242 protein-coding genes, 1 tRNA gene, 4 pseudogenes, 10 riboswitches and 2 other annotated features (2 of these 259 cut by a window edge) are annotated in these 230,686 nt (G+C 41.5%); of the genes and pseudogenes, 63 read left to right on the top strand and 184 right to left on the bottom strand.

Translation table 11 applies throughout. The annotated features are described in order from the left end of the window. The 5 genes from MHH26_RS04415 to MHH26_RS04395 form a co-directional block, all read right to left on the bottom strand. Positions 1-397, bottom strand: partial view of a heavy metal translocating P-type ATPase gene (locus tag MHH26_RS04415; protein ID WP_340972547.1) — the 5' portion only. 1,523 nt of this gene lie to the left of the window's left edge; only the first 397 of its 1,920 coding nucleotides appear in the window; the start codon lies at positions 395-397; its stop codon lies off the left edge, out of view. Between the two features lie 294 nt (positions 398-691). Further along, positions 692-1,180: an endospore biogenesis thiol-disulfide oxidoreductase StoA gene (gene stoA, locus MHH26_RS04410; RefSeq protein WP_340972544.1), complete on the bottom strand. Its 489-nt coding sequence runs from the start codon at positions 1,178-1,180 to the stop codon at positions 692-694. 54 nt (positions 1,181-1,234) lie between these two features. Next, positions 1,235-2,551 (bottom strand): polysaccharide biosynthesis protein, encoded by a 1,317-nt coding sequence (locus tag MHH26_RS04405; protein ID WP_034662848.1) that lies wholly within the window; start codon positions 2,549-2,551, stop codon positions 1,235-1,237. Between the two features lie 113 nt (positions 2,552-2,664). Beyond that, positions 2,665-3,315 (bottom strand): cell wall hydrolase, encoded by a 651-nt coding sequence (locus tag MHH26_RS04400; RefSeq protein WP_340972541.1) that lies wholly within the window; start codon positions 3,313-3,315, stop codon positions 2,665-2,667. A gap of 307 nt (positions 3,316-3,622) precedes the next feature. Further along, entirely contained in the window at positions 3,623-3,817 is a 195-nt protein-coding gene (locus MHH26_RS04395; RefSeq protein WP_024424688.1) for a hypothetical protein, read from the bottom strand. Between the two features lie 167 nt (positions 3,818-3,984). Here MHH26_RS04395 and MHH26_RS04390 point away from each other — a divergent pair, with 167 nt between their 5' ends. Together MHH26_RS04390 and MHH26_RS04385 are read left to right on the top strand one after the other, a co-directional pair. Further along, complete coding sequence (locus MHH26_RS04390; RefSeq protein ID WP_003211747.1) at positions 3,985-4,173, top strand: YkvS family protein; 189 nt, start codon at positions 3,985-3,987, stop codon at positions 4,171-4,173. Between the two features lie 207 nt (positions 4,174-4,380). Further along, the gene (locus tag MHH26_RS04385; RefSeq protein ID WP_340875873.1) at positions 4,381-4,851 is read left to right on the top strand and encodes a GNAT family N-acetyltransferase; all 471 of its coding nucleotides are present in this window, start codon (positions 4,381-4,383) and stop codon (positions 4,849-4,851) included. Positions 4,852-4,952: 101 nt separating this feature from the next. On the opposite strand, the gene MHH26_RS04380 is transcribed toward MHH26_RS04385, so the two are convergent. Further along, a complete protein-coding gene (locus MHH26_RS04380) occupies positions 4,953-5,171 on the bottom strand; it encodes a hypothetical protein (protein ID WP_340972538.1) in 219 nt (72 codons plus the stop codon). Positions 5,172-5,563: 392 nt separating this feature from the next. Continuing rightward, positions 5,564-6,310 carry an SDR family NAD(P)-dependent oxidoreductase gene (locus MHH26_RS04375; protein WP_144484026.1) on the bottom strand — a complete coding sequence of 249 codons (747 nt, stop codon included), beginning with the start codon at positions 6,308-6,310 and terminating at the stop codon, positions 5,564-5,566. 168 nt (positions 6,311-6,478) lie between these two features. Here MHH26_RS04375 and MHH26_RS04370 point away from each other — a divergent pair, with 168 nt between their 5' ends. After that, positions 6,479-6,847, top strand: coding sequence for a winged helix-turn-helix transcriptional regulator (locus MHH26_RS04370; RefSeq protein WP_144524762.1), 369 nt, complete (start codon positions 6,479-6,481; stop codon positions 6,845-6,847). 447 nt (positions 6,848-7,294) lie between these two features. Here the strand turns inward: MHH26_RS04370 and queF are convergent, their stop codons facing one another. The 5 genes from queF to MHH26_RS04345 form a co-directional block, all read right to left on the bottom strand. Further along, positions 7,295-7,792, bottom strand: a complete 498-nt coding sequence (gene queF, locus MHH26_RS04365; RefSeq protein WP_024426839.1) for a preQ(1) synthase — start codon at positions 7,790-7,792, stop codon at positions 7,295-7,297. Between the two features lie 15 nt (positions 7,793-7,807). Next, the gene (gene queE / locus MHH26_RS04360) at positions 7,808-8,539 is read right to left on the bottom strand and encodes a 7-carboxy-7-deazaguanine synthase QueE (protein WP_047202223.1); all 732 of its coding nucleotides are present in this window, start codon (positions 8,537-8,539) and stop codon (positions 7,808-7,810) included. Further along, positions 8,532-8,972 (bottom strand): 6-carboxytetrahydropterin synthase QueD, encoded by a 441-nt coding sequence (queD, locus tag MHH26_RS04355; protein ID WP_340972535.1) that lies wholly within the window; start codon positions 8,970-8,972, stop codon positions 8,532-8,534. Before queD ends, queE begins: the two co-directional genes overlap by 8 nt. Next, positions 8,973-9,629: a 7-cyano-7-deazaguanine synthase QueC gene (queC, locus tag MHH26_RS04350; protein ID WP_340972532.1), complete on the bottom strand. Its 657-nt coding sequence runs from the start codon at positions 9,627-9,629 to the stop codon at positions 8,973-8,975. Positions 9,630-9,787: 158 nt separating this feature from the next. Beyond that, a riboswitch (PreQ1 riboswitch) is annotated at positions 9,788-9,832 on the bottom strand. 76 nt (positions 9,833-9,908) lie between these two features. Continuing rightward, a complete protein-coding gene (locus MHH26_RS04345; RefSeq protein ID WP_340972528.1) occupies positions 9,909-10,949 on the bottom strand; it encodes a YkvI family membrane protein in 1,041 nt (346 codons plus the stop codon). A gap of 243 nt (positions 10,950-11,192) precedes the next feature. Between MHH26_RS04345 and MHH26_RS04340 the strand changes: the two genes are divergently transcribed. The 3 genes from MHH26_RS04340 (at position 11,193) to motB (ending at position 15,222) form a co-directional block, all read left to right on the top strand. Further along, on the top strand, positions 11,193-13,295 hold the full coding sequence (locus tag MHH26_RS04340) for an ATP-dependent Clp protease ATP-binding subunit (protein WP_340972525.1): 2,103 nt from the start codon (positions 11,193-11,195) through the stop codon (positions 13,293-13,295). A gap of 375 nt (positions 13,296-13,670) precedes the next feature. Further along, the gene (motA, locus tag MHH26_RS04335; RefSeq protein WP_034662877.1) at positions 13,671-14,465 is read left to right on the top strand and encodes a flagellar motor stator protein MotA; all 795 of its coding nucleotides are present in this window, start codon (positions 13,671-13,673) and stop codon (positions 14,463-14,465) included. Then, positions 14,458-15,222, top strand: a complete 765-nt coding sequence (motB, locus tag MHH26_RS04330; RefSeq protein ID WP_060596120.1) for a flagellar motor protein MotB — start codon at positions 14,458-14,460, stop codon at positions 15,220-15,222. Before motA ends, motB begins: the two co-directional genes overlap by 8 nt. Positions 15,223-15,251: 29 nt before the next feature. On the opposite strand, the gene MHH26_RS04325 is transcribed toward motB, so the two are convergent. Further along, a complete protein-coding gene (locus MHH26_RS04325; protein ID WP_034662884.1) occupies positions 15,252-15,707 on the bottom strand; it encodes a MarR family winged helix-turn-helix transcriptional regulator in 456 nt (151 codons plus the stop codon). 205 nt (positions 15,708-15,912) lie between these two features. On the opposite strand from MHH26_RS04325, the gene MHH26_RS04320 reads away from it, so the two are divergent. After that, on the top strand, positions 15,913-17,418 hold the full coding sequence (locus MHH26_RS04320; RefSeq protein WP_034662888.1) for an ATP-binding protein: 1,506 nt from the start codon (positions 15,913-15,915) through the stop codon (positions 17,416-17,418). A gap of 46 nt (positions 17,419-17,464) precedes the next feature. On the opposite strand, the gene MHH26_RS04315 is transcribed toward MHH26_RS04320, so the two are convergent. The 6 genes from MHH26_RS04315 to MHH26_RS04290 all read right to left on the bottom strand — a co-directional run bounded on the left by MHH26_RS04315 (position 17,465) and on the right by MHH26_RS04290 (position 22,511). Then, a complete protein-coding gene (locus tag MHH26_RS04315; RefSeq protein WP_034662891.1) occupies positions 17,465-17,707 on the bottom strand; it encodes an aspartyl-phosphate phosphatase Spo0E family protein in 243 nt (80 codons plus the stop codon). Positions 17,708-18,008: 301 nt separating this feature from the next. Continuing rightward, positions 18,009-18,539: a 1,2-dihydroxy-3-keto-5-methylthiopentene dioxygenase gene (locus tag MHH26_RS04310; protein WP_307499530.1), complete on the bottom strand. Its 531-nt coding sequence runs from the start codon at positions 18,537-18,539 to the stop codon at positions 18,009-18,011. Positions 18,540-18,554: 15 nt separating this feature from the next. Then, on the bottom strand, positions 18,555-19,193 hold the full coding sequence (locus MHH26_RS04305; protein ID WP_340972519.1) for a methylthioribulose 1-phosphate dehydratase: 639 nt from the start codon (positions 19,191-19,193) through the stop codon (positions 18,555-18,557). Then, positions 19,157-19,852: a 2-hydroxy-3-keto-5-methylthiopentenyl-1-phosphate phosphatase gene (locus tag MHH26_RS04300; protein WP_340972516.1), complete on the bottom strand. Its 696-nt coding sequence runs from the start codon at positions 19,850-19,852 to the stop codon at positions 19,157-19,159. The genes MHH26_RS04305 and MHH26_RS04300 overlap by 37 nt, the downstream gene beginning before the upstream one ends. Further along, a complete protein-coding gene (gene mtnW, locus MHH26_RS04295) occupies positions 19,853-21,073 on the bottom strand; it encodes a 2,3-diketo-5-methylthiopentyl-1-phosphate enolase (protein ID WP_340972513.1) in 1,221 nt (406 codons plus the stop codon). 101 nt (positions 21,074-21,174) lie between these two features. Continuing rightward, positions 21,175-21,276, bottom strand: a riboswitch (SAM riboswitch). Positions 21,277-21,320: 44 nt separating this feature from the next. Continuing rightward, a complete protein-coding gene (locus MHH26_RS04290) occupies positions 21,321-22,511 on the bottom strand; it encodes a pyridoxal phosphate-dependent aminotransferase (RefSeq protein WP_340972510.1) in 1,191 nt (396 codons plus the stop codon). A 163-nt stretch (positions 22,512-22,674) separates the two neighbouring features. Then, positions 22,675-22,833, top strand: a riboswitch (SAM riboswitch). Positions 22,834-22,912: 79 nt separating this feature from the next. On the opposite strand from MHH26_RS04290, the gene mtnK reads away from it, so the two are divergent. Continuing rightward, positions 22,913-24,106: an S-methyl-5-thioribose kinase gene (gene mtnK / locus MHH26_RS04285; RefSeq protein ID WP_340972507.1), complete on the top strand. Its 1,194-nt coding sequence runs from the start codon at positions 22,913-22,915 to the stop codon at positions 24,104-24,106. A 6-nt stretch (positions 24,107-24,112) separates the two neighbouring features. Then, positions 24,113-25,174 carry an S-methyl-5-thioribose-1-phosphate isomerase gene (gene mtnA, locus MHH26_RS04280; RefSeq protein WP_340972503.1) on the top strand — a complete coding sequence of 354 codons (1,062 nt, stop codon included), beginning with the start codon at positions 24,113-24,115 and terminating at the stop codon, positions 25,172-25,174. Between the two features lie 25 nt (positions 25,175-25,199). Here the strand turns inward: mtnA and MHH26_RS04275 are convergent, their stop codons facing one another. From MHH26_RS04275 to MHH26_RS04265, 3 genes are all read right to left on the bottom strand, one after another. Beyond that, on the bottom strand, positions 25,200-25,334 hold the full coding sequence (locus MHH26_RS04275; RefSeq protein ID WP_262417168.1) for a hypothetical protein: 135 nt from the start codon (positions 25,332-25,334) through the stop codon (positions 25,200-25,202). A gap of 91 nt (positions 25,335-25,425) precedes the next feature. After that, positions 25,426-25,917, bottom strand: coding sequence for a methylated-DNA--[protein]-cysteine S-methyltransferase (locus MHH26_RS04270; RefSeq protein WP_066030983.1), 492 nt, complete (start codon positions 25,915-25,917; stop codon positions 25,426-25,428). Between the two features lies 1 nt (position 25,918). Then, positions 25,919-28,114 carry a PAS domain-containing sensor histidine kinase gene (locus tag MHH26_RS04265; RefSeq protein ID WP_034662920.1) on the bottom strand — a complete coding sequence of 732 codons (2,196 nt, stop codon included), beginning with the start codon at positions 28,112-28,114 and terminating at the stop codon, positions 25,919-25,921. A 291-nt stretch (positions 28,115-28,405) separates the two neighbouring features. On the opposite strand from MHH26_RS04265, the gene MHH26_RS04260 reads away from it, so the two are divergent. Then, entirely contained in the window at positions 28,406-29,425 is a 1,020-nt protein-coding gene (locus MHH26_RS04260) for an acyltransferase family protein (RefSeq protein ID WP_307499522.1), read from the top strand. Between the two features lie 27 nt (positions 29,426-29,452). Here MHH26_RS04260 and MHH26_RS04255 read toward each other — a convergent pair whose 3' ends face one another. From MHH26_RS04255 to htpX, 5 genes are all read right to left on the bottom strand, one after another. Then, on the bottom strand, positions 29,453-29,635 hold the full coding sequence (locus MHH26_RS04255; RefSeq protein WP_034662925.1) for a hypothetical protein: 183 nt from the start codon (positions 29,633-29,635) through the stop codon (positions 29,453-29,455). Next, positions 29,628-29,792, bottom strand: a complete 165-nt coding sequence (locus MHH26_RS04250) for a hypothetical protein (protein ID WP_088004399.1) — start codon at positions 29,790-29,792, stop codon at positions 29,628-29,630. Before MHH26_RS04250 ends, MHH26_RS04255 begins: the two co-directional genes overlap by 8 nt. Before the next feature lie 6 nt (positions 29,793-29,798). Next, positions 29,799-30,317 (bottom strand): DUF421 domain-containing protein, encoded by a 519-nt coding sequence (locus MHH26_RS04245; protein ID WP_034662926.1) that lies wholly within the window; start codon positions 30,315-30,317, stop codon positions 29,799-29,801. Between the two features lie 97 nt (positions 30,318-30,414). Then, positions 30,415-31,764 carry a TrkH family potassium uptake protein gene (locus MHH26_RS04240; protein ID WP_080869518.1) on the bottom strand — a complete coding sequence of 450 codons (1,350 nt, stop codon included), beginning with the start codon at positions 31,762-31,764 and terminating at the stop codon, positions 30,415-30,417. A gap of 143 nt (positions 31,765-31,907) precedes the next feature. Further along, on the bottom strand, positions 31,908-32,807 hold the full coding sequence (htpX, locus tag MHH26_RS04235) for a protease HtpX (protein WP_034662931.1): 900 nt from the start codon (positions 32,805-32,807) through the stop codon (positions 31,908-31,910). A gap of 280 nt (positions 32,808-33,087) precedes the next feature. Between htpX and MHH26_RS04230 the strand changes: the two genes are divergently transcribed. Together MHH26_RS04230 and MHH26_RS04225 are read left to right on the top strand one after the other, a co-directional pair. Then, entirely contained in the window at positions 33,088-33,816 is a 729-nt protein-coding gene (locus MHH26_RS04230) for a DUF1836 domain-containing protein (protein ID WP_307499521.1), read from the top strand. A 105-nt stretch (positions 33,817-33,921) separates the two neighbouring features. After that, positions 33,922-34,116: an alpha/beta-type small acid-soluble spore protein gene (locus MHH26_RS04225; RefSeq protein WP_003211343.1), complete on the top strand. Its 195-nt coding sequence runs from the start codon at positions 33,922-33,924 to the stop codon at positions 34,114-34,116. Positions 34,117-34,155: 39 nt separating this feature from the next. Here the strand turns inward: MHH26_RS04225 and MHH26_RS04220 are convergent, their stop codons facing one another. The 4 genes from MHH26_RS04220 to MHH26_RS04205 all read right to left on the bottom strand — a co-directional run bounded on the left by MHH26_RS04220 (position 34,156) and on the right by MHH26_RS04205 (position 37,982). Continuing rightward, complete coding sequence (locus MHH26_RS04220; protein ID WP_334748774.1) at positions 34,156-35,337, bottom strand: anti-sigma-I factor RsgI family protein; 1,182 nt, start codon at positions 35,335-35,337, stop codon at positions 34,156-34,158. After that, positions 35,334-36,089 (bottom strand): RNA polymerase sigma factor SigI, encoded by a 756-nt coding sequence (gene sigI, locus MHH26_RS04215; protein ID WP_034662939.1) that lies wholly within the window; start codon positions 36,087-36,089, stop codon positions 35,334-35,336. Before sigI ends, MHH26_RS04220 begins: the two co-directional genes overlap by 4 nt. Before the next feature lie 215 nt (positions 36,090-36,304). Further along, entirely contained in the window at positions 36,305-37,096 is a 792-nt protein-coding gene (locus MHH26_RS04210) for a TerC family protein (RefSeq protein ID WP_106038809.1), read from the bottom strand. 31 nt (positions 37,097-37,127) lie between these two features. Then, positions 37,128-37,299: riboswitch (yybP-ykoY riboswitch) on the bottom strand. 68 nt (positions 37,300-37,367) lie between these two features. Beyond that, complete coding sequence (locus MHH26_RS04205; RefSeq protein ID WP_340972489.1) at positions 37,368-37,982, bottom strand: DedA family protein; 615 nt, start codon at positions 37,980-37,982, stop codon at positions 37,368-37,370. A gap of 246 nt (positions 37,983-38,228) precedes the next feature. Between MHH26_RS04205 and MHH26_RS04200 the strand changes: the two genes are divergently transcribed. After that, the gene (locus MHH26_RS04200) at positions 38,229-40,652 is read left to right on the top strand and encodes a bifunctional diguanylate cyclase/phosphodiesterase (protein ID WP_340972485.1); all 2,424 of its coding nucleotides are present in this window, start codon (positions 38,229-38,231) and stop codon (positions 40,650-40,652) included. Positions 40,653-40,682: 30 nt separating this feature from the next. Here MHH26_RS04200 and MHH26_RS04195 read toward each other — a convergent pair whose 3' ends face one another. The 3 genes from MHH26_RS04195 to MHH26_RS04185 all read right to left on the bottom strand — a co-directional run bounded on the left by MHH26_RS04195 (position 40,683) and on the right by MHH26_RS04185 (position 41,865). Further along, positions 40,683-41,147, bottom strand: coding sequence for a MarR family winged helix-turn-helix transcriptional regulator (locus MHH26_RS04195; RefSeq protein ID WP_088004396.1), 465 nt, complete (start codon positions 41,145-41,147; stop codon positions 40,683-40,685). Between the two features lie 359 nt (positions 41,148-41,506). After that, positions 41,507-41,671, bottom strand: a complete 165-nt coding sequence (locus MHH26_RS04190; RefSeq protein WP_034662950.1) for a hypothetical protein — start codon at positions 41,669-41,671, stop codon at positions 41,507-41,509. Positions 41,672-41,709: 38 nt separating this feature from the next. Then, entirely contained in the window at positions 41,710-41,865 is a 156-nt protein-coding gene (locus MHH26_RS04185) for a hypothetical protein (RefSeq protein WP_164847173.1), read from the bottom strand. A 191-nt stretch (positions 41,866-42,056) separates the two neighbouring features. Between MHH26_RS04185 and MHH26_RS04180 the strand changes: the two genes are divergently transcribed. Further along, positions 42,057-42,386 carry a MerR family transcriptional regulator gene (locus MHH26_RS04180; RefSeq protein ID WP_012009715.1) on the top strand — a complete coding sequence of 110 codons (330 nt, stop codon included), beginning with the start codon at positions 42,057-42,059 and terminating at the stop codon, positions 42,384-42,386. Positions 42,387-42,581: 195 nt separating this feature from the next. Here MHH26_RS04180 and MHH26_RS04175 read toward each other — a convergent pair whose 3' ends face one another. From MHH26_RS04175 to MHH26_RS04165, 3 genes are all read right to left on the bottom strand, one after another. After that, positions 42,582-42,980, bottom strand: a complete 399-nt coding sequence (locus tag MHH26_RS04175; protein WP_307499516.1) for a hypothetical protein — start codon at positions 42,978-42,980, stop codon at positions 42,582-42,584. A 101-nt stretch (positions 42,981-43,081) separates the two neighbouring features. Beyond that, complete coding sequence (mgtE, locus tag MHH26_RS04170; RefSeq protein ID WP_034662959.1) at positions 43,082-44,440, bottom strand: magnesium transporter; 1,359 nt, start codon at positions 44,438-44,440, stop codon at positions 43,082-43,084. A 208-nt stretch (positions 44,441-44,648) separates the two neighbouring features. Then, positions 44,649-44,812, bottom strand: a riboswitch (M-box (ykoK) riboswitch). Between the two features lie 132 nt (positions 44,813-44,944). After that, a complete protein-coding gene (locus MHH26_RS04165; protein WP_003212346.1) occupies positions 44,945-45,085 on the bottom strand; it encodes a hypothetical protein in 141 nt (46 codons plus the stop codon). Between the two features lie 261 nt (positions 45,086-45,346). Here MHH26_RS04165 and MHH26_RS04160 point away from each other — a divergent pair, with 261 nt between their 5' ends. Continuing rightward, positions 45,347-46,639 carry an aminotransferase class V-fold PLP-dependent enzyme gene (locus tag MHH26_RS04160; RefSeq protein WP_340972481.1) on the top strand — a complete coding sequence of 431 codons (1,293 nt, stop codon included), beginning with the start codon at positions 45,347-45,349 and terminating at the stop codon, positions 46,637-46,639. A 166-nt stretch (positions 46,640-46,805) separates the two neighbouring features. Here the strand turns inward: MHH26_RS04160 and MHH26_RS04155 are convergent, their stop codons facing one another. From MHH26_RS04155 to MHH26_RS04140, 4 genes are all read right to left on the bottom strand, one after another. Further along, positions 46,806-47,324 carry a PepSY domain-containing protein gene (locus tag MHH26_RS04155; RefSeq protein ID WP_034662966.1) on the bottom strand — a complete coding sequence of 173 codons (519 nt, stop codon included), beginning with the start codon at positions 47,322-47,324 and terminating at the stop codon, positions 46,806-46,808. 93 nt (positions 47,325-47,417) lie between these two features. Beyond that, positions 47,418-48,107 (bottom strand): PepSY domain-containing protein, encoded by a 690-nt coding sequence (locus MHH26_RS04150; RefSeq protein ID WP_307499514.1) that lies wholly within the window; start codon positions 48,105-48,107, stop codon positions 47,418-47,420. Positions 48,108-48,174: 67 nt separating this feature from the next. Beyond that, positions 48,175-49,524: a HAMP domain-containing sensor histidine kinase gene (locus tag MHH26_RS04145; RefSeq protein WP_340972479.1), complete on the bottom strand. Its 1,350-nt coding sequence runs from the start codon at positions 49,522-49,524 to the stop codon at positions 48,175-48,177. A gap of 3 nt (positions 49,525-49,527) precedes the next feature. Beyond that, positions 49,528-50,214, bottom strand: coding sequence for a response regulator transcription factor (locus MHH26_RS04140; protein WP_034662974.1), 687 nt, complete (start codon positions 50,212-50,214; stop codon positions 49,528-49,530). A gap of 434 nt (positions 50,215-50,648) precedes the next feature. Here MHH26_RS04140 and MHH26_RS04135 point away from each other — a divergent pair, with 434 nt between their 5' ends. From MHH26_RS04135 to MHH26_RS04125, 3 genes are all read left to right on the top strand, one after another. Then, complete coding sequence (locus tag MHH26_RS04135) at positions 50,649-51,608, top strand: S8 family peptidase (protein ID WP_003210884.1); 960 nt, start codon at positions 50,649-50,651, stop codon at positions 51,606-51,608. Positions 51,609-51,720: 112 nt separating this feature from the next. Then, a riboswitch (cobalamin riboswitch) is annotated at positions 51,721-51,912 on the top strand. Positions 51,913-52,065: 153 nt separating this feature from the next. Next, the gene (gene metE, locus MHH26_RS04130) at positions 52,066-54,354 is read left to right on the top strand and encodes a 5-methyltetrahydropteroyltriglutamate--homocysteine S-methyltransferase (protein WP_340972476.1); all 2,289 of its coding nucleotides are present in this window, start codon (positions 52,066-52,068) and stop codon (positions 54,352-54,354) included. A gap of 138 nt (positions 54,355-54,492) precedes the next feature. Beyond that, complete coding sequence (locus MHH26_RS04125) at positions 54,493-54,963, top strand: nucleoside deaminase (protein WP_106049104.1); 471 nt, start codon at positions 54,493-54,495, stop codon at positions 54,961-54,963. Between the two features lie 57 nt (positions 54,964-55,020). Here the strand turns inward: MHH26_RS04125 and MHH26_RS04120 are convergent, their stop codons facing one another. Continuing rightward, positions 55,021-55,437 (bottom strand): organic hydroperoxide resistance protein, encoded by a 417-nt coding sequence (locus tag MHH26_RS04120; protein ID WP_034662985.1) that lies wholly within the window; start codon positions 55,435-55,437, stop codon positions 55,021-55,023. 161 nt (positions 55,438-55,598) lie between these two features. On the opposite strand from MHH26_RS04120, the gene MHH26_RS04115 reads away from it, so the two are divergent. Beyond that, complete coding sequence (locus MHH26_RS04115; protein ID WP_034662988.1) at positions 55,599-56,045, top strand: MarR family winged helix-turn-helix transcriptional regulator; 447 nt, start codon at positions 55,599-55,601, stop codon at positions 56,043-56,045. A 32-nt stretch (positions 56,046-56,077) separates the two neighbouring features. On the opposite strand, the gene MHH26_RS04110 is transcribed toward MHH26_RS04115, so the two are convergent. The 6 genes from MHH26_RS04110 to purU form a co-directional block, all read right to left on the bottom strand. Continuing rightward, complete coding sequence (locus MHH26_RS04110) at positions 56,078-56,506, bottom strand: organic hydroperoxide resistance protein (RefSeq protein WP_034662992.1); 429 nt, start codon at positions 56,504-56,506, stop codon at positions 56,078-56,080. A gap of 197 nt (positions 56,507-56,703) precedes the next feature. Beyond that, the gene (locus MHH26_RS04105; protein ID WP_282068432.1) at positions 56,704-56,838 is read right to left on the bottom strand and encodes a phosphatase; all 135 of its coding nucleotides are present in this window, start codon (positions 56,836-56,838) and stop codon (positions 56,704-56,706) included. After that, positions 56,828-57,964 (bottom strand): Rap family tetratricopeptide repeat protein, encoded by a 1,137-nt coding sequence (locus tag MHH26_RS04100; protein WP_095285060.1) that lies wholly within the window; start codon positions 57,962-57,964, stop codon positions 56,828-56,830. Before MHH26_RS04100 ends, MHH26_RS04105 begins: the two co-directional genes overlap by 11 nt. Positions 57,965-58,093: 129 nt before the next feature. Next, positions 58,094-59,341 carry a glutamate-5-semialdehyde dehydrogenase gene (locus MHH26_RS04095; protein ID WP_334748737.1) on the bottom strand — a complete coding sequence of 416 codons (1,248 nt, stop codon included), beginning with the start codon at positions 59,339-59,341 and terminating at the stop codon, positions 58,094-58,096. 12 nt (positions 59,342-59,353) lie between these two features. Continuing rightward, positions 59,354-60,451 (bottom strand): glutamate 5-kinase, encoded by a 1,098-nt coding sequence (gene proB / locus MHH26_RS04090; RefSeq protein ID WP_034663006.1) that lies wholly within the window; start codon positions 60,449-60,451, stop codon positions 59,354-59,356. Between the two features lie 55 nt (positions 60,452-60,506). Beyond that, positions 60,507-60,725, bottom strand: a binding site (T-box leader). 43 nt (positions 60,726-60,768) lie between these two features. Next, on the bottom strand, positions 60,769-61,671 hold the full coding sequence (gene purU / locus MHH26_RS04085) for a formyltetrahydrofolate deformylase (protein ID WP_340972468.1): 903 nt from the start codon (positions 61,669-61,671) through the stop codon (positions 60,769-60,771). A 162-nt stretch (positions 61,672-61,833) separates the two neighbouring features. Here purU and MHH26_RS04080 point away from each other — a divergent pair, with 162 nt between their 5' ends. Further along, positions 61,834-62,019, top strand: coding sequence for a hypothetical protein (locus tag MHH26_RS04080; RefSeq protein WP_034663011.1), 186 nt, complete (start codon positions 61,834-61,836; stop codon positions 62,017-62,019). 32 nt (positions 62,020-62,051) lie between these two features. On the opposite strand, the gene MHH26_RS04075 is transcribed toward MHH26_RS04080, so the two are convergent. Beyond that, a complete protein-coding gene (locus MHH26_RS04075; RefSeq protein ID WP_034663013.1) occupies positions 62,052-62,366 on the bottom strand; it encodes a DMT family transporter in 315 nt (104 codons plus the stop codon). Then, positions 62,363-62,692, bottom strand: coding sequence for a DMT family transporter (locus tag MHH26_RS04070; RefSeq protein ID WP_034663015.1), 330 nt, complete (start codon positions 62,690-62,692; stop codon positions 62,363-62,365). Before MHH26_RS04070 ends, MHH26_RS04075 begins: the two co-directional genes overlap by 4 nt. A gap of 66 nt (positions 62,693-62,758) precedes the next feature. After that, a riboswitch (guanidine-I (ykkC/yxkD leader) is annotated at positions 62,759-62,866 on the bottom strand. Positions 62,867-63,145: 279 nt separating this feature from the next. Here MHH26_RS04070 and MHH26_RS04065 point away from each other — a divergent pair. Continuing rightward, positions 63,146-64,189: a bifunctional transcriptional activator/DNA repair enzyme AdaA gene (locus tag MHH26_RS04065; RefSeq protein WP_106037821.1), complete on the top strand. Its 1,044-nt coding sequence runs from the start codon at positions 63,146-63,148 to the stop codon at positions 64,187-64,189. An 18-nt stretch (positions 64,190-64,207) separates the two neighbouring features. Here MHH26_RS04065 and MHH26_RS04060 read toward each other — a convergent pair whose 3' ends face one another. From MHH26_RS04060 to MHH26_RS04040, 5 genes are all read right to left on the bottom strand, one after another. Next, complete coding sequence (locus tag MHH26_RS04060) at positions 64,208-64,753, bottom strand: GNAT family N-acetyltransferase (RefSeq protein WP_307499502.1); 546 nt, start codon at positions 64,751-64,753, stop codon at positions 64,208-64,210. Positions 64,754-64,771: 18 nt separating this feature from the next. Continuing rightward, a complete protein-coding gene (locus MHH26_RS04055) occupies positions 64,772-65,260 on the bottom strand; it encodes a small multi-drug export protein (RefSeq protein ID WP_334748731.1) in 489 nt (162 codons plus the stop codon). Between the two features lie 120 nt (positions 65,261-65,380). Beyond that, complete coding sequence (locus MHH26_RS04050; protein ID WP_307499500.1) at positions 65,381-66,133, bottom strand: HAAS domain-containing protein; 753 nt, start codon at positions 66,131-66,133, stop codon at positions 65,381-65,383. A 4-nt stretch (positions 66,134-66,137) separates the two neighbouring features. Then, positions 66,138-66,464 (bottom strand): PadR family transcriptional regulator, encoded by a 327-nt coding sequence (locus MHH26_RS04045; RefSeq protein WP_340972464.1) that lies wholly within the window; start codon positions 66,462-66,464, stop codon positions 66,138-66,140. Between the two features lie 114 nt (positions 66,465-66,578). Continuing rightward, a complete protein-coding gene (locus MHH26_RS04040) occupies positions 66,579-67,100 on the bottom strand; it encodes an acyl-CoA thioesterase (RefSeq protein WP_060596084.1) in 522 nt (173 codons plus the stop codon). Positions 67,101-67,279: 179 nt separating this feature from the next. Between MHH26_RS04040 and MHH26_RS04035 the strand changes: the two genes are divergently transcribed. After that, on the top strand, positions 67,280-68,161 hold the full coding sequence (locus MHH26_RS04035; RefSeq protein WP_340972462.1) for a dimethylarginine dimethylaminohydrolase family protein: 882 nt from the start codon (positions 67,280-67,282) through the stop codon (positions 68,159-68,161). A gap of 40 nt (positions 68,162-68,201) precedes the next feature. On the opposite strand, the gene MHH26_RS04030 is transcribed toward MHH26_RS04035, so the two are convergent. From MHH26_RS04030 to proG, 10 genes are all read right to left on the bottom strand, one after another. Then, on the bottom strand, positions 68,202-69,170 hold the full coding sequence (locus MHH26_RS04030) for an ABC transporter ATP-binding protein (RefSeq protein ID WP_340972460.1): 969 nt from the start codon (positions 69,168-69,170) through the stop codon (positions 68,202-68,204). Then, positions 69,160-70,077 (bottom strand): C40 family peptidase, encoded by a 918-nt coding sequence (locus tag MHH26_RS04025; RefSeq protein ID WP_340972458.1) that lies wholly within the window; start codon positions 70,075-70,077, stop codon positions 69,160-69,162. Before MHH26_RS04025 ends, MHH26_RS04030 begins: the two co-directional genes overlap by 11 nt. Continuing rightward, positions 70,077-71,156, bottom strand: coding sequence for a mandelate racemase/muconate lactonizing enzyme family protein (locus tag MHH26_RS04020; protein ID WP_340972455.1), 1,080 nt, complete (start codon positions 71,154-71,156; stop codon positions 70,077-70,079). Before MHH26_RS04020 ends, MHH26_RS04025 begins: the two co-directional genes overlap by 1 nt. Continuing rightward, positions 71,153-72,094, bottom strand: coding sequence for a S66 peptidase family protein (locus tag MHH26_RS04015; RefSeq protein ID WP_340972452.1), 942 nt, complete (start codon positions 72,092-72,094; stop codon positions 71,153-71,155). Before MHH26_RS04015 ends, MHH26_RS04020 begins: the two co-directional genes overlap by 4 nt. A 111-nt stretch (positions 72,095-72,205) precedes the next feature. Continuing rightward, positions 72,206-73,828 (bottom strand): peptide ABC transporter substrate-binding protein, encoded by a 1,623-nt coding sequence (locus MHH26_RS04010; protein ID WP_340972449.1) that lies wholly within the window; start codon positions 73,826-73,828, stop codon positions 72,206-72,208. Then, a complete protein-coding gene (locus MHH26_RS04005; protein WP_307499493.1) occupies positions 73,828-74,838 on the bottom strand; it encodes an ABC transporter ATP-binding protein in 1,011 nt (336 codons plus the stop codon). The genes MHH26_RS04010 and MHH26_RS04005 overlap by 1 nt, the downstream gene beginning before the upstream one ends. Before the next feature lie 7 nt (positions 74,839-74,845). After that, complete coding sequence (locus tag MHH26_RS04000; RefSeq protein ID WP_044138912.1) at positions 74,846-75,808, bottom strand: ABC transporter permease; 963 nt, start codon at positions 75,806-75,808, stop codon at positions 74,846-74,848. Further along, the gene (locus MHH26_RS03995) at positions 75,805-76,740 is read right to left on the bottom strand and encodes an ABC transporter permease (RefSeq protein ID WP_307499492.1); all 936 of its coding nucleotides are present in this window, start codon (positions 76,738-76,740) and stop codon (positions 75,805-75,807) included. Before MHH26_RS03995 ends, MHH26_RS04000 begins: the two co-directional genes overlap by 4 nt. A gap of 18 nt (positions 76,741-76,758) precedes the next feature. Continuing rightward, a complete protein-coding gene (locus MHH26_RS03990; protein ID WP_066030997.1) occupies positions 76,759-77,583 on the bottom strand; it encodes a M55 family metallopeptidase in 825 nt (274 codons plus the stop codon). 189 nt (positions 77,584-77,772) lie between these two features. After that, a complete protein-coding gene (gene proG, locus MHH26_RS03985) occupies positions 77,773-78,597 on the bottom strand; it encodes a pyrroline-5-carboxylate reductase ProG (protein ID WP_106038819.1) in 825 nt (274 codons plus the stop codon). 167 nt (positions 78,598-78,764) lie between these two features. Here proG and MHH26_RS03980 point away from each other — a divergent pair, with 167 nt between their 5' ends. Beyond that, positions 78,765-80,081 carry a S1C family serine protease gene (locus tag MHH26_RS03980; RefSeq protein WP_340972446.1) on the top strand — a complete coding sequence of 439 codons (1,317 nt, stop codon included), beginning with the start codon at positions 78,765-78,767 and terminating at the stop codon, positions 80,079-80,081. Between the two features lie 229 nt (positions 80,082-80,310). On the opposite strand, the gene MHH26_RS03975 is transcribed toward MHH26_RS03980, so the two are convergent. Beyond that, positions 80,311-81,267 carry a ring-cleaving dioxygenase gene (locus MHH26_RS03975; protein ID WP_307499490.1) on the bottom strand — a complete coding sequence of 319 codons (957 nt, stop codon included), beginning with the start codon at positions 81,265-81,267 and terminating at the stop codon, positions 80,311-80,313. 318 nt (positions 81,268-81,585) lie between these two features. Here MHH26_RS03975 and MHH26_RS03970 point away from each other — a divergent pair, with 318 nt between their 5' ends. After that, entirely contained in the window at positions 81,586-82,899 is a 1,314-nt protein-coding gene (locus MHH26_RS03970; RefSeq protein ID WP_340972444.1) for an APC family permease, read from the top strand. An 11-nt stretch (positions 82,900-82,910) separates the two neighbouring features. Here MHH26_RS03970 and MHH26_RS03965 read toward each other — a convergent pair whose 3' ends face one another. From MHH26_RS03965 to ggt, 14 genes are all read right to left on the bottom strand, one after another. Then, complete coding sequence (locus MHH26_RS03965; protein ID WP_008358910.1) at positions 82,911-83,240, bottom strand: hypothetical protein; 330 nt, start codon at positions 83,238-83,240, stop codon at positions 82,911-82,913. A gap of 63 nt (positions 83,241-83,303) precedes the next feature. Then, positions 83,304-84,260 carry a sugar-binding transcriptional regulator gene (locus tag MHH26_RS03960; RefSeq protein ID WP_034663059.1) on the bottom strand — a complete coding sequence of 319 codons (957 nt, stop codon included), beginning with the start codon at positions 84,258-84,260 and terminating at the stop codon, positions 83,304-83,306. A 93-nt stretch (positions 84,261-84,353) separates the two neighbouring features. Further along, a complete protein-coding gene (locus MHH26_RS03955) occupies positions 84,354-85,139 on the bottom strand; it encodes an SDR family NAD(P)-dependent oxidoreductase (protein WP_340973787.1) in 786 nt (261 codons plus the stop codon). After that, on the bottom strand, positions 85,117-85,818 hold the full coding sequence (locus MHH26_RS03950) for an SDR family NAD(P)-dependent oxidoreductase (protein ID WP_252067764.1): 702 nt from the start codon (positions 85,816-85,818) through the stop codon (positions 85,117-85,119). The genes MHH26_RS03955 and MHH26_RS03950 overlap by 23 nt, the downstream gene beginning before the upstream one ends. Positions 85,819-85,843: 25 nt before the next feature. Beyond that, positions 85,844-87,226, bottom strand: a complete 1,383-nt coding sequence (gene lpdA, locus MHH26_RS03945; protein WP_340972438.1) for a dihydrolipoyl dehydrogenase — start codon at positions 87,224-87,226, stop codon at positions 85,844-85,846. A gap of 12 nt (positions 87,227-87,238) precedes the next feature. Beyond that, positions 87,239-88,561: a dihydrolipoamide acetyltransferase family protein gene (locus MHH26_RS03940; RefSeq protein WP_095285045.1), complete on the bottom strand. Its 1,323-nt coding sequence runs from the start codon at positions 88,559-88,561 to the stop codon at positions 87,239-87,241. 17 nt (positions 88,562-88,578) lie between these two features. Then, the gene (locus MHH26_RS03935) at positions 88,579-89,559 is read right to left on the bottom strand and encodes an alpha-ketoacid dehydrogenase subunit beta (protein ID WP_034620051.1); all 981 of its coding nucleotides are present in this window, start codon (positions 89,557-89,559) and stop codon (positions 88,579-88,581) included. A gap of 31 nt (positions 89,560-89,590) precedes the next feature. Further along, the gene (pdhA, locus tag MHH26_RS03930; protein ID WP_106041643.1) at positions 89,591-90,574 is read right to left on the bottom strand and encodes a pyruvate dehydrogenase (acetyl-transferring) E1 component subunit alpha; all 984 of its coding nucleotides are present in this window, start codon (positions 90,572-90,574) and stop codon (positions 89,591-89,593) included. Between the two features lie 180 nt (positions 90,575-90,754). Continuing rightward, on the bottom strand, positions 90,755-91,786 hold the full coding sequence (locus MHH26_RS03925; protein ID WP_340972436.1) for an alcohol dehydrogenase catalytic domain-containing protein: 1,032 nt from the start codon (positions 91,784-91,786) through the stop codon (positions 90,755-90,757). Continuing rightward, a complete protein-coding gene (locus MHH26_RS03920; protein WP_003211419.1) occupies positions 91,783-92,229 on the bottom strand; it encodes a hypothetical protein in 447 nt (148 codons plus the stop codon). Before MHH26_RS03920 ends, MHH26_RS03925 begins: the two co-directional genes overlap by 4 nt. 61 nt (positions 92,230-92,290) lie before the next feature. Next, positions 92,291-92,569, bottom strand: a complete 279-nt coding sequence (locus tag MHH26_RS03915) for a PTS sugar transporter subunit IIB (protein WP_003212259.1) — start codon at positions 92,567-92,569, stop codon at positions 92,291-92,293. Positions 92,570-92,588: 19 nt separating this feature from the next. Continuing rightward, positions 92,589-93,962: a PTS galactitol transporter subunit IIC gene (locus MHH26_RS03910; RefSeq protein ID WP_340972434.1), complete on the bottom strand. Its 1,374-nt coding sequence runs from the start codon at positions 93,960-93,962 to the stop codon at positions 92,589-92,591. A 53-nt stretch (positions 93,963-94,015) separates the two neighbouring features. Then, complete coding sequence (locus MHH26_RS03905; protein ID WP_340972432.1) at positions 94,016-94,483, bottom strand: PTS sugar transporter subunit IIA; 468 nt, start codon at positions 94,481-94,483, stop codon at positions 94,016-94,018. Positions 94,484-94,958: 475 nt separating this feature from the next. Next, the gene (ggt, locus tag MHH26_RS03900; RefSeq protein ID WP_340972430.1) at positions 94,959-96,710 is read right to left on the bottom strand and encodes a gamma-glutamyltransferase; all 1,752 of its coding nucleotides are present in this window, start codon (positions 96,708-96,710) and stop codon (positions 94,959-94,961) included. A 227-nt stretch (positions 96,711-96,937) separates the two neighbouring features. Here ggt and MHH26_RS03895 point away from each other — a divergent pair, with 227 nt between their 5' ends. From MHH26_RS03895 to MHH26_RS03875, 5 genes are all read left to right on the top strand, one after another. Further along, complete coding sequence (locus MHH26_RS03895) at positions 96,938-97,396, top strand: ASCH domain-containing protein (RefSeq protein WP_307499483.1); 459 nt, start codon at positions 96,938-96,940, stop codon at positions 97,394-97,396. 206 nt (positions 97,397-97,602) lie between these two features. Further along, entirely contained in the window at positions 97,603-98,220 is a 618-nt protein-coding gene (locus tag MHH26_RS03890; protein WP_003212390.1) for a DUF47 domain-containing protein, read from the top strand. Between the two features lie 15 nt (positions 98,221-98,235). After that, entirely contained in the window at positions 98,236-99,234 is a 999-nt protein-coding gene (locus MHH26_RS03885; protein WP_034663089.1) for an inorganic phosphate transporter, read from the top strand. Positions 99,235-99,380: 146 nt separating this feature from the next. Then, entirely contained in the window at positions 99,381-100,151 is a 771-nt protein-coding gene (locus MHH26_RS03880) for a type II toxin-antitoxin system SpoIISA family toxin (RefSeq protein ID WP_034663092.1), read from the top strand. After that, a complete protein-coding gene (locus tag MHH26_RS03875; protein ID WP_080869520.1) occupies positions 100,120-100,296 on the top strand; it encodes a type II toxin-antitoxin system SpoIISB family antitoxin in 177 nt (58 codons plus the stop codon). Before MHH26_RS03880 ends, MHH26_RS03875 begins: the two co-directional genes overlap by 32 nt. Before the next feature lie 220 nt (positions 100,297-100,516). On the opposite strand, the gene MHH26_RS03870 is transcribed toward MHH26_RS03875, so the two are convergent. Beyond that, the gene (locus tag MHH26_RS03870; protein ID WP_034663095.1) at positions 100,517-101,416 is read right to left on the bottom strand and encodes an N-acetylmuramoyl-L-alanine amidase; all 900 of its coding nucleotides are present in this window, start codon (positions 101,414-101,416) and stop codon (positions 100,517-100,519) included. Positions 101,417-101,726: 310 nt separating this feature from the next. On the opposite strand from MHH26_RS03870, the gene MHH26_RS03865 reads away from it, so the two are divergent. Further along, positions 101,727-102,275 carry an ImmA/IrrE family metallo-endopeptidase gene (locus MHH26_RS03865; RefSeq protein WP_340972422.1) on the top strand — a complete coding sequence of 183 codons (549 nt, stop codon included), beginning with the start codon at positions 101,727-101,729 and terminating at the stop codon, positions 102,273-102,275. Positions 102,276-102,301: 26 nt separating this feature from the next. On the opposite strand, the gene MHH26_RS03860 is transcribed toward MHH26_RS03865, so the two are convergent. Next, positions 102,302-102,925, bottom strand: a complete 624-nt coding sequence (locus MHH26_RS03860; protein ID WP_034663100.1) for a poly-gamma-glutamate hydrolase family protein — start codon at positions 102,923-102,925, stop codon at positions 102,302-102,304. A gap of 247 nt (positions 102,926-103,172) precedes the next feature. Here MHH26_RS03860 and MHH26_RS03855 point away from each other — a divergent pair, with 247 nt between their 5' ends. Then, positions 103,173-103,544 (top strand): DUF5412 domain-containing protein, encoded by a 372-nt coding sequence (locus MHH26_RS03855; protein WP_106038826.1) that lies wholly within the window; start codon positions 103,173-103,175, stop codon positions 103,542-103,544. Positions 103,545-103,580: 36 nt separating this feature from the next. Here MHH26_RS03855 and MHH26_RS03850 read toward each other — a convergent pair whose 3' ends face one another. The 12 genes from MHH26_RS03850 to MHH26_RS03795 form a co-directional block, all read right to left on the bottom strand. Then, on the bottom strand, positions 103,581-104,405 hold the full coding sequence (locus MHH26_RS03850) for a methyl-accepting chemotaxis protein (protein WP_106038827.1): 825 nt from the start codon (positions 104,403-104,405) through the stop codon (positions 103,581-103,583). Positions 104,406-104,905: 500 nt separating this feature from the next. Further along, entirely contained in the window at positions 104,906-105,727 is an 822-nt protein-coding gene (hag, locus tag MHH26_RS03845) for a flagellin Hag (RefSeq protein ID WP_044141245.1), read from the bottom strand. Between the two features lie 287 nt (positions 105,728-106,014). Then, positions 106,015-106,905 carry a flagellin Hag gene (hag, locus tag MHH26_RS03840; protein ID WP_106038829.1) on the bottom strand — a complete coding sequence of 297 codons (891 nt, stop codon included), beginning with the start codon at positions 106,903-106,905 and terminating at the stop codon, positions 106,015-106,017. Positions 106,906-107,245: 340 nt separating this feature from the next. Beyond that, the gene (gene hag, locus MHH26_RS03835; RefSeq protein ID WP_106038830.1) at positions 107,246-108,166 is read right to left on the bottom strand and encodes a flagellin Hag; all 921 of its coding nucleotides are present in this window, start codon (positions 108,164-108,166) and stop codon (positions 107,246-107,248) included. A gap of 232 nt (positions 108,167-108,398) precedes the next feature. Further along, positions 108,399-109,880 (bottom strand): Kelch repeat-containing protein, encoded by a 1,482-nt coding sequence (locus MHH26_RS03830; RefSeq protein WP_340972417.1) that lies wholly within the window; start codon positions 109,878-109,880, stop codon positions 108,399-108,401. A 98-nt stretch (positions 109,881-109,978) separates the two neighbouring features. Continuing rightward, positions 109,979-111,160 carry an alanine racemase gene (gene alr, locus MHH26_RS03825; protein ID WP_307499478.1) on the bottom strand — a complete coding sequence of 394 codons (1,182 nt, stop codon included), beginning with the start codon at positions 111,158-111,160 and terminating at the stop codon, positions 109,979-109,981. Positions 111,161-111,325: 165 nt separating this feature from the next. After that, positions 111,326-111,958: a hypothetical protein gene (locus tag MHH26_RS03820; protein ID WP_307499477.1), complete on the bottom strand. Its 633-nt coding sequence runs from the start codon at positions 111,956-111,958 to the stop codon at positions 111,326-111,328. Positions 111,959-112,091: 133 nt separating this feature from the next. Further along, entirely contained in the window at positions 112,092-112,550 is a 459-nt protein-coding gene (locus MHH26_RS03815) for an AraC family transcriptional regulator (RefSeq protein ID WP_034663126.1), read from the bottom strand. 246 nt (positions 112,551-112,796) lie between these two features. Next, on the bottom strand, positions 112,797-112,928 hold the full coding sequence (locus tag MHH26_RS03810; RefSeq protein WP_262417147.1) for a hypothetical protein: 132 nt from the start codon (positions 112,926-112,928) through the stop codon (positions 112,797-112,799). Then, a complete protein-coding gene (locus MHH26_RS03805; protein WP_340972411.1) occupies positions 112,918-114,057 on the bottom strand; it encodes a Rap family tetratricopeptide repeat protein in 1,140 nt (379 codons plus the stop codon). The genes MHH26_RS03810 and MHH26_RS03805 overlap by 11 nt, the downstream gene beginning before the upstream one ends. A gap of 246 nt (positions 114,058-114,303) precedes the next feature. After that, positions 114,304-114,825, bottom strand: coding sequence for a ClbS/DfsB family four-helix bundle protein (locus MHH26_RS03800; RefSeq protein WP_034663133.1), 522 nt, complete (start codon positions 114,823-114,825; stop codon positions 114,304-114,306). Positions 114,826-115,249: 424 nt separating this feature from the next. After that, positions 115,250-116,407 (bottom strand): MFS transporter, encoded by a 1,158-nt coding sequence (locus tag MHH26_RS03795; RefSeq protein WP_034663135.1) that lies wholly within the window; start codon positions 116,405-116,407, stop codon positions 115,250-115,252. Positions 116,408-116,534: 127 nt separating this feature from the next. On the opposite strand from MHH26_RS03795, the gene MHH26_RS03790 reads away from it, so the two are divergent. Then, on the top strand, positions 116,535-117,425 hold the full coding sequence (locus tag MHH26_RS03790; RefSeq protein WP_034663138.1) for a LysR family transcriptional regulator: 891 nt from the start codon (positions 116,535-116,537) through the stop codon (positions 117,423-117,425). 3 nt (positions 117,426-117,428) lie between these two features. Continuing rightward, the gene (locus MHH26_RS03785) at positions 117,429-117,905 is read left to right on the top strand and encodes a GNAT family N-acetyltransferase (protein ID WP_340972406.1); all 477 of its coding nucleotides are present in this window, start codon (positions 117,429-117,431) and stop codon (positions 117,903-117,905) included. A 66-nt stretch (positions 117,906-117,971) separates the two neighbouring features. Here the strand turns inward: MHH26_RS03785 and MHH26_RS03780 are convergent, their stop codons facing one another. From MHH26_RS03780 to MHH26_RS03735, 10 genes are all read right to left on the bottom strand, one after another. Continuing rightward, positions 117,972-118,754 carry an SMI1/KNR4 family protein gene (locus MHH26_RS03780; protein ID WP_340973786.1) on the bottom strand — a complete coding sequence of 261 codons (783 nt, stop codon included), beginning with the start codon at positions 118,752-118,754 and terminating at the stop codon, positions 117,972-117,974. 369 nt (positions 118,755-119,123) lie between these two features. Further along, a complete protein-coding gene (locus tag MHH26_RS03775) occupies positions 119,124-119,300 on the bottom strand; it encodes a RapH phosphatase inhibitor (RefSeq protein ID WP_307499474.1) in 177 nt (58 codons plus the stop codon). Further along, complete coding sequence (locus tag MHH26_RS03770; RefSeq protein ID WP_340972402.1) at positions 119,290-120,408, bottom strand: response regulator aspartate phosphatase; 1,119 nt, start codon at positions 120,406-120,408, stop codon at positions 119,290-119,292. The genes MHH26_RS03775 and MHH26_RS03770 overlap by 11 nt, the downstream gene beginning before the upstream one ends. A gap of 204 nt (positions 120,409-120,612) precedes the next feature. Then, positions 120,613-121,275, bottom strand: a complete 663-nt coding sequence (gene catA / locus MHH26_RS03765; RefSeq protein WP_340972399.1) for a type A chloramphenicol O-acetyltransferase — start codon at positions 121,273-121,275, stop codon at positions 120,613-120,615. A 154-nt stretch (positions 121,276-121,429) separates the two neighbouring features. Continuing rightward, a complete protein-coding gene (locus tag MHH26_RS03760; protein WP_340972396.1) occupies positions 121,430-122,260 on the bottom strand; it encodes a sialate O-acetylesterase in 831 nt (276 codons plus the stop codon). A 709-nt stretch (positions 122,261-122,969) separates the two neighbouring features. Then, positions 122,970-123,146, bottom strand: coding sequence for a hypothetical protein (locus MHH26_RS03755; RefSeq protein WP_307499470.1), 177 nt, complete (start codon positions 123,144-123,146; stop codon positions 122,970-122,972). A 106-nt stretch (positions 123,147-123,252) separates the two neighbouring features. Continuing rightward, entirely contained in the window at positions 123,253-123,498 is a 246-nt protein-coding gene (locus tag MHH26_RS03750) for a peptidoglycan-binding domain-containing protein (RefSeq protein ID WP_340972394.1), read from the bottom strand. Between the two features lie 142 nt (positions 123,499-123,640). Further along, positions 123,641-123,713: transfer RNA gene (locus MHH26_RS03745), tRNA-Val, on the bottom strand. A gap of 129 nt (positions 123,714-123,842) precedes the next feature. Then, entirely contained in the window at positions 123,843-125,021 is a 1,179-nt protein-coding gene (gene metC, locus MHH26_RS03740; RefSeq protein WP_106048792.1) for a cystathionine beta-lyase, read from the bottom strand. Then, positions 125,018-126,136 (bottom strand): methionine biosynthesis PLP-dependent protein, encoded by a 1,119-nt coding sequence (locus MHH26_RS03735; RefSeq protein ID WP_340972391.1) that lies wholly within the window; start codon positions 126,134-126,136, stop codon positions 125,018-125,020. The genes metC and MHH26_RS03735 overlap by 4 nt, the downstream gene beginning before the upstream one ends. A 79-nt stretch (positions 126,137-126,215) precedes the next feature. Further along, a riboswitch (SAM riboswitch) is annotated at positions 126,216-126,337 on the bottom strand. Positions 126,338-126,558: 221 nt separating this feature from the next. Between MHH26_RS03735 and MHH26_RS03730 the strand changes: the two genes are divergently transcribed. Genes MHH26_RS03730 through MHH26_RS03720 form a run of 3 tightly spaced genes read left to right on the top strand, consistent with a single transcriptional unit; the run spans position 126,559 to position 128,308 of the window. Then, positions 126,559-127,299 carry an alpha/beta hydrolase gene (locus MHH26_RS03730; RefSeq protein ID WP_034663170.1) on the top strand — a complete coding sequence of 247 codons (741 nt, stop codon included), beginning with the start codon at positions 126,559-126,561 and terminating at the stop codon, positions 127,297-127,299. A 52-nt stretch (positions 127,300-127,351) separates the two neighbouring features. Continuing rightward, positions 127,352-127,867 carry a YjcG family protein gene (locus MHH26_RS03725; protein ID WP_106031519.1) on the top strand — a complete coding sequence of 172 codons (516 nt, stop codon included), beginning with the start codon at positions 127,352-127,354 and terminating at the stop codon, positions 127,865-127,867. A gap of 6 nt (positions 127,868-127,873) precedes the next feature. Continuing rightward, positions 127,874-128,308 (top strand): GNAT family N-acetyltransferase, encoded by a 435-nt coding sequence (locus MHH26_RS03720; RefSeq protein WP_106031518.1) that lies wholly within the window; start codon positions 127,874-127,876, stop codon positions 128,306-128,308. Positions 128,309-128,387: 79 nt separating this feature from the next. On the opposite strand, the gene MHH26_RS03715 is transcribed toward MHH26_RS03720, so the two are convergent. Continuing rightward, complete coding sequence (locus MHH26_RS03715) at positions 128,388-128,645, bottom strand: hypothetical protein (RefSeq protein ID WP_034663177.1); 258 nt, start codon at positions 128,643-128,645, stop codon at positions 128,388-128,390. Between the two features lie 126 nt (positions 128,646-128,771). Between MHH26_RS03715 and MHH26_RS03710 the strand changes: the two genes are divergently transcribed. Next, positions 128,772-131,084, top strand: coding sequence for an ATP-dependent helicase (locus MHH26_RS03710; protein ID WP_340972386.1), 2,313 nt, complete (start codon positions 128,772-128,774; stop codon positions 131,082-131,084). Between the two features lie 16 nt (positions 131,085-131,100). On the opposite strand, the gene MHH26_RS03705 is transcribed toward MHH26_RS03710, so the two are convergent. The 5 genes from MHH26_RS03705 to MHH26_RS03685 all read right to left on the bottom strand — a co-directional run bounded on the left by MHH26_RS03705 (position 131,101) and on the right by MHH26_RS03685 (position 132,577). Next, on the bottom strand, positions 131,101-131,358 hold the full coding sequence (locus MHH26_RS03705; protein WP_003212292.1) for a stage VI sporulation protein F: 258 nt from the start codon (positions 131,356-131,358) through the stop codon (positions 131,101-131,103). A gap of 138 nt (positions 131,359-131,496) precedes the next feature. Next, positions 131,497-131,634: a YjcZ family sporulation protein gene (locus tag MHH26_RS03700; protein WP_003212017.1), complete on the bottom strand. Its 138-nt coding sequence runs from the start codon at positions 131,632-131,634 to the stop codon at positions 131,497-131,499. A gap of 84 nt (positions 131,635-131,718) precedes the next feature. After that, positions 131,719-131,940 carry a hypothetical protein gene (locus tag MHH26_RS03695; RefSeq protein ID WP_060596024.1) on the bottom strand — a complete coding sequence of 74 codons (222 nt, stop codon included), beginning with the start codon at positions 131,938-131,940 and terminating at the stop codon, positions 131,719-131,721. An 86-nt stretch (positions 131,941-132,026) separates the two neighbouring features. Next, on the bottom strand, positions 132,027-132,155 hold the full coding sequence (locus tag MHH26_RS03690; RefSeq protein ID WP_258182060.1) for a hypothetical protein: 129 nt from the start codon (positions 132,153-132,155) through the stop codon (positions 132,027-132,029). 71 nt (positions 132,156-132,226) lie between these two features. Further along, complete coding sequence (locus tag MHH26_RS03685; RefSeq protein ID WP_340973785.1) at positions 132,227-132,577, bottom strand: DUF1360 domain-containing protein; 351 nt, start codon at positions 132,575-132,577, stop codon at positions 132,227-132,229. Between the two features lie 177 nt (positions 132,578-132,754). Between MHH26_RS03685 and MHH26_RS03680 the strand changes: the two genes are divergently transcribed. The 5 genes from MHH26_RS03680 (at position 132,755) to MHH26_RS03660 (ending at position 135,403) form a co-directional block, all read left to right on the top strand. Then, complete coding sequence (locus MHH26_RS03680; protein WP_106031516.1) at positions 132,755-133,141, top strand: spore coat protein; 387 nt, start codon at positions 132,755-132,757, stop codon at positions 133,139-133,141. 43 nt (positions 133,142-133,184) lie between these two features. Next, the gene (locus MHH26_RS03675) at positions 133,185-133,520 is read left to right on the top strand and encodes a hypothetical protein (RefSeq protein WP_034663892.1); all 336 of its coding nucleotides are present in this window, start codon (positions 133,185-133,187) and stop codon (positions 133,518-133,520) included. An 88-nt stretch (positions 133,521-133,608) separates the two neighbouring features. After that, a complete protein-coding gene (locus MHH26_RS03670; RefSeq protein WP_095285024.1) occupies positions 133,609-134,115 on the top strand; it encodes a spore coat protein in 507 nt (168 codons plus the stop codon). 146 nt (positions 134,116-134,261) lie between these two features. Next, positions 134,262-134,753, top strand: a complete 492-nt coding sequence (locus MHH26_RS03665; protein ID WP_034663191.1) for a CotY/CotZ family spore coat protein — start codon at positions 134,262-134,264, stop codon at positions 134,751-134,753. Positions 134,754-134,959: 206 nt separating this feature from the next. Next, positions 134,960-135,403 (top strand): CotY/CotZ family spore coat protein, encoded by a 444-nt coding sequence (locus MHH26_RS03660; protein WP_106031515.1) that lies wholly within the window; start codon positions 134,960-134,962, stop codon positions 135,401-135,403. 35 nt (positions 135,404-135,438) lie between these two features. Here the strand turns inward: MHH26_RS03660 and MHH26_RS03655 are convergent, their stop codons facing one another. The 10 genes from MHH26_RS03655 to MHH26_RS03610 form a co-directional block, all read right to left on the bottom strand. After that, positions 135,439-136,125 (bottom strand): CotO family spore coat protein, encoded by a 687-nt coding sequence (locus MHH26_RS03655; RefSeq protein WP_106031514.1) that lies wholly within the window; start codon positions 136,123-136,125, stop codon positions 135,439-135,441. Between the two features lie 114 nt (positions 136,126-136,239). Next, a complete protein-coding gene (gene fabI / locus MHH26_RS03650) occupies positions 136,240-137,016 on the bottom strand; it encodes an enoyl-ACP reductase FabI (protein ID WP_034663198.1) in 777 nt (258 codons plus the stop codon). 150 nt (positions 137,017-137,166) lie between these two features. Further along, a complete protein-coding gene (thiD, locus tag MHH26_RS03645; RefSeq protein ID WP_034663200.1) occupies positions 137,167-137,973 on the bottom strand; it encodes a bifunctional hydroxymethylpyrimidine kinase/phosphomethylpyrimidine kinase in 807 nt (268 codons plus the stop codon). Between the two features lie 16 nt (positions 137,974-137,989). Continuing rightward, a complete protein-coding gene (locus MHH26_RS03640; RefSeq protein ID WP_307499463.1) occupies positions 137,990-139,003 on the bottom strand; it encodes a thiazole biosynthesis adenylyltransferase ThiF in 1,014 nt (337 codons plus the stop codon). After that, positions 139,000-139,767, bottom strand: coding sequence for a thiazole synthase (locus MHH26_RS03635; protein WP_034322849.1), 768 nt, complete (start codon positions 139,765-139,767; stop codon positions 139,000-139,002). The genes MHH26_RS03640 and MHH26_RS03635 overlap by 4 nt, the downstream gene beginning before the upstream one ends. A 4-nt stretch (positions 139,768-139,771) precedes the next feature. Continuing rightward, a complete protein-coding gene (gene thiS, locus MHH26_RS03630; RefSeq protein ID WP_034663206.1) occupies positions 139,772-139,975 on the bottom strand; it encodes a sulfur carrier protein ThiS in 204 nt (67 codons plus the stop codon). Beyond that, positions 139,972-141,084, bottom strand: a complete 1,113-nt coding sequence (thiO, locus tag MHH26_RS03625; protein ID WP_307499462.1) for a glycine oxidase ThiO — start codon at positions 141,082-141,084, stop codon at positions 139,972-139,974. Before thiO ends, thiS begins: the two co-directional genes overlap by 4 nt. Next, on the bottom strand, positions 141,068-141,685 hold the full coding sequence (tenI, locus tag MHH26_RS03620; RefSeq protein WP_307499461.1) for a thiazole tautomerase TenI: 618 nt from the start codon (positions 141,683-141,685) through the stop codon (positions 141,068-141,070). Before tenI ends, thiO begins: the two co-directional genes overlap by 17 nt. Next, positions 141,660-142,370: a thiaminase II gene (tenA, locus tag MHH26_RS03615; RefSeq protein ID WP_307499460.1), complete on the bottom strand. Its 711-nt coding sequence runs from the start codon at positions 142,368-142,370 to the stop codon at positions 141,660-141,662. Before tenA ends, tenI begins: the two co-directional genes overlap by 26 nt. A 78-nt stretch (positions 142,371-142,448) precedes the next feature. After that, positions 142,449-142,558, bottom strand: a riboswitch (TPP riboswitch). A gap of 59 nt (positions 142,559-142,617) precedes the next feature. Then, positions 142,618-144,459, bottom strand: a complete 1,842-nt coding sequence (locus tag MHH26_RS03610) for a monovalent cation:proton antiporter family protein (protein WP_334748663.1) — start codon at positions 144,457-144,459, stop codon at positions 142,618-142,620. 162 nt (positions 144,460-144,621) lie between these two features. Between MHH26_RS03610 and prpE the strand changes: the two genes are divergently transcribed. Next, positions 144,622-145,365, top strand: coding sequence for a bis(5'-nucleosyl)-tetraphosphatase PrpE (prpE, locus tag MHH26_RS03605; RefSeq protein ID WP_034663218.1), 744 nt, complete (start codon positions 144,622-144,624; stop codon positions 145,363-145,365). A 42-nt stretch (positions 145,366-145,407) separates the two neighbouring features. On the opposite strand, the gene MHH26_RS03600 is transcribed toward prpE, so the two are convergent. The 4 genes from MHH26_RS03600 to MHH26_RS03585 all read right to left on the bottom strand — a co-directional run bounded on the left by MHH26_RS03600 (position 145,408) and on the right by MHH26_RS03585 (position 148,212). Continuing rightward, complete coding sequence (locus MHH26_RS03600; RefSeq protein ID WP_340972375.1) at positions 145,408-146,274, bottom strand: RluA family pseudouridine synthase; 867 nt, start codon at positions 146,272-146,274, stop codon at positions 145,408-145,410. A gap of 44 nt (positions 146,275-146,318) precedes the next feature. After that, on the bottom strand, positions 146,319-147,119 hold the full coding sequence (locus MHH26_RS03595; protein WP_060596013.1) for an NAD kinase: 801 nt from the start codon (positions 147,117-147,119) through the stop codon (positions 146,319-146,321). 64 nt (positions 147,120-147,183) lie between these two features. Next, entirely contained in the window at positions 147,184-147,813 is a 630-nt protein-coding gene (locus MHH26_RS03590; protein ID WP_034663227.1) for a GTP pyrophosphokinase, read from the bottom strand. Positions 147,814-147,846: 33 nt separating this feature from the next. Next, the gene (locus MHH26_RS03585; RefSeq protein ID WP_307499458.1) at positions 147,847-148,212 is read right to left on the bottom strand and encodes a UPF0738 family protein; all 366 of its coding nucleotides are present in this window, start codon (positions 148,210-148,212) and stop codon (positions 147,847-147,849) included. Positions 148,213-148,448: 236 nt separating this feature from the next. Between MHH26_RS03585 and MHH26_RS03580 the strand changes: the two genes are divergently transcribed. The 5 genes from MHH26_RS03580 (at position 148,449) to MHH26_RS03560 (ending at position 151,869) form a co-directional block, all read left to right on the top strand. After that, on the top strand, positions 148,449-149,027 hold the full coding sequence (locus MHH26_RS03580) for a CYTH domain-containing protein (RefSeq protein ID WP_334748660.1): 579 nt from the start codon (positions 148,449-148,451) through the stop codon (positions 149,025-149,027). 21 nt (positions 149,028-149,048) lie between these two features. Continuing rightward, positions 149,049-149,816 carry a lytic transglycosylase domain-containing protein gene (locus tag MHH26_RS03575; RefSeq protein ID WP_034663232.1) on the top strand — a complete coding sequence of 256 codons (768 nt, stop codon included), beginning with the start codon at positions 149,049-149,051 and terminating at the stop codon, positions 149,814-149,816. 276 nt (positions 149,817-150,092) lie between these two features. Then, entirely contained in the window at positions 150,093-150,491 is a 399-nt protein-coding gene (locus MHH26_RS03570; RefSeq protein WP_008355333.1) for a globin domain-containing protein, read from the top strand. Then, positions 150,488-151,399: a ClpXP adapter SpxH family protein gene (locus MHH26_RS03565; RefSeq protein WP_034663234.1), complete on the top strand. Its 912-nt coding sequence runs from the start codon at positions 150,488-150,490 to the stop codon at positions 151,397-151,399. Before MHH26_RS03570 ends, MHH26_RS03565 begins: the two co-directional genes overlap by 4 nt. Before the next feature lie 296 nt (positions 151,400-151,695). Beyond that, complete coding sequence (locus MHH26_RS03560) at positions 151,696-151,869, top strand: hypothetical protein (RefSeq protein ID WP_034663238.1); 174 nt, start codon at positions 151,696-151,698, stop codon at positions 151,867-151,869. A gap of 103 nt (positions 151,870-151,972) precedes the next feature. On the opposite strand, the gene pepF is transcribed toward MHH26_RS03560, so the two are convergent. From pepF to MHH26_RS19225, 5 genes and pseudogenes are all read right to left on the bottom strand, one after another. Continuing rightward, the gene (pepF, locus tag MHH26_RS03555) at positions 151,973-153,799 is read right to left on the bottom strand and encodes an oligoendopeptidase F (RefSeq protein ID WP_282067363.1); all 1,827 of its coding nucleotides are present in this window, start codon (positions 153,797-153,799) and stop codon (positions 151,973-151,975) included. Between the two features lie 214 nt (positions 153,800-154,013). Beyond that, positions 154,014-155,174 (bottom strand): competence protein CoiA, encoded by a 1,161-nt coding sequence (locus MHH26_RS03550; protein WP_340972367.1) that lies wholly within the window; start codon positions 155,172-155,174, stop codon positions 154,014-154,016. Positions 155,175-155,335: 161 nt separating this feature from the next. Continuing rightward, positions 155,336-156,856 carry a cardiolipin synthase gene (gene cls / locus MHH26_RS03545; protein ID WP_106037857.1) on the bottom strand — a complete coding sequence of 507 codons (1,521 nt, stop codon included), beginning with the start codon at positions 156,854-156,856 and terminating at the stop codon, positions 155,336-155,338. Between the two features lie 85 nt (positions 156,857-156,941). Further along, positions 156,942-157,607 (bottom strand): adaptor protein MecA, encoded by a 666-nt coding sequence (gene mecA, locus MHH26_RS03540; protein ID WP_012009573.1) that lies wholly within the window; start codon positions 157,605-157,607, stop codon positions 156,942-156,944. After that, positions 157,574-157,694, bottom strand: a pseudogene (locus MHH26_RS19225) (hypothetical protein); the annotation flags it as partial. The pseudogene MHH26_RS19225 and the gene mecA, both read right to left, overlap by 34 nt. A gap of 175 nt (positions 157,695-157,869) precedes the next feature. Here MHH26_RS19225 and MHH26_RS03535 point away from each other — a divergent pair. Next, on the top strand, positions 157,870-158,535 hold the full coding sequence (locus MHH26_RS03535; protein WP_034663251.1) for a TerC family protein: 666 nt from the start codon (positions 157,870-157,872) through the stop codon (positions 158,533-158,535). A 39-nt stretch (positions 158,536-158,574) separates the two neighbouring features. Here MHH26_RS03535 and spxA read toward each other — a convergent pair whose 3' ends face one another. From spxA to MHH26_RS03495, 8 genes are all read right to left on the bottom strand, one after another. After that, complete coding sequence (gene spxA / locus MHH26_RS03530; RefSeq protein WP_003211421.1) at positions 158,575-158,970, bottom strand: transcriptional regulator SpxA; 396 nt, start codon at positions 158,968-158,970, stop codon at positions 158,575-158,577. A 193-nt stretch (positions 158,971-159,163) separates the two neighbouring features. Then, on the bottom strand, positions 159,164-159,742 hold the full coding sequence (locus MHH26_RS03525; protein WP_340972364.1) for a GNAT family N-acetyltransferase: 579 nt from the start codon (positions 159,740-159,742) through the stop codon (positions 159,164-159,166). A gap of 136 nt (positions 159,743-159,878) precedes the next feature. Next, positions 159,879-160,166: a hypothetical protein gene (locus MHH26_RS03520; RefSeq protein ID WP_307499454.1), complete on the bottom strand. Its 288-nt coding sequence runs from the start codon at positions 160,164-160,166 to the stop codon at positions 159,879-159,881. A 111-nt stretch (positions 160,167-160,277) separates the two neighbouring features. Further along, positions 160,278-161,198, bottom strand: a complete 921-nt coding sequence (locus MHH26_RS03515; protein ID WP_340972361.1) for an ABC transporter ATP-binding protein — start codon at positions 161,196-161,198, stop codon at positions 160,278-160,280. A 1-nt stretch (position 161,199) separates the two neighbouring features. Continuing rightward, the gene (locus MHH26_RS03510; protein ID WP_034663262.1) at positions 161,200-162,279 is read right to left on the bottom strand and encodes an ABC transporter ATP-binding protein; all 1,080 of its coding nucleotides are present in this window, start codon (positions 162,277-162,279) and stop codon (positions 161,200-161,202) included. A gap of 12 nt (positions 162,280-162,291) precedes the next feature. Continuing rightward, positions 162,292-163,209 carry an ABC transporter permease gene (locus tag MHH26_RS03505; RefSeq protein ID WP_034663265.1) on the bottom strand — a complete coding sequence of 306 codons (918 nt, stop codon included), beginning with the start codon at positions 163,207-163,209 and terminating at the stop codon, positions 162,292-162,294. Between the two features lie 3 nt (positions 163,210-163,212). Then, complete coding sequence (locus MHH26_RS03500) at positions 163,213-164,157, bottom strand: ABC transporter permease (RefSeq protein ID WP_034663268.1); 945 nt, start codon at positions 164,155-164,157, stop codon at positions 163,213-163,215. 116 nt (positions 164,158-164,273) lie between these two features. Next, entirely contained in the window at positions 164,274-165,911 is a 1,638-nt protein-coding gene (locus MHH26_RS03495) for a peptide ABC transporter substrate-binding protein (RefSeq protein ID WP_034666712.1), read from the bottom strand. A 481-nt stretch (positions 165,912-166,392) separates the two neighbouring features. Further along, positions 166,393-166,611, top strand: a binding site (T-box leader). A gap of 53 nt (positions 166,612-166,664) precedes the next feature. On the opposite strand from MHH26_RS03495, the gene trpS reads away from it, so the two are divergent. Continuing rightward, positions 166,665-167,660 (top strand): tryptophan--tRNA ligase, encoded by a 996-nt coding sequence (gene trpS / locus MHH26_RS03490; RefSeq protein WP_034663275.1) that lies wholly within the window; start codon positions 166,665-166,667, stop codon positions 167,658-167,660. A gap of 35 nt (positions 167,661-167,695) precedes the next feature. On the opposite strand, the gene MHH26_RS03485 is transcribed toward trpS, so the two are convergent. From MHH26_RS03485 to MHH26_RS03445, 9 genes are all read right to left on the bottom strand, one after another. Further along, positions 167,696-168,448, bottom strand: a complete 753-nt coding sequence (locus MHH26_RS03485) for a YjbA family protein (RefSeq protein ID WP_307499453.1) — start codon at positions 168,446-168,448, stop codon at positions 167,696-167,698. A gap of 178 nt (positions 168,449-168,626) precedes the next feature. Beyond that, the gene (gene opp4C, locus MHH26_RS03480) at positions 168,627-169,526 is read right to left on the bottom strand and encodes an oligopeptide ABC transporter permease (RefSeq protein ID WP_409481863.1); all 900 of its coding nucleotides are present in this window, start codon (positions 169,524-169,526) and stop codon (positions 168,627-168,629) included. 33 nt (positions 169,527-169,559) lie between these two features. Further along, complete coding sequence (locus MHH26_RS03475; RefSeq protein ID WP_307499452.1) at positions 169,560-170,510, bottom strand: ABC transporter permease; 951 nt, start codon at positions 170,508-170,510, stop codon at positions 169,560-169,562. A gap of 228 nt (positions 170,511-170,738) precedes the next feature. Then, entirely contained in the window at positions 170,739-172,373 is a 1,635-nt protein-coding gene (locus MHH26_RS03470; protein WP_307499451.1) for a peptide-binding protein, read from the bottom strand. Between the two features lie 83 nt (positions 172,374-172,456). After that, complete coding sequence (locus tag MHH26_RS03465; RefSeq protein ID WP_340972354.1) at positions 172,457-173,479, bottom strand: ABC transporter ATP-binding protein; 1,023 nt, start codon at positions 173,477-173,479, stop codon at positions 172,457-172,459. Then, complete coding sequence (locus tag MHH26_RS03460; RefSeq protein WP_307499449.1) at positions 173,476-174,456, bottom strand: ABC transporter ATP-binding protein; 981 nt, start codon at positions 174,454-174,456, stop codon at positions 173,476-173,478. The genes MHH26_RS03465 and MHH26_RS03460 overlap by 4 nt, the downstream gene beginning before the upstream one ends. A 168-nt stretch (positions 174,457-174,624) precedes the next feature. Next, positions 174,625-175,419, bottom strand: coding sequence for a DUF2268 domain-containing protein (locus MHH26_RS03455; protein ID WP_307499448.1), 795 nt, complete (start codon positions 175,417-175,419; stop codon positions 174,625-174,627). A gap of 77 nt (positions 175,420-175,496) precedes the next feature. After that, entirely contained in the window at positions 175,497-176,738 is a 1,242-nt protein-coding gene (gene fabF, locus MHH26_RS03450; RefSeq protein ID WP_334748622.1) for a beta-ketoacyl-ACP synthase II, read from the bottom strand. A gap of 21 nt (positions 176,739-176,759) precedes the next feature. Beyond that, complete coding sequence (locus MHH26_RS03445) at positions 176,760-177,698, bottom strand: beta-ketoacyl-ACP synthase III (RefSeq protein WP_012009552.1); 939 nt, start codon at positions 177,696-177,698, stop codon at positions 176,760-176,762. A 169-nt stretch (positions 177,699-177,867) separates the two neighbouring features. Between MHH26_RS03445 and MHH26_RS03440 the strand changes: the two genes are divergently transcribed. Further along, positions 177,868-178,101, top strand: a complete 234-nt coding sequence (locus MHH26_RS03440; protein WP_034663296.1) for a hypothetical protein — start codon at positions 177,868-177,870, stop codon at positions 178,099-178,101. A 9-nt stretch (positions 178,102-178,110) separates the two neighbouring features. Here the strand turns inward: MHH26_RS03440 and MHH26_RS03435 are convergent, their stop codons facing one another. The 4 genes from MHH26_RS03435 to MHH26_RS03420 form a co-directional block, all read right to left on the bottom strand. Further along, a complete protein-coding gene (locus MHH26_RS03435) occupies positions 178,111-178,308 on the bottom strand; it encodes a ComZ family protein (protein WP_003211983.1) in 198 nt (65 codons plus the stop codon). Between the two features lie 10 nt (positions 178,309-178,318). Further along, positions 178,319-179,281, bottom strand: a complete 963-nt coding sequence (locus MHH26_RS03430; protein WP_034663299.1) for a BMP family ABC transporter substrate-binding protein — start codon at positions 179,279-179,281, stop codon at positions 178,319-178,321. A 90-nt stretch (positions 179,282-179,371) separates the two neighbouring features. After that, complete coding sequence (locus MHH26_RS03425; protein WP_340972349.1) at positions 179,372-179,947, bottom strand: nad binding enzyme; 576 nt, start codon at positions 179,945-179,947, stop codon at positions 179,372-179,374. Positions 179,948-180,022: 75 nt separating this feature from the next. Continuing rightward, positions 180,023-180,763: a hypothetical protein gene (locus MHH26_RS03420; RefSeq protein WP_060595993.1), complete on the bottom strand. Its 741-nt coding sequence runs from the start codon at positions 180,761-180,763 to the stop codon at positions 180,023-180,025. Positions 180,764-180,974: 211 nt separating this feature from the next. Between MHH26_RS03420 and MHH26_RS03415 the strand changes: the two genes are divergently transcribed. After that, positions 180,975-181,169 (top strand): YjzD family protein, encoded by a 195-nt coding sequence (locus tag MHH26_RS03415; protein WP_003211779.1) that lies wholly within the window; start codon positions 180,975-180,977, stop codon positions 181,167-181,169. Between the two features lie 117 nt (positions 181,170-181,286). Here MHH26_RS03415 and MHH26_RS03410 read toward each other — a convergent pair whose 3' ends face one another. From MHH26_RS03410 to MHH26_RS03350, 13 genes and pseudogenes are all read right to left on the bottom strand, one after another. Further along, positions 181,287-182,552, bottom strand: a complete 1,266-nt coding sequence (locus MHH26_RS03410; protein WP_034663308.1) for an MFS transporter — start codon at positions 182,550-182,552, stop codon at positions 181,287-181,289. Between the two features lie 168 nt (positions 182,553-182,720). Next, positions 182,721-182,900, bottom strand: a complete 180-nt coding sequence (locus tag MHH26_RS03405; RefSeq protein ID WP_034663316.1) for a YjzC family protein — start codon at positions 182,898-182,900, stop codon at positions 182,721-182,723. 102 nt (positions 182,901-183,002) lie between these two features. Continuing rightward, on the bottom strand, positions 183,003-183,953 hold the full coding sequence (gene argF, locus MHH26_RS03400; protein ID WP_034663317.1) for an ornithine carbamoyltransferase: 951 nt from the start codon (positions 183,951-183,953) through the stop codon (positions 183,003-183,005). After that, positions 183,950-187,030, bottom strand: a complete 3,081-nt coding sequence (locus MHH26_RS03395; protein WP_340972345.1) for a carbamoyl phosphate synthase large subunit — start codon at positions 187,028-187,030, stop codon at positions 183,950-183,952. Before MHH26_RS03395 ends, argF begins: the two co-directional genes overlap by 4 nt. After that, on the bottom strand, positions 187,023-188,084 hold the full coding sequence (locus MHH26_RS03390; RefSeq protein WP_066031043.1) for a carbamoyl phosphate synthase small subunit: 1,062 nt from the start codon (positions 188,082-188,084) through the stop codon (positions 187,023-187,025). Before MHH26_RS03390 ends, MHH26_RS03395 begins: the two co-directional genes overlap by 8 nt. 69 nt (positions 188,085-188,153) lie before the next feature. Continuing rightward, on the bottom strand, positions 188,154-189,305 hold the full coding sequence (locus tag MHH26_RS03385) for an acetylornithine transaminase (protein WP_340972343.1): 1,152 nt from the start codon (positions 189,303-189,305) through the stop codon (positions 188,154-188,156). After that, positions 189,302-190,078: an acetylglutamate kinase gene (gene argB, locus MHH26_RS03380; protein WP_034663330.1), complete on the bottom strand. Its 777-nt coding sequence runs from the start codon at positions 190,076-190,078 to the stop codon at positions 189,302-189,304. Before argB ends, MHH26_RS03385 begins: the two co-directional genes overlap by 4 nt. Positions 190,079-190,092: 14 nt before the next feature. Next, entirely contained in the window at positions 190,093-191,313 is a 1,221-nt protein-coding gene (gene argJ, locus MHH26_RS03375; protein ID WP_106031495.1) for a bifunctional ornithine acetyltransferase/N-acetylglutamate synthase, read from the bottom strand. Between the two features lie 20 nt (positions 191,314-191,333). Next, on the bottom strand, positions 191,334-192,371 hold the full coding sequence (gene argC / locus MHH26_RS03370; protein WP_060595988.1) for an N-acetyl-gamma-glutamyl-phosphate reductase: 1,038 nt from the start codon (positions 192,369-192,371) through the stop codon (positions 191,334-191,336). 137 nt (positions 192,372-192,508) lie between these two features. Continuing rightward, the gene (locus MHH26_RS03365) at positions 192,509-193,057 is read right to left on the bottom strand and encodes an MFS transporter (RefSeq protein ID WP_034663338.1); all 549 of its coding nucleotides are present in this window, start codon (positions 193,055-193,057) and stop codon (positions 192,509-192,511) included. Beyond that, positions 193,054-194,497, bottom strand: a pseudogene (locus MHH26_RS03360) (FAD-binding oxidoreductase). The gene MHH26_RS03365 and the pseudogene MHH26_RS03360 overlap by 4 nt, the downstream one beginning before the upstream one ends. A gap of 122 nt (positions 194,498-194,619) precedes the next feature. Continuing rightward, positions 194,620-194,928 carry a metal-sulfur cluster assembly factor gene (locus tag MHH26_RS03355; RefSeq protein WP_060595986.1) on the bottom strand — a complete coding sequence of 103 codons (309 nt, stop codon included), beginning with the start codon at positions 194,926-194,928 and terminating at the stop codon, positions 194,620-194,622. 45 nt (positions 194,929-194,973) lie between these two features. Then, entirely contained in the window at positions 194,974-195,759 is a 786-nt protein-coding gene (locus tag MHH26_RS03350) for an alpha/beta fold hydrolase (protein WP_060595985.1), read from the bottom strand. Positions 195,760-195,895: 136 nt separating this feature from the next. Here MHH26_RS03350 and MHH26_RS03345 point away from each other — a divergent pair, with 136 nt between their 5' ends. From MHH26_RS03345 to MHH26_RS03335, 3 genes are all read left to right on the top strand, one after another. Beyond that, the gene (locus MHH26_RS03345) at positions 195,896-196,708 is read left to right on the top strand and encodes a Cof-type HAD-IIB family hydrolase (protein ID WP_012009535.1); all 813 of its coding nucleotides are present in this window, start codon (positions 195,896-195,898) and stop codon (positions 196,706-196,708) included. A gap of 88 nt (positions 196,709-196,796) precedes the next feature. Next, a complete protein-coding gene (locus tag MHH26_RS03340) occupies positions 196,797-196,949 on the top strand; it encodes a hypothetical protein (protein ID WP_034663354.1) in 153 nt (50 codons plus the stop codon). Further along, positions 196,946-197,137, top strand: a complete 192-nt coding sequence (locus tag MHH26_RS03335; RefSeq protein WP_024425070.1) for a DUF3813 domain-containing protein — start codon at positions 196,946-196,948, stop codon at positions 197,135-197,137. The genes MHH26_RS03340 and MHH26_RS03335 overlap by 4 nt, the downstream gene beginning before the upstream one ends. Before the next feature lie 60 nt (positions 197,138-197,197). Here MHH26_RS03335 and MHH26_RS03330 read toward each other — a convergent pair whose 3' ends face one another. Together MHH26_RS03330 and MHH26_RS03325 are read right to left on the bottom strand one after the other, a co-directional pair. After that, positions 197,198-197,653 (bottom strand): BsuPI-related putative proteinase inhibitor, encoded by a 456-nt coding sequence (locus MHH26_RS03330; RefSeq protein ID WP_106031493.1) that lies wholly within the window; start codon positions 197,651-197,653, stop codon positions 197,198-197,200. A 14-nt stretch (positions 197,654-197,667) separates the two neighbouring features. After that, entirely contained in the window at positions 197,668-198,510 is an 843-nt protein-coding gene (locus MHH26_RS03325) for a YitT family protein (RefSeq protein ID WP_034663360.1), read from the bottom strand. A 140-nt stretch (positions 198,511-198,650) separates the two neighbouring features. On the opposite strand from MHH26_RS03325, the gene MHH26_RS03320 reads away from it, so the two are divergent. After that, positions 198,651-199,508, top strand: coding sequence for a DegV family protein (locus MHH26_RS03320; protein ID WP_307499441.1), 858 nt, complete (start codon positions 198,651-198,653; stop codon positions 199,506-199,508). A gap of 48 nt (positions 199,509-199,556) precedes the next feature. Here the strand turns inward: MHH26_RS03320 and MHH26_RS03315 are convergent, their stop codons facing one another. The 3 genes from MHH26_RS03315 to MHH26_RS03305 all read right to left on the bottom strand — a co-directional run bounded on the left by MHH26_RS03315 (position 199,557) and on the right by MHH26_RS03305 (position 203,262). Beyond that, positions 199,557-201,206 (bottom strand): methyl-accepting chemotaxis protein, encoded by a 1,650-nt coding sequence (locus MHH26_RS03315; RefSeq protein WP_307499439.1) that lies wholly within the window; start codon positions 201,204-201,206, stop codon positions 199,557-199,559. Then, positions 201,203-202,180 carry a BMP family lipoprotein gene (locus tag MHH26_RS03310; RefSeq protein ID WP_307499438.1) on the bottom strand — a complete coding sequence of 326 codons (978 nt, stop codon included), beginning with the start codon at positions 202,178-202,180 and terminating at the stop codon, positions 201,203-201,205. Before MHH26_RS03310 ends, MHH26_RS03315 begins: the two co-directional genes overlap by 4 nt. Positions 202,181-202,413: 233 nt before the next feature. Beyond that, a complete protein-coding gene (locus tag MHH26_RS03305) occupies positions 202,414-203,262 on the bottom strand; it encodes a CvfB family protein (RefSeq protein WP_340972336.1) in 849 nt (282 codons plus the stop codon). Positions 203,263-203,499: 237 nt separating this feature from the next. Between MHH26_RS03305 and MHH26_RS03300 the strand changes: the two genes are divergently transcribed. From MHH26_RS03300 to MHH26_RS03285, 4 genes are all read left to right on the top strand, one after another. Further along, entirely contained in the window at positions 203,500-203,991 is a 492-nt protein-coding gene (locus MHH26_RS03300; RefSeq protein ID WP_034663377.1) for a YajQ family cyclic di-GMP-binding protein, read from the top strand. Between the two features lie 81 nt (positions 203,992-204,072). After that, positions 204,073-204,191: riboswitch (SAM riboswitch) on the top strand. Between the two features lie 78 nt (positions 204,192-204,269). Continuing rightward, positions 204,270-206,111, top strand: a complete 1,842-nt coding sequence (locus tag MHH26_RS03295; protein ID WP_340972333.1) for a bifunctional homocysteine S-methyltransferase/methylenetetrahydrofolate reductase — start codon at positions 204,270-204,272, stop codon at positions 206,109-206,111. Beyond that, positions 206,095-209,523: a methionine synthase gene (metH, locus tag MHH26_RS03290; RefSeq protein ID WP_340972330.1), complete on the top strand. Its 3,429-nt coding sequence runs from the start codon at positions 206,095-206,097 to the stop codon at positions 209,521-209,523. The genes MHH26_RS03295 and metH overlap by 17 nt, the downstream gene beginning before the upstream one ends. Positions 209,524-209,636: 113 nt before the next feature. After that, positions 209,637-210,494: a GNAT family N-acetyltransferase gene (locus tag MHH26_RS03285; RefSeq protein ID WP_334748580.1), complete on the top strand. Its 858-nt coding sequence runs from the start codon at positions 209,637-209,639 to the stop codon at positions 210,492-210,494. Positions 210,495-210,537: 43 nt separating this feature from the next. Here MHH26_RS03285 and MHH26_RS03280 read toward each other — a convergent pair whose 3' ends face one another. The 6 genes from MHH26_RS03280 to MHH26_RS03255 are packed head-to-tail and all read right to left on the bottom strand — an operon-like array spanning position 210,538 to position 218,848. Beyond that, the gene (locus tag MHH26_RS03280) at positions 210,538-212,352 is read right to left on the bottom strand and encodes an IucA/IucC family protein (RefSeq protein WP_340972326.1); all 1,815 of its coding nucleotides are present in this window, start codon (positions 212,350-212,352) and stop codon (positions 210,538-210,540) included. Between the two features lie 13 nt (positions 212,353-212,365). After that, positions 212,366-213,715 (bottom strand): lysine N(6)-hydroxylase/L-ornithine N(5)-oxygenase family protein, encoded by a 1,350-nt coding sequence (locus tag MHH26_RS03275; protein WP_340972323.1) that lies wholly within the window; start codon positions 213,713-213,715, stop codon positions 212,366-212,368. Next, positions 213,690-214,244, bottom strand: coding sequence for a GNAT family N-acetyltransferase (locus tag MHH26_RS03270; RefSeq protein ID WP_034663394.1), 555 nt, complete (start codon positions 214,242-214,244; stop codon positions 213,690-213,692). Before MHH26_RS03270 ends, MHH26_RS03275 begins: the two co-directional genes overlap by 26 nt. Beyond that, positions 214,241-216,022: an IucA/IucC family protein gene (locus tag MHH26_RS03265; RefSeq protein ID WP_340972320.1), complete on the bottom strand. Its 1,782-nt coding sequence runs from the start codon at positions 216,020-216,022 to the stop codon at positions 214,241-214,243. The genes MHH26_RS03270 and MHH26_RS03265 overlap by 4 nt, the downstream gene beginning before the upstream one ends. Further along, on the bottom strand, positions 216,019-217,515 hold the full coding sequence (locus MHH26_RS03260) for a pyridoxal phosphate-dependent decarboxylase family protein (protein WP_340972317.1): 1,497 nt from the start codon (positions 217,513-217,515) through the stop codon (positions 216,019-216,021). Before MHH26_RS03260 ends, MHH26_RS03265 begins: the two co-directional genes overlap by 4 nt. Next, a complete protein-coding gene (locus MHH26_RS03255; protein ID WP_034663402.1) occupies positions 217,502-218,848 on the bottom strand; it encodes an aspartate aminotransferase family protein in 1,347 nt (448 codons plus the stop codon). The genes MHH26_RS03260 and MHH26_RS03255 overlap by 14 nt, the downstream gene beginning before the upstream one ends. Positions 218,849-219,234: 386 nt before the next feature. On the opposite strand from MHH26_RS03255, the gene MHH26_RS03250 reads away from it, so the two are divergent. Beyond that, on the top strand, positions 219,235-219,771 hold the full coding sequence (locus MHH26_RS03250) for a serine O-acetyltransferase (RefSeq protein WP_340972313.1): 537 nt from the start codon (positions 219,235-219,237) through the stop codon (positions 219,769-219,771). On the opposite strand, the gene MHH26_RS03245 is transcribed toward MHH26_RS03250, so the two are convergent. From MHH26_RS03245 to MHH26_RS03235, 3 genes are all read right to left on the bottom strand, one after another. Beyond that, complete coding sequence (locus MHH26_RS03245) at positions 219,766-220,026, bottom strand: hypothetical protein (protein ID WP_081311424.1); 261 nt, start codon at positions 220,024-220,026, stop codon at positions 219,766-219,768. The two genes, MHH26_RS03250 and MHH26_RS03245, sit on opposite strands and share 6 nt — an antisense overlap. A 113-nt stretch (positions 220,027-220,139) precedes the next feature. Then, on the bottom strand, positions 220,140-220,697 hold the full coding sequence (locus MHH26_RS03240; RefSeq protein ID WP_340972311.1) for a GNAT family N-acetyltransferase: 558 nt from the start codon (positions 220,695-220,697) through the stop codon (positions 220,140-220,142). A gap of 14 nt (positions 220,698-220,711) precedes the next feature. Further along, positions 220,712-221,578, bottom strand: coding sequence for an AraC family transcriptional regulator (locus MHH26_RS03235; RefSeq protein ID WP_060595967.1), 867 nt, complete (start codon positions 221,576-221,578; stop codon positions 220,712-220,714). A 113-nt stretch (positions 221,579-221,691) separates the two neighbouring features. On the opposite strand from MHH26_RS03235, the gene MHH26_RS03230 reads away from it, so the two are divergent. Continuing rightward, positions 221,692-223,068: an MATE family efflux transporter gene (locus MHH26_RS03230; protein ID WP_340972308.1), complete on the top strand. Its 1,377-nt coding sequence runs from the start codon at positions 221,692-221,694 to the stop codon at positions 223,066-223,068. A gap of 25 nt (positions 223,069-223,093) precedes the next feature. On the opposite strand, the gene MHH26_RS03225 is transcribed toward MHH26_RS03230, so the two are convergent. The 4 genes and pseudogenes from MHH26_RS03225 to asnB form a co-directional block, all read right to left on the bottom strand. Further along, entirely contained in the window at positions 223,094-223,933 is an 840-nt protein-coding gene (locus MHH26_RS03225; RefSeq protein WP_106041529.1) for a phytoene/squalene synthase family protein, read from the bottom strand. Continuing rightward, positions 223,926-225,364, bottom strand: a pseudogene (locus MHH26_RS03220) (phytoene desaturase family protein). Before MHH26_RS03220 ends, MHH26_RS03225 begins: the two are co-directional and overlap by 8 nt. Beyond that, positions 225,361-226,452 (bottom strand): annotated as a pseudogene (locus MHH26_RS03215) (phytoene desaturase family protein). The pseudogenes MHH26_RS03220 and MHH26_RS03215 overlap by 4 nt, the downstream one beginning before the upstream one ends. Before the next feature lie 148 nt (positions 226,453-226,600). After that, a complete protein-coding gene (asnB, locus tag MHH26_RS03210) occupies positions 226,601-228,442 on the bottom strand; it encodes an asparagine synthase (glutamine-hydrolyzing) (protein WP_307499431.1) in 1,842 nt (613 codons plus the stop codon). A 156-nt stretch (positions 228,443-228,598) separates the two neighbouring features. Between asnB and MHH26_RS03205 the strand changes: the two genes are divergently transcribed. Beyond that, positions 228,599-229,126, top strand: coding sequence for a DUF2777 family protein (locus MHH26_RS03205; RefSeq protein ID WP_106039541.1), 528 nt, complete (start codon positions 228,599-228,601; stop codon positions 229,124-229,126). Between the two features lie 38 nt (positions 229,127-229,164). Here the strand turns inward: MHH26_RS03205 and MHH26_RS03200 are convergent, their stop codons facing one another. The 3 genes from MHH26_RS03200 to cotG all read right to left on the bottom strand — a co-directional run. Next, complete coding sequence (locus tag MHH26_RS03200) at positions 229,165-229,533, bottom strand: YisL family protein (RefSeq protein ID WP_334748569.1); 369 nt, start codon at positions 229,531-229,533, stop codon at positions 229,165-229,167. Between the two features lie 92 nt (positions 229,534-229,625). Continuing rightward, positions 229,626-230,531 (bottom strand): fumarylacetoacetate hydrolase family protein, encoded by a 906-nt coding sequence (locus tag MHH26_RS03195; protein ID WP_106041523.1) that lies wholly within the window; start codon positions 230,529-230,531, stop codon positions 229,626-229,628. 126 nt (positions 230,532-230,657) lie between these two features. Beyond that, positions 230,658-230,686: the 3' end of a spore coat protein CotG gene (gene cotG, locus MHH26_RS19220; protein WP_400559102.1), read on the bottom strand. Its footprint extends 532 nt past the window's final position; only the last 29 of its 561 coding nucleotides appear in the window; the start codon falls outside the window, past its right edge — the gene reads right to left on this strand; the stop codon is at positions 230,658-230,660.

The following is a 230,686-nucleotide window of genomic DNA, read 5'->3' as shown; positions in this document are numbered from 1 at the left end:
TCATTAAAGCTGTTAAATCCTTCTTGCTTTTATTTGACGTATACGTTTCAAGCGCACCACTTAGTGAGAAAATAAAAATTAAGATAGCGCCCTCTGCCCAATATCCAATGATAGCTGAGCCTATGGCTGCGAAAATCATTAAAAGTTCAACATTCAAGCTTTTAGACGAAATGGTTTCTTCAATTCCTTCCTTCGCCTTTGCAAAACCTCCAATCATAAACGCAAGGATAAATAAAGGAATACTCCACATGCTCTCATCCTTTAGAATCCATCCAATCAAAATGAGAATCCCCGAGATACCTGCTGCTATTAATTCTCCGTGCTGTGCCCATTGATGAAGGGACCATTTCGATTCCTTTTGATTTGTTGTTTGATAAAGTGCTGTATTCTCATTCATGATTGTTTTCTCCTCTCTAATTGATAATGGTTTTCACATCATCAATCGTTGCCCGTTTCCTTTTTTCATCTATATTTTCTGCTATTTCAAGCTTTTTATAGGTCTGTCATTCATTATAACAGGTTCTGATCAATTTTCAATTAATAATTATTATAATTTCTTTTTGATAATAATTATCATTATTGATGTGGACCATTCCATCTCTTCTGAGCACAGTTTATTCAGATGAAAAGCAATTGAACACAAAAAAGAACCAAAGGAATGAGCCTTGGTTCTTAACAATAAGGTTTCGTTCTAAAAATCCGTCCACTCTTTGATTTGTTTTTTCGTCAGTGGACCTACATGATTTTTCACTATTTCCCCTTTTTCATTTATCAAAAAGGTGGTTGGAATGGTGATGATTTGGTATTTCTTCATCATTTCTCCTTGCTCATCTAGAATGACCGGGAATGTAAACTTTCTGTCTTTCACAAATTCGGCAACCGCATGTTTACTTTGTTCAGCCCCTAGTAAATTCACGGTTAAGATATCAACATCACTCTGATTTTCTTTCACGATTTGGTCAAATACGGGCAGTTCCATTTTGCAGGACGGACACCATGTTGTCCAAAAATGCAGGATCGTTCGTTTCCCTTTCGGCGGAACGATTTGCGTTTCACCAGTTAATGTAGGAGCCTCTATCCTTGGCGCCATAACGGATTCTTTTGCTTCAGCATCGTTGCCTATGAGTAATAGAAGCAGGGTCATCATGAGAAGACTGGCGGGTAGATATTTACGATTCATCAGGATCTTCCTTCCCAGTTTTCTTATAGCTTGCCCTCTCGATCACAATGACATTCAAGCTTTTTTCATTCTAAGAAACATGGAAACGCCGAGCTCCTTACATATCGTCGCATAATGCAGTGCAGTCAGCAACAGCATCCCCGTATTCATCCCTAATATAACCCCCATCATATTTAAGCTTTCAATTGAACCAAGAAAATAGACCATAGAAAACGAGACGACATGCACCCATATATTATGTAGGAACACATCTTTAATGAGCCCCATACCGATTAAACACGCTTGAAATGGCATCACAAACAGGTGGCATAAAAAGTACGGCCAAAGCAGCTGTAAATAGACAGCAGCTTGCGGTGAATCAAAAAAGAGATGTGTGAGCGGATAAGCAAAATAATACATCACCATCACTGCCGGCACCCCGTACCCAAACGTAATGAGTATTGCCTGCCTGACACGTTTTTTCACAAGATCATACTGACCTAATGCATAGGCTTCAGATACATTGGGAATCATCACAATCATGATGGAGTGGGCGATAAACGCTGGGAAAAAACCAATCGACATCGCGACACCAGCCAGCATGCCGTAATGATCAACAGCAAGTGTGCCAGAGATGCCTGCTGCAATAAGCGCTCCTTTGATTAAAAACGGTTCAACCGCATTGGCGATCGCATGAAAAATCCGCATGCCCGTTGTCGGAATGGAAACGGCTAAGAGGCGCTTTCTCACGTCAATCCCTCTTAATTCAACAGACCTGACATTGACAGCATTTTTCGCCATGACGTATTGGGAGTATAAATAAATAAAGACGACGAGATCACTCGCGACAATGACACCGATGGCAATGAGTACCGCTGTTTCAATATCAAACGAATACCAATGAAAAAACAAAAACAAGCAGATAAGCTGGATCGTTTTCTTCAGCATATTGGCGAGAGCGATCCTGCCCATTTGCTGCTTTCCCATAAAATAGCCGCGTGCGATAGAGGTAAACGCAATAATCGGAATAAGAGACAGCACCAGCCCTTTCATGAGCGGATGATATGACTGAAATACAGGAATGAACGGCAGTACAATCGCTGCGATCCCCGTTGTTGTACATGTCACCACAAGCGTCATTTTAAACGCATGGCGGAGCATACTTTTGTGGAGCCGCTCATGCGATTCTGCAATGAATTTAGAAATGGAGACTGGCAGCTCTAAGCTGGCGATCACAAGGACAAGCATGATGATTGGAAGGATACTCATATATAGACCCATTCCATGTTCTCCAAGCTCTCTCGCTAAAATCATATTGACTAAAAACTCTATACACTCCGCAATGAAAGCTGCGACAGATAGCAGAATGACCCCTTTTACAAATCGATTCATGTAGCCTCCCCTTGTCTAAAGCAAATTCTTTTCACATTCTATGAGACAAGTCCAAAAAATATTTTAATAATTGAAGACAAAAAAAGAGCAATCTCATTGATCGCTCTTTTTCTCTATACGGCAAACACGTGACGTCCGATGCGTTCTACAATTTTGCGGGAACGAATCCAATGATCTGTTGCCGTTTTTGGATTATAAAAATAGATAGCCTTTGTTGTTCTGTCATGTTCTTTTACTACCTGCTTCACCGCTTTAATGGAATCTTGATCTGCCTTATCATGAATACTTCCATTCGATACTGGCTGGAAAGCATTTCGCTGATAAATCACACCTTTCACGCTGTCAGGAAAAGAACGATGCTCTACTCTGTTTAAAACAACGCTTGCCACCGCTTTTTTCCCTTCGTAAGATTCACCTTTCGCTTCAGCGTGAACCAACCGAGAAAGCAAGTCCATTTCTTCATTAGAATACTGTTTACCGCTTGCCTTATTCGTCGTTTCAGATTTTACTTTTTTCTTTTGCTTCGGTTTTGAAGACTTTTCTTCTGTTGACGTACTTAGCATTTTCACTTTTGGCTGACGCTTCTCTTCAGAAAATGCTGGGATGACTTGATCGTGATCTTGCTCTATATATGAAAGCTGATGTTTAACAGGTGCTTGTGAAAGTTCGTGACTTAATGTGCCTTGCTGCTCTTGTATATTGTCCATCTTCATTGCTGCAACGAGCATAAGGATGACAAAAAGAGCTGTATGAATTTTAATCATTCGCCTTTTTCCTCCTTTAATCAAAGTAGGCTGTAAGATACTTGTCCACTCTAACAAGACCTCATTCTATTTTCACGCACAAAGATTTACATGCCTGTCCAAATTCCGTCATTAAATGGCATGTCCTTGTTTTGCGCACATAAAATGGAATTGTTAGCGCTTAAAAAGATCCCTTTTTCACCTATCATCATCCTTATGCTCCTGATTATGGGTTATTACATTTTCTTTTCATATGTATCAGAGTGGTTTGAAGTGTGACAAAAGAACGAAAATAAAAAAAGCTTTCTCTCATCAATGAGAAAAAGCTTTAGCTTCTTGCTTCTGTAAGATATTCAAAAATAACATCTCCACCATGTTTGGCGATCCCGCGAAAATGTTTAAAATCATCTTGATTCACCAAAACAGAACGAAACGTTAAAAAGTCATCTTTTTGGATGGTCACCTGTTTTTCCGTCCCATTCCGTAAAGATTCGAGGATTGTGAGGATTTGTTCTTCAGTCAAAAAAACCGCTCCTTTTCAGCCATGATCAATTATTAAATATACCATTCGTTAGAAGAGCATACAACGAAAACAAAACAAAAACGTCTTTATCCTTTACATTGGTATGAAAATATTGCAAAATACTTTTTAATAGGGAATGAAATCTGTTTTTAAAGGAGAGGGATCGGTTGAAGATTGCAAAAATTGGAAATGTGATCGAATTTAGAAATGGTTTAACAGGTGTAGTTGAAAAAGTGAATGAAAACTCTGTCATTGTGGATGTCACCATTATGGACAACTATAGAGATTTAGAACTGGATTCACTAACAGTCGTTAATCATAAAAACTATAAAATCATCAAAGACTCCGTACATTAATTTGCAATCCTCAATTCAGACGATCGGTACATACGTATATATAAAGCAAATTTAATCACGATTTGACCAAATGGTGATTTCTATTTCAATACCCTTCTTTTTCATTTTAAAAAAATGATAAGATGCCGTATTAGCTCTAGACAGGAGAAACTAATATGCAATTCCAATGATATCATTGTACGTTTTGGAAAAATGGAAGATGCTGAAATGACTTTAGAAATACAGAAATCAGTTATTGCTGAATCAGATTATCTACTTACATCACCTGAAGAAAACAAAAAAACCCTATTAGAACACAGGGAATGGATACAGAAAAGAATTGAAAATGAAAACGAGACGTACATAGTTGCTCAAACTGATGAGAAAGTCATTGGATGGATAGCCTTTGAACATTCATCAAATAGAAAAAGAACTTCTCATACGGGTTCATTCGGGCTGATGGTGCATAAGAGATATAGAGGTTTAGGCGTAGGGGAAAAGTTACTAACAGCGTTATTACATTGGGCAGAAAAGAATCCTTCAATTGAAAAGGTTAGTTTAGCCGTTTTCTCTACAAATCAAAAGGCCATTTCTTTGTACAAAAAGATGGGGTTTATAGAAGAAGGACGTAAAATAAAAGAATTTAATATAAATGATCATGAATACTGGGATGATGTTTTAATGTATAAGCTGGTTTAATGCTGTGAAAACGAATTGCAGAAGTAAGGACATAATATCAATTGAGTCATCAATTTGTTATGTCCTTTTCTTTTTCTCGCCATACATCATATCAGTAAGCATCAGTCTTTTTGCGTATGAAAGGTTTGCATTTCCGCCTTCGTCTTGTACATCTCGACTTCCTCGGGTGTGATCACTCCTTTATCAATCAAGAGGGCAATCACTCCAAGCAATGTGGAGGCACTCCATTGATACCGTTCTTTGTTTTGATGTTCAAGCATTTGAAGCTCTTCCTTTAGCTCCATTAGCAGCTGCTCTGTCTTCTCTTCTTTGTTTGCCAACTCAAACGCCTCCGTTTATCATTCATTGCCTTTATTTTATCTTACATCAAATGAAATAAGCAAAAAAAGCATGATCCCTCTTTACAAACATACGTTCTGTCATATATAATATATTTACGAGCTGGTAGCCCCCAGCCGTCCTAGCAAGTTCTATTCCCATTCGTATGAGAAGAGTGACATGACTCTTCTCTTTTTTTATGGTTGATTCGCAAAAAAAGACATGCATCCGGCATGTCTTTTCCTTTTTTCTCATTTTACATATCCATCATCAAAACTTAGTTTGCAGCATTTGTGGTTACTCAAGGACATAAGGAAAACGACTTTTTTATACGACTCAAGTAAATCCCCATTAACTTTTTTTGGGGACGATTTGTAATCCCTTGGCAGTGACATTATACCTGTGCTAGCCCGCCATCTACGAACAATTCAACACCCGTCAAGTAACTGCTTTCGTCTGATGCAAGGAAAGATACAGCGTTTGCTACTTCTTCAGGTGTCCCAACTTTTCCAGCTGGAACAGTTTTTCTGGCATTTTCCATCGCTCCTTCAAGTGCATCACCAAAAAGCTCATCGTATGCAGGTGTAAGAATAACTCCTGGACTTACCACATTTACACGAATTTCAGTACCTTTTAGGTCAAGAATCCAGTTGCGAACTAGTGCTCTTAATGCTGCTTTAGATGCTCCATATACACTAAATGCTGGGTTGCCAATTGATCCAGCAGTAGAGCCCGTTACAATAATAGAACCTACTTTGTCCGGGAATAGTGATAGCGCTTTTTGAACAGTAAAAATGGTTCCTTTCACGTTAATGTCGAACGTTCTATCAACCTGCTCTTCAGTAATTTCACCTAATGGAAGGAAGTTGCCAATGCCTGCATTAGCAAAAAGGATGTCCAACTTACCTTTTTCCTGCTTTATCATGTCATATAGTTTGTCTAAGTCTTCAAGCTTAGAAATATCACCTTGAACACCGGTTACGTTCTTGCCAATTTGGTTAACAGCTTTATCAAGTTCGTTTTGTCTACGTCCCGTGATATAAACATATGCACCTTCGTTTACAAATTTTTGTGCTGTAGCAAGACCAATCCCACTTGTTCCACCCGTTACAAGCGCTATTTTACCTTCAAATTTACCCATACTTAACACTCCTTTAGAATTAATATTATTTTATGTCTAGTACCTTTAAGTACTTGAAGAACAACTTACAAGATATAGTATCCTTCAGTAAGCACATTATCGGAAGTACCCACTTTTTTGTGATATAGTAACTAAAAAGTAATAAATGTGGAATGGAGAGCTTTAGACATGAAAAAATTCAGCTGTGGGTTTGAAGTGACTAAGGAAGTGATTGGCGGAAAATGGAAAGGGCTTGTATTATACTTTTTAATGAATGGACCAAAGAGAACGAGTGAATTAAAGCGTATTATCCCAAATATCACTCAGAAAATGCTGATTCAAACACTTAGAGAGCTTGAAGCCAGTGGACTTGTGACCAGAAAGATGTATAATCAAGTACCGCCGAAGGTTGAATATTCATCCACTGAACTTGGAGAATCTCTTAAACCTATCTTGCAGGAGCTCTGTCAATGGGGAGTGCATTATGCGGAGCAAGAATATGCAGAAGGTGAATATGAAATTGTACAACCAGAACAACTAAAGTTAGGATTGAAGTAGCTGCTAAAGTAAATGCTAAACAACATCAATACCATCACCTAACAGATGAAGAACAGTCAGAAATAAATGAGATAGTCAATTTTGAAAGTGAAGTTCTAATCAGAAGTGTCATGGACTATATTCAGGAGAACTTCAAAAAAGAGCTGTTTCAAATGTTAGAGAAGGTTTAGAAACTTAGCCAAAAAATGAATGAAGATATGATAACAATATTTAATGCCTCTGATCTCTAGATAAGCATTTTTTCTTTCGGATAAAAAAAGACGTACAAATTGTACGCCTTAATCTGCTTCTGAACTATCAATTTTTCACTGCATAAAAGTCACAGTTCAGGTTGCACCTCAGGTCACACTTTATCATACAATTCCCATGAGTATTTTCAGGTGTGACTTTTTCCACTTTTACTGTGACACCAATTCGTTTCACACTCCGTCTCACACAGCGGAATAATTACCGATTATCAATCGTCTCCGGATACATATCATGGTTCATCATACGGTATTCTGCCATTTCCTCATATTTCGTGCCGGGTTTTCCGTAGTTCGTATACGGGTCAATGGAAATACCGCCTCTTGGCGTAAATTTGCCCCAAACTTCAATATACCTTGGGTCCATCAATTCAATCAGGTCGTTCATAATAATGTTCATACAGTCCTCATGGAAGTCACCATGGTTACGGAAGCTGAACAAATATAATTTTAGCGATTTACTTTCGACCATGATTTCATTTGGGATATAGCTGATATAAACTGTCGCAAAATCCGGCTGTCCTGTTTGCGGACATAGTGATGTAAATTCTGGGCAGTTGAATTTCACAAAGTAATCTCTATTTGTATGTTTATTTGGAAACGTTTCAAGCACTTGTGGTGCATAATCAAACAAATAATTGGTTCCTTGGTTTCCTAGTAACGTGACACCTTCTAATTCTTCTGGTTTTCTTGTCGTCATGTCATCTCTTCCTTTCTATACGCCTCGTTTATTTCCCCACAATAACGTGTGCAGCTGCGGCAGCACTCTTACGCGGTTTAAGTCTGGATCTTGCGCGACTTGATCGACAAGCGCTTCATATTTCTTTAATAAATGCGTCAATAAGTACGCATCATCACCTGTCGTCGTGTCATCATTTCCTACCTGCAAATAAAACGGAAGCTCAGGGTATTTCGCATGAACATCCTTCGCATACGCTAGATCACGATCGTCAAAAATCACGACCTTCAGGCTAGCATGCTGCAACCTATTTCCGTTTTTCAGCTCATCTATGATACGTGTTAGTTTCGTAAAATCTGTTTTCATATTCGAGCTTGGCGGCTTAGGAGAAATGGTTAAATCATCAATTTTCAAAAACCATTCCTGATACATCGTCCCTTGTGTTTCAAGCGCTGTATCAATTCCCTCTTCATGCAGTAAATCAATGAGGGATTCCATTTGTTTTAAAAGCGCCGGGTTTCCCCCTGAAATGGTGACATGAGAAAAAGCCTGTCCGCCTATTCTTTTTAATTCTTTGACAATGTCTTCTGCCTCAAGCCACTGAATGTCATGCTTCGCTGAGCCATCCCATGTAAAGGAGGAATCACACCAGCTGCACGAGTAGTCACAGCCAGCCGTTCTGACAAACATGGTTTTTTGTCCAATGACCATCCCTTCTCCTTGAATGGTTGGACCAAAGATTTCTAATACGGGAATCGCTTTAGCCATTGATTTCAACTCGTTTCGGACGGTAAATGCAGTAGCTTGTTGGTGTTTCTCTGACAAAGACCTGAACACATGTCGGCTTGTTCGATAAAGTTGATAAATACGCTGCGACTTTGTCATGTACGGTCTTTGCCACAACCTCTGTAGTAGGCATCGCGTATGGATCGGTTGATGAGAATTCCTCATGATCATTGAGCAGCGTGTGATCGTACTGACCATGAATGAGCTTCTTCAATGTACTGAAATTGACAAGGAAACCCGATTCATCTAGCTCGTCTCCCGCAATGGTTATATTGATGGTGTACGTATGACCATGTACGCGGCTGCAAGCACCTGCATCTTCTCTTGGGATGAAATGGGCAGCCGATACATGCATATCTTTGTTCAATTCAAATGAAAATGGATGATTCGTTTGTGGATAGATTTGAGAAAGCATTTATTTTGCCTCCTTCATTTCCATATAAGTGTCATAGCCATTTTTCCGAAGCTTACACGCAGGACATTCCCCGCAGCCATCAGAAATGATGCCATTATAGCAAGTGAGCGTTTCATTTTTTACAAAATCCAGCGCATTCAGCTCATCCGCAAGCTTCCATGTTTCTGCTTTATTGAGCCACATGAGTGGTGTATGGATCACAAATGGTTTTGCCATCGCCAAATTCACTGTGACATTACAAGACTTTACAAACTCGTCACGGCAATCTGGATAGCCGCTAAAGTCTGTTTCACATACACCTGTGATAATATGTCTTGCTCCGATTTGATACGCAAGAATAGAAGCGAAGGATAAGAACACTAAGTTTCGTCCTGGTACAAATGTGGAAGGCAGCTCTCCTTCTTTTTCCTCAATGTCAATGTCATCTCTTGTTAAAGCATTTGGTGCAAGCTGATTCAAAAGAGACATATCTAATAGATGATTCTTCACACCTAACTTGTCAGCAATTCTTTTGGCGACATCAATTTCTTCTTGATGACGCTGATTATAATGAAAGGTCACGGTTTCTACCTCTTCGAATTGTTGAAGTGCCCATAATAAACATGTCGTACTGTCTTGTCCCCCGCTAAAGACAACGACTGCTTTTTCATTTTTCATTTTCTGTTCTCCTCCTTTTGCAGATCTATACAATCGTACAAAGCTGCATCTGAAAGGCTCTTGAAAACCCCTATTTTCTCAAAAGAAAAGACACCTTTACAAGTGTATGAGGTGTCCCAGCCATAAAAAATAAAAAATGCCACATCCAAGGATACGGCAAGTCCTTAGTTTTTTATAGAGGGTTTTGCTAGAACCTCTCCCGTTTTACACGGATTTTTGTTCAATTTTCACAGAGGATAGTGTACCACATATTTTTCATGCAGGCTATCCCTTCTTTACTTAGTCAAGAGATGCAGGCACTTTTTTTAGACAAAGAAAGAGGATAAAAAAGATGCTCACATATCCAAAAATAGGATAAACCGTTGATATCAATGTACCGTAACCGATTTTACTAATCACATAGCAGCATAAGAGAATAAGGGATATTGTCAAGACACTGTTCATCCGAATATACGCCCTCACTTGTCTCTCGAGTCCATATAAATTGCCTATGACGGATGTAAAGACTTCGCCGAAGATCACAAATAAATAAATGAGGTGAATGGAGTTTGCTACTTGATACACTACCTGAGCCATTGGAATATCAAACGCCTCCAGCATATTTAATGAAGAAAGAGATAAAAAGCATGCCAGTAAAATAAGGGTCAGCATGACGCCCCCAAGCACAGCTCCCTTTTTAATCACCGCTTCAGAGGTCATTTCATTTGCGACGGGCACTAACACTGCTTGAGAAAGTGCTAAATTAAAAGCTCCATATGAGATAGCTGATAAAATCCACTCTCCCTCACCCATTTGAAGCGCAAGAACATAACTTTCACTACTGCTAAAAACGAATGAATCAAGAAATACGATCAATGAAAAGAAAATAAGCATTGGGACGACGAGAACATTGACACCAAATAATCCTTTTGAACCTTTCAAAAGCACAATGACGCTCAGAATGATCGTCAAAAAGATTCCATATTCCTTTGATATGCCAAGCTGCTCTTCAAAAATAGCCCCTGCGCCAGAAATCATCACTGAAGTGACGCCTAGTAAAATAAAAAACATGACGACATTAATATACCTGCTTGCAGCTGCGCCAAATAGAAACCGGTTCATATCTTGATAAGACTCTGCTTGAATTCGTTTAGAAATGAGCATCATTTTTGCACCAAGTCCAGTAAAAATAGCGCCGCTAATCAAGATTCCGAATAGTCCAATCCAGCCAAAACGAACAAAAAATTCTACGATTTCTTTTCCTGTCGCAAACCCAGCTCCAACCACTGTTCCTACATATAAAAAGGCAAGCTGAAAAGCGGATTCATTTGAACGTTTCATGTGACCCCTCCGCACCCATCACTTTCGATTGTCTTTTTTTATCCTATGAGACGAGTTCCTTGAAAAGAAGGACAAACCATGATTAAATGCAAAAAAGGATTTTCAACTGCCTTTGAGCAAAACAGTTGAAAGTCAAAATAGGTCAGAGTATACTATAGTCAAAGATGGTCAAACAACAGACCATTTTCTTTAACATTCATTGGTCAAATAAAGTCAAACTTTATTTTAAGGAGGTTATGGCAAATGCGTTGTCAACATTGTCAAGTAAATGAAGCAACTATTCGCCTGAATATGCAAGTGAATTCGTCCCGGAGCCAAATGGTTTTATGTGAAGACTGCTACACCTCTTTGATGGAGCAATCAAAAATGAAAATGGGACCTCAATTGTTCGGGGGAAGCTCATTCTTCTCTGAGCAAGCAGGACATGCACAAAGCGGAGAGCAGCCAAAGCAAAAAGGTTTACTCGATGAACTTGGCCGGAATTTAACAGATGGCGCAAATGCTGGTTTAATTGATCCAGTCATCGGCCGTGATGAAGAAGTCGCAAGAGTCATTGAAATTTTAAATAGAAGAAATAAAAATAACCCTGTTCTGATTGGTGAACCAGGTGTTGGGAAAACAGCGATCGCTGAAGGACTCGCACTGAAAATTGCAAGTGGCGATGTACCAAATAAATTAAAGAACAAACAAATCTATTTATTAGATGTCTCCTCCCTTGTAGCGAATACAGGGATACGTGGTCAATTTGAGGAAAGAATGAAGCAGTTAATTAAAGAGCTGCAAAGCCGTAAAAATATTATCTTATTTGTAGATGAAATCCATCTTCTTGTAGGCGCAGGATCTGCCGAAGGGTCAATGGATGCTGGAAACATCTTAAAACCAGCCCTTGCACGAGGCGAGCTTCAGCTAGTAGGTGCGACGACATTAAAAGAATATCGTCAAATTGAAAAAGATGCCGCCCTTGAACGACGCTTCCAGCCCGTCATTGTAGATGAACCAACACAAGATGAAGCGATCGAGATTTTAAAAGGCATTCAAGATAAGTACGAAAGTTATCATGGCGTCACTTATTCAGACGAAGCTATTCAAGCGTGTGTTCAATTATCTTCCCGGTATATTCAAGACCGTCATTTGCCGGATAAAGCCATTGATTTAATGGATGAAGCAGGTTCAAAAGCGAACCTCTCCATTGATGCAGCAAGTGAAGATGAACTAACGAATCGTCTGACAGAAATCGCTGCTGAAAAACAAGCTGCTTTAAAAGAAGAACAATACGAAAAAGCAGCGAAGCTTCGAGATGAAGAAGAAGCCATTGAAGCAAGACTTCAAAACAAAACAAATGACAAAGAACATGTCGTCACAGCAGAAGCCATTCAAGCCATTGTGGAACAAAAAACAGGCATCCCTGTCGGCAAACTGCAAGCAGACGAACAAACCAAAATGAAAGAAATTGACGTCCGCTTAAAAGCACGGGTGATTGGTCAGGAACATGCGGTTGAAAAAGTGGCGAAAGCTGTGAAAAGAAGCAGAGCCGGCTTAAAATCGAAACATAGACCAACAGGCTCCTTCCTATTCGTTGGACCAACAGGTGTCGGGAAAACCGAATTGTCAAAAACGCTAGCTGAAGAATTATTCGGTTCAAGAGATGCGATCATCCGTTTAGATATGAGTGAGTACATGGAGAAACACTCAGTATCCAAGCTCATTGGTTCTCCTCCTGGTTATGTTGGACATGATGAAGCGGGTCAGCTGACGGAAAAAGTGCGCAGAAAACCATACAGCATCATTTTGCTGGATGAAATCGAAAAAGCACATCCTGATGTGCAGCATATGTTCCTTCAAATCATGGAAGATGGCCGGTTAACAGACAGCCAAGGCAGAACCGTCAGCTTTAAAGATACGGTCATCATCATGACAAGTAACGCAGGCAGCACAGATAAAACGGTCAAAGTCGGCTTCCAGTCTGATCAGGAAGAAGCGATTGAGGAACAATCACTCATTGATTCACTCAGCGCCTATTTCAAGCCAGAATTCTTGAACCGTTTTGACAGCATCATTCAGTTTGACTCATTAGATAGAGATGATTTAGTGAAGATTGTGGATCTTCTGCTCAATGAGCTGTCAGAGCAATTAAAAGAGCAAAATTTAACAGTCCATGTGACAAAAGAAGCGAAAGAAAAAATTGCAGAACTTGGATATCATCCTGCATTTGGTGCTCGTCCACTGCGAAGAACCATTCAAGAGCATGTTGAAGATCAAATGACGGAAATATTGCTTGAAGAAGAAAAGCTTTCAGGATTTACTGTAGATGTTGAAGATGACGAAATTGTAGTAAAAAAAGGATAAGTACATCCTAAGAAGGATCTACAGTTCCATCATGTTGCGGTGTCTAAGTTCCATCCGCACGCCGACGCCCCCTCCGCCTCTTTTCCTTTACGATAAAAGAAAAAGAGGTGGATCACATGATGAATTGGAGCTATGATCTTGTCAAAATCATGTATGAAGAAAAATTAAAAGAGCTGCTTTTAGATGAAACTGCTCAAAGAAATTAAAAAGAAACTCCCTTTATATCAGAGGGAGTTTCTTTTTTAAGGTAATAGAAAACGCTTTCATCAAAATTTCTTCACAGAAACTGCCTTAATTTTATATTCTGACTAAAACCCTTCTAGAAGACACCGATATTAACTATAGAAAAAGATAGTTAAAGGATTTGGTGAGATAATGGACAAAACATCGTTAATAGGTATTATTTTAGCATTTATTGCACTGAGTGTCGGTATGGTTTTGAAAGGTGTGAGTCTAACCGCTCTTATCAACCCAGCGGCTATATTGATCATTGTGGTTGGGACGATTGCAGCTGTTGTCATCGCATTCCCATCTAGTGAAATTAAGAAAACACCAAAATTGTTCGGCAAAATTTTCAAAGACAACCAGCTTCCAACGATTCAAGAAATGATCCCTCTTTTTTCAAACTGGGCACAAATTGCGCGTCGTGAAGGTCTTTTGGCATTAGAAGCTAGCATTGAGGAAGTAGATGACGATTTCCTTAAGAACGGCTTAAGCATGGCCGTTGACGGTCAAAGTGCAGAATTTATTCGCGACGTCTTAACAGAAGAGGTTGACGCCATGTCTGAAAGACATCAGTCAGGCGCATTAATCTTTACACAAGCAGGTACATACGCTCCGACGCTTGGTGTACTTGGCGCCGTTGTCGGACTTATTGCCGCACTTGCAAACATGGGAGATATTGAAGCACTTGGACATGCAATCAGTGCAGCCTTCGTTGCCACACTGCTTGGGATTTTTACCGGGTATGTGTTATGGCATCCATTTGCCAACAAGCTGAAGCGTAAATCAAAGGAAGAAGTAAAGCTTCGTCTGATTATGATCGAAGGGATCCTTTCTGTTCTTGAAGGTCAATCTCCAAAAGTGATTGAACAAAAACTTCTCATGTACTTACCAGCGAAAGAACGTGCAAATCTTGTCATTGAAGAAGGAGAAAAACAAAATGGCTAGGAAACGTAAAAAACATGATCACGATGACCATGTAGATGAATCTTGGCTGATCCCTTATGCCGATCTTCTGACGCTTCTACTCGCTCTCTTCATTGTGCTTTTTGCATCTAGTTCGATTGATGCGGCAAAATATGAACAGATGGCAAAGTCTTTTAATGTCGTCTTTACGGGCGGTACTGGTGTCATGGATCAAACCAGCATGCAAAGCACTGAAGAAACTGAAAATAGCAACCAGACCAAGAAAGCAGCCGAAGAAGATGAAGAAGCCAAAGCGAAAGCTCGAGACCATGCCGTTCTCACAAAGGTCAAAAAGCAAGTGGACTCCTTCATTGCCAATAAGAAACTTGGAGCTAAGCTCGAAACAAAGCTCACGGATGAAGGTTTGCTCATTACGATAGAAGACAGTATCTTCTTTGATTCTGGCCGGGCGGTTATTCGCCCTCAAGATGTCCCGTTAGCAAAGGAAATCTCAAAACTACTTGTCATAAACCCCGCTCGTGACATCGTCATTAGCGGACATACTGATAATGTACCGATCAGAAATTCAGAATTTGAATCCAACTGGTATTTAAGTGCCATTCGTGCTGTAAACTTTTTGAGTATTCTTCTTGAGAACAGCAATTTAGACCAAGAGAACTTTAGTACAAAAGGTTTCGGTGAATTCAAGCCGGTTGCTTCAAACGATACAGCAGAAGGCAGAAGTAAAAACCGACGCGTAGAAGTACTCATTTTACCGATTGAGAAAAAAGCGAAATAAAAAAGGGAGCCCTCGGCTTCCTTTTCTATTTATTCTGTATGATCATATAAATGCTTTGCACGCAGTCCCACATGTTTGAGCATATCAATGCAGGCATCCTTCTCTTCTTCGCTCAGGACACTGATCATCTCATGAATTTCTTTCGCATGATCCGGGAAGATATCATCAAGCAAAGCTCGTCCCTGCTTGGTAATATGCGCAAATGTCACCCTGCGGTCTTCTGCACAGGCCCTACGACTGAGGAGTTCTTTCTTCTCCAATTTATCGACCACATACGTGATGCTACCGCTTGCAAGTAAAATCTTATCACCGATTTGCTGAAGCGGCTGATCCCCTTTATGATACAGTAATTCTAATACTGCAAATTCAGTCGGATTCAGCCCGTGCTTCACAATATGTTTGTTCATGTGATGATTAATTGAGCGATAGGCACGTGATAATACAATAAATAATTTCAAAGATTTCTCAACATTATGATTTTCCATTTTTTTATCATCCTTTATGAAATGCAACCCACTAATGTGACATTAATAAACAATAAGTAAAATGTCAACATCTTGATCCATCTTTAGCATGAAAATGAGACCAGAACGAATCACCTAATTTTTTAAAAATCACACAAGTCATCGTAATAAAGATAGGTTCAATGCTATAATAAGTCTATTAGGTAATACGTTGGAGCGATGAATGATGAGTATACTGAAAGGGTTTTGGAAGAAGATCAGGCTGTACCTTATTTTGGTCATGATTCCAACCCTAATCATTAGTTATTTTATCTACGAAAAAGAAACGGAAAAAATCGACTTAAAAAACAAACAAACCGCTACACTTATGTTAAATATTCACAAAAACCAAATGAATTATTTAATTAGCGAGACAGAAGCGAGATTAACTTCACTTGCCATGGGATTTGACCAGCCTCTTGAGACGAAAAAAGTAGAAAACATCCTAGAGAAAATCTATAAACAAGAACCTCGTTTTTCAGGTCTGTATCTCCTAGACAAAAAAGGAAATGTATCAGTAAGCACCACACCGTTAAAGGAAAAAATCAACCTGTCATTTAGAGATTACTTTAAGCGCATTCAAGTGACCAAGCAGACGGTGATCACAGATAACTATGTGAGCCGAATTACAAAACAGCGGATTCTTTCCATTTGTGTGCCTGTACTGGATGAAAACGAAGAAGTCACCAATGTGCTAATTGCCGCCATTCAAATTGATTATTTAAGAAATATTATGAATGTATTGAACCCTGATCTTCATTTTAAGATGCTGAATCAAAATGGACATGTGGTGTTTACAAGTGGTCCGCAGCCAGCATCAGAAAATGGCAGCACCGTGTCTACATATTTAGATGAAAACAGCTGGAAGCTGGAGGTCTTTCCGCAGCGCGCGTCTACAGGTGAAGTGCTGTCTGTTATGCTGATCCCTTTATCCAGTGCTTTTATTTTATTAAATATTTTATTCACACTTGTTCAATATATCATTTTAAGGCGTCAAACCCAGCAGGAGCGTCACCAAAATGAAGCGCAAAAGCTTGAATTAATCGGAACCCTCGCAGCAAGTACGGCACACGAAATTCGCAACCCATTAACAGGGATCAGCGGATTTATACAGCTTTTGCAAAAGAAGTATCATTCAGAAGAAGATCAGCTCTATTTTTCTGTCATTGAAGAAGAAATTAAACGAATCAACCAAATCGTCAGTGAGTTTCTTGTATTAGGGAAACCAACGGCAGAAAAATGGCAGAATAACTCTGTAAAAGAAATTGTAAGTGAGATCATGCCGATCGTTTTCTCTGAGGCGAACCTTTATAATGTTGAGGTTGATTTGCAAATTAATACGATTCAGGATGTTGGGGTATATTGCACAAAGGATCACATTAAACAAGTCGTATTAAATGTAGCGAAGAACTCGTTAGAAGCGATGCCAAATGGCGGTCATTTGAAGATTTTGATTGAGGCTGAAAAAGAACATGTCATCATTAAAGTGAAAGATACGGGTGAAGGCATACCAGAAGAAATGTTAAAGCATATCTTCCTTCCTTTTATTACGTCGAAGGAAAAAGGGACAGGTCTTGGGCTTGTCGTGTGTAAACGAATCATTTCGATGTATGGCGGGACAATTGATATCGAGAGCGAAGTGAATAAAGGAACAACCGTCATGATCATGCTTCCTTCTGCTCACTCAGCATAGCTGAAACATTCAGCCGGTTTTGCTTAGGCAAGACCGGTTTTTCATGTCAATAAGAAGGACGGTTCACAGATAGAAGACTCATTTGAGATACAAGATCATGAAAGGAGGGGGCAGATTGTTTCTCATGAAAAAGGAGATACTGATACTCATTCATCAGGTTGTCTAGTTCTTGACTATATTTAATTGTCGTCTCACCAGTGTAGCCTTCCGCTTGAGCAGCTTCTACCATCTGTTTTCTCTTCTCATCAATGGACATCAGCAATTGTTCTTTCCTTACATAAATATTCATGATCTCAGCTCCCGCAATGAATTCGACTGTCTATGCTCAAAATGATCCGACACCAAAATTATACTTTATTTGTAAATTAAATTAAATATGCTTATTTTATTTAATTTTTTACAGCCTAAAGACCTCTTACCCAATCTAATTTGGGGGTAAACTTCAAATTTGGACAGGACTGACACATGGATTAAACAGAATTTTATCCTATGCGGAAGATCAAAATCAACTATTTTCTTTCTCATTTTATGCCTATTTTCCTAAAAAAAAGCTGATCATCCGCCTCATGCGGAATGATCAGCTCCTGTCATTAAACCGTTTCTTCCTCGTAAATTGGCACCCAGCCCTCAGTTGTGACAAATATGCGAACTGCGACCACTTTGCGATCCTCTTGAAGTGTAAAGTAGTGACGAATATGTGGCGGGACAGAAATTAAATCGCCTGGATTCAGTCTCACATCAAAAAAGACGCCATCCTTACCCTGAATGGCAAAGATTCCATGCCCGCTTACAATAAAACGTACTTCGTCATCTGTATGATGATGCTCACGCTTAAAATTTTGGAGCAACTCATCTAGATTTGGTGTGGCGTCAGATAATGAAATCACATCCTGCGCTTTGTACCCTCGTTTTTCAGATATACGCTGGATTTCCTTTTGAAAAACAGTCAAAATCTCTTCCTTTTCCTCATCTGTTAAATCATACTTTTCTGATAACCGGTTTGGCAGCTTTGCAATATCCCAATGTTCATAAATGACCCCTTGCTTTTCTAAATATGCTGCTACCTCTTGCTCGCTTTCAAGTAATGTGTTCTCTTCGTTATGAATCAAAATCGTCGCCATGTGCTTTTCCTCCTTTTATCTGACAAGCTGCTTTTGATAAAGCGTTAATTTTAAGTGGTAGCTAAATAAAAATTCATACGCCTCCAATACTCGTTTTGCTTCAAAGGCTGTTTTTCCCCAGACAGTGATGCCGTGATTTCGAATGAGCACCGCACCTGATTCTGACTCTTCAGTGAGATGCTTTGCAAATTGTGCTGCAAGATGCGGAATATGGGCTGGATTTTCAATAATCGGTATCGACACTTCTGCATCCTCTTCCCAGTAACCAAGCGCCTTGATGATTTCGTTTCCTTTCAAACGAACCTCGCCCTTATCCCCATACAGCTCAGACATCACATTATTATCAATCGTATGGACATGGAGGCAGCAACCTGCTTCCGTCCGCTCATACACGTATGTGTGAAGCAGTGTTTCAGCTGATGGTCTAAGCCGTTCGTTCGGATCATCAGGCTGGCCTTCTGCATTTACTAAAACAAAATCCTCATCCGTTTCTTTTCGTTTATCTTTACCGCTTGCCGTCACCAAAAACGTGATTGGATCATCCGACACCTTGATCGATAAATTGCCGCTTGTTCCGTAAAACCAGTCTCTTTGTGCCAGTTCACGTTTGACGTCTGCTAGCTCCTGCCAGCGCTTGCTCTTTGCGTCTGCCATTCCTTCACTTCCTTTATTTGATCAAATTGCGCTTTAAGATCAATAAATGTTTCATACTCTTGATATACAAGCCCAAGCTCCTTACATTCATTCAGCAAGTAGTCGCGCGCAAATGTGAGATCCGCATGCTTTGCCGCTTCCACATCGGTGACTGAATCTCCGATCATGATGATGAAGTCATTCTCATGGGTCAGCTCTCGAATGATTGACGGCTTGCAGCATCCACAGCCATTTTGACATTTCGAATCGCAGGCATGCGGCCATTCAATCTGAATATGATCTTCCCCAAATGAGGCATGATTGCAATAAATATTGTCTCGGCCCACAATGCCCTCGAGTATGGGATAGACAAAAAAGTCCATCCCGCCGCTTAGCACATAGAAAGGGATATCAGCCTTTTTCACATAATCAACAAATTGCTTGAATCCTTCTCGAATCTCTGTATCTTCTAAAATAAACGACTGAATGGCTTCTTTTTGATCACTCGTCAGTAATTGAAACATCTGCCCGACGCCTTCTTGAATGGTGATCTCCTTTGAGAGAACATCATCCTTAAGCTCCGTCCATTCACTTGGTGCAAAGTGTTTCATGATGCGAATGATATTATCATTTTTCGTAATTGTTCCATCAAAATCACAACATACTATTGGCTTTTTCATTTATTCCGCTACCCTTCCCCATAGTTCAAGTGCTGCTTTTAAGTCTTGGCAAGAAGCTGCCTTCTCTTGGATCGACTCTCCATGTATCACCGCATCAATGATCGATCGAAATGCTTTCCCTCCACCGATGGCTCCACGCGGATGTCCGTGAATTCCTCCACCAGCATTAATCACATGATCGAGTCCAAAATCTTTAATCAATACTGGAACCATTCCAGGATGAATCCCTGCTGACGGGACTGGGAACGTTTTTTGAACCAAATCCACTTTTACACAAGCTTCATAGATTCCAAAGGCATCTTTTTTCGGAAGTGCAACCGACCCATAAGGTGAGGGGAAAAGACTCAAATCAGCGCCAGCATATCGATTTAATTTACCTAAAAGAAGAGAATGCGAGAATCCATATTCAGGCGATGATGTCAAAGCGCCGCTTACTGCGGGATGGGCCATGATAGGCAATGGAATATCTGGATCCTCAGCTAAGCTTTGCATGACATCTAGTCCGTAGGCAAAGACATTGAATAAGAGTGCATCCGCTCCGAGTTCAGCTGCCTTTCTTGCTCGATCCTTCAGTTCAAAGGTTCTGCCTGTTAAATTAACGGCATATAACGTTCGGTGCCCTGTCTCTTCATATGTTTCTTTTAATATCTTTTTTCCTTCTTTGATTCGTTCTTCAAAAGGGGCTAGCGGGCTCTCAAATAAAATTTCATCGTCTTTGATAAAGTCAACGCCGCCTAATGCTTGTAAACGGAGCTGCTCTTTTAAATCCGCCATATCACGGCCAATGACACCTTTAAAAATACTCATCAACAACGGACGATCAAACACGCCTGCTTTTTTGCGTATGCCATCAATTCCAAATACCGGTCCTGGCAGGCTTCTTTTAAATCTATCCGAGAATTGTATGTCGACTAGCTTCACTTTTCCATCAAGTGAAAGCTTTCCAAAGATCGTCGTCAAAACGGCCGGTATATCAGCTGAAAAGTTAGCCTCAGGATAAGCAATGGTCACCTCAGATTGATATAGGCCATTTTCGGCTGAAGCAACCTTTTCTGATACTTTTTCTACCCGTCCTTTATGTTTTTGAAGCTGCTCCTTTTTGAGCTGCGGCAAATCTGTCCATGATCCCACTGTTAAACCAAGTGCGATCTGCTCCGCTTTTCGGTTCACTTGTTCATCCTCTCGATGTGTTAATACGTATGTTGCCAGTAATTCACTCACTAGGAATCCCCTTTCGATTGCGTCATGCATATGGTCAATAAAAAACCTCTTCAAGTGCTTTGTCAGCGCCTTAAAGAGGTTGTTTCGTGTCATTCATCCGAATCTTATCTCTCAGCGCTTGCTGCAAGAATTAGCACCGTGCTTCATAGAAGTCGGTTGCCGGGCTTCATTGGGCTAGTCCCTCTGCCTACTCTTGATAAGAATATTCAATTTTCTTAAATATTGTCTGAATTATCGCACCATTTTTTTATGTTGTCAATGGCTTATTTTCAAACAGATTCAAGGCAGCGATACGCCGAGCGGCTTCTTGTAACCGCTCCTCACTTGTTAAAAGCCCAACTCTCACGTACCCTTCACCGTGAGTACCAAACCCATTCCCCGGAGCCACAACAACATGTGCTTTCTCTAATAATACGTCAGAAAAAGATTCAGATGTATATCCTTCTGGCACCTTTAGCCAAGCAAAAAATGACCCCTTTGGTGCTGTGACCTCCCAGCCAATCTCCTTGCAGGCAGCGATCCACACATTTCGCCTATTTTCATATCGATCATTTTGCACCTGTACGCACGTTTGGTCACTTAATAGGGCTTCCGCTGCAGCATCTTGAGTTGCTTTAAACAGTGAAACAAACAGGTGATCCTGATAAAGCTCAATTGCTTCAATAACAGACGGGTTTCCTGCTGCAAAACCTACTCTCCAGCCGGCCATATTATACGTTTTAGACAATGTATAAATTTCAATACCCGTCTCTTTCGCTCCATCTGTTTGCAAAAAGCTGATCGGCTTTTTCCCATCAAACCCAATGCCGCCATAGGCAAAATCATGGACAACACAGAGCTTGTGATCTCTCGCAAATGTAACGGTTTCTTCAAAAAACGCACGACTTGCCGTGGCACCTGTCGGATTGTTGGGATAATTTAAATACATCAACTTTGCTTTTTTCTTATCATTCTCAGGCAATCGATCATAGTCAGGTAAAAAATCATTTTGTTCAAGAAGCGGCATCGTCACCATCTGAGCTCCAGCAAGCACGGCACCTGACCAATAATCAGGATAACCTGGGTCTGGGACAAGGAGTGTATCTCCAGGATTCAGCAGGCATTGCGGCAGCTCAACAAGTCCCGCTTTCCCGCCAAATAAAATCGCAATCTCCTTCATCGGATCAAGCGTGACACCATATTCTCTTTCATAAAAGGCGGCGGCAGCCTTTTTTAATTTCGCTGTTCCGCGGAATGACGAGTATTGATGATTTTCAGGTTTTAATACCGCTTCCTGCATGGCTTTTACAATATGCGAAGGGGTTGGCTGATCAGGATTTCCCTGCCCTAAATTAATGATATCTGCCCCTTCCTGCACCTTTTTCTGCACCTTTTGGACAAGAGACGCAAAAAATTGTTTCGGTAATTGTTTCAATACATCTGATTGCTGGAATTCCATTTCTTCACCTTCTATTCAAGTTACGTAACAATACAAACACTGTAATGGATTGTTTTATGAATTGTAAAGCAATTTTGAAAAAAGATTGACATGTGAAGCGCAGCTCTGATAATATCTTGAATTAAGAAATGCAAACAGGCACGAAATAATTACATATTGATTTCTCTTATCGAGAGTTGGGCGAGGGATTTGGCCTTTTGACCCCAACAGCAACCGACCGTAAATACCACTGTGAAGTGGGGCGCAGCAAGTAAGCGCCAAGACAATTGTCTTATAGGGCACGGTGCTAATTCCATCAGACGTATGTGCTGAGAGATAAGAGAGGCTTTGAGCATACACGCCATCAAGCCTCTTTCTCTCAGGAGAAAGAGGCTTTTTTATATGATTTGGAGGGATAGCAATTGGTTACACTTACGGCATCATATGAAGAATTAACAGAAAGCTCGGCAGTTGCACTCGCAATTAGACTTGGCTTGATCCAAGAAAGCAGTCATTTGACATGTACGGAAATCGGTGACGGGAATTTAAATTACGTCTTTCATATTTTTGATCACAAACAAGAAAAAGGATTGATCATCAAGCAGGCTCTGCCCTATGCCAAGGTGGTCGGAGAGAGCTGGCCGCTTACATTAGACCGCGCGAGAATTGAAAGTGCTGCCCTGATCAAGCAGTCAGAATATACGCCGCACCTTGTACCTGCAGTCTATTATTCAGATACAGCTCTTGCTGTGACGGCAATGGAGGATCTATCACACCTGGAAATCGTCAGAAAAGGGCTAATTGCCGGAAAACAATATCCGCATTTATCCGATCATGTCGGAGAATTTTTAGGAAAAACACTTTTTTACACTTCTGACTTTGCCACAAATCCTAAAATCAAAAAACAATTTGTGAAGCAATTTACGAATCCGGATCTTTGTGACATTACCGAAAAGCTCGTCTTCACAGATCCTTTCTTTGATAGCGGCACAAATGATTTCGAAGAAGAATTAAGAGAAGCTGCCGAAGCGCTTTGGGCAGATCTTGAAGTGCAGGCCAAAGCAGCCGAACTGAAGCGTATTTTCCTGACATCTGCTGAAACACTCGTTCATGGAGATCTTCATACAGGCAGTATTTTTGCAAGTGAGACGGAAACAAAAATCATTGATCCAGAATTCGCCTTTTACGGTCCCTTTGGATTCGATATTGGCCACTTTATCGCTAACCTGTTCCTGAATGCTTTGTCTCGTGAGAATGAACACGATCAGCAGTACCTCTTTGACCATGTCATCAATGTATGGGCGACCTTCAAAGAAGTGTTCGCAAAAGCTTGGAAAGAAGACAGCATTGAAGCGTTTAGTGTATCTGACAGTTTTTTAGCAACAACCTTTGACCGTATTTTAAAAGAAGCGGCAGGCTTTGCGGGCTGTGAGCTTGTCCGCCGAACAATCGGCCTTGCTCATGCCGCTGATCTCGATGCAATTCCATCACCATCTAGACGGATTCAGCAGAAAAAAGCAGCACTAACGCTCGGAAAAACAATGATCAAACAATATTATGCAGTGGAAGCAGCGTCTGACCTCGTCGCATTATTCCAGCAATCTGTAAAGGAGTGACGGGTTTTGTCTAAAGAATTTGAAGTCCCCCGTTCTGTCGAATGGGAAGAAAACCATATTAACATTTTGAATCAGCAAAAATTACCGGCCGAAACTGAGTTTGAGCATTTATATACAAAAGAAGACGTGTATGATGCCATTGTCACGTTAAAAGTGCGGGGAGCACCTGCCATTGGCATTACGGCAGCTTTTGGACTGGCGCTCAGTGCCCAAGACATTGAGACAGAAGAAATTGATGTTTTTAAACAAGAAGTCATTCAGATAAAAGAATATTTAAACAGTGCTCGTCCAACCGCTGTGAATTTAGCCTGGGCTTTAGAGCGATTATTGCAGCGCATTGAGCGTGCAGCTTCGGTCAATGCAGCCAAAACAGACCTTGTCCATGAAGCCATTCAAATTCAAATTGAAGATGAAGAAACATGCAGACAAATCGGTCAAAATGCACTCCAGCTCTTTAAATCGGGTGATCGTATTATGACCATTTGCAATGCAGGCTCCATCGCCACGAGCCGGTACGGAACAGCCCTTGCTCCATTTTATTTAGCCAAAAAGAAAAATCTCGATCTTCACATTTATGCCTGTGAAACACGCCCTGTTCTTCAAGGGGCTAGGCTGACAACATGGGAGCTCATGCAAGGCGGCGTAGATGTGACGCTCATCACAGATAACATGGCAGCCCATACGATGAAAGAAAAGAAAATTTCTGCTGTCATTGTCGGAGCTGATCGTATTGCCCGTAATGGAGATACGGCGAATAAGATTGGAACGTTAAGTCTCGCCATTTTAGCTAAGCATTTTCAAATTCCGTTTTTTATAGCTGCACCGCTTTCCACCTTTGATGTATCAACCCAAGACGGGGCAGATATTCCAATTGAAGAGCGTGATCCGCTGGAAGTAAAGGAATTAAACGGCGTCCAAATTGCACCGCCTGATGTTCAGGTATTCAATCCCGCCTTTGATGTCACTCCTCACCATCTCATTTCAGGTATTATTACAGAGAAAGGGATTATCACGTCGAACTATACAGAAGAGATTGATGCTCTGTTCGCTGAAAGCACCTCACTCTAATCATAAAAAAAGCGCCGTGTACTTATTATTTAAGAGCACCGCGCTTTTTTATTTCATTCGTTTTTGCTAAGATTTCTTTTTTCTGTTCTTCTGTCAAAACGTTCATTTTGACACATAGTGATGTGACGGCATACATTTTATTCTTTTTGCCCCAAAACATTCCCTAGCGCCCTCCTTTTTCCCTTAACCAACTTTTTTAGCTTAATAAAAGGATATGTCGCTTGACAAACATTTGGAACAGGTCAATCGATTTATTTTTGAACAAATGGGATACCTTCTAATTCTAGCAGAACCGCTTTCATGTCTGTTTTTGTTCCTGCATAGCCCGTCAGAGAGCGGTCTTTTCCAATCACTCTGTGACAGGGAATAAAAATAGGTAATGCATTGCGTCTGTTCGCTTGTCCAATCGCTCTTACAGCTTTTGGATTACCAATCGCTTCTGCAATGTCTGCATAGCTTTTTGATTCACCATATGGAATAGTCGAAAGTGCTTCCCACACCTGCTCTTGAAACGGAGATCCCTTTTGCTTGAGCGGGAGATCGAATACTTGGCGCTCTCCCTTGAAATATTCATCTAACTGCTTTTTCGCTTCTTGTAATACAGGCGTTTCTTCTTCTTTTAGATCGGCTTTCTGCTTTTTTACTAAAAATGGCTCATCATCAAACATCACCTCGATGATGGCATCGTCTTTTTCTAGTATGTATAATGCCCCAATTGGTGCGTGATAGACGGTATAATACACGTTAGTGCTCTCCTTCTTGTTTCTTCTGCCTCAGTGGAAGCGTGAGATGGAAGACGGTTCCTACCCCTTCCTCACTTTCTACCTCAATCGTTCCTTGATGCTCTTCAATAATTTTATAACTAACCATTAAGCCAAGTCCAGTTCCTCTTTCTTTTGTCGTATAAAATGGTTCCCCTAGACGCTTGAGCTTGTCCTCTGCCATTCCGCAGCCTTCATCCCGCAGTGAAATGACAATATGCTCTTCGCCCTTCCGCTGAATGCTCACATAGACATTTCCTTTTCTCGGCATGACTTCAATTGCATTTTTCAAAATGTTAATAAAGACCTGTTTTAATTGGTTTTGTTCACAATAAATGAGCGGAATCTCATCCAACACATTGAGATGCATTTGAACGTTGCCGAGGTTCGCCTGTGCGTGCAAAAGATCCATCGTGTCTTTCATAATTTGCACCACATTTTTTTCTTCATATACGATGGCTTGCGGTTTCGCTAAAATCAAAAATTCGGTGATGATGGATTCAATTCTTTTCAGCTCTGAAGTGATGACATTGAAATAGAGCGAATACTCTCCTTCAATATTTCCTTTTAACAGCTGTATGAAGCCTTTTAATGCTGTCATCGGGTTTCTAATTTCATGAGCAATTCCAGCAGCAAGCTCTCCCACCACATGAAGGGTATCTGATTTTCTCACCCGCTCTTCTAATTCCTTCCGCTCTGTCACATCTCTAAAGATCGCCAAATTCATATTATGAATAATGTTGCGTTTAAAAGAGAATTCCAATATACGCTGATCTGGATGGTTCAGCACAAACGGAACTTCATTGTCCATTTCATCTAACGACATCGCCTGAGCAGGCTGTGCCAAATGTTCAATTTGATAAGGCGCAAGGATATGGAAAAGGTTCATTTCCGTTAAATGATCGTCTTTCAATCCGAGCAGCTCGCTTGCGGATGGATTGACTTCGATAATGCGGTACTGGTTATCAAAAAGAACAATGCCGTCCATTGATCCATTAAATACTTTACGGAATTTGAGCTCACTTTCGCGCAGCTCCTCCTCCATTCTTTTTCGATCACTCACATTACGTAAAATGGTTAAGTGCTGTCCTTCTAATACCGCATGCTTTGATGTAAACTCGAGCTCTTTAAACTGACCATTTGCCATTCTGAACAACAGCTCTTCCCTTATTTCATGATTCCGAATATAACGTCTTCTAGTCGGCCTATATCTCTGATCAGATTTCACGAGAAAGTCTGTGAGTTTCTTGCCAATCAGTGAGTGCATAGGCAATTCAAAAATTCGGCAGGCTGATTCATTTGCTCTCACAATCTCTCCATCATCTGCCCATATGATGATCGCATCCATTGCATTTTCGAAAATTTCTCTAAAGCGTTCCTCACTTTTTAACAGCTTTTCTTCCATTAACCTTTTTTCTGTAATATCCCGCATGATGGACATATAAAAACCGCTCATGACATTTGATGTAATCGTGAGCTCGAATAATTTTTGCTGGCCAGATTGAAGGGTAACGGGAAGCTCTCCCTTGGCTTTCCCTGTTTCTTTAAGTGACGTTAAAAGGTGCTGCAAGGCTGGAAGATTTTCATCTTCGACAAATTCATTTAAATAACGATCGGTTAAATCGGTCTTTTGCAGCTCAAAGCTCTGACAAAAAGAGTGATTGGCGTCGATCATGCAGCCATCCTGATCAAAAATGACCATCCCGTCAATGGCTCGGTCAAACAAATCTTTGAACAGCTGCTCATTCATGGAGCGTTCTCGTTCTAGTATTTTCTTTGAGGAAATATCTCGCATGACCACGATATATTGCTGATTCACGACGTCATTCTCTGCAACAAATTCAATGTATTTTGTTTCCCCGTTTTCAAGCTGAATGGAGATTTCTCTTCTTAACTTTCCTTTTCGAAAAAATAAATCAAGGGAGCATTCAATTTTGTCTTTCGGGATGCCGTATAGGAAATCTAGAACGGATTTATTGAGGAGGTCTTCTTTCGATGTCTGTACAAGCCTGCATGTCGCTTCGTTGGCTTGGATAATATTGAGGTGCTGATCAAATATGAAAATGGCATCTAACGTCTTATTTAACAGCCTCTTTTGCTGCATCAACTCTGTTCGCAAATATTCGTTCTCTTTTTCTAATTTTCTGATATCTTCTGCGCCATCGAGCGTTTCAGTCATTCTCTTACACTCCTTTTCCAGCCTCATTCCTCTACAATATTTCTACAATATTTTCATTGTTCCTTCATTCGACTCATAAAAAAAAAACTTTTTACACGAAGACTGTCTCTTTTATTTCATTTGGATGACAGGATCGAACTGCGATTCTCTTTTCTTACGCTTCTTTTACAACCGTTCTACAATTTCACATCAAATAGCGAAATGAGCCAAAATGTATTTTAAAATGGGGCAAATACGGGAACAGTGCACATAGAACATTTATGTTTGAAATCAAGCAGGAAAGGTGATGTTATGGCATCTTCACGAGATAGTTATTTTGATAATGCGAAATTTCTTCTGATTTTTCTAGTTGTTTTTGGTCATTTGTTACGATCATTCATTCATGATAATGATTGGATGCTCTATTTATACAAGTTTATTTATACTTTTCATATGCCCGCCTTTATCTTGGTTTCCGGCTTCTTTGCAAAAGGCTTTAGAAAGCCAGGTTTTATGAAAAAAGTCGCCGTTAAGCTGATCATCCCATATTTAATTTTTCAGGTGATCTATTCAGTTTACTATTATCTCTTGCAGGATCAAAGCATGGCCAATTTAAATCCAATTGATCCGCAATGGTCTTTATGGTTTTTAATTAGTTTATTTTTTTGGAATTTGCTGCTCATTCCTTTTTCTAAACTTCCGTTTCACTGGGCGATGATCGTCAGTTTGTCGATTGCGTTACTTGTCGGTTACGTGGACAGCATCAGCAATACGCTCAGCTTATCGCGTACGTTTGTCTTTTTGCCGATGTTTTTAGCTGGCTTCTATTTAAAAAAGCAGCATTTTGAATTCATCCGTACAAGCAAAGGAAAGCTGGCAGCACTTCTTGTATTAATGGCTGTATTCCTGTTTTGCTATTTCTATGAATTTGATTATTCCTTCTTATTTGGGTCACAGTCATATGCTTCTCTTGGAGATGAGGGATTGATTGCGGCAATGAAACGAATGGCATGGTACCTGCTTGCATTTGGCGCTACATTCAGCTTCTTTGCATTAGTGCCAACACGCCGTTTCTTCTTTACAAAATGGGGCACAAGAACGTTATATGTGTATTTACTACATGGCTTTGTGATCAAGCTGCTTAGAACGACTTGGTTTGACGACTGGGCCCTGAATGCAGCAAGTGTACTGATGTTATTGCTGCTGACCATTCTGTTAACCTTTACCCTGTCTAGCACCTTTGTTAAAAACGTTGCACAGCCAGTGATTGAGCTCAAAATGAACAATCTTTTGCGTACAATCACCGGCAGACAAGGCAGTTATATCAAATAAAAAACGATCCCGCGAGGATCGTTTTTTCTATTTTTCATCCATGTGTCCATTGTGACATTCAGCATCTTTCTTAGGTTTTACAAGAGTATCAATCCATTTGCTGCTGTTGATATCTCCAAGCTCACTGCCAAATTCCTCTTCTAAGATATCTGGGTCCATTGGCCTCTTATGGTCTTTCATGTCCTTGCTCTTCACATGCTTTTTAGTCATGAGATCCTCCTCCTTGTTTCCCTTTGTGAGAATTTCGGTTTGCCTGACGATCTCTTGATTGTTCATCAAATTGGGTTTGTCCTTGATCATGTGCCATGCTTTCTGTCGGCGTCATATTATTTGTCAGTGCTTCATTTTTCGCTGCTTTTCTTTTCATCTGAAATCAGTCCTTTTTTAACATATTTAGTTCTTCTCTTAATTGGTCTAGGAGTTCCTTCATTTGTTTGACCGTCACGGGCTTTTCTTCTGGCTTTAACTCATAGCCAATTTGTCCATTGGCTTCTAGGGTGGCTTTTTTGAGACAGCTGATGTCTGTGATGCCTTGCTGCTTTAAGCGCATTTTGAATTCATCCCTAGTGAGCCTCGTTTTCTTCAGCTTGTGATCAAGCATTTCTCCATCCTGCAAAATGACCACAGATTTCCCTGAAACCAATTTTTCAAAGAAATCAGATTGGATAGACAATTTTTCCATGATGACGAGTGCAATGATAAATGTAGCAGCGGCATAAATCGTTTCAAGTAAATTGTGCTCAATAAAGGGTTGGATAATAATCGATCCGATTGAAATCATGATCACTGTTTGTTGAACAGTTAATTGACTAATGGATTTAGGCCCTGCTATTCTCAGCAGCAAGGTACCAACTAGCAGCATGACAATTGCTTTCCATATTACATCCAGCACGTCTCGTTCACCTCTTACCTATAGATTGCGAACATCTCGCGTGATTTAGCCAGTTAGATAATGGAAATAAAAAAACAGCATTCGCTCGGAATGCTGTTTAGCCGATGATGACACGCTCTTTCGGATAATGATAATTCGCTTCGCTTTCTCTTCGGCCAATTAAGTACAAGAAGCTTGGAATGCCGATCCGTCCAATAAACATGACCATCATAATGATACACTTACCGAAAACAGAGAGCTCAGAGGTAATCCCTAGTGATAGCCCTGTTGTTCCGAATGCAGAACAGACTTCAAATAAATTTTGAAGAAGCGTATTTTGCTCGGATAAGGTTAATAAGAATGTAGCGCCAAACACCAATATAAAGGCCATCATCGTCACCATTAGAGATTTGTTTATATCCGCTTGATGCAGCTCTCTTTTGAAGATTTTAATGGACTTATTTCCCCGAGCAAAATGAAACAGTGCGAGTAAATTAAGGGCAAAGGTGGTTGTCCGAATTCCGCCCCCAACCGAGCTTGGAGATGCCCCGATAAACATGAGCAGACATAAAAATAACAGCGTCGGTTCTGTCAATTGAGTAATATCTAATGTGGAAAGTCCACCACTTCTTGTGGCGGTCGATTGGAACAATGAATAAAACAAAACTTCGTGCCAGCTCTTCCCTAAAAACGTAAACCGGGCTTCAAGGGCATAAATCCCAATAGCGCCAACAATGACTAAGCTGCCAAACGTAATCGTTGTGATTTTTGTAAACAATGAGAACGATGCGTGCTTTCGGTCCTGATTAAATAAGTAATCCTTTACTTCTACGAGGACAGGAAAGCCAATGGCTCCAAAGATGATCAGCAGCATCGTAATAAATTGGACAAAATAATCATCTTTGTAAGGGATGAGCGAGTTCCCTGTAATATCAAAGCCCCCATTGGTGGTCGCACTAATACTTGAGAAGAAGCCATGTAAGAATGCTGCCTGCACATCGTAATATTTGAGAAAATACATGCTTAAAATCAGACCGCCTACAAACTCAATGAGCAAAATTAAATATAAGACCTGCTTCATTAATTTCACAATTCCTGATAAATTGCTCTGGTTTTGATCTGCCATGATGAGCTTTCTTTCTTTAATCCCGATCCTTTTTCGCATGACAATCCACACAAAGGTACCGAGCGTCATAATGCCGATACCTCCGATTTGCAGGACAAACGCAAGGATCCACATACCTGCCACACTAAATGTTTGGGAGGTATCAACAACGGTGAGTCCTGTGACACTTACCGCACTCACTGCCGTAAATAATGCATCGATAAATGTCCACTTCACCACCCCATCTTGATGAGCGACTGGCAAACTTAGAAGAATAAATGAGACGGTCACAGCAAGAAAATAATAAAGGGCAATCAGCTGGAAAGCCGATAGCCGGTCAATTAGCTTTTTAATTGGGTTCATTGTCATTCCTTCTTTTAACTTTCAATTTTCAATACTTATCATTTTAATGAAAAGAGACATGATTTTAAAGGTATTTTATGCTTTATTTACTTTTTCATCAAAAAAGAAAAGACATCCTGTAACAGAATGTCTTTTCGTCTCTCTTATTTTGCTTCTAGTCTTCTGATTCTTTCGTTTAAATCAGGGTGTGTTGAGAAAAGAGAAGCTTTTCGTTTACCACTGATTTTAAGCGTAGCAACTGCTGTTTGATCATCATCTTTGATTCTTGACGTATACGCCTCAAGTGAGCGAAGCGCATGAATCATTTTATCTTTACCGGCAAGGTCAGCTCCGCCGCGGTCTGCATGGAATTCACGGTGTCTAGAATATGCAAACACGACAAGGCTTCCTAAGATAGAGAAAATGATTTGGAAAACAATCACTGCGATAAAATGAACAATCGGCACAAGCTCTTCACGCGGAACAAAGCGGCTTGCGATCCATGCCGCAATTCTTGAAAGGAAGACAACGAACGTGTTGACGATCCCTTGAAGCAGCGTCATTGTCACCATATCACCGTTCGCAACGTGAGCAACTTCGTGAGCGATTACACCTTCAACTGCTGCATCATCCATTTCATGAAGCAATCCAGTGGAAACCGCAACAAGTGATCTTCTCTTAGAAGGACCTGTCGCAAAAGCATTTACTTCAGATGATTGATAAATACCAACCTCAGGCATTTTAGAAAGGCCTGCTGCTCTTGATAATCTGTGCACGCGGTCAACAAGCTGCTGCTCATCATATGTTAATGAATCCTTTTCAGGGTTTAACACACGCACACCCATCATCATTTTTGCCATCCAGCGAGACATTGCAAGTGACATGAACGAGCCAACAAAACCAACAACTGCACTGAATACTAGCAATGCCACAAAATTAATTCCACCATCTGCTCCTATATAAGAACCAACACCAGTTGCTGCACTAATAACCGATAGTACAATACCAATCGTAGTGATAACAAGAATGTTCGTTAATATAAACAGAAATATTCTTTTACCCATACATAACCTCCGCTGTCATATTAAGTTCATTTGAACTTATTAATAAAATTATAAAAATAAACGTCTCAAATTGCAAGGAAAAAGGAATCATTTCCTATGTTTATCATAACGGCTTAAGCCCCGTCACTTCAATATTTACGACATTTGCTACAGCTGAAAAGTGAACAAATTGTGACGCCGCTTTCTGGATTTTAGTTTATTTTGCATTTTCATCAAAAAGAGATTATGATGTTGAATTAGATCAATTATGACGTTTTTGACGTACAAACGAGGTGGAATAATGGGTGCTTTTAAATTAACGAGAATTGACATGACAAGTCTTCTCTATTCTCTAAAAGGAGAGGGAGATCTGACTCCGCTTCAGCTATTAAATTTATCTGTAAAAAAAGACAAACATCACGAACATGACGAGCTAAAAATCCCTTCTTTTTTTGAGAGGCTTGAACGGCGGAAACACAAATCAGAGCATGGACTCTCCACAAATGAAATTGTAGAATTAGGAAACCTATGCGAACTGACTTCTCTTAAATCGACAGCGATTCAAAACTGGATCAAACGTGATATTAAAGATATGATTGGCCACCCTGAGCTTGGAAAGAAGTACTCAATTGATCAGGTCGTTATTTTATTAATTGTTAGAGATTTAAAATCAGTTTTTGACTTTGATGCCATCCGTACCATCTTATCTGCCTTATTTAACACAATTACGGATCGAACTGATGATATTATTAGTCCACTGCGCTTTTATGAAGCATATGCGCATGTCCTTGATTTTATTTATCATCATACTCTTTTTCCGTTAAAAGAAACAAACTTACGGGAAATCACAGAGGAACAGACAGATAAGCTCCGTGAAGAATTTTCTGAATTGACACAGCACCAATGGCATTTGATCAAAGGCATTATCAGTTCAACCGTTTTTTCTGTCTTTATTTCACACTTGCAAAGTACGGCACAAGAAATGATGTTTCATACACTGCAGCATCAGGATACAGAAGAACCGAGGTGAATCATCACCTCGGTTTTTTGTGCAGCAATTGCCAGCATAATTGTACGCTGTTTTCTTCAAAATAAGAAGGCGCAACAAACATGAGGTGAAAGGAGGAATATGGACATGGCAAACCGAAATCAACTTCTTGTTCCTGGAGTAGAACAAGCATTAGATCAATTTAAATACGAGATCGCTCAAGAATTTGGCGTGACTCTCGGTTCAGATACAGTCGCACGTGCAAACGGTTCTGTTGGCGGTGAAATTACAAAAAGACTCGTTCAACAGGCTCAATCACAAATGGGCAATCAATCTAAATAAAAACATGGTGAAATACGCCGGAGCTATTCTGGCGTTTTTTTATTGTTCATATGTGTGCTCATCCCGGTTCTCACGATAAGGGGACGGTACACCTTTTCCTTGCTTCATATGTTCTCTTTTTCGTTCAGCGGACGGCCGTTTCTGATCCCTGTCGTTTTTTTTTGTGTGCTTTTCAGCGCCACCACGTGATGTGCCGTTTGGATTTCTTTTGTCATCAGGTTCCGTTGAGTGATTTTTTTTTTGTTCTTTATCGATAGAACGATCCTTTTCTTCCTTTATTTGATTGTCTTTGCTTTCATCATCAGGTTTTGTTTGGTGAGGCTTTTGAATAGATCCTTGCTCTTCCCTCTCTTGATCCTTCTGCTCTTTGTCTTCAGCTTCAGGAGCCTCTTGATCTGGCTTCATCTCTTCGCTATCGTCTGTCTTGACGTCTTCTTGTTTGTCTTTGTCTGCTTGATCTTCATCATCTTTTTTAGGGTCTTCCTCTTTGACAGCATCACTCTCTGCTGCGTCTTCATCCTTTTGAATGTCTTCTTGTTCTTTGTCTTGCATTTCTTGATTTCTGATATATGTGCCTGTTGAAATGCCTGCCTTTTGAGCTTTTTCTCTTGTTTCCAGGTCACTTTCTACAGTTTCTAGCTTGTAATCGCGCTTTTGATATTCACCAGAGATGGTGTTAATTTTACTTTTGACGTTGGTTTTATATGTATGGTCCTGCTTGTTTTCATAAACCGTTGAAATATAAATGCTCTTAGAGTGGTTCACGTAACCTTTTTTGTCACAGTCGTCTATGATTTCCTGCACGACTTTGGTCATGTCGTTTTTTTCCAAATCCTTCATACTGGCCAGTACTTGTTTCGCATCTTTATTCAGTGGTGTGACACCGATCACTTGATAATCGTGATCAAGCTTCAGTTCAAAGCTTGGGTTAATGTCAATTGTCATATATGCATATGCTTTTTGACTTGAGAAAGATGGCATCATAGTAAAAATCACGACAATAATCGCTGCGATTGATAGGATTCCTGCATTTAACGGACGTAAACGAAGCAGGTCAAAAAAACCGGCTCTTTTTCTTTCGAGACGTGATTCATTCGGAAATGTCACTTCTTGACCGATTTCATAGTCTTGCTGTTCATATTTTGTCCGCAGAAATTGTCCATCAGGGGTCAGCAGCGTGACATATTTTTTGTTTTTCTCTACTATAATGCCTCTTCTCATGAATTAAGCACCCCTTTAAGGTAATCTTTCAAATACACATAATCACCCGTCATAATGATCGCCATCGCAATGATGTATTTTCTATTTCTCTCAATCGTTTTGCGGCTGACTTCCACTAGCTTTTCAAGCTGTTTGACTGGTAATTGTTTTTTTTGAAATAAAATGGTTCTGAGCTCATCGTGTTCAACGAGGGTGTGGGCTACTTTAATAGCATTTTGCCTGGCATCTGCATGCTTTGGTGAATGTTCAAGCAGCTCTTGAAACGTGAGACCGTATACTTTTAATCGTTCTTTAAAATGTTCTATTTCTTCTCTTCTATGTTCTTGTTCAATTAAACGTCTATATTCATTTGTAGACAGCTCTGCTTCAATCATGCTTTGAGAGTACTCGCCATTTTCACTTTCTTGCAGGTCCATTTGAACCGTTGGCGCATTTCTCGCTTCTTTTCGAATATAGTCGATCACTTTTCTTTTAATAATTAATTCCGCGAAAGCAAGGAGTGAATTTCCTTTTTCGGCGGAGTATTTTTCTATCGCTTCATTAAAGGCAATTAAGCCTATGCTGAATTCATCATCTTTTTCATCTATATATCGTTTACAAACGGATGAAACCGTCTTAGCGACAAATGGTTTGTATTGCTCTATTAATGCATTTTGCAGCTCGATATCACCTTGTTGAATACTGATAGCCGACTGCTCTAATGTTTGCTTTTTCTTTCCTTTTTTAAACAAAAGGCTAAGCAATGGTTTCACCTCAGTTCTCCCTATATTACTCATTTATGATAGCTAATTTATGAGGGAAGCGCAAAGGAAGAAATGAGGAATTCATTTCCTGTTACTCAATTATGACATGTATATCATCATCTACTTTACAATGTTTCGTCTAAAAGCAAAGAAATAAGGGGGTATCTCCCCCTTATTTGTAATATACGTGTTATGAAAATGAAATGATATTTCTTTCAAAAAACCTACTCTTCTAGGCGTCCCTCTTGTTTTTCCTTGTTTTCTTGCCCGCCTTTTCTTGATGGGCTTGATAAAAACCAGCCAAATGCTGCAATTGCGAGAAGCACTGTCCAGAAAATCACTTTCCATAATGCTGAATGAATAAAATGAGAGGACACGATACCAATGGCTGGATGTGACAATGTATAAAGCGTGAGCTTCACACCAACCCATCCGACAATGACAAAGGCTGCTGTTTCTAGGCTCGGTCTTGTTTTGAGCAGTTTCACAAAGACAGTAGCTGCAAATCGCATGATGATAAGACCGATGATACCACCTAAAAGAATGACAATAAATTGACCGCCATCGAGTCCGCCGATTTGCGGAAGACTCGTTTTCGGCAATGTCACGGCTAATGCGACGGCCGCTAAGATGGAATCTACAGCAAAAGCGATGTCGGCAAGCTCGACTTTTACGACTGTTGCCCAGAAGCCGCTTTGCTTCATGTTTGTGTCTGATTCCTTTTTCTTAAATACGTGCGATTTTAAAATATGGTGAATGGAAATATAAAGAAGATAAATTGCGCCAATGGCTTGAACTTGCCACACATCCACTAAAAACGAAATAAGAAACAGGGAACCAAATCGCATGACAAACGCACCCGCAAGTCCGTAAAACAATGCCTTTTTTCTTTGCTTTTCAGGAAGGTGTTTAACCATCACAGCCATGACCAGCGCGTTATCAGCTGCTAAAATCCCTTCTAATCCAATCAGTACGAGAAGAACCCACCCGTACTCTAAAATAATTGCTGCATCCATCATCATTCCTCCTTGTTTTTATCTATTGTCCCACAACAGACAAAGGCTTATGAATACAAAAAAGACCTTTGCCTGTAATGGCAAAGGTCTTGCTAGACATGTGATATGTAGAATCATGCCAACAAAGCCGATGGAACGTAAGTCCATGTAATGACGACTTTGTTTCCGGTAAAAACCGGACGCTACTCCCCTTTGGTGGGATTTAAGAATATTTAGATTACTTATATCATAATCAATAGACACTGGATTGTCAACAGGTGACTTTCAGTGATTAGGCCGTTGGTGTTTCTGTTTTTCTTTTTCTACGTTTCAGCCATATATAAACAACGAACAACAACACAACCCCGATCCCAATCGGTAAAAGATATGGATCTAACATAGCGCCAACCTCTTTCCAGTTCTCCCCGAGCACAAACCCAAGATACACATACACAAATGTAATGGGCGTAATCGCCAAAAACGTATACAAGCAAAAGACCCACACATTCATCTTGGCAATACCGCACGGGATGGAAATAAGCGTTCTGACCCCTGGAATAAACCGGCCGCTAAAGGCGACGAAACCACCATGCTTTTCAAAGAAAGCATCCGATTTATCAAGCGACTCAGGTTTGACAAAAAAGTACTTCCCATATTTATTTAAAAAGGGTCTGCCGCCATAACGTCCTAACCAGTACAAGGTCAAAGGGCCAGCCACGCCGCCAATGGAGCCGGCAGCCACAACACCGATGAAGGCCATGTCCCCTTCTGAGATCCAGTAACCCGCAAGAGGCAGAACCACTTCAGCAGGAACAAATTCAATGCATAATGCGAGGAAGATGCCAAAGTACGACAAGTTCTTAAAAGCATCAGCTAAAGAAATAATAAAATCTTCGATGTTTATCAATCCCTTTCACACATAATCGTTTGAATGATTCTATCTCTTTTAGAATCACACCATATATTAAACGAATAAAACCGAAGAAACGATTCACTTTTCGTCGTTTTTTTACATTAAATTTGATTTTACTATAAAAGACACGTGAAAAAAACGTTGATTGTGGTATTTAAGTGAAGGAAAAGTGAACACAGAAGCCATTCGATCCGATATATTAAGTATATGTCTGTTTTAAGATACTGGAGGTTTTCTCACATGACCCAATTAACAGGAAGCTACAACGGATGGCTTGTCTTTCTGTCAGTCGCTGTCGCCGCTGTGGCCTCCTACTCAGCTCTTCAGTTAGTCAGCCGAGTGATACAGTCAAGCGGTGCAAAGAAAAAGGTATGGCTGGTCATTGGTGCAATGATCATGGGGATGGGCATATGGTCGATGCATTTTATTGGCATGATGGCATTTCACATACAAACCGGCATCACATATGAAACTCCCTTACTGATTTTATCGATTTTGGCGTCTTTTGTCGGTTCTTTGATCGCATTCTCGATATGCATTCAAGAGCAGCTCTCCATAAGACGGCTGCTCATTAGTTCAATCACCATGGGCTCAGCTATTTGCAGCATGCATTATCTTGGAATGGAATCAATGGCCAATGTCTCAATCAGCTATGATCCAGTCCTCTTTTTTCTTTCGTTTTTCATTGCTGCGCTGGCATCTTTCTTTTCACTGCATCTCTTTTTTCGGCTCCATCGATCCGAGAAAAAAAAGGAGGATCATCTGTTAAAAATAGCTGGTGCACTCGTGATGGGTGGGGCTATTTCTGGCATGCATTATACTGGTATGGCTGCTTCTACTATGTTTTTTCATTCAGATGGACAGTCCGCTGCAGGCGGCTCTCTTGAAATGTCGCCATTCAGTCTGTCGATTTTCATCGGCTTGATGACACTGATTGTCCAAACACTGATGATCTTTGGTGCCTATATAGATCACCGAATCATGAAGCAGTCAGATCAGTTAAAGGAAAATGAACAGCGGTTTCAATCGCTCATTAAACATAATATCGATGGCATTATCGTGTTATCTGTCGATCGAAAGGTACTTTCTGCGAACGACTCAGGTAAACAAATCTTAAAAATGTGCAATTCTTGGATTGGTGATGATGTCAGTCAATACGTGATGCCGACTGAGATGTGGGAAGAATTTATTTCCCGGTCAAAAAAAGCCATCACACGTGAAGCAGAACTGAAAGCAGCAGATCGTTTTTATTATTATCATGTCACTTACATACCTGTTCATGTCAACAATACACTTGACAGTATTTATCTTGTCTTAAAAGATTTAACGCAGCAGCGGATTGCAGAAAAAGAAATTCATGTCATGGCACATTATGATGCGTTAACTGAGCTTCCTAATCGGCGCCACGCCATCAACCATTTAAATGATGTTCTCTCCGCTCAAGAAGAGACAGGAACATCGACGGCTGTTCTGTTTCTTGACTTGAATCGTTTTAAAATTATTAATGATGCACTTGGTCATAACATAGGAGACTTACTACTTAAAGCTGCTGCAAACAGACTGACACAATGTTTACCGGACAATGGCTTTATTGCAAGACTAGGCGGGGATGAATTTTTAATGATCTTCCCTCACATGGGACATGACACACACAAAATTGAGCAGCTTTCTCAAAATATCATTCGGCAATTTGAACGTCCTTTTTCCATCCAGAATCATCAGCTCATTACATCTATCAGCATTGGGATCGCCATCTCACCTCAAAATGGCAAAGATGGGATGGAATTGATGAGGAAAGCCGATATGGCGATGTATTTATCCAAAAAACATAAGCAAAGCCGGTATGAGTTCTTTACCGAATCAATGGAAAGATCAAGTGAAGACAGGTTAAATCGAGAGCTTGAGTTGCGGGATGCCATTCAGAGAGAACAGTTTGTGCTTCATTACCAGCCGCAAGTCAGTGCGAAAACAAGAAAGATGACTGGCGTAGAAGCTCTTCTAAGAATGAAGGCACCAGATGGTTCCTTAAAGTCACCTGAGGCTTTTATTGAGCTGGCAGAGGAATCAGGGCTGATCATTGATATTGGCAGATGGGTCATTGATACCGCATGCAGGCAGGCTAAAACGTGGTATGACAACGGGCTGAAAATTCCTGTGGCTGTCAATTTATCTGCGAAACAATTCAATTCTGAAGACTTAATTGATTTGATTAAGCTGACACTGAAAAAATACAACCTGACATCGTCACTGCTCGAGCTTGAAGTGACAGAAAGTATGACAATGGACAATATCAAGCAATCAAAACAGGTGCTGACGTCGCTGAAACATCTGGGCGTTCGCATTAGTATTGATGACTTTGGTACAGGTCATAGCTCCTTAAGCTATTTAAAGGATTTGCCCATTCATCGACTGAAAATCGACAAATCCTTCATTGAAGATATTTTAAATGATTCGAAGTCTGAACAGATTACAGGTGCTATTATCGCGATGGGACATCAATTATCTCTCGAAGTCATAGCAGAAGGTGTTGAAACCTTTGCGCAGGCGCAGCTTTTATCTGCGCAAGGATGTGACGACCTGCAAGGTTTTTATTATGCAAAGCCCCTTCCAGCAACCGATATCGAAAAATTCATTGCCTATCCGGCGCATCAGCTGGACACATAAAAAAGGTGCCAATCATGGCACCTTTTCGTTCTATCTAAATAATAAATGTTGACTGTGAATGCCTGCTTTTTTCAATAGACTAATCAATTGTTCTTGTTCTTCACGCGAGAGGCCAGAGAACGCTCGCGCAATCCGGAGAGAATGAATCGGGTAAATCTTATCAAGATAACTGCGCCCTTTATCCGTTAAATGGGCATAAACCGACCGTTTATCCTTTGGGTCCTGCTCTCTTTCAATGAAACCATTTCGTTCTAATTTGTCAATTACGTACGTCACATTCCCGCTGACAAGCAGGAGTCTTGAGCCGATTTGCTGAAGTTTTTGAGCACCTCTTGTGTACAGCAATTCAAGAACGGCAAATTCAGTTGGATTAAATCCATGCTCTTTGCTGTCTCTAATGCTGTGTTCTGAAACGCTTTTAAATGCTCTTGCAAATACCTTGTAAAGTGTCATTGAACGTTCTACTTCTTCTTCATTAAACGATAGTCTCATCACATATCTACCTCTTATAATATTTTTTTAACTTCAAGGCTTTCTTGCGGTGCAGTTGGAGCCTTTCGTAAAAAATAGAAGTACGTTTTTGAAAACCCTTTCAACCACATAAGTGACTCCATTCGTGTTATGTATAAGATTTCGATATAAACTTTTAAAATCCTTCTTATTTTTCACAATCATCTCGAAAAAAAGCTTTATTAGCAAACCATCAAGATGCGACATAGTTTAACATAATCTGTAAAGGAACTGCGTTTCCTTACACTGTATTCGTCAAATTTCTACAAAATTCAATATTGCTATAATATTAAGCACGCAAAAAAAGAACCCTTTATGTGACATACACACATTTCAAGGGATTTTCACAAATTACGCTCTGTTTTGTTGAAAAAGAAGTGATACTCTTTTTTTAAGTCACTAATTGTCATGTTCTTGGCCGCATCAGGGCTGTAAACTCCTAATGAACAGAGCTGCTTCGTATAATAATGTCTTTCCTTTGCTAAAGCTTCTGTTAAGATACGCCGCACCGATTATCCCCTCCTATCAAGTGATCTGGACCAGGTGCTTATGAAGATCTTTTATACAAATCATTTTGTACGGCTCTTAGAAGAGCATGTGCATTCTGACCTGCCGCCTGCATGAATCGCTCCAGTAATTCATCCCTCTTCATATCTAATGCGATGATTTCTTTTGCCATACAGATGATCTGTGTTTGCTCCATCATTTGCTCCTCCTCCTTGTTCAACTCATCATCATTATATGCACGCGCAACACTCATTTCACATTTGTTGTTACCTTTCCTTCCATGGTTTTTTCATTTTTTCGTTTTTGTGTTATATTTTCTGACAAATGATAGGTTTTTTTCCTTCTCGTTCTGTATAATATGAAGAAAAGACTTGCAGGGGTGAGTATATGACGCAGGAAGATGTATCTTATAAAGATAAAAAAGTCATTTCAATCGGGATTGTCAGTGAATTAACAGGGCTATCCGTCAGGCAAATCCGATATTATGAGGAACGCAGACTCATCTACCCCCAGCGCTCAACAAGAGGCACGCGTAAATATTCTTTTTCTGATGTAGAACGTTTAATGGACATCGCCAACAAACGAGAAGACGGTGTGCAAACAGCCGAGATTTTGAAAGACATGAAGAAAAAAGAACAGGCATTAAAAAGCGGACAATATAAGAAAAAAATGCTGGAAGGCCAGATTAACGCACACTTCCGGTACAAAAATCGATAAACAAATAAAGAATCGCTTACTCTTTAAAATTAAAGACAAGTGAATGTATGATAACGTAGTAAAAAGAGACAGCGATTGCATCACCATGATGACGAGGATGAAAAAAAGAGGATAGATAGAGCGAAGTTCTTTCAACTCTTCTATCCATTTAAATAAAATCATTTTAGATTATACCTTATCTTTTAATAAAATTTTTCATTGAGAGGAAGCATCAGTTCCTTCAACGACCCCTACAAAGTCAATCCGTACACCGCCTTTTTCAGGATCTTCTATTACCCGCAGGGCAAGTGCCTTTTTCTCCCCTGTTTTTTCATCTTCGTAATTCGCATGAAAGACGTGAATGCTGGCTTCTTCTAATTGAAAATCTTCATAAGAAAGCGTCTCTATGCCCCATTCCTTTTTCAGCTTTAGAATGTCATTTGGGCTTGGGACAGCGCCTTCAACATAGATGTTTTCTATTTTTCGTTTATTTCCTTCGGTAATCGCTTCAATCATATGCTCTGCTGCCACAAGTCTTCTGTCTTTCCCCTCGTCTTCCCTTGAACATGCACCTAGCAAAACAATGCACATTAAAATGAATAAAAACTTCTTCATTTTTCTCTCCCACCTTCTCCTTAAAATGTAAAGGATGGAAGCGCTATATGCAATCTTTATTCAAAAAAGACTGTAAAACGTAACGTTTTACAGTCTTCTTGCTACATCAGTGTATGAAGGAATGCTGTTGCAATTCCAAAATAGATCAGTAAAGATAGAATATCATTCAATGTTGTGATCAGCGGGCCAGATGCAATGGCTGGGTCCACGTTTAATCTGTGTAAAATAATCGGCACGACCGTACCTGCCATTGTCCCAATAATCAGTGTTGCAAGCAGTGAGGAGCCGACAACAAAACCTAAAATCATATTGCCCTGCCACACCATTGCGACGACTGTAATAATAATGGAACAGACGATCCCAATGTAAATACTTGTTCTCAGCTCTCTAAAAATAAGACGCATAATGGTTTTTTTCGTTAATTCTTCTTTTGAAAGCCCTCTAATGACGACGGCAAGAGACTGTGTTCCTGTATTCCCTGTCATTCCGGCAATCATCGGCATGAAGAACGCTAAAGCAACAACTTGCTGGAGGGTATCTTCAAAATAATTTAAAATACTGCCTGAAATCAGCCCAATGAACAAGAGCAAAATGAGCCATGGAAGACGGCGGTATGCCGCCACAAATGCCGGCGTGTCGAACGTAATATCTTTACCAGAGGCAGCAAACTTCTCATAGTCTTCGCCTGCCTCTTGAATGACAACATCAATGATATCATCGACTGTAACGATTCCGACTAGGACATTGTTCTCTTCCACAACAGGAATGGCAAGAAAATCATACCGTTCAATCAGCTTTGCGATTTCCTCCTGATCTTGAAAGGCTCCAACAGCAATGACTCTTGTAAACATGAGATCCTGCACCTTTTCATCCGGTTCACCTAAAATAAGGTCACGGTATGAGAGAACGCCTACAAGCTGTTTTTGATCATTAATCACATATAAATAGTTGATTGATTCTGCAATTTCAGCAAAGCTTTTCAGCTTCACAACGGCATCCTGCACCGTATAATGCTGAGGAATCCAAACGTACCGGTTGGTCATGATCCGTCCCGCTGTCTCAGCAGGGTAATTCATAAGAAGCTGGACGGCCTTTGATTCCTCTGCTTCCATGTTAGATAAAAGCTGATCCTTTAGCTCATCCTCCATCTCATCAAATAAGTTGGCTAGATCATCGTTATCCATTTTGTTTGTGACGAACGTAGCTTTGTCTTTCCCTACTTTTTCAAGAACGATTTCTTGGTATTCCCGCTCCAGCTCACCCATCATTTCTGTCACGTCATCGACTGGTAAAAAGCTAAGGAAGCGGCCGCGGTGTTTTTCTGGAAGCTCTTTAAATAAGTAGGCCATATCATATGGCTGAAGTTCTTCCATGATGTTTTTAAATTCTTTGCGTTTTCCATCTCTTAGTAAAATAATGATGCGTAAAATGAGTTCATCATACGTAATATTTTGTATCATCGCTGTTACCTCCCCAAAGTCAGGAGATACCCGAATCCCTTAGAATGTGCGGGGGTCAGGATCTCCTCTATCTGATGTCTCAATCTGATCTTTTGACATATTCTCTATGTGTCTCGAATCGGGATGATCCATCCCCACACCTCCTTTTCCCATAAAAAAGCACCTTCAACCGAATGAAGGCGCTTTGTAAGCATAACAAAATAAACACTTGCTCCTTCAATCGTAGAGCTTTAGCACTGTATGGCATAGGAAAAATCCAGCTGCATTAAAAATCACCTTATGTCGATGATTTCTGTTGACCCATTGGCGTCTTTGGACATTTTTGGGCAGCAGCGTATCTCCATACAGGAGCCTCACCTAACGAAGTCTCATATTGTTGACACACTGAGATTACAGAAAAAGCGCAGTGATGTCAATAAGCAAGATGCCAAGTTTCCTCATGTATTCGCTTACTTTTGAAAAAAAGAACGATAGACAAAGTTGACCATCGCCCTTTCATGTCTTTTATTCCTCTTCTGGCTGATTCATATCCTCTTGGGAGAGGAGATGAAAGGAATCATGCAAAAACAAAGCATATCCTTCTCCGTCAGGGTGCGGAACATATTCCGCATGGTCCATTGTCTGCTCTTCTTCTTTTTTCTTCATATTCTCTCGCCTCCTTTCCCGTAGTTTGTCCCAATGAAAAAACCTTACACATGAAAGTGTAAGGAGTGATTAGTATAAAACAGCTGAACTCATGAAGGTGCGGCGAATGTCACATTGACAATGCGCTGACAACTGTCGCTTTAGCTAAAAATGAAATATTGTTTACAGAAAAAAAGGATCTCTCTGATTAGGGTACAACCATTGATTGATAACACAATGTATAATACTAAGTATAAGAATTGAATATTGGGGGATAAGATGATGAACCAAACTAAACTGAACATGCACATTTCAAATGATTTATTAAAAAAAGTAAGAGAACAATTTTTATATATTGATGAGGACCCTATCCTAAAAAAGGAACGACTTTTTTTTGATAATGCAGGTGGTTCTCTTCGTTTAAAACAGGCAAATCATATATTTTCAATCATTGATGGCATCCCAGATTGTTCTGAAAGAAATCATAAAACAGCAAAACACTTGATTGATATCCAGAAAAAGGGGATTGTTGATCTTCAAACCATTTTTAACGTGAAACAAGGAAGCTTCGCTACATATCTGACAGCGTCACAAGCTATCTTTGAGACTACGGGTATCATTGCAGAACATATTAAAGGAACAAATATTGTCACAACATCCTTAGAACATCCAGCAGCTTATGACGCAGCTAGTTTTTATGCAAATAAATTAAACAAGGAGCTGAGAGTGGCCAAGTCTAATCCTTTAACAGGTGGAGTGAACGTAGAAGACATCTTGGCATTAATCGATCAAGATACTGTTCTTCTAAGCGTCATCTATGCTTCGAATATCTCTGGTGCTATTTTAGACATTGAACAAATTGTACAAGAGGCAAGAAAAAAGAAGCCAAACTTATTTATCATGGTTGATGCCGTTCAACATGCACCTCATGGTTTAATTGATATTGAAAAAACCCCTGTTGATGTGATAAATTTTGCCCCATATAAATTTTTTGGTGTTAGAGGCTGCGGGGTTGCTTATTTATCGGAAAGAGCTGCTCTTCTCCCTCATCATAAGTTAAAAGGAAAGAAAGAAACTGAATGGGGTCTAGGAACTCCAGCACCTGCGCATTATGCGGCTATTAGCGCAATTGTTGATTATGTGTGCTGGCTTGGAAGTCATTTTACAACAGTGAATGCCAGACGACAGTTATTCGCAGCAGGTATGGAAGCTATCGGAAAACAAGAAAGGGCTTTATTAAAAATAATGCTAGACGGGATACCCAACGTAAAAGGGCTAAGAGAGATCGAAGGAGTGACCGTGCATCTTGATTACCGTGATTTATCAAAAAGAGATTTCATCGTGGCCATATCGTTAGAAGGAACAAACCATGAAGATGCAGTAAGAGAATATGAACAGCACGGTGTGATCGTATATGAAAGGTTGAATACAAGCATTTATTCTAAAAGGATGCTGGATTCCTTTGGAATTAAAGGGGCTATTAGAATATCACCTCTCCATTGTCATAATATTCAAGATATTGAGACATTTTTAAGAACAACTGAAATGATAAGCAATCAACATAAAAAGCATTAACATGCTTGGTGTACAGATACATGGAAGTACCCTATTCAGTTTAAAAGATGATATTCATTTGTACTTGTATACAATCATTTAAGCAAAAATAGCGGTCTGAACCAGCTATCCATGATGGATAAATGGTTCAGACCGCATACAAATTTATCTTAGGATTGCTGGCGGCTTAATCATCCCATTCTTGCTTCAGGATTTTGCCTGTTTTAGCGGAAATCTCAAAATCAACTTCCTCGCCGTTTGGTGTGGTGATTTCGACTTCATACAAGTACACACCATTTTCTTTATCTAAATCAGAATCTGTGACTGTTCCTTTTACTTTTGCAAGGGCAATTTTTTCAGCCTGCTTTTTAGTGATTTTCACATTCTGTTTCTTTTCTTTGACTGGATCATTCAGCGCTTTTCCTGTTTTGGCATCGACATATACTTTATATTCAAAGCCGCCTTTTTTAATCTCGACCTCATACACCCATTTTCCTTTTTTACGCTCAAGATCGACATCGTCCACATACCCTTTCACCACTTTTAGGGCTGCTTTTTCAGCTTGTTTCTTTGAGACAAACGATGATTTCTTTTGCACCACCTGCTCGGCGTGTGCTGTTTGATTTGTATTTTGCGCTTGAAGTGTGAAACCACCTGCGACAAGAGTTCCTGTTAATGCTGTAGCTACTAGTACTTTTTTCATCATGTTCATGTCCTCCTCTGTTTGATTTCTCCTTTATCTTAAAGAAAGAAGATGATAAAGGAAGGAAAGAAACATGAGAAAATCATGAGAAAAGGATTAGTTTTCGTACGTAATACCTTCAATGTCTCCTGTATATGCGTTCACAAGCACCTCTGCCTCTCGCCCGTCAGGCAAATCCAGCTCCACCTCAAAGACGAGCATACCGCTAAATGTTTCAAGATCTGCATCATCCACTGTCCCTCCGACTTCTTTTACCGCAATTCGGATGGCTTCTTCGACCGTGATTTTTGTCATTTTCTTTTCTTTAGAGGTTGGGCTTTTCTTTTCTGCTTCAAGCACCTTAAACGTTTGCTTGTCGACATCGACTTGATATAATTCTTTTTTTGATTGGATCGTAAAAATAAAACGATCGGACTTTTCTTTCTTTTGAATGACAGTCCCGCTTACTTTTTTAACAGCCGCTTCCTCTGCCTGGAGCTCAGCATTTTTTTCATTTGGCTTTTGATAGCTTTTGATCTGTCTGATTTCTTTCATTTGACCGCTTGCAGAAGATGCAATGATTTGATAGATACCATTTGCATTTTCCAGCGTCAATGTATAGTCCTGTTTATGATTGATTAAATCAATATTTGTAATGTTTCCATTGTAGTCTTTTGCGATGATTTTTTTGATTTCTGCTTCACTTAATATTTTTTGATCAATGGTTTGAATCATGAGCATTGCAAAGGCAGCAAGAACGACGAGACATCCTGCGAGCGCAAGCACCATTTTCGTTTTTCTAGACATGCAGCGCCTCCTTCCTATTTCCTATTTTATAAGGAGGAAATGAGAAATTGATGAGAAAAGACCTATTTTATTTCTGAAAAAGAATGGTCATGGTTGTCCCTTCGCCGATTCGGCTGTCTACCTTCAGCTCAGCTCCATGCTCTTCTGCAATTTGCTTCGCAATTGAAAGACCAAGACCCGTTCCGCCTGTCTCACTGTTTCTTGCTTCATCCACACGGAAAAAGCGGTCAAAGATTTTCGGCAAATCCTCTTCTTTTATGCCAATCCCATGGTCAACGACTGAAATAAACGGCTTCTCTCCCGCCCATCCGCATGTCACATCAACTGGCTCTGTACTATATTTGACCGCATTATCAATCAAGATGGTCAAAAGCTGCTTGATTTTCTCTTCGTCTCCTTCCGCAATAAGCGGCTGATCTGTTTGCACATGAGTTTGAATGGTTCGATTGGTGGCTACTTCAAGTGTATGGCATATCTGCTTGCACAAATGACCAAGATCGACTGGCTTCTTATTCACATATAGAGGCTGACCATTTTTCGCCAGTGTCAGCAATTGATCTGTCAGTCTTTTCATTTTTTTCGCTTCATCATGAATAGCTTGGGAGGATTCTTCTACAACCTCTGGACGTGTTTGCCCCCAGCGCTTCAGTAAATTGCTGTAGCTCATAATGACCGTAATCGGCGTCTTTAACTCGTGTGAGGCATCATGCAGAAATTGCTGCTCTTTTTCATAATGCTTCTCGAGGATTTCTGACATTTCATTAAAGGTTTGGCCCATTTGATACAATTCATCCTTTGAATCGCCTGCTAGTTTGATTCGCTTAAACGCCTTCTCCTTCATACTTGCCTTCATGGTGCTCGTCATTCTACTAATAGGGCGTACGATTTGTTTTGTTAAAATGTGGCCAGCAAAATAGGAAAGCACTATAATTAAAACGCCAGCAGCGATTAAAATCATTCTTAATAACGCCAAATTTTCTTCCGTATTTTCGATTTCTTCATATACTTGAAGCGACACAATCTCTCCATTTGTCCAAATGACCGGAATTGCAGCGAACGCAGTCATATGCTTGTTGTATTCTTTGATTTCTGCTGTCTGCCCAGATTCATATGTAAAAGGCAGTGAACTAAACATTGACTCCTTTGTAACAGTCAGCTTTGATTCACCCGTTTCTGTCACGACACGGATCATGCCATTTTGGGGCAAGTACGCTTTCAGCAGCTCCGAAGATGGAAGACCTTCTTCTTCTGATTTTTTTAAAGCAATGGCAATATTTTCAGCCACCTCAGACAGCCGGGACATATCTTTTTGCGTCAAGGTTATCGAAAAAATAAAATAAATGGCTGTATGAAATAAGAGCACCATTAAAAACAAGGACAACGACGTATAAAGCTGGATTTTATTTTTTAATCTCATTCTTTATCCTTTCATCACATAACCCACACCTCTCACTGTGTGAATCAGCTGTTTTTCGAATGGGTAATCGACTTTTTTTCTTAAATAACGGATATAGACATCCACCACGTTCGTATCACCAAAATAATCAAAGCCCCAAACGGCTGTTAAAAGCTGATCTCTTGTGAGCACTTGCTGCTGATGCTTCAGCAAGTGGACAAGCAGGTCATATTCTCTCGGTGTCAGTTCAAGCATTTGGCCTGCCCTTTGTATGTCTCTTGTTTTCTCGTTGACGGTCAAATCTGCTATGCTAAGCTCTGTTTCCTTTTCTTCTTGCGCCTTTATATTCAACCTTAGCTGCGCACGAATTCGCGCTAATAATTCTTCTATGTCAAAGGGCTTTGTAATATAATCATTCGCCCCAAGATCGAGCCCGCTTACCTTATCAGGTACACTTCCTCTTGCTGTAATCAATATAATAGGTGTCGCTGTATTTGTCTTTCGAACCCTTCTCAGCACTTCAAGACCGCTTAATTCTGGAAGCATGACGTCAAGCAGCACCAAATCGAAGCTTTCTTCTTCAAGAGCCTGAAGTCCATCCATTCCAGTCTCTTTGACTGTCACCTCATATCCTTCATATTCAAGCTCTAGTGACAGCACCCTTGCAATTTTCTTTTCATCTTCGACTACGAGTATCTTCCCTTTGTTCATCTCTATCTCTCCTATCTGAAAGGCAAGCTTGTCTTTCCACTATTATATGTTGCCTTTCGCATTTGGAACAGTCACAATCTTCACGTCTATTTTTTATGAAAGAAACATTTATTTTTGAACAAAAACTTTTTATATCGCATCTAATGCTTGATTTCCTTGTTTTTTAGTTTGCCTCTTTTAGTCCTTTTCACCCATTTTCATCTGGACAGGTGCAAGCTCACTATGCAGCATTTCTTTCTTTTTCATATGATATCAAGAGTTTTCCTCAAAAGCTGAGTTCTTTCGTCAAGAAGTGAGGGGAACTGCACTTTTGATAATAGATTGATTATTTGAAAAATTATTACAATTGACCCTTTCCGATCAAAAGTTTCTTTTATACAATAACATTACGCAGCCTGAATCTACTTTGAAAACAAAATAAGGAGGGCTTTCTTATGAAAGGTGAAATTCGCTTAATTCCGTATGAAGTAAAAGCCAATGTGATGGAAGCGAAAGAGACGCCGGAAAGTATTCAGGAGATTAAAGCACCCGAACTTTGGTCAAGTGGCTTCAAAGGAAAAGGCATAACCATTGCTGTCCTCGATACAGGTTGCGACACGGAGCATCCCGACTTAAAAGATCAGATTATCGGAGGCAAGAACTTTACCGATGATGACAACGGAGATGCTGAAAATGTGAAAGACTACAACGGACATGGCACCCATGTAGCAGGGACTATTGCAGCAACAGATCAAAATGGCGGAATTCTAGGGGTTGCCCCTGAAGCCAAGCTGCTGATCGTGAAAGTTCTTGGCGGTGAAAATGGCAGCGGGAAATACGAATGGATCATTAATGGCATCAACTATGCCGCTGAGCAGAAGGTGGATATTATCTCCATGTCTCTCGGTGGTCCAAGCAATGAGCCCGCCTTACAGGAAGCCATTCAAAACGCTGTGAAAAGCGGTGTACTTGTTGTGTGCGCAGCAGGAAATGAAGGGGACGGGGACGAGCGTACGGAAGAGTTCTCCTACCCAGCAGCATACAATGAAGTCATTGCCGTCGGCTCTGTTTCCCTTGCAAGAGAATCCTCTGAATTTTCTAATGCCAATAAAGAAATCGACCTCGTCGCTCCAGGAGAAGACATTTTATCCACTCTCCCTAACCATAAATACGGCAGACTGACAGGCACCTCAATGGCCGCCCCTCACGTAAGCGGTGCACTAGCCATTATTAAAAATGCCGAGGAAGAAGCGTTCCAGCGCAAGCTGACAGAGCCTGAGGTCTATGCTCAGCTTGTCAGAAGAACCCTTCCATTGAAGCAGTCGAAAGCCCTCGTAGGGAATGGATTTTTATATTTAACTGCACCTGATGTCCTTTTAGAAAAAACATTGGAAGCAGATCTTTTATCTCTATAGCTTGAATAGAGGTCCTGAGAATAGATTGAATTTTCTCAGGATTTTTTTAATTAAAATTATTCAAAATTTACTTTGACGAAATGAAGTGGACGTTATATAATCGAACACAATAAATTCATAGTTTGAGAGTCGGTAATTCGATCATACGTCGAATTTTAATTGGGAAGACCGGTGAAAATCCGGCGCGGTCCCGCCACTGTGAGTGAGGAGAGCTTTTCTCATGAATCCACTGTCATAAGGATGGGAAGGATGAAAAGCTTGCAGATTCACCAGCCAGGATACCAGCCGCTCTATCACATCAAACCCCCTACGGTTGATAGGAGATGTCGGAAAAAGCGTCAGTTATGCTCACGCCTTATTTCGCACACACATTTTGTCTTTTTAAACCAGACATTTGCCCTCATCAATCTTCGCCATGAGTGTAAATGTCTTTTTATATTTAGAGGAGGAATTGGAATTGACAATTGTTAAAACAAGTAATCTAGGTTTTCCGCGAATTGGTTTAAACAGAGAATGGAAAAAAGCACTTGAGTCTTATTGGAAAGGTCAAACAGACCGCGAAACCCTCTTAAGCACACTGGATGAACAATTTTTAACGGCCATTAAAACGCAAATTGACCAACAAATTGATGTTGTTCCTTCTGGAGACTTCACCTTCTACGATCACGTGCTCGATACTGCTGTTATGTTCAATTGGATTCCAGAGCGCTTCCGCAGCTTAAAAGACCCGCTAGATACATACTTTGCGATGGCAAGAGGAACAAAAGATGCTGTCTCAAGTGAAATGACAAAATGGTTTAATACAAACTATCACTACATCGTTCCAGAATACGAAAAAAGCACCGAATTCAAACTCACACATAACAAACCGCTTGAAGCTTACGAAAAGGTGAAAAAGGCGTTTGGTGTTGAAACAAAACCTGTTGTACTTGGTCTTTATACATTTGTCTCACTTTCTAAAGGCTATGAACCAAATGAAGTAAAAGAGATTCAGCAGCGTCTCGTCCCGCTTTATACTCAGGTTTTAAAAGAACTTGAAGAAGCCGGCGTCAAATGGGTTCAAATTGATGAGCCAGCACTTGTCACCGCTTCAAATGAAGACGTGAAAGCCGTAAAAGAAATCTATCAAACAATCAAAGAAGCCGTACCTGCCTTAAACATTCTTCTTCAAACATACTTTGATTCAGTAGATGCCTATGAAGAGCTTGTCACATATCCTGTTGAAGCCATCGGTCTTGATTTTGTCCATGATCAAGGGCGAAATCTTGATCAAGTGAAAAAGCACGGCTTCCCAAAAGATAAAATTTTAGCAGCAGGCGTCATTGATGGAAGAAATATTTGGAGATCAGATCTTGGAGAAAGATTGTCATTCATTTCTGAGGTCATTGCTGACGCTCAGCCGAAGGAAGTATGGCTGCAGCCATCAAGCAGTTTGCTGCATGTACCAGTTGCAAAACACCCAAGCGAGCAGCTTGAAGAAAAACTATTAAACGGACTATCTTATGCCACTGAAAAGCTGGCTGAATTAACAACATTAAAAGAAGGCTTAACAAAAGGAGCCGCAGCGATTGATGCCGACATCAATGAAGCCACGCAAGCACTTCTTACTTTAAAAGAATTTGCAAAAGGAACCAATGCGGATTTCACAGCAGAACGCAACAATCTTTCATCGAAAGACTTTAAACGATCAGCTGCCTTTGAAGAGCGCCTTCGTATCCAAAACGACTCTCTTGAACTGCCGCTTTTGCCAACAACAACTATTGGCAGCTTCCCGCAGTCTGCTGAAGTGCGCAGCGCTCGTCAAAAATGGCGTAAAAATGAGTGGACAGATGCCGAGTATGATGAATTTATTAAGAAAGAAACAAAAAGATGGATTGATATTCAGGAGGAAATTGGCCTGGACGTTCTCGTACACGGAGAATTTGAGCGGACAGATATGGTTGAATACTTTGGTGAAAAGCTAGCCGGATTTGCCTTTACGAAATTTGCTTGGGTCCAATCCTACGGATCACGCTGCGTGAAGCCGCCAATCATTTATGGAGATGTCGAGTTTACAGCGCCAATGACCGTGAAAGAGACGGTTTACGCACAAAGCTTAACGGAGAAAAAGGTCAAAGGAATGCTGACAGGACCTGTCACCATTTTAAACTGGTCTTTCCCAAGAACAGATATCTCCCGAAAAGACATTGCCTTCCAAATCGCTTTCGCATTACGTAAAGAGGTAGAAGCGTTAGAAGAAGCAGGGATTCAAGTTATTCAAGTGGATGAACCTGCGCTAAGAGAAGGTCTTCCACTCAAAGAAAGTGATTGGGCAGAATATTTAAACTGGGCAGCAGAGTCGTTCCGTCTATCAACATCATCTGTTCAAAATGAAACGCAAATTCATACACATATGTGCTACAGTAACTTCGAGGATATTGTCGATACGATCGAAGACCTTGATGCCGACGTGATCACTATTGAACATTCACGCAGTCATGGTGGATTCCTCGATTACCTAGAGAAGCACCCGTATTTGAAAGGACTTGGACTTGGTGTATATGACATCCATAGCCCGCGCGTTCCATCTGTCGAAGAAATGAGTCAAATCATTGATGATGCGCTGAACGTATGTCCGACAGATCGCTTCTGGGTGAATCCTGACTGTGGTCTAAAAACGAGACAAGAGCCTGAAACCATTGCTGCTTTGAAAAACATGGTGACGGCTGCTGAAGTCGCTCGTAAAAAGCTGGCGCAGCATGCATAATTGATTCCCTCTCCCCTGCCGAACATGGCGGGGGTTTTTATGCGCAGATTGTCCTGTTTGACCATCTACTAGGATGTTTCCTTTTCTAGCATGATTCGTTTATACTAGAGAAGTCAGTCGAACAAAGGGAGGAAGACAATGAATCACGAAGATTTTTTACAACGCGCAATTGATCTTGCAGTAGAAGGAGTCAATAGTGGTACTGGCGGCCCTTTTGGAGCAGTCATTGTCAAGGATGGACAGATTATTGCCGAGGGAAGCAACAATGTGACAACAACGAATGATCCAACCGCACATGCAGAAGTCACAGCCATTCGAAAGGCGTGCCAGACGCTGAATACATACCAATTAGAAGATTGTATTTTATATACAAGCTGTGAGCCTTGCCCGATGTGCCTTGGCGCTATTTACTGGGCTAGACCAAAAGCCGTGTATTTTGCTGCTGGACATCAGGATGCAGCGACTTCTGGTTTTGATGACTCGTTTATTTATGAAGAAATCAACAAGGATTACGAATCAAGAAATATTCCATTTTACCAGCTGACACTTCAAAAAAACCTTGCACCGTTTGAAGCTTGGGAAACATACGAACAAAAGAAAGAATATTAAAAAAAGACACCTGCTGGTAAGCAGGTGTTTCTGATTCAGCGTGATAGAAAACCTTTTTTATTCAGCCACTTCAAGCTCTACTTCGATGTTCCCTCTTGTTGCTTTTGAATATGGACAGAATTCATGCGCAGCCTCGACAAGCTCTCTCGCTTTGTCATGGTCAAGGCCTTTTGCAGACACAATCAGCTTGACACCAAGCTTAAAGCCGCCATCACTTTCATCTTTTAAAAGACTGACATGTCCCTCTACTTCCGATTCAATGTCTATCCCTTGCTTCTTCGCTACTTGTTCAAGTGCCCCTCCGAAACAAGCTGCATAGCCGGCTGCGAATAATTGCTCTGGATTCGTACCAGTCTCTCCGTCTTTCTTTGCATTAGGCATGACAATGTTATGATCGAGTACACCATCTTCTGAACGAACATGTCCAGCTCTTCCATGCTGCGCCTTTACTTTTGCTGTGAATAATGGTTTCATCTTCATCTCCTCCTTTATCTATTTATTCCTTTCACGTTCTATCCATTTCTCAAACATTTATCGCACATTAAAGAATTTTTCATTTTTGGGCTGTATTTATTTTAAAAAGGAAGAAAATCTTATACAATGATAAGTATGACAAAAAATAGTTGGTGACTGACATGACAAATGAATTCGAGCATATGAAGCTGGAAAATCAGCTTTGTTTCTTGTTATATGCAAGTTCAAGAGAGATGACGAAGCAGTATAAACCGTTATTAGAAGAGTTAGACATTACGTATCCGCAATATTTGGCACTGCTTTTATTGTGGGAGCATGGGACATTAAATGTGAAAACGATGGGAGAGCTTTTATATTTAGACTCCGGTACACTCACACCTATGCTGAAACGGATGGAGCAAAACGGACTCATCATCCGCGAGCGCTCGAAAGAGGATGAACGTTCTGTGCAAATTCGTTTAACGGAATATGGTGAACAGCTAAAAGAGAAGGCTACTGCGATTCCATTTCATATGCTGTCTGGGACAGGCAGATCGGAAGAAGAGTTAAAAACACTGCGCGCCTCTTTACATGAGCTTTTGCAAAAATTAACACAACCAAAAGGCTGAGGGAACATTCCCTCAGCCTTTTATGATGTCAATTATTGTGCGACAGCTACTAGTTCTACTTCGATATTTCCTTGAGTTGCTTTTGAATATGGGCATACGCCATGTGCTTTATGAACAAGCTCATCTAATGCTGATTGCTCGATTCCAGTTCCTTTTACTTCTAGCTTAACGCCTAGTTTGAAACCGTCATCTGAACTATCTTTCACTAAGCTCACATGTGCTGTTACTTCACTTTCAAAACGGATACGCTCTTGTCTCGCGACCATTTGAAGGGCTGAATCAAAACATGCAGAGTAGCCTGCTGCGAATAATTGCTCTGGATTTGTTGCTTTTTCAAGTTTTTTCGCTCTTGGTGTTCCAGGCATTGCTACATCATGCTCAAGCACACCATCGGTTGAAACAACCTTTCCTTCTCTTCCTCCGACAGCTGATACCGTTGCAGTAAATAAAACGTCTGACATGAATATAACCCTCTTTCTCTCTAATAATATTTTCTACAATTGAATTGTACACAATTTAAATTCAAGAGTCAATGAATATACACTCTTTTTTTAAGATTTCCTTCTCACCTCTATTTTATGAGCATGTCACCCAGATTCATTTTTAGACAGTAAAAAAAGCCCTTGAATAAGGGCTTTCATATTGTTGACAAGAGCTTTTAGATGATGTCATGCTGCGCATTTGGTTGTTCTAGCGTATGGTTTCTGTTATCCGGGTCAGCATTTGCTGCTGCCAGCCATAACGCCAGGATGGTGATGCTTGTACAGACGACTGTCCATTTTTTAAAATTCATATAAACAATCCCCTCTCTGAATATAGATTCGAGCATGTTCCGCTTCTCCGTAGAACATGGAAGATTTTTCATAATCCTCCATTTCATTATAATACTTTGCGGTGTCTAATGCCAGTTCCTCTATATCAGGATATGCATAGGCGGACTCTAAAAAATGAAAAATTCGTTTAATATGCTCCGCATCTTGCTTTAAGTACAATGCTTCTAAAAATATCGTCTTCTGAATATGGATGTCATCCTGAAGTGCTTCTGCTCGCTTCATACATTCTTCTCTGTAGTGTAAGGCTTCTTCGTGTTTACCTTGTTTGTATAATATCTGAGCGGCGGTATAAAGAGGGTCTATAGATCGACGAAGGTGATCGGATTGATTTTGGTCAAATAACGAGATGGATTCTTTCATTAGTTCGAGTGCGCGGTCAAGATCTCCCATTCGGTAATAACTGTTGCCCATATTAAACAAAGAGGAAGCAATAAAACGCACATTCTGAAAGTCTCTTGATCTCGCAAGCGCTCTCTCGAGATGTGGTAATGCCTTTTCATGCCTTCTCATATCATCATAGTTACCGGCCACAATAAATTCGCACTGGATCGTGCGAAGTGCATATAGCTCATGCTGAATATAGACATCCAGCGCCAGTTTGGCATGGTGCATCGAAATATGTGTTTGTTTCATGTGATAATATATTTCTGACATTTTAAAATGAAATTCCGCACGTTCAATATCATCTGACACAAAAGAAAGCTTGTGCTCTGCCTTTTGATAAGACGAGATGGCAGCAATATACTGCCTACGGCCAAATTCATACATGCCTCTGAAAAAATGATAGTAGTATTCAAGCATGCCTGTGACATGTGTTTGATGCTCATCTATTTCTTTCGAAAGCTCGGAAAAGTTGGCGCGAAGCTTTCCTTCCTTTAATGGCTTTAAGTAATCGAGCATGACCTCATGCCTGAATTCCATTAAAGAAAAATAGAGAAGTAAATTCTGATCTTCTTCCATTGAATCAAGAGAGGTGCGAATTTCCTGCTTTAATTGTTCTGCTTGTTCTGAATCAAATCTGCGGATTAATTCATACCACTTGTTGATTTTCACTCCAATATCCGAAGAGGGAATGATTTTCGCCATACGTTGCCTTCTCCAATCTTCTCAAAATATAAAACATTACCATATTTTATCATACTTGACCGAAGAAATACAAAAATGAAATGAAAGGAAAAAGAGAGCCTGCTGTCACAAGACTCTCTTTTGAATTCGTTATTCTCTTATTTGTCCTTGACCACGAATGACAAATTTTTCAGAGGTTAAAGCCGGCAGACCCATCGGCCCTCTTGCATGCAGTTTTTGTGTGCTAATCCCTATTTCTGCTCCGTAGCCAAATTCAAAGCCATCTGTGAACCGAGTAGAAGCGTTGTGATAGACAGCGGCAGCATCGACAGCTGTTAAGAAAAGTGAAGCATGCTGATCATTTTCCGTAATGATCGCTTCAGAGTGCTTGGAGCTATACGTTTGAATATGCTGAATCGCTTCTTCTATGCTCTCTACGATTTTAATACTGACAATCGGCGCTAAAAACTCTGTTTCATAGTCCTCTGTGGTCGCTAATGAAGCACTAGGCGCAAGGGCACATACGGCTTCATCGCCCCGTATCTCTACCCCATTTGCATGCAGGGCTTCAAATAACGAAGCGCCATATGTTTTTGCCCATGTTTCATGAATGACAATGCTCTCAATCGCATTGCAAACAGATGGTCTTTGGGTTTTAGCATTCAGCACAATCTGCTCAGCCATTTCGTTTTTCGCTGTTTCATCAATATAGATATGACAGTTCCCTGCACCTGTCTCAAGCACTGGCACGGTAGACTCTCTCACGACAAGATCAATTAAATTTTTCCCGCCGCGCGGAATAAGGACATCCAGATATTCATTTAAAGTGAACAGCGTTTTCGCCGTTTCACGGCCTGTATCTTCAATCAATTGCACACTGTCTACTGGAATATCCGTTGTCTGAAGCGCTTCATGGATCACCTTGACAATCGCTTTATTACTATGAATGGCAGAGGAGCTCCCGCGAAGAATAACAGCATTCCCAGTTTTGAGGCAAAGGGTGGCAGCATCTACTGTCACGTTTGGCCTTGCTTCATAAATCATTCCAACCGTTCCGAGAGGCACACGCACCTTTTCGATGAACAGACCGTTTTCTTTTTGAATGGTTTCTAATGTTTCACCAATTGGGTCTTTTAGGTGAATCAGCTGAAGAGTAGCGTCTGCAATGGCGTCAATTCTCTCTTCTGTGAGTGTAATCCGGTCAATAACAGAAGGCGTGAACTGATTTTCCTCGGCAGCCTGAACATCCTTTTTATTCTCCTCCAATAAATAAGCGGAAGATGCTTTTAGTGCATTTGCGATGGCATGTAAAGCAGCATTTTTTTGCTCCGTCGTTTTTAGCAGCAGCTGATCTTTGGCTGTACTTGCTTTTTTTGCTTTTTCAAGAACTTCATTCATCGTATTCCCTCCTCAGTTTTGTACATGCTGTACCCAGTGATCTCTGTGTATAACCTCAGGCTTCTCATTTGAAAGCTCATCACTTCGCATCCCTTTAATGCCGAGAAGCTCATCGGATGCGTACAAGGTTTGTCCCTTACCTACTAATCCGTTCGGACCGACCACTTCAACGACCTCTCCTTTAGAAAAGTCACCAGCGACATCAATGACTCCAGCCGGAAGAAGGCTTCTGCCGTTATGCAAAATCGCCGCTTCCGCTCCTGCATCTATCATGATTTTCCCAGAGACGGGTGAGTGGAATTGAATCCATTGACGGCGGTTGTTGACGGCTGATAAGTCCTGTTCTCCGATATACGTTCCGTCACCTTGACCCGCAAGAATGTGAAGCAGCTTGTCTTCTCCAGTACCTGTGCCAATGAAGACTTTCACGCCAAGTGAAAGTGCGGTTTGTGCAGCAGACAGCTTTGATTTCATCCCGCCTGTTCCCACTTTTGAACCAGTGCTCTTCGCATATGAAAACAATTCTTCTGAAATGTGTGTCAGTACATCAAAACGCTTCGCCTCAGGATGCTCATTTGGATTTGCATCATATATTCCGTTAATGTCCGTTAAGATGATCAATTGGTCTGCATGGATTAATCCACTGACAAGAGCTGAAAGCATGTCATTATCCCCAAAGGTAAGCTCCTCAATGGAAACAGAATCATTTTCATTAATGATCGGTAAAATTTTTCTTTCCAGCAGCTCCATCATCGTAGCGTAAGCATTTCGATATCTTGTTCGATCTGAAAAGTCATTACGGGTTAAAAGCATTTGTGCAGGTGTCATGTGAAACTGTGAAAATAGCTCTGTATATTTCTGCATTAACAAGCCCTGTCCAACCGCTGCTGCTGCCTGTTTCCCCTTTAAAGTCACAGGTCTTGATGGATACCCTAAGCTGCCAAACCCTGCTGCAACGGCTCCTGACGAAATTAAAATGATTTCATGCCCAGCCTCTTTCAGCTTTGCTATCGCTTTCACATGATCCTGCATTTTTTGTTCATCAATGGCTCCTTTTTGCTCTGTTAATGAACTGCTGCCAATTTTGATGACGATCCTTTGCTTTTTCATTATTGATTCCCTCCGCTATACCTTTAGGCACAAAAAAATCCCTTTTTCTCCTTATGTAAAGGACGAAAAGGGATTTTCCGTGGTACCACCTTCATTGAATAAGCATACATCTAGCTTATTCCACTCAACTCCTGTAACGCCAGGCACGCGCTTAGATTTTTCCTCTAAGGCTCAAAGGGCAGGTTCAGCAGCTGTCTGCGGCAAATGTTTCAGCATATCATTTGCTCTCTTTACGCATCAGTTCCTGCTTACTATTCCTTTTCAACGCTCGTTAATTTTTTTATATTATCACCAATTGCTCAGGAAAAGTCAAGCCGTCAATTAAATACAATCGTTTTATTCTCATGCACAATTATTCGATCTTCTAGATGCCATTTGACGGCACGTGCAAGCACACTCCGCTCAATTGTTCGGCCAATATTTTTTAATGCTTCCGCATCATCACGGTGATCTACTCGCTCAATATCCTGTTCAATGATTGGCCCTTCGTCTAAATCATTGGTCACATAATGAGAAGTCGCGCCAATTAATTTGACTCCTCGCTCATATGCCCGCTTATATGGATTTGCACCAATAAACGCTGGCAGAAAAGAATGATGAATATTAATGATTTTGTTCGGGTGCTGTTCAATAAATTCAGGCGTTAAAATTTGCATGTATCTAGCAAGCACAATGGCATCAATATCATACTCTTCTAATAATGCGAGCTGCTGTTTTTCCGCTTCTTTGCGAATGTCTTTGTTCGCCTTCACAAAATGGAACGGGATTCCAAGCGATTCTACTGTATCTTTTGCCGTTTCATGATTGCTGATCACGACCGCAATTTCAGCCATCAAATTGCCGCTTTGCCATTCCCATAGCAGCTCATGTAAACAATGAAGCTCTTTTGACACAAAGATCGCCAGCTTTTTAAGCTCACTTGCACGCGACATGCTCCACGTCATTTGAAATGATGCTGCAATTGGCTCAAACTGATGTTTCAGCTGATCCATATTTGCCGAGATGTCTTTCCAATCAAATTCAATTCTTAAAAAGAACCGGCCGCTTTCATGATCTGTTGTGTATTGGCTGGATTCAATGATATTCGCTCCGTGCTCAAATAAAAAGGAAGAAACAGCTGATACAATTCCAGGCTGATCCGGACAGCTGACAAGCAACCTTCCTTTTTGCTCATGCTTTTGTCTGTGTAATTCAAGTTTCTCTGTTATCAAAGTTCTCATGTATCATGACCTCATTTACGTTTTCATTCTAATGAAATATTATACTGGACTGGAAAGAGAAAAAGCAATGTAGAGTCCTATTTTTTATTGAATATTCATTCAATTCTGCACCTGGCGTGATATAATGTGAATAGACCTTTTATCATAAAAGGAGTGATGGAGATGAAAAGTATGACTTTGTTTGGTAAAGTGAGCTTTTGGCTCGGCATCGTTTGTCTGATCACAGGTATTTCCCTTTTTATAGCCGGTGAAAGACTCATTCCTTTTCTCACATTTGGTGTGTGTTTTCTGCTTGTGAGCCAGCTTTACCGCAAAAATGAAAACGATTCCAATCATCATTCAATGTAACAAAAGGCTGGCACCTATCTGCCAGCCTTTTCTTATTCAATGATTTTCAATCCTACTGCCGCAGATAAAATCAGGGCGATGAAGAAAATACGTTTTGCGTCTTTCGACTCTCCGTAAAACAGCATACCGACCATGGCGCCTCCAGCAGCTCCGATTCCAGTCCAAATGGCGTACGCCGTTCCCATCGGAATCGTATTCATCGCAAGAGACAGCATCAGAAAGGACATCGAAAAGCCAGCTGCAATGAATAAAATCCATTTGACATGCCGGTCTTTTTGGAATTGATTCATCATGGTCACACAAAGCATTTCTAAGATGCCTGCTCCAATGAGTAAAAGCCAGCTCATGATTCAGCCTCTCCCTTCTTTTCACCTGTTGTCAGCTTCAGCCCTAATACACCGCACAAAAGCATGACAATCAAAAGCAGTTTGACAAGCTGAACCGGCTCACCAAGCACCATGCCTATGAGGACGGTACCTGCTGTCCCAAGCCCGGTAAAAACGGCATAAAGTGTGCCAACTGGCAGTACACTTGTTGCTTTCATGAGTAAATAAAAGCTCACGATAATACAAACGATGGTTGCGCCCCATTCTATGAGCGAGTGAGCATATTTCAGCCCCATCACCCAGCCGACTTCAAATATGGCCGCAATAAAGACATTTCCCCATTTCATCTGATCTTCTCCTTTCTGAACGATTCCAACCAACAAAAAAAGCCTGGAAATCGATCGTTTGATCAAATCTCCCGGGCTTTTATCCCTCCGTGTCCATATGGCCTCTTCTAAGACCCTATGTGTTTTCTCTCGGACCAGACTGCACCAGCGCACGGAACCCTAGAAAACCAATTCATGATATACAGACCTGACTTAGAGCAGATTCTGTATTAAAAATCTTATCACACCCCGATATGCCGGTCTACCAGTTTGCTCTCCCTCTTCAAATATACTTGTTCATTTTTCGAAAGAAATGATATGAGACCGGCGTATACTAAATGATAGACAGAGAAATGATCACATCGCTGATATAATGAAATAAGATTGATGTGATGAACGATCCAAGATGACGCTTTGTTTACCAGCACAAAGTACGCTGAATCACATTTTATAGGAAACCAAGAGGTGGATCGTATGATGATAACCGACGAACAGAAACATGAATTTTATCAAGCACTGGTTGACAAGAACCCGCAATATGACGGCACATTCTTTGCCGGCATTAAGACCACTGGTATCTTCTGCCATGCCACATGTACCGCTAGAAAACCAAAATATGAGAACTGTGAGTTTTTCTTTACAGCAGAGGAAGCACTGCTAGCAGGATATCGTCCGTGCAAGCGCTGCACACCATTAACATATCCTAACAGCATTCCGGAAGAAGTCAAAACACTCGTTTCTGCAGTTGAAACACACCCTGAAAAACGCTGGAAAGAAGAAGACTTTCATCAATTAGGGATTCACTCTGCAACGGCACGGCGGAAATTCAAAGAAATCTATGGTATGACCTTTGTTCAATATGCGAGATCACGCCGAATGGGACTTGCCTTTAAAGAAATTCTGAATGGAAAAAAAGTGATTGATCAGCAGGTCGCCTTGGGCTATGAATCTTCGAGTGCCTTCAATGATGCATTTACGAAAATTATGGGAAATCCCCCTAAAAAGACGCAAACCAAGATTCTCCACGCTAATTTTATTTCTACACCGATCGGGCGGATGATCAGCGTGACAGATGCGACGCATGTGTATTTACTGGAATTTGTGGACAGGCGGGGACTCGAAAAGGAAATTGAGAACATGAGAAAAAAGCATCAAGCCCGTATTTTAGTCGGGGAAACAAACGTCCATCAGCAATTAGCAAAGGAATTGACCTTATATTTTGAGAAAAAACTCACGCAGTTCTCGGTACCACTTTCCTTACATGGCACCCCTTTTCAAATGAAGGTGTGGGACCTGCTCACGCGCATTCCATCAGGCGAAACAAGTTCTTACCGCGAGCTTGCTATGATGCTGGGCGATCCTCATTTGGTCCGGGCGGTTGGTAATGCAAATGGTGCCAACCAATTAGCGATTATCATTCCATGCCACCGCGTCATTCAAACAAGTGGTGAACTCGGGGGCTACGGCGGCGGGGTTGAACGGAAGAAATATTTGCTTCAGCTAGAACAGCGTATATAAAAGAAAAAACGGCTCTGCTTATTCGGTAAGCGAGCCGTTTTCTTCGTTACGGATGATGCTGTATACATCAATGATTTGGTCCCATTTTGAAATGGTTTTTTCTTTTTTCATACCCATTTTTAAAGCGACCTTTACAGACGATTCATTCTCTGGGCGTATTAAGCTGACCATTCGTCTGACCTTCATTTCTTCAAAGCCATAGGTGAGACAGCCTTTTGCGGCTTCAGCAGCATAGCCATTTCCCCACGCTTCTTTCTTTAGCATGTAGCCGATTTCAAGTTCGGTTTGTCCTTCAATGTTTTGCAGAACAATGCCGCTTTGTCCAAGTGGTTCATTCGTTTCTTTGTCTTCAATGATCCAGAGGGAAGTATGATACATACGGTCATTCTTTTGATTCCATGCAATCCACTCTTTCGTCTGCTGCTCATCCTTCAAAGAAGGATAATACTTCATTACTTCTTCATCTTGGAACAACATATCATATAAAAATGGCGCATCATGTTCATTCATCGTTCTTAGCCTGAGCCGCTCTGTTTCAAGCACTGTCCGTGTTTGATGCTGCATTTCTCATCCTCCCCTTGCTTACTGACTAAATATATCTCCGAACAATCCATTTGAATCTGGGGCAAAGTAATGGAATCCCGCACCGGTTAAACTAGCTGCCAGCGCTGTCCACATCATTAAACTAACTGTCATCCACACTGCGACTTGCTTTCTTTTTGTTCCAAAGCTCATGCACATAAACGCCGCTAAATGACTGCCGATGATAAAAGGACCGACGAGTGCTAATCCCGGGAGACCATATCGTTCCCAAATTCTTCTGGCCCGCAGCTGCTTTTTCTCTCCTTTTTCATCACTTTTGTCCTCTTTTCTCTTCAACCGCCATGCTTTGAAGCGGTCTACGAAAACAATGAGAAGTAAAACGGTAAAAAAATTGCCGATGAATCCAATAACTGCTGCCGGTACAGGATGCATGCCACTTAAAATGGCCAACGGAACGACCCCTACCACTTCAAAAAAAGGCAAAGCAGCCAATACAAACACAAGTACATATCCCCATAAAATATCCAAGCACAGAACCCCTTTTCGTTTTTGTCCTCTTCCCATTGTAATGAAAAACACGATACCATTTCTACATTTTTTTAGAAAAAGAAAAGCACATCTTATAGGATTATAGATGTGCTCTGTTTTTTACAACGTATTTTCATTTTTCTTATTCGTCCGGCGTAAAACAATGAGCACAAGCCCTATTAAGATCACAATAGATAGTAGACTTTGCAAGAGAAGCACGCTTGGTGATGTCCAGCCAATCCATTCAAATAGGAGCTGCGGTCCGAAAAAGATGATCGGAATCAATGAAACGACATTCGCCTTTAAGATTGCATTAAAGACAATGATACATAGCAGCATGAGCAGGATGACGCCCCATCTTTGACCTGAGGTCAGGACAAGTAATGGTGTGCCGAGTTTTTGATCCAATAGTTTGATTGTGACCATCGCGGTCAGCTGAAAGATCCCTAAGATCCAAAAGTAAAGAAATGCCCGGCGGCTTGTCTGAAAGGCAGACGCTCTAAACATCACAATGATCATGATGACATTGGCCACTAAAACGAGCGGATAGCCAATCAAAGCATACCAAGAATACGATAAACTTTGACTGATCGCATCTGATAAAATCATGTAGAAGAGAGACCCGATTAAGAAGGCACTGATGAATGGAACCCAGTCTTTATGGTGTCCTGACAGCTCTTTTGCGAGTTCATCAGCATAGCTCCGCGGATCTCCGCCAAACACAGCCTCCCCTGTTTTACCATCTTTTTCAGCCTCGACCGCGTGTGTCGTCAATTCATCCATCAGCTCATCAATTTCGTCCACATTTTTTCCCTTTGATATGAGATATAATTTCAGCTCTAGTAGGATGTGTCTTGTTTCTTTTGATACCATAATCTCACTTCCCTTTTTGTAGTAAACAGTTTACATTTTTTGAAAGCTCACTCCAGCGGGTAATAAACCCTGTGAGCGCTTGTTCTCCAGCTTGTGTGAGCGTATAGTATTTCCTTTTCGGTCCGCTCGCTGATGCTTTTGTGACAGTGGTCACGAGCTGTTCCTTTTGCATACGCAGCAGGATCGGATAGATACTTCCTTCACTAATTTGATCAAACCCGTAATGCGCGAGCTTCTTTGTCATTTCATACCCATAAATCTCACCCTCAGAAATAATCGACAGCAGGCAGCCTTCTAAAATTCCTTTTAGCATTTGTGTGGATGTTGTCATCTTTGTTCCTCCGATTCCAGTACCTTGCATCACAAGATAGCATCATCTTACCACACACTATCTTGTCATGCAAGATACTATCCTAGAAAAAAATCACCGCTGAAAGGGTGATTTTTACGCCCATGGTTTATCTGTTCCAAGTGCGTCAGCCAGTGCCTTGCTATGCTTTCGGCGGCTTTTTCTTTCTTCTGCCCGCTGTTTTGCTGTTTGATGCAGCATGATTTCTTCCTCTGTTTCCGGTACGACTTGTGGAACTCGTTTTGGCTTTCCGTTCTCATCTAGCGAGACAAAAGTCAGAAATGAAGTCGCTGCAAGTCTGCGCTCTCCAGACATCAAGTTTTCTTTCATGACTTTGACGAACACTTCCATGGAAGACGTGCCGACCCACGTCACATAGGATTCCAAGCATACTGACTCTTTTTGTCCAATCGGCTCTAAAAAGTCAACAGAATCCATCGACGCCGTGACCGTTTCACTGCGGCTGTGTCTTGCTGCCGAGATGGATGCAATGTCATCTATATAACTCATTAATTTCCCGCCAAATAAGGTTTGGTGGTTATTCGTATCGAGAGGGAATACCCTGCTGGTTTTAACAACTTTCGATTCCTTGCAGTATTTGAAATTTTCTTCACTCATCATCATAGCTCCTTCTTGCTGTTTTCGTGAATGCGGAACGACTTTTATTAAACACTATTCTTTTAGGTTTGTCTAAACTTTTTGCTTTAGTCTCTTGTGAGAGATTTTCTTTCGGAAATGTTTCAACCTTGACTAGAACGAGGAATAATAGAACTATGAACAAACAAGGAGGCCATTTGATGGATTCTATGAGAGCAGAACAAATACACAAAATGCCGCAATGCATGAGTGAATATGACGATTTACAAGAAGTCCTTTTATGCAGTCCCATCTATATGGAAATCAAACAGATCATCAACGAAACCCAGAAACATTTTGCGAGAGAAAATATTTCTCAAATGAAAGCCGTTGTTCAGCATAAGCAATTGATCCAAACCCTAAAGAACCATCAAGTACGCCCCATCATGCTTCCGGCAAATGACCGTTTTCCTGAGCAAGTCTTTACTCGGGATATTGGGTTTACGATTGGACATACACTCTTTGTTTCAAGCATGGCCGCTCCAGTTCGGCAAGGAGAAGAACAATTGTTAAAAGAGTGGGCACAGGGAAATGGATTGAAAACTGTTACCCTGACAAATGGAACGATTGAAGGCGGCGATGTACTTGTGGATCAAACACGCGTATTTGTCGGAACGAGCAAGAGAACAAACCCAGCCGCTATCCATGAGCTTAAAAAAGAACTGCCGGATCATGATATCATTCCCATTCATCTTCCTCCTCACATTTTGCATCTCGATTGTGTGATGAATATTCTGTCTCATGATGAGATATTAATTTATCCTGAAGCGTTCAAAAAAGAGGATCTTCACCTGCTCAAAATGCATTATGATCTGATTGAAATAAGCGAACAAGAGCAATTCACACTCGGACCAAACATTTTATCCATTGGGCAGAAAAAAGTGATCAGTTTGCCCATCAATCAACAAACAAATGCTGCATTAACCGCTCACGGATACACTGTCATTGAAGTGGATTTTTCAGAAATCATTAAATCTGGCGGCTCTTTCAGATGCTGCACATTGCCGATTCGGCGTTCATCCACTAAAAAAGCCAGCGTGTAGAACAGCTTGTTCTACTTGCTGGCTTTTTATCTGCCTATTTTTATTTCCGATCGTATAAATGACAGGCGACATCATGCCCTTCTTCTACTGCTTGTAATATTGGTTTTTTTTCAGCACACACATCCATCGCTGCAGGACACCTTGTTCGAAATACACAGCCGCTTGGCGGGTTCACTGGACTTGGAATTTCTCCTTTTAAAATGAATCTTTTACGCTTGTCCTCCACGTCAGGATCTGGAATGGGGATCGCAGACAGCAAGGCTTGTGTATATGGGTGCAGCGGTGTTTGATATAACGTATCACTGCTGGTCAATTCGACGAGATGACCTAAATACATGACACCGATTCGGTCGCTGATATATTTGACCATCGACAAGTCATGCGCAATAAAGAGAAATGTCAGCCCTTCCTCCTTTTGTAGTTTCTTCAGCAAATTCACAACCTGCGCTTGAACGGAGACATCTAGTGCAGAAATTGGCTCATCTGCCACAATAAATTTCGGCGCTAAGGCGAGTGCTCTCGCAATACCGATTCTCTGCCTCTGTCCTCCGCTGAATTCGTGGGGATAGCGAGTGGCAAAATCATAGCTAAGTCCTACTGCTTCAAGCAGTTCTTTCACTCGGGCAATCCTTTTCTTTTGACTTCCGTAAAGGTGGTGAATCTCCATTGGCTCCAGCATAATATCTTTTACAGACAGCCGCGGATTTAAGGAGGAATACGGATCTTGAAACACCATTTGAATTTGCCGATTAAAATCAAATGATTCTTTTTGAGAAAGGTGATGAAGGCTTTTCCCTTCATATAAGGCTTCCCCATCTGTCGGTTCATAAAGACGCATGAGCACTTTTCCAAGTGTGGATTTTCCGCAGCCAGACTCGCCAACGAGACCAAACGTTTCGCCTTGTTTCAGCTGAAAAGAGACACCGTCTAGCGCTTTTAACGTTCTTCCTTTCGATAGATGAAAATATTTTTTGAGATTGTTTACTTGTAAAAGTGGTTCAACTGCCATGACCATTCCTCCTCTCGCTTGGCAAATATCGTCTTGCACCTGCCCACTCCTTTTCATATGAAGAGCCAGATAGGGAAAGCAGCTCAATTTCCCTGCCGGTTTTAGGCGAGTGAAGCATCATACCGTCACCTGCGTAGATCCCAACATGGCGGACAGCTCCCCTTCCGTTGTCATTTGCGAAAAACAGTAAGTCGCCTGGTTCTAAATGGCTTGATGCGACCGGTGTTCCTTGCACTACCTGGTCACTTGCGTCTCTCGGCAAAAGATATCCGCACGCTTTGTACATGCTGTAAGCAAAGCCCGAACAATCATAGCCAAAGCTGCTCATGCCCCCCCATAAATACGAAAGACCAATAAATTGTTTCCCCGTGTCTACAACATCTTTGCCGGTCATAGAGGAAATGGATGAAACTGGCTGCACATCTGCTTTGTTAATTTCTCTTGTCCCTGCTGGGGTCACCACATGAAAGCGATCACTCGTTTCTTCTATAGCTGCCAGCTCTGTTAAAAAACTAATCTCCATGTCCGCTTGCCCGTTTCGATAGAGCATGGCTTTTTTCTGACAAACGATATGAGATGCAGCTGGCGCACTTCCTTCTGTAACTTGCTGTAGTTGGTTAGCAGGTATATAGCCAGGATAGCCTTGCGGATGTTTCCGGCTGGCCTGCTGCGGAATGACGACTTTCATCCAGCCGTCTGTCTCTTCTAATCCAATGACTCGTTCGCCGAGCAGTACTTGCGACTGGATCAGATTTTCTTCACATAAAGCCAGTTTTTCTTCATATGTCTGCTGGTCAATCCACTCTTGGATCTTAAAGGAACCCTGAAGTACCTTTTGATCGATTTCTCTCGGTGACTGCGGCGCTGTCCATACGTTCGCAACTGGAACCTTTGATTCAAATACCATCATGAGACTCCTTTCACCCCTTGAATGCCTAACCCATGTTGCGGCGGAAAAAATATATCTTTTCCTTTGTACACGATTCCACCTTCTATCATGTCCTCTTGCAGCATCAGCGGGGCATCAAAATCGTAGCGGGTGATATTCGGCTGGCTTGCGGCGAGATGAGCGGCTGCTGTAATGCCAAGTTTTGACTCAATCATACTGCCAACCATGCACTTTACGCCGTATGCTTCTGCTAGAGCATTTATTTTTAGGGCTTCTTTTATGCCGCCTGATTTCATTAATTTTAAATTGATCAGATCACAGCTTCTCGTTTCAAGCACCTTGATCGCATCATGAAAACTGAAAATGCTTTCGTCTGCCATAATCAATGTATCTGTTGCTTCTGTCACACGGCGCAGGCCTTCGATATCTTCTTTCGGAACCGGCTGCTCTACTAGTTCGATATTCAGCGCCTCCATTTTCCGAATGGCTATGACCGCTTCCTTCCACGTCCATCCTTGGTTCGCATCGAGCCTGATCTGAATATCCGGCCCGACCTTTTCTCGAATTCGCTTAATACGCTGAATATCCGTGTCTATGTCATCTTTTCCCACCTTGATCTTTAACGTCTGAAAGCCTTCAGCTGCGTATTGCTTCGCATCTTCCGCCATCTCAAGCGGCCGGTTTACACTGACCGTATAATCGGTTTCAAGCTGACTGCGATATCCGCCAAGGTATTGATAAAGCGGAAGTCCTGCCTGCTTCGCTAAGCCATCATAAATGGCCATGTCAATCGCTGCCTTTGCGCTTGTGTTGCAAGCGAGCACGCGGTTCATACGAGAAAAAATTTGTTCATACCCTGACAAGGAAACCCCGAGCAAAATCGGTCTGATCACTTCGCAGATGGCATAGTCGATGCTTTCCAGCGTTTCACCTGTAATCACCGTTGTCGGGACTGCCTCTCCGTAGCTGACATCACCTTGATCATATGTGATGATAACGATCAGAGATGCTGCATCATACACCGTTCGTAAAGCGGTTTTAAAAGGCTTTTTTAGCGGTACACTCATTCTGCATGTACGAACATCGACGATTTTCATTTGATCGCCTCTTTCGCTGCAACGCCTGGAGAAATGTGCAGTTTTTTTCCTGTCGCATCTAGTGCAGCCTGCGTGCCCATTGGAATGGCAAAGTTCGGCGAAGAATGACCGATCCGGAAGCCCCCAAGTGCAGGTTTCTTTTGCGGCACAATATAGGTGTCCCATACTTGATTCAATGTGAGGGACTGATCTTTCTTTTTTGGCTCACATTGATGAAAATCTCCAATGATGAATCCAGCCGCATCATCCAATTTTCCAGCAGATGTGAGGTGCTGCATCATTCGATCGATTTTATAGGGCTCTTCGTCAATATCTTCAATGAACAAAAGCTTTCCCTTCGTATCGATTTCAAAAGGTGTACCAAGTGTTGTCACGATGACGGCAAGATTCCCTCCTACAATCTCACCTGAAGCGGTGCCAGGATAAAAGGTATGAAGGGGTGACAAGTGATGTGCATACGTAAAGGCTTTCGGTGTGAACAGCTGCAAAAAGGTATCCTTCGTATACGGATGGACCTCTTCAAGTCCCACATCAGAGGAAAGCATTGGACCATGAAAGGTCACAAGACCGGTCTGCTGCTGGATGGCCGTATGTAAAAACGTAATATCACTATAGCCCCAAAAGATTTTTGGATTCCGGCGAATGAGGTCATAGTCAATGGCTTCCGCAAGTCTTCCAGTCCCGTATCCTCCGCAAGCACAAATAACCGCCTTCACTTCTGGATCTTGAAACATGCGATGAAGATCCTCCACTCTTTCATGATCATAGCCTGCTAAATACCCATACCGGCAGTCGATATACTTTCCTTTTTTCACCTTTAGCCCGAGGCTTTCTAAAAAGGCAATCCCTTTTGCTAATTTCAGCTCATCAGGCGGGCTTGCTGGTGCAATAATCCCCACCGTATCCCCTGTTTGAAGTGCCACTGGCAGCTGGCTCATGCCATATCCCCTCTTTCTCTTTGTTTCTTTCAATCTATGGGTTTCTGCTTCATAACATGAACGAATAAAGGAACAGACGCTTTTATCTAAAAGCGTCTTTTGATCCTAATATCACTCTCCATCTACCTGTGCCCATTTCAAATCGATATACCCAACGGGGTGGCGGACAATTCCCTTCACGCCTTCTTTTTGTAAATGGACTTGGTTATAAAAATGAATCGGAATGATCGGTGCTTCTTCAATGAGAAGTGCCTCTGCATCATGAAGGATGCTGTTTCTCTTTTGTTCGTCTGCTTCCTGGCTCGCTTTTTTGATCAGCTGATCATAGGTATCATTAGACCATCCTGTCCGGTTCATGGCATTCCCTGTTTGGAAGCTCTCTAGGAAGTTGATCGGATCTGCATAGTCTGCTAAAAATGAACTTTGTGAGAATTGGAATTTCAGCGCCTTTTGATCTTCTGCAAATACATTGGCTTCCATGTTCGCAAGCTTCACATCTACACCTAACGCTTCTTTCAGCTGCTGCTGGATAGCTTCCGCTTTTTTCTTGTTCTCAGGCTTTGTACTGTATGTTAATGTGACGGCTGGCAGTTTCGAATAATTCTCTTCTTTCAGCCCTTTTTCTAATAGCTTCGCAGCTTCACTCTTATCATTCTTCACAAGATCACCGCCAGCTTCTCTGAAATCCTCACCCTTTGAATCTAGGATGCCTGGCGAGACGAAAGCGCGTGCAGGCTTCTCTTCATTTTTCGTCACATAATCCACAATATCTTGCGGGTTGATCGCCATTTGAAAAGCTTTGCGAATGTTCTTATTTTGAAATGGTTCTATGTTCACATTCAGACGATAAAAGAACAATCCAGCCTGGTCTTCAATTTGTACATCTTTATTTTTCAGCAGATTTTCACTTTGCTCTGCTGGAACAAAGGCAGTATCTAAATCTCCTGATTGATACATTTGATAGTCTGTGTTTCGATCACTGATCATCAGCCACTTCACTTGATCCAGCTTGACTGTTTTTTTGTCCCAATACGTCTCACTTTTTTCCATTGTGAAACTCTCATCATGCTTCCACTCTGTCAGCTTGAACGGTCCATTTCCGACAAAGGTTTTGGCGTCTTTTGCCCAGTTTGGATCCTTCTTAGCTACCTGTTCATTGACTGGGAAAAAGGCAGGGTTTGCGGTCATATTTAAGAACGATTTCTGCGGATAAGCCAGTGTGACCTTAAGCGTTTTGTCATTTACAGCGCTGACTTTCACGTCTTCTTTCTTGCCTTTTCCACTGTTAAATGCCTCTCCGCCTTCAATCATGTACGCTAAGAACGATGCAGAAGAACCTGTTTTCGGATCAAGCAGCCGCTTCCACGCATATTCAAAATCACTCGCTTTTACTGGATCACCATTTGACCACTTGATGCCATCTCTTAAATGAAACGTGTACGTTTTTCCATCCTCTGATATCTCCCATTTTTCCGCCATTGCAGGAGATGGTTCGTGCTTTTCATTCAGTCTTGTTAACCCCTCCATTAAGTTATTGAGTCCTTGCCACGATACATTATTAAAACCAATCGGCGGATCAAACGACGTCGGTTCGTTTTCGTTATTTAAGGTTAACACTTTCTTTTCACCCTGATTGCTTGATGATCCTTTCCCTGCTTGCTCATTGGCTGTACATCCTGCGAGCAGCATGATCGTGAACAAACATACACTGATGATCCACCCTTTTTTTCTCATCAAAAACTCCCCCTTTGTGTTGAAGATAAAACCGTTTGATTCGCTCGCTCATCTTGGAGCCAGCAATGCACTGTATGGGTAGGTGACCGCTGCGTTTCGTGCGGCATGATATGATCACACACCTTCATGGCGGCCGGACATCGATCTGTATACGGACAGCCCTTTGGCGGCGCAAATAAATCAGGCGGGCTTCCTTCAATTGGAATGAGTTTATCTTTCATATCAAGTCTTGGAACGGATTGTAGAAGTCCTTTTGTATAAGGATGCTGCGGACTGTAAAAAATATCTCGCCTCGTTCCGACCTCCACCATTTTCCCTCCGTACATGACCGCCACTCGGTCTGCGACTTGGGCGACGACCCCTAAATCATGTGTGATTAAAATAATGGTGACACCTGTTTTTCTCTGAATCTCTTTAAACAGCTCTAATATTTGTGCCTGTATGGTCACATCCAGCGCGGTCGTCGGTTCATCTGCAATCAGCACTTTTGGCTCGCAAATCAGTGCCATGGCAATCATGAGCCGCTGCCTCATTCCCCCGCTGAACTGGTGAGGGTATTGCTTTAACCTTTCCTTCGGCTGCGGAATGCCGACCAAATCAAGCATTCGAATGGCGGCTTCTTTCACTTCTTTTTTCGTCAGCTTTTGATGCTCCTTTGCCGCCTCCATGAGCTGGTCGCCTATTGTCAAGGTTGGGTTCAGTGCGGTCATTGGATCTTGAAAGATCATCGAGATATCGACACCTCGTATGGCGCGCATTTCTTTTTCAGATAATGACAGCAAATTGCGGTCTTCAAACCAGATTTCTCCCTGATCAACATGAGCGCTGTAAGCTGGCAGCAGCCTCATAATGCTTTGTGAAGTCACACTTTTCCCGCAGCCTGATTCTCCCACAATAGCAAGGGTTTCTTTTTCATATACATCCACATTCACTCCGCGTACCGCTCGAACTGAGCCGCCATATGTCCGAAAACTGACGTGCAGATCGATGATTTGTAGAACTTTTTTCAAAGCGCCATCACCTCTTCATCTTCGGATCAAGCGCATCTTGCAAGCCATCACCTAAATTGTTAAAGCAAAACATCGTGAGTGAAATAAAAAACGCAGGGAAAAATAAACGCCACCAATGTCCATTATCTGACAGCACTGTCGGCAGCGCATCATTGGCCATCACGCCCCAGCTTGCAAACGGTGCTTGAATGCCTAAACCAAGAAAGCTTAAGAACGCTTCAGCAAATATCGCGGTCGGCACAGTCAAGGTCATCTGAACGATAATCGGCCCCATCGTATTCGGCAGCAGGTTGCGGCGAATGATACGCAGGCTCTTTGCACCAAAGGTTTTTGAGGCAAGGACATATTCCTGGCTTTTCAGCTGAAGAACTTGACCTCTTACGATTCTTGCCATTCCAATCCATCCGGTGACAGTGAGCGCTACAATAATGGTGACAAGCCCTGGCCCCATCAGGACCATTAATAAAATGACAACAAGTAAATAAGGAAGACCGTAGAGCACCTCGACGATTCGCATCATGACATGGTCATATCTCCCCCCCTTATAACCGGCAATCCCTCCATAAATCACGCCGATGGCAAAATCAATAAGGGCTGCCATGACGCCTACAAATAACGAAATACGTGCCCCGTACCATGTACGAGTGAACACATCTCGTCCAAGCTCATCCGTTCCGAACCAGTGAGCAGCGGATGGCGGCAGATTTTGCATCGAAAGACGCTGTTCTGTCACGCTATTAGGTGCAAGCAATGGACCTAATAGCGCCATGATAAAAAGAAAAATCAATACCGATAGACTAAACATCGCAAGCTTATTTTGCTTCAGTCGTCTCCATGTGTCTGCCCAATACGAAAGAGAGGGTCTTTTAATGGCATGGGCCTCCGTTTTCTTTTGCTCTCTCGGAGAAAACCATTCGTCCGGCACTTCATGATGCGGATTCGGTTGATCCTGCTGTAGGTGTATACTCATGCCTTTCCTCCTTTCTGATGCAGCTGAATCCTTGGATCAAGCAGGCGATACGCCACATCGACAATGAAAAGAAGTGTGATTAAAATAATGCTGTAAAAAACAGTGGTCCCCATGATGACAGGATAATCACGGTTGTTAATACTCTCGACAAAGTATTTTCCCATTCCAGGAATCGCAAATATTTTTTCAATGACAAAACTTCCAGTTAAAATGCTTGCGACAAGTGTCCCAAGAATGGTCACAACAGGCAAAAGCGCATTCCGAAGCGCATGTTTAAATACAATTTTAAAGGGAGAAAGTCCTTTTGCCTTGGCGGTGCGAATATAGTCCTGAGACAGCACTTCAATCATGCTCGATCTTGTTAAACGGGCAATAATAGCCATTGGACCGACAGCAAGAGCGATGGTTGGCAGCACCATGTGCATCGGACTTGTCCACATCGCTGTAGGAAAGAGTTTCAAATTCACAGCAAGCTGCTGAATTAATAAGGTAGCAAAGATAAAGTTTGGAATGGATATACCGAAAACAGCAATGGTCATGGCGATATAATCAATCAAGCCATTATGCCGGAGGGCAGCCATGACCCCCAGCAGGATGCCGGAGATGACAGCAATCAATATTGAGATAAGACCAAGTTCTAATGAGACTGGGAAGCCTCTTGCCAATAGATCATTGACACTTTCTGAAGGCTTTTTAATGGAAGGACCAAAATCAAAGGTAACGATGGATTTTAAATAGATGACATATTGAACATACAGTGGTTCATCTAAGTGATAGTAGCTTTCGAGGTTTCGCTGGACGGTTTCGTTTGTATTTCGTTCTTCATTGAAGGGCGATCCTGGGATGACCTTCATTAAAATAAACGTTAAAGTCGTAATCGTTAAGATCGTGGCAATCATCGCAATAAAACGCTTGAGCATAAAGCTGGTCATCTGCCGTCTCCCCCTCGCTTAACAAAATGTTGTACGTGCGGCAAGCTCTGTCATGACAAGCATCGCTTGGTAGGCTTCTAATATATTCTCTGCTTGATACGTCACCGTTGTTGTTCCTTCTATGATGGCAGTACCCGGCATTAAATTCGCCCATTCAGCTTGTCCATAATTGGCAAACTCAATCTTCAGCAGCGGCTGATCAGGAGGCGTCAGTGGCTTGATGTGATGAATCTGTTTCATTGCGGCTTCCACTTGCTGCGAGATTTGTTGATTGACTTTGGCAGGCGTGAAACATTTCACAGCAGACCTTGATATGGTCTCTTTCACTGCTACTGTTTTCACACCAGGCATCAGCTTTTCCGCTTCAAGTGCTGCTTGATCATCTCCGCAAACAAGAATCACCGGCACACCATAGTAGCCTGCGACATACGCATTAAAGCCCATTTCACCAATTGGGTGATCATTTATGTAAAAATGTCTGACACCAAAAATCATACTGTGAGACATCACGCCTTTCATAGATGCCCTCGCATGATAGCCTAAAAAAACAGCAGCGTCATAGGTTTGATCTAATCCTTGCACCATGGAATAAGGCTTGACGTCACCAGATATAAGAGCAGCCTCTTCATGCAGCTCTTCGATCAAAAGATTATTCATTTTAGAATGACTGTCATTGACCAAAATATCGGTTGCGCCATGCTGAAGAAGTGCCTCTACACAGGCATTCACTTCACCCGTCATGATCTTTCTGCCCCGTTCATAATTGTGCTGACGGGCATCGACAAATGTATGATCAGCTAGACCAGTAATCCCCTCCATATCGACAGATACATAGAGCTTCATCCCCATCCCCCTTTAATTAAACTTAAAATTTGTGTATATTTTTCTAAATTTTCTAAAAAATTATATGATTACTTGATTGATTTTTCAATACAATGTCTGAAAATAAGGAAATTAGACTCAGATAATACAGGTCAAAAGGCTTTATGACAAAGGATTTTTTTAACAAATAAAACACCACTAACTATGTCTTTAGTGGTGTTTGTCAGCTTCGTTAATCTGTGATTTCAGCTGTTCATATTTCTTCATGGTTTGTGTAAATAGATCATCAAACATCTGAGGTGCCTGCTTTTGAATGACCTCAGCACCTTCACCTGTAATGCCCCCTTTTGTCGCCACTCTATCGACGGTTTCAGCAAAGGTGAGGCCGCGTTCTACAAGGACTTGACCTGTGCCTAAGAGGGCATACGTTAAAAATTCATACGCTTCCTCTAAGGAAAGCTCACTATTTCTCACAGCCGCTCTCGCCATTTCTTCAAAAAGAGCAGCGATAAAACCAGGAGAGGAGCTCGTCAAGTTACTCGCCGCATCAAACCGGTCTTCCTCTACTTCACGGACGATGCTAAAAGCTGAAAGGAGACGGTGCAAACGCGCCTTTTCTTCCTGACCTGCGGTTTCACCATGCGCAACGAGGGATACGCCCGTTCCAACAGCTGACGTGAGCGTTGGGATGTATCTGGAAACTGGTTGAGTCGTATGCTTTGATAACTTGTCTAACGTCACAGCCGCGGCTACTGACACAATATGTACCGATTTGGCTGCTGAAGGCAGTTGATCGAGCACATCAAGTACAACAAGCGGCGGCACGCAGACAAAAAGTACATCACATGAGGCAGAAAGTTCGTCTAATGAGCAGATATTTATTTCTTGATGCTTGTCTTTGAGCTGATGCAGGCGGTCCGTTTCACTTCTTGTATGGATCATGATTTGATGGGCATTGAGTACCTCTTTTTCCAGCCATTTTTGCACCATCATATCAGCCATGCTTCCATATCCAATCATTCCAATTGTCTCCACAGTTTAATCTCCTCTATTTTGCTTAGATTCACTACTTATTTTAACAATTTCCCACATTGTTTTCATTTTTATCCCACACTTTTTTCTTACGATATAGTCAGTATCCACCACATAAGGTAAACCCCATCGAACCATACATGAAAAATTGAAGAAAGAGAGTGATTCGAATGACACATCACAAAAATGAAAAACACCCTTCTCATGAACTTCAAACAATTGAACAGCCACAAAAACAAAAGAAGAAGCCCAGTGGCTGGTTTAAGCCATTCGTCAGCGGCATTGTGGGTGGTACGCTAGCATTAGGTGTCTACATCCTTACGCCATATGCCCAGCACGCATCAGACAACACAGCAAACAATTCAGCAGCAAAAACAGAAGCTGTATCGACAAATGATACAAGTGCCAAATCGTCAAAAACAACCGCCGTCCAAACATCACATTCATCAAGCAACATCTCAAGCATGGTCGAAGATGTAGCGCCAGCCATTGTCGGCATTACAAACTATCAAGCGCAAAGTCAAACAGACATGAGCTTTGGCGATTTCAATACACCTTTTGATGAGTCACAGCAAAATAAAAGCAGTCAAGAGGAAAAAACAGGTACAGGCTCAGGAGTGATTTTCAAAAAATCCGGAAGTAAAGCCTATGTCTTAACAAACAACCACGTCATTGAAGGGGCAAATAAACTAACGGTCTCCTTGCACGATGGCAAAACCGTTGAAGGTAAATTAGTCGGAGCTGACCCGCTGACTGACCTAGCAGTTGTAGAAATTAGCAGCAGTCATGTGACAAAGGTCGCGGCATTAGGCGATTCCTCCTCGCTGCGTGCTGGGGAAACCGTCATCGCAATTGGAAACCCGCTTGGTGAAGATCTATCAAGAACCGTGACCCAAGGAATTGTCAGCGGTGTCGACCGAACAGTCTCTATGAACACATCAGCAGGCGAAAGCAGCATTAATGTCATTCAAACAGATGCAGCCATTAACCCAGGTAATAGCGGCGGCCCGCTTCTTACGACAGACGGAAAGGTTGTGGGGATCACGAGTATGAAAATCTCTGAAACAGGTGTTGAAGGCATTGGATTCGCACTTCCAATCAATGATGTCAAACCAATCGCCGATCAGCTTCTCGCAAAAGGAAAGATTGAACGTCCATATATCGGCATCAGCATGCTGGATCTCGAACAAGTCCCAGATGTGTATCAGAAAGAAACACTCGGGCTCAAAAATAGTCAGCGGGATAAAGGTGTGTACGTCAAAGAAATCGCCGCAGGCTCACCTGCCGCCAAAGCTGGCTTTAAGTCAGAGGATGTCATTACCGCCATCGATGGGAAACAAATCAAAACCGGAAGTGAATTACGTCATGAGCTATACACGAATACAAAAGTAGGAGACACCGTGAGCATCACACTCATTCGAAACGGAAAAGAAGAAACAAAGAAGGTTACATTAATACAATCTGAATCTAAGCAGGTAAGTTCCTAAAGCAAAAAGCAGCTCATCATGAGCTGCCCAGATTGTTGACAAAGGGCTAAAATCATCTTGATTTTAGCCCTTTGTCTTCTTTTCAGCGTGATAGAAAACCTTTGCAGTCTAGGAAAGGCGAGCACCGGAACGGAGCGAATTGAACATTCGTGAGTACCGGAGCACAGCCCTGACAAAGAATGCGAGGGTTTGTCTACTCGCTGAGCAGCTCATGAATGAGCTGCTTTTTTTATGATGACTGAATTGGCGTTAATCTTTGTTCTATTTCTGCTCGTTTGTGCTCTAGAAATGGCGGAAGGGCTAATTGATCACCAAGCTCATCTATCCCTTCATCGACTGTAAACCCAGGGCCGTCTGTTGAAATTTCAAATAAAATACCATTCGGCTCTCTAAAGTAAAGGGCTTTAAAGTAGAAACGTTCCACAACACCTGAGTTCGTGAAGCCTGCTTTTGATATTTTGTCATACCATTTTTCCAGCTCCTCTGCATCTTCCACGCGAAAAGCTACGTGATGCACACTTCCTCTGCCGGAACGCTCAGAAGGTCCTTCAGCTTTTTCGATCACATGAATTTCTGTTCCAGCACCGCCATTTCCTGACTCAAAAATGGTCACGATCTCACCGTCATTTGATTGTTCACGCGCTCTTTCAGTGAAGCCAAGGATGTCTGTTAAAACACGGATCGTTTTGTCCGCTTCTGCAACGGTTAATTCAACTGGACCCAAACCTCTAATTGCAAACTCTGCCGGAATATCGTCATGCACTGGCGGTGAACCCGCTTCTTGTGCGTTCGGTTCTACTGTTAAAAATAGCTGCTGCCCTTCTGGATCTTGAAAACGCAAGGCAGGTCTTCCGCCTCTCAAGGAAGCCGTTTCTTGCTGCACACCTGTCTCATCAAACCGCTTTTCCCAAAATGAAAGTGCTTCTTCAGAAGAAACGAGAAGGCCTGTGCTTGTGATGGCGTTTGTTCCTTTCAAACGACGGGCAAGCATTGGAATTTCAAAGAAGGTGAGCTCCGTACCCGGTGAAGCAACCTCATCTCCATAAAACAAATGATACATAGAAGGGTCATCCTGATTGACAGTTTTCTTTACAAGTTTTAAGCCAAGAATCTGGCGGTAGAAATCAACATTTTTTTGAGCATTGGCTGTTAATGCAGATACGTGGTGAATCCCATTGATTTTCATTACGTTCACTCCTATTTCAAAATATCTCGAATTCAAGATAATACCCTTATGAATAAAATAGGTCATTTTTCAAGAAAAGTCAACCATTTGGCTAGAAGTTCGGTTTCTGACGGTAAAATTAACATTAAATCAAAAATAATCTTTTATCGTTCGTTTTTAAAGCAACGTTCATCCTGATATCTCCAATAAACGAACACTTTTAAATACAAATGCGAAAATCAGAAAATTTTTTTAATTCTTGTTTTCCTAAAATCGTATTACAATGAACAAAATACATGTCACAGTAACGTACGAAAGTGATGCAGGAGGTCGTGTGTAATGAACAAAGAACAACCAGCGTTAAAACAGGACATCGGCTTATTTTTTGCCCTATCTCTTGTCATCGGGACCATTATCGGGTCCGGCGTCTTTATGAAGCCAGGCAACGTCCTTTCCTATTCAGGAAGCTCAGACATCGCCTTATTTGCTTGGCTGCTAGGTGGAATTTTAACCCTTGCAGGCGGACTGACTGTTGCTGAAATTGGTACACAAATCCCTCGGACTGGCGGATTGTACGCTTATCTTGAAGAAGTGTATGGTGAGTTTTGGGGCTACTTATGCGGCTGGGTGCAGATTATCATTTACGGACCTGCCATCATTGGTGCGCTCGGTCTTTATTTTGGTTCATTGTTAGCCAATTTATTTTCTCTTTCTTCTTTATGGTCGACAACAATTGGCATTATTACTGTTTTATTTTTATGTTTGATCAATATTATGGGAACGAAATACGGCGGTTTTGTACAAGGGCTGACCACCATCGGAAAGCTTGTCCCGATTGTCGCTATTATTGTGTTTGGCTTATGGAAAGGAAACGAAAATATCTTTATGGCTGTCAACGAGAGTATCGCTCAAATGAACTTCGGTGCAGCGATTTTGGCTACGTTGTTTGCCTATGATGGCTGGATATTGCTTGCAGCACTTGGCGGTGAAATGAAAAACCCAGAGAAGCTGCTTCCTCGTGCAATGGCAGGCGGGATTTTAATCGTCACGGCTTGTTATCTCTTTATTAATGTCGCTCTTTTGCACGTGTTACCAGCAGATCAAATCGTCCAGCTAGGTGAAAATGCGACAAGTACTGCTGCAACAATGCTCTTTGGACCAATCGGCGGTAAGATCATTAGTATCGGAATCATCATTAGTATCTTTGGCTGTTTGAACGGAAAGGTTCTTTCATTCCCACGTGTGATTTTCGCGATGGCTGAACGAAAGCAAATTCCTTTCGCAAACGCGATTTCGCGTATTCACCCTACCTTCAAAACACCTTGGATTGCTGTATTTGTGCAAATTTTGATCGCCATTGTGTTTATGATCGTCAGTAATCCAGAAAAGCTGTCAGAGGTTTCGATCTTCATGATCTACATCTTTTATGTCATGGCCTTTTTCGCAGTCTTTAAGCTGAGAAAACAAAATAGCGGAATGGAGCGTGCTTATAGCGTACCACTTTACCCGCTCACACCGATCGTTGCGATTATCGGTTCTTTATTCGTCTTAATCAGCACCATGATCACCGACTGGAAAAGCTGTCTAATCTCCATGCTGATCGGGATTGCTGGACTGCCTATTTATTATTATATGAAAAAAGCAGAGCGCTAAACAGCGCTCTGCTATTTTTTATATTGCTTGATCACTTTGTATGATTCGTTTAAATATCTCATGAGCCGGTATGGCTTACTAAGCACGCGGATTGGGAGTCTTGAGATAAACCCATTCAAATTCGCCTTATATTCCTGCGTCATCCGCTTCGGCTTTGTGGCAATTTTTTCGTATACTTCTTTGTAAAATTCCTTCATGATGTCGACTTGCACACTGATCTTCTGATGACACTCTGTACACTCAACGCTTTTCATCTGATCATTCACATAAACGATGCTGTGGAGGGTCTCTTCTTGGCACCGAGTACAATGTAGGTTTGCTTCCATTTCGGTTTTCTTCAAGATACACAGCTCCTTTCTCGTTTGATGTTGCTCTTTTTATACAATTCGATTGCTATCAGCCGTTTATTGGACGGAAGCTTCCTTTAAAATGGCTGCCGCCGTTAGTTCGTCTGTCACCAGCACTTGAATGAATCCGCCATTTAAAGCCCCTAAAATACTTTCAGCTTTATGGGTTCCTTCTACAACAGCGATGACCGTTTTGACACTCTTTAACTGCTCCAGTGATAAACCAATGACCTTTTGGTTCAGTTCATCTTGGACAGGTTTGCCTTGACCGTCAAAGAAACGAAAGCCAATATCACCAACAGCCCCTGATTGCCTTAAACCAGATAAATCCTCTTCTTTTAAGTAACCAACTGTTTTTAACGTTGAACCTTTATGCGGGTTGCCAATACCGATGAGGGCAATATCTACATTTCTACCTTCTTCAAGCACAGCTTCTATATCCTGCATTGCCATAAGCCGCTCTTTTAATTCTTCTGTTTCTAAAATCGCTGGGGCATATAAATAGGAACACGTGCCATTCATTTTCTTTGCCAGCTCATATGCCAGCTGATTGGCATGAATGTCGACTGCCTGCCTGCCCATTCCGCCCTCTAAAGGAATGACCTTCACATCGTTTCTTCGCTCAAACGGGTATTCCTTTACAAGCTCAGCCAGTGTGGTTCCCCATGAAATGCCGATTTTCTCCGCATCTTTCATGTTTTTAGATAGATAATAGGCGCCTGCTTGACCGACTGCCCGTTTCACCATCTCAGACATTGTCCCGACACTTGGGACAACGACAGCATCTGTTAATTGAAACGTTGTTTCTAACTGCTTTTCCAGCTCCACCGTATGAATACTTTCGTCTTTAATGTACACCTCAACGATTCCCACATCTTTTGCTTTTTGTAAGAGCTTTGAAATGACTGGTCTTGAGACATTGAGCTTTTTTGCGATTTCCTGCTGCGTCCACCCGTCTGTATAATAAAGATGAGCAACTTTGACGAGCTGTCGTCTTTCTTCCCAATTCAGCATGTGACATCATCCTTTTAATATACTATGATTCCCAGTATACCAAACATTCGTTTCTAATTGGAACAATTGTTACGAAAATGACAAAAAGAGCGATTACCTCTCCGCTCTTTTTCCCTCCGTATATTTCGGCTGATACGTTCTCCCGCCGTCTAGCAGGATAATTTGTCCGTGCAAATAGCTTCCCTCGTCACTTGTGAGAAATAAAGTGAGTCCTGCGATATCCTCAGGTCTTCCTAATCTCCCAACAGGTATAAGCGATTGCAGCTGCTTTTTCTCCTCCTCAGTAGGATAGAGCGTATCAAGCATTTGAGATTCAATCACACGGGGTGTAATCACATTGATACGTACATGGTGTGCCCCTAATTCCTTTACAAGCGAACGCATCAGGCCAAAAGCACCTGCTTTTGAGGCGTAATACTGAATACCGCCGCCTGAGCCAGTTATAGCAGATCCTGATCCAATCATGACAATGCTTCCTTCTTGCCGCTCACATATATAAGGTGCCGACGCTTTGATGCAATAGTAAAGACCATACAAGTTCACAGAAAGTGTCTTTTTCCAAAGTGAAAAATCAACTTCTAAAAAAGGAAGTGATTTTGTCATCCCTGCTGAATACACAAGATGAGCAATGCCGCCGAGCTCCCTTTCAGCTGCTGAGATCATCTGCTGAACACTTTCCCACGATGAAACGTCAGCTTGAAATGTCAGCAGCTGAGAATGCTGTTTTTTTAAAAGCGAAAGTCCTTGTTCATCTATATCGGACACAGCGACTCTGTGCCCTTCTTTTAAAAAACGCTCGGCAATTTCCTTTCCAATCCCTTGGGCACCACCAACGATGAGAACTGGTTTTTGATCATTAGCCAGCACTCTCACCCCCATCAAGCATAATCGCTGCACCATCTGTAAAAGCGCCATATGATGTACTTAAAAAGACCGTCATATGGGCCACAGTCTCCTTGATTTGCTCTGTGTCAGGAACCAAATGGAGAGGAGGCGGCAATAGGGCGAGCACACGGATACCTTTGTCTTTAAATTCTCGCGCCAGCCCTTTTGTCATGGCATTCAGCATAGAATTCGATGTAGCATGTGAGATCCCGCCATCACCTGTAATACTGCCTGATGACGATATATTAATAATACAGCCTTGCTTCTGGTCCACCATGTGCCATACGGCGGCTTGACTGGAAAGAAAGACAGTATTCACAGCTGATTCCACTTCGTCCACCCATTTATCAGGGTGAGCGGCATCAAGCTCCGCTTCCGCTCCTTGCGCTGCTTGATTGACCAAAATATCTAGTTTCCCGCATGTATCGATCACTTGCCTCAGCATACGCGTGGCATCACGCGGTGTTTCTAGCGGGTTCATGATGATACTCGCCTGACCGCCCATTTTTTGAATGTCTTCATAAATGGATCTAGCCTTTGATTCATCATAAAATGTGTGTAAAAAAACATGTGCACCTGCCCGGGCTAAAGCCAGGCAGATGGCTTCTCCAAATCCATCTGTGCTACCTGTCACAAGTGCCGCTTTCTGATGAAGCTGGACGTGCACATGCATCTCCTCCCTATCCCTTGTTTGGCATTTATTTTCTCAGCTTACTCACGATATCAAGAGCTGCTTCATAAAAACCTTCTGAGATGGTCGGATGCGGATGAATCATTTTCGCCATCTCTTCTGCTGTTCCTTCTAAATACATAAAGGAGGAAGCTTCTGAAATCATCTCTGTGACATGCGGACCAACCATCGTCGCGCCGATCACTTCACCATATGCTGTATCGTACACCAATTTAATAAAGCCTGATTGAACACCTGCCGCTAGCGCTTTACCGCTTGCCGCTAAATCAAATCGTTCTGTTTGTACGTGAAGCCCTTTGGCTTTTGCCTCTTTCTCCGTAAAACCGACACTTGCTACCTCTGGTAATGTATAAATACATCTAGGCATAATATAAGCATTCATTTTTTCAGACACGCCGCAAATATTGCTGACTGCAACGGCTGCCTCTGCCATCGCCGCATGAGCCAGCTGATAGCCGCCAGCGACATCCCCAACTGCATATACACCCTCAGCACTTGTCTGCATATGTTCATTCACCTTGATAAACGGACCATCCAGTTGAAGATCAAGCTGGCTAACAGCTGATACATTCGGTCTTCTTCCAACGCAGACAAGCAGTCTTTCCGCCGTAAAGATGTGTGTCTCCCCTTTATCATCTGTTGCATGAACCGCTTTGACTCCTTCGCTTTCCGTTACCTCTGTCACAGTGGTTTTCTTCGCGATATGGATGCCCTTTTTCTTCAATTCTCTTTCTAGCAGCTTAGATGCTTCTTCATCCTCTTGCGGAATAATGGACGGTGCTGCTTCAATAATGGTGACTTTTGATTGAAGACTCTGGAAAATACAAGCAAGCTCAAGCCCAATGACACCTCCGCCAATGATGACGACAGAAGCTGGGATATCTGAGATGTCAAAGATCGTATCACTTGTATCAAATTGAATCTCTCTAAGCCCCGGTATTGGCGGAATGGCCGGTGTAGATCCGGTGGCAATGATCAGTTCTTTCGTTTCAATCGATTGTGATCCACCTTGTTTTTCAATCTCAATCCGATGCTTTGTCACAGCTGTGCCTCTGCCGTTATACACATCAATCTTTCCTTGCTTTAATAAAAAGGCGATTCCGCCTCTGAGCTTTTCAATGACGTCATCTTTGCGCTTTCTCATTTTATCGAAGGAAAGGATCATGTCACCTGTTTCGATTCCCCAGCTTTTCGCCTTTTCAATGGATTCAATCACTTCTGCATGTTTCAGCAGGGTCTTTGAAGGGATACAGCCTCGATTTAAACAAGTACCGCCTAAAAAATCCTCTTCAATCAAAGCAACCTTCCGTCCGCGCTCAGCTGCTTGAAGGGCGGCAGTATACCCGCCAGGTCCTCCGCCAATGACTGTCAGATCATACGTTTTCGTCATCCGATTCATCTCCTACATTAGCAATTCAAATGGTTGTTCAAGCACTTTCTTAAGGTCTGTTAAAAAGGCAGCCGCTGGTGCGCCATCTACGACTCGGTGATCAAACGATAAACTGACCCCCATCATTGGCCGCACCTGAATTTCTCCATCCACTGCAACAGGTTTATCTTGAATCCGTCCTACACCTAAAATCGCCGCTTCCGGCTGATTAATGATCGGGGTAAAGGTATCAATGGCATACATGCCTAAGTTACTAATCGTAAAAGTGGAACCTTTCAGCTGGTCTGGCAGCAGTTTTTGATCACGTGCGTTTCGGCCAATTTCTTTCGCTTCTTTTGTCAGTTGTTTTAATCCTTTTTGATTCGCATGAGAAATGACTGGTACCATCAAGCCGTCTTTCACTGCAACAGCGAGACCAATGTGTACATCTTCATGGAAATGGAGCTCATTTTGTTCAAATGTCATATTGATATGCGGGTGGCGCGTGAGTACATGGCTGACCGCATGAATGATGATTTCTGTAAACGACAATCGGTAGCCTGTCTCTTTTTCAATCGCTGGCAGTAGCTGCTGACGCACTTCTTTTGCTTTCGTCATATCAATTTCACTTGTTAATGTGACGTGCGGTGCTGTAAAGGCACTTTGTGACATGCGATCAGCAATCACTTTTCTCATCCCAGCTAGTTTTTGTGTTTTCACAGGCGAAGCCTCTGCTGTTTGTGCTGCTGCTTTTACATCACTCTTCATGATTTTGCCATGAGCGCCAGATCCAGAAACTGCTGCTAAATCGATTCCTTCACGAGCAGCGACTTTTTCTGCAAGAGGTGAGACGCGCTGGTCTTTCTCGCTAGAATGAACGACTGCCTCGACGTCCCGCTTTTGGACTCTGCCTTTTGGCCCTGTGCCAGATACCTCTTGAATCGCCACATGATGATCCTTTGCCGTTTTTCTCGCTGCGGGCGTGGCACGTACTTTATCATTAGATGTTTTTGGGGCTTCAGTAGAACTGGATGAAGCCGTGTCTGGTGAAGACGATTCGCCGCTTTCTGAGGAATCTTCATCTGCCTGTGCTGGCGGCTCGCTTGGTACCTGTTCATTTGCCTCTCCGATATATCCAATGACAGCATTGACTGGAATTTGATCATCAGCTTCGTAGTATTTCTTTAGAAAAATGCCGTCATCATAGGCTTCCACCTCGATGTTGATCTTGTCTGTCATAATTTCAAAAAGAGGCTCACCGATTTCAACCGAATCTCCTTCTTCTTTAAACCATTGAAGCAAGGTTCCGATCTCCATCGTACTGCTTAGCTTCGGCATAAATATCTCTTTTGGCATGATCTTCTCCCCTTTATTTAAGAGCGTACAAGCTCTTTTGCTGCTTCAATAATATCTGGTACTTGTGGAATGACCGCTTTTTCCAGTGTCGGGTTGTATGGTATTGGGACTGCAAGACCGCCAAGTCGTTTAATCGGCGCATCTAAGTAGTCAAAGGCTTCACTTTCCGCTATCATACTTGCAATCTCTCCGCCGTAGCCGCCTCGTTTGACCGCCTCATGAACCACGATACATTTACCTGTTTTCTTCACAGATTCGATTATGGTTTCTTCATCTAATGGGACGAGTGTTCTTGGATCAATGATTTCAACATCGATTCCCTCTGCTTCTAGTTCCTTCGCCGCTTCTAACGCTTTGTGTACCATAATCGCTGTTGCTACAATCGTGACGTCCTTCCCGCTTCTTTTCACATCAGCTTTCCCTAAAGGAATCGAATAAGGCTCTTCAGGCACTTCGCCGATTGTTTTATATAAAAGCTTATGCTCGTAGAAAATGACAGGGTTGTCATCATCCATTGCTGCTTTTAAAAGTCCTTTGGCATCATAAGCTGTTGAAGGCTGAACCACCTTTAGTCCCGGAATATGAGCCATCCACGCTTCTAAGCTTTGTGAATGCTGCGCTGCGGCACCCGTCCCTGATCCTGCTGGTGTTCTCACAACGAGCGGCACTTTTCCTTTTCCGCCAAACATGTATCGTGTTTTGGCCGCTTGGTTTACAAGCTGATCCATCGCGATTGTAATAAAGTCAGAGAATTGAAGTTCTAAAATCGGACGCATACCGGTCAAAGCCGCTCCGACTGCGCCTCCTGCGATGGCTGCCTCTGAGATCGGTGTATTACGTACACGCTCTGGACCGAATTCTTCAATCATGCCGCGCGTGACCCCAAAAGCGCCGCCATATACGCCGATATCCTCACCTAAAATGAATACATCTTGGTTCTCTCTCATTTCCTGACTCATAGCCTCTCGAACGGCTTCTAAATATGAAATCTCTCTCACTGTTGTTTTTGTCACGTGATTCCCCTCCTAATTAGGCGTATACATCCTCTAATAGTGTATCGATTGACGGTTCTTTACTGTTTTTGGCGAATTCAACAGACGCTTCAATTTCCTGTTTCGCTTCTTCCTGTAAAACCGCTGCCTGCTCTTCTGTCAAAACATTCAGTTCAATCAAGAGAGACTTAAAGCGTTTGATTCCGTCTTTTTGTCTCCACTCTGTTTCTTCTTCACGTGTACGGTATTTTTTCGCATCACTCTTAGAGTGGCCCTTCCAGCGATACGTTTTCATTTCAATAAGTGATGGACCTTCTCCAGCTCTTGCGCGGCTGACTGCTTCATCTACTGTGTTCATAATCTCGACCATGTCATTTCCATCAATCGATTTTCCTGGTATTCCGTAGCTTTCTGCTCTTGTTGAAATGTCTTCAATGTTGATCATTTCTTTTACAGGGCCAGACATGCCGTACTGGTTGTTTTCACAAATGAACACAACAGGCAGATCCCAAATGGATGCAAGATTTAACGCTTCGTGAAAGCTGCCTTCATTTGTGGCACCATCTCCGAAGAAACAAAGAACAACAAAGCCTTCCTGTTTCATTTTAGATGTAAGTGCCGCGCCTGTTGCCAGCGGGATACCGCCGCCAACGATTCCATTTGCGCCAAGGTTCCCTTTTTCTAAATCAGCAATATGCATCGAGCCGCCTTTTCCTTTACAATAGCCAGTCTCACGTCCGAATAGTTCTGCCATCATTTTATTGACCTCTGCACCTTTTGCAATACAGTGACCATGTCCACGGTGTGTGCTGACGATCTTATCTTCATTCTTTAATACGGCAATCGATCCAACAGCTGACGCTTCCTGTCCGACACATAAATGAGTGGTTCCATGGATAAGTCCTTTGGCAAAGAATTGATCGACCTTTTCATCAAAATATCTCACTAACCACATTTGTTTATATAAATCTGCTAATCTCTCATGACTAATCTGTTCAGGCAAAGTGATTTGTTTTTGCATTTATTCTCTCCCCTTTACATTTGTTCTTATATGTTACATTTGTAATTATCATACGTTTAAGTATCATTGAAGTCAAGCAATTCTCTTTCATTTTTAAGCGTTTTCATTTTTTGTCAGAAAAAAGAGAAAGGCAAGCCCTTTTCTAAAGAACTTCTCTTTCTCTTCCAATCTCCCATGTTCTCATTCATCTGGATACATCATGATTTTGACACTTTCTCCTTCAGGGTGCCTTGCACATTCTATCGCCTGAAGCAGCTGACTTAACGGATAACGGTGCGTCACCATCTTTTCTGTGTTGACTACTTTTGCCCTTAGAAGCTCAAGGGCTTCGAGGTAGTGATAAGGATGCGAGGAATAGGCTCCTACGACTTTCACTTCATCATGGAAAAACCGATCAGCCGGAATGGAGACGTCTCCCTTTGGAAAATGAGCAAACACTAAAATCGTTCCGCCTCTCGCTACCGCTTGAAACGCTTCTTTTAAAAGCGCACTGCTCCCAACAGATATCATGACGAGGTCTGCTCCCTTTCCATTTGTTTCTCTCATGACCCGGTCTTCCACCGGCTCAGAGGCTGGATGAAAAGCAACATCTGCACCTAAATTTCTCGCTTGCAGCAGCCGGTTCTCATTCACATCCGTTATCATCACTTTTCCAGCTAAGTAATGTTTGGCGAGCTGTAGTTGGATACAGCCAATTTGCCCTGCTCCAAGGATCAGCACAGAATCTCCTGGATGAACAGGTGCTCGTTCAAACCCGTGGAGGCAGCAGGCGACTGGCTCCACCATTGCCCCTTGCTCATATGAGACGTCCTTCGGGAGCTTGCCCATTGTGTGCTTGACATGCAATGCAGGTACGCGGATATACTCTGAAAACCCTCCTGGCTCTACATTAGTGGCTGCAAACTGCGGACACATTGTATAAAATCCCTTTTGACAAAAGTCACAGGTAAAGCAAGGCACATGGTGCGCAACATAAACCCTGTCTCCCGTTCGGATATTTGTCACATGCTTTCCGGTTTCAACAATATCACCAGCGATTTCGTGCCCTAGCACCGTTCCAGAGGGTACCGTCTCATGTGTTGCCTTGTAAATATCTGTGCCGCATAAGCCGCAGGCACGCATTCTTAATAGCACTTCATCATCACCAATCGCAGGCCGGTTCCGCTCCTCATACCGAATGTTCTCTGAAGAATAAAAGACAGCTGATTTCATGTAGCTGCATCCTCCTTTTCATCACCCTTCGCAAAATCCTGCAACGTTTGCACAAGCTGCTTGTACTCACTCATCTCACTGGATATCCAGTAACGTCCTCCGAATATGCGCGATGGGCCCACCCTGACATAGACTTTCCCGATATGAGGATATGGCTTGATAAAAAGCTTTCCTTTAATATCAGAGACCGCATATGTGTGCCATCTGCCAAAAGCGCCGATTTTCAGCTTATCTTCACTAATGATGACGTTTGTCGGCTGGTTCAGTCCAGTAATACTAGAAAGCATGAGGATAGGCAGCGTATAAACGCCTAACACAGCTAACGGCTCAGGTCCTGCTGACATTAACGTATAAAGAGACCAGAGGAAAAACAGACAGATGAGCACGGCTGGAAGAAAAATAGACAACACTGCAGACGTTCGGCTATAAGCATGATGCTGCATGAGACGTCCTCCTTTCAGGTAAATGGAAGGAGCCGCGAAAGCTCCTCAATGAAATGAGTGTTTACTTAATATGATCTATGATTTTTTCAATATCATCTTCGATGCCAAATCCGGTTAAAAAGGATAATGTTTGAATCACAGGCGTTCCTTTTGTGTCACTCACTGGCGTGGTCGTCACGATTAAATCGGCGCCCTCCGCTTTTTGCGGGACTTCAGATGCCTTACACTGTTCCACCACGACATCATATCCTTTTTCCTTTAAAGTCTCTTCGACCTTTTTTGCAACAACCGTTGATGTGGCAACTGCTGTTCCGCATGAAACCAATATTTTCTTTGCCATGAGAATCCCTCCAGCTCGTTTATTGTTCTTTCTGATCTAAGCCCATTTCTTTTGCATACTGCTTTTTAATATCATTTCGCACCCAGTACCATAGAAGCGCATAAGCCAGAGCACAGATGATGGCTGCAATAAAGTATGGATTGCTCGGATCAAGAAGTCTCACCATGATCCAAGGAATGACGTGGGAACCAAGGTCAATACCTGAAATCATGTTGGCCCCTTCTGGGAAATCAAAGCCGACTGCTTTCCCCATTGTTGTCGCAAGCGGTGCGAGATTCGTTGCGATAAAGAAGACAATCATCAATGTAAAAATGCTGTTAATAAGACCGCGAATAATATTTCCACGAGCGGCTGCTACTGCCCATACAACTGTAAATGGAAGAACCGATAAGTCTGCAAACGGGAGCATGCCATTGTAAGGCAGAACGACAGCAAGTAAAATCGTAATCGGCACCATGAGAAGGGCTACCGCCATATTCGCCGGATGACCAATCACAATCGCTGTATCTAAACCAATATAGACATTTTTCCCAGGGAAACGCTTTTGAATATAAGAACGAGCGCCCTCAGAGATTGGAATAAGACCTTCCATTAATAACGCAACCATTCTTGGCATTAGTACAAGAACTGCTGCCATTTGAATACCAAGCGTCATGACGCCTTTCGCATCATAGCCGCCTAGAAGACCAATAATGATACCAAGTATGAGACCCATCACAAGCGGTTCGCCAAAAATGCCAAAACGTTTCTTCAATGTTTCTGGATCAGCATGAATTTTGTTTAAGCCAGGAATCTTATCAATGACGCGGTTGGACGCATACATAAGCGGCGCGAAGTTGACCGTTTCAGCATGAGCCATCGATACGCCTTTCAATGCGAAATGGTGTTCAATTGTCGGTGCCGTCCAATCGGCTAATTTAAGCGTGATAGCAGAGACGATCAAACCAACAGCAAGGGCCAAGAACATATTATGATAAGCGTAGTAAGTCACAGAGGCTGCGAAAATCAAATGCCAGAAGTTCCAAATATCCACATTCAGCGTTTTCGTAAAGTTAACGGACAATAAAATGACATTTAACAAAAGCACAAGAGGAATCATCAAAGGGGCAACGGGTGTACCAAAGGATATAGCAGCTCCAATCGGCCATCCAACATCCAAAATATCGAGCTTTAGCCCAAGAGAATTAACCATGGCTTTTGCTGCTGGCCCAAGGCCGCTCACAAGCAAATTAATGACAAGATTGACACCGACAAAGCCAATGCCGATCGTAATACCGGCTCGGAAAGATTTCTTAAAGCCTTGCCTTAAAATCATACCGAAAATCGTCATAATAATCGGGAGCATAATAGTTGGCCCAAGGTCTAATATAAAATCGACAGCTTGCTTGATCATACATCCACCTCCTGAATTTTTCAGATAAAGCGCTTACATTTTTTTGTGAAAGGCTATTGGTTTAATTCTTTCTCAAGTACGTCAACCGCTTCTTCATACGATGTAATGTGAGACAGCTTCGTCATCACTTCTTCTTTTCTAAAAAGTGTCATGAGCTTCTCTAACATCACGAGCTGCTTACTAGGTTCAGAGATTGCTAGGACAAACACAATTTTGGCTAGCACAGTTTCATCAGGGCTCCCCATCTTATGAAACATAACAGGTTCCTTTAAAGTGGCTACACTAATCGCAGGTTTGTTCACATGCTCAGGATCTGTATGTGGAATCGCTACCCCAAAGGTCGCAAGTGGAAGCCCTGTAGGATATGTTTTTTCTCTTTCAAGCACTGCTGGTAAAAAGCTCGACTTAATATATCCTCCCGCTTCTAATCGCTCTGCTAAATATGTGGTCACCTCCTCTCTCGAAGATGCATCGTACTGCAGCTTGATCAGCTGTTCATCTAACTCAAACAAGTTGTTCAAACAACCACCCCTTTCATTTGGCATAAATATGAACACATGTAACAAAAAGAAAGAACATTTTGGAATAGAACCTTATATAAAGCGCTTACAATTACACATCCTAAAAAATGTTCAACGTTGTTACCTTTGTAAAGATATTATAATATTCGAAATTATAAGTCAATGTTCCTAAGAAAAATTTTATAAAAAAAGATGCAGTCTTTGCTTCATCTTTCTTCAAATCTGCTCTACTTCTTATTAAATGTGACTTCCTCTCTCTAAAAGCTCATGTACTTGCTCTTTGATGTCAGCAACAACCTTGTCATTCATACGCAAAAAAGGCCCTTAGCCATTGAAATACATCACAGTCCTGTACTTCAAATGGCCAAGAGCCTTCGGTTGTCTGATCAGCTATGTATGATTCAAACTATTCTCAGTTTTCTACTGAAAAAGAAACGCCATCCTCAAGAGGCGCTTCTTTTCCCGGGAAATGTTCTTAATCGGCAGAGAGCTTTAAATTGACGCCAACAGCAGTCCCGTTTCTCGAGGAGTCAGCCACTCCAGTAAAGGTTCCTGCTTTTCGATCAATGAGTAGAGCTTGAACATTTCCTATATCAATAGGCGAGCTGCCAAAACGATGCCCCATATCATTAAGCTTTGTTCTCACATCGAGAGGGACACCTACTTCATAACGATAAGAAGTTGGGCTGTTTGTATAAATCCTTGGTTCTTCAACTGCATCCTGAAGCTCCATGTCATATTCAAGCAAATTCAATATGGTTTGTGAAACAGAAGCAATGATGGTCGTTCCTCCCGGTGAACCTACTGTCATGACAGGTTCGTTATCTTTAAATATGATGGTCGGTGTCATACTGGATAATGGACGTTTATTCGGCTGAACTTCATTTGCTCCGCCAGGTCTTGCATCAAAATCTGTTAGTTCATTGTTTAAGAAAAATCCATATTCCGGGACGAGAATCCCTGTACCAAATAACTGTTCAATGGTTGTTGTGAATGACACAACATTTCCCCACTGATCGGCAACAGTAAAATGTGTGGTCTCACCAATGGTTTTATCTTCTGGCTGCGGAACAATAGGGGATGGGGTTTTTTCATCCTCATACGCCCATGGATCTCCTTCTTTCGGGTTACGATTCATTTGATCTAATTCAATAAGAGAGGCTCTTTCTGAAATGTAATCATCGTCTAATAGTCCTTTTAGTGGAACATCTACGAATTCGGGGTCGCCGGCATATGCAGCACGGTCAGCATAGGAGAGATGCATCGTTTCAGCAAGCAGCTGATATTTTTCGAATGATTTGGGGTCATATTGAGATAGGTTAAAGTGATCAAGTATTTTGAGCATTTGCAGCATAAACACCCCGCCTGAGCTTGGTGGAGGCATACTTGCAAGCTGATATCCTTTATAGTCTCCCCAGATAGGCTTGTCAGTCTTGACCTCATAACGATCAATGTCATCAGTTGTCATCGTTCCGCCAAAATCTTGGACTGTATTTGCAAGTGCCTTTGCTACTTTTCCTTCATAAAATGCTTTGCTTCCTTCTTTCGCAATCAGCTTAAATGTTTTTGCAAGACCTGGCTGAACTAGGAGGTCCCCTTCTTTGAGCGGCTGACCATCTGGAAGAAAAATTGGTGCAGCGGCCGTTTTTTTCAATTTTCCTTGATGATCATCAATGGCTTTTGCCAGGACAGAATCGATTTCAAATCCATCCTCAGCAAGCTGAATGGAAGGCTCAATCAATTCCTTCATCGAGCGGGTTCCCCACTTATCTAATGCCGCCTCAAGACCTTTCACAGTCCCTGGAACACCAACAGCATTACCGTGTGTGGATCGCTCAGCGAACGGGATGACTTCCCCCTCATCTGTTAAAAACATGTCTGGTGTTGCGCCTTGTGGTGCTCTTTCTCGACTATTGATGATGGATGTTTCTTTAGTCTTCCCATCATAAACCATCATAAATCCTCCGCCACCAATTCCAGACATCATTGGCTCTGTCACATTCAGCGCGTACTGGATGGCAACAGCAGCGTCAACAGCGTTTCCACCTTTCTTTAATACATCTGCCCCCACTTCTGATGCGAGCGGATGGGCAGTAGCCACCATGCCATCTTTCCCAACAGCTACTTTATTCCCATGAGTTTCGGTTGCAGTGACCTGACTGACAGGCAGAAAAAACGAGAAAACCAGCAGACATATGGACAAAATAGTTAAAGAAATGCGTTTCATACACAACACCCCTTCCATATTCTTACTTTGACCATACCGACTTCTTGACCAGAATACAATAGATTATTCTAAAATTTCTAAAATTTTCATTCTATCATCCTATATTCATCAAATATAAAGCGGATTTTCAAAACATATGACATACTTACTCAGTAGGGATAAAGACACTATACTTCCATGTATTTGATTTCACGGTATAATAAACACATCACAAAGGGGGAAGAATGATGAATCAGAAAAGCACCTTATTTTGGGAAACATATTGGGAAGAAAAATCAGAAAGTGCACCAATTGACGCGTCTGTTTCCGCTTGGGCATTTGGAGCAGACCCAGATCATTTGCTTGACCTTGTTCTGCAAGGGAAAAAAACAGCGACTTGTTCTGGACACCTTTTTTACGAAAAGGAACAGGAGCCGCTTCCAAAGGCAGGACAATATGCGGTCATTTTGGACAGCCATGACGAACCAAAAGCCATCATAGAGATCACGCATGTAGATGTCATGCCAATGAATGAGGTTCCAAAATCATTTGCACAAGCAGAAGGTGAAGGCGATCTTTCATATAACTATTGGTACAGGGCCCATCAAGAATTTTTTACAGAAGCACTCAAACCGTACGGATTAGAATTCAAAGAAGACATGCTCCTTGTTTGCGAGCGATTTAAACTTATTTATTCAGCTTCTTAAGCTTTAAGCGGCGCCAAAAATGGACCGCTTTTTTCATTTCTTTTCTCCTTTCTGAAAAAGGTGTGTTGAGAACACATCTTTAGGTCAGAATAAGATCAAATAGAAAAAGTGAAGAAATTTTCGACTACACCTGTTTTTTTTCGACAAAAGAATATATAATTATTTGATGTGTGCATTGTCTCATTTATACAATGGAGGGTTTTTACATGTTAAAAAGGAAAAAAGACAAGTTTTCCGTCTTGTTAACGGAAATTGCTAAAAATTTAGATGAAACTGCTGAGTATTTTGTTAGCTATAAAGTAACAAATCAAACCACTCTGAAAGAATTTTCTGACACATTGAAGGAATATGAGACAAAAGGTGATAATCATGTTCATACTATGATTAAAGAGCTGAACAAAGCCTTTATTACACCGATTGAACGTGAAGACATTCTTCAATTGACGAATAGCCTCGACGATGTTTTAGATGGAATTGAGCATTTTTCAGCGACAATGGAAATTTATTCAATGACAAGCTCTGACGAACATATCGACAAATTCAGCCACTACATCAGAGAATGTGCAAAGGAAATTTTAATTACAATTGATTTACTGGCTGAAAATCGCTTAAAAGATATTCAACCACACGCAATCAAAATCAAAGAGATCGAGCATAATTGTGACAATCTTTATCGTAAATCACTAAAGAACTTGTTTGGAAAAGAAACTGATCCAATCAAGGTCATTCAATACAAAGAAATTTACGAAACACTTGAAGAAATCGCTGATTCCTGTCAAAGTGTTGCCAACAATCTAGAAACAATCATTATGAAGAATGCGTAACGGGGTTAGTTAAACATGGACACATTACTCATCCTTACCATATTTATTGTCATTTGTGCACTTGCTTTTGATTTCATCAACGGATTTCACGATACAGCAAATGCCATTGCCACTTCGGTTTCAACAAAGGCGTTAAAGCCTAGACATGCTATTATTATGGCAGCGTTCATGAACTTCTTAGGAGCAATGACATTTACAGGTGTGGCAAAGTCCATCACAAAAGACATCGCAGATCCTTTTACACTTCAAAACGGTTCTGTTGTCATTTTGGCTGCTTTAATTGCGGCCATTACTTGGAACTTGCTTACTTGGTATTACGGGATTCCGAGTAGTTCTTCACATGCACTGATTGGATCAATTGCAGGAGCTGTTATTGCCTCTGCTGGTTTTGGCGCTTTAAACTATTCGGGATTCATTAAAATCATTCAAGCACTATTGCTTTCACCTATCCTAGCTTTCGTATTGGGATATATCGTGTATACCATTATCAAATTTGTATTCAGAAACAACAATCTCGCAAAAACAAATAAACAATTCCGACGTGTTCAAATTTTAACTGCTGCACTGCAATCGTATACCCACGGAACAAACGATGCGCAAAAAGCGATGGGAATTATTACGATGGCTTTAATTGCAGGTAATTTGCATACAACAGACGACATTCCATTCTGGGTACAATTCTCTTGTGCGCTTGCAATGGGACTAGGTACTTCTATTGGCGGCTGGAAGATTATTAAAACAGTCGGCGGTAAAATTATGAAAATTCGTCCAGTAAACGGAGTATCTGCCGATTTAACGGGTGCAGCGATTATCTTCGGTGCGACATTTATTCACTTACCTGTTAGTACCACTCACGTGATCTCATCTTCTATTCTAGGTGTAGGTTCTGCACACAGAGTAAAAGGAGTAAACTGGGGTACGGCAAAACGCATGCTTGTCACTTGGGTGATCACATTACCGATTTCAGGAACTCTAGGGGCTCTTATATACTTTGTGTTAAATGCGATTATCTAATATCAAAGACCTGTCTGACAGGTCTTTTTTTATTTGCCCGCACACTTCAACACCTTTTTCCTACAAGCCATTTTTTCATGAAGCAGGGTTTCCAATCATATCCATAGAAATAAATAAGTATCCATCTGTCTATGGGAGAGAAGAACATGCTATTATTTTTTCAATTGACCGTGTGGTTATTGCTAGGTGCCCTTGCTGTATATGTATTTGCCGTATGGCGTTTTGAACAAAAAGTAAAAGAAAAGATGTTTGCCATTCGTAAAACGTGGTATTGGATTTATGTAGCTGGTGCTGTTGTGTACTGGACAAATGACCCTTCTTCAATCTTCACCGATTGGATGCACTACTTGATTATTGCTGTTTTTTTTGCATTAACCGATGCATTCATCTTTCTCAGCTCCTATATTAAAAAACTCGGAAATCACGAACTGGAAACCGACACCCACCAACTCCTAGAACAAAATAACGATCTACTTCATTCTTACCTCAATAAACTAAAAACGTACCAATACCTATTGAAAAACGAACCGATCCATGTATATTATGGAAGTGTAGAGGCATATATAGAGGGAATTGAACGGCTCATTTATTCTTTTGCCGACAAGATGAATATTCAAGCGGTTCTTTGTCCATACGATACGCAGGAACAAAAAGATGACCTGCTGCGGACACTTGACCAGCGAGCTCTTATTCAGGCGAAGCTTGACAGGCAGGAAGTCTATTACGATGATTTCGGCAAATTGGTGCTCATCCCGTTTTCTGTAGCAGATGATCACTTTGTCATTAAGCTCACCTCTGATGAGATTGTCACTGAGTTCGACTATTTATTAATGACGTCACTTACAACAATTTATGACCTAATCTTGCCTGACGAAGAGGAAGGTGATGAAGATGGACCACGCACTTCAAGGGAATAACAACAATCGCAAGAAAAACCCTTTTAAGATTTTAAAGAAAAAGCACCATATCAGTATGGCGGATTACAAAGTAAGCCCCCATACAGAGCGTATTTTCAAAAAGAATGAACAGCTCTTGGATGAGTATAAAAATAAAAGGGCTTGATTACACTAAAGGACGCGGAACAAAATCCGCGTCCTGCTTCCATTTTTACATAAATTTGCATACAATAATCTATACGCTGCAACGATTGAGGTGCCAATAAATGAAAAAGAAAATCAAACAATTGAGATATGTTCAGTTTGCTGAATATAAGTCGTCGCCTTATATTCGTCGATTAAATGAACAAAGTGAAACAGTCATCCAATCATACAAACAGAAACACTCACTTATTTAACAGCTCCAGAAGCTTCTCCTTCGTTTTAGGGCCGTATACCCCATCACTTGTCAGACCATTCATCAGCTGAAAACGCGCTACGGCGTTCGCCGTTTTTTCTCCGTAAATTCCGTCGATCCCTTTATTTGCAGCTGCTTTATCAGGATAAAAATAAACAGCAGCAAGCGCTTGTTGAACGAGGCGTACGTGCTCTCCCTTTGTCAATGGAGACGTCACCTTTAAAACCCCATCTGGCAGCTCATACATGCTCTTTGCATCGTTACGATAAATTTTGAGAACCTGTCCAATTTGAATCTTATTCGGATCACTAATGTCATTCCACTTCTGTAAATCTTGAACTGTGACCCCATGAGCTTTCGCAATACTCGTTAACGTATCTCCGCTTTTAACGACATACGTGATGACCGGCTCCGGATCTTCTGCCGTTTCAATCCCTTTTTTAAATTCATCCCATGTAGAAAGAAGCTGGCGTGGACATGCTTTTCCAGACCAGTACTGATGTGTGACCACGTTTGCTAGCGGCATGTGATGTTCTTTTAATAGCTTTTGAATAAGCCATTGTGCATGTTTGACCGCTTGCTGAAAATTTCCATCTTCATTCTCACAAATTTCAATTCCGATCGACTTCCGGTTACCATTCCCATGTCCATCCCCTGCATGCCAGCCATTTTCATTTAACGGCAGATGCTGAAAGATTTCATGATCATCCACTGTAAAATGCCAGCTCACCTCTGTCGCTGGGCGTTTTACATAGGCCGCATGACTTTTCGCATCCGCTCCCTTTGACGTGTTTGCTGTGTTATGCACCGTCACATACTCCGGTGTCATCGCATATCCTGGGCGGTTTCCGTTTCCAACTGGAATAAAATCTTGATAAATTTGTACCATGTTCTGCACTCCCTTTTGCTAGATTGAATTGATCTTTCTCATCAATCGGTGGCGTTCGTAAGACAATACTTGTTTGTTTTCATGAGAAGACTATGGTAAAATTTGAATTCAATCACTCTTTTTAGTAGTGGAAAGTGCAAAAATACAGAAAAAAACAGGAATTACTTCCATTTTTCCTTGAATTTATGTTAAAATTGTTAAAAATAAACCGATATAAAAAGTAAGTAATAGCTCAATTAGCTATTTAGTCCTATATGGACTTTTCTTTTACGCCAAAAATAGAACATACGTTTGTATGGAGGTTTTTTAAATGACTGGTTTTTTAACCCATTTAGAAGAAGATATTAAGCGGTTATATGCTCAATTACAAATAAGCGGTCCTGCTTATAGAGAGATGCAAAGGATCGCTTCTGAATTTCATGTATGGGTCCACTACGAGGAGAGTGGCAGCATGATGATCCAACATCAAGGTCTTTACAGTATTATATTAAACAGATCCCTATCACCTGAAGAACAATGGCAGGATTTTGCCCACGAGCTTTGTCATGTGCTAAAGCATACAGGCAATCATTTCAAAATGAACAAACTTTTTCGAGAACTGCAGGAGTTTCAGGCAAAACAATTCATGTATCACTTTTGTGTTCCAACCTTTATGCTGCTGCAAATGAAGCTTCCAACCCTTCGGCAGCAAGCCATTTTGCATATTGCTCAAACGTTTCACGTCACCAGAGCTTTTGCTGAAAAGCGGCTTGCCTTATTCGAACAGCGAAAAGCAGGCATTCGCTTTCAACAGGAGTTTACGTCTTATTTAATGAAAGCAGAAAGGGTCGCAGAAAAAGAAGCCGTTTATCAAACGTAAATACTCGGACATAAAACGATAAAAGTTTATTCATAAAGGGCTAATACTTGTTTGAGTACATTTGTGTACCGGTAAAATTGTTCAGTTTGTGTATCACGCCGATAGCGACGCCTAAAGTCTTGAAAAAATGCTCTTCTTTGCGCCTGACTAATTTCAAGTTGTACACTTTTTCCCGTCAGACATTGGTTATTAATATTATCAGGATGTGTTCCAGAAAAACGATCAGATTCAGATAGCAGCAATGCGTGAAAGCCATTTAGCGTTAAACGTTTCACAGTTTCTGCCGCTCTTTCTCTATCCGTACCTCCCACTAACGTTTGAAGCACCTCTGTTTCTCCGTAACCATGGAGTGCAAACGTATAATGATGGGTATGCACCTGTGAAAGGCAAACCGGCTCATCAAAACGTGTACTTGTAATATGAAGAACATGATTGCCTTTTACTTTAAGGCCTTCAAATAAATACATAGAATAATCACTAGATATTTCATGAATGAGCTCACTCACGCCGGATTCAATTCCTCCGGCATGAGGCGACAAAACCAGAAGCTGGTCACCTTTCCGCTCGTGAAGAATTCGATAATCAATTCCTATTCTTTCATGAGCGGAAAGCTCTTCATAACTTTGATACGTATCGATGATTTGTCTCATGTCATCTGCCCCATTTCTCTATATGAGCATAAGTCTACTGATCCCTTATTCTTTTGTAAAGAGGTTTCGAATCAAATACACCACTTGAATTCTTCCTTAAATTTTCCTTACATTTACGGCTTTCTGTTGAATTTTGAGAAAAAATGACCGATAATTGAAATGAATAGAACTTTTGGACTATATGAATCTTTTTGTATTCTCTCTCATAAATTAGAAATATTGTGATCTACATCTGGAGGAATTTTTCATGTTAAAAAAGAAAACCACCCTCATCCTTATCATCTTACTCCTTAGCTTCGCTGGCATTATTTATTGGAAATGCTTCTCTCTTCAAGGCGTGTCTCACGGAACATTCATCCGCTCGATTTCATCACCTGACGGAATGTACATCATCAACACCTATCAGCATAGCGGAGGAAAGCTAAAGGAAAACGCAGTTAGAGCAGAAATTGAAAACAAACTGACCCACCGTAAGAAGACGATTTACTGGAAATACCCTGACAAAGACCCTCTCATCAAATGGAAAAACGGACAGCTTGTTCAAATTGGACATGAGTTTTTAAATGTGGTGAAGGGCGACACGTATGATTATCGCTTTGATCAGAACAAGAGAAAATAGCGCATCAAAAAAACGAATCCCTCTTGGATTCGTTTTTTACGTTGACATCACATGCTGCATGAATTCTTTCATTTCTTTACTTACGATCGTCAATCGTTCCACAATTCCGCTAAACTCTGTTACAAGTAAAGCCTGTTCCGATGAAGAACCTTTCATGTGGTCCATACTTTCAAGTAATGTATGTATATTGGAGGAAATTCCTTGTAATGAGCTTTCGATGTTTTCTGTTGCACGTGAAGTTTCACTTGAAAGCTTTTGAACCTCACTTGCTACAACACTAAAACCAGCTCCCTCTTTTCCTGCCCTGGCCGCTTCAATTGACGCATTCAATCCTAGCAAACTCGTTTGTTTCGAGATGCCTTTAATCATTTTTGTAATATCGGCTGTTTGTTTCGAGCTTTCAAGTGTTTGCTGCGTTTGAAAGGTCATCTCCTCACTTGTAGCAGAAAGCTCCTCTGAATGTGCCGCCACCACGTGCACCTTTTCTTGAATACTTTGAATAATGTCATTTAATGATTCCATATACGCTTCAAGCTCTATTTGATTTTTGAGCGGAAATCCTAAAGCGAGGGCACCAATCACTTGCCCATTTTCATCAAAAATTGGCAATCCCATTGCATTTAATGGTACTCCATACACTGATTCAGGTACAAACATACTTGATGTCTCACCTCTCAGCGCTTTTTTCATATTCAGATCATCTGGTTTAATATGTTCACCAGCTCGAATTTGAAAATCAACATCTTTCGATGGCAAATACAGCAAAAATTTCTCTCGGTCAATGATACCCATCGTCACTTCATTTTTTAAAATCTGCATCATATAAGGTGCTGCTGTCACAATACTCTGTAGTATATCCAATTTCTCTACCCCTTTATGTTATTTATCGGTCGTCCTTCTTAAAATAATAGTTATTTTTTAAAAATAATGATGATGATTAAAATTATTTCTCATATGTACGAGTAAAAAGAAGGAGATTCCCTCTCTATATTCAACAAAACGCAAATTTGCTATAATTTAAGCATCAACATATGATGAAATGGTCATGTAATCATTTTACATATTCATTGGAGGCGCATGTTGTGAGACAACCTATGACATATGAGCGGGCGATCGTCATTGGCGGCGGTATGACGGGAATGCTCGCTGCAAAAGTTTTATCAATGTTATCAACTTAGAACAGCTGCATGTCATGATTCAAGCCGACACTTCTGGAGAAACTGCTGAATGGTGGAGTCAGTGGGATAAAGAGGATGATGAAAGCAATCGAGCTTTTTCCATGAAGCGGTTCCTGACTTTCGTTTGCAGCACCTGCTTTCATTAGATTGAAACAAAAAAAGCCCCTTAGTGGGGCTTTTTCATTAACGTAATAATTGAAGAACGTTTTGCGGCTGTTGGTTTGCTTGAGCTAGCATCGCTTGAGACGCTTGAGAAAGAATGTTGTTCTTTGTGAACTCACTCATTTCTTTCGCCATGTCAACGTCACGAATACGAGACTCAGCAGCTGTTAAGTTTTCAGCAGAAGCACCAAGGTTGTTGATTGTATGCTCTAGACGGTTTTGTACAGCACCAAGTGCTGAACGTTGTTTAGATACTGCGCCGATTGCTTCATCAATTTTTGCTACTTCGACGTCAAAGTCAAAACCATCTTCATTCACTTTAATATCTTTGACAGTCAAGGTTTCAGCGTCCATTTTGCCGATCTGTACGTTGATATTTTGCTCAATGTTTGCGCCAATTTGAAATTGGAATCCATCTTCAACGCTACCATCCAACAGATTCTTTCCGTTGAATGCTGTACGCTGAGAAATCCCATCAATTTCATCTACCAAAGCAGTGAGCTCTTCTTGAATCGCTGTTAAATCTTCTGTTTGTTGAGTCCCAACGTTACCCGCTTGAACTGTTAATTCACGCATACGTTGAAGGATCGCATGTGTTTCAGTTAATGCACCTTCAGCTGTTTGAATAAGAGAGATACCATCTTGTGCGTTTTTAGATGCCATTTCTAATCCGCGGATTTGTCCACGCATTTTTTCAGAGATTGCTAGACCTGCTGCGTCATCTCCTGCACGGTTGATGCGAAGACCAGAAGACAGCTTCTCCATGTTCTTTTGCCCTGCTCCATTGTTTGCAGACAAACGGTTCAGTGTGTTAAGTGCTGCGATATTGTGGTTAATTCTCATTTCCTATTACCTCCATGTGTTTGAACCAATTGAACATCCTTGTCCAAAAGTTCTAAATTAGAATTTTTTTGTAAGCCTTACAATCCATTTATCGAACTTGAATGGAATTTGTTTAACAAAAAAGGAATAAATAAGGTAAAAGTCTCATTGGTTATGATCGTTTCGCTAGAGTATGCCAAATTTAAAGGTCATTTTTCATGATTTGTCAGAGGGATTTAAGAATCATAAGACTGGAGAAAATGCGAAAAAAACAGCATAAAAAAAAGCCCCATAAAAGGGGCTCTTCATTAACGTAGTAATTGAAGTACGTTTTGTGGTTGTTGGTTTGCTTGTGCAAGCATTGCTTGTGAAGCTTGAGAAAGAATGTTGTTCTTTGTGAACTCACTCATTTCTTTAGCCATATCAACGTCACGGATACGAGACTCAGCTGCTGTTAAGTTTTCACCAGAAGCACCAAGGTTGTTGATTGTGTGCTCTAGACGGTTTTGAACCGCACCTAGTTTAGAACGTTGATCTGAAACTTGTTTGATTGCATTATCAACGATATCTAATTGATCATTGAAACCACCTGCAGCACCTGCAGCAATAGTTGCAAAATCAGTTACTTTAAGAGCTGAAACTGTTTTAGTTGCATCAGTTGGATCTGTTCCAAGTTTATCAGCTGACATTGCTTTGATATTTACATCTAATTTCTGTGCTTTGTTTGCACCAATTTGGAAAGTTAATGTAGCTGTTTCAAAGTCACCATTTAACAATTTTTTACCGTTGAATTCAGTACGATCAGAGATACCATTTTTATCAGTACCGTTACCAATTTCTTGAACTAGATTATTGATTTCCTCTTGAATCGCACCAAGATCTGTATCGTCTTGTGTACCCGTGTTTCCAGCTTGAACCACTAGTTCACGAACACGTTGAAGGATTGAGTGAGTTTCAGTCAATGCACCCTCAGCTGTTTGGATAAGAGAGATACCGTCCTGTGCGTTTTTAGAAGCCATTTCTAATCCGCGGATTTGTCCACGCATTTTCTCAGAGATTGCAAGACCTGCTGCATCATCTCCTGCACGGTTGATTTTAAGACCAGAAGAAAGCTTCTCCATGTTCTTTTGGCTCGCACCGTTGTTTGCAGATAAGCGATTCAATGTGTTAAGTGCTGCGATATTGTGATTAATTCTCATTTCCTATTACCTCCATGTATGCGGGACCTGACAGACATCCTTGTCTGAAAAAAGTCCTTGATTCTAGGGCTTAACAACCCTGACAATTCTTTTATCGGATTGTTTTATAGGAAGTTTAACACTTTTTAATATTTATTTATTAAATTATCAGTCTTAATTCATGATTTAGTTCTATGGAAAAGACGTATTGTGTGCTCCTTTTAAAATATTAGTTCTTCTCATCATATTATTTATTTAAAAAACAAGTGCGCACCAAGTGTGTCTCACATTGATATAATCAATATCTGCTTTTTTCAATCATCAGTAGACATAAAAAAAGCCCCATAAAAGGGGCTCTTCATTAACGTAGTAATTGAAGTACGTTTTGTGGTTGTTGGTTTGCTTGTGCAAGCATTGCTTGTGAAGCTTGAGAAAGAATGTTGTTCTTTGTGAACTCACTCATTTCTTTAGCCATATCAACGTCACGGATACGAGACTCAGCAGCTGTTAAGTTTTCACCAGAAGCACCAAGGTTGTTGATTGTGTGCTCTAGACGGTTTTGAACTGCACCGAGTTTAGAACGTTGGTCAGATACTTGTTTGATAGCTCCATCAACGATATCTAATTGATCATCAAAAGAAAGTGCACCAGCAGCAGTCGGATCAGCAAATTGTGTTACATCGATGTCAGCTACTGCGTGGTCTGCAATAAGAGCACCAGTAGCGGGGTCAACTGCACCAAGTGCTGTAGAAGACATTGCTTCGATGTTCACATCTAATTTTTGTGCTTTATTTGCACCAATTTGGAAAGTTAATGATTTTGGTGTAGCACCAGCTGCGCTGAAAGAACCGTCAAGTAATTTCTTTCCGTTAAATTCTGTACGATCAGAGATACCGTTTTTGCCAGAACCGTCACCAATTTCTTGAACTAGGTTAGCGATTTCTTCTTGGATAGCACCAAGGTCTGTTTCATCTTGTGTACCCGTGTTTCCAGCTTGAACGACAAGCTCACGTACACGTTGAAGGATTGAGTGAGTTTCAGTCAATGCACCTTCAGCTGTTTGGATAAGTGAGATACCGTCTTGTGCGTTTTTAGTAGCCATTTCTAATCCGCGGATTTGTCCACGCATTTTCTCAGAGATTGCAAGACCTGCTGCGTCATCTCCTGCACGGTTGATTTTAAGACCAGAAGAAAGCTTCTCCATGTTCTTTTGGCTCGCACCGTTGTTTGCAGACAAACGGTTCAATGTGTTAAGTGCTGCGATATTGTGGTTAATTCTCATTTCCTATTACCTCCATGTATGCGGGACCTGACAGACGTCCTTGTCTGAAAAAAGTCCTTTATTCTAGGGCTTATCAACCCTGACAATTCTATTATCGGTCGTGGTTATAGGATGTTTAGCAGATTCTTTAAAAGATATCACATTTTTATCATGACGATGATCCTAATTTTAACAATTTTATAAAGACAAAAGCTGCTGATCTATCATCAGCAGCTTTACCATTTTATAAATATCAGTATTGCTTGATATCAAACATTAAGATATTTTGGTACACCACGTAATCTTTCTTACTAGTGAATGGTCCTTTATTATGTTCATCATTGATTTCATAGAAGTTCATCCCAATTCCAAAGCTTCTTTCTTTGTACCAATTTAGAAAATCATTAATCTCTTTCATTGAAAGCAAATAATCCTTTTGCAGCCCGTTTATCATGGTAATTGAAAGTATACCTTTTGTTGCTTCTTCACCAGGTTTTGTTCCATCCTGATCTTTTGGTTCTTCCGTTGACCCATCACCAGGTTTTGTTCCATCCTGATCTTTTGGTTCTTCCGTTGACCCATCACCAGGCTTCGTTCCATCCTGATCTTTCGGTTCTTCTGTTGACCCATCACCAGGCTTTGTTCCATCCTGATCTTTTGGTTCTTCTGCTGAACCATCATCTGGTTTTGTTTCATCCTGATCCTTAGTGACTTTTTGCAGATCTTTTAATGGAATTGAGATAACAGATTTAAAAGTGTTTTTGACAGAATGACTACCAATTGACTCAGCATAATCTCTTCCACCAATGACATATAATTGATCATCAGCAATAACTGCTACAGATCCAACTCTGCCTTCAGGAATTTCATATAAAGAATCTTGGACTTGTCTAGTTTGTGGATCAAATATCTGAACTTGTTTTAATAACTTACTTGATCTATCTCCAATTTGCTGACCGCCAATCATAAATAATTTATGATTGTATGTCGCATAAGCAGCTTCATATGCAAAAGAATTTAACTGAACATCCTTTAACCGTTGCCACTTCCCTAGCGTCATATCATATTCTAATATATCTTTATCATTCGCTCGGCTAACGTTAGCCTCACCACCAGCAATATATAACTTTCCATTTATCTCCGAAATACTTCTACCCTGACGAGAAGCTAATTGAGAATTATCTAAACTTTCCCACTCTCCACTTATCGTATCATAGGAATAAAAATTTACTTGAGAGCTTGATAAAGATGCTACTATATAAATTTTTTCTCCAACTGTAACTGCTCTTAAGGAACCAGTTATATATGATGTATATATAAATTTTTCAGGCATCTTAATTGGTTCTTCTGTCCATTGATCTAGTTCTGTATCATAAACATCGATGGTTTTGTGAACTGTTTTAGTTGTATCAGTAAGGCCGCCAATGACATAGATTTTTTTACCTACTGTTGCGTAGGTAGCTCCTGTTCTTAATCTAGGCATACTTGTTTTTTCTGACCACAAATCAATTTTAGGATCATACATATATGTTGAATTGTTGAATTTAGACTGTTGACTTGCTCCACCGAATACATATATTTTCCCATCAACTACTCCTACACTTGCTCCGATTCGCTCTTCCGGTAAGTCTGCTCGCTTCGTCCAGCCATTTGTCTCTGCTGCATGAGCTTTTAACGGATGAATTGTGACCATCATAAAAATGGTCAAAAGCACTAAAAATAAACCTTTTTTCATCATTTTTTTCCTCCATATCTTAAATATCCCTCCTTTTATCGACATATTTGTAATAAAATTTAATTTTTATCATAATAAGCATTTCCTTCTATTTACCCTCATACATACATCACCGGCGTCGATATTTTAATAATCTTCCCGCCTCGACGATAAAATCTTGGGACGCGGCGGCTTAGAGTGGCGATGACTTCGTAGTTGATTGTATTGAGCATTTCAGCGATTTCATCGACAGAAATTTCTCCGCCCTTTTGACGGCCGTAAATGACGACTTCCTCGCCTTGCTTTGCTTTCATTTCTCCTAAACTGATCATCGTCATATCCATTGTGACTCGGCCAGCAATCGGCATTCGTTTTCCGCGGAAAAGCATAAATCCCCGATTTGATAAAGCACGTGAGTACCCATCTGCGTAACCGATCGGTATGGTGGCAATGACTTCATTAGGTTTTGCTACATATGTTGCACCATAGCTGACGGTCCTTGGCTCTGTCACCATTTCCTTCACGAACGCAATCCTTGCTTTTAAACTGAGAGCGGGCTCTAGCTGAACAGCGTCTAAGCTTTCAATGTATTGCGAAGGATACAGCCCATATAGCCCGATGCCTAGTCGAATCATATCGGCGCTAAATTCAGGAAACGCGATGGCAGCCGCTGTATTGTTCATATGTACGGTCGGCAGCTTAATTCCTTGTTTTTTCAAAAAACGAAGAAAATCAATAAAAATGCTGTGCTGCAGCTGCGTAAAATCAGGGTCAGGCTCATCTGCAGTGGAAAAATGCGTAAAAATCCCATCCCATCTAAGGTTTTCACTCTTTTCAAGTGCTTCCACCACTCCTAACAGCTCTTCCTTCGTCCGTACACCTAATCGCCCCATCCCTGTGTCGACATTGACATGAATACCAAGCCGGCGCTGACTTTCTTCTTCCGCTAAGATCTCATTTGCTTCAACAATCCAGTCTTCACGAAGGCCCGATAGATCAATTCTCCAGGCCGCAGCCCTTTTCACACAGTCGAGCGGGGTAAATCCAAGAACCAAAATCGGTGCTTCAATTTTTGCTCTTCGCAGCACAATGCCTTCTTCCAAGCTAGCAACTGCGAGCTCCGTCGCACCGCTTTCTAGTGCCTGCCGGGCTACCTCCACTGAACCGTGTCCATAAGCATTCGCCTTCACGACAGCCATGATCTTACTTTTCCTCGGAATATGCGCTTGAATGGCCCCGATATTTCTTTTAATCGCGTCAAGGTTGACTTCAATCCAAACTTCCCTACAAAGCTTTTTCATTTATTTTTCCTCCTCATCACATGAGAGTTATTTCTATCTCCATGTTCGCTTTCGCGTCTAGTCTATCTTTATTCATTTTTGAGAAAAACATTCAACTACAATGACTGGACCTGCTTTGTCTTGTTACACATAAAAAAAGAAACCACATCAACTGTGATTTCTTCTCTATGAGCGATGATATTCAATTTCATCCGCAGATTTCATCATTGCATCAATATCATGATAAATCTCCTGCAAATTTTCCCGTTCAGTTAAGTATTGAGCATTGCTCTTACGAACAGGCACATCAAATTGCAAGAAGTTGATTGTAATCGTGGATGATTCTTGGTCATTCATAGTTAATCTTAATTCAAGCGTCGAGACCTCTTCTTTATCATCACTCTCAGCTGAATATTCAATTGGCACACCATCTTCTAACATCTCAACTTGTTTCAAATCTTTCAAGGATAGCTCAGTGACTGCAAATCTATTTTTTCTAGTTGACCCGCCAGGTTGATGTTCAATAAAGCGCATTTTCTTTAACTCATCATCAATCGCAAATCCCTTATCAACTTGCTCTGAAAAGATATATGTAGATGCCTGAAATCCATCTTCGTGAAAAAGCATCATCATCTTATCTAATAATATGTTGGGATCATTCTGTTCTTTTCGTCTTTGTAATCTACCGGCTATGAATAAAATGACCAGTCCTCCGATGATGCTGAGAGCCGTCCCCAATCCATTCCCTACATCTACTAAAACAGTAAAACCTAAAATAGTAATCATAAAAGCAATGACAATGCCTATGATGAATATCACACAATGCTCCTCCTATCATGACCCTTCATTTATAGTTTAGCCTTAGTATAGCATTTGAAGCAACGAGTCCTAGATGATTTAACCATAAAAACAGACCATAAAGGTCTGTTTTCATTGACGTTCGATAAATTGTCTAAAAGATAGGCAGTAAGAATTCACACACCTTATCTTCGCCTTCCTCTTCTCTATATCGCTCTATAGTAGGTGCCTGACGCATGTTCAATTGATTGTTCTGAATATAGTCAGGTAATTGACTCCAAAACAAATTCACTTTTTCAGTTGTATGCCTCACTGTAAAAACAGCATACTTTCCGCCTTCAAAATAACCAGTCTGAACCATTTGATCATTAGAGAAATCTCTATTTGTCATGATCATGAGGTCATATCTGCATTTTTCAGGTAAAGTCCTTGCAGGATCATCTTGAGGAACCCCGTATATGCCATGTTTCTTTAATTCATCATTTAATTGATGTTTATTGATCCATTTTTTAAAATGCTTCATCATTTCTATATTCATTTTGCTTCCATACGGTCCTATATTCCTCATATACACCATCTTCATATTGCTTAATATTTCAATTTTGCAATTCATGATTTCCCTCCAACTCTTATTGGAAGATTGGCCAATCATTCCTTACATCCAACGGTAACACCCTTTAAAATATAATGCAGTAAGTTATTAAAAATAATTGAATGTATGATGGAAAAACATAACAAGATTTCAATCTTTTAAAACAAAAAAGAACGGACATTGTCCGCCTAGTTGCTTTTTCTGAAGACTTAACATTGAGAAAAGCGACAATTAAATAAAAAAAGCCATTGAACAGGCTTTTTAAGTTTAAGCAAAATAACCGATACTTGATGTATGTCCTCTTTGGGCTTCATTATGGATATCGTTTGATGAAACATAACTAAAAGCACCTAACACACTGACAATTATTAATACGGTTGCTACTGACTTAAATTTCATAAAGACAGTCTCCCCTTTTAATTTGGTGTTGGAAATATAGAATCTTCTCATAAAATTCGTTTGAGCGTTCTATATCTCCTGCTTTATTATAATGCTTCACTGCATCTTTCGCTAAATCTTCAAGATTTGCAAAAAAAGACTTTGATTCCAAATAAGCCATTGACTCTTTTATACGATTTTCATTGTTATCAATATAAAGTGATCTCAACATAACGAATGTATTGATATTGATAAAAATATCATCCTTTAATTTTTCAGCTAATTCAAGTCCATAGTTTAATGCATATAAACCTAAATCTCTCTGATCATTTTTAAAATATGATTTTGTCAACATGACCAGCGGATCAAGAATTTTATTTAAATGCTCATATCCCTGTTCTTTAAACGAATGAATAGATTCATTAAAATATTTAATTGCAGTTGAAAGATCATTGTTATAAAAATAACTCAACCCTAAATTATAAAGTGCTGATCCTTTTAATCGTTTTGTTGAGTTGTCGGCGGCTTTTTCTAGTGCGTGTTGAAAATGGGGTATCGCTTTTTCGGGGCAGCCCATATCTATATAGTTTAATCCAATAACAAAAGAACATTGAATTTCTCTGACTGTGTATGTATCTTTTTCTCGGTAACATTCTATCGCCTGCGCGATATGGTGCATCGACATGTGGGTTTGTTTCATGTGGTAATAGATTTCTGCCATCTTGTAATTGAACTCGGCACGTTCAATATCGTCGCTGACAAGAGACAGCTTTTTTTCTGCCCGCTTATAGAAGGTAATCGCATTGAGGTATTCGTAGTTTTCAAATTCGTACATGCCGTAGAAAAAATTGAAGTAATACTCGAGCAATCCTGTTAATTTCTCTTGATCCCTTTTGATCTTCATTGCGAGTTCCCTAAAGTTCGCCCGCTCTTTCCCATTTTCTAAAGGATTCAAGTAATCAAGCATTAATTTATGTCTGAACTCCATAAGTGAGAAATACAATAATAAATCCTGATTCTCTTCCATATGATCAAGCATTGATTTGATTTCTTCTTTATATGCCTCGGCGTCCGGTACGTTAAATCTTTGAATATGATAATACCATTCATTGATTTTCAAGCCGACGTGAGAAGAAAGCACTTTCTCCATCCGCCCTTACCCCTTCCCCTATTTTCCCTACAATGACATATATTATCATTTTGTGAATCGTCCGACACCGAAAAGAAACCGCAAAAATAAGAAAAAAAGCTCCTGTAAAGAAGCCATGTGAGTGATCGTAATTTTGATAAGGAGGAAAACTGGGCTCGAATCAGCGCCCCCCTGTTCTCTCTGAAATAAGATGATACAATCAGGTTTAGTTCTAACGAAATATGTACATCTAGTATATCCTTCACGTCATACTTGTTTTAATCGTTTCCATTTACGAATTTGAGTACGGAAATTTTTAAAAGGGGCAACGGTATTCACATGAATAAATTTATAAACTGGCCAAACAGCCTTTGCTGTAGCGTCATCCGCCCATTTTCGTTGATGAGGTTCAAACAATTCCTCTTCACTCATACGATCCAACATATCACAAATAGTTAAAACATTCTGTTTGAGCTGAGCTCTTAATGAGACTAGTGATTGGCAGGCATACTTCTCATTAAAAAGAGAATATAATATGCCAAGCTGATTCCATTTATAACCTTCTGCTGGCGTATGGACAACCTTTCCTTCAGTTTCGTCTTGCTCCCATTGAAGCAGCAGGGTTGTCCAACCAACTTGATAGGCCAAATTTTCTGCAGGAGTTCGGCTTACATCCTCTATTCGATCATCTTTCATTTCTTCTGGAATCATATCGAATTCTTCATCGTATTGATTGTACGTCTTCATGATTGCTTGCTTTAAAATATCCTTCGACTCATAGGTTGTCATATTATTCACCTCTAGTTCTTTTTGTGCAAATTTTTCTCGGAACATATCTTGCAAAAGTACAAAAAATAACTTGAGCTCATGATACTGAATTATTCTATCGACTTCTGTTTTACAGTCTCTATATAATCAAACTCTTAATCGAGCAAAAAAGCAATAGCATTTCTGGTTAAATGAAAGTATCACTCGTGTTTACTCCTAAAACAACAAAAGAGAGACAATACTTGTCTCCTTTAGGTGACTCTATTATTTTGTGAAATATTCCATTATTGCGCAAACTCAATAAAGAAAAGCTATAAAAGCGGCTGCGAAAAATGAAGACATTCCTTACGTTCCATCATAAACAAGCACCCAGTATCTCTCCCCAGGCTCCCCTTCTTAAGCAATAAAACCTCCCCGTTTTGATTGAAATGTGAAGCAGCATGATTTAACTCGACACTTCTTCCTCTTTTCTACCTAATTTCATTGATAACTGAACGCCAATCATCAATGAGACAATGACGAGCATTGCGACAATGGAAGCTTGAAAATGTCCGCTTAGATCGAAAACCAAGCCAATGAAAAACGGACCAAACCCGCCCATGATGTATCCGCCCATCTGCGACATAGCGGACCATGTACCAGCTTCCTCCGGTGTACGCGTCTCAATAATGGGCAGCATAAGTGCTAAGGGAAATAATCCACCTGCCCCAATCCCTAGAAAAATGACGGCTGGCAAAATAGGCATTGGAAGTAGAAGGAAAATAAGGCCGATCAGCTCTGACACGCTGCATAAGATCAGAAATAATTTCGGTTTTCCTAAGCGAGTGACGACTCCTGGAACGAGTAGTGCCACCGGAATCTGAATCAGTGTAAATATCGTTAGCAGCATGGCGGCATACTGTGGACTATTTCCAAAACTAAGGGCGATGGGTGAAATCCATGCTGTTAACGAATAGAACATGCTGGACATAAAGCCAAAAAACAAGGTGAATTGAATGGCTTTTTTGTTTCGCAGCGGTAGCCTTAGCGGTAAAACTGCATGATCAGCCTGTTGTTTTTTCCGAGCCAGCCCTAGCCATAAGATTAATGCGATCATCCCTAAAACCGCCCAGCAAGACAAGGCGAACGGAAGGTTATGCTCACTGCGAAGATAAATCGGAATGGTGAATCCGGAAGCAAGTGCTGCCCCAATCGTCATCGAAATAGAATAGACACTCACAATCCCCGGGCTTTTCGGAAAATACTTTTTGATAAAACTAGACAATAAAGGTCCTGCAAAGCTAATTCCAACTCCTCCTGCAAATGCAGTGATGAGAAGGATGGCAACCGTTTGACTCGTCCCACGTAATCCAGTAGCGATCGTGATGAGAAGAATCGAGAAAAAGAGGGTTCTCTCTAAACCAAAACGGCGGCTTAGTTTAGTTGCTACAGGTGCAAAGACCCCCATGCACAAGACCGGTAAAGTAGTTAGAAGACTTGCTGTCAGTGCACTGACACCAAGGTCTGTTTGGATCATGCTCATCATAGAAGCCACGGACGTAATAATTGGGCGCAAGTTTAGTGCAGCTAAAAATAAAGCGGCTAAATAAAATATTTTTTTCATCAATGCTCTTCTTCCTCTCTCATCTTGTTGAAGTTACTTTGAGTATAAATCTGCCGCAATCATTGATCAATACAATAATTCGTATTATGATGATAGTAAAAAACTATTATTCATGAAAGGATGACAAATGGATACTCGTCATATTACATATTTCATGGCTGTATTCGATCATTTACATTTCACAAAAGCTGCTGAGCAATTAGGGATATCACAGCCTACATTAAGCCAACAGATCCGTCTGCTTGAAGCTGAAGTTGGGATGCCGCTCTTTGATCGAATCGGTAAAAAAGTCGTTGCAACCGAAGCTGGTTCTCTGCTTTATCAATATGGTATGAAAATGCTTCAAGCTGAAAGAGATGCGAAAAATGCGATGAAAGAACTGTTATCTGAAAAACGAGGAACCGTACGACTTGCAGTACTCCCCTCCGATCTTGACTTTCAGCTTGTTCCGCTATTTGTAGAATTTAAAACACTTTATCCCGAAACCAATCTGAAAGCATATTCAAATATCTTCGTGCGTGAAGAAGTCCTTTCACATAAAGTGGATCTCGGCATCGGGCTGCGAGGGCCTACGGATAAGCGCCTCGTTCAAATTCCACTTGGAAGTGAGCCCTACGAATTATTTGTTCATTCAGAAAGTGATCTAGCCCAAAAGAGTGAAGTGACATTGGAAGAGCTGATGCAGCATGCTTTGGTCATGTATCCGAAGGGATATCTAGGAAGGGATTTAGTAGATGACGTATGTAAAGAACAGGGTGTTGAACTAGACACTGTCATGGAGGTTGGGTCCGCATCTTCATTATTGCAGCTGGTTGAAGCCGGCATCGGTGCAACCATTCAGCCGCGAGGGTTGCTGCAATACCATTCGACGTGGCCCAATATTGTTTCGATTCCTATTGCTGATCCGGCACCTGTTCGTCACTTGGAATTAACTTATTATGCAGATCGATTTGTCAGTAAAGCACAACAGCAGCTATCTGAATGGCTGATAGACTTTTTCAAATCAAAAACAAACTAAAAAATGAGGGTAAAACATGAAGAATGCAAACAGCATATTCACAAGGACAAACCGGTAGTTATTCGTCAATTTGATCTGCAAGATATTGAAGCATTTTATCAGTACCGAGCAAATCCCTCTATTGCAACATATCAATCTTGGGAAAACTATACGTACGAAGAAGCTGAATCATTTGTTCAACATCAAATGACGCAAAAACCTAATCAACCGGGGACATGGTTTCAATACGCCATTGCCTTATCTGAATCCAATCAGCTGTTAGGAGATTGCGCCATTCACACACTTGCCAGTGAGCCTAGAAACGTTGAAATCGGATTTACTCTCCCACCTGAATATCAAGGAATGGGACTATCGTTTCTTCCTCATCATTGCGTTAGAAATGAGTTAGAGCAAGGACCATTAAAACAAATTTCGATAGATCCATCCATCAATTTCAACATCAATATCGAGTTCATTTATAAAAAAGGAAAATCCAAATAAGTTTTCATTGATCAACTCAAACAGTTTTTTCAAGAATTAGATCAAGCTACTTAAAAAAAGCCCTTTTTAGGGCTTTTTTTTCACTGGATGAATGTCTTCTCCCAAAAAGACGGTACGAGGCTCTCCACTATTCTCTAGAAACTCAGCAATTTCTTGCAGCTCTTGATTGATACGGTCATTCCTTGGCATATCTGGATTTAACAAAAGGATGGAGTGAATCGTTGTGGCTGCTTCATACAAGACATTTTGATCTTTTATCTGTATAATGCATTTTTTCATACGATCAAAAAACCATTCGATCTCTTCCATTTCTTCCATCGGATAATGTGCCATTTTGAAGAGATTCTGCTGACAAAGGTCTTGCCTCTCAAATATGAGATCAAGCTCTTCTTTACTGACATACAAATCCGAAGCTTCCTCCTCAATCTCAACTACCTCGACCATTGCATCTTCAGCTATATATAACTTCTCAATAAAATCATCGAAAGTAGCTGCCAGCTTAAAATCTACTTCCAGCTCTAAATCAAAATAGTGAATAGGAGGACGTTCCTTCGTTTCTCGGTAGTCCATTGCGATCCATGTATCTTCTTCCCCGCTGATGAAAATAAGTCCCTCAGGCAGATCCAATTCATCACTTAACTGAGGACTGTTCATAATTCCATCACCTTTGGCGATTCCTCTTAGATGGTCAAATTGAACATGATCCTCTGCCCAAGAATTTGGCCGTTCGGTTGGAAAAGCATTACGAAATGTAAAACCACCATTCCATTCTAAAATGAGCTTTTTATATGTATCAGGTAAAGTGACTCCAAGTGTTGCCTCTACTTTACGAATTTGTTCCTCATCTATCTTTTCTAACGTAAAAGGACTCTCTTCTTATTTCTCCCAGAATGATTTCAAAGTGGATGCCTCCCCATATCTATTGATCTAAGTATAACATTGACCAACTATTCGTTCGCTCATTTGATGCGATTGATTTTAAAACGAATTGAAGGAGCTGCAAGTGATGAAAAAGGCGTTTTTCTTATGCTTCACGAGTATGCAGATTGGGAAGGTCTCTTATTTAGCATCTCTTAAATCAAAAGGAAGATTGGTCAGTTCATACTATTTCTTTAGAGCAAATGGAAATCCACGTGTTTAATTTAGGTAGAAGATATCCGTGAAAGAATTCATTCCAAAAAAGAAAACAGACCCCCTTAAGGTCTGTTTTCATTTCACCTATACGTTTTGAGATGTTGCATTTCGGTCGATCACAGTCGTGTTTTGATTGATTTTTTGTTGTTCTTCCATCGTTGTATTTCGAATGGACTTTGTTTCAATGACCTTCAAAGTTTCTACAGCTGATACACTCAATAATACAATGCTTAATATGAATAGTACCCTTTTAATAATCATATAGACATTCTCCTTTTTGAATATCATTTTGAGCCTTAAGAGCCTTTCTGTAATATTCGGCAGCTTTTTCAAAGTCCCCTTTTTTTTCATAAAATAACCCGATACTTTGAGCAAATGCTTCCTCATAGACATGTAGTTTCTTTTCTTCAAAAATATCCAACACTTCTTTAAACGCTTGTTCATCAGTATCCATATAAATCGCTTTTAATGCTTTAAATAACAACACACTTAGCGAATCATTTACCTTTAAGGAATACATAAGACCATCTTCAACTAGCAGATCTGCTTCATCAGTTTGATTAGACTTGTACAGCGACCAACACAAACTAAATAGAGTGATTGGCTTTATGTCATTTTTTTCTGAGGATATTAAATCTAACACTTCTCTATAATGCTTTATTGCCTCTGTATATTTTGATTGCCTATCATATGTATTACCAATATTTAATAATGTTTTTGCTACTAAACGTTGATCGTTTGCGCCCACAGCAATTGAATAAGCAGTTTTTAAGTGTTGCAGCGACTTTTCATATCTTTTGAAATCATCATAATTTCCTGCAATGACAATTAGACTTTGAATTTGGCGAACTTTATACTGCTCATGTTCTTTATAAATATCTAGCGCCTTTATGATGTGATGCATAGAAACATGCGTTTGTTTCATAATATAGTAGGCTTCAGCCACCTTGAAATGAAACTCTGCTTGCTCAATATTATCGACAACCAATGCAAGCTGCCTTTCAGCGATCTTATAATATTGGATAGCCTGTATGTATTCTTTCTTACTAAATTCATGCATTCCTCTAAAAAAGGCATTGTAATATTGCAACATACCGGAAAGTTGATGATTAGAATTCTCAATTTTATCAACTAAGTCTGCTATCGAAAAAGAACGCTGCTTTGAGGGTTTAATATAATCAAGCATAAGCTGGTGGCGAAAGCACATCAATTGATAATAAATGAGTAAATCTTGATCCTCTTCCATTCGTTCAATTTCTTGTTCTACCTCAGCTTTCAAAATCTCTGCATCAGGTACACTGAATTGCCGAATCATTTTATACCATTCATTTATTTTCACACCTACATGTGAAGAAAGAACTTTCTCCATCCCTTATTCCCCTTCCACTAAACTCCCTTATATTACATTTATTATCACATGCAATAATTTACAAAGCACCGAAAAGAAACCGCAAAAAGAACAAATGTAGCATCGTAAACCTTTGGCACATTTCATGATCATCACAAAACAAAAAGGCAGACTCATTTCAGTCTGCCTTCATCTTCTAGATTTCCATGAGAACACCTTTTGTCTTCAGGTAATCTGCAATGAATCATTTAACCACTCTTCACAATGTTCTATAAGCCACCTCAAATATTCCACATATTGACCGACGTGATAGCCATCACAAACACCATGATGTACTTGAATGGCGACTGGCAGGATGATTTTTTCTTCTTTCATCTTAAATTGACCTAACGTAAATATTGGCAGTAAATAAGTTTCATCTGTAGATATATTAAGATGAAAAGAAGTGAAATCAATCCACGGTAGACTTGAAATATTGAACATGTTTTTTGGCATATTAGGTTTTGGAAATAGTTTGCTGCTTTCGCTAAATGTTTCAATGTCCGCTGCACAGCTTTTATAAAACTGAGCAAAGTTTTCGTCATAAGGCGTCCAAATACTTGAAAATGTCTTCGTTTCTTTATTTAAAATCGTATAACTAGGATGGAGAAGTTCCCAGTAGCCAAGTTCATCGTTCACTTGATCCATTCGAAACTCCGGTATTTTTTGCACAGCTCTTGCTAACAAATAAATTTGCACAGGATATACTTTTAGCTTTTTTTCTTTCAATATGGAATGCAAATTCGTGATGTCTAGATCGATCACAAGGCTATATGAGCATTGGGTTAACGTCATATAATGATGAAAGTGCTCTTTTCGCGGGTAATTTTCGTCTATTTGTTTAAACATTTTTTATCTCCTCCTGAATGTGATTTCATGTATTCAGGAGGAGACTTTATCTGTTTTCACCACCACAATCATCCTTTCAAGAGATATGTCATGTTTCTGTCTATCACTACTGTGAGTTATAACGTTTTCATTCAAAGGCTACCATAAGCTTAACCTACGATAAAGCCTCCAGCAACTCTTCGTAAGTAATCTTGCCCAACGTGAACTTTTCTAGTGCTATGTATTTTTTCTCCGCTGAGGTATTCATTCTATTATGACATTCATTGACTAACTCATTTTCATTTGGTAATGGCTCATGTATATGTTCTTTTTTTCGAAATGCTTCATAGTATCTTATACCAAATATTCTCTGGGACATCGCATTGATATGAATTCCGTCTGGGTTAGATATAAGACCTTTCGCAGTAACATAATAACAATTTTCATTATGATGTGCATATTTTTGTAGTTCCTCATTAATACGTTGATATTCCACACACCCTGCGCCAAATGCCAACTTTCCCAAGTAATCGCCCAAACCTCCTATTAAAAGCGGAATGTTAGGTACAGATAATTCAGTTCTTAGTTCATGAAATAATCTTAGTATTTTTTCATAGTATTCTTTGTATTTCCCATCTTGGCTGTCACTTTCTCCTTGATGCCATAATATCCCGACCAATTCGCTATTTTCCTTTGCAAATTTAGCTTCATTTATTGCATGACGAAATAATGCTCCATCTAGCGACCACTCATCAATGGAACTGCCACCTTCTGCACATGGAATAAGACCAATCTTCTCTCCCTCATGATCCTTGCACCAAGCCTCCGCAAAGGAAGCCGCCAGTCCTACGCCAGCTACCGGCCTATCAAAATGAATGGGTTCAGTCATCATTTGCCATCTACCATTTCGCAACATCATGATTCTTTCATTATAAATCGGAGGCACTTCATGCTTGAAGCCGCGCCCCGCCATATTTGATTGTCCAATTAGTAAAAGTGACTTCATATCTTTCTCCCCTCCACTGAATATTTTATCAAATGTGTATTCTCCTGAACGTTATTAGTTTATCTTTCCTCTGTTATTTCTAGATTAGGGCTTCTTTTAATTTATTCGAAAAGTGCATAAAGCTATTAATCTACAATTTTTAAAACTGAACTTGGAACAACCACCTATACCTCTAACAAAGAGACAGGTAATATTTCTGTTTCTAGTAATTAACTAAAATCTTACGAAATAGCCGCAATTGAAGAACAAGTAAATAAGATTGCAAATAGCATTGTATTAGAAAATCAAATGAATAAAGTTAGTAATTCTCTTGAACAGTTAGCGAATAATAATTTCACAACACAAAAACAAAAGGGAAAATGGGCGTGGTCCAAATATGATCATTACCGTGTTACAGTAGAGGGAAAGGCAGCTGGGAGTAATTGCAGCAGCAATTTTAAACCATATTCCTTATGTTGGCTGGATTGCTGCTGCCGCTGCTCAAGTAATGATCCAATTGAAAATGAAAACAGGTTACTTCTCCGCACGTTGGGGAACACGTGCAGACACTGACATTTGTTACTTATGGAGAAAGAGACATTTAAAAATGTTCTCAGACAGTAAACGTAAAAATAAAAAACTGGACGAAATAAGTTCTCCAGGAAAAATGTATATGTGTGGAACTGGTTGAAAAAAAATAGCCCCATTCTAATGCAGACTAGGGTGTCTTTTATTGCTGTTTTTGTTCTTTTAGTTTTTTGAAAATCACAAATTGATATACTCCAAATAGTACGATTAGGATGATGATTGCAGTAAATATTTGATCGACTGGAAGCAAGAAATATACGACAATAAAAAATAAAAGCAAAACAAAATAACCTATATTGAACGCTCTTTTAAATGTCATCATATTACCTCCTTTTTACAATCATATCACGTTTTACCTACCCTTATAACCAACTTTTCCCAATTAAAACACAAAAAACCCATATCCAATAAAGGACAGGATTTACTTATTTCGATGCTTTTTGAAGAGCTGCTTTTGTCTTCGGATCATAGATACCTTCAGCGCTAAGCCATGCATGAGCTGGGACCGCATTTTCTGTTTTTGGTCCAAAGTAGCCGTCTATCCCATTGTTTTTGGCTTCCTTTTCAGGATAGAAAAATACAGCAGACAGTGCTTCCTGTAGAGCTTTTACTCTAGCACCCCTTGTCAAAGGCTCGGTCACTTTAACGATGCCAGATGGTAAGTCGAACACTTTAGTCGTTTTGATCCTAAAAATACTGAGAAACAATCTGGTGGATAAAGTTCGTCCCCAATTCGTCCCCAATCAAAAGAAACAGAACAAATATTCGTTGTCAAAAAAACAAAAAACCCTTGCTTAGCAAGGGTTTCAACGATGATTCCGACTGGGCTCGAACCAGCGACCTCTACCCTGTCAAGGTAGCGCTCTCCCAGCTGAGCTACGGAATCGGGTTATGTATCAGTTCTGGGCTTTCTGTTACTGACATTCTCTATTATATAACCATCATGATCAGTCGTCAATGGTTTTGTTCAAAAAAGGTCAAAAAGCCGGTAACCGGACCGGCTTTTTTCTCTCCTTTATGATTGGTTCACAAGAACTGGCTTAAGTTGATCGAGTGCTTGTTTGAAGTCGCGTTTAAGGTCTTCTCCGTTTTCGACCCCTACACTTAATCGAAGCAGGCCATCTGTAATCCCTCTTTTTTCTCTTTCTTCTTTTGGCATAGCGGCATGTGACATTTTGGCTGGGTATGACAGAATGGATTCGACGGCGCCAAGGCTGACGGCGAATACAGGTAATGTGACAGCATCCACCAATTCTTTGACAGCTGCTTGGTTTTCTAATTCAAATGAAAGAACAGCTCCTGCTCCGCTTGCCTGCTTTCGCTGAATGTCCGCCCCTGGATGGTCATCTAAGCCTGGATAGTACACTTTTTTCACCGCAGGATGCTCTTTGAGAAATGAGGCCAGTTCGAAGGCCGTTTGGCTTGCTTTTTCTAATCTGACCTGAAGGGTTTTTAACCCTCTTAACACAAGCCAGCAATCCTGCACGCCAAGCACCGCACCAAAGGAGTTTTGCAGCGAATAGAGTTCTTCTCCCAGCTTCTCGTCTTTCACGACAGCTAAGCCTGACAGTACATCACTGTGACCGCTCAAAAATTTCGTTGCGCTGTGCAGGACTACGTCAACGCCAAGGTCAAGCGGACGCTGAAGAGCGGGTGTTAAAAATGTATTATCTAAAAAAGTCAGACAGTCATGTTCTTTCGCAAGCTGGACGACGCCCTCAATATCCGTAATACCTAGAGTCGGGTTTGACGGTGTTTCCATGTAAATGACTTTTGTATTCGATTGAATGCCTCTTTTGACTTCATTCAAATCCGTCATGTCCACAAAGGTATGCTCAATGCCAAATCGAGAAAGTACTTGGGTGATCATCCGAAATGTACCACCGTACACCTCTCTTGTGACAAGGACGTGATCCCCCTTTGATAATAGAAGAAAAGCAGTTGAGATGGCTGCCATGCCTGATGCAAAAGCAAGCCCTCTTGTTCCTCCTTCTAGCGCCGCAATCGTATCCTCTAATGCTTGACGTGTAGGAGTCCCCGATCTTGAGTAGTCATATTGACCAAATTCATCGAAGCTGCTTTGATGAAAGGTGGATGCATGCTGAATTGGCACACTGACTGCACCTGTTGAACGATCTGTTTTAAACGCATTATGAACGAGTTGGGTTTCGAGTGTCCAATCGTGTGTGGTCATTTGGCGTGTACCTCCTCTTTCACTTGTGATAGTGCCTGTTTCAGGTCTGCTTTCAGGTCATCTACGTGCTCAATGCCAACGGAGAAACGGAGCAGTTTGTTACAAACGCCATTTGCAATGCGAATCTCCTCTGGGATATCCATATGCGTTTGCGTTGCAGGATACGTAATAAAGCTTTCGATTCCGCCAAGACTTTCAGCAAAACAGATCGTTTTCAGCTGCTTCAAAAATGGATTGACCCAGTCCTCCTTGGCTACACGGAATGACAGCATTCCTCCCTTGCCTGGGTAAAGGACATCTTGAATTTCTGACTGTTTCTTTAAAAACTCTGCCAGCTCCTTCGCATTTGCCTCGTGCTGGCGCATTCTAAGAGCCAGTGTTTTCATTCCTCTCATTAAAAGCCATGAGTCAAACGGAGATAAAACGGCTCCAATTGCGTTTTGATGCTGGAACATGTCTTCAGACAGCTGCTCTCCTTTTGTCACCACAAGACCGGCAAGGACGTCATTGTGTCCGCCTAAATATTTGGTTGCGCTATGGATGACAATGTCCGCTCCAAGTGTAATCGGCTTTTGCAAAACGGGTGTGTAAAAGGTGTTATCGACAATGACCAAAGCGCCATATTCTTTTGCAATCTTTGCTATTTTTTGAATATCTGCTTCCTGCATAAGTGGATTTGTCGGCGTTTCAATAAAGACCGCTTTTGTGTTTGGCGTGATTTTAGAACGTAAACAGTCTTCATCTGAAAAATCATCGTAAAGAAAACGTAAGCCGTACTTTTTCCATTCGTTTTCAAACAAACGGTATGTACCGCCATATAGGTCTGATGAGACGATGAGTTCATCTCCGCTTTCAAATAATGCCATGATCGTTTGGATCGCAGCCATTCCCGAACTGAAGGCAAAGCCGGCCGTCCCTTCTTCGAGTGAAGCAATCGCATCCTCTACAAGCTGCCTTGTTGGGTTTTTCGTTCGAATGTAATCAAATCCGGTTGATTCCCCTATGCCTCTATGTCTGTATGCTGTTGAGAGATAAACGGGGGGACTGACCGTGCCAGTCGCCTCTTCGCTGCGGTTTCCAATTTGCGCTAATGTCGTTTCCACATGTTCTGTCATTTGACACCATCCTAAGTAAAAATCTGATTTCAAAACAGAAAACCCCTTCTTCATAAGAAGAAGGGGTTTTAATCGCTTCCTCTTATCTTCCAAGCAAAAAAGCTGCTTGCTGGATTTAGCACCTTGGTACATCACATGAAGTGATGCATACCGGTTGCTGAGGTTTCAAAGGGCCAGTCCCTCCACCTCTCACGATAAGAATGTGTTGTCTGTCTGTTCTAATTCTTAATACTGTAACGCATTAAATCTCATTTTTCAAGAGGAATCGGACCAATTAATTAAAATTTTCTGTATTTTATAACAGATTCGATGTCAACTGAATGGATTGCATGTTAGCATATAGGAACAACGCTGTTTTTCATGTTACAATGAATGGAAACGTTTCACTTTGTGATGAAATTGGTTAGCTGGAGGAATGGATTATGGTGAAGAAAACAGGCATTATTCAAGAAGAAACCTTACATTCAAAAGAACTTGGGGCGGATATGACCCTTTTGATCTATTTACCAGTCAATTACTCCCCCCTTTATACATATCATGTCATCATTGCCCAAGATGGTCATGATTATTTCCGCTTAGGCAAAATAGGCAGACAGGCGGAAGAATTGATGCAAAACAAAGAAATGGAACGCTCGATTATCATTGGTGTCCCTTATGAAAATGTCTCGGAAAGACGGAATACGTATCATCCAGATGGCACAAAGTTTGAAGCATATAAACGCTTTTTAGCAAATGAACTTGTCCCTTATATTGATACGCACTATCCAACCTATCAAATTGGATCAGGACGCACGTTTATTGGTGATTCGCTAGGTGCTACGATTTCTCTTATGACAGCGATTGATTATCCTTCTTTATTTGGCGGGCTGATTTTGCAGTCTCCTTACGTTGATGATTCAGTCCTAGAAGCCGTTAAACAGTCGACAGCCCTTTCTCCTTATGCCATTATCCATCAAATTGGGGTGGAAGAAACGGCTGTGAAAACGACAGATGGCCAAGTGCTTGATTTTATTCAGCCGAACGAAGATTTAAAAGCCCTTCTTGAACAGTCAGGTGCGGATTATTTATTTGAGACATTCGAAGGGGATCATAAATGGACGTTTTGGCAGCCGCTCATTGCGCCTTCGTTAAAAAGAATGCTCCCATATTCGTTAATCAACTGAATTTTGTTATAATAAACAATAATAAATACTTTCTTAATCAGGAGGGAACACGATGAAATACGGAGTTGTTTTATTTCCATCAAAAAAATTGCAAGATATTGCGAACTCTTACCGGAAGCGTTATGATCCGAACTATGCACTCATACCGCCTCATTTAACATTAAGGACACCTTTTGAATTAACGGATCTAGAAGCGGCTGAGGTCGTCTCAACGTTAAGAGAGTATGCAAAAAATGCTTCTCCTATTACGTTACGTATTAAAAAATTCAGTTCATTCGCTCCTGTAAACAACGTCATTTATATGAAAGTAGAACCGAACGAGGAAATCATGGCGCTCAATGAAAGGTTGTACGCAGATCCACTTGCTGGCACACCTGAATATGCTTTTGTTCCGCATGTGACAGTAGCTCAAAAACTATCAGATGATGAGCATTCAGACGTACTTGGTACATTAAAGCTGAGAAAGATTGACCATGAAGAAACCGTGGATCGCTTCCACCTTTTATATCAGTTAGAGAACGGATCTTGGACCGTCTATGAAACATTTATTTTAGGAGAAGAGGGTTAAGGACATTTGAAAACAGTCATCGCAACAGCACAAACACAACGAGAAGATGCATACTACGTTCGAAAAGAAGTGTTCGTCAAAGAACAAGAAGTCCCGTTAGAGATTGAAATAGATGAACTAGAAGACGAGGCTATTCATTTTGTCATTTATAATGATGAAATGACGCCTCAGGCAGCCGCTAGACTGCGGATCATTGAAGGGCCAAAGGCAAAGCTGGAACGAATTTGTGTGTTAAAAGAGGCGCGCGCTTTCGGCCTTGGCCACAAACTATTAGAAGCGCTGGAAACAGAAGCCATTGCTAATGGAGCGAAGGAAGCGGTTATGCACGCACAAGTCCAAGCTCTTCCTTTCTACGAAAAGAAAGGCTACAAAGCCGTTTCTGAACCGTTTGAAGAAGCAGGGATCACACATGTCAAAATGACAAAAACACTATCTGTTTGACCAAAAGAAAAAGCGAGAGCATCCATGATGCCCTCGCTTTTCTTTATCATCGTTCGTCAAGGGAAGAAAGCGCAATCATTTATATATACGCATTAATATGAACGCCTTTGCCTTCTTCCATAAACATATCTCGTACAAAGCGTTCCCGCTTTTTTTGCTGTACTTTCGTTTCTGCTTCTGTCACTAAGTCCTCTTTTTTCTCCAGCTCTCTGTATACCTTGTCATGAAAGGTGCGAGTAACCTTTGTTACTTTCGCGTAGTCTTCTTTATCCTGAGGAGCAGGACGATTGATATATTGAAAATACAGATCCGGCTGAATCGGGGCTATATATCCCATCAAGAACGCCTCCTTTGCTTCTCTTCTACTCTACTATTCCCTAATTATGACTGTTTGAAACACGTCTCATTTGATATGATTAGATGTGTTTCTTTTTAAGATTGATTAACTATTGGAGGACTAGCTTTGAAATGCGCACGACGACATGATCGAACGATCTCATTACATACGTATTCGAGAGAACATTATCAATTCCTCCATGACGAGGGAAAAAAAGGGCACTTATCCTGCCCATATTGCGGACAACCAGTCTTTTTCAGATTAAATATACATGAAGAACCTGCCTTTATTCATAAACATATGACTCAGCAAGAGATGTGTGAACAAGCAGAAGAACAAGAAGATCAGAAAAAAAATGCAGAGCAAGAGGAAAGTGCTTCCTATAAAGAACTTGGGGGCTTCCGTTTTCCAACAGGTAAACAGATCATCTCGCAAACGAATGAATCATATGACTGGCAGGAACCAAGGTCGATTCAATTTAGCGATGCGTTACATTTACAAGAGAATGAACAAGCACATACCATCGATCTCTTTCCGCATATTACCTTTAGCACACCGCAGCTTCAAGCTGTCACACATAAAGACGGTCCAATGCTGGTGCTGGCTGGCGCTGGCAGCGGAAAAACAAGAGTCTTGACAGCAAGAGCGGCATATCTCATGTCACATCATCATATTCCTGCTCACCATATCTTACTCGTGACTTTCACCACAAAAGCCAGCAGTGAAATGAAAGAAAGACTGCGCAAGCAATACCAGCTTCACCCATCACAAGCAAGCCAAGTGGTGACAGGCACCTTCCACAGTCTTTTTTATAAAATGCTGCTTCATGACGATGCAAGCAAATGGAACGGCCAGCACCTGATCAAGTTTGACTGGCAGAAGGAACAGTACATTCGAAAAGCCATCATGAATGAAGGACTTGATGAAAAAGACTACCCTACCGATCAAGTACTGCAATCGATCGGCTTTTGGAAAAATGCTTTTTTACCAGGCGAGCTTCCTGATTTGAAGGATGAAAAGGAAAAACACATGTGGACGATCTATCAATCTTATGAACAGCAAAAACGAGACAATCAGCAATTTGACTTTGATGACATGGCAATCGCCTGCTTGCACATGCTGACAGAACAGCCTGAATTGCTGAAACGATATCAAGAACGGTTCAAGTATATTTTAGTGGATGAATTTCAGGATATTAATCCAGTTCAATATCAATTGATTCAGCTTTTAGCTGGAGAATCTGAGCAGCTATTTTGTGTAGGTGATGATGATCAAGCCATTTATGCCTTTAGGGGCAGCAATCCTGCTTTCATTCTTGAATTCAAACGGGACTATCCTTCGGCTCAAATCGTCCATTTACATGCGAATTACCGGTCGCATCATACGATTGTCGCAAGTGCGGATGCCATTATTAAGAAAAATCAGCATCGTTATGAAAAAACGTTAAAAGCCGTCCGTGCGGAGACAATCCCGCCTACGCTCTTTTATCCATATGACGAGGAAGAGGAAGCGACCATGATCGTGGCAGATATTCAGGAGAAAATTACAAACGGCGCAAAGCCGAATGATATCTGCGTGCTCTTTCGCACCAATACAGGAGGCCGCGCGATTTATGAGCGTCTGCATCAATCCGCGATTCCGTATGAGACGGAGGCTGGTGTCAAAGCCTTCTACAGCAGACGAATTGTTCGGGTTCTTCTCGCCTTTCTCTCTTTAAGTCAGGATGCCGATGATGTGGCTGCTATGAAACAGCTGCTTCCGGTTTTCTTTTTAAAGCAGCAGACCTTGAACACGATGAAGGCACTGACCATCACGGAAGATTGTTCAATGGTAGACGCACTCGGAAAACTAACAGATATTCAGCCGTTTCAACGGAAAAAGCTGCAATCCATTGTTCCTCTGTTCCGCACGTTACGAACGTTAAAGCCGTCTGACGCTGTGGCGTTTATTGAACAAAAGATGGGACTTGGTGATTACTTAAAAAAACGAGTGAACGATACGAATGTGCTTGAAAAAGGGGCGGATGATGTACGAGATGTAAAAACCGCCGCCAAACGCTTTGAAACGATTGAAGCCTTTCTCGCACATGCCGAACATATGAAATCTGCCGAAAAGGAAAAAACAGATGAACCAGGTGTTCAGCTAATGACGATTCACCGCGCAAAGGGACTTGAATTCCAAACGGTGTACATCACTTGCGTGGTCGACGGAGCACTGCCTCATGATTTCTCACTCGATGAACTAAGAAACGGTGATGAAGAAGCCCTAGAAGAAGAACGCCGTTTATTATACGTGGCCATGACAAGAGCTGAACAATCTCTTTATCTATCTGTTCCATCATTTAGGCGAGGAAAAACCGCTCATCGCTCGCGCTTTTTGTATCCCCTACTAAAGAAAAACCGAGAATTATTCACAGAAAAACAACAGGCCCCCCTTTAAGCGGAGAGCCTGTTGTTTATTTTTTGTTGTTCATCATTTTAGCGATTGTATTGAAATCAAGCTTTTCTTTTCCACTTGTAATCGATTGAACGATTTTGTCTTCCATTTCTTTAGGTACACGCTTATTCGCAAGCTGCGCTACTTTTTTAATGACGCCTCGAACCGTTGCTTCATCTTTAAAGTTGGCATTTTGCAAAGAACCTGCAAGCTTAAAAACATCATTCATATTCACACCCGTTTTATTTTCAACGCTTTTAAAGAATTTATTATCCATTCATTTGCCTCCTCTTTGTGGAGTAATCACCTTACTATATGAAAATAGGCGAGATATGTGCCTATCCTAAAGCCTTGTTTGCCCAAAGAGAAAGGAAAGCAAAAGGCTCCCCCATTGCTTCCCTCACCTTCTTACTGTTTAGTTAAAGAAAGAAGCACCAACGATGATTAGAAGGATGAAAAGCACGACGACAAGAACAAATGTTGATCCATATCCGCCGCCATAACCTCCGCCGTAGCCGCCGCAAGAACCGCCACCGTAACCGTAACAACTCATATATAAGCACCTCCTCTTCTCCCTTACAAAATATGAAAAATACTACAAATGGTTTGGACGATCACATAAAAAAGTGCGGAATTTTTATTTCTGCTGTTTAAAGACGTAATCTGCCTCTCCATGACGCATCATGAATGCTTCTGTTTCTTTCGCAAAAGCATCCATCTTCTCGCCAAATACCTTTAAGTGCTGCTCAAGATCATTCGCTTTATCCGCTAGATCCATTTCACCCTTTTCGTGCGCTTGTTCTTTTCCATCATGAGGTTTAGTGAACAAGGAGCCGATTAATTGTTCGAATGCATCCATTCTGGTCACCCCTTCTCTCTTACATATGCATCACTCAAAAAAAGGGCAACAAAAAAACCGGATAAATCCGGCTTTTGTTTTTTCTTCTATTGAGGTTTCTTTTTCTTTCCACAACCGCAATCTGCTTTTTTGATTTTCTTCGTATAAACAGATTGTTGATTTGACTGCGCTGGATAACCTTGAAGCATATGTGACGGTGTTTCAGTTGGTTTCATCGCAACCCTTCCTTTCCTATTCCATGATAGTATATGCATTTTTTGAAAGCGTGTCTGATCAGTATGCCTGTTTATTTCACCAGCTTTGAGACGATCGCTTCAATAATGCCTGCTGCCGCGGCAATTGCTAATAGTAAATTAAGCCACATGCTGATGACAGGAAATAGTATGTATATCAGAAGTAAAGCAGCAGTGCACCACATGCCAGTACACCAATAACAGCTTAACAGCTCTCCTACCCAAGACCGCAGCCCTTTACCTTTAATGATGATATATGTCTCCACTTCACCTTGTTCATTGACCTCTTCCTGTTCTTCATGAAATAAACGGCGGAAAGGAGCAGCAATGGTATCAAACACAATCAGCCTCGTCAGTCTAAAGGATGCGAGGGCAAACACGACAAATGACAAAGCACCACTCAGGAGCCTCCACCTCCTTTTTTCTTCTTTTTTGCGTCCTTTCTTTATATATGCAAAAAGAAAGACCGCCATGATGAATCGAGCGGAAATAAAATTGGGTTGTACTTTTTCACGCTTTCCGATTCCACCTTGAGCCTCTGCTGCATTAAATAATGTATAGATAAGAAAGGAGTGAAAGTATTGTCTATTGAAGAAAGTGCTGATTTATTATACACACAACTGTTAAACGAATTAATCAGCAGTTATGATGATTTCATTGAGATCAAAGATTCCGAAAATGTCACAATTCATAAAACAGATGTAACAGCTGCACTCTCCCTTCAAGCGACCGTAACGACAATCATTACTCTTTTAATTCAACTTCTTGTACCAGACGATGAATTGGCTGCAGACATCACAGATCAGCTTTTATCCACACAACAAGTGACAGTCCAAAAGAAAACTGTGATTCAAATCATCAACTGCTATAACATTACGATTACATTATCAGATGCATCCATTATGAACTCCGTCCAAATTCTCACTCAAACATTGAATGTACTCTTAGTTGAAGCCGGCATTCTTTGACCCTTTCTTTTCTAACATGACGTATGAAAGAGGTGAAATCATCGTGGCTGAAGAGAACGAAAAAAAGGAGTTTCAAATCAATACTGATGTTGATCCATTAACGAGTCTTCTTGTAAGTGATGTGTTAAACAAAAACAATATCACAGATGATCAGAAAGCAAATATCTCAGATGATCAAAGAAGAATGATTTTGAAATTAGTCGAGGACTTACAAAAAAAAGCAAATGATTTCGTAGAACAGCAGCAGGAGAAAAAAAGGCAGGCTGAGGCAGCAAAACATGCGGAAGAAGTACAGCCTGAACCAAAAGTACGTCCAAAACGAAATTCACTTCGAGATCGTATTCAGCAGCGCCGTGATGCGCAGCGTAATAACGATTAAATAAAAATGGGTTGCCTGCTAGGGTAAATGCCCGAGACAAAACCACGCATTCCAGCATTTAATAAAGTAAACGGAAGGAGGAATAGAAATGGATTCTAAACCATATTCTTGGGTCGCTCTAGATCGTAACTGTACACACCACGGACACCACGGACACCACGGACACCACGGCGATTACAACTATGAAAGAAAAGCAGTTTGTGATGGCCACTATTATGATGATGAAGATGTCTTGCAAGACTTTGATCAATTGAGTTTTACAAAGCAGACATCTGAGGAAGTCATTATCGTCAGAGACTCTTGTGACATTAACGTCTCTTCTGTTGATGCACAGGTTGCAGCATCTATCCAAGTAGCTGTTCAAACAGCGATCATCACCATTACAAATATCTCAATCGCAGACGGTGATCTGGCTGACCGCGTCACACAAGATCTTTTACAAGCCGCTACTCACAAACAAACAAACCGCCAGAAACTTGTCATCGAAAATTCAAGAAACGTTACAGTATCGACAATCGATGCGGATATCTCGATCGCGATTCAAACACTTACTCAAACACTTGTTGCGACAATCGTTGCAATTGGTATCCTCTAATGTCCAAAAGCAGAGCGAAAAGCTCTGCTTTTCCTTTTATAAAAATACAACAAATATAAATAGTCATTTACCCACACCAACTAGAGGGCGCATACATATGTTGTTAAGGACTAAAGTCAAATACCTTGTTAAAGGAGCTGAAATCCATGAGCTGCGGAAAACACCATGGCCGACATGATGAAAACTGTGTATGCGATGCGGTTGATAAGATTTTAGCAGAGCAGGAAGCTGTAGAAGATAAGTGTCCTACGAGCTGCTACAGTAATTTATTAAGCCCGACAGTTTCTGGAAAAGATACAATTCCGTTTTTAATTTTTGATAAAAAGGGCGGATTGTTTTCTACTTTCGGAAACATTGGAGGATTTGTTGACGATTGCCAATGCTTCGAATCCATTTTCTTCCGGGTTGAAAAATTACACGACTGCTGTGCTACGTTATCTGTATTAAGACCAGTTGATGTACACGGACATACGCTAAGCGTGTGTCACCCTTGTGACCCTGACTTCTTTGGTCTAGAAAAAACGGACTTTTGTATTGAGGTTGATCTAAACTGCTTCTGCGCGATCCAATGTTTAAACCCAGAGCTTGTCGACAGAGTCATGCCATCGAAAGATAAAAAGCATCATCATCACGGCTAAACCAATCGTCCGTTGACCTAACTTGTCATGAGTCAAAGCATCCCCTTCCTTACGAATGACAGCCAATCATGCGGAGCAGTCAGCATAAGAGCTGCCGCTTCCGCATTGATTGAAAGTAGAAGTATCAACTGGCAAAACAAAAAAGCTTGTAGATGATGACAGTGCTCAAACACTCAAACAAATTTCCTAGTATAGGAGGGTTGAATATGAGCCGCAAACATTCATGGAGCTGTGTAGCAGAGGCTGTTGAAAATATTAACGACTTACAAAGTGCCGTCGAAGAAGATTGCCCGACCAGCTGTTACAGCAATCTCCTTTCTCCATCACATTCATTAGGTGACACTGTCCCGTTTGTTCTCTTTACATCCAAATCAAAACCATTCGTCGCATTCGGAAACGTCGGAGAAGTAGATGCAGGTCCTTGCTTCAGCACTGCATTTTTCAGAGTCGAACACATCTGTGATCACTGCGCAACACTCAGCTTGCTTATTGCATTTGACAAAGACCGTCATATTTTAGATTTTACAGATAAAGATTCCTTATGTGATGTGTTCCGATTAGAAAAATCGAAGTATTGCATTGAAGTAGATCTTGACTGCTTCTGCGCAATCGAGTGCTTAAATCCACGACTCATCAACCGTAACTGCTAACAAAAAAAGTCCCTCTATGGGACTTTTTTTATTCGTTAAAAGCCAAGCGGATGAATCGAGGAAATTTCATCTATTGCTAATTCAACTGGATTTCCCCCGCCCGCTGTTCGAATGACCACTAGATCTTCTTTTCGATCCATGATAATCCCTCTATATGTTTTACCATCAGCTTCAATCAGGCAAAGGGCTCTTGGCATATTATGAGGCAGGCTTGTGAGAAAATCGACTTTTTCGTCAATACTCATCTGACTTAAAGGCTTTTTCACTCGTTTTCTTCTACGTTCTTCTTTTGTTTCATGAAATACACCTTCTGGCGGCTTTTCCTCTTCTCGCTGGGGTTTTCGTTCTTGTATAAGTTCTGGTTCTTGTGTGATGTCTTGTTCTTGTGTAAGCTCTGCTTCTGGCGTGATGTCTTGTTCTTGTGTAAATTCTGCTTCTTGTGTGATGTCTTGTTCTTGTGCAAGTTCTGCTTCTTGTGTGATGTCTTGTTCTTGCTGAAGTTCAGGCGGCCCGACTTCTTTTTTCTTCTCTATTTCTTGAGCCACGGGTTCCTCGTGCGTGCTTTCTTCGATCACGTCTTTTGCACTCTGATGACTTTCTTGCGGTTTTTCTGATTTCTTTCGTTTTCTCACGATATTTTGCATGGCCGGCATTGATTCATCATAGCTCGGCTGAACAATATACATAAGCGGCTTCTGGTTCTCATCACCTTTATTTGACATACTAATCCCTCCCGAATGATTCATTCCTTATATATATGAGCGGATGTCTCAAATCAGAAGAAAAATAAAAAAACAGCATACCCATCTTTGGTATGCTGCAATTCAATGATTCGTTTAGCGGGCAATGATATGGAAGCCAGAATCAACATGCAGATTCTCACCTGTCATGCCGCGTGATAGATCACTGAATAAGAATAGAGCTGTATCGCCAACTTCTTCAGGAGTCGTTGTACGGCGAAGCGGTGCACGTTCTTCAATATCCTTCAGGATTGTATTAAAGCCGCTGATGCCTTTTGCAGACAGCGTACGAATTGGACCAGCAGAAATACTGTTCACACGGATACCTTCTGCGCCTAAATCAGCTGCTAAGTATTTCACACTTGCTTCAAGTGCTGCTTTCGCTACACCCATTACGTTGTAGTTAGATACCACACGCTCTCCGCCTAGGTATGTAAGCGTGACGATGCTTCCACCTTCTGTCATCAATGGACGTGCTGCTTTTGCTACAGCTGTTAATGAGTATGCACTAATATTGTGCGCCAAAAGGAAACCTTCACGGTTCGTGTTTAAGTATTCACCGACAAGTTCTTCCTTGTTTGCAAATGCAATCGCATGCGCAACGCCATGAATGACTTGTACTTTTTCTTTAATTGTAGCGAAACATTTTTCAATCTCTTCGTCACTTGTCACGTCACATGGAAGAATGATTGAATCATTGCGCTCAAGTGTGCTTGCAAGTTCTTTTACAGATTCAGCAAGACGATCTCCAACATAAGTAAAAATCAAACGAGCTCCAGCTTCGTGAAGTGAGCGGGCAATTCCCCAAGCGATGCTTCGTTTATTGGCAACACCCATCACCACGATATTACGGCCTTCTAAAGAAAAGTTCATATGTAATAAAGCCTCCTATTTTTTCAAGACATAGTATTAGTACCTGATCATAATATTATCACAGATCATGAGAGAATGACAATTTCCGCTGAAAGAAAGTTTCTTTTTCATCAAAAAACCGTCCTCGCAAGTGAAGACGGTTCGATTCTCTTATCGTTTGAGCCTGTTTTGCTGATAAGCAAAATGGTTGGTAGGTCCATGTCCAGCGCCAATATTCAAAGGGAATTTGATGGCTTCATGGACAAAGGTTTCTGCTGTTTCAAAAGCCTCTCTCATGGAGTATCCTTTCGCAATTTCAGCTGTTAATGCCGCTGCAAACGTGCAGCCTGTGCCATGTGTATGTGGGGTATCAATATGTTCGTTTGTGACTTCTATAAAGCCTTTTCCATCATACAACAGATCTGTTATCATACCGCCAGAGGGGCCGTGTCCCCCTTTGATCACGACATGTTTCGTACCAAGCTCATATAGACGTTCCGCTGCTAGATAGCGATCCTCTTTTGTCTGAATGCGCATGCCTGTCAGCACTTCTGCCTCAGGAAGATTCGGCGTTACGGCATAGCTGACAGGCAGCAAGTGTGTTTTCAACGCAGAGACCGCATCTTCATTTAATAAAGAAGCCCCTCCCTTTGCGATCATGACTGGATCGACAATCAGCTTCATCTCATATTGAACCGTTTTTTCAGCAACCGTATTGATCATTTCGGCACTCCACAGCATTCCTGTTTTGACGGCATCTGGCCGTAAATCTTCTGCCACTGCATCTATTTGGCGCTCTAACGCCTCGATTGAAAGTGGATATATCCCGTGAACGCCAAGTGTGTTTTGCGCTGTAATCGCTGTAATCGCAGACATTCCATATACACCGAGCTCCTGAAAGGTTTTCAAATCTGCCTGAATGCCAGCTCCGCCGCCAGAATCAGAACCCGCGATGGTGAATGCTTTTTTGATCGTCATTTCATCACACCTCTCATTAGCCAATCCATTGATGATAAATGGTTCTTGCTTTGGCCATATCATTTGTACCATGTACAAGTGCTCTGCCATCTTTAAATAAAACAAGCTTATATTCATCCTTTTGACAAGAAAGTAAATACGGATTTTCAAGCACATCCATTCCTGCTTTCTTTAAGCGAATAGCCACTTCGTGTAATGGTGGCGGGATTTCAGTAGCACTGCGGATTTGTACCGTATTGCGGCCGCATAGTACATCTGCCTTCGCTCTCTTGTCATAGGAGAGAAAAGGATATGTCTTCAGCCCACAGCTTGGACATTGCTTCTTCTTTAAGGAACTGGCTGATCGGATGTCAGATCGTTCATTGGTCCATAAATCAAAGGATCTTAAAATTGGCGTCACTTGATGGCCTGTTAAATATTTAAGGGCATCTGCCACTTGATATGCCGCCACCTGCTGCACCACTGGACTAATGATACCGGCTGTATCACAGGTCATGCCTTGTGCGGGTAAATGTTCAAGCAGGCAGTGTAAACACGGGGTCTCACCAGGAATCACAGTGAATTGAATACCATAGCTGGCTACACAGGCTCCGTAAAGGAACGGAATTTGATGTTTGACAGCAGCATCATTTGCAATCATCCTCACCTCAAAATTATCCGCTGCATCCACGATAATCGAAGCCCCGCTGACCAGTTCATCAATGTGTTCAGCGGTCACATCGACGACGATTCCTTTGACATGCACGTCTCTGTTCACCTGCTTGAGTCTATTTTCAGCCGCCACAGCCTTTGGCAGCCGATCATGCACATCTTGCTCCGTGTAAAGCTGCTGACGCTGAAGGTTGCTCCATTCAATATAATCTCGATCCAAAATGGTGACAGATCCAACGCCAGCACGAACGAGCATTTCAGCACTAGCTGTTCCAAGCGCCCCTGCACCAATAATGACGGCCTTTGAGTCATTTAACCGTTTTTGCCCCTCTGTGCCGATTGGCTGAAAGAGCTCTTGGCGTGAATAACGTGTGCTCAAAATGCCGGCATTCCTTCCTGCGGACTGCTTGCTGTCCCATAGTTTTTCAAAGGAATCCGTCCTGCCTCGAAGCCTAGTCTTCCTGATTCAATCGCCAGCTTCATGGCTTTTGCCATTTTCACAGGGTCCTTTGCACCTGACACAGCTGTGTTCAGTAATACAGCGTCAGCCCCTAGCTCCATCGCATAAGCCGCATCCTTTGGAGAGCCTACACCAGCATCAATAATCACCGGTACCTTCGCCTGCTCGATAATAAATGAGAGATTCAGAGGGTTTAGTAAGCCTTGCCCTGAACCAATCGGTGAAGCCCCTGGCATGATAGCATGGACACCGAGCTCTTCTAATTTTCTCGCCAGCACCACATCATCAGATGTATAGGGCAGCACGATAAACCCTTCTTCGAGTAGCATTTCCGATGCTTTTAACGTTTCGACTGGATCTGGCAGAAGAGACCTTGAGCAGCCAATGACTTCTACCTTGATCATGTCACACAGTCCAGAAGCCTTCGCTAAACGAGCAATACGAACTGCCTCTTCCGCAGTACTTGCACCAGCTGTATTCGGAAGCAGCGTATATTTTGATAAATCAAGCTGCTCCAAAAAATTAGGCTGAGATGCTTCGAAAATGTTCATTCTTCTCACAGCAAAGGTTAAAATTTCTGCTTCCGAAACGTTCACGGCTTCTTTTTGAACTTCAAATGATGGATACTTCCCTGTACCAAGTAATAATCTTGATGTGAATGTTTTTCCGCCAATGTGCAGCATGTTGTCATCCTCCTCCTACAAAGTGAACGATTTCAATCGTGTCATTAGATTGAATTTTTACTTGTTGAAACGCTTCTTTGTCAATAATTTCTTGGTTCTTTTCCACGATCACTACTCTATTTTCAAGCTGATAGGCTGATAGCAGATCATAGATCGTTCCATTCTCTTGATCGAAATCAACGATTCTGCCATTCAATTGAATTTTCATACAAACAGTGCCTCCTTTCGGCCAATACGAAACGCGTGAAGCCATTCCTTTTTGACCGGTTCACCTAATATCAGGTCGCGAATGATCTCTCCAGTAATCGGGGCAAGTAAAATGCCATTTCTGTAATGCCCTGCAGCAAAAAGAATACGCTGATCTTCTGGATGTCTTCCAATGTAGGGATGCCGGTCGCTTGTCGCCGGGCGAAGACCGGCCCAGCACTGATCAATCGGCATCTCCTTGATCGAAGGCATAAGCTGAGACGCCTTTTGAATCACAGCTTCGATGCCGCCAAGCGTTGGAACAGCCTGCCATTCGTTTGGCTTCATCGTTGCGCCAACGACCAGTTTGCCGCTATCTCGTTGAACGATATAACAATGATCATGGTAAATGGTGTGTGCGAGTGCTGGGCCATTATTCCATACAGACACACACTCCCCCTTTACTGGATAAAGAGAATGAGATAATCCAAGCTCTTCAAAAAAACGGCCAGACCATACACCACTCGCTACAGTCAGATCATCACATGTGAATGTTCCCTTCGTTGTTCTAATTGCTAACGCTTCTTTCTCCCGCTTCACTTCAATCACAGATGTACACTCTTTCACATCCGCCCCGTACCGGACCGCCGCCTGCCAAAATGCCCGGCATACCGCATAAGGTTCGACATGAACATCCTCTTTAATCAAACCTGCTCCTAGAATGTTATCTGCCATTTGAGGCATGCATTTTTTTACGCTGCTTGCGTCAAGCCACTCAAATGTAGACAAATGCTGCATCCGGCAAAGTGCTTGTTTCTCTTCTTCTGTAAAAGCTACCTTCATGATACCGCCCGCTGATGTCCGAATATCAATGCCAGATTCATGCTGTAGATCGACTTTTAACTTCTCGTACAATGCCTGGCTTGCTCTGCCTGCTTGGAAAAAAATATCCTCATGACCCTCTCCTTCAGCATGTGCACCGAGCATCCCAGCAGCCGCACTTGTCGTTTGCTTCCCTACCTCATTCGCCTCAAATAAGACGACCTGCTTTCCTGCTTTTGCAAGGTGATAGGCAATGGACATTCCTATGATTCCACCACCAATGATTGCAACGTCATAATGCTTCTTCATAAGGATGCTCCTTTACCTGTTTAGAAAATGCTTGTGCCATCATGCGCGGCTGATGATGAGTAAAAATCCCAGACATGACAGCAATCCCTTTCACATTCGCGTGTTTCAATTCTGGAATGCGGTCAGGTGTCAATCCACCGATCGCCACCACTGGAATAGACAGTGAAGATGTCAGTTCTTTCACAAGCTGTACGCCTCTTGCCTGAAGTCCTGGTTTACAAGTGGTGTCATATACGTGCCCAAACATGACATACTCTGCTCCATTTTTCTCCGCTGCTTTCGCTTCTTCTATCGAATGAACAGAGACACCCGCATGAAGGTGAGGGAATTTTTGCCGCAGCTCTTTTGGCGAAAAGCTATGGCCTGGGAGATGTACCCGGTGAATATTGGTGAGCAGTGCAACGTCTACTCTGTCGTTGATGATGAGCTTCTCTTTCGGTACACCTTCTAAAAAGAGTCTTTTCACGAGATCAACAAGCTCACTTGCTGTTTTAGACCGTTCCCGGATATGAATAAAATCCACTTCAGGTGCGATGGCTTTTATTTGTTTGATCAGTTCATCCACAGGAAGCGAATCATTTGTCACTGCGTGGAGTTCCATTTGCACCAACCCCATCTAAGCATGCTGTTTGCCATGTTTCTTTTTGATACGCCATTTCCCAGAAATGGTACTCGTAATAGCTTGAAATCACAAAATTTTCTTTCATATTGGCCCGTACATGTTCTGGTGCTTTCTCGGCTAGTTCATCAAAGCGGTTGACCTGTTCAAAGACGAGCTCCTTAAACCAATCCCCTCCATATGTCAAAATCCATTCCTGATAAATCGGATGGTCAGGTGTGGTTTGTTTCAGCTTTTCACCCACCTCATAATATAGCCAGTAGCACGGCAATAATGCGGCTAAAATCTCTTCAAATCGTCCGCTTTTCACAGATCGGTACATATGAGAGGTATACGCATAAGCAGTCGGAGAAGGCTTAAAGTTCTCGATGGCTTCATCTGAAATCTGCAAAAGCTCTGTGAACTTTCTATGCAGCGACAGCTCTGCTTCATACGTACCCTGCGCATGATACGCCATTCTGCCCGTCGTATGTAAGTCCTCACTAATCGCTGCGCCATATGCTTGCACCTTTGCAAAATGAGTTAAATAATATGAATCCTGCATCACATAATACGTGAAACGATCGAGTGAAAGCGTGCCATCTCCAATCCCTTTGACAAATGGGTGTGTGAAGCTTCCATTCCACCATGTTGCTGCTGCTTCTTTACATTCAATTGAAAACGTCATGTTTCTCTCCTCCTGTTTCTCCATATAAAAAAGCCACTTTCCGCGTGGAAAGTGGCTTGGAATTTGTAAAAAGCATAGTCAAAAACCGCACCACTTCCCTACGCAGGTATGAACCTGTTCAGGTAATGAGGGTCTAAAAGTCGACACTTTTATCTCAGCCCTTTTAAAGGACTCCCCTAGTGGATCAAATATATGATGTTGTACTTCTATCTTAATCAGGAATTGTTCATTGGTCAAGGGTTCATTCTTACTCTAATTGGGCTCTTAGTCCTGCCACATACTCACGAGAGCCTGACACAAGCACACGGTCGCCGCTTTTAAGCGTCGTATCTCCATGTGGTACTAAGCTGTCTACCCCTCTGAAAATACGGACAAAGACCAAATCACCGGTAAACGGAAATTCCCTCAGCATGACATTGTGATAACGATGATTGTTCATTTGAATTTGATACAAAGAAGTATCCTCATTTGTTAATAATCGAATCGCATCCGGTGCTTCAATCAAGGCTCTTAGCACCGTTTTAGATGATAGGAAATTAGAAAACGTATCAATGCCTGCTTCCTTCAATGTCAGCTCTGTCTCAGCTTTGTTGACACTAGCAATGACTTGTTTCGCTCCTTCTTCCTTTGCAAATAAAGCAATTTCCTTATTTTTCGTCTCACTGCCTGTTGCGACGACGAGGACATCCTCCTGGCCAACGCCTGCCTTTCGCAGCGTCTCATCGTCGTACTCTTCAATCGATTCGACTTCAAAGATGGAGTCAGCAAGCAGCGCTTCTTTATTTTCTTGAAAGACATGCAAAATCCGAATATCATATTCATCCTGATGTAAATCAAGTGTGACAGGTAAGGTCAGCTGATTTGCACCAATAAAGGTCACACGTTTTTTATGGCTCGCAGCTTGTTCTTTTTTAAACAGCGCTTTAAACCAAACAGGCGTTAAAATACTCGTGAGTACCGCGACTAGAATCAGCGCTCCAGACATTTTATGGTCAATGACTCCGAGCCGCTCCCCTATCGTCGCAGCTGCAATGACGAGTGATAACGTCGATGTTAATAAAAAGCCAGAACCGATCACTTTTTTCATGTCATACCATTTTTTCAAATAAAGAATCGGGATGAGCTTACTAACCAGTAATGCAATAAACAGCAGCGGGATCATGATCATAATGGTTGGGTCCTTGAACAGTGCCCATATATTTAAATCCACTCCGACCATCACAAAGAAGATGGGGATCAAAAATCCGTAGCCAAATGAATCCAGCTGCTGGACAAGCTCTTTATTCGGCGAAAGAAGGGACACAAGTACGCCCGCTAAAAACGCCCCAAGAATATTTTCAGCACCGAGTGATTCAGATAAGGCAACTAAGACTATAATGAGAGTAAAGATCGCCCTTGTCCCAATTTGCACGGTCCCTTTTGACATGGACTGAAAAATCGACTTTGTCTTAAATACGCGGCCAAATAAATAAAGCAGAATGCCCGCAGCAAATAATAAGAGCAGAAGCCACATATTCCCTGTACCATCGCCATAAATGGAGGAAAACACAGCAAGTAAAATCATCGTCACCAAATCAGCAATGACGGCGACAAGCAAGATGATTTGACCGATATTCGTCTGCATTAACTTTTCCTCTTTTAAGGTAGGAACCACTACCCCTAATGAGATGGTCGATATAATGAGCGTCATTAAAAAGGCATTTTGGATAAACCCTGCAAGTACAAACGCATAGGACAGGATAAAAGAAATACTAAATACGCCAAGAAAAATAATCGTGGCTGCCTTAAACGTATTTGGTTCTTTTAGACCATTTGGCAGTTCTCGTGCTTTCTTCTTTGACTCAAAAGAAGAAAAATCTATTTCAAGTCCACTTAAAAACATCAAAAAAATAAAACCGAGCATGGATAACGTGTCTAACCATGCATCATGTTCAACTACCAGTTGAAGACCGCTTTTTCCAATGATGAGCCCCATGATGATTTCAGCAACAACGACCGGAATGGTCAGCTTAAACCGGTGCAATAAAAGTGGGGTGAAAAAGGCGACAATAATAACGACAACGAGTGATGAAACAGATGTATGCTCCATTGGCTAAAGCCTCCTAACATTGATGTTTAATCTTTTAAGTTTTACGTTAAAGCATTGATTTTAACAATTGCCTAAATGAAAAGAAAGCCATTCGTTATATGTTCTAAAATTCAAACTTCTTTAACCCCGATGAATGGATGAGAAAGATCAGGAGGAAATCTTATGAAATTTGATATCATTGGAGATATCCACGGCTGCTACGAAGAGCTGCTTACCCTCATACACAAACTAGGATACGAACTCAAACATGGATTACCCGTCCATCCTGATAAAAGAACGCTAGCCCTTGTCGGTGATTTAACAGATCGAGGCCCTCAGTCAGTAGATGTGATGCGATTTGTCATTCATGCCTACGCACACGGCGCGATCCGCTACGTACCTGGCAACCATTGCTTTAAGCTTTATCGCTATTTGAAAGGAAATCCCGTGAAATTACTTCATGGCATCGAAACCACAGTGAACGAAATAAAAAAGCTGCCCCTTCATGAACAAACCAAATTGTCACATGAATTTAAGCAGCTATTTGAGAAGGCTCCGCTTTACGATGTACTCATTCCTGATGAACTGATTATTGCTCACGCAGCGATGAAGGAAAAGGACATTGGAAGAAAGCCGAACAAACAGATGCGATCCTATCTATTATTTGGCGCGGTCACAGGAGAAACATGGCCGGATGGACGACCTGTGCGGAAGGATTGGGCAAAGGAATATCGCGGAAAACCGTGGATTGTCTACGGACATACACCAGTGAAAGAACCCCGATTCGTTGGCAGAACCGTCAATATTGATACAGGCTGCGTATTTGGCCACCGGCTGTCTGCCCTCACATATCCTGAGCTTGAAACGGTCTCTGTTCCTTCCTCTATGCCTTATGACGATTCAAGGTTTCAGCATTTCACATCATAAAAAAACCCGGTCCTGCGCTTGCAGGTAGCCGGGTTTCTCTATTTAAAGCAGCAATGATTTCATGTCTTCAGGAAGCGGAGCCGAGAATGTCATTTCCTCCCCAGTCATCGGATGAGGAAAGACAAGAGTCTCACTATGCAGTGCCTGCCGGTTCATCCGCTCACTCGTTCCGCCATATAGCGTATCTCCGATGAGCGGGTGACCAAGATACTTCATATGAACACGAATTTGATGTGTTCTCCCAGTTTCAAGCGATAGAGCCACATCTGACATGTTCAACTCAGCGTCCACCGCTCGCACTTTAAAATGCGTCACTGCTTCCTGTCCAGTATCATCGACCATTCGCTCGATGATACTATCTCCTTTTCGGGCAATTTTTGCACGAATGGTTCCATACTTTTCCGAGATCATGCCATGTGTAAACGCTCTGTATGTTCGTTTGACCGCTCCACTTTTTTGCGCCTTTGATAAAAGGCTGTGGGCAAAGCGATGCTTTGCCACGAGCATGACGCCAGATGTATCACGATCAAGGCGGTTCACCAAATGAACCGTCAGCCGAACAGACTGCTCTGCATAATGGTGCAGCAATCCATTCGCAATACTGTGCTCTGGGTGCTCCCGAGAAGGAATGGACGGGATATATGGCTTTTTATTCAGCACAAGGACATGCTCATCCTCAAATAAAATATCAAGCGGAATCGGAGCAGGCTTCAGCCCTTCACTCACTTTTTCCTCTGGGAATAAAATGGTGAGCCTGTCTCCCTTATGCAGCTTGTATCTCACAGTCACATGCTCTCCATTAATGAGGAGATCACCGCCATCAAATTTAATATCCGTCAGCATCCTTTTCGAAATGCCAAGATCTATTAAATAATCCTTTAAAAGCAGCCCTTCTTCTTTGGCTGTCATGGTTTTGTTTAGCGTAAAGTATTCCAGCGAGAACGACCTCTTTCTTATTCTCCTTTTCCGATAAAGGAATCTTGCACCCTTTTCCAAAACGGAAAAGGTCTAAATCGGGCAAAACGGACATTCTCGTCGGCTACCCGGCATTGAATGGATTTAACGTCCTTATGAAGCAACGTCAGATGATCAATGGTTACCTGAAAATCGACATCATTCATCGGTTTAATGACACAAGTATGGTGGTCTGGCAAAATAAGCGGTGAACCGACCGTTCGAAACACTCTGTTGTTGATTGAAGCCATTTCTGCCAGCTGAATGGCTCTAATGGAAGGATGAATAATGGCGCCTCCAAGTGCTTTATTATAGGCTGTACTGCCAGACGGTGTAGACAGACAAAGACCGTCACCTCTGAATGTTTCAAACAGCTGACCCCTAATTTCAACATCTGCCACAAGCGTCCCTTCCATACTTTTAATGGTACATTCATTCATCGCTAAATATTTCTCTTCTCTGCCGCCGTCGTTGTATCTGACAATGACTTCTAAGATCGGATATTCCACAATGTGATAAGGCGTTTTCGCAATAGCTAAGACGAGTTTTTCAATTTCACTTGGCACCCAGTCAGCATAAAAACCAAGATGACCTGTATGAACACCGACAAAAGCTGTTTCATTCAGACGGTCGCTATAACGGTGAAACGCATAAAGAAGGGTGCCGTCTCCACCAACCGTAATGACAAGATCCGGTTCCTCTTCATTGAGTTCCATCCCAAAATCCAATAAGTAGGTCTGAATTTTATTTTTGAGTGTGTCAGATACAGAATTCCCTTTCGAAGAAACTGCAAATTTCATGAATTCTTCTCCTTTTCCACCTTGCTGCTATGAGAGGGCAGCATCATATTTGATCAAGCTCAGGTCAGCTGTCATTTTTCTTTTTCCGGGAAAATGCCACTTGTGCTTCTTGAATTTCCCCTCTAATTTCAGACATCTCATCATCAAGAAGAGATGCTGCCTCAGAAGCTCTTTGAAGGCGCAGCTTGACTTTCTCCGGGATATTCCCGCTATATTTATAATTCAGAGAATGCTCAATGGTCGCCCAAAAGTTCATCGCAAGTGTACGAATTTGGATTTCGACGAGGAGCTGCTTCTCTCCGCTGATCGTTTGCAGCGGATATAACACAACAAGGTGGTACGAACGGTATCCGCTTTCTTTATGTTCTGCAATATAGTCGCGTTTATCAACAACCACAAAGTCTTTTCGTGACTGGAGCATTTTTTTCACGACTTGTATGTCTTCTACAAACTGGCACATAATGCGCAGCCCAGCAATATCCTGCATCGTTTCAATTTCATGCATCGGGATGTTTTTACGCTTTGCCTTTTCTAATATGCTGGCAACAGGTTTCACTCGGCCTGTGACAAATTCTACTGGTGAATGGTCATCCTCGAATTCATACAGCTTTCGAATGCCTTTTAGTTTCACTTTTAATTCTTCGACTGCTTGTTTATACGGTGCGAGGAATTGATCCCATTGTTTTTTGTCCATGAAACTTCCCCCAATTCCATATACCTAATTATTTCAGAGGAATGTGCTCTTCACTTTCTCTTCCATATCTCCGTAATTGGCATTGTCTTTAATATTGTCGATTAAATAATGTAATTCTTGATGAAGCTGAATGAGTTCTAACGAAAGTTCTCCCGCTGCCAAATAGACAGGGATGTCAAGATTCATTGCTTCTTTTAATGGAGCCCATGTATGTTCCCCTAAGATAAGATACGAAAAGGACTCCTCGTTTTCAAGTATGTAAACGAACGCAAAGTGATCAGAATCAACAAGCATTTGTCCTGACGCTTTTGCTTTTTGGATTTGCTCTTCTGACGTGGTCGTCAAAATTAGCCTGTCTTCTTTTAAAGTTGCTTCTGTGATTTCAATTCGGTTTTGCATCATGATCTCCTTTACAACAAAGTACAGCTTTATTTTATCATATCAAGTTCAATATTGATAAACCGAACTTTTTGAGAAAATCCTATTTTCTTCTTATAAATGATCCTTTCACATGATTCTCCATTTATTTTGGCACATGTGGAAAGAGAAATAAGAGATAAAAACAGCCTTTTACATGATGAACACACTTCATGTACAATAATCATATTTCCTCTAAATGAAAGGTTGATGTCAAAATGGCACAGGAAATTGAAATAGAGCTAAAGCAATTGTTAATGAAAGAAGAATTTGAACAACTGATACAACATTTTCAATTGAAGGATTCGGATTTTCACACACAAACCAACTATTACTTTGATACACCTCAATTTGATATAAAATCTCAATTCGCTGCACTAAGAATGAGAGAAAAAGACGGTCAGTGGGTTCTCACGTTAAAGGAACCACACGAAATAGGCTTGCTCGAAACCCACCAAACGATCGCTCCTCCTTCAAGCCTTGACGATTTTCAGCTGCCAGAAGGTGAAGTAGCTGACAGGTTAGACCATCTGAACATTCAAAAGGATCAAATTGTGTATTTTGGTTCACTTGAAACATCAAGGGCTGAAAAAATGATCAAAGAAGGCTTAATTGTTTTGGATTACAGCCGATATTTAACAGTAGAGGACTATGAACTTGAATTTGAAGTGAGCGACCTGGAAATCGGACAAGCCGCATTCTCCGCATTGCTCCAAAAATTCCAAATCCCTGTACGAAACACGAAAAACAAAGTCGTACGTTTTTATGAAGAGAAAATGAAAACACAGAATAGATGAATTCCTTGAAGGAGGAACATGATGAACGTCAATCAACTTCAATCCTTTATGCAGCTTCAAGCGCTTAAAACGTTACAATCAGACCCTGGACAAACACAAATACCGGCCGGCCAAGAATCGAATGCACAAGCTTCATTTCAGTCGCTGCTGCAAGATTTTTTAGGCGGATCAGAATTATCACGCCTGCCGCTTTCTATTTCTGCGTTTATGGGAACGGACCCATCAACGGCTCCGAACACGCAATACGCGCGTACAAACCCATACTTGTCTGCTATCGCTGGCAGTGAGCAGCTTCAATCTCCATCTTCATATGCGAATGACGCTCAATTGAATACAGCGAACGGCATTGGGAATGTCTTAAACAACAGCTACACGCCGCCGCTTCAAAAGGCTGTTTCAAACGGCTCATCATCAAAAGAAATTAATCAAATCGTGTCACAAATGGCTCAAAAGCATGGCGTTCCAGAGAAGCTGATTCATGCGGTCATCAAGCAAGAATCCGGCTATCGTACGAATGCGGTCAGCCATGCAGGAGCACTTGGCCTCATGCAGCTTATGCCATCTACTGCTAAGTCACTTGGTGTGAATAATGCCTTTGATGCGGCCCAAAACATCGAAGGCGGCACAAAGTATATAAAACAAATGCTTCAGAAATATAATGGAAATGTCTCACTTGCCTTAGCTGCTTATAATGCAGGCTCAGGAAATGTTGATAAATACGGTGGCATTCCACCATTTAAAGAAACACAAAATTATGTAAAGAAAATCACAGCACAATATTTCGCTTAAACCGAAGAGAATAACCTCTTCGGTTTTTTGTATGTCGCTTTTCACCCTTTTTTGACTGAATGTGTTATGATATGGTCAATTGATCACGGAACCCGCCTCTCCCCTTATTTCCAATAGACCAAAGCGGTTTGTTTGTGGAATTGAGTTGAGGTTGTTAAAATAAGTATACAAGAATAGAAACAATAAAATAGAACAAACTGAATATCACTTTTGAAATAAATGAATTCACAATAGGGCGCTTCATCCTATTAACTACGAGTAAAAGGAGTAGTCAACATGGTACAATCGTTTAACGCACCTTACGAAGCGGTTGGAGAGGAACTTCTATCGCAACTTGTTGATACTTTTTATGAAAATGTAAAGTGTCATCCTTTGCTTCATCCTATTTTCCCGGATGACTTAAAAGAAACAGCAAGAAAACAAAAACAGTTTTTAACTCAATATTTAGGCGGACCCCCGCTTTATACAGAGGAGCATGGTCACCCTATGCTGCGGGCGAGACATCTCCCTTTCCCGATTACTGAGGAGCGGGCTGACGCATGGCTTGAATGCATGGAGGATGCGATGGATCAAGTAGGATTAACCGGCGATATTCGTGACTTTTTATTTGAGCGGCTTTCTCTAACGGCTCGTCATATGGTCAATCAAACACCCGAAAAGGATGGACGATCTTGAGCTGCAATACGCACGATCAATATTTCTCACACTGTCACGGACATCCTCAAAAGCCGATTGAAATCTATGTATTCATTGACCCTCTAAGTCCAGACTGCTGGTTATTAGAGCCATCCATTAAAAAATTGAAAATGAAGTACGGCCGTTTTTTCACTTTACGAACGGTGACAAGTTCTAGTATTAATGCATTGAATCGAAAACGAAAAAAGCATTTACTGACCGAAGCATGGGGGAAATTTGCTACCAAAACTCAGACCAAAAAAGAACAAATGCTGTCCGAACAAATTGTGACTTCACCCTACCTCGCCTCGCTTGCATTAAAAGCGGCTGAGCTTCAAGGCAGAAAATGCGGAATGAAGTTTCTGCGTCTCATTCAAGAATCACTTTTTTGCCATCAGCAAGATGTGACAAGTGAACATGTGCTGCTAGAAAATGCAAAAAGTGCTGGACTGGACATCGAGGAATTCCAGCGCGATATTCATTCTCAAAGTGCTGTTAAAGCACTACAATGTGATATGAAAATTGCAGCTGAAATGGACGTATCTGAGCTTCCGACCTTTGCCTTTTTTAATACAGTAAACGGGGATGAAGGTTTAAAAATTTCAGGTGCGTACTCTTATGATGTATACGAGGAAATCCTTTTTGAAATGATTGGTGAAAAACCAACACCTTCAGAACGGCCTCCAATTGAATGGTTTATTGCTTACTTTCAATTTGCATCTGCAAAAGAGATTGCTGTCGTTTATGACCTGACACTTGAAGAAGTTGAACGAGAAATGAAAAAGCTGGCTTTCGCTAAAAAGGTAGAACGTGTACAAGTACATCAAGAAATGTTTTGGCGCTATAAAGTAGATGATCATCATTCAGATCTTGATCTCTACCGCTGTGAGAATGAACATGGGTGCTGACCCATGTTTTTTCTTTACCCTAAAAAGGAACATCCGTTCTATTTTTAAGCACGAAGAAACCGCGCCGGGATAAGCGCGGTTTCACTATGTCTTAACGACAACAAAGGGGATGGGAGAAATTTTTCACGGTCAAACAAAGGGGTAATGTTTGTATGTGATTAATTTCACATCTGTAGTATATCAAATTTTGTCGACTTATGACAACAGATATACTATAAGTTCATATTTTTGTCACAAAACATAAGAGGGTTGTCACTTTCATATAGTGAAAGTAACGAAAAAATGGAGGGATCTGCATGCGCAGCACAACCATTGGACTTGTTTCCATTGGCTTATGTTTCTTTTTAAATATATTAGGCTTAATGAAAATGCTTCCTCTTTATCTAACATCCCCACTCTTATTTGCTTCTATTCTTTTTACACTTTATCGAATGAACCACCGGAAGACCTTTAAGGGATTTAAAGGTTGATGATAAGAAGCGGCCTCTACATGCAAAGAGGTCTTTTTTTATGAGAAAAAAACTCCTGTCAAAAGATGAGTTTGCACTCACGCGTCTGACAGAAGTCTTTTCATCACTCACCCGTTTTAGAGATGAGCTCTTCCATTTCTTTCAGCTTTTCTTCGAACAATTGACATGCTGCTTTGATTGGTTCTTTGGAAGCCATATCAACACCTGCTTTTTTCAACACATTGATTGGATAATCAGAGCTTCCTGCTTTAAGGAAGTCTGTGTAGCGCTCCACCGCAGGTTTTCCTTCTTCTAATATTTGCTTGCTTAATGCCTGTGCAGCACTATAGCCTGTTGCATATTGATATACATAATAGTTGTAATAGAAGTGAGGAATTCTCGTCCATTCTAATCCGATTTCTTTATCCACAACCATGCCGTCTCCAAAATACTTCTTATTCAGGTCGTAATAAAGGTTCGTCATAAATTCCGGCGTTAAAGCCTCTCCTTCTTGCGCTTTCACATGAATAAGATGCTCAAACTCAGCAAACATCGTCTGTCTGAATACCGTTCCTCTGAATCCTTCTAACAAGTGATTTAACACATACAAACGCTGCTTTTTATCATCTAGATGATTCAGCAGGTATTCGCCAAGTAACGCTTCGTTTGTCGTAGAAGCCACTTCAGCTACAAAGATACTATAGTTTCCATACGGATATGGCTGATGCTTTCTTGTATAGTAGCTGTGGACAGAGTGCCCAAATTCATGAGCCAGTGTAAATAAATTATCAATATTATTTTGCCAGTTCATGAGGATATATGGATTTGTACCATAGCTTCCAGATGAATACGCACCGCTGCGTTTCCCTTTATTCTCATAAACGTCTACCCAGCGATTGCTCAGTCCCTCTTTTAACACGGACACATATTCTTCTCCTAATGGCGCTAACCCTTTTAGCATATAATCTTTTGCTTCATCGTAGGTTAGCTTCATACCAGCATCTTTTACAAGTGGTGTATACAAGTCATAATTGTGCACTTCATCAAGCTTTAATACCTTTTTACGCAATTCAATATAACGGTGTAATAACGGTAAATATTGATGAACTGTATCAATCAGATTGTCATATACTTCTTCTGGAATACTGTTCCGAGATAGTGCCGCTTCTCTTGCTGATTTATAATTTCGTACTTTTGCATAAAAATTATCCTTTTTAATCGAACCGCTCAGTGTCGAAGCAAGCGTGTTTTTATACTGATCATACGTTTTATACACAGCTTTAAAGGCATTCTTTCTCACTTCACGGTCATCACTGTTTAAAAATGTGATAAAGTTGCCGTGGGTAATCTTCTTTTCTTCCCCATTTTCATCCTTTACAGAAGGGAACGAAATATCAGCATTGTTAAACATACTAAAAGTAGTAGATGAAGTTGAGAGTGGTTCAGAGGCCTCAGCTAATAAAGCTTCTTGCTCCTCACTTAAAATATGTGGACGCTCTTTATTAATTTCTTCGAGAGCATGGGAATACAGTTTTAATTCTTCTTTTTCCAGAATAAACTGCTGCAATTTATCTTCTTGAATCGATAAAATCTCTGGAACAATATAAGCAGAAGTACTAGAGAGCTGTGTAAATAAATTCGATGCTTTATCATTCAGCGCTTGAAATGATGAGTTAGTTGTATCCTCATCGTATTTCATGTGCGCATATGTATAAAGCTTACCAAGCTTTTCAGAAAGCTGATCCTGAAAGGTTAGGGCTTCATACAGTACATCAGCAGAATGGGCCAGCTTGCCTTTAAATTGGGCTAGCTTAGGAATTTCTTTTTTGACCGCTTCGAATTCCTTGTTCCATGCATCAACGCTTTCAAAAATATCTTCAAGACGCCATTTGTTTTCTTCTTTTACTTCGCTTCTGTCTGGTAAATGGTTATTTTTGCTTTGTGAAGTCATATGAATCCCCCTTGCATAAGTTGTGTTGAACCAACCTTTCGGAAAGTGAAAGAAATTGGTGTTGTATTTATCTTCTTTGTTTTGAACTATATTTGTCAAATCATATGCAGAAATAAATACCAAACAGACTAAAAAAATGAGAAAAAAGCGTTTCTTTCTATTCAATCGCAGCACCACCTTTTTCTTATCATGATCAAAGTGGGCATGAAACATGCTAATGAAATAAGAAAGCATCTCGTTTGAACGCTTCATCTACTGTTCGTATCGGCATTTGATTCGACGCTACTTCATAATTACCCTCTTTCGTCATGTGTAAAAACCCTTGTTTGACAAGCGCCTTAACATATGCAGTGATGACCTCTTGTATTTCTTCTATTGAAACATCACCGTATCGGAGCTTTACTTCTTTCATCTGGACACACCGCTTGATTTCTTTCATCAGCAGTTGAACCGTTACTGGACTGCTTCCTTTTTTCCTCATCATCCAATCATACAGACACCCCTGCCAGACATAAACAGGACTTGTAAAAATATACGTTTCTTTCAGCGGGATAAATAATTCAGTTGGCAGAAAAGGGAAAGCCATTTGATGATGCTCATAGAAAATGTCTCTCAACCGTTTGCTTTCATTTGATAAAATGCGGGGAGGCCGCTGCCTAAATTGCTGTATACATCTAAGCCATTGCTTGAAGACTGGACGCTTGCTTGAGGGCTGAGATAGGAGCGCCGAAAGTTCGCGGTATGCTGTTGGCGGTCTGACAGTCATGGCGGCACATATTTTCGTTGGTTGAAATACGAGAAGTTGAGCAAGATGGATGAATCTATTCTGGAGCGGACAGTAAAAAATCAGACTCCCTTTCTGTGATTCCCTTAACATTCCCCAATGAATGGAGGAGAAGGAAAAGAGCTGGGCAGATATTCGCTTTAAACGATTTGCCCCTATTACCCATATAGGGATGAGCCCCGCTTCACGGAGTCCTGCCGTTCTTTTACGCAGCTCTTGCCGGGAAATATTTGAACATTGATATTCAATTGCATAGCTTGTTCCTCCAATAGAGACGGCCACGTCAGGACGCTGATGAACTTTTGACACATACTTTTCAAGCACCGGTTTATGTCCCAGCTGCTGAAGCCAATTCATGATGGCTTCTTTCCCCGCCTGATGATAAGCCGTTTCGCCTGAGGCTAGTGGACATGCTGTCAGCTGTTTATGTGCAAAATGATACACACGTTGTTCACCAAGCTTTAATTGCACCTCCTCCCTGCAATCAGGACAATAAAATTTGCATGTCGTTCTTACATGCTCCAGCCGGTTTTTCGATAAATGATGTGTAATTCGAATAAGCTTTCCATTATCCATGATCGCTGTATTCATTCAGCTCGCCCCTTACTCTTTGATGACCGTATTATAGCTTGTTCGTCTATTAAGAAGCGAATAGGCAAAATGAACTTTTATCATGTCAAAACATGATTTTACTGATGTTTTCCTGAGGAAAATAAAAAAACCCCCTGATAAAAAGGGGGAAAATACAATCTTTATAGTAATGGTGATAATAATCTTGCTGTGGATTCAAACAGTCTTACCCTTAACGGTCTCTTTGCAAATTCTTCTGGGACAATTTCATGCGACTGCTCTAAATCACCTAAGAAGTCGTTCACGAGCTTCTCTGTGCTTTTCGTTTTATATAGGAAGGCATTCACTTCAAAATTCAAATGAAAGCTTCTCATATCCATGTTGGCCGTTCCTATCGAAGCCAGCTCGCTATCTACAATGATAAATTTACTATGCATAAAGCCTTGATCATACTCATACACCTTTGCTCCTGCTTCTAAAAGCTCTGGGAAGTATGAACGGGACGCATGGAAGACGATCCGTTTATCTGGATTCTTCGGAGCAATAATCCGTACGTCTACTCCGCTTAATGCAGCAATTTTCAATGCAGACAAAATATCATCATCCGGCACAAAATACGGTGAAGCGATCCAAATAGACTTTTTGGCAGAGATAATCATGGAGAAAAAGAGATTTTTAATGACCTCCCACTGTTTATCAGGACCGCCAGCAATCATTTGTACGCCTTCTGTTGTGCTCTCAAGGTGGCTGAAATCTTTGAAGTAGTCCACACCTGCGCATCTCTCATTCGTCATATAGTACCAATCCTGCATGAAAATCTGCTGCAGGTCACGAACAGCTTCCCCCTTAATCATCAAATGCGTGTCACGCCAAAATCCATATTGTCTGCTTCTGCCCATATATTCGTCTCCAATGTTCAGCCCGCCGACAAATCCGGCTTCTCCATCAATCACGACAATTTTTCGGTGATTTCGGAAATTGATTTTATTATTTAACAGGGGGAGCCTGACTGGTAAAAACGGAACGATCTGAACGCCAGCCTTTTCGAGGTCAGCAATATATTGGCGAGAGAGCTTTAAGCTTCCTACATCGTCATATAAAAAGCGGACAATCACGCCATTTTTCGCTTTATCAATTAGAATATCCTTTAATTCTTGCCCAAGGTCATCGTGGCGGAGAATATAATATTCTAGATGAATGTGATGTGTCGCTTTTTTGATTTCTTCAAAAATATGAGAAAATGTTTCTTCTCCATTGGTCAGGACTTTAGAGGACGTGCGATACGTAATAGGGGTATGTCCAAGTCTGTGGGCCAGCTTAAATAAGAGCTGCTGATGATCACCCATATGCGTCATTTTCTCAATCGCTTCTCTATGAATATGTTCATCTTCCTGGATTAACTGTTCGTCCAGGATGGCTTTCTTTTCAAACAGCCGGCGCTTTTTGATATTGCGTCCAAAGAAAATGTAGAACAAAAAGCCGAATAACGGAAAGCTGCCAAGCAGGACAAGCCACGTAATCGTTTGAGATGGATTCCGGTTCTCCAAGAATATGACAAACCCGATGAAGATAATCGATAAAGTGAATAGAACACTGACAGAGCTTAATACACTTACCGCTAAATCACCGGCAATTATTTGAATGACTAAATAAGCACCTATCGTAATGATAAGAAAAAATAGAACTTTGACTAAATTTCTCATTTCATTTTCTCCTTGCCGATCTCTTTATTTACCTATTCATTCAGATAAAAAAGCCGATTCCTCTATAGAAATCGACTTTTGTTGGTTACGAGAAGTGCTGTTGAATCGTTTCAAGGGCGTTTCCTTCGATAATCAGCTGACCGTATTCTTTCAGTCTGTAAATGCTGACCACTGATTCATGAGCATATTCAAGCAAAATGCTGAGCTTATTCTCCACTTGCTCATCTGACAAATCCTCGTGGAAGTCAACATATAGATAATAACGGTTTTCAAACGAATATAAACTTGTGGTAAAATCCTGCATATTTAATTGAGAAAGTGCAATCAAATCTTCAAAGTCATCCATTTTCAACACAAATTGAAGTTGAAGTTTTTTGTCTTTCTCATTATGGTCTTCTTGATCCTGCTCTTCTTTTTGAAAATCATCGAGCAGTGCGTCTAGACTTTCTTCATCTGTTTGATCTTTTTTATCTTCTGGAATCGGCAATTCGAGCTTTTGTCCATCTTTAGAAAGTTGGGCTTTCGTCACGACAATTTCAAGACCTTTGTCAAGTGCCTGCACTTGAATCCAAAGCGGTCCCTCTACTGCAAATTCTTCTTCTTCGTGCACTTCGTCCATTACTTCCCAAAACAGCTCTTCACTGCGTTCACGATTATACCAAATCTCTTCACGGTCAAATCCGCGATCTTCAATATCACCGTAAGAAATATAAAATTTCACTGTATGTTCATTAATTCTTTCAATTTCCATTTTGCCAACCTTCCCTTCTATATAAGATGTTGAAGGGACATACAAGCTCCCAATTAATAGTACTTTACTACACTTTACCCGTTCCGTCTACATGTTAACCGTTTAAAGAATTGAGGTATTACTTCGTACTATCTATTTTATGATAAAACATGAATAAAAGAAATAAAAACGCATTTTTTGCAGAGAAAACTTGCAGAAACATATATTTGAATTGTCTTCATATATTGGTTGTACGAGCTCTATTAGACATGAGGTGAAATGGATGGAAACAGAGTGGATCGTATCCTTACTAATGATTATTGGCATAGATCTGATTTTAGGCGGGGATAACGCGTTGATCATTGCGATGGCTAGCCGCAGCTTGTCAAATGACAAACGCAATAAAGCCATATGGATCGGCACACTTTTGGCAGTGCTGATGAGAATTATGATGACGGGTGCCGCAGTTTATTTATTGACCATCCCTTATTTGCAATTTATCGGCGGGCTTTTTCTCCTTTATATAGGATACAATTTGTTAATTGAACAAAAGAAAGAATCGATTCGCATTAAAAGCAGCGGCTCCCTTTGGCGTGCGGTTCAGACCATTGTGATTGCAGATCTCTTTATGTCACTTGATAATGTGATTGCAGTTGCAGGTGCGGCAAAAGGCAACATGCTGCTGACCGCTTTTGGCCTTATGATTTCAGTACCGATTATTATTTGGGGAAGTAAGCTAATTCATGCCGCTTTAACCAAATTCCCGTTTCTTTTATACGGAGGAAGTGCTCTTTTGGCTTTTACTGGCGGTGAAATGATTGTTCGTGATGTGAAATTGAATGAATTTATGGCTCAGCATGCGACTCTTGAATTCATGCTCCCGTTTTTAACGGTCGTAATGGTCATTTTAGCCAGCCTATTTTACGAACAAACGGCTGAAAACAAATAAAAAAAGCTGCCAAATGATCGGCAGCTTTTCGTTTTTCAATTAGTTAGCAAGTCGCTGAGCTTCTCTTAGTTGGAATGTACGAACCGTTCTTGGAAGGAAACGTCTAATTTCATCTTCATTGTAGCCAACTTGTAGTCTTTTTTCATCCAAGATGATTGGACGTCTTAAAAGACCTGGATGCTCATTGATCAGTTTATACAATTGTTGAAGAGGCATTGTCTCAACATTCACATTTAGCTTTTGGAATACTTTTGAACGTGTTGAGATAATTTCATCTGTACCGTCTTCAGTCATTCGAAGAATTTCTTTAATTTCATCGATTGAAAGAGGCTCAGAAAAGATGTTTCTCTCTTGATACGGAATATTGTGCTCTTCTAACCACGCTCTTGCTTTTCTACATGATGTACAGCTTGGTGATGTGTATAATGTTACCATAAATCTTCACTCCTCAATTTGTAGAATGAATATTGATCTGTATTCTTAAATTAAAATTGTTCTAAATAAGTAATCTTTATAGTGATTATACTATAAAAAAGTAAGTGTGAACAGATTTTCTTGCAACTTTTGTGACAAAAACTAGACAATTTCATTCATTTTGTGGTGCTGCTTGATGTCTGAACATTCTCATTTAGTCGAGATGATCGAAAATATTTTTTTGTTTTCTATTTTCAATGACCTTCAATACATCATCAACATCCTCATACGACTGCCCATACCATTCTTCATCTTTATACGTATGGATTCGTTCATAGGTCTTCTTCATAGCCTCCATCATTTCTTCCTCATTATCTGTAAGAGGCGACCAATAAAGGATTTCCATGCGGTTCACTTCATTTGTTGCAAGTGACCTGCGTTTATAACCGATTGATTCTGCATGCTTGAAGTGCTCTCTTTGGTAAAACTTTAGGCGTTTTGCAGTATCTGCATCATCTTCATCTACAGGCTCGACCTCAAGCAAGATCGGTTTCTTTTTTTCCTTCAGCTTATGAATGAGCTTTGATCCGAGGCCTTCACCTCTTGCATCTCTGGAAACAAATAAATAATCGATAAAGATGAAAGAATCAAATTCGGCGTACATCATCACGTGATGAGGTCCTTCCTCCTTATGATAAATATCACTTCTTTCCTTTAATAAAGCTTCCATATGCTCTTTTGACTTCATTTCTTCTATCGGGAAGTATTCACTGAGCTTTTCATACCAATTCATGGATCCGCTCCTTATGATATCGTTAAGAACCACTTCCTTAGATATTCCCGATTTCCTGCTATTTAAACGCCTGTACTAGTAAGACGCAGCAAAGTCTTCACTAGTTTCACTTTTTTTCAAACAACAGAAAAAAGTTTTATATCGAACGGTCCATGTGTAGTTGAAAACAGACAAACAGGATGAGTGTCAGCGCTATTTGAAACATGATGAAATAAAGATACTTCATGCGCGGTGCTTCTTGCTTCTGATTGCTTGTCTTTCGGTTAAGCATATATTCCACCGAAAAAGACACAATGCCAATGAGCACCATAAACACGAGCATCCACTGTCCTCCATTTGGTTTTCTCAAAAAAGACGTTGAAAAAAGCATGAATACGATCAGACAATGAAACAATGAGTAGCGAAACGTCTTCCATATCGACATCTGATTTCCTCCTAGAAACCGCTTGTTGTTATCTAGAAATTACCATCATCTTATTTTTTGTAAAATAAAAAAAGAAGCACTGACATAGCAGCGCTTCTTTCTTCTTTCTTCTTATGATTGTTTAGCTTGAAGCTCTTTGAATTCTTCCTCTGTGCAGCTCACAAAGTGACCTGGCTTCACTTCACGGAACTCTGTGTTTGTTCCTTTGTGAACAGATGGATCATACTTGATTCGTTTGCGGTTACGCTCATAATCAGGATCTGGAAGCGGAATCGCAGATAGTAATGATTTTGTATATGGATGAAGCGGATTTTCGTATAATTCATTCGCTGGTGCCAGCTCAACCAATTTTCCGAAATACATCACGCCAATACGATCGCTGATGTATTTTACCATGGACAGGTCATGAGCAATGAATAAGTACGTTAAGCCTTTTTCTTCTTGAAGTTCTTTCATTAAGTTGACGACCTGCGCTTGGATCGACACATCTAATGCAGAGATTGGTTCATCGGCTATGATAAAATCTGGTTCAACTGCTAATGCACGGGCAATCCCGATACGCTGCCTTTGACCACCAGAGAATTCATGCGGGTATCTGTTTGCATGCCCTTTGTTCAATCCAACGGTTTCAAGCAATTGGTATACACGCTCTTTACGTGCTTGCTTTGTTTTCGCAAGGCCATGAATGTCGATGCCTTCTGCAATGATATCAAGCACTGTCATTCTTGGGTTGAGTGAGGCATATGGATCTTGGAAGATCATCTGCATTTGACGGTTGAACTCAAGCATTTTTTGTCTTGATTTCTTCCCGTGTACACTTTCCCCTTTATAAAGAACCTCACCATCTGTCGCATCATAAAGTCTAATGATGGAGCGGCCCGTAGTGGATTTACCACAACCAGACTCCCCTACAAGGCCAAGTGTTTCACCTTTATAAATATCAAATGAAACTCCGTCAACTGCTTTCACAGTCCCTCTTGCTGTATGGAAATGCTGCTTCAAATTTTTGATTTCTAACAGTTTTTCTGCCATGCTATTCACCCTCTTTTACTAATACAGGTTTTTCGTAGCTACCTTCTAGTTCACGCATTCTCGCCTTTACAGAAGCAGGCGGTTCAACTTTAGGTGCATTTGGATGAAGTAGCCATGATTTCACATAATGCGTATCTGATACTTTGAACATTGGCGGTTCTTGTTCAAAGTCAATTTTCATTGCATAATCGCTTCGGAGTGCAAATGCATCTCCTTTCGGCGGGTTTGTCAGATCTGGTGGTGTTCCTGGGATTGCAGTCAGCTTTCCTTCATCTCCGCCATCTGTGTCAAGGCTCGGCATTGATGCTAAAAGTCCCCACGTATATGGATGTTTTGGATTGTAGAAAATTTCATCAACAGTCCCTGTCTCCACAATCTGTCCTGCATACATAACGGCTACACGATCAGCGACGTTGGCGACAACACCTAGATCATGCGTAATAAAGATAATAGATGTTTCCACCTTTTGCTGAATTTCTTTCATTAATTCTAAAATTTGCGCCTGAATCGTTACATCTAGTGCTGTCGTCGGCTCATCGGCAATCAATAGCTTTGGATCTGCTGCGAGCGCCATCGCGATGACAACCCTTTGTCTCATCCCGCCACTAAATTCGTGTGGGTATTGCTTTATTCTTTTTTCAGGCATTGCAATTCCAACAAGTTCCAGTAATTCAATAGCTCTTTTTTCAGCCGCTTCTTTTGAAATTTGTTCGTGCTTGAACAGTACTTCTGTAATTTGCTTCCCGACTTTCATCGTTGGATTCAAAGAAGTCATCGGATCCTGGAAGATCATTGAGATGTCTTTTCCTCGAATGGTTTGCATTTGTTTTTCTGTTTTCTTGACGATATCTTGCCCATCAAACAGGATCTGTCCGCGCTTGAAATAACCCGGCGGCATCGGTATTAATCTCATGATGGCCTGTGATGTCACACTTTTACCAGAGCCAGATTCACCTACAATAGCAAGTGTCTCGCCTTTATTTAAGTGGAAGTTCACACCACGAATGGCTTGAACCTCTCCACCATATGTTTTAAATGAGATTGCAAGGTCTTTCACCTCTAGAATACGTTCACGTTCCATCCTAATCACTCCTTATTTACGCAACTTCGGATCTAAAGCGTCTCTTAGTCCGTCTCCAACCACGTTAAAACCAAACATTGTTATACAGATAAATGCGGCTGGGAACCATAATCTCCAAGGATAGTACGTCATGGCCGGAATTCCGTCAGACGCCATTGTTCCCCAGCTCGCTAATGGAGCCGGTACACCAAGTCCAAGATAGCTTAAGAATGCCTCCGTGAAAATAGCTGAAGGAATGGTGAGTGTCATTGTGACAAGAATTGGTCCCATTGAGTTTGGAATTAAGTGTTTAAATAAAAGTCTAGATGTTTTCGCACCTAATGTTTGTGCAGCAAGAACGTACTCTTGACTCTTTAATTGTAGAACCTGTCCCCGAACGATACGTGCCATGTTTATCCAGCCTACGACTGTCATGGCGAGGATAATTGTTAATAATCCTTTTGGCAGAACAACCATCATTAAGATAACCATTAATAGTGTTGGAATTGCCCATAAAACGTCTGCGATACGCATCATGACTTCATCTGTACGGCCGCCTTTGAACGCAGCAATACTTCCCCAGATAATACCGATGATCACGTCAAGGACCGCTGCAGCAAGACCGATGAAGATCGAAATTCTTGCCCCGACCCATGTACGGACAAACATGTCACGTCCTAAATCATCTGTACCGAACCAGTGCTCTTTTGAAGGTGGCTGGTCTGCATTCAGTAAATCGGTCGTCGAGTAATCATATTTAGAAAAAATCGGAACAAAGATGGCCAGCATCACAATAATAAAAATGATTGAAAGGCCAACCATTGCAAGTTTATTTGCACGGAAGCGAAGCATAGCATCCTTCCATAAAGATAGACTAGGTTTAGAAATTTTTTCAGATTCTGCTGCGTCAGCTGTCGCAGGAACAAATAAATCTTTTCTCATCTCTTCCATGTGTTAGACCCCTTTCTTCGCCTTCGTCAGTTTAATTCTAGGATCGATAATACCGTAGAGGACGTCAACGACTAGAATACTGATTAATAGAATAATACTGTAGAAGACTGTGACACCCATGATGACGGTGTAATCACGGTTTGTAATACTTGTGACAAAGTGAGAGCCTAATCCAGGAATACCGAAAATCTTCTCCACGACAAAACTACCTGTTAACACTGAAGCAGCCATTGGTCCCATATATGTAATGACAGGTAACAATGCGTTTCGAATTGCGTGTTTAATCGTCACAGCTGATTTCGTTAATCCTTTCGCTCTAGCCGTTCTAATGTAATCACTGTTTAGAACTTCAAGCATACTTGACCGTGCAAGTCTAGCGATAAATGCCATAGGCATGAAGGAAAGTGCAATAGAAGGTAGTACGGTGCTGGCCCAAGACTCCCATCCTGCAACTGGGAAAATCGCTATAACGCTTGCCTCAGATGCAAATACATATTGTAGTAGCGCAGCTAAAATGAAACTTGGAACTGAAATTCCAAAGATCGTTAAAATGGCAATCGTATAGTCCTGCCACTTGTTATGATAGAGCGCTGCAAGGACCCCAAACAATACACCAAATGCTAATGCGAGGAGAATTGCCTCAATTCCGAGGGTAAAGGAAACGGGGAATCCAGAACTGATTAAGTCATTTACAGTTTGTCCTTTATATTTAAATGAGGGACCAAAATCTAATTTTGCAACTGAACCTAAGTAGTTTACATATTGAACAAATAAGGGCTTGTCCAACCCGTAGTGCTCGTTTAGGTTTGCTTCAATTTCAGCAGGAAGTTTCTTCTCACCAGAGAATGGACCACCCGGTGCTGCCTGCATGAGAAAGAAAGTTGCAGTTACAATAACAAACAGTGTGATTAAAATATATATTAATCGCTTACCGATATATTTAAGCAACGGAATTGCACCTCCATGATTTTACAACATTTTCTCTAATCAGCAAGAAAGGTATATGGAGAGACATCCTCCATATACCTTAAGATCCTTGCCGTAGATCTCTTACACTATAATTCTTACTTTTCGAAATGTGCCCATTTGTATTGAACATCACCTAGTCCAGATACAACCACACCTTTTAGTTTTGGATCTTGTACCCAAAGCTGAGTGTAGAAGTAAATTGGTGCTATAGGCATATCGTTGATGATGATTTCTTCTGCTTTTTTCAGCATTTCTTCACGTTTCGTTTTATCTGTTTCTTTAGCAGAATCATTCAACAATTGTTTGTACTCTTTGCTTTCCCATCCAGTGTCGTTGTTTCCACCGTCTTTATCTTTGTAAAGCTCAAGGAAGTTCACTGGATCGTTGAAGTCACCTAACCAGCCCATACGTCCGATTTGGTAATCTCCGCTGTGGATTTTGTCGATGTATACGTTCCACTCAGAGTTATCAAGTTCAACTTTCACGCCTAAATCCTTTTTCCACATTTCTTGAATTGCTTGAGCAATCTTTTGGTGGCCTTCATCTGTGTTGTAAGAAAGTTTCAATGCTGGAAGATCAGAAACTGACTTATAACCTAATTCTTTCACACCTTTTTCAAGAAATTCTTTAGCAGTTGCTACATCGTGATCTTTGAAGTAGCCAGTTTTGTTATCAGTGAATCCTTCCATTGTTGGAGGAACGATTGCCATAGCTGGCACTTGCTCACCTTGCGTAATTTTGTCAACGATCGCTTGACGGTTGATTGAGTATGCAAGGGCCTTACGGATGTTTGCATTGTTTAAAGGTTTAACTTCTGTGTTGAATTTGTAGTTATAGATACCTGCGATCGTTTGGATTTTAAGACCGCCTTCTTTTTTCAATGTTTTTAAAGACTCAGTTGGAAGGCTTCCAGTTGGTGAACCAGCCCAGTCAAGCTCGCCTTTTTTGAACATGCTAAGCTCAGTGTTTGTATCTTTGATCATAGACATGTTAATCTTTTTCAATTTCACAGTATCTTTATCCCAGTATTCATTGTTCTTTTCAAGCGTGATAGAACCGCCATGTTTCCATTTAGAAAGAACGAATGGTCCGTTAGATACGTAGTTTTCACCAGCATTTGTGAACCAGTTTTTATTCTTTTCAGCCACTTTTTTGTTGACTGGCATATACGTATAGAATGCAGTTAGTTCAGTAAAGAACGGTGTTGGGTTCTCTAGCTCAACTACAAGCGTTTTGTCGTCTTTAGCTTTAATGCCAACATCAGCAACTTTCGCTTTCCCTTTGTTCGCTGCTTCAGCACCTTTAATATAGTAAAGCTGGTAAGCATATTGAGATTCATTTTTAGGATCTAATGCCCATTTCCAAGCATATTCGAAATCTTTAGCTGTGACAGGGTCACCATTAGACCATTTTGCATCACGAAGTGTGAATGTGTATGTTTTACCATCAGCACTTGTTTTGATATCAGAAGCCATTGCATTTTCTGGCTTACCTTCAGCGTTAATTCTTGTTAAACCCTCAAAAGTCTGACGGATGACACTTCCTGAAGTTGAATCATTTGCCAATCCCGGATGTAGAGAAAAAGGCTCAGTGGAGATATTCACATTTAATGTTGTTTTAGCCTCTCCAGAACTGCTCGTGCTGTCGCCTGATTTGTTTCCGCTGAAACCACAAGCGCTTAATACAAGTGTGAAAATAAGCATTAAAGTAACAACAGACCAACGCTTTTTCAACTGTATTCCCCCTTATAATATGTTTTAGTTCAAAGGTCTCGATAGAAGATGAGATTCAGATTTAAGAAATAGCGTAAAAAAGTCCCTAAATAGCTTACTTTCTATTTCTTTTGTTTTTTCTGAATTTTCACTATGTATAGAGCCTAGCACAAACGTGTGAACAAATTAATTATAATGAATAGAATAATTTATTGCAATATCAATTTCATATATTTTTAAAAAACGTAAATGGGGATAAAGAGGGATTTTTATAAACTAAAGTCTCAATCACTTCAACAAATTAAAGCGTAAATTGATTAAAATAATTTAACAAATTCAGCAGGAATAATGTTTTATACATATAATTAATCATCCTTTTTTAAAAAATTCTGACAGATAGTTGGTTTTTTATCTAAAATTTCAGATGTCAAACGGCATGATGAGAAGGTCACATGAGGGCTTCGTGACTTTTTTATGGTCATCCTTTATAATAGATAGACATACTGTTGCGATGAAAAAGAAGAGTACATATATTCACCATTTACAGAGAGTCTGCGGCTGGTGCGAGCAGATAATGGCATGTATGGAATGGGCTTTGGAGCAGCTAACCGAACACTTTTGAAAGTTAGTAGGCTTAGACGGAGCAGTCTCCGATATCAACGTCTTGAGTGATTTCTATGTGAAATAACAAGGGTGGTACCACGGTTCATTCGTCCCTTTTCTGTTGAAAAGTGACGGGTGGGCCTTTTTATATTGAAGAAAAGAGGTTTTAGTATGACAAAGAAGACAATTTTTTCAGGCATTCAGCCGAGCGGTTCTGTGACTTTAGGGAACTATATTGGAGCAATGAAGCAATTTGTCGATTTGCAGCATGATTATCATGGCTATTTTTGTGTAGTCGATCAACATGCGATTACGGTGAGTCAGGACCGGCTAGCTCTTCGCCAAAATATTAGAAGCTTAGCAGCTCTTTATTTAGCAGTTGGACTTGATCCAGAGAAGGCAACATTGTTTATCCAATCAGAGGTACCTGCTCACGCCCAGGCAGGATGGATGCTGCAATGTGTTGCTTATATTGGGGAATTAGAAAGAATGACCCAATTTAAGGACAAATCCGCTGGTAAGGAAGCGGTTGTTTCAGGCCTATTAACGTATCCCCCATTAATGGCTGGCGATATCTTATTATACGGTACTGATTTAGTCCCTGTCGGAGAAGACCAAAAGCAGCATCTTGAATTGACTAGAACGCTTGCTGAACGTTTTAATCGAAAATACAATGACATCTTCACTGTACCTGAAGTGAAAATTCCAAAAGAAGGCGCTCGGATTATGTCTTTAACAGATCCAACGAAAAAGATGAGCAAATCCGATCCGAACCAAAAATCCTTCATTACCTTATTAGATGAACCAAAGCAGCTTGAAAAGAAAATTAAAAGTGCTGTGACGGATTCTGAAGGCATCGTCAAGTATGACAAAGAGAACAAGCCTGGTATTGCCAACTTGCTGACGATTTATTCTGTATTAGGTAACGTATCGATTTCAGAGCTGGAACAAAAGTACGAAGGCAAAGGGTATGGTGAGTTTAAAGGAGATCTTGCGAACGTAGTCGTTGATGCTTTAAAACCAATACAAGATCGGTACTATGAACTCATTGAGTCAGACGAGCTTGACCGCATTCTTGACGAAGGTGCTGAAAAAGCAAACCGCGCAGCAAACAAAATGCTGAAAAAAATGGAGAATGCGATGGGTCTTGGCAGAAAACGCAAATAAAAAAAGCTTGCAGCACATCACGCTGCAAGCTTTTTCTAATTCACCTTTGATTCGTTTTCCATTTCCCAAAGCTTTTCAAAAAACGGCTGTCCTTTAATCATTTTTTCACAGAAAGCTAAATGATTCTCTGACCATCCATCAATGGTTTCATTGTAAAGCATGTTCCAAATCTCTTCGAATGACATTCGTTTGATTTGGTTGTACATGCGCGGGTTCCATTCCGTATACCAATACGCAATCTCCGCCCTGTTTTGAAGACCTTTTAATTGATCGAGCGCCATAAACATGAGCTGCTTCAGCTGTCTTTCTTTTCTCGTTAATCCACTGATGTGCTGCGGCGGCAATGACAAAATATGATACTCCTTCGCCGACTCAAGGCTGCCCTGAGAGAATTCATATTCCTCAGCCTTCACATCTTTCACCATTTCATACACCAATTGCTCCTGCCTTGGGATTAAACGGCTTTTCCTCACAGGAATGGAGTACCCAATCGTATCCACGGCAATGATTCGAATGCCGTCCGTGACCACAAAGCAATACTCTAATTTACGCCGTTCATGATTTTTTCGAATATATGATTTCTCAAATACAGATTCTAGCAGCGTCTTTGGCAGCTCTGAAAGATCATTCTCTATGTAATCAAACAAAGGACTCTGCACCTTGAGTAAAGGCACTTGATCTAACAGCTCCACACTGTCCTCCTTACGCCACTCATGAAAATGACACACATTGTAGCCATTTTCTTCCCCTTCAAACCAATTCACCCATACGTCATGAAGAAATAACATAACCAATCCCTCACTTTATAAAAACTGTTGTCCACAGTATGGGCAAGGGATAGAGAAATTATTCCAACTTTATTAAACTTCAAGCGGAGTGAATGATGGCGTGCATTTTTTTATTTTTATAAAGAAAACAAAGTGCGTGTCGCAGAGTCCCTTTCATCTTGTCATAAAAAATGAGGCATTACTTTAGCTTTTTAGGATCAAGCGCATCTCTCAGCCCATCTCCTAAGAAATTAAAGCATAAAACGGTCAGCAATATCAGTAAACCTGGGAAGAGCGGATACCACCACGCTTGCACCATAATCGAGAAGTTTTGTGCATCTTGCAGCATGTTGCCCCAGCTTGCTGTTGGCGGCTGTATGCCAAACCCTAGATAGCTCAGCGTTGATTCGGCTAAAATGACGGAACCTACTTTAAGTGTAGCTGACACGATAATAGGACCGATACAGTTCGGTAAAATATGCGAAAAGATGATGACATGGTTTTTCGTTCCAATGGTTCTTGCCGCAAGTACGAATTCTCTTGTTCGTAGTGATAAAAATTCACTGCGGATCAGTCTCGCGGTTGTGGTCCAGCCGGTCAAAGCAAAGATTAATATCAATTTATCAATGCCCGGTTTGAAAATGGTGACAAGCGTGATCAATAGAAAAATGTCAGGAATCGACAATACCACATCAACAAATCTCATTAAGATAGAATCAACCAACCCTTTGAAATACCCTGCTACCGCTCCAACGACGGTGCCAATGGTGATCGCCCCGACCACTGAGACGAAGCCAACTAACAGAGAGACCCTCGCTCCATAAAGCACCCTTGAGAAAATATCTCGGCCAAACTTGTCAGTTCCCATCAAATGCTCAGCACTTGGCGGCTGGAGCCGCTTCAATAAATCTTGCTGCTCTGGTGCATAAGGGGCAATCACTGGAGCGAAAATGGCTGAAAAGATAATGACCAATAAGATCACGGAGCCGGCAACCGCCAGTCTATTTTTGAAAAATTTCTCACAAAATAAACGCAGCATCGTCTCTGGCTTTGGCGGAAGACCCTCTTTTAATTTGAGATCAACAGGAGGTGTTCCCATATTAAGCTGTGCCAATTGTGCTTCAGCTCCCTTCTAATATTCAATACGCGGATCAACGATCGCATATAGAATATCCGCTATTAAATTTCCAACCACCACGAGCACTGCGGAAATAACAGTCATCGCCATAATGACCGGATAATCTCTCGAAAAGGCAGAATCGATGAACAGCTTTCCAAGCCCTGGCCAAGTGAAAATTTGTTCCACCACGACTGCGCCGCCAATAAAGGATGGAACCATCAATCCGAAAATCGTAATGACAGGCATAAGACCGTTTCTTAACCCGTGCTTGAAAATGACTTTGTTTTCTCGAAAGCCTTTCGCTCTTGCGGTGCGAATATAATCCTGCCTCATGACATCAAGCATACTCGACCTTGTGTACCGGGTGAGCCCTGCCATATCAGCAGTTGCTAAAACAAAGGCTGGTAAAATGATGTGATGGAGCCGGTCAAACACATTAAAATCGGCATTTAAGGTAGAAACACCGCCTGTCGGGAACCATCCTAGATTCACAGATAAAACCATAATCAGAATGAGTCCAAACCAAAAGTTCGGAATAGCCAGTCCGATAAAAGATGTAATCGTAATGCCATAGTCAAGCTTTGTATATGGACGTTTTGCTGAAAGAACACCAAATGGGATGGCGATGATCAGTGCGACTAATGTAGAAAAGATCATGAGGATGAGGGTATTTGGCAGCCGGGCAAAAATCAAATCAGCCACGGGCGTTCCCTTTTTAACAATGGAGGTGCCAAAGTCACCTTGAAGCATATTGCCAAGCCATTTCATATATTGCACATATTCAGGATCGTTCAAGCCGTACTTATCAATAAAGGCTTCCCGGTCTGCGGCACTAATGGTCGGGTCCATCATGAGTGACATCGGATCGCCTGGTGCTGCTTTCATAATGGCGAAGGACAAAATGGTAATCCCAAATAAGATGGGAATGGAAAGCAGTGTCCTTCTAATGATATATGTAACCATATGCACAACTCCTTTTTCATCGGATCGCCATACTGTGATGAAAAAGGGCTAAAATGGTCTTTATTTTAGCCCTCTGTCTTCATTGCAGCGTGATATGAGAACCCTTTAAATCTAGCTGGTGCTTGGTGAATGAAATCACCGTGAGCACCAGCGCGCCGGACTGACACCGAATAGAAAGGTTTGTCTTCACACTGAAAGGGGAGAACCCTCCCCTTCTTCAATAGCAGCCTACTGTTCAATCCACCATTTCTCGATTTTGTAATACTCATCTTTCGGGTGGTAAGAGTAGCCTTGGAGATTAGATGGCATCGCGCGATGTGAGTTGGCATAATAAAGGAACGTATATGGCTGATCTTCTGCGATCAGTTCATAAATTTTTTCATATGCCTTTGAATATTCTTTTCGATCGCTTAAGTTCTTAGCATCCACTAACAGCTTATCGACCTCTTCATTTTTATACCAGATGTTATTCAAGCCTTTTTCTGACTGGCTTGAGTGGAAGATGCTGAATTGATCAGGGAATGTGGCAAGGCTCCAGCCGAGCAGCAGCGCATCGTAATCCCATTTAGGCGGTGTCGTCTGCTCAATGAGTGCACTGAATTCCACAATTTGCGGCTTCGCTTCAACACCAATTTCTTTGAGTTGCTGCTGGACAACGACAGCGATGTCTTCACGGACTTTGTTTCCTTGGTTGGTCTTTATGACAAAGGAGAATTTTTTGCCGTTCTTATCAAGATAGCCATCTCCATCTGTATCCTCCCAGCCCTCTTCTTTCAGCATCTTTTTCGCTTTTTCTTGATCAAACTCAAATACTGGAACACGATCATTCTTCGGATAGTTCCATGACAGCGGACTTTCTGGAATGTTGGCAACTTTGCCGTCTCCATCTAACACTTGATCGACAATCGTTTGGCGATCAATGGCATGTGTCAGCGCTTGGCGGACCTTTTTACTTTTAAAGAGATCATTTTTCTGGTTCCAGCCAATGTATGAATAATTCAGTCCTAGATCAGATTCAATTTTAATGTTGCTGACTTTTTCAGCCGTTTGCAGCTCTGCTCCCGGTACAGCAAAAAAATCAATATCGCCTGCTGAGAGCTGAGCGATAGCTGCATTTTCATCAGGAATCGTTTTAATCGTGACGGTATCAAGGTATGGACGTCCATCCCAATAATCGTCAAAGGCTTCTAGTTTGACGTAGTCTCCTTCTTTCCACTCTGCAAATTTAAATGGACCTGAACCGATTGGTTTTTTTCGGTTAAATTCATTTTCACCGAGATCCTTTACAGGCACATCACCTAAAATATGCTTAGGCAAAATGCCATAGCTTCCTAGTGTGACATTATAGAAATAGGGATCTTTTTTATTGAGCTTGAATTCGATTGAGTAATCCCCTGTCTTTTTAACGGAATCTAATACTTCAAAGCCTGAACCGCGCTCTCCATTGTAGTCCTTATTGATCGGAATGCTGTATGTAAACACAACATCATCAGCCGTCAGTTCTTCACCATCATGAAACTTTACGCCTTTTTTAATGGTCACATCAAACTGCTTGCCGTCATCAGATTCTTTAATATCCTCTGCCAGCGATAGCTGAGGGTTCAGCTTTCCGTCAGTTTGAAGTAAGAAGCTGTAGATTCTTTCCTCAATATCAGAGCTTGCCACGTCTGTTGAATACAGCGAGTTAAATAACGTAGGCTCTGCAATTGAACCGATGACAAGGTCTCCGCCTTGTACAGGTTTTCCAGTTGATTTCTTTTCACTATCTCCAGATGTTTTATTTCCACTAGAGCAAGCCGCAAGCATGAGTGTAAAGATCAGCAGCAAACTGACCAAAATGGGTTTTCTATTTCTACCTTTCATATACAATTCCCCCTATCCTTTTTTAGAAATGACGACAGATGCCGCTTCATCCCCCCTCTCAAAGATGAGATCTTCCAAGCTGATTAAGCGTCGTAGAGGTGGCAGGCAACGAAGTGGTTTGTTTTTAATTCCTGAAATGCTGGTATTTTTTCTTTACAGATTTCCTTCGCATGCGGGCATCTTGTGTGAAATACGCAGCCTTTTGGCGGATTCGCAGGACTTGGCAGATCTCCTTGAAGCATGATACGTTCTCTTTTGATCTGACCCTTTTTACGGGTAACAGGAACAGAAGAAAGCAGTGCCTGTGTATATGGATGGAGCGGTTCATCATACAGGCTGTGCTTATCGGCAAGCTCCATCATTTTGCCCAGATACATCACGCCGACTCTATCACTAATGTGCCTGACCACACTTAAATCGTGAGAGATAAATAGATATGTCAGGTCAAATTCCTCCTGAAGCTCCTCCATCAGATTAATCACCTGCGCCTGAATGGATACATCAAGTGCTGATACCGGCTCATCTGCGATGATCATTTCGGGATTCATGGCAAGCGCACGAGCGATGCCGATTCGCTGCCTCTGCCCGCCAGAAAATTCGTGAGGGTAGCGATTTGCAAAGCTTGGATGAAGGCCCACCTTTGATAAAAGCTGTTCTACTTTTTCATTTCTTTCTTTTAAGGAATATAAGTGATGTGTTTTGTAGGGTTCTTTGATGATGCTTCGAAGTGTTTTTCTAGGGTTGAGTGATGCAAAGGGATCTTGAAAAACCATTTGGATGTTTTTTCGTGTTGATTGTCTTAGCTTTGATTCTGATACGTGGGAGATATCTTGCCCTTTAAAAAAGATTTGACCGTCAGTTGGCTGATATAAGCGAATCATTGTCCGGCCTAGTGTAGATTTACCGCATCCTGACTCCCCAACAATGCCTAACGTTTCACCTTTATAAATCTTCAAGTCTATGCCGTCAACAGCTTTGACTGCACCGACTTTCTTCTGAAAGACGCCCGCTTTAATCGGAAAATGTTTTCGGATCTGTTTCAGTTCAAGGATGGTGTCTTTCTCTGTTAGATCTGTTGGCTGTGGTTGATTTTGAGCAAGGGTCATGTATGGTCTGCCTCCTCATATAAGAAGCATGTGACGCTTCTGCCATTCTCAAATGTCCTCAGCTTAGGCAGCTCTCCTAGACACCGCTCCTTCACTTTCGGGCATCTAGGAGCAAAGCGGCAGCCAGCCGGAAGCTGATCTGGCGCAGGGACATTCCCTTTTATCGCCCTTAACGGCTGTATGTCTCCGTCAATGACAGGAATCGATTCAAGCAGCCCTTCTGTGTAAGGATGAAGCGGCTGATCAAATAATTCTTCGACGGTCCCATTTTCAACAACCTGTCCGCAGTACATGACAATGACTCGATCTGCCACTTCAGACACGACACCTAGATCATGAGTAATGAGAAGAATAGATGTACCAAATGTCGTGCATAAATCTTTCATCAATGTGAGCACCTGGGCTTGAATCGTTACATCTAGGGCAGTTGTCGGTTCATCTGCAATGAGAAGCTTCGGATCGCAGCTTAGCGCAATGGCAATCATCACTCTTTGCCGCATGCCGCCTGATAAACGGTGCGGGTAATCTTTGATGATTTGTTCCGGTCTGGAAAAACCAACAAGCTTCAGCAGATCAATCGCTTTTTTGGTCGCTTCTTTTTTTGAAAGTTTTTTGTGATAGATGAGGATTTCTGTTATTTGTTCCCCGATGGTTAGGACGGGATTAAGTGAGGTCATGGGTTCCTGAAAGATCATAGATACGTCATTACCACGAATGCTGCATAATTCCTTTTCACCATATGTAACTAGGTCCTTGCCATCAAGCTTGATGGAACCGTCCATAATTTTTCCACCAGTGCCGTTTATCAACCCCATAATGGATAAGGACGTAATGCTTTTACCAGATCCAGACTCACCGACTAATGCGACAGTTTCTCCTCTGTTAATGCTGAAATCAACGCCATCAACAGCAGGTATCGGTTCTTTTTTTCGAAAAAAATATGTTTTTAAGTTTTGCACTTCAAGCAGCTTGGTCATTCATTCGCCCCTTTCTCCATAGACAATAGAACTGAATAAAAAATTCCGTATTTTTTGAATAAAAAGAATTATCAAAATTTATATTTGTATATTATTACATTGTTATGACGAAATCAAGAAGAATTTAGTAAATTTGTAATATCTATCTTTTTATGTCAATCATTCACTTTATGAGTCTACCGCCTTTAAAAAAGTTTCGGACGGCTCTGCGATCATAGACTCCTCGCTGATTCGGTGCTCACTGAAATACTTTTTCACGATATAAAACCCGGTGGCGTAACCAAGCATTTTGGGGTAGTTCCCTTTTCCATAAAGGAGGTTCTGTATCAGTCTTTCGTCGTCCTGCACTTTTTGATCAAGATGACTGGATACCCATTTCTTATACAAGTGCTGAAGCTGCGTTTCGTCATAGAGAGTGGTCCATTTTGCTGTATAGCTTTCTCCGTATCTATGATACACAGCATATTCAGCGAGCCCTTCCATCATGATTGTATCAAGGAATGTAAAATCTTTTTCTTCTTTCGTGAGAAAATGCAACCTGCATACATGGTGATATTCATGAGTCAGCAATGTACCGATACGTTCTTTCGGAGTATTTGGCGACAAAAAGAGAAAGACCTTGTCGTCAAATGCCATGCCGGATTGATAAAAAAATTGTTCTCTAATTTCTTTGCTGCTCTCATTGACTGGCAAAATAAAGACAGGAATGTCAGGGCCTTTCCACTGCTTTTGCAGCGTTTTGTATTCTTTCATGACGAGCTGGAAGTACCCTTTTTCTTTGAGCTTGTCGATCATGTCTTTGCATGATCTAAAAGACCGAATCATTCCGTGATGCTGCAGGTGGGAGAGAATAGAGGACCATTCTTTTTCCTCTGCCCCTTTAAAATAAGGAATAAAGCGCGATGCCAGCTCCTGAAATGATGATGATTGATGAATGAGATATTGTGTATTGACTAGACCCATACCGCTAAACACCTCCATTTTCATCATATGCAAAAAAGCGGCGATCTGTTTATAGATCGCCGCCTTCTTAGGAAATATTACGCTTCGTATTTTTTAAAGATAATTGTCGCATTATGTCCGCCAAAGCCAAGTGAGTTACTTAGAGCCACTTGTACTTCTTTTGAACGTGCTTCATTTGCCACATAATCAAGATCACATTCTTCATCCGGTGTTTCAAGGTTAATGGTTGGAGGAATGACGCTGTCTTTAATCGCAAGAACAGAGAAAATAGCTTCTACTCCGCCTGCTGCGCCAAGTAAGTGACCTGTCATTGATTTTGTCGAACTGATTGCAAGCTGATTCGCATGCTCTCCGAACACTTCTTTAATGGCCATTGTTTCAAATTTATCATTGTAAGGTGTGCTTGTTCCGTGGGCATTGATATAATCAATTTCTTCCACAGACAAACCAGCATCTCGAATCGCTTCTTTCATTGCGCGGACGCCGCCTTCTCCGTTTGGAGCCGGTGCTGTAATATGATACGCATCTCCAGTTGAACCATATCCAACAATTTCTGCATAAATCGTCGCCCCGCGTTTTAACGCATGCTCGAGTTCTTCAAGAACAATAATCCCTGCACCCTCACCCATAACAAATCCGTCACGGTTTTTGTCAAATGGACGGCTTGCTGTCTCTGGATCAGGATTTGTCGAAAGGGCTTTGTTCGCACAGAAACCTGCAAACGACATTTTTGTTAACGGCGCTTCTGTTCCGCCTGTGATCATCGCATCTGCATCTCCGCGCTGAATGACTTTAAATGCATCACCAATTGAGTTTGTCCCTGTGGCACATGCTGTCACTGTACAAGAGTTAACCCCTTTTGCGCCAAGTGCAATTGAAATTTGGCCTGTTGCCATATCTGGAATCATCATTGGAACGAAGAATGGGCTTACGCGTCTTGCTCCTTTATTTGAATACACTTCAAACTGCTCTTCAAATGTTTCAAGTCCGCCAATACCAGACCCAACCCATACACCAACACGCGGTGCGATTTCATCTGTGATTTCAAGACGTGAATCTTCTAGCGCCTTTTGAGCAGCAACGACTGCATATTGCGTGAAGCGTGCCATTTTTCGGGCTTCTTTTTTCTCCATGTAATCTTCAATGTTAAAATCTTTTAGTTCTGCTGCTACTTTTGCGGTATATTCACTTGAATCGACACGTGTGATTGGTCCAACTCCTGATATACCTGCTACAGCATTTTTCCATGTTGACTCTACATCGTTGCCAAGAGGTGTCAAAGCACCTAATCCTGTAACAACTACTCGTTTTTTATCCATTAATTTGTGCACCTCACTCTTTTATCGGCCCCATCGCATAGCGATTGCGCCCCACGTTAATCCGCCACCAAAACCAACCATTACAATCACATCGCCGTCATGAATTTTTCCGGCTTCGATTTCTTCACATAGTGAAATTGGAATAGATGCTGCTGATGTGTTTCCATATTTATGGACTGTCTTCGACATTTTTTCAACTGGCAGCTCTAGGCGTTCGCGGGCTGCTTCCATAATGCGAATATTTGCTTGATGCGGAATCAAGAAGTCAACGTCTTCTTTTGATAGTCCAGCTTTTTCGATGACGTTTACGCTTGACTCGCCCATTTGTCTTACAGCAAATTTAAATACTTCTCGTCCATTCATGATTGTATGATCTTTTTCATCTAAGTACAAGTGCTTCCCGCCTCTTCCATCGGCTCCAAGCTCAAATGAGAGAATTCCTTTCCCTTCGCTGACTTCTCCTAACACAGCAGCACCTGCTCCATCTCCAAACAGAACAGCTGTATTGCGGTCATCCCAGTCGGTAATGCGAGAAAGCTTTTCAACGCCAACGACGAGCACGTGCTTGAAAGTTCCTGATTCGATAAATTGTTTTCCAGTAACAAGCCCATACATAAAGCCAGCACACGCAGCGCTAATATCCATTGCACATGCTTTATGTGCACCGAGTTGCTCTTGAATCATACAAGCGACTGTCGGAAATGCTTGATCTGGCGTGACTGTCGCCACAAGAATCATATCGATATCTTCTGCAGCCACATCTGCGTCAGCTAATGCTTTTTTTGCAGCAGCAAGCGCCATATGAGATGTATTGACATCATCAGAAGCAATTCTTCTTTCTTCTATACCTGTTCTAGTACGAATCCATTCGTCAGAAGTTTCAACCATTTTTTCTAAATCAAGATTTGTTAACACTTTTTCAGGTATATAGCGGCCAAGGCCAATAATTCCAGCATTCATTGAATAAGACTCCTTTTACTCATACGAGCATGTGATATTGTGATCTTATATTAGTATCTGGTACTAATTTTACCTTATTTTTTTCTCCTTGGCAATACAAACGTCTAACCTTTCCTCTCACTTTTTTCATAGATTATTGATATACCGATAGTAGAAAGGAGCATGTGATATGGCGCAAAAAGATATTTTTTCGGCTATGATGTTTGGCCAGCCGCTTGAAAAGGAGAAAAGCAAGACAGAAGCAAAGGAGGAACGTGAGGAGACATCTCCAAGTGAAGACTCAATTGATTACATGCATGTCATGAATCAAATTGGGAACATTATGAACTCCATCGATGAGCTGAAGCCTGTGTTTAAAGATGTTGGCCCTATGATTAGTGCCTTCAAGAAAAAATTATCATAAAAAAAGCCACTATTCTGTGGCTTTTTCTGATTCTGCATCTGCTTTCCCAAGCTCATATGCCTCTTGCATGACAGATGTAAACAATGATAAAAGCGGCTGAAGAGCTTCGGGCTCAAGCTGAATACCCGCTTTATCTAATTCTTCTTTTGCCTGCGGAAAATACTTCATGGCAATTTGTAAAAACTCCATCGATTTTTCGTGCTGCATCGTCGTATCCTCACTTTTCATTTGGCAGTTTGCCAGTTTTTTTGTAAGTCGCAATATCACTTTCAATATCTTTCACAAAAGCACGGTCAATGGTGGAACTAAATTTCCCCATTTCGATCACTCCTTCTTTAAAATCAAAGGAGTAGTCACCTTGTTCGTTTAGCTTGCCTTCATTAAATTTCTTCGCAATAATAGTGTACGCTTTATCCACATGCTGGACTGTGCTTGTTAAGACGGTATGACTGCCGAGGTTGGATTGATCAGTGACATATCCGATCGCTGATAAATTATCGGCTTTGATTTGTTCAATGACAGGGATATTATAACCATCGCCTGCTGGATATACAACATCTACGCCCTGCTTTTTCAATTTTTGATAGAGCTCCACGGCTTTGTCCGCATCATCCCAGTTTTCGACAAACTCGGCAAGCACTTGTACATGTTCATCTTGATATTTTGCACCTTTGATAAAGCCATCTACTTCGCTTTGCCAATCATATGTAGCAAGAATACCAATCTTTTTTGATTTTGACATATGTGCTGCTGTCATGCCTCCGAAAAAGCCCATCGCTTCACCTTTAAACGTCACATTCGCGACATTATCCGCCTGAGGCTTGTTTCCATTTACCGTGATAAATTGTGTTTTCGGATAATCTTCACTAATTAAGTTGAAAATTTCGCTGTATTCATTGCCATGGCCAATAATCAAATTGACTCCTTTTTTGTGAAATTCTTCAATGGCATCAACGATTTTCTCTTTGTCGACCATTCCTTCCTTATAATAAACATCTACACCAAATGTTGATTGAATATTTAATAAGCCTTTATAACCTTTCGTTCCCCAAACTTGATCATTAATTGTATCGGGGACGAGTAAACCCACCTTCTCAATCTGTCCTTTTAAAGGTGCCTGTGAGCAGGCAGATAATAGGAGAAGGAACGAAAAGATCATGACAAGCCGCTGATACTTCATGCCATGTTCAACTCCCTTTGCCACATGCAGGCATGAACCTGTATGTTAAATATAGGTTTATTTTATACTGAAAAAAGATAAGATGGAAGATCATTCTTGCTTTTTGTCGAAAAATGTTGAGTTTTGTCTTTTCCATTCTACCATCATTTCTTCTGCTTGTTTGTCATCCGTTTGTCTTTCTACCTTCAATTCATATATCATTTCCTGTCTTTGTTCAGTGCCCGATGCCCACTTGAACAAATCCCTTACCACATCTTCTACAAAAAATGCTTCATCACGCTTAGTTCTTTCTTTATTAAGTGCCCATGGTCCGAACATGCGAGGGAGAATAACAGCCGGCACATTCTGATTGGACGATTCGTCTTCGGTTTTTTCGTAAAGAACCTGGTACATGCCATGCTTCGCTTTCATGTCTTTGTATCGTTTATCTGATTCCTCTGATTGAATAAAGATGAGGTCATACGTGTCTTTTCCATCCTGAAGGTCAATGACACGGAAGAGATCATTTCTGCCGAGCCACATCATTCGCTCTTCTAATAACATCTTTTGCTCTTCTGTATGATCATGAGGACATGTGATATCCACTTGAATGCCCTCTTTCATCATATATTCACACAGCGCTAGACCAAAAAATTCATCTGCCCCTATGATCAGTCCTGTTTCCATGTTCATGTCCCCTTTTTTAGCTTATCGAATAAAAAGAAGAGCCCTTTCCATGAAGGGCTGTTATCATCCTATTCATCACAATTCTCTTTCATGCGATTTATAAAACTTGTGAATGGATTGAAAGATTCTTCTCGGATGATCAAACATATGCAAGGTGAGATCGATCTGACAATGCTCTGGATTCTTCATATGCTGATCTATAAAAGGCTTTGCATGCAGTTCATATGCATACGGTGCGCCGTTTAGTCTTTGCCATATGTGAATCGGTACATGAGCAGAATGAACAGGGCAAGCAGGGAGCGGGTACGTTTCCGCTTCCTTTTCAGAGCAGCCGTAGCTTTTCGCTAATTCTTTGATCAGCTGTTTATAAAAGAATTTGTGTTCCTTTTCTCTTTCTCGTTGTGCATAGAGATGCAGACATGGATTCACGAGCGCAATGGACCTTAGCACTTCTGGCATCTCTTCAGCAAGGCTCATGGCAACGAGTGCGCCCATCCCCTCTGCCAGCACATGAATTTCCCGGTTTAATATTTCTTGTTTTAATGTGTGATGAACGAGCTGCTTTGCACTAAAAACAGCATCTTCGCATCCCCAGTGATTCCCATGAAGATGACTATTAAACAATGTATATCCTTCATCCTTTAAGGCAGTTAAAAGCTGGTTTCTTCCATAGTGCTGAAGCCAGAATGATGTATTTTCCTGCACAAAGTGATTTCGGTCACCGAGGATAAGAATGCCAAAGCCATTTGGTTTTTGAGGAAGGTGAATGACGTTCCACTGGGAACCAAGCTGGAAAAACCGTTCGCTTACACCCATATGGCCAGCCTCCTTTCAGTGATTCTGCTTTCTATGATATGAACAACAACTCTTGTAGGAATAAGGAAATCCCCTAAAGAGAGAAGAATTCTTTTTATTTTTATAGCAGAAGGTCTTAAAATGGTCACATAAAGGCTAAAACAGTCTTTTCCCCTCACTCGTATCTATGGTATGATAATCAATAGATTGTTACATAAAGGACGGTGGGATTATGCATTATATTATCACCCTCATTTGGACTTTTCTGCTGACACATATGGCTGGCTACATCGTTGCCTCGATGAATGGCGCTGCTTATGACTTTACTTTGACTTCTATTCTTGCAGTGGTGTTTACGGTTATTTTATTCATCTTTGCTGAAGTAAGTCCAATGAAAGAAACGGAAAGTTCAACAAAACACTCTTAATACGTAAGACTTGATTGCTGAGGAAGAGCTAAAATGATGTTGATTTTAGCTCTTTTTCTTTTTGATTGAAAAGCGGTACGCTAAAACCCCCTGCAGCCACAGGGGGTTTTTTATCGATTACACCTCGACGGTTTCGGACTTCTGTTTGTCTGCTGTCAAATGGCTTTTCGCAAGCCCTGTAAACAGGAAGATCGCGATACCAGATAAAATTTCAAGGACCCCACCGCCAGCAATGACAGGTCCTGCTCCAAACCTTTCTGCCAGAACACCTGATACGACAGCTGCAAGCGGGAGAAAAACATTTGATGAAGCATTGATCACGGCGTATACTTGCGGCTGATCGTCTTGGTCGACAGACGTTTGAATAATGACCATTTCCGGTACATTGATCGCACTAACGGCGGCACCGAATATAAAGGATGCAAGTAGAACGACCGGCAGCCATGTACTCATCCCTGTGATAAAGAACGCAGCTCCTTCAATCATACCAGCGACAATAAAGAACAAACCAAATCTCTTAATTTTCACTTTCGCTAGAGCAAAGCCCATCATAAACGCGCCGACTGCGGCAACACCTCTTAAAATGGAATACACCATGGAATCGCTTTGCAGTGCTTCTGCTACGTATACAGCAGATAGTGCCTGCCACGGTGCTGCGGCGACATTCATTAAAATACAATACAGCGTCAGTGCAAATAAAATGTGATGATTTTTGACGACGAGAAAACCTCTTTTTAAGTTATACAAATATGTATTCTTTGCTTGTTTAATGCCTGCTGCTTTTTCTTCATCGGTTTTCTTTAGTTTGACGCCGATAATAAACAGGCCGGATATGATGAATAAGGCAGTGGTGATGAGAAGGGTATCTGCAGGTCCGATTAATTTGACCAAGAGACCAGCCACCATGACTGCTGCAAGTGCGACAATCTCAAAAGAAGATTGCAGGATGGCATTTGCTTTTTGAATCAGATGCTTCGGAACAATCTGCGGTAAAATGGCCACAGAGGCTGGATTATATGCTGCACCTGTTGCCGATTGAATAACCATTAATGAGATCAATAACCATAAAGGCAATAGATGTGAAAAATGCAGAAGCGGAATAATGAGTACAATTGTTGCTCGAACGACGTCTGAAGCGAACATCCATTTAGACAAATGGTGCTTTTTCATAAGAGGTCCTAGTATTGGGGCCAACAAAGATGAAGGAAGAACGGTTACTGCTAGGAGAAGTCCTGTACCGAGTGCTCCATCCCCTCTCAAAATCAATAGCCAAAGGACGGATGTAAAAGCAAAACTTTCTCCTGTGTTTTTAATCAGTCTTGATATGAATAATGAGGTGAAGCGTTTATTCCAAACACTTTCACTGAGATTCGTCTTTTCCATCACACAAATCCTTTCAACAATATATTCCAATTACATATTTTACCTTAAATTCTCTATTTTTCATACTATTTTTTGAAAATTGGAACTTAATTGATTTTTATTATAAAGAAAAAAGAGGCATGACACATGCCTCTAAAGACTTATTCCTTCTGACTCTTAGTCAATTGCTTATGGCTTTCTTTGGTAGGTCCAAACACGATTATGGTTCGAGTTATCCGGAAAGACGTCGCCTGCTTGAAGCTTAATCTTTAAAGGATCTTTCACCATACTGCCGGTTTCACCGATCTCGATATACACACCATTATTCGGTGCTTTATTCCCTGATTTAAATTGATGCTTCTGACCCATTCCCATCCTCCTTTCTCGATGATGTTATTATGTCCCGTCACTTGCCTCTCCAATCCTTTATGCAAAAAGTCCCTGCTCCTACGAGTCAGGGACACTTTTCATTTAATTGGTTTGTTGATACATGAGCTCTTTGATTAACGCTTTTTGTACATGCAAACGGTTTTCTGCCTGCTGAAAAACTTTTGAGTGCGGCCCGTCAATAATGTCTGCTGTCACTTCTTCTCCGCGGTGTGCCGGGAGACAATGAAGGAAAATATAATCCTTTGCTGCATAACTCATTAGTTCGTCATTGACTTGATATTCTTTAAATTCAGCAAGGCGTTTCTCTGTTTCTGCTTCCTGCCCCATGCTTGTAAACACATCGGAATAAATAACATCTGCATCTTGGACAGCAGCGACAGGGTCTGTCGTAACGATGACTTCTGCGCCTGATTGTTTTGCAAACTCACGTGCCGTGTCTGTTACTTCTTGGAGCGGTTCATAGCCTTCTGGTGATGCAACAGCAATGTCACAGCCTAGCTGGGCACAGCCAACCATCAAGGAGTGAGCCACGTTATTTCCGTCACCAATATAGGCTACTTTGATTCCTTTTAATGTTCCTTTTACTTCTTTGATTGTCAATAAATCAGCAAGTGCCTGACATGGATGGGAGTAGTCAGTCAGTCCATTGATGACAGGAATAGACGCGTATTGTGCTAGCTCCTCGACCTTCTCATGTTCAAAGGTCCGAATCATAATGCCATCTACATAGCCAGACAGCACCTGCGCTGTATCACTGATCGTTTCTCCTCTGCCAATTTGCAAATCATTTGAGCTGAGGAAGAGCGCATGTCCTCCTAGCTGCGTCATTCCCGCTTCAAACGATACACGGGTTCTAGTTGACGATTTTTCAAAGATCATCGCTAACGTTTTCCCTTTGAATAAATCCTGATAGGGATTTTGTTTCATTTCTTCCGCTTTTTCAATTAAATAAGCAATGTCATTGATTGAGAAATCTTTTAACGATAAAAAGTCTTTTCCGTATAATGCCGGTTGCACGTCGACTTGACTCATGCCGTCACTTCCTTTTTATATAGTTCTTTGAGCGATACTGGTGATACATCTCCATTTTTCCCTTGCAGGAATGCTTGAGCTGTTTCATCTTCGGTTAGAACTTGGACGCCATGTGTGAGTGCTTTTACACGCTGCTCTTTTGCCTCTTCATCTTCCCCTAAATGGATATGAAGCGACTTATCTTCGTTTTGCAGCCAAGTTTCAAAGCTGTCCGTCCAGACGTCAAAGCCTGCATGTTTCGCTTTATCTACCAATTGTTCACTGCCTTTTATAAAGAGGCTGCCTTTCTGATGCCAGATTGACGCAAACACTTTTTTCAAGGCGCTTTCGGCGTTCTTGCCTACACACATTCCTTCTCCTGTCGCTTTCATTTCAGGTGTCAGCTTTAAGTCAATATCTTGAATGGCATGTGATGAGAAGACTGGGAATTTGACCGCTGTTCCCCCTTTGTTTTTCGTTGCAGGGTTCAGTTCTTCAAGCGTCGCACCTGCTAATAATTGAGTCGCAAGCGGAATCAAGTCAATGCCCATTACTTTGCTGACGACTGGAACCGTCCGGCTTGCCCGCGGATTTACCTCTAGTACAAGCGCCTGATCCCCTTTGATCACAAATTGAATATTCATAATGCCCTTAAACGCTAATTTCTTCGCTATTTGTTCGGACGCAGTATGCACCTGCTGTTTGATGTCTTCGCTGATGGAGACACTTGGTAAAATGGCAAAGCTGTCACCTGAGTGGACGCCCGCTTTCTCTATATGCTCCACAATCGTTGGAATGAAGGTCGTTTTTCCGTCAGAAATCAGATCCACTTCAACTTCTTTTCCAGTGACATACTCATCAATTAAGATCGGGTACGGCAAATGATCTGGCTGATCAAGCAATGATGTCAAATGTGCTTCTGACTGGACAACGATCATCCCCATTCCGCCAATGACATACGATGGGCGAATTAACACAGGGTAACCAATGATTCTGGCATGTGCAAGTGCTTCTTCTTTTGAGTCAGCCGTATTTCCTTCTGCATGAGGAAGATTCAGTTCATCAAGAAGCTGATAGAACAAATCACGATCTTCGAGCGCATCTAGCGTGTCAAAGGATGTACCTAACAACGTGACGCCGGCTTTTTCTAAGCCTTCTGCTACATTGATGGCAGTCTGTCCGCCAAATTGGACGATGACGAAATCAATTTTTTCTGCTTCGACAACGTTTAAGATGTGCTCTAATGTAATGGGTTCAAAATATAAACGATCTGCGATCTCATAATCCGTACTGACCGTCTCTGGATTGTTGTTCATCATGATGGTTTCAAAGCCAAGCTTTTGCAGGGTAAGAACGCCATGAACTGCACTATAGTCAAACTCGACTCCCTGCCCAATTCGAATCGGACCAGAGCCAATGATGAGTGCACGCTGCTTTGTTTTCTCCTGATGCTCTCCATCACTTTTGCCAAAGTATGTGGAATAGAAGTAGTTCGTTTTTGCATCAAATTCTGCCGCACATGTGTCGACAATTTTAAATGAAGCCGTAATGTCATATTCTTGACGAAGCTGTCTAATGGCCTCTTCACTGTGGCCTGTAAGAAGAGCAATCGTTTCATCAAGGAAGCCCTTTTCCTTTACCTTTTTCAAGGTGTCTTTTGAGAGCGTTCCCTCATGGTTCTTCAATTCCTGTTCGAGAATGATCATATTCTTGAACACATGTAAGAAGAATAGATCAATTTTCGTCGCTTGATGAATCGTTTCGACCGTTTCTTGTCTTGAAAGAAGCTCCATGACAGCGAAGAAACGTCGATCGTCTGGTGTTTTGATCAGTTCAAATAGTTGTTCAGTCGATTGGCCTTTCAATTCTGGCAGGTGGAAGCCCTTTGTTTTGATTTCAAGGGAGGCGACGGCTTTTTGAATGGCTGACTCTAAATTACGGTCAATCGCCATGACTTCGCCAGTCGCCTTCATTTTTGTTCCTAATTGACGATCTGCCTGTTTAAATTTATCAAACGGCCAGCGTGGGAATTTCACGACGACATAATCGAGTGCCGGCTCGAAACTAGCATAAGTTGTGCCTGTGAGCGGGTTTTTGAGTTCGTCTAGTGTATAGCCTACCGCAAGCTTTGCCGCCATTTTAGCAATTGGATAGCCTGTTGCTTTTGAGGCAAGAGCAGATGAACGGCTGACCCGTGGATTCACCTCAATGACAAAGTATTCTTTACTGAGTGGATCAAGGGCGAATTGGATGTTGCATCCGCCGACTACATCCAGTGCTGAAATGATTTTCAGGCTCGCTGAACGAAGCATTTGATAATCCTGGTCTGTTAATGTTTGGGAAGGTGCAACGACAATCGAGTCTCCTGTATGCACACCAACTGGATCGATATTTTCCATATTACAAACCGTAATACACGTATTTTGACGGTCTCTCATGACCTCATATTCGACTTCTTTAAAGCCAGCGATGCTTTTTTCAACTAAACACTGATGAATCGGGCTCGCTAAAAGGGCTCCTTCAATGAGCGGTTTAAACGCTTCTTCTGTTAAGGCAATTCCGCCGCCCTTTCCGCCAAGTGTGTATGCTGGTCTTAGGATGACTGGGAAGCCTACTTCTTTTGCAAATTGAAGGGCATCTTTCGCATTATCCACAATTTCACTATCTGGCACAGGTTCGTTCAACTGCTTCATGAGAGCACGGAATTTCTCTCGATCTTCACCGTTTTCAATTGTTTCAACTGACGTTCCGAGCAGGGTTACCCCATGCTTCTTCAGCACACCGGCTTTTTCTAGCTCGACAGCAAGGTTTAAAGCGGTCTGTCCGCCAAGGTTGGCTAAAAGACCATCTGGTTTTTCCTTTTCGATGATTCTTGTCACTGAATCAACTGAAAGCGGTTCAAAATAGATTTCATCAGCAAATGATTCGTCTGTCATAATGGTTGCTGGGTTGTTATTTACTAAAATGACTTTGTAGCCCTCTTCTTTTAGGGCCATACATCCTTGTGTTCCTGAGTAATCAAATTCTGCTGCCTGACCAATGATGATTGGACCAGACCCGATGACTAGAATGGTTTGTATGCTTTGATCTTTAGGCATGTGCAACTTCTCTCCTTGCTTGTTTCACTTTCTCAATAAAATCATCGAATACCCATTCACTTTCAGCAGGACCTGGGTGTGCTTCTGGATGAAATTGAACTGACATAATTAGCTTCTCTTTATGAATGAAACCTTCTACAGATCCATCATTGACATGAAGGAATTTCACGTCCACTTCTTTGTCATTCATGCTTTTTTCATTCACCACATAGCTGTGGTTCTGACTTGTCATGAAAACACGTTTGGATTCTGTATCTTGTACAGGGTGATTCGCCCCGCGGTGGCCAAATGGAAGCTTATACGTATCCCCGCCAAGTGCGAGAGCGATTAATTGATGACCTAAGCAGATTCCAAGTGTCGGGAAGGTCATCATGATGTCATGAATGGTTTTTAAATATGGCTTCATTGTTTTGGGATCACCAGGTCCATTTGACAGCAGAATCGCATCTGGCTTGATCTCAAACACCTTTTCCAGCTGTTTGTACGGAATGACGGTTACTTTACAGCCACGCGCTTCAAGCGAATCTGCAATTGATTTTTTAAAGCCAAAATCAATGAGCGCTACATGTTCCTCGCCGCTGCCTTGTGTGTAGATCTCGTCCTCTGTCACCTGTGCGACCACATTGTCTTGTTTCATGGCCGGCGGTGTTTCGTTTTCGTCTACACTGATCACAGCGTTCATCGTCCCATTTGCCCGGATGTTTTGCACGACTGCACGTGTATCTGTATGCGTCAGAAGCGGAATGTTCCACTTCTGTAAATAATCTTTTAAGCTAACCGCTGCAAGATGATGAGAGAAATGATCAGCTGCTTCATAAACAACAACAGCTTTCACTTGTGGTTTTTTGCTCTCAAAGTCTTCATGATTAATGCCGTAATTTCCGATGAGTGGATATGTGAAAACAATGATTTGTCCCTTATACGAAGGATCTGTGAGCACCTCTTGGTAACCTGTCATCCCTGTAAAGAAAACCACTTCACCTGTCATGCCAGCTTCTCCTGTCAGATCTCCTTCAAAAGAGGCTCCATCTTCTAAATTTAAATAACCTTTCATGCTTGTGTCACCCCAAATTGAATAATTAGTAATATAAATGCATTTTTATGCGTTTTGGTGTAAAAAAATTTAAACCGTCACTGCTTCATTTGCTAAAACCTGAGTAATCGCTTCTATTGCATGATCTATTTCTGCTTTTTCTACATTCAGCGGAGGTAATAACCGAATCACATTTGGACCAGCTGGAAGTACCAGCAGCCCTTGTTCTCTAAGAGCTGTGATATAATCACCGACTGGCTGATGACATTCAATCCCTGCCATCAATCCTTTTCCGCGTACTTCTTTTACGATATTCAGTTGTTTCAGATCTTGCAGCTTTTCTAACAGATAAGCGCCTTTTTCTTTGACTTCTGAAAGAAACTCTTCTTTGAAAATGACATCGAGTGTTGCATTCACTGCGGCCATGGCAAGCATGTTGCCACCAAAGGTTGTTCCGTGTGAACCTGGTGAGAATGCATCTCCTAAAGCCTTTTTCCCGATGACCGCACCGACTGGGAAGCCGTTTCCTAAGCCTTTAGCAGAAGAGATAATATCAGGATCAAGTCCCGTTTGTTCGTATGCAAACACTGTTCCTGTACGTCCAATACCCGTTTGAATTTCGTCTACGATCAGCAGTGCTTCATGCTTTTGGCAAAACGCTTGAACGGCTTCTAGAAATTCTGTTGTTGCTGGATTTACTCCACCTTCTCCTTGCACAACCTCAAGCATCACCGCTGCCACATCATCGACTTCACACGCGGTAATAGCGTCCGGGTCATTAAACGGTACATAATGAAAGCCTTCCAGCATAGGGCCAAAGCCAGTTTTGATTTTATCTTGACCTGTAGCAGCCATACCAGCATACGTGCGCCCATGAAAAGAGTGCAAAAATGTCACGATATTTGTTTTCCCTGTTGCTTTACGCGCTAATTTGATCGCACCTTCATTTGCCTCAGCTCCGCTATTGCAGAAAAACACGAGGTCTCCTGAAGTGTTTGCCGCAAGCTTTTCTGCTGCTTTTTCCTGCAGTCCATTTTCAAATAGATTCGATACATGCCAGACGTGATCAAGCTGCTTCTTGATGGCTTGATTGACCTTTGGGTGATTGTGGCCTAGATTTGTAACCGCAATGCCTTGTATAAAGTCTAAGTATTTTTTTCCATTTGTATCGACTGCCCAAGAACCTGCTGCCTCTTTAATTTCAACATTCCACCGTCCATACGTTTGAAAGAGATGACTCACAGGACCGCCTCCTTTTGTTTCACAATTCTTGTTCCTTTAAAGGTTTCCCCTGTAAAGATACTGCCTTTGCCATTCACGATCATGACTTCATCCACATCTCCTGATAAAGCACTCAAAGCGGATTGCACTTTTGGAATCATTCCCCCGGAAATAATGCCTTCATCAATGAGTGAAAGGGCTTCTTGTTCGGTGACGACATCTAAAAGCTCACCATTTTTTAAAATGCCTTCCACATCTGTGACAAACATGAGCTTATCAGCTTTCATGGCTCCTGCGACAGCTGATGCTGCTAAATCAGCGTTTACGTTTAACGTTTGGCATTCTTCTGTCATAGACAGCGGTGCAATCACAGGAATAAATTGTTTTTCCATTAATGCTTCTGCCATCTCTGGATGGACTTCTTTGATTTCACCAACGTATCCGTACACGTCTTGATCGAGGAAATCGGCGACAAGCATCTGCCCATCTTTCCCAGACACGCCGACAGATGAGATATCATGCTTTGCGAGCTCTGACACAAAGTATTTATTGACCGTTCCCGAGAGGACCATTTCGGCTACCTCTAACACAGGCTTCGTTGTTTTGCGCTGTCCATCAACAAATTCTGTTTTCACTTCTAATTTTTGCAGCATGCTAGTGATTTCAGGACCTCCACCATGGACGATAGCCAGCTTAAATCCAGCAGCTTGAAGTGAGCGGACATTTTCATAAAAGGTATCTGAAAGTTCTCGAATGACACTACCTCCACACTTAAATACGATCGTTTTATCCATGTCTATCTCCTTCATTATGTGCGATAGCTCGCGTTAATTTTCACATAATCATAGGTAAGGTCACAGCCCCATGCTGCTGCTTTACCATTTCCCTCATTCATTTGAATCAAAATCGTGATCTCATCCTGCTCTAGATACGCTTTTGCTTCCTCTTCTGAGAATGGCTGCGGTTCATTATGTTTAAACAGACATTGTCCGCCTAAATAAACTTCTACCTCTTGTGGTGTGACGGAAGCTGCACTATGACCAATGGCTCCAACGATTCGCCCCCAGTTGGCGTCGGTGCCGTAGACGGCTGTTTTCACAAGACTTGAACCAACGATTTTCTTCGCTATGATGCCGGCTTCTAAATTATTTTTGGCGCCAGCAACTTGCGCTTCAATTAATTTCGTTGCACCTTCTCCGTCTCTTGCAATCTCTTTGGCAAGATCCTCACAAGCTAGCTTTAATCCTTCTTTGAACAATGGCCATTCTGGATGCTTTTCATTGAGTGCTTCATTTTCTGCCATGCCATTTGCCATTACGAGTACCATATCGTTTGTCGATGTTTCCCCATCGACGGTAATTTGATTAAAGGTCACATCGGTAATGTCACGAAGTGCGTTTTGCAGGGCTTCCTGTTCGACATTTGCATCCGTTGTCACGAAGCCAAGCATCGTTGCCATGTTCGGATGAATCATGCCAGAGCCCTTTGCTGCACCTGCAATTAGAATCTCTTTGCCGTTTATCGTCAGGGTGTATGTTGTATTTTTAATGACTGTATCTGTCGTTAAGATTGCCTCTTCAAAATGACCATTTCCTGCTTTTGCTTCTTTCAGCTGTGAGATGCCTTTTTTGACTTTATCCATATCGAGACACTCTCCAATGACACCAGTAGAAGAAACAGCAATGTAATCAGGTTCTACCCCTAACATATCTGCGCAGGCTGCCTGCATTTCGTATGCGTCCTTCAAACCTTGCTCACCGGTACATGCATTGGCGATGGCACTATTGACAATGACACCTTTTAATTGCCCTGTCTTTTTTAAGCTTTTCTGAGTGACTTGTAGAGGTGCAGCTTGAAAGTGACTTTGTGTGTATACCGCTGCACTCGCTGCCGGCACCTCACTGACAATCAGTCCAAGGTCTTTTTTTGAATAGCGTAATCCAATATGAATCCCCTTTGCTTCAAAGCCTTTTGGTGATGATACGTCACCGTCTATTTTTACAATGCTTTTTTCATTCAATTCGATCATGTTTGTTGTCTCCCCTGTTCTTATGGATAGAGAGGTGTCATTGTGAGGCCCGCCTCTTCATCTAAGCCTTTGATGATGTTGAAGTTTTGAACCGCTTGGCCGGCTGCGCCTTTCATGAGATTGTCGATCACAGACACGATCGTGAGTCTGCCTGTACGTTCATCTAAATGAAAGCCAATGTCACAGAAATTACTGCCGTATACTTCCCTTGTTTGCGGATACACGCCGTGATCTCTCACTCTGACAAAATAGGAATCTTCATAAAAGCCTTTCATATGCTTCATCAATTCCTCTTTTGTGATATCTGATTTCAGCTGTGTATACATCGTCGCCATAATCCCCCTTGTCATCGGGACAAGATGCGTTGAAAATGTGATGTTCGCCGTTTGCGGATTCCATTCTCTTAATATTTGCTCTATTTCAGGTGTATGTTGATGTTCATTTACCTTATAAATTTTGAAATTGTCGTTTAGCTCTGAAAAATGTGTTCCAAGTGAGGCAGATCGTCCTGCACCGGACACGCCTGTTTTTGCATCTATTATGATCATAGATTCATCGATTAGATTCTGTTTCATCAGCGGTGCTAAACCGAGAAGAACTGCGGTAGGAAAGCACCCTGGGTTTGCAATAACTTCAGCCTGCTCAATTGTTTCACGATTTAATTCAGATAATCCGTACACAGCTTGTTGAACAGATGCTTGATCAGCTGCCCTTCGTTTATACCAAGCTTCATAGGTTGCGCCATCTTGAATGCGCAAATCACCTGATAAATCAATAATGGGCACTCCTTGATTCATGAGCTTCGGCGAAAGTTCACTTGATACGCCTGCTGGTGTCGCTAAAAACACAGCATCTGTTTCTCGCACAATGGAAGCTGGATCAATGGCTTTTAATGTTTGATCAGTAATAGTTGTCAGATGCGGATAAGATTGACTGTATAATTGCCCATCACCACTTGATGAATACAATATACATTCCTCCACATGTGGATGATGCTTGAAGATACGAACCAATTCCGCACCACCGTACCCTGTAGCACCTATAATACCTATTTTCAACGTCAATACACCCTCTTGATCTTTGTGAAATTATTTAACATTATAACATGTATAAAAATTAATTCAATTGTATATTTAATATTTGTTTTCATTTTTTTTCAACAAAAAATCCGCATATCTTCATGAGACATGCGGATTTATCTTTCGTTTTTGATATAGATGACCATGAGCGCACTGCATAAATATAATATGGAGCTTGCATAAAAAATGAAATGAACGGTAAAGAAATCAGCAAACAGGCCGCCAAGCATAATCGCGATGGATGAAAAAAGAGCTGTCCAAAAATGATAGTGGCCAACCTCCTTCATTCTTTTATTACCTGTTGTCAGTTCCGTGACGAGCAGTTTTTCCCCGTGTTTTTGAAAGCCGCCTAACGCACCAAGTGCAAGCTGAATCATATACACTTGCTCCACTTCTGTTATATGCGGAAATAGCAGTAAAAGAAACGCCATACCGAACGAATGAATGATTAAAAAGAGACGCCTGTCAGTAGTTTCGGGTAGTTTCCCTAAGAGTAAATGAATAAACGCTCCGCTTAAACCAAACAAGCCATAGGCAAGACCAAACTGTGAATAGCTTGAACCAACATTTTTAATAAAAAGAATGTAAAAAGGGAAAATCAAACTGCTGGCGAAAAACAGCAGGCTTTGTGAGTAGACGAACCATTTCATTGCTTTTGCATTCATTGTGTATTGTACCTTTCATAAAAGTAATTGATAAACCTACCATCTGGATCTGCTTTCTTTTTCTTTCGGAAGAATACATCGGTTTTAGGATACGCCCGCTTCATTTGTGCCTTCGTTTGATAAGGCATGTACGGTAAGTAATAGCTTCCATGGTGCCGTAGCGTGATATCTGTCATTTGCCGGATGATCCGCTCTGCTTCTGCCTTCTCTTCTTTCTCAAAACCATAATTCACTAAAAGAACAAGGGCAAACATATCTTCTTTCGCATATGAGAGATCCGCTTTTTCATTTTTTTGTACGTAGCGTATCGTGATGTTCATTAAATTCAATTCTTCCTGTTGTAAAAAGTCTCTCATTTCATCGATATACGCACGAAAGCGATCAACTGGGACGAAATATTCCTGAAGCACATCTGTGTCTGACTCATTTTCATATTCTAAAAAAGCAGAATCTGAACGCATCACATTGTTTCTTGTGATCAGCTGATCATTTTGACTTTGGAAATACTTTTTTTGCAAATTCCAGAGCAGATCTTTCCCCATATCAAATCTTCTTGAAAGGCCGAGCATAAATTTCAATGGCATGACGAGCTGATCTTCCTTTAGCTCTCGGTATGGTTCGAGCTCTTGATGAGTTGAGAGGGAATAGTTCGTTACATACATCTCCTTCAAGCAGTTTGTTTTCGCTGTTGAGATTCTTGCGAGATGCATGCGTACTTCTTTATTGTGTTTGACATGCTTTTGAAAATAATCGGTGTATTCACGATAATCAAGAGAGGTTGTCTCCATTTTGTATAATTCATCTCTCGTTAGCGAAAGCTCAACATCTAAAATCACGCCGAACAAACCATATCCGCCAATCACGGCTGTAAACAAATCATCGCCTGGCTTCACTGTAACGATCTCCCCATCTGCCTTTCAGCCTAAAGGAACGAACCGTGTCAATGAGTGATCCGTAGCGAATGTCACGTCCATGTGCGTTTGCACTGAGAGAACCGCCAATCGTGAAGATATTCTGTGATTGCATGACCTTCACGGCAAGATCGTAGGGGTTCACATATGTTTGTATATCATCCCATGTAGCGCCGCTTTGGACACGGATGGTTTTCTTTTTTTCATCAAATGCTAAAATCTGACGGAATTCTGTCATATCGAGCACGATGCCATTTTCATAATACGTGTGGCCGCCCATGCTATGCTGTTTGCCGGCAATTGATATCGGCAGGTTTTTTGCTTTCGCTTCTTCTAATACTTCTTTTAAAGTGTCTATTTCTTTTCCTTGAACGACTTTTTTTATTTTGACAGGCATGAGATGACTGACATCTGTAAAGGCTTCAAGATCTTGTCTTTTGTTTGCTTGCTCCTCGCGAATGGTGATTGATGCAAAAAATGCAGCAGCATATCCCATCAAAAGAACGATCCACAACCATTTTCGTTTCATTATTAGGTACTCCGTTCTATAAAATTACATTCATTATATCAATCCATTCTCTTCCTCTACCTTAATTTTTCATAAAAAAACTGGCATGAGTTCAACTCATACCAGGCATTTTTCATATGTGCTTATTGAATACCGAGCGCAATTTTTGCGTATCTTGACATTTTGTCCCGTGTCCAAGGCGGATTCCATACGATGTGAACTTCTGTTTCTTTTACTTCTGGAAGATCACTTAATGCTTTTTTGACTTCATCCACGATAATTGGTGCAAGAGGACAACCCATTGATGTTAAGGTCATGGTGACATCCGCTTTTCCATTCTCATCAAGATCGACATCATAGACAAGTCCAAGGTTGACGATGTCGACATTTAGCTCAGGGTCAATCACCTGTTCTAGGGCGCCTAAAATATTTTCTTTCAATGCTTCATCCATGATATCCACTCCTTTTCCATTAGTATAACGTACTTTTTCCTTTGACTAAACGTTTGTGCTTTTCAGATGTGTCACAAACCAGTCAATCGTTTCAAACATTGCTTGTCTTGAGACCTTATGGCCAGCTTGTCCGTCTGTGATAAAACGAATCAGGTGCGGGTCTTCTTTATATTGGGTTGCTGCTAACTCGTCATAAAGAGCCTTTGCATGCCGGTAAGGGACAACTGGATCGTTTTCTGCATGCCAGAATAACAGTGGTCTTTTGTTTAATCGATCTGTTTGCAGCGTTAAATCATAAGGGCGCAGGGCGTCTAACTGCTGATGAACCTCTTCGTCTGTTATCTCTTTCATCAACCCTTTGTGCCGCATGTCCATGATTTGCGCTTGTAGAAATGTCGTATATTTCGGACTGCCCATCAAGCTGACTGCTGCTTTAATCCAATCATGCTTGGCCAGTGCACCAAAGGTGGTGATACCGCCCATGGAAGTACCCGCAACACCTATCAGATCGGCTTCAATCAATTGTTTTTCTTGAAAGTATGTTTTGAGTATATCGATTTCACGTATTTCGTTCAGGACAATTTCCCAGAACTTTGATGCCAGTTCCTCTAAGCTGAGGTTTTCTGATCTTACACCATGATAAGCACAGTCAGGCAAAATCACTCTCATGCCTTTTTCTGCCAAATGAAAGGCGAAGTGTAAGTTGTGCTCACGTGCACTTGTAAATCCGTGTATGAAAAATACAAGCGGCAGCGGTTTGTCTTTATTTTCAGCTTTTACGATATGTAAAAATGGAATATCGTGTTCAGTTTGCTCATCAATGGTGATCACAGCCTATGAATCCTCCTTTATCATTCCCGTCTTTGTTTATTTTAACATGTAGACAACAAAGATGTGATAAAGATACACTATAGATAGAGGCGCCGCACGAACTGCCTCCTATCACTTACAGATCAAAGGAGATTTTATGGAGACTAAACCTTATCTAATCGCACTTGACCTGGATGGCACGTTATTAAAAGATGATAAAACCATCTCTACACACACGCTTGACGTCATTCAAAAAGTGAAAGACAGCGGGCATCATGTCTGTATTTCAACCGGCCGGCCATTTCGTTCCAGCTCTCCTTATTATCAGCAATTACAGCTTGATTCACCCATTGTGAATTTTAATGGAGCGTTTGTCCATCATCCTCTTGATGAAAAATGGGGCAGATTTCATACGTCACTTGATCTCCAAGTCGTTAAACAGCTTGTAGACATTAGTGAGGAGTATAAAGTGCACAATGTGTTAGCTGAAGTGTTAGACGATTTGTATTTCCATTATCATGATGAGAAGCTCATTGATATATTTAATATGAATGCAAATAAAGTCACCGTGGGAGACCTTCGGGACAACCTTGGAGAAAATGTGACGAGCGTGTTAATCCATGCAAAAGAAGAGGACGTCGGAGCCATTCGAAGCTATTTATCAGATGTTCATGCAGAAGTGATTGATCACCGGCGATGGGCTGCTCCGTGGCACGTGATTGAAATCATTAAAACAGGCATGAACAAGGCCGTTGGACTGCAAAAGATCAGTGATTATTACGGCGTTCCACAGGAGCGGATTGTGGCATTCGGAGATGAAGACAATGATTTAGAAATGCTTGAATTTGCTGGATGCGGCGTGGCAATGGGCAATGGAATCGATGCGGTGAAACGTGTTTCAAACGAAGTCACTGATACGAACGAACAAGATGGGATTGCAAAGTTTCTAACGAATTACTTCTCGCTTTAATTTTTCCATTCATACATAACCGAAGGAAGCGGGCATACTACCGTTAGACAGGTTGTCCTGTCAGCTTGTGTAAAGGGGCGGATTCCGAATGGGTAAAAGAAGCAAATCGAAACGCTTTATACAACAAGGTAAAGATTCAGTCAGTCTGCATGACGCACGTTTTCCTTATCGTTCGACACTTGAAGAAGCGGCAGCGGACAGGGGAAATATGAAGACTGATGCTTCTGGAGGTTCATTGTGAGAAACGAACTTTTTGATCAAGCCAAATCATTTACTGAAGAAGCCCTTACTTCTTCATTTTCATCTGGGTTAGAGCGTCAACAGGCGGTCAAACGAGCCAAAAATGCCGTATCTTCTGCATTTGCCAATTCGACAGATGCAGAAAGAAACCAGCTGCATACCTTCCAAGACTTGCTCGATGATCTCTAACATAAAAAAAGCTGTCCACCATTGGACAGCTTTTTCTGATTCTCATGAAGCAGGAAGCACTTATTTCACTTGGAACGTTTTCTTTTCCGTGATTTGCTTCAGCCCTTCTGCTTTTCCTTTAAATGTGACGATCGCTTCATACGTTCCCGGCTTGACACCGTTTGACCACGTATCTTGAAAATCATAGGCTTCGCCTTTCTTCAGCACAAATGATTGGATGGCCTGTGTGAACATACGGTCTTTCGAATAGCGGTATTGTTCATTTCCGTTTTCGTCATACACACTGAGCTCGAATTTCTGGCTTGTGTTAAAAGTAAATTCAATATCTCGATCTGATTCATTTTTCAGCGACATGTTAAATTGAACCGAAGAACCTTTCTGGACGGGGTCTACTGTGAGTACAACCGTTTTTTCTCCCATTTGACCGGATACCTCCTTGTCTGGTTCATCCTTTTTTTGTTGTCCACAAGCGGCTAAAATCAATAAAACGAGAAGAAGCACCAACCCTTTTTTCATTTGCTACCCACCTTTTAATCTCGTCTGAAAAATCCTAGAATATTGGTTGTTTGCACAATATTTGTAAAGGCTTTTGGATCGACTTCTTTAATAATTTGTTCAAGTTCATACAGCTCATACCTTGTAATGACGATCACCATCATTTCTTTTTGCTCGTTGGTAAAAGCTCCTTTTGCAGGTACAGTCGTAATGCCCCTGACCATTTTTCCATAAATGGCTTCTTTGATTTCATCAGCTTTCTTCGTCACAATCATCGCGGTCAGCTTCTCATGTCTTGTATGGATGGCATCAATGACCCTTGTGGTCACATATAATGTGACAAGGGTATATAATGCTTTCTCCCAACCTTGTAATAATCCTGCTGTAAAGATGATGATTCCATTTAAAATGAAGAAATATGTGCCGACTGGTTTATCCTTCCACTTCGCTAAGATCATGGCAAGGATGTCGAGCCCTCCTGTTGATGCCCCGTATTTGAGGGTGATCCCAATCCCGAGTGCAGATATGACGCCGCCAAACACAGCATTTAGTAATATATCCTGTGAAACACTCGTTTCTGGTAAGATGCCGAGGAAAATGGTCGTCAGTGCAACACTGATGATGCTGTATAACGTAAAGGAACGGCCAACTTTCATCCAGCCTAAAATGCCGACTGGAATATTTAAAATAAATAATAGGATCCCTGTTGATATATAAAATGGCGCATATTGATCCATTAAGCTGGATAACAGCTGGGCTACCCCTGTAAACCCGCTCGCGTATACATCAGCTGGGATTAAGAATAAGTTCAGTCCAATCGCATTGAGCAGTGCACCAATGACGACGACAATGAGTTTTTTTGCTTCTCCAATGAACATATTGTCATTCCTCCACTTACCATTCTCTCTATGGTTTTCCCTAAAATTTAGAATTTGAACACGAAAAGATGATTTCTGTGATATAGTTAGGCTAAAAAGATGTAAAATATGGCTGATATTTTTAGAAAGAAGGGATTTTGATGACTGTTCATATCATAGCAGACAGTGCTGCTGATCTGCCTCTTTCTTATTATGATGAACATAACATGACGCTCATTCCGCTGCGTGTGTTACTTGGCGAGCAGGAATTTGAAGATTTGATCACCATTGAACCAAAACAAGTATTTGATGCGATGAGACAAGGTGCCAGCCCAAAAACGTCACAAGCTTCACCAAACCGAATCAAAGAAGCCTTTGTTTCTGTCGCACAAACCCATAAATCTGCAATCTATGTTGCCTTTTCATCAGAGCTTTCCGGTACATACCAAACAGCTGTGATGATGGCAAACGAAGTGAAGGAAGAATACCCTGATTTTGATTTGCGAATCATTGATTCTAAATGTGCTTCACTCGGCTACGGGCTTGCTGTCAAACACGCTCAATCACTTGCCATTGACGGAAATACAATACAAGAAATTGAAACGTCTGTAAAGCATTTTTGCGAATCTTTACAACATATTTTTACTGTAGACGATTTATCGTATTTAGCAAGAGGCGGAAGAATCAGTAAAGCGTCCGCATTTGTTGGCGGTTTATTAAGCATTAAGCCCATTTTACACGTCGAGGATGGAAAGCTCATACCACTTGAGAAAATCCGCGGACGTAAAAAGCTGTTGAAACGCATTATTGAACTGATGAAAGAACGTGGAACGGACTGGCCAAATCAAACGGTGGGCATTAGTCATGGTGATGATCCTGCACTTGCAGAAGACATGAGACAATTGATTGAAGCCGAATTTCATCCAAAAGAAATTGATATTCAGATTGTCGGCGCGGCTGTTGGGTCCCATTCTGGCCCAGGCACGCTTGCCATCTTCTTTACAGGCAAACCATCATAAAAAGCACCCTTCCCTGACACATCACGGGAAGGGTGCTTTTCTTATGACTTATGAAAGTTTAAACCGATGGACGGTTTCATTTAGCCTTGCCGTCATACTCATCAGTTCTTCTACCTGTTTGTTCATTTGATGGAATGATTGCAGCTGTTCATTGGCAGAGGCAGAAATTTCTTCGCTGCCAGCTGCTGTTTCTTCTACAACCGCACTAATATTTTCAATCGAGTTCAGCACTTGTCCGCCAAGCTCTGTTGATTGAACAATTTGGTCATTTAAGACAGCCATTTCTTGTTTAATGTGCTGCGCTTTTGTTTCTATATCTTCAAAGGAGTGTGAGGTTTTGTCCATCGCATCCTGCTGTTGAAGTGAAAGCTTGACTCCTTCTTTGACAGTTTGACTAATGGATTGAATGCCTCTTTCAATATGACTGACCATATCAAAGATTTGTCTTGTAGCGTTAGATGATTCATCGGCAAGCTTACGAATTTCATCTGCAACAACAGCAAAGCCTTTTCCAGCTTCACCTGCTCTTGCCGCTTCAATCGCCGCATTTAGCGAAAGTAAGTTTGTCTGATCCGCAATGTCAGAAACAGTTTTGGCCATGGCCGAGATGCCGCTGGCGTATTGCGTGAATTCTCCTGCAGACTGCTCGATTTGCCTTGTGGCATGTGTATTTTTTTCAATCGCCGTTTTTGTTTCTGTTAACGTGTGCTTTCCACTTTCCACTGCTTCTATCGCATCCTCAGTACTTTGGATGACTGTTTGTGAACGTTCGGAATTTTTACGTCCATGCTGATCCATCTTTTCAATCAAACTGACGCCATGCTGGAGATCCTCTGAAATGGCTTGTGACCCATTTGCCATTTCGTCTGTCGAGACAGATACTTGATTTGCAGATTCCATCAGCTTTTTGTTTTCATCATCTAACTGGATCGAGAATGTCTCTACTTGACTTGAGACATTGCTGATTTCTTTAATCAGACTAATCAGCTGATCTGTCATTTGATTAAAGGATTCATTCAAGCCGCCGATTTCATCCTTGCGCTGAATGTCCATCCGCTCGACAGCAAGGTTGCCTTCTGCGATCTGCTTCGCTCGGTAGGATAGTGATTTGATAGGGGTCACGATGGATCTTGTTAACCCAATATTTAAAAAGACAGCAATGACAATCAGAGTGAGGGCTGCGACGAGTGCACTGGTGATGATCCATTGCACATTATCAGATGTATTCTCTTGATTTTGTTTATACGCTTCTTCTGCTCTTTTATTCATTGTATGGACGTCGTTTAAAACACCATCAATTCTTGCAGCGACCCGTCTTGCATCCGATGCGTTTTTTTCACCAATGGCATTATTTGCTTCCTTGGTCCACGTGTCATATTTTGCATTTAACCTTGTTAATGCATCTTTGTTGATATTTCCTGCATGTTTGTTTAACGTTTGCAGCTGTTTTTTTGCTGTAGAAATATCGGTTTGAACAACCTCTAGCTGTTCATCAGAAAGTGTCATTGAATAATTGGTCATGGCTTGTTCGACGCTTTCAAAGCTTGCTTTTGTTTTTTGAACGTTTAATAAGGCTTGAACTTCTGTTTCATTTGATGATTGGATCTTTGTCATACTGACAATGATAAAGGCGATGACGCCAACTGCTAAAAGAAGTGAGACGAGTGAGTTGAGTAAAATTTTGATGCGCAAGCTCATGATGCGTCCCCCTCTTCTTTTAGAAGTTTCTGCTTCAGTTCATTTACTTTTTTGGTCAATGTCTCAGCATTCTTCAGCACCCGAATTCTTGCCATATCGATTCCGTCATTGCTTAAGTCGTAGACAACATGCCCACTTTTGATCTGATTGTTCTTGACGAGCTGTTCGCTGACTTGATAGACCACTTCATCGACTTTTTTCACCATGGACGAAATCACTGCTTTTTCAGCGGTATAGTACTGATCACTATCTACACCAATGGCATATTTGCCCTGCGCTTGCGCTTCTTTTAATACACCGACACCTGTATAGCCAGCTGCGGCATATAAAACGTCTGCTTTCTTTTTGATCATGCCTTTGGCTATTTTACTGCCTTTGCCCGCATCACTAAACGTATTAGCATAGGTGGATAAGATCTTGATGTTCGGATTTACTGATTTGGCGCCTTTTTGGAACCCTTTTTCAAAACGATGGATCAAATCCGCATCGACACCGCCAACAAATCCAATGACATCACTTTTCGTTGTCAAGGCAGCAAGTGCGCCCGCTAAATAACTGCCTTGCTCTTCTTTAAACGTCACGGAGGTCACATTTTTCAGCTCAGATACGGCATCGATGAGCAAGAAGTGCTTCTTCGGATATTTCTTTGCGACTTTTTCTAAATCTTCTTGCATACTGAAGCCTACTCCGATGACGAGGTCATTGCCATCTTTTACAAGCTCGGTCAGTCCTTTTTCATATGTATCGGTTTCTGCAATTTCTCTATAATCAAATTCAATCCCTAGGTCATCACGTGCTTTTTCTAATCCTTTAAATGATGAATCATTAAATGATTGATCACCAAGACCATCATCTGTGAGCATAACGCCAATATGCTTCGCATTTGATGCCGGTGGTTTCCCTTGTTGATTGCTGCATGCGGCGAGCACCATAAGCAGGGCTGCCACCAGAAGCAATGAAATTTTCACTTTCATCCACACACACACTCCTTTTATCATCCTTACTCCTTTCTTATCGGATTTGAGAGGCGTTGTTTCAATGATTAAGTGAAGGTTTTTCAGCTTTTTTCATGACTTTTTTCACTGAAAAAACCCATTATTTATAACAAATATAAAAAAAGGGATAAAATCATGATGATTTTATCCCTTTTTCTTCTTTTCAGTGTGATATGAAAACCCTTGAAGTCAGGGTTTGGATTCCACGCTGCTCATTTTTTCTCGTATGTCCAGCCCTCTTTTTGGTAAACTAAGTCATTTTTCATCAAATGGCCTAATGCTCGTTTAAAGGCTGCCTTGCTCATTTGGAATCGTTCACGGATGTCTTCTGGATCACTTTTGTCCCCATAAGGCATGGCACCATTTCTCGTTCTCATATAGGTTAAGATTTCTTCTGCATCGACAGATAACGCTTCCTGTTTTCTAGGGAGCAGAGAAACGTTCACGGTTCCATCCTCTTTCACGGCAATGACGCGTCCTGTCACGCTCGATCCTAATCTTGGTTCTTCCTTTCGTTCCGTGCGGTGGATAAACCCTCGCACGCCTGTATCTGTCAGCATAAAGGAGCCTGTCGCAATTAAGCGATAAATCGTCCCAGTGATTTCTTTGTTCATTAAGGTTTCGGGTGCCTCAGTAAACAATTCACTAATCACATCTTCAGTGGCTGGCTTTGCGAACATTCTGCCGTAGCTTGTGACTTTCAGCATACAGTAGAGTTTGTCTCCTTTATTTGGCCATGCTTCCTCAAAAGGCGGGAGGTGTTCTATTGCAACAAGTGCATCCTTTGACAGCCCGACATCGACAAATGCGCCCATGTCTTCTACCACGTCTACGACTTCTACCCAGCCATATGTATGCGCATTGATTGTCGGTATTTTCATCGTCGCAGCTAGTCTTTCTTCATGATCTACATATAAGTAGACCTCTACTTCATCTCGGTCACCAATATCCTCTGTCATCTCACTGCGGTGCAAGAGGACCGAATCTTCACCATCTGTCAAAAAGTAGCCGTATTCCATCTCGTTCTCTATTTGCAAGGTCAGTTGCTCACCTGGTCTCATGTTCTCTTCCTTCCTATCTGCTCATAAAAGAGCGTTCGTTCATCTTTTGATTCACTTTATTCTACTATACTTCTCCCCGCATGAACATCTCTAGTTCTGTTAGCTAAAGTGGACAAACTGGACTCGATTTATACCGCTGCCGGCAGAACTCTTTGACTCGTCTCTTCGATAAAGTTTCTTCTTCTCCTATTTGCATGATAAAATAGACGCAATATCTATACATGGAGGTCATGTGTTATGGCAAAAGAAAGCTCATTTGACATTGTATCGAAGGTAGAACTGCCAGAGGTGCAAAACGCTGTTCAAGCAGCGCTGAAAGAAATTAAAAACCGTTATGATTTTAAAGGAAGTAAAAGTGATATTTCTCTTGAAAAAGAAGAGCTCGTTCTCATCTCTGATGATGACTTTAAGCTGGAGCAGCTAAAAGATGTGCTTGTGACAAAGCTGATCAAACGAGATGTTCCAACTAAAAACATCGACTACGGAAAAACCGAGCATGCCCTTGGCGGAACAGTACGCCAGCGCGCGAAGCTGATCAGCGGGATTGATCAAGACAACGCCAAAAAGATCAATGCACTCATTAAGCAATCCGGCATCAAAGTGAAGTCACAGTTTCAAGATGACCAAGTGCGTGTAACAGGGAAAAATAAAGATGATTTACAAGAGGTTATTTCTCTTATGCGCAAGGCAGATTTGCCAATTGATGTTCAATTTATAAATTTTCGATAAATTTCAAATTTTCCATTGATTATTTTCGATTTTTTCGATACAGTTGATGGAAGTTCAATTCATTGACATGTTCATATCACTTTCTTATCAAGAGAGGCAGAGGGACTGGCCCTGTGAAGCCTCAGCAACCGGTGTAGTAGAAATATATTTTCTATGACCAAGGTGCTAAATCCAGCAAGCAACTGCTTGGAAGATAAGGAGAAGAATTACGATACAGCCAAAAAGTCTTCTTCTTATCAGAAGGCTTTTTTTGTTACATAGAAATAAGGAGGAAACCAATGGGCCTATTACAAGACTTACAAAACCGCGTACTGATTGCTGACGGTGCAATGGGAACACTTTTATACTCTTACGGCATTGACCGCTGCTTTGAAGAATTAAATTTATCGAAAGAAGAGGAAGTAAAGCGCGTACATGAGGCATATGTGCAGGCTGGTGCTGACATCATCCAAACAAATACGTACGGTGCGAATTATATTAAACTATCCCGCTACGGCTTAGAGGAAGAAACGAAGCGCATCAATACAAAGGCCGTACAAATCGCAAAAGCAGCCGCAGGCTCCGCTTATGTACTCGGAACGATCGGCGGCATTCGAACATTTAACAAAAATGCCTACTCTATTGAAGAAATTAAACGAAGCTTTAGAGAGCAGCTGTACATTCTATTAAATGAACAGCCTGACGGATTATTGCTAGAAACGTACTATGACATGGAAGAAGCGAAGGCCGTTCTCCAAATTGCACGCAAAGAAACGACTCTCCCGATTGTCATGAACGTCTCCATGCATGAACAAGGTGTTTTGCAGGATGGAACCCCGCTCAAGGATGGTTTATCTGAATTGTCCTCTCTTGGCGCAGATGTCGTCGGCATCAACTGCAGGCTGGGCCCTTATCATATGATTCAGGCACTCGAAGGCGTACCGATTTTAGAAAATTCCCATTTATCAGTCTATCCTAACAGCAGTCTTCCCTCTCTTGAAGAAGGCAGACTCGTCTATGATACAGATAACGATTATTTTCGAAAAAGTGCACTTGAGTTTAGAAATCAAGGCGCACGTATTATCGGCGGCTGCTGCGGAACAACACCTCAGCATATTCACGCAATGGCTGAAGCGGTCAAGGATCTAGCGCCGATCACTGAAAAAGAAGTGAAAGTATTAAAAGAAGAAATCATTTCGATCCAAGATCAGCGGACTGAACCAGGTCTTGATGAGCTGGCTGCGGAAAAACGGACGATTATTGTAGAACTTGATCCGCCGAAGAAGCTGAACTTCGAAAAATTTCTTGTCGCTGCAAATGAATTAAAGAATGCAGGCATTGATGCCTTGACATTAGCTGATAATTCTCTTGCAACCCCGCGCATTAGCAATGTGGCTTGCGGCGCCTTATTGAAACAGCAGCTTGATATGCGTTCACTTGTCCATATCACATGCCGTGATCGTAATTTGATTGGGCTTCAATCCCATTTGATGGGTCTCGACACGCTTGGTTTAACTGATATTTTAGCCATTACAGGCGATCCATCTAAGATTGGAGATTTCCCAGGTGCAACGTCGGTTTACGATTTAACCTCCTTTGATTTGATCCGGCTGATCAAACAGTTTAACGAAGGCCTTTCTTTCTCAGGGAAACCGCTTGGTAAAAAGACCAATTTTTCAGTAGCGGGCGCGTTTAACCCGAATGTTCGTCACATTGATAAAGCGGTCAAACGTCTTGAGAAAAAAATCGAATACGGCGCTGATTATTTTATTTCACAGCCTGTTTATTCTGAGGAACAGCTTGTGAAAATTCATGAGGAGAGCCGTCATTTGGATAAACCGATTTATATTGGCATTATGCCGTTAACAAGCAGCCGAAATGCAGAGTTTATTCATCATGAAATTCCAGGCATTAAATTATCTGATTCCATTCGTGACATTATGGCCAAGGCTGGCGAGGATAAGGAAAAGCAGCGAGCAGAAGGCTTAGCGATTGCCCGCTCTTTATTAGATACAGCCTGCGAATTGTTTAACGGCATTTATTTAATTACCCCTTTCCTTCGATCAGATTTAACAGCAGAACTGACCACCTACATTCATCAGAAAGAAAAGGAGTCAAACATCCATGCCAACTATCACTGAACAGCTAAAGAAACGCATCCTCGTCCTTGATGGCGCAATGGGGACCATGATTCAAAATGCCAATCTCACAGCAGAAGACTTTGGCGGAGAAGAGTATGAGGGCTGTAACGAGTATTTGAATGTGACAGCCCCTCACATCATCCGCGCGATTCATAGGGAATACCTTGAAGCAAGTGCCGATCTCATTGAAACAAATACATTCGGGGCTACAAAGCTCGTCCTTGATGAATACGGGCTTGGCCACCTTGCCTATGAACTCAATGTACGGGCTGCCCAGCTGGCAAAGGACGAAGCTGACCGTTTCTCCACGCCGGAGCAGCCTCGATTTGTTGTAGGCGCAATGGGTCCCACAACAAAAACATTATCTGTGACAGGCGGCACAACCTTCGGTGAGCTCGCCAGAAACTATGAGGAGCAGGCCCGCGCATTGATTGATGGCAAATGTGATGCGCTTCTTTTAGAAACAAGCCAAGACATGCTGAATGTAAAAGCTGGATTCAAAGGCATTCAGGAAGCCTTCCAGCAGACAGGCATTCAATTACCACTCATGGTATCAGGTACAATTGAACCAATGGGCACCACCCTTGCTGGTCAGGATATTGAAGCCTTTTATATCTCTCTTGAGCATATGAAACCAATTAGTGTTGGCCTTAACTGTGCGACTGGTCCTGAATTTATGACAGACCATATCCGCACGCTCTCCTCCATCGCCAAGTCAGCGGTTAGCTGCTATCCAAATGCTGGTCTTCCAGATGAAGAAGGTCAATATCACGAATCCCCTGTTTCTCTTACTAAAAAAATCGCCGCTTTTGCGAAGGAAGGCTGGTTAAATATTGTTGGCGGCTGCTGCGGAACAACACCTGCACATATTCAAGCTTTGTCAGATGAAGTACGCACAATTCAGCCGCGTCACATCACGCATGAATCGTCTCAGCATACCGTATCAGGAATTGAGCCCCTTATGTATGAGGAATCAATGCGTCCTCTTTTTGTAGGAGAACGGACCAATGTTATTGGTTCACGCAAGTTCAAACGACTCGTTGCGGAACAAAAATTTGAAGAAGCGTCAGAAATTGCTCGCGCACAGGTAAAAAACGGCGCTCACGTGATTGATGTGTGTCTCGCTGATCCAGACCGTGACGAGGTAGCTGACATGGAAGGCTTTTTACAAGAGGCCATGAAAATAGTCAAAGCCCCTTTTGTCATTGATTCAACAGATAAACACGTGATTGAAAAGGCGCTCACGTATTCCCAAGGGAAAGCCATCATCAATTCCATTAACCTTGAGGATGGCGAAGAACGGTTTGAAGAAATTCTCCCTCTTGTGAAGCTGTACGGCGGTGCACTTGTTGTCGGCACGATCGATGAAACAGGGATGGCCGTAACAGCAGAACGAAAGCTCGAGATTGCCGTACGCTCTCATGATCTATTAACGAAGAAATATGGAATTCCCGCAAGTGACATCATTTTTGATCCACTTGTCTTTCCAGTAGGCACTGGAGATGAGCAGTATATTGGGGCTGCCGAAGAAACGATCAAAGGCATCAAAATGATCAAGGAAAATCTGCCTGAGTGCCTGACGATTTTAGGCATCAGCAACGTGTCTTTCGGACTCCCGCCTCTTGGCAGAGAAATCTTGAATGCCGTCTACTTGTACCACTGCGTCCAAGCAGGACTTGACTACGCCATTGTGAATACAGAAAAGCTTGAACGCTTCGCTTCCATTCCAAAGGAAGAAATCAAGCTGGCTGAAACGCTGCTCTATGAAACAAATGATCAAACCCTTGCTGAATTCACCCAATTTTACCGAGGTAAAAAGAAAACGGAGAAAAAACCAAAGGTCTCCTTATCACTTGATGAAAGACTGGCACTCTACGTCGTCGAAGGAACAAAAGAAGGACTTATCGATGATTTATCTCTTGCTCTAGAGCAATTTGAATCACCACTTCATATCATCAATGGTCCGTTAATGCAGGGAATGGCTGAGGTTGGACGTCTTTTTAATCAAAACGAGCTGATTGTGGCGGAAGTGCTTCAATCGGCAGAGGTGATGAAGGCATCTGTATCGTATCTCGAGCAATATATGGAAAAGCAGCATGCAAGCGGGAAAGGTAAGATTCTACTTGCAACTGTAAAAGGAGATGTCCATGATATCGGGAAAAACCTTGTCGACATCATTTTGAGCAATAATGGCTTTCAAGTGGTCGATCTCGGCATCAAGGTGACACCTCAAACATTGATCGAAGCTGTGCAAAAGGAAAAACCAGATATGATTGGATTATCAGGATTGCTTGTGAAATCAGCTCAGCAAATGGTACTCACCGCTCAGGATTTACAAAAAGCGAATATTTCCGTTCCCATTTTGGTCGGCGGCGCTGCACTTTCTCGGAAATTTACGAAAATGAAGATTTCGCCTCATTATGACGGACCGGTTCTTTATGCAAAAGATGCCATGGACGGCTTATCTTTAGCCAATGAGTTAAAAGCGAATCCTCTTCAGTTTCAAACAAAGTCCGGAGAAGAGCCAGCGGCACCTTTTAAAGAGAAAGAAGCAAAGCAGCCACAAGCTGTCATTGAATTACTAGAAAAACGTGCGGCACTCCCGCAGGCACCTATTTTTACGCCAGAGACTACGGCACGTCATTATGTGCGGGACATCGATTTGCATCACATTATGCCTTATGTGAATGAACAAATGCTCATTGGTCACCACCTCGGATTAAAAGGAAAGGTCAAAACATTATTAGCTAACCAGCATCCAAAAGCATTGGAATTAAAGCAGCTTGTCACAGACCTTCTAAACGAAGGCAGAGAGAAAAACTGGTTTGCCCCTGCATTTGTATATCAATTTTACCCTGCCAGTTCAAACGGAAATGATCTGCATATTTATGATCCCGCAGCGCCTGACAGCATCATTGAAACGTTCCAATTTCCAAGACAGGAGAAGCTCCCGTACCGGTCCATTTCTGATTATGTGCGGAAAAGCGGCGAAAACGAAAAAGATTATATTGCCTTATTTGCCGTCACAGCTGGTGCGCGTATACGTGAAGTCGCGCAGCAATTTAAGCAAGAAGGAGATTATTTAAAAATGCATGCGGTCCAAGCTCTGGCGCTTGAGCTTGCAGAGGGATTAGCCGAAAGAACCCACCAAGTGATTCGTGACAAATGGGGCTTCCCCGACCCAGTCGATTTCACAATGGAAAAACGATTCCAAGCGAAATATCAAGGGCAGCGCTATTCCTTTGGTTATCCCGCTTGTCCAAATCTTGAAGACCAAGAAAAGCTGTTCAAGCTGCTTCAGCCTGAAAAAATTGGCATCCACTTGACAGAAGGGTTCATGATGGAACCTGAAGCATCTGTTTCAGCGATCGTTGTTTCTCATCCTGAAGCTCGATATTTTAATGTTCATTAATGCAGGACCTCCGGGTAGGAGGTTCTTTTTTGATCGTAAACACCAATTTTTACACTATGCTTCTTATGGTACGATACATATAGATGAATTCAGCTAAGAAGGAGTTGCGTGTCATGACAAACGTTGTTCAACGAGCATTAACAATTGATGACATACCAGATCTCATCGCATTGTCCCAAGAAGTAGAATGGCCTGATTACAATGCGGAAGAACTCACATCTCTTTTAACAAATGGATATTTCACAGGTTTTTCAACAACGGACGGACAAGTCATCTCATGTGCAGGACTTTTCCAATATGATCAAGTGGCGTCAATTGGTGCCGTCATTGTATCTGAGACACATCGCGGCTTAGGTCTTGCAAGGAAAATGATTGATACCCTGCTAGATCAATGCGATCAAAGCATTCCTGTCGTTTTAACCGCTACTGTCCAAGGGCGGCCTGTTTACGAAAAAATCGGGTTTCACACGGCTGGTTACATTCATACTTACAAAGCGCAAAAACCGAACCCAGAGGCTCTTCGTGTGTCAGATGACATTCACCTGTCTCCTGCCGATGAAACGCACCTTCCGTCCATTGAAGCACTTGATGAAAAAGGCGCAGGTACAAATCGATCAAGCTTTTTAAAAAACCGGATGAACCGGGCAGCACGGCGTATCATTGCAAAGAATGAACATCACGAAACAACTGGCTTTGCATTTGGCGTTGAAACGCCTGCCAATTTAATGATTGGACCGCTTACAGCAAATGATGAACTTACAGCTCTTTCGCTCATCCATTCGCTCATCTCGTCTTATTCGGGTGCGATTCGTTTAGATATGCAGGAGGAAACAGCTGAGCGCCTGCACGCAACACTTGTTGAAGCAGGTTTTACGAAAACAAACAAAGCGCATTTTATGATGATTCGCGGAAAAGAAAAGCAGAATGATCCCGCACTTCTTTATTTCCTTGCCTCTCAAGCATTTTCGTAAAAAAATAAAAAGCTGTAGACAGTTGATGTCTACAGCTTTTCTATTACTTCTCACAGGCGGACGAAAGAACATGAGCGAGTGCATTTTTGACCTTCCCATGCTCTGACGCATGCGGGCGGTCATCTCCATCTCCGTACCCATAATCAATCATTCGATTACGATTTAAGCACAGCTTTGTCAGCTTCGGCTGGAATAAATCAAATAGTTCAAAACGGTCCTTCAGCTGCGGGAATTGTTTTTGATAATGCTGAATTTCTTCTGCAAGCAAGCGCCAAAGTGTCGTTTCATCTAACAGCTGATGATTGTCTAACACGTTTGAAACGTAACGCAGGTTACAAATAAACAGCCCTGTAAAGATAAACTGCACTAACCCTTCCGGCGGTTCACTCCGCAGCACTTCTTTTAAATCTTCTCCTAGTGAAGCCAATTCAGGCAGCGGCTGATCACTAATATTCACATCATCAACGAAATCTTTGATCGCCAAACGATGCGGCTGATGATCTTTTAACACAAGAATCGTATTTTGCCCGTGTGGTGAAAAGACGGTGCCATATTGATACATAAAGTGCAGCAGCGGCGGCATTACCACATGGAAAAATTTCTCCATCCATTCCTTTGCTGAGAGACCAGATTTTTCAATCAGCTGTTTCACATATGGCTCACCTTCATGATCCTCATAAGTGAGTGCTGCAAGTGTAACAGGGCTCTCTCCTTCATCTAAATACGTGTAAATGCTTTCTCTAAAAATCACACCGAGCATCTCAAGATATTGATACGGCGCACCAGGCAGTTTGCTGTAGTAAGGATGATCGACATTGATACTTGCGTTCTCACCAGGTAAAATCACGCGGCAGACATCCGATAAAAATGAGTCTTGATCCGCAATCCCTTTAATATGCGCTGTAATACGAGGGGCAATGACTGTCCGTTCTGACGGAAGTCCCCGGTACACGAGTGTATTTAAAATACTCATTGGCAGTTTAATATGATGCTTGCCTTTATTTGAGATGTTTGTAAAGGTTCTGATGGACTGCTGCGGGATATATTGATCCAGTCCCTCTCCTACATACACAATCCGGCGCAAGGCCAAATCTTCCGGGAAATGCTGAATAATCATATGCGTCCACTGCCACTTATGAACAGGCATCAAATAATAATCAGCTGCATTCAATCCTTCATCCTTTAACACGCGGTGAAATTGACGGATCGTGACTTCATCTAATTCTTTGGCGATCACCTGCTCATAATTTTCATGATCGACCGCATGGAATGTCGCAAGGTCCCGGTGAACAGCAATCCAAGACAGCTGCACACTTTCTTGCCTTTCAGGTGCATAGGCTAGGTAGTCATCGTAACTGAACCCAATGCGTCCTTTGTTGTACACAATCCAAGGATGGCCTGTCATTTCTCCTTCAATCCACGCGTAATCTGTATCTGTCAGTTCATCCGCACGAAGTGCTTTTTTCGACAGCAAATGTACATCTGCTAACAGGGTATGATGAAGCTCTTTGATAAGATGGCCTGTTGTATCAGAAGACATTGGAATGAGCGGCTGAATGTCTAGTAAAAACACAATCGCACTGACATCCTTTGACCATTTTCCGTCTTGATAACACTCGATTGATTCAGCGATTGTATCAAAACTATCAAACAAACGAGGTTTTGCGAGATAGCGATATTTCTTATGTTCGTGAATGATTAATTCATACTGAGCGATGCCATCCTTACGATCTAGCTGCACGGGATGAAGCATGTCCTCATACATGTATTCAGACAGCATTTTTGCCACCATTCGCTGGTTTGCCTTTTTCCAAGCAGCAGGATTCACCGCTTTTTTCAATTCATCTTGTACACTCATCGCTTCATCCTCCTTAACCTTTGATTTCTTCAAATGTGTTGACGTTCTTGTGTGTACCAAATGTCTGGAAGACGTGCTTTTGATAAAGTGGATACACGGTTTGACGAGCAAGTTCATTGATAATCACACTGTTTCGGTAAGCGCCAAGCCCTAAATCCGGAGCTCCGACCCCATGTGTATGAAGCTCAGCATTTTGCACAAAAATATCATTTTCACCCATTGTATTAGTTTTCAAGCGATATTCACGTTCGACCTGGAACCGTCCTTGATCGTCCCATTGAATGTGATGAGAAATTGGGTTGATAAACGGCGGCAGTACCGATTGATAGCCAGTCGCCAGCACAACAATATCGGTCTCATGGGTAAAGGTGTCCTCTTTGACCCATTGCATGCATGAAAGGGACAAGCCGTCCGCTGTTTCCTCAATCAAGTTGACCTCTGTCATCGCTTGAAGCACTGTGTTCAACTGCTCTCCGCAGGCAGAACGTTCATAAAGCAAATGGTAAATATCACGGATCATTGCAGAGCTGATGCCTTTATACAGCAAGTCTTGCTGCTTTAACAAAGCATCCTTTTTTGTTTGCGGAAGCTCATAAAAGAAATCAATATAATCTGGAGAGAAATATTCAAGACCAAGGTTTGAATATTCCATTGGAAAAAATCCTTTAGAGCGTGTGAACCAGTGAATATCCTTTGCCTCATCATCTGATAAAATATCATAAAACACTTCTGCCGCACTTTGGCCAGAGCCGATAACTGTCACAGATTTCCCTTTGAAACAGCCTTCTTTCTTTCGTTTTAAATAGTCAGCAGAGTGAAAAACTTTCTCTCCTAAAGCTGGCTGGAGCGATGCTGGTATCGCCGGCTGTGTACCAATTCCTAAGACGAGATGCTTACTTTCAAACACCTCTACCGTTTGGTCTTTCACATGACGAACATGCACTTCATATCGCTTTTCTCCTGCTTTCTCAATCAATGAGACAGATTCGACGTTCATGCCAAATCGGCAAGAGTCTAACTGATCTGCGACCCAGCGGCAATAATGACTATATTCCTTGCGCGGGATATGAAAATCCTCTAGAAAGTAAAATGAATACAAACGGTTTTGCTCCTGCAAATAGTTAAGAAAGCTATATTTGCTTTTCACATCTGCCATGCTGACAAGGTCCGCTAAAAAGGGGACTTGCAGTGTCGTCCCTTCAATGAGCATACCTGGGTGCCAATGAAAGGCTTCACTTCTTTCAAAAAACAAAGCGTCGATTTCATTTACCTCTTCAGATAATGCGGCAAGTCCCAGGTTAAACGGACCAATGCCGATTCCAATTACATCCACTACATTATTTTGCTTGTTGAACCGCGTCATGGTTATACTTCCTTTCGAATCGTTCTCGATCACAAAACATCAAAAGACCTGTTTTATCGGGTAAATTGACTGGTTTTACACGTTCAAATCCGCATTTTTCAAATACATGGATCATTTTTTCATTGCGAATATCCGGCTCAGCGACGATTTTTTCTGTTCGTTTGTTCTGCTCAAATTGAAAGGCTGTCATTGCCTGAAGCAGCGGGGCCGCAAATCCTTTTCCCACATAATCTGGCTCCCCTATTAATAGATGGATTCCTTGATCATGCGGAGAAGGCTGATAGTAGGATTCAATAATGTCACCTTTGACGTTGTATGCCTCAAAATAACTCATTGGCGTCCCATCAATTGTTCCTAAATAAAGGGTTTGATGTGGATCATGAATCGCCTGATAAAAATGCTTTTCAAAAGCAGGAAACGGAATATTCAAATGCCAAAATGGGTGAACATACTCTTCTTGCATCCACTTGTGGACAAGACGGACATCCCTTTCATATTCAGCGCGAATAAACCTAATACGATGCCTCATCCAATCAGCGCCTCCTTATGTAAAAAGAGCGGATTCAAGACAGCTGTGTAACGAGACTGTGTTTCCAGAGATCCTGTCAGCTCATCCATATCTTCAAACCGTGTCAGCAAATTCGCTTTTGAAGGCAGTTCCTTTGAGCGGAGAAGGCTGTTTGTCAGTTCAGATGCCCCGTATGTTTCCTCATGAGCGAGCAATGTGTCTCTCACGAGTGCCAGCAAGTCTTCTTCCTTTGCCAGTCCTTCTGTGCCAAAGCCGTTAATGAGACCAAATAAATGATTAAAGAAGAAATAATAACGCAGTCTCTCAACGGCTACATCATCTGCACAAATGGTTTCACTTCTCACGCTCAAGTTTTGGACAAGGTTTGCGAGTTTATCCTTTTTCGATTCACTATAATAGTAGCCTTGGTTGTCACGATAATAGAAGGTGTCCGGGTAACCAGCCTTCATTTGCACAACAGCATTTTGCTGATGGGCTTCCAGTGCAAGACCATATGTTTCAAACAGCCAGAGCATCGGTTCTAACGAAATGGTTAAATATTGCTTAAACCAATCTTGGCTCACAGCATCTGTTGATCGGCCTTCTGCGTCTGCAAGGTCATGAATGATCCCTGCTAATCGCGATTTTCCACCATACGCATGATCCTGACATAATCCAGCAATTAAGCTTGCCCCTTTTTCACGATGCAAAAATGGATTTTGACGAATGACTACTTCAAAGCCAGATTCCGCCTCTTCTCCTTGAATGGATAAATAGGCAGGATCTTCAATGACCCGGAATCCAGAGAATTTATCGTATAAAGAAATGCCTAATTCTGTTTTTAAAATGCGAGACATCTCAACTCCGCGATCCAGTTCCTTTTGTTTATTGACACGTAAGGAGTTTGTAATTTTCACAGGAACAGAGAATTTGAGCATGTAAGCAGAATCTTTTTGATAGACAGTTCTAAAGGATGAGGTCGCTGTGTATTCAGACCCCAGCGGTCCTAAATAAGTCAGTTTCCCTTCCTCTATATAACGCTGGACGAACGCTTTCTCCATGACCACTTTGACTTGCAGCGGGTGAATCGGAATGAGCACATATTCTCCGTTTTCTGTTAACGTATTCAGTCTCTCTGTTTCTTCTGGTACCTGGCGCAAGAGCTCTTCTAACATGAGGCTTGCCGCAGACTGTGCAATAGACGAATCCTGAAGCACAATCGAATGGTGCGCTTTAAAGTAATGAAGCTGGAAAGCCCCTTTCAGCTCAGGAGAATAGACCGATTCTTCCTCCTCCGTCATCCCTTGTCTGCTTTTTGGAGTGGGATGCGTTAAATGTCCAAGAAGAAGTGACTGCTCAGCCTCGATATACTCAAAATCGGCCTCGGAAAGAGCTGCTCGATCACTTTCTCGCTCCTTTAAGAATCGTTCAATATTTCGGCAGCTTAAAATGATGCGAAGCATGAATTCATCCTCTGCATCTGTGCGGCCATATTCAATGAGAAGCTCCTTTGAACATAGAGCAACAAGTGTCGTGTAATCGGCGATTGCGCCCTCTTGTTCACTGCCTTGCGGACGGAAGCGAATCGGAAAATCAAAGAGATGGCGGCCAACAGATGAAACATATCGGATCGGAATCACAAGCTCTAGATTTTGCTTTGCTAGTTTTGCGATGAATACAAGCGAGCCATCTGCTCTCGTCTCTTTTTTTGCAGATCGATCGATTCCTGTTTCACGTAAAAAACAGTTTAAAAAGCTTTGCATAGTTGCATTTTCAGCCATTTGTTTATATTGACTCAACGTAGTACCCTCCCGGATTGAATATGAGCGATCCCGATATCAACGATGTCAGAAAGGATTTCCTCAATATGTGTGATTGTCGTTCTCGGATTTAACAAAGTGAATTTTAAGCATGTTCGGCCATCAACCACTGTTTTCGCAATGACAGCAGTTCCCGTTTTGAACAATGTCCGATGAATGATTTTATTGATGTCATCTGTTCGGTGCTCATCCTTAAATCGGAACACAATCGCATTGATTTCTGGCTCAGGATTGATTACTTCAAGGTGATCATTTCTCTCAATAAGCGCGGCCACATCCTTCGCAAAATGAATGGTATGGTCAATGATGTCACCAAATCCTTCTTCTCCAATTAGACGAAGAGAGAGAAGTAACTTCAGAGCATCAAACCGGCGCGTCGTTTGGATAGATTTATTGACGAGATGTAGAATACCATCTAGTTCATCTTCCTTTGGATTAAGATAATCTGCATGATAATCGATCAAACCAAAATGTCTTTTATCCTTCAGCAAAAATGCCCCGCAGGAAATCGGCTGATAAAATTGCTTATGAAAGTCGATCGTGATTGAATCAGCAAGCTCCATACCGGCTAATTTACTTCGGTAGGTTTTGCTTAATACAAGTGCTCCGCCGTAGGCAGCATCTGCGTGAATCCACAGACCGTCTGGTTTGACGATGTCATACACATCTCGAACCGGGTCAATACTTCCAAAATCAGTTGTCCCGCAAGTCGCTACTACCGCAAAAGGAAGCAGGTTCTGATCCTTTAATTCAACCATCTTCTTCTTCAAATCATTGAGGTCCATTCGGTGATGCTCATCCGTCTCGACCAGTACAACAGCCTGCTCCCCTAAACCGAGCTGGGATGCAGATTTTTTCACCGTAAAATGAGCATTTTTAGAGCAAAGAATTCTCATGCGGTGAGCTTCACTTGGTAAGCCTTTCTGCTGAACATTCCACTGCCATGTGTTTTCACAAAAGGCATCTCTCGCCAGAAGCAGCCCCATATAGTTAGATTGGGTTCCACCGCTTGTAAATGTCCCATTTGCTAAGCCGCCATAAGAAAACTTTGCACATAGCCACTTGAGGATTTCCTCCTCAACCAAAGAAGCAATACCGCTTTGATCAAAGGAATCCATTGATTGGTTAAAGGAACTCACTATCACCTCTGCGGCAAGTGCAGGAATGAGCGGAGGACAATGCAGATGTGCCAAGCATTTAGGATGCGATACATCAATCAAATGCGGCAAAAGATGTTCTTTTATATCTTGAAAGACAGATTCAATTGATTCTCCAGACGGTTGAAATCGGAATAACGATTCGACACTAGCCGCTAATTTCCCAGGCAATATTCCGCTGTATGGTCCTGTGTCTTTTTGCCACTGCTCCAGTAAGCTGTCGATAGATGTATGAAGAGCCGCTTGGAAGGACTCTCTTCCAAGCTGGCTTTGATTCATAAATAATGAATCTACAGAAGCTTTAGTTGATTGCATCGTACACGGCCTCTTTAAAAATAGCGATGACTTTTTCAAGCTGTTCTTCTGTCATAATGAGTGGCGGCAGGAAACGAATCACACTTCCGAAACGGCCTCCTGTCTCCACAATTAAGCCTTTATCGAAGCAATTCTTTTGAATAAGACTGGCCAGCTCTGGATTCGCTGGATAGCTTCCGTCCACATCCTGTTTCTCATTTGGATTGACTACTTCAACGCCAATCATTAAACCTCTTCCTCGAACATCACCGAGAGCAGGTACTTGTTTTTGGATGTCTTTAAGGTGAGCCTGCATACGATTTCCTAACTGTTCTACATGATCAAGCAGGTTGGTTTCTTTTATAAATTTAAGCGTAGCGGTTCCTGCAGCCATCGCCATTTGATTCCCTCTAAATGTCCCGATGTGTGCACCTGGATTCCATTGATCTAAATCTTTATCATAAATCACAACTGAAAGCGGCAGGCTTCCACCAATGGCTTTTGACAGCACAATGACGTCAGGTACAATTCCTGCATGTTCAAAGGCAAACATCTTACCTGTTCGGCCGATGCCTGATTGAACCTCATCAATAATGAGCGGAATCCCTTTTTCTTTTGTGATTCTTCTCATTTCCTTCATCCATTCAATAGATGCTGGAATGGAGCCTCCCTCGCCCTGCACTGCTTCAAAGATCATACCTGCTGGCGGAAGAATACCACTTTCAGGATCATTTAATACGCGCTCAATATACGAACTTGAAATGCGGTGCGAATCCTTCCCTCCAATTCCAAATGGGCAGCGATATTCATATGGGTAAGGCATAAAATGAACATCAGGTATTAACCCTTGCACTCTTTCCTTTGGAGATAAATTCCCGCTTAATGACATCGTGCCATGTGTCGCACCGTGATACGCACCGTGGAATGAAAGAATAGAACGATTACCTGTCGCTGTCTTGACTAATTTAATAGCTGCTTCTATGGCGTCACCACCAGTTGGCCCACAAAATTGAATTTTGGCTCTTTTTGCAAACTCTTCTGGCAAGTGAGAAAAAATTTCATTCACAAATTCTTCTTTAATTTCTGAGGTTATGTCCAGCGTATGCAACGGTCTTTTTTCATGAAGCATACGTTCAATAGCTTCTATAACAACTGGATGATTGTGACCAAGTGCAAGTGTTCCTGCGCCTGCCAGGCAGTCATAAAACTCTCTGCCATCCGCATCTGTCACGATCATACCCTCGGCTTTTTGCATGGCTAATGGGAACCGTCTCGGGTAAGACCTTGCATTAGATTCTCTTTGACTTTGCTGCTCTAAAAATTGCTGATTTTTAGAAACGGTTTTGATGGACATAATAAAACACTCCTCCAATTGATAAAGATTATCATTTTCATTTACTAGCCTAGAGGATGTGAGATATGAAAGTCAATTGTATTCAAAAAGATGATTCGAAAAGCATATGAATGCTATATTCTCTTTTTAGCGAGTATTTTCGTGTAATTTTTACAAACCTCTACTGCCATAAGGAGATCAAACGGATGAGACGGAATGATGTAGAAAAAAATTACAAATCATTCTTCCTGGTTCTTTTGTTCTACTCATGACGAAGCTCTTATTTTATACAGGACACTGGATGAAAGTGATGTAGAAAAAGAAAGAAATAAACGCCTTTCTATATTGATATAAATGGTTATAATGGTATAATTTCTCTGAAACAAAAGGGAATGGAGAGGGATCTGATGATTTTAACGAAGCACGATCTTCACCACTACTTGGCACAGGATAAGAAAGCATTAGCCATTAAGCGCAAAAGACCTAAGTGGTTTGGGGATGATATATGGAAATATCAAAGGATTTTACGAAAATATGAATACTTTTCTAATAGCGGCGCTACACTTCGCAAATGGTTTTATCGCTATTTACATAAAAAGAAAGGCATGCAGCTTGGCTTTGATATTCCGATTGGTGTCTTCGGCCCTGGCCTTAGAATCAATCATACGGGTCTCTTAATTGTGAACAAGCATGCAAAAATTGGGGCATTTTGTGATATTCATCAAGGGGTGAATATTGGTCAGAACCATTATGAAAAGGATGTGCCAACCATTGGGGATCATGTATGGATTGGCCCTGGTGCTAAGCTGTTTGGGGACATCTATATTGCAAATCATATTTCAATCGGAGCAAATGCTGTGGTAAACCGTTCTTTTCACGAGGAGAAGATTGTTATTGCAGGTGTGCCTGCGCAAAAGGTAAAAGAAAAAAGCCCTTCTTCATGAAGGACTCACCTGATAAAAAAGAATGATACCGATCAAAACAGAGATGAGCAGCATGAGATAAAACAAGATCGTTAAAATGAGAATTGTCCAGCCAAGTCCCTTCCTCTCTGTCTTGATCAAATAAATACCGAGAACGATGGTACTAAATAGGACACCTAAAATGGCCCACAGCCATTTGTCTTTATCATGCTTTGGCGCATCAAACCATAAATAAATGGCAACAGCAAGTGAAACGAATAACCCCGTAATTCTCACGTTCAAACTCCTCCTTATGTAAATTACATGTTCTCTATTATGCTTTTTAGCCCCCCTTCTTCTTCAGTTTATTCAAACATTCGATCCTTTTGTCCTAAAATGATTCATCATTGTTAAGTAGCATGTCGCGGGAGGCTTTTCCATTCCTCTCTCAGCATCCCATAGCGCATCGAATCATAATATTCTCCTTGATAGTAACGAACCTTTCTCAGTCTCCCCTCAAGGACAAATCCGCATTTCTCTGCGCACCGCATCATCCGTGCATTTCCCGACCATGTGGTAAGACCAATTCGAGGGATATCAATATGGGCAAATAACTCATCAGTCCATAGACTTAACGCCTTTGTCCCAACGCCACCGCTCCAAAAGCGCGAGTCATAAATGAGAATGCCGCATTCAAGCCACCGTGTACGTTCATTCTCCCAATAATATGACACGGTGCCTTTGATTTCGCCGTCTATTTCAATGCCATATAGCTTTGGCGGAATGGATGTATCCTGTAAGTATCGTTTTTTAAATGCAGCAAGCGGGATTTCGTGTTCATAAAAATATGGAGCATTCCACTTTCGATAGGACTGATCTGGTGCTTTGAATTTTAAATGCCATACCAGCTCTAAATCGGCTTCGTTTAATGCTTGTATGCTCACATGCTCTTCCTTTTCCCTTTTCATCTGTTCACGTTCCTTTACTTTGTCGTTCTTTTTGCTAGATGACGGTACTCGATAGGCGTCATGCCTTCGTTTTGCCGAAACAGTTTAGAAAAATAAGTAGGGTCGTCAATGCCTACGTGATCAGCAATAGCTGCGATTTTATCATTCGTTGAGGCAAGCATGCTTTTGGCTTTTTCGACCTTGAGACGATTGATGTATTGGTTTGGCGTCAGTCCATATACAGTCTGCATGCACCTTGTCATGTAATCAGGATGATAATGCAGCTTCTCTGCAAGCTCCTCCATTTGCAGTTTCTTCATAAAGTGACGCTCAAGATAATGAACCACTTCTGAGGCGACATTCTCCTTTGCACTTGGAATATGAAATGCTTCTTTTTGTAAATGAATGAGCATTTCCTCAAACTGAAGCTGTTTTTTCAGCGGCAGTTCAGACGCGTCATCATTTAGTGCCCGCATTGCTGAAAGATGTTTTTCGAACACATTTCTTCCTTTCACTTTTCCTATACGAGGCAGGCTAAATTCATATGTTGCCGGCTTTTCAAAGGTGGCTTGATTTTGTTTCATATCAAACCAGTGTTCTCTCAGCCGATTCGTCAACTCAAATGGATCAATTGAAAAATGCAGCCACTCATAGTGAGTTTCTTCTTCGCATGGCAGGTGTCCCCCATGAGACAAGCCAGGTGAGAGAATGATATATTCTCCTTCTTTTACGTGATGAGCCTCTCTGTCTTCTGTGATCCATAGTTCCCCCTTTGTGACATAAAGAAGATCAAACACAGTGAAGGTTCTAGAGATATGTCTTTCTCCTTGATGAAATACACCTTTGCCTGAAGCAATATAAACCGGGAACGGCGGTACAGTAAATGTAATAAATCGATTCATATTCATCCCCTTATGAAGTCGGATTTCTCCAATAAGTTTCGGTTTCATCTCTTCTTATTATAGTCGATGCAAGGTACACTATAAATCGGATTTATACGAAAGGAGGTTTATTGATGAAACCTCAATCACTGCCAATTCAAAAGATTCAAGCTAGGGGGAAGAAAACCCATCCTTCATTATTTGCATTAACTTGGCCTATTTTTATTGAAATCTCTTTATATATGCTCATGGGAAGCGCGGATACCCTCATGCTCAGCCAATATTCCGATAATAGTGTTGCCGCAGTTGGTGTAAGCAACCAGCTCCTGAATTTATTGATTGTCATGTTCAGTTTCATTACAACTGGAACGACGATTGTGATTGCGCAGCTTTTAGGAGCAAGCCGCAGACAGGAAGCGACTCAAGTCGCCTATGTCTCACTAGGAACCAACTTCTTGATTAGCTTTGTCATTAGTCTTCTCATGTTTGTATTAGCTGTTCCCATTTTACATCTGATGGGCCTATCAAGTAAGCTCATGCCGGATGCGGCGGTATTTTTACAAATTGTCGGACTGCTTTCTTTTATTCAAGCGCTCATTATGACGTATAGTGCTATTTTAAAAAGCTACGGATATACAAGAGATACGATGTATGTCACCATCGGAATGAACTTGCTAAATGTTGCCGGTAACTATCTGGTCATTTTCGGTCCGTTTGGCTTCCCCGTATTAGGTGTGATGGGGGTCGCTTTTTCTACCTCACTTGCTCGGTTGATCGGATTAATGGCAATGATCCTCATTGTACGCCGCCGAATTGGATTACGCTTTTCACTGAAGAAGATGTTTCACATACAGCGGACACATTTAAAAAAGCTTCTGAAAATCGGGATTCCTTCTGCTGGAGAGCAGCTTTCTTATAACGGCTCTCAAATGATCATTACACTGTTTATTACGTTTATGGGGACGCAGGCATTAGCAGCAAAGGTCTATACTCAAAATTTAATGATGTTCATTATGCTGTTTGGTGCAGCCATTAGCCAAGGGACACAAATTTTAATCGGGCGCCATATTGGGGCGAAAGAATTCGATGCTGCCTATCACAGATGCATGAAAAGCTTATACTGGGCCATTGGCATCTCCCTTCTTTCTTCCACTGCTTTATCTTTATCATCGACGCATTTGCTTGCTTTCTTTACTAGCAACAGCGAGATTATCCAAATTGCCGCCACACTCCTCCTATTGACAATTATTTTGGAACCTGGCCGTTCTTTTAATATGGTCATTATTAATTCCTTGCGGGCTGCTGGTGACGCGAAGTTTCCAGTGTATATGGCGATGATTTCAATGTGGGGCATTGGGCTTCCGATCGCCTACTTGTTAGGCATTCAGCTTGAGATGGGTCTCATTGGGGTTTGGATTTCTTTTATCGTGGATGAATGGGTAAGAGGCATCTTTATGTATAGGCGGTGGCGTTCAAGGGTATGGACAGAGTATCGCTTTTCTTCCACATAAAAAGGACTGCGGGTGCAGTCCTTTTTTACGTAATATCTTCTAAAATAAGTGCTTTTTCCTGATTTGAAATAAATAATCGCTGTGTAAACACGCGGTATTCATTTTCTCTTGTTTTATCTAAAATGGCTTTATAAAAGTGAGCAGCTGCTTTCACTGATATACGTGAATAAAGCGGGAATTCATGAAGATGGTCAAAAAACTCCTCGTAGTATGCCTCTGCCTCAAAAGCAATGTACTCCCATACGTGCTGAAATGCTTGATTGACAATGCCTTCTTGCAATTCTTGCTCTGTATATCCGAATTGATCCATGACTTGCTTTGGCAAATAAATGCGGTCTCTTTCAGCCTTATCCTCGCCGATGTCACGAAGGATGTTGGTCAGCTGCAAGCCAATCCCTAATGAAATGGCTGCTTCTTTCAGCTGTTCTTTTTTACGCGGTGCAATAATGGGAAGCAGCATAAGCCCAACGGTACTAGCCACATGGTAGGAATAGATGAGCAGTTCATCTAACGTTTCATACCGGTGCTGCTCTAAATCCATCTCTTGACCTTGGAGCAAGTCACGGAACGGGGCTTCATCCATACGAAACTCTTGAAATGTATGTTCTAGCGCCACCCACATCGGATCATTCCGATCTACCTCACCATGTAAAAATCGATCAAACGTCTCTCGAAAGGAGGCAAGCTCCTCTTTTGGTGAGGGGGACTCATCTACAATATCATCTGCTCTCCGGCAAAAGGAATACACAGCCCAGACGGCCTGTCTTTTCTTTTTAGGCAGCATGGAAAAGGCACGGTAAAACGTTTTGGAATGGGTTTGAATGGTCTCCTCACACAATTTCAATGCTGTTTGTACATCAACCACTTAGTTTCACTTCCTTTCTGTCATTCAAATCTTTTAACAGCACAGAAGCCATCAGCTTCGCACTTTGCATCACGATCGGCACCCCGCCGCCAGGATGGATGGAAGCACCTACCTCATAAAGATTGCCCGTCTCAGCTACCTTCACTTGCGGGCGGAAGACACCTGATTGAAACAAGTTAGGCGCAAGTCCAAAGCTGCCGCCTTCAAACAATCCTTCTCGCAAGGAATCATTTGGTGTTCTGATTTTTTTCCAGACAATCGACTCTCGCAATCTTGGAAAGCCTCTTTTCTCAAGACGATCGGCCATTTTCTCTACAAAATCCGTCTCCTCTTCCCAGTTGATATGATCTCCTGAGGGAACGGGAATCAGCATATATAAAACACTACAGCCTTCCGGGGCAAGAGATGGATCAATAATCGATGGATTAAACGTATAAAACGACGGATCTTGAGCGATCGTCTTCGTTTGAAAAACCTCTTTCATATGCTGATCAAAGTGTTCGCCCATAAAAAATTGGTGAACAGGCGCATCATGGTACATCTTGTTTAACCCTAGATACACCATCACACAGCCAGAAGACGGCACGTATTTACGCCGATCTTGTTCGTCTAAACCAAGCTGTTTTAACGCAGCTGGATAATCTCCGTTGATCACAAATGCGCCACGCGCTTTCCCTCAAACTCTAGCTCCGTGACTTCTTCATTTTTTCTTATATGCACACCCATTTTTATGAGCTGCCTCTCTAGTATATCTACTAAGCTCGCATAGCCGCCTTTTAAATAGTAGATTCCATGTGCGTGCTCACTATATGAAACGAGCGAATAAATAGCAGATGCTTCATACGGGTTCCCTCCGACATAGAGGGTTTGCAGTGCGTATGCATCTCGCAGGCGTTCGTCTGAGAAATACTTTTTCAGAGCACTTTGAACCGTTCGATACGCCTTTAATTTCATTAAAATCTTCATGTTTGCTTTTGTAAAAAATGTACGTTTTTCATGAAATGATTTCTCTAGAAAGGCTTGCTGCCCTTCTTGAAAACGGTCTGTCATTTCTTCCATAAACCTTAGAAATCCTTGATCTTCCTTTGGAAATACACGTCTGATTTCCTCTAGCTGACGAAATGCATCAGAGTACTTCGTGTAGAAGGTTCCATCTTGATATTGAATCGTATACAGCGGATCAAGCTGCAAAAGATCAAGAGATGCTTCGTCCATTCCAACCTCATGTAAAATACCTTTTAACATATCAGGAAGTAGGACAATGGTCGGACCTTCATCTACTTTATATCCTTTCTCACGTACAAAAGCAAGTCTTCCGCCAAGTCGCTCATTTTTTTCGACAAGCGTGACATCATGTCCAGCTTTTTTTAAATAAAGTGCTGAGATCATCCCGCCAATCCCGCCACCTGCAATCAATATATGTTTTTTCATGAGGCGCTCCCCTTTTCTTGGTGCGGCAATGTTTTGTGCGTATGTTTCTCTTTTGAATGAATCGCATTTGTCGTGATACGTGCTGATTCTAAAATGGTCGGCAGCCCGCTTCCTGGGTGCGTCCCTCCTCCTACGAGCCAGCAATGGTCCAATTCATCAAATTCAATTGTGCGGCCTTAGGACCATCATCTGCGTCAGCTGGTGGCCAAGGTTAAATGTAGCTCCTTCGTATACGTAAAGGTCTTCCTCCCATTGCTTCGGTGTGATCATCCCTTCGACTTCTATATGCTGTCTCACATTCTTAAAACCGGTTTTTCGTTCAAGTGTGTCCAGCACAAGTTCTCTAAATTCATCTTGATGCGCTTCCCAGTCAATACCGCTTTGATTGTTGGCAACAGGTGCCAGCACATAAAGAGCTGACTTTCCTTTTGGCGCAAGCGAGTCATCTGTGACACTTGCATTTTGAATATAAATAGAAGGATCATCTGGCAGATCATACGTTTTCGTTATGCCTTTAACAAATTGAGCATAATCATCGGAAAATACGATGGTATGATGCGGCTCCTCATACATGGTATCTAATCCTAAATAAAGCATAAAGGTGGAGCATGAGAATTTTTTCTTTTTTAATTTTTTCTCGCTATATTTCTTTAAAAGTCCTGGCTCTACAAGCTTTGTCATCACATGTGCAAAGTCTCCATTTTGCGCTTTGTATCGTTCATAAATCGTAAATACCCTTCGCCCTCACCAGGTGCAAAGGCTTCTAACCGTCTATACATTTCATCACGATCTCGAATCATATCTAGCTGATCGTCTTGAAAAATCAATCTATACATTTCTTTTAATTCGATCACATCAATATAGTCATAAAGATTTTTACCAGCAAAGGTGAACAGCTCCTCTGCAATATGAATCATGCTGAGAAAGGTAGGACCCGTATCTAACGTGAAATCACCGAGTTGAAACTTAGAGTTACGTCCGCCAACAAAGGGCTGTTTTTCGTATACCTGAACATCATGTCCTTTGCTTTGAAGCATCATAGCTACCGCAAGTCCCCCTGGTCCTGCTCCGATCACAATGATTTTCATTATCCTTTTTCCTCCAAATTAATTCACTTTAAGTTAATTATACAAATTAGAAAGATTAGATCAACTTTTGATGTGCTCTATTCGTCTCTTGTTATGTATTAAAAAAAGCCGGCTTCCCTTCAACAAATGTAAGAAAGCCGACCCTTTATTACGCTTCTATATCAATTCGATACGTTTCAAACCAATGATGAATCTGCGCCAGATGAGCGATTAACTGCGGGCCCTTCATGAGCTGGCCATACCAAGGCACTTGAAAGGAGGCTCCTTCCGTTTCAATCAGCTGGTTTAATTGATGTGCATCTAGAAATTCGTGAAGGACAGAATCCTTTTGCGCAAGGCAATCTGTTAACATCTCTTTCACAGCCTGAGTATAGGCTGGATGATGTGTTTTCGGATAAGGACTCTTCTTGCGATAAAGCACTTCATTCGGTAAAATTCCCTCTAATGCTTTTCGTAAAACCCCTTTTTCACGATTTCCATGCATTTTCATTTCCCAAGGAATATTCCACACATATTCGACAAGGCGATGGTCTGCAAATGGCACACGTACCTCAAGACTCGCCCCCATACTCATTCGGTCTTTTCGATCTAGCAGCGTTGTCATAAACCAGACCATATTTAAGTAAAAAAGTTCTCTTCGGGCTTTATCCACTCCAGTTTCTCCATCTAAAAGAGGCGTTTCAGCCACGGTTTCTTCATATTTGCTTTGTGCATATTCTCTTAGTGACAGCTTCTTTTGCCACGAATCTTGTAAGAGCTGCGTTCTGGCTTCCGTCGATCTCATCCAAGGAAAACCATTCGTTTCATTTGCCGCATGGAACCAAGGATAACCTCCAAAAATTTCATCCGCACATTCACCTGACAAACCGACAACAAAGTCCTTTTTAATTTCTCGGCAGAACCAAAGCAAAGAAGAATCAATATCTGCCATACCCGGTAAGTCTCGGACCTCAACCGCTTCCTTCAAATAAGCAGCCAGCTCCTTTTGTCCAATGACGCAGCTGTGATGATTCGTTTGAAACGCCTTGGTCATGCGGTCAATCCATGGACCGTCAGCATTCGGCTGGAATTGACTTGCTTCAAAGAATTGATCATTTCCTTCGTAGTCAACCGAATACGTATGAAGCGGTGCTTTCCCTATTTTCTCAAAGTGCTTAGCGGCAATGGCGGTAATGGCACTCGAATCGACGCCACCCGATAAAAATGTACAAACAGGCACATCAGAAACGAGCTGTCTTGTGACGGCATCTGTAAAGAGATGCTTGACGTGCTGGGCGGTGTCATCAAGTGAGTCCGTATGCGTCTTGCTTTTGACATTCCAGTATCTCCACACACGCAGTCCGTCTTTTGAAAAAGTCAAAGCATGAGCAGGTCTCAGCTCTTTTACCCCTTTAAACACTCCTTGCCCTGGTGTTCTAGACGGTCCTAAACCAAAGATCTCCGATAATCCTTCATGATCGACTTTTGCTTTCATATCAGGGTGAGCAAGTAGCGCTTTGATTTCCGAACCAAATAAAAAGGAATGATGACGTTCTGTATAGAAAAATGGCTTGACGCCGAGCCGGTCTCTCCCTGCAAATAATAATTCACGCTCACTATCCCAGATCACAAATGCAAAAATACCATTAAAATGGGACACACACTCTTCCTTCCATTCTGTGTAGGCGTGAAGAAGAACCTCTGTATCAGAATGTCCAAGAAAGCGATGGCCCCTTTTTAACAATTCTTTTCTTATATCTTCTGTGTTATAGAGCTCTCCATTGTATACAACGGTATAAGCATGGTTTTGATGTGTATATGTCATCGGCTGTTTTCCGCCTTCTACATCTACAACCGCTAACCTTTTATGCCCAAATAGAACGTGCTCACTTTTCCACGTATTTGTATCGTCTGGCCCTCTTTTAGATAATGTATCTGTCATTTGATTGATTACATGATCCTGTTGGATGAGCTGCTTTTTAAAGTCTGCCCAGCCTGTTATTCCACACATCATCATCAGCTCCCATCCGTTTTTCCTCAAGTGTTCTCATTCAGCCTTTCTTAGTTTATGCATCGTCTCCTTGATAGTTGATTTGTCCTTTTTTTCTCGGGCGTATAGGACAAGCATGATTTGGTAAGAAAAGAAAGAGGAAAGGAGCTTTTGCAAATGGAAAAACGAATGAAGCAGCTTGAACGCTGCAGTCGAAGATGGTGCAGCGGGTATTTACTGATTGAAAACGGGCATTGCTTGATTGAAGATGAAGAAGGAGACATCATGCTGCCAGAAAGTCTTCAAAGCACGATGATCTGTTTGAAGGAAAATGGCAGGTGGACCAAAGGGGAACTGCTCGGATCCATGATACTTCATGAAAGTGGGCAGCTAGTAGAAGTACAAGGCGGTGAAGTGATTCAATATACGGCATCACTTGCGAAAGGATGGCTTGACCTACTGATGTTCGTTCCTGAAAACGTTTTTTTTGAAATCATTGCACAGGTAGAGCAGCTTGGTTTTTCCGTCTACGATTGTGTTTTCTCCTCCTTTCATTCTTTTCAACGAGTTTCTTTCTTTCAGTTTTCGACAGATTCACAATCACTTGCCCTTCAATGTCACCATGACTCCGCCGCAGGTCAAATTCGTTTTGAATGGACCACTTCTGACGGTTACCGGTCGGTTTCGCAATTTGATGGCATATAAAAAGGACACTGCTTCGTATAAGCAATGCCCTTTTTATGTTAAAAGATATGGAAACCGATCGGCAGACGTAAACCGAGAAGAATGGTCACAATCGCGAACACGATAAAACCAATCAATACACCAGTCACCGATTTTCCTTTTTTCTTGCGTACAAGAACCATTTCCATGAAGCCGATCACAAAGATACCGAGAATCATTTTACCGATATACTCGCCACCGAAACCTGGAATTTTCATTCCTGTGCGAACATACAGCTCTACGCCTGTTGCGATAATGATCAAGTACAATAGTCTGACAATCATGTGCACAATTTTAGCACCTTTGTCATTTTTACCTGCTAGAGCAAAGGCAACGAAGAATAAAATAATCCCTAGCACCCATGCTGTAATATGTAAATGCGTTCCCATCTGTTATTTCCCCCTTTATCAGAACAATTACCTTCTCATCGTACCACGAAATAAGTCGAACACAAAGCGACAATCCTGTGTCATCGCACTCTTTATTTGACGCGATTCGATAGCGTTCCAATAGGCTCAATCGTGATGTCAATTCGATCCCCTGAAGCTAAGAACTTAGGCGGTTCAAAGCCTTTGCCAACCCCAGAAGGTGTTCCCGTTGCAATGATGTCACCAGCTTCTAGTGTCATCCCTTTTGAAAGAGTAGAAACAATATTCTCGATGGAGAAAATCATTAATTCTGTACTGGCAGACTGACGAACCTCTCCGTTTACCTTTGTTTCCACATGGAGCGCACCATGATCCTCGACCACTGACTTATGCACAATATAAGGTCCTATCGGGCAGGTTGTATCTAAGCTTTTACCTATGAAAAATTGTTTGTGTTTTTTCTGCAAATCTCTTGCCGTTACGTCATTTAAAATGGTGTAACCGAATAGATAATCACGGACCTCTTCAGGTGCAATATTCTTCCCTGATTTGCCCATCACGATCGCAAGCTCCCCTTCATAGTCCAGCTCACTGGTCACATCTTCATGAAGGAGAATATCCGCTTCATGTCCAACGACTGAAGTAGGTGCCTTTGTAAAGATCATCACATCTTTAGGAATATCCGCTGCACTTCCCATCTCCATGACATGATCTTGATAATTCTTTCCAACACACATGATGTTTTTAGCTGGCTTTGGAATCGGCGCATGGAGTTTCACTTCCGAAAGCGGATATACATAAGAACCGCGGTCTTCTTCTTTTTTCTCAGCCCAGTCAAGGAGCTGTTTGACATGCTCAACAAACTTGTCCCCCATATGAATACATTCAGCTAAAGAGTTTGGCAGTGTCTCAAGCTCAAATAATTTGGCTTCTGCCTTTTTGACGTCCATGACCCATTCATCATCAATCACTACCCCAATAAACATTCTGCTATGTATCTCACCTGTAAAAAACTTCATGTCTTCCCCTCACAATCTTCATTTCGCTAAGTGATGATGTCTCATTTTATTTCTCTATGAAATAAAAAAAACCCTTTTTTATCATACTCTCTTTTAAAAAGGGTTTCAAAAAAGATGATCTGATGTTTAGCGGTAGCGGCGATACTCCCACATGT

The organism is Bacillus sp. FSL K6-2839 (genome assembly GCF_038003365.1).
GTDB lineage: Bacteria > Bacillota > Bacilli > Bacillales > Bacillaceae > Bacillus.
This window is presented reverse-complemented; position numbering and strand designations above follow the sequence as displayed.

Bases quoted from the DNA above. Each gene is read 5' to 3' on its own strand.
- MHH26_RS03345 (WP_012009535.1), top strand. From the start codon at position 195,896: ATGGAGACTAAACCTTATCTAATCGCACTTGACCTGGATGGCACGTTA.
- ggt (WP_340972430.1), bottom strand. From the start codon at position 96,710: ATGAAACGCATTTCTTTAACTATTTTGTCCATATGTCTGCTGGTTTTC.
- MHH26_RS03355 (WP_060595986.1), bottom strand. From the start codon at position 194,928: ATGGATGAAGCATTGAAAGAAAATATTTTAGGCGCCCTAGAACAGGTG.
- thiO (WP_307499462.1), bottom strand. From the start codon at position 141,084: ATGAAGAAGCATTATGACGTTGCAATCATTGGTGGTGGAATCATAGGA.
- MHH26_RS03940 (WP_095285045.1), bottom strand. From the start codon at position 88,561: ATGCCAAAAGAGATATTTATGCCGAAGCTAAGCAGTACGATGGAGATC.
- MHH26_RS03995 (WP_307499492.1), bottom strand. From the start codon at position 76,740: ATGACCAGCTTTATGCTCAAGCGTTTTATTGCGATGATTGCCACGATC.
- opp4C (WP_409481863.1), bottom strand. From the start codon at position 169,526: ATGGGAACACCTCCTGTTGATCTCAAATTAAAAGAGGGTCTTCCGCCA.
- MHH26_RS04050 (WP_307499500.1), bottom strand. From the start codon at position 66,133: ATGGTATCAAAAGAAACAAGACACATCCTACTAGAGCTGAAATTATAT.
- MHH26_RS03280 (WP_340972326.1), bottom strand. From the start codon at position 212,352: ATGAGTGTACAAGATGAATTGAAAAAAGCGGTGAATCCTGCTGCTTGG.
- MHH26_RS04125 (WP_106049104.1), top strand. From the start codon at position 54,493: ATGAATCACGAAGATTTTTTACAACGCGCAATTGATCTTGCAGTAGAA.
- MHH26_RS04160 (WP_340972481.1), top strand. From the start codon at position 45,347: ATGAACCAAACTAAACTGAACATGCACATTTCAAATGATTTATTAAAA.
- hag (WP_044141245.1), bottom strand. From the start codon at position 105,727: ATGAGAATTAACCACAATATCGCAGCACTTAACACACTGAACCGTTTG.
- MHH26_RS03855 (WP_106038826.1), top strand. From the start codon at position 103,173: ATGTTAAAAAAGAAAACCACCCTCATCCTTATCATCTTACTCCTTAGC.
- MHH26_RS04040 (WP_060596084.1), bottom strand. From the start codon at position 67,100: ATGAGTGAAGAAAATTTCAAATACTGCAAGGAATCGAAAGTTGTTAAA.
- MHH26_RS04095 (WP_334748737.1), bottom strand. From the start codon at position 59,341: ATGAATGAAGTTCTTGAAAAAGCAAAAAAAGCAAGTACAGCCAAAGAT.
- MHH26_RS03315 (WP_307499439.1), bottom strand. From the start codon at position 201,206: ATGAGCTTGCGCATCAAAATTTTACTCAACTCACTCGTCTCACTTCTT.
- argF (WP_034663317.1), bottom strand. From the start codon at position 183,953: ATGAGTCAAGTCGACGTGCAACCGGCATTATACGGAAAAGACTTTTTA.
- queF (WP_024426839.1), bottom strand. From the start codon at position 7,792: ATGACGACAAGAAAACCAGAAGAATTAGAAGGTGTCACGTTACTAGGA.
- MHH26_RS03515 (WP_340972361.1), bottom strand. From the start codon at position 161,198: ATGGCAGAAAAACTGTTAGAAATCAAAAATTTGAAGCAGCATTTCCAT.
- MHH26_RS03405 (WP_034663316.1), bottom strand. From the start codon at position 182,900: ATGGGTCAGAAGCATCAATTTAAATCAGGGAATAAAGCACCGAATAAT.
- MHH26_RS04400 (WP_340972541.1), bottom strand. From the start codon at position 3,315: ATGATTAAAATTCATACAGCTCTTTTTGTCATCCTTATGCTCGTTGCA.
- MHH26_RS03200 (WP_334748569.1), bottom strand. From the start codon at position 229,533: ATGGGAACGCATTTACATATTACAGCATGGGTGCTAGGGATTATTTTA.
- MHH26_RS03275 (WP_340972323.1), bottom strand. From the start codon at position 213,715: ATGACGCGGTTCAACAAGCAAAATAATGTAGTGGATGTAATTGGAATC.
- MHH26_RS03455 (WP_307499448.1), bottom strand. From the start codon at position 175,419: ATGGGTCTAGTCAATACACAATATCTCATTCATCAATCATCATCATTT.
- MHH26_RS04300 (WP_340972516.1), bottom strand. From the start codon at position 19,852: ATGAAAAAGCCAATAGTATGTTGTGATTTTGATGGAACAATTACGAAA.
- MHH26_RS04345 (WP_340972528.1), bottom strand. From the start codon at position 10,949: ATGAAACGTTCAAATGAATCCGCTTTTCAGCTTGCCTTTTTATATGTA.
- MHH26_RS03775 (WP_307499474.1), bottom strand. From the start codon at position 119,300: ATGATTATTAAAAGGGTACTATTCATATTAAGCATTGTATTATTGAGT.
- MHH26_RS04065 (WP_106037821.1), top strand. From the start codon at position 63,146: ATGATGATAACCGACGAACAGAAACATGAATTTTATCAAGCACTGGTT.
- tenI (WP_307499461.1), bottom strand. From the start codon at position 141,685: ATGGAACTCCACGCAGTGACAAATGATTCGCTTCCTGTGGATGAACTG.
- MHH26_RS03310 (WP_307499438.1), bottom strand. From the start codon at position 202,180: ATGAAAGTGAAAATTTCATTGCTTCTGGTGGCAGCCCTGCTTATGGTG.
- MHH26_RS04405 (WP_034662848.1), bottom strand. From the start codon at position 2,551: ATGAATCGATTTGTAAAAGGGGTCATTCTGCTATCTGTCGCAGCTTTC.
- MHH26_RS03770 (WP_340972402.1), bottom strand. From the start codon at position 120,408: ATGGAGAAAGTTCTTTCTTCACATGTAGGTGTGAAAATAAATGAATGG.
- MHH26_RS03990 (WP_066030997.1), bottom strand. From the start codon at position 77,583: ATGAAGCTCTATGTATCTGTCGATATGGAGGGGATTACTGGTCTAGCT.
- MHH26_RS03980 (WP_340972446.1), top strand. From the start codon at position 78,765: ATGACACATCACAAAAATGAAAAACACCCTTCTCATGAACTTCAAACA.
- MHH26_RS04015 (WP_340972452.1), bottom strand. From the start codon at position 72,094: ATGAGCCAGCTGCCAGTGGCACTTCAAACAGGGGATACGGTGGGGATT.
- MHH26_RS04375 (WP_144484026.1), bottom strand. From the start codon at position 6,310: ATGGGTAAATTTGAAGGTAAAATAGCGCTTGTAACGGGTGGAACAAGT.
- argJ (WP_106031495.1), bottom strand. From the start codon at position 191,313: ATGATCGAATTGAATGAAAAAAGCATTGTAAAAATAGACGGTGACGTA.
- MHH26_RS03330 (WP_106031493.1), bottom strand. From the start codon at position 197,653: ATGAAAAAAGGGTTGGTGCTTCTTCTCGTTTTATTGATTTTAGCCGCT.
- catA (WP_340972399.1), bottom strand. From the start codon at position 121,275: ATGTTTAAACAAATAGACGAAAATTACCCGCGAAAAGAGCACTTTCAT.
- cls (WP_106037857.1), bottom strand. From the start codon at position 156,856: ATGAGAAATTTAGTCAAAGTTCTATTTTTTCTTATCATTACGATAGGT.
- MHH26_RS03785 (WP_340972406.1), top strand. From the start codon at position 117,429: ATGAGGGTAAAACATGAAGAATGCAAACAGCATATTCACAAGGACAAA.
- MHH26_RS03595 (WP_060596013.1), bottom strand. From the start codon at position 147,119: ATGAAATTTGCAGTTTCTTCGAAAGGGAATTCTGTATCTGACACACTC.
- MHH26_RS04385 (WP_340875873.1), top strand. From the start codon at position 4,381: ATGACTTTAGAAATACAGAAATCAGTTATTGCTGAATCAGATTATCTA.
- queC (WP_340972532.1), bottom strand. From the start codon at position 9,629: ATGAAAAATGAAAAAGCAGTCGTTGTCTTTAGCGGGGGACAAGACAGT.
- MHH26_RS04260 (WP_307499522.1), top strand. From the start codon at position 28,406: ATGGCATCTTCACGAGATAGTTATTTTGATAATGCGAAATTTCTTCTG.
- MHH26_RS03585 (WP_307499458.1), bottom strand. From the start codon at position 148,212: ATGCAAAACCGAATTGAAATCACAGAAGCAACTTTAAAAGAAGACAGG.
- MHH26_RS04035 (WP_340972462.1), top strand. From the start codon at position 67,280: ATGGATTCTATGAGAGCAGAACAAATACACAAAATGCCGCAATGCATG.
- MHH26_RS03560 (WP_034663238.1), top strand. From the start codon at position 151,696: ATGCGCAGCACAACCATTGGACTTGTTTCCATTGGCTTATGTTTCTTT.
- mecA (WP_012009573.1), bottom strand. From the start codon at position 157,607: ATGGAAATTGAAAGAATTAATGAACATACAGTGAAATTTTATATTTCT.
- MHH26_RS03960 (WP_034663059.1), bottom strand. From the start codon at position 84,260: ATGCTGAATTGGGAAGAAAGACGACAGCTCGTCAAAGTTGCTCATCTT.
- MHH26_RS03465 (WP_340972354.1), bottom strand. From the start codon at position 173,479: ATGACCCTTGCTCAAAATCAACCACAGCCAACAGATCTAACAGAGAAA.
- queE (WP_047202223.1), bottom strand. From the start codon at position 8,539: ATGGCTAAAGCGATTCCCGTATTAGAAATCTTTGGTCCAACCATTCAA.
- MHH26_RS04010 (WP_340972449.1), bottom strand. From the start codon at position 73,828: ATGAGAAAAAAAGGGTGGATCATCAGTGTATGTTTGTTCACGATCATG.
- mgtE (WP_034662959.1), bottom strand. From the start codon at position 44,440: ATGATACAAAATATTACGTATGATGAACTCATTTTACGCATCATTATT.
- MHH26_RS04110 (WP_034662992.1), bottom strand. From the start codon at position 56,506: ATGTCAGACGTTTTATTTACTGCAACGGTATCAGCTGTCGGAGGAAGA.
- MHH26_RS04025 (WP_340972458.1), bottom strand. From the start codon at position 70,077: ATGGTATTTGAATCAAAGGTTCCAGTTGCGAACGTATGGACAGCGCCG.
- MHH26_RS03975 (WP_307499490.1), bottom strand. From the start codon at position 81,267: ATGAAAATCAATGGGATTCACCACGTATCTGCATTAACAGCCAATGCT.
- MHH26_RS03700 (WP_003212017.1), bottom strand. From the start codon at position 131,634: ATGAGTTGTTACGGTTACGGTGGCGGTTCTTGCGGCGGCTACGGCGGA.
- MHH26_RS03755 (WP_307499470.1), bottom strand. From the start codon at position 123,146: ATGACATTTAAAAGAGCGTTCAATATAGGTTATTTTGTTTTGCTTTTA.
- MHH26_RS03665 (WP_034663191.1), top strand. From the start codon at position 134,262: ATGAGCTGCGGAAAACACCATGGCCGACATGATGAAAACTGTGTATGC.
- MHH26_RS03365 (WP_034663338.1), bottom strand. From the start codon at position 193,057: ATGAATGCAAAAGCAATGAAATGGTTCGTCTACTCACAAAGCCTGCTG.
- MHH26_RS04180 (WP_012009715.1), top strand. From the start codon at position 42,057: ATGACGCAGGAAGATGTATCTTATAAAGATAAAAAAGTCATTTCAATC.
- MHH26_RS03735 (WP_340972391.1), bottom strand. From the start codon at position 126,136: ATGACAGAACATGTGGAAACGACATTAGCGCAAATTGGAAACCGCAGC.
- stoA (WP_340972544.1), bottom strand. From the start codon at position 1,180: ATGAATCGTAAATATCTACCCGCCAGTCTTCTCATGATGACCCTGCTT.
- asnB (WP_307499431.1), bottom strand. From the start codon at position 228,442: ATGTGTGGAATAACAGGCTGGGCAGACTTTAAAAAGCAGCTCATCCAA.
- MHH26_RS04045 (WP_340972464.1), bottom strand. From the start codon at position 66,464: ATGACAACATCCACACAAATGCTAAAAGGAATTTTAGAAGGCTGCCTG.
- MHH26_RS03580 (WP_334748660.1), top strand. From the start codon at position 148,449: ATGGCACAGGAAATTGAAATAGAGCTAAAGCAATTGTTAATGAAAGAA.
- metH (WP_340972330.1), top strand. From the start codon at position 206,095: ATGCCAACTATCACTGAACAGCTAAAGAAACGCATCCTCGTCCTTGAT.
- MHH26_RS03550 (WP_340972367.1), bottom strand. From the start codon at position 155,174: ATGAATACAGCGATCATGGATAATGGAAAGCTTATTCGAATTACACAT.
- MHH26_RS04135 (WP_003210884.1), top strand. From the start codon at position 50,649: ATGAAAGGTGAAATTCGCTTAATTCCGTATGAAGTAAAAGCCAATGTG.
- fabI (WP_034663198.1), bottom strand. From the start codon at position 137,016: ATGAACTTTTCTTTAGAAGGCCGTAATATCGTGGTGATGGGTGTTGCC.
- MHH26_RS04100 (WP_095285060.1), bottom strand. From the start codon at position 57,964: ATGGCGAAAATCATTCCCTCTTCGGATATTGGAGTGAAAATCAACAAG.
- MHH26_RS03830 (WP_340972417.1), bottom strand. From the start codon at position 109,880: ATGAAAAAAGGTTTATTTTTAGTGCTTTTGACCATTTTTATGATGGTC.
- MHH26_RS03910 (WP_340972434.1), bottom strand. From the start codon at position 93,962: ATGATCAAGCAAGCTGTCGATTTTATATTAGACCTTGGGCCAACTATT.
- MHH26_RS03690 (WP_258182060.1), bottom strand. From the start codon at position 132,155: ATGAAACCAACTGAAACACCGTCACATATGCTTCAAGGTTATCCAGCG.
- MHH26_RS03445 (WP_012009552.1), bottom strand. From the start codon at position 177,698: ATGAATGCTGGAATTATTGGCCTTGGCCGCTATATACCTGAAAAAGTG.
- prpE (WP_034663218.1), top strand. From the start codon at position 144,622: ATGAAATTTGATATCATTGGAGATATCCACGGCTGCTACGAAGAGCTG.
- MHH26_RS03425 (WP_340972349.1), bottom strand. From the start codon at position 179,947: ATGGAAACAGGACTGATCATAGGGGCAGATGAATTTTTTGGTCTAGCG.
- MHH26_RS03635 (WP_034322849.1), bottom strand. From the start codon at position 139,767: ATGCTGCACATTGGCGGAAAAACATTCACATCAAGATTATTACTTGGT.
- MHH26_RS03440 (WP_034663296.1), top strand. From the start codon at position 177,868: ATGGCGCAAAAAGATATTTTTTCGGCTATGATGTTTGGCCAGCCGCTT.
- MHH26_RS03430 (WP_034663299.1), bottom strand. From the start codon at position 179,281: ATGAAGTATCAGCGGCTTGTCATGATCTTTTCGTTCCTTCTCCTATTA.
- MHH26_RS03865 (WP_340972422.1), top strand. From the start codon at position 101,727: ATGACTGGTTTTTTAACCCATTTAGAAGAAGATATTAAGCGGTTATAT.
- MHH26_RS03415 (WP_003211779.1), top strand. From the start codon at position 180,975: ATGCATTATATTATCACCCTCATTTGGACTTTTCTGCTGACACATATG.
- MHH26_RS03730 (WP_034663170.1), top strand. From the start codon at position 126,559: ATGGTGAAGAAAACAGGCATTATTCAAGAAGAAACCTTACATTCAAAA.
- MHH26_RS03510 (WP_034663262.1), bottom strand. From the start codon at position 162,279: ATGGAACGTGAACGTATTCTAGAGGTGAAAGACCTTGCAATCTCATTT.
- MHH26_RS03955 (WP_340973787.1), bottom strand. From the start codon at position 85,139: ATGGGGGTGAGAGTGCTGGCTAATGATCAAAAACCAGTTCTCATCGTT.
- MHH26_RS03600 (WP_340972375.1), bottom strand. From the start codon at position 146,274: ATGACAGCCAAAGAAGAAGGGCTGCTTTTAAAGGATTATTTAATAGAT.
- motB (WP_060596120.1), top strand. From the start codon at position 14,458: ATGGCTAGGAAACGTAAAAAACATGATCACGATGACCATGTAGATGAA.
- MHH26_RS04210 (WP_106038809.1), bottom strand. From the start codon at position 37,096: ATGGATGCAGCAATTATTTTAGAGTACGGGTGGGTTCTTCTCGTACTG.
- MHH26_RS03920 (WP_003211419.1), bottom strand. From the start codon at position 92,229: ATGCAGCATCATGCTTATAGCCGAACGTCTGCAGTGTTGTCTATTTTT.
- MHH26_RS03760 (WP_340972396.1), bottom strand. From the start codon at position 122,260: ATGAAGTCACTTTTACTAATTGGACAATCAAATATGGCGGGGCGCGGC.
- MHH26_RS03880 (WP_034663092.1), top strand. From the start codon at position 99,381: ATGCTATTATTTTTTCAATTGACCGTGTGGTTATTGCTAGGTGCCCTT.
- MHH26_RS04200 (WP_340972485.1), top strand. From the start codon at position 38,229: ATGACCCAATTAACAGGAAGCTACAACGGATGGCTTGTCTTTCTGTCA.
- MHH26_RS03395 (WP_340972345.1), bottom strand. From the start codon at position 187,030: ATGCCTAAAGATCAAAGCATACAAACCATTCTAGTCATCGGGTCTGGT.
- MHH26_RS03240 (WP_340972311.1), bottom strand. From the start codon at position 220,697: ATGAAAAGGGAAAAGGAAGAGCATGTGAGCATACAAGCATTAAACGAA.
- MHH26_RS03270 (WP_034663394.1), bottom strand. From the start codon at position 214,244: ATGAGGCATCGTATTAGGTTTATTCGCGCTGAATATGAAAGGGATGTC.
- MHH26_RS03230 (WP_340972308.1), top strand. From the start codon at position 221,692: ATGAAACCTCAATCACTGCCAATTCAAAAGATTCAAGCTAGGGGGAAG.
- MHH26_RS03890 (WP_003212390.1), top strand. From the start codon at position 97,603: ATGTTAAAAAGGAAAAAAGACAAGTTTTCCGTCTTGTTAACGGAAATT.
- MHH26_RS03715 (WP_034663177.1), bottom strand. From the start codon at position 128,645: ATGGGATATATAGCCCCGATTCAGCCGGATCTGTATTTTCAATATATC.
- MHH26_RS04305 (WP_340972519.1), bottom strand. From the start codon at position 19,193: ATGGCAGACGCAAAGAGCAAGCGCTGGCAGGAGCTAGCAGACGTCAAA.
- MHH26_RS03915 (WP_003212259.1), bottom strand. From the start codon at position 92,569: ATGGCAAAGAAAATATTGGTTTCATGCGGAACAGCAGTTGCCACATCA.
- MHH26_RS03525 (WP_340972364.1), bottom strand. From the start codon at position 159,742: ATGAATTGGTATGAAAAGCTCAGTGAATACTTCCCGATAGAAGAAATG.
- MHH26_RS03790 (WP_034663138.1), top strand. From the start codon at position 116,535: ATGGATACTCGTCATATTACATATTTCATGGCTGTATTCGATCATTTA.
- MHH26_RS04020 (WP_340972455.1), bottom strand. From the start codon at position 71,156: ATGAAAATCGTCGATGTTCGTACATGCAGAATGAGTGTACCGCTAAAA.
- MHH26_RS03505 (WP_034663265.1), bottom strand. From the start codon at position 163,209: ATGGAAGAGATGAGAAAAGATTTATTTGTTCCTGCGACAGCTGACGCA.
- MHH26_RS04150 (WP_307499514.1), bottom strand. From the start codon at position 48,107: ATGTCTAGAAAAACGAAAATGGTGCTTGCGCTCGCAGGATGTCTCGTC.
- lpdA (WP_340972438.1), bottom strand. From the start codon at position 87,226: ATGACGAAAACGTATGATCTGACAGTCATTGGCGGAGGACCTGGCGGG.
- MHH26_RS04155 (WP_034662966.1), bottom strand. From the start codon at position 47,324: ATGATGAAAAAAGTACTAGTAGCTACAGCATTAACAGGAACTCTTGTC.
- MHH26_RS03305 (WP_340972336.1), bottom strand. From the start codon at position 203,262: ATGAGACCAGGTGAGCAACTGACCTTGCAAATAGAGAACGAGATGGAA.
- MHH26_RS03925 (WP_340972436.1), bottom strand. From the start codon at position 91,786: ATGAAATCAGCTGTCTTTTATTCTTCAGAGAACATTCGGTATGAGGAG.
- tenA (WP_307499460.1), bottom strand. From the start codon at position 142,370: ATGACGTTTTCAATTGAATGTAAAGAAGCAGCAGCAACATGGTGGAAT.
- MHH26_RS03970 (WP_340972444.1), top strand. From the start codon at position 81,586: ATGAACAAAGAACAACCAGCGTTAAAACAGGACATCGGCTTATTTTTT.
- MHH26_RS03420 (WP_060595993.1), bottom strand. From the start codon at position 180,763: ATGGGTGTAAGCGAACGGTTTTTCCAGCTTGGTTCCCAGTGGAACGTC.
- MHH26_RS04060 (WP_307499502.1), bottom strand. From the start codon at position 64,753: ATGCAGCATCAAACACGGACAGTGCTTGAAACAGAGCGGCTCAGGCTA.
- MHH26_RS03295 (WP_340972333.1), top strand. From the start codon at position 204,270: ATGGGCCTATTACAAGACTTACAAAACCGCGTACTGATTGCTGACGGT.
- MHH26_RS04265 (WP_034662920.1), bottom strand. From the start codon at position 28,114: ATGACTGAAACGCTCGATGGCGCAGAAGATATCAGAAAATTAGAAAAA.
- hag (WP_106038829.1), bottom strand. From the start codon at position 106,905: ATGAGAATTAATCACAATATCGCAGCACTTAACACATTGAATCGCTTA.
- metC (WP_106048792.1), bottom strand. From the start codon at position 125,021: ATGACCACACACGATTGGACACTCGAAACCCAACTCGTTCATAATGCG.
- MHH26_RS03485 (WP_307499453.1), bottom strand. From the start codon at position 168,448: ATGTTATTTCTTCATGACGTATGGGTGAATTGGTTTGAAGGGGAAGAA.
- MHH26_RS03610 (WP_334748663.1), bottom strand. From the start codon at position 144,459: ATGGAGCATACATCTGTTTCATCACTCGTTGTCGTTATTATTGTCGCC.
- MHH26_RS03255 (WP_034663402.1), bottom strand. From the start codon at position 218,848: ATGTCCATCAAAACCGTTTCTAAAAATCAGCAATTTTTAGAGCAGCAA.
- MHH26_RS03325 (WP_034663360.1), bottom strand. From the start codon at position 198,510: ATGTTCATTGGAGAAGCAAAAAAACTCATTGTCGTCGTCATTGGTGCA.
- MHH26_RS04070 (WP_034663015.1), bottom strand. From the start codon at position 62,692: ATGAAATGGGGAAATGTCTTTATTGCGGCCATATTTGAAGTCGGCTGG.
- MHH26_RS04080 (WP_034663011.1), top strand. From the start codon at position 61,834: ATGAAAAGTATGACTTTGTTTGGTAAAGTGAGCTTTTGGCTCGGCATC.
- MHH26_RS04145 (WP_340972479.1), bottom strand. From the start codon at position 49,524: ATGAGATTAAAAAATAAAATCCAGCTTTATACGTCGTTGTCCTTGTTT.
- MHH26_RS03590 (WP_034663227.1), bottom strand. From the start codon at position 147,813: ATGGACAAAAAACAATGGGATCAATTCCTCGCACCGTATAAACAAGCA.
- MHH26_RS04120 (WP_034662985.1), bottom strand. From the start codon at position 55,437: ATGAAACCATTATTCACAGCAAAAGTAAAGGCGCAGCATGGAAGAGCT.
- MHH26_RS04240 (WP_080869518.1), bottom strand. From the start codon at position 31,764: ATGAACCCAATTAAAAAGCTAATTGACCGGCTATCGGCTTTCCAGCTG.
- queD (WP_340972535.1), bottom strand. From the start codon at position 8,972: ATGCTTTCTCAAATCTATCCACAAACGAATCATCCATTTTCATTTGAA.
- MHH26_RS04140 (WP_034662974.1), bottom strand. From the start codon at position 50,214: ATGAACAAAGGGAAGATACTCGTAGTCGAAGATGAAAAGAAAATTGCA.
- MHH26_RS04175 (WP_307499516.1), bottom strand. From the start codon at position 42,980: ATGAAGAAGTTTTTATTCATTTTAATGTGCATTGTTTTGCTAGGTGCA.
- MHH26_RS03695 (WP_060596024.1), bottom strand. From the start codon at position 131,940: ATGGATGCATTCGAACAATTAATCGGCTCCTTGTTCACTAAACCTCAT.
- MHH26_RS03815 (WP_034663126.1), bottom strand. From the start codon at position 112,550: ATGAATTGCAAAATTGAAATATTAAGCAATATGAAGATGGTGTATATG.
- MHH26_RS04370 (WP_144524762.1), top strand. From the start codon at position 6,479: ATGAAAAAATTCAGCTGTGGGTTTGAAGTGACTAAGGAAGTGATTGGC.
- MHH26_RS04230 (WP_307499521.1), top strand. From the start codon at position 33,088: ATGGGTGCTTTTAAATTAACGAGAATTGACATGACAAGTCTTCTCTAT.
- MHH26_RS03520 (WP_307499454.1), bottom strand. From the start codon at position 160,166: ATGTCGATATGGAAGACGTTTCGCTACTCATTGTTTCATTGTCTGATC.
- MHH26_RS03300 (WP_034663377.1), top strand. From the start codon at position 203,500: ATGGCAAAAGAAAGCTCATTTGACATTGTATCGAAGGTAGAACTGCCA.
- MHH26_RS03340 (WP_034663354.1), top strand. From the start codon at position 196,797: ATGGGTAAAAGAAGCAAATCGAAACGCTTTATACAACAAGGTAAAGAT.
- MHH26_RS03705 (WP_003212292.1), bottom strand. From the start codon at position 131,358: ATGGATAATAAATTCTTTAAAAGCGTTGAAAATAAAACGGGTGTGAAT.
- trpS (WP_034663275.1), top strand. From the start codon at position 166,665: ATGACAAAGAAGACAATTTTTTCAGGCATTCAGCCGAGCGGTTCTGTG.
- MHH26_RS03390 (WP_066031043.1), bottom strand. From the start codon at position 188,084: ATGAAAGGTTATTTAAATTTAGAAGATGGAGCCTCTTTTGAAGGAGAT.
- MHH26_RS04250 (WP_088004399.1), bottom strand. From the start codon at position 29,792: ATGAAAAGAAAAGCAGCGAAAAATGAAGCACTGACAAATAATATGACG.
- MHH26_RS03535 (WP_034663251.1), top strand. From the start codon at position 157,870: ATGGAAACAGAGTGGATCGTATCCTTACTAATGATTATTGGCATAGAT.
- MHH26_RS04115 (WP_034662988.1), top strand. From the start codon at position 55,599: ATGACAAATGAATTCGAGCATATGAAGCTGGAAAATCAGCTTTGTTTC.
- hag (WP_106038830.1), bottom strand. From the start codon at position 108,166: ATGAGAATTAACCACAATATCGCAGCACTTAACACATTGAACCGTTTG.
- htpX (WP_034662931.1), bottom strand. From the start codon at position 32,807: ATGGGTAAAAGAATATTTCTGTTTATATTAACGAACATTCTTGTTATC.
- MHH26_RS04315 (WP_034662891.1), bottom strand. From the start codon at position 17,707: ATGAATATTTATGTAAGGAAAGAACAATTGCTGATGTCCATTGATGAG.
- MHH26_RS04320 (WP_034662888.1), top strand. From the start codon at position 15,913: ATGAGTATACTGAAAGGGTTTTGGAAGAAGATCAGGCTGTACCTTATT.
- MHH26_RS03895 (WP_307499483.1), top strand. From the start codon at position 96,938: ATGAATCAGAAAAGCACCTTATTTTGGGAAACATATTGGGAAGAAAAA.
- pepF (WP_282067363.1), bottom strand. From the start codon at position 153,799: ATGACTTCACAAAGCAAAAATAACCATTTACCAGACAGAAGCGAAGTA.
- MHH26_RS04185 (WP_164847173.1), bottom strand. From the start codon at position 41,865: ATGGAGCAAACACAGATCATCTGTATGGCAAAAGAAATCATCGCATTA.
- MHH26_RS03570 (WP_008355333.1), top strand. From the start codon at position 150,093: ATGGTACAATCGTTTAACGCACCTTACGAAGCGGTTGGAGAGGAACTT.
- fabF (WP_334748622.1), bottom strand. From the start codon at position 176,738: ATGGATAAAAAACGAGTAGTTGTTACAGGATTAGGTGCTTTGACACCT.
- MHH26_RS04255 (WP_034662925.1), bottom strand. From the start codon at position 29,635: ATGACTAAAAAGCATGTGAAGAGCAAGGACATGAAAGACCATAAGAGG.
- MHH26_RS03250 (WP_340972313.1), top strand. From the start codon at position 219,235: ATGATTTTAACGAAGCACGATCTTCACCACTACTTGGCACAGGATAAG.
- MHH26_RS03435 (WP_003211983.1), bottom strand. From the start codon at position 178,308: ATGCAGCACGAAAAATCGATGGAGTTTTTACAAATTGCCATGAAGTAT.
- MHH26_RS04325 (WP_034662884.1), bottom strand. From the start codon at position 15,707: ATGGAAAATCATAATGTTGAGAAATCTTTGAAATTATTTATTGTATTA.
- MHH26_RS03475 (WP_307499452.1), bottom strand. From the start codon at position 170,510: ATGGTTACATATATCATTAGAAGGACACTGCTTTCCATTCCCATCTTA.
- pdhA (WP_106041643.1), bottom strand. From the start codon at position 90,574: ATGCAAAAACAAATCACTTTGCCTGAACAGATTAGTCATGAGAGATTA.
- MHH26_RS04105 (WP_282068432.1), bottom strand. From the start codon at position 56,838: ATGAATTTTAAAAAATGGACAGTCGTCTGTACAAGCATCACCATCCTG.
- MHH26_RS04075 (WP_034663013.1), bottom strand. From the start codon at position 62,366: ATGAGCTGGCTTTTACTCATTGGAGCAGGCATCTTAGAAATGCTTTGT.
- MHH26_RS03460 (WP_307499449.1), bottom strand. From the start codon at position 174,456: ATGACCAAGCTGCTTGAAGTGCAAAACTTAAAAACATATTTTTTTCGA.
- MHH26_RS04220 (WP_334748774.1), bottom strand. From the start codon at position 35,337: ATGAGAAGAGGCATTATAGTAGAGAAAAACAAAAAATATGTCACGCTG.
- MHH26_RS03575 (WP_034663232.1), top strand. From the start codon at position 149,049: ATGAACGTCAATCAACTTCAATCCTTTATGCAGCTTCAAGCGCTTAAA.
- MHH26_RS03655 (WP_106031514.1), bottom strand. From the start codon at position 136,125: ATGTCAAATAAAGGTGATGAGAACCAGAAGCCGCTTATGTATATTGTT.
- MHH26_RS03470 (WP_307499451.1), bottom strand. From the start codon at position 172,373: ATGAAAGGTAGAAATAGAAAACCCATTTTGGTCAGTTTGCTGCTGATC.
- MHH26_RS04340 (WP_340972525.1), top strand. From the start codon at position 11,193: ATGCGTTGTCAACATTGTCAAGTAAATGAAGCAACTATTCGCCTGAAT.
- MHH26_RS03810 (WP_262417147.1), bottom strand. From the start codon at position 112,928: ATGAAATTTAAGTCAGTAGCAACCGTATTAATAATTGTCAGTGTGTTA.
- MHH26_RS04165 (WP_003212346.1), bottom strand. From the start codon at position 45,085: ATGAAGAAAAAAGAAGAAGAGCAGACAATGGACCATGCGGAATATGTT.
- MHH26_RS03410 (WP_034663308.1), bottom strand. From the start codon at position 182,552: ATGGAAAAGACGAATCTCAGTGAAAGTGTTTGGAATAAACGCTTCACC.
- argB (WP_034663330.1), bottom strand. From the start codon at position 190,078: ATGGATAAAACGATCGTATTTAAGTGTGGAGGTAGTGTCATTCGAGAA.
- MHH26_RS03725 (WP_106031519.1), top strand. From the start codon at position 127,352: ATGAAATACGGAGTTGTTTTATTTCCATCAAAAAAATTGCAAGATATT.
- MHH26_RS03235 (WP_060595967.1), bottom strand. From the start codon at position 221,578: ATGAATCGATTTATTACATTTACTGTACCGCCGTTCCCGGTTTATATT.
- spxA (WP_003211421.1), bottom strand. From the start codon at position 158,970: ATGGTAACATTATACACATCACCAAGCTGTACATCATGTAGAAAAGCA.
- MHH26_RS03805 (WP_340972411.1), bottom strand. From the start codon at position 114,057: ATGGAGAAAGTGCTTTCTTCTCACGTCGGCTTGAAAATCAATGAATGG.
- thiS (WP_034663206.1), bottom strand. From the start codon at position 139,975: ATGAAAATTCAATTGAATGGCAGAATCGTTGATTTCGATCAAGAGAAT.
- MHH26_RS03870 (WP_034663095.1), bottom strand. From the start codon at position 101,416: ATGGTACAAATTTATCAAGATTTTATTCCAGTTGGAAACGGAAACCGC.
- MHH26_RS03875 (WP_080869520.1), top strand. From the start codon at position 100,120: ATGAAGATGGACCACGCACTTCAAGGGAATAACAACAATCGCAAGAAA.
- MHH26_RS04290 (WP_340972510.1), bottom strand. From the start codon at position 22,511: ATGGAATTCCAGCAATCAGATGTATTGAAACAATTACCGAAACAATTT.
- thiD (WP_034663200.1), bottom strand. From the start codon at position 137,973: ATGACGATCAAAAAAGCATTCACCATCGCGGGTTCTGATTCTGGCGGC.
- MHH26_RS04310 (WP_307499530.1), bottom strand. From the start codon at position 18,539: ATGGCGACGATTTTGATTCATAACGAAGAGAACACATTACTTGAAAGC.
- MHH26_RS03320 (WP_307499441.1), top strand. From the start codon at position 198,651: ATGACTGTTCATATCATAGCAGACAGTGCTGCTGATCTGCCTCTTTCT.
- MHH26_RS03950 (WP_252067764.1), bottom strand. From the start codon at position 85,818: ATGCATGTGCACGTCCAGCTTCATCAGAAAGCGGCACTTGTGACAGGT.
- MHH26_RS03260 (WP_340972317.1), bottom strand. From the start codon at position 217,515: ATGCAATCAACTAAAGCTTCTGTAGATTCATTATTTATGAATCAAAGC.
- MHH26_RS04000 (WP_044138912.1), bottom strand. From the start codon at position 75,808: ATGAGTATACACCTACAGCAGGATCAACCGAATCCGCATCATGAAGTG.
- MHH26_RS03660 (WP_106031515.1), top strand. From the start codon at position 134,960: ATGAGCCGCAAACATTCATGGAGCTGTGTAGCAGAGGCTGTTGAAAAT.
- MHH26_RS03885 (WP_034663089.1), top strand. From the start codon at position 98,236: ATGGACACATTACTCATCCTTACCATATTTATTGTCATTTGTGCACTT.
- MHH26_RS04275 (WP_262417168.1), bottom strand. From the start codon at position 25,334: ATGTTTTGGGGCAAAAAGAATAAAATGTATGCCGTCACATCACTATGT.
- MHH26_RS03860 (WP_034663100.1), bottom strand. From the start codon at position 102,925: ATGAGACAAATCATCGATACGTATCAAAGTTATGAAGAGCTTTCCGCT.
- MHH26_RS03800 (WP_034663133.1), bottom strand. From the start codon at position 114,825: ATGACAACCTATGAGTCGAAGGATATTTTAAAGCAAGCAATCATGAAG.
- MHH26_RS03670 (WP_095285024.1), top strand. From the start codon at position 133,609: ATGGATTCTAAACCATATTCTTGGGTCGCTCTAGATCGTAACTGTACA.
- MHH26_RS04030 (WP_340972460.1), bottom strand. From the start codon at position 69,170: ATGGCAGTTGAACCACTTTTACAAGTAAACAATCTCAAAAAATATTTT.
- MHH26_RS03195 (WP_106041523.1), bottom strand. From the start codon at position 230,531: ATGAAGTTTTTTACAGGTGAGATACATAGCAGAATGTTTATTGGGGTA.
- alr (WP_307499478.1), bottom strand. From the start codon at position 111,160: ATGAAAAAGCTTTGTAGGGAAGTTTGGATTGAAGTCAACCTTGACGCG.
- MHH26_RS03205 (WP_106039541.1), top strand. From the start codon at position 228,599: ATGGAAAAACGAATGAAGCAGCTTGAACGCTGCAGTCGAAGATGGTGC.
- MHH26_RS03795 (WP_034663135.1), bottom strand. From the start codon at position 116,407: ATGAAAAAAATATTTTATTTAGCCGCTTTATTTTTAGCTGCACTAAAC.
- purU (WP_340972468.1), bottom strand. From the start codon at position 61,671: ATGAGAACTTTGATAACAGAGAAACTTGAATTACACAGACAAAAGCAT.
- MHH26_RS04225 (WP_003211343.1), top strand. From the start codon at position 33,922: ATGGCAAACCGAAATCAACTTCTTGTTCCTGGAGTAGAACAAGCATTA.
- MHH26_RS03285 (WP_334748580.1), top strand. From the start codon at position 209,637: ATGACAAACGTTGTTCAACGAGCATTAACAATTGATGACATACCAGAT.
- proB (WP_034663006.1), bottom strand. From the start codon at position 60,451: ATGAAAAAGCAAAGGATCGTCATCAAAATTGGCAGCAGTTCATTAACA.
- motA (WP_034662877.1), top strand. From the start codon at position 13,671: ATGGACAAAACATCGTTAATAGGTATTATTTTAGCATTTATTGCACTG.